Source organism: Acinetobacter sp. FDAARGOS_724, from assembly GCF_013364475.1.
In the GTDB taxonomy this organism is placed as follows: domain Bacteria; phylum Pseudomonadota; class Gammaproteobacteria; order Pseudomonadales; family Moraxellaceae; genus Acinetobacter; species Acinetobacter variabilis.
The window spans coordinates 2,993,435-3,224,120 of record NZ_CP054908.1 but is presented as its reverse complement, the minus strand read 5'-3'; the positions used below and the strand labels follow the sequence as shown (position 1 = coordinate 3,224,120).

The following is a 230,686-nucleotide window of genomic DNA, read 5'->3' as shown; positions in this document are numbered from 1 at the left end:
TCGGCCTGCGCGGAAGATGTAACGGGGCTAAAACTATGTACCGAAGCTGCGGATTTGCAATTTATTGCAAGTGGTAGGGGAGCGTTCTGTAAGCCGATGAAGGTGGATTGAGAAGTCTGCTGGAGGTATCAGAAGTGCGAATGCTGACGTGAGTAACGACAAAACGGGTGAAAAACCCGTTCGCTGAAAGACCAAGGGTTCCAGTCCAACGTTAATCGGGGCTGGGTGAGTCGACCCCTAAGGCGAGGCCGAGAGGCGTAGTCGATGGGAAATTGGTTAATATTCCAATACTTCAGTGTAATGCGATGAGAGGACGGAGAAGGTTAAGTCAGCCTGGCGTTGGTTGTCCAGGTGGAAGACAGTAGGCATGCATCTTAGGCAAATCCGGGGTGCTCTATGCTGAGAGTTGATAGCAAGCCAGTTTACTGGTGAAGTGGCTGATACCATACTTCCAGGAAAAGTCTCTAAGCTTCAGTTACACTGGAATCGTACCCGAAACCGACACAGGTGGTCAGGTCGAGTAGACCAAAGCGCTTGAGAGAACTCTGCTGAAGGAACTAGGCAAAATGGTACCGTAACTTCGGGAGAAGGTACGCTGCCGGCGGTGATAGGACTTGCTCCTTGAGCTGTTGGCAGCCTCAGAAACCAGGCCGCTGCAACTGTTTATTAAAAACATAGCACTCTGCAAACACGAAAGTGGACGTATAGGGTGTGATGCCTGCCCGGTGCTGGAAGGTTAATTGATGGGGTTAGCGTAAGCGAAGCTCTTGATCGAAGCCCCAGTAAACGGCGGCCGTAACTATAACGGTCCTAAGGTAGCGAAATTCCTTGTCGGGTAAGTTCCGACCTGCACGAATGGCATAATGATGGCGGCGCTGTCTCCAGCAGAGGCTCAGTGAAATCGAATTCGCCGTGAAGATGCGGTGTACCCGCGGCTAGACGGAAAGACCCCGTGAACCTTTACTGCAGCTTGACATTGAACTTTGATCTTACTTGTGTAGGATAGGTGGGAGGCTTTGAAGTGGTGACGCTAGTTGCCATGGAGCCGTCCTTGAAATACCACCCTGGTAATATTGAGGTTCTAACTCTGCTCCCTGATCGGGAGCGAGGACCATGTCTGGTGGGTAGTTTGACTGGGGCGGTCTCCTCCTAAAGAGTAACGGAGGAGTACGAAGGTGCGCTCAGCGTGGTCGGAAATCACGCGTAGAGTATAAAGGCAAAAGCGCGCTTAACTGCGAGACCCACAAGTCGAGCAGGTACGAAAGTAGGTCTTAGTGATCCGGTGGTTCTGTATGGAAGGGCCATCGCTCAACGGATAAAAGGTACTCTGGGGATAACAGGCTGATACCGCCCAAGAGTTCATATCGACGGCGGTGTTTGGCACCTCGATGTCGGCTCATCTCATCCTGGGGCTGAAGCAGGTCCCAAGGGTATGGCTGTTCGCCATTTAAAGAGGTACGCGAGCTGGGTTTAGAACGTCGTGAGACAGTTCGGTCCCTATCTACCGTGGGCGCTGGAAATTTGAGAGGATCTGCTCCTAGTACGAGAGGACCAGAGTGGACGAACCTCTGGTGTACCGGTTGTGACGCCAGTCGCATCGCCGGGTAGCTATGTTCGGAAGGGATAACCGCTGAAAGCATCTAAGCGGGAAGCCTACCTCAAGATAAGATTTCCCCGAGACTTTATGTCTCCTAAAGAGCCGTTGAAGACTACGACGTTGATAGGTTGGATGTGGAAGCATAGCGATATGTGAAGCTGACCAATACTAATTGCTCGTGAGGCTTGACTATACAACACCCAAGCAGTTGTATATAAAGCATCAATTGATTCACAAATAACCGAAGCAACTTGATTTAGTTCAAAAGCTAGATACAATGAACACCTTAAATTAACTCAGATATATCTGTTAATAACTCATTTGGTAGAAACCTTAGCAATATGTAAGACTAAGCGAGTATCCATAAACAGTTGTGCTGGCGACCATAGCAAGAGTGAACCACCTGATCCCTTCCCGAACTCAGAAGTGAAACCTCTTAGCGCTGATGGTAGTGTGGGGTCTCCCATGTGAGAGTAAGTCATCGCCAGCTCATTATTCCAAAAGCCCTCTGCTTACGCAGGGGGCTTTTTTTTATGCGTGAAATAAAGATGAAATAGAAAAAGACTTAAATAAATTTAAGCCTTTTTGAATCTATCTATTTATTGATCTGCCGCGATAATGGATTGTGTTGCATGCTTTAGCATATACAGGGCCTGACCCAATAAAAATATCTTTTTCAGCCAAGGTAACCAGAATGAGAGGATGTTTCGGTGCTGCAACCGCTGTCAAAATGGCTTTACCATTTTCTGCATCCAAAGTAATACTCTGACAGCCAGTAAGATGGATTTCCTTGGTAAATGCAGAAACCATCGCTAAAATCGAACTGCTCACCGCAGCCAGTTTGCTGTTGTTATAGTTGTCTTTCTTATGAATTGTGGCCAATTCAAACCCATCTGTTGAGCAGACCATTACATAATATACGCCACGAACATTGCTAATAATCTCCTGAATTTGTTGTTTAGCATGCTGAACGAGGGCTTCCGGGGCTTGACGTCTTTCTTGTATAGTAAGCATGCTTTAATCCTTAGCTCATGAGGTTATGGTTGATTTCGATTGAAGTAATTAAGGCTTCTAAGAGAAGTAAGATATTGTCTTTTTGACGTGTATCTACAAAAAAGAGGGGGAGTATAGAGATCCGGCTGGATCAGCCAGTCCCTATAAATCTGGGTAAAATGAGGGCTTTCAAGATCACTATGCGTAATCCCAATGGCAATATTATTGGTATATTCCTGGAATACTTCGATAGAGCTTTCCAGTTCCTGGATCGGGTCATTTACTGTATGATCAATAAGGATAATAGCACCTAGTGCGCCCTGACAGATGACAGGCCAGATAAAGTCAAAGCGGCTTTGTCCTGGCGTCCCATATAGGCCAATTTTGGTTCCATCTTCTAAGGTGATTTCACCATAATCGATTCCTACCGTGGTTTCCATTTTTGAATGACTGCGGTCGTCAGTATTCAGTGCCTCAGTGAGTAACACTGGAATATCACATAATGAACGTATCGCGGCTGTTTTACCTGCGCCCATGGAGCCCGCAAAAACGATTTTATATTGTTGTAAAATCATAAGTATTTACTTTATTAAAATCCAAATTTAAATCGTAGCTTTCCAAAAAAGTTTTTAATGAAACTTTGCTGTTCTGTTCTTTCAACTGGCGCAGTGGCGCGATAACGACTTTCCCAAGCATTAATTTTTTCAATATTTCCTGAAGCCATACTGGCTGCGATAAATTGTCGAAGCGTGAGTAAAGAAATTGCATGTTGCTCAGCAATTTTTGAAATCTTACCGCCTTAAATAAAGCAGGCAGATATCTGAAAAATACGTTTTTTATGCAGCGGATGAGCCGGCTTTGGCCAGTAATGAATTTTATAGTGACCATCTTCAGGTGCGATCTGGGCAAAACTAGGCGAGTTACAGAAAAAATTCCATAACCAGTCTTGTAAAATCTGCGTTTCTCTACGTGTCACTTTTAATAGGTCGCTAGTAGAGGCGAAGTCATATTGAAAAGAAAAGTCTGTGCCTGTTTCAGCCCGGTCTTTGTTTAACCAGGCTAGGTTTTTGCTGAGTCAATGATGGCAATGGTGCCATGCCGGTCATAAAGATGTAATTTGCCTTTTTCAGGATGCAGCATCTCTTTAAAAAAGTTAATTGTGTAGGGATGGTCAGAAGATTGCTGGGAATGAACTAGCGTTGAAAATATAGGTTCTTCTATTTCTGGTTTAATTTCTGAATTAAGAACATTTTGCTCAAACCATTGCTTGAGAATTTGTGTGTTTTGCAGGGGTAAAGCGAGCGTGTTATTTATAATCTGGTTCGAATATTGAGCATTTTTAGAGATGCATAAATAAGGACATTTTTGGTTTTTGAGAACACGTTGAATACCCTCTGTTTCAAGAAAGTATTCATACACCAACAGGCAATCGAGATGAGGATCGGAAGCAGTGTTCCATTGCAGGATAAAATGGTCAGGAGTGATGTGTTGTAAAGTCTTTTTTAGTTCATCAGCATCGTGAATACTTAAACCTGCTATTCCAATATGAATATAATGCCTATGCATTTTAAGTCTCGATTAAACTTAATATTTTATTGGGTGAAGCGCATAAGAATCCCCTTTATCGCATGAAATAAAGGGGAAAACTGTGTATTAGCTGAAGTCTAAACCTTATTCAAAAGATTTAAGCTCATGACGAGCCATAGCCAGGTTTGCTTTAGAGCGATCCAGTACAAGGTACAGAAATACATTGTTATTCTTTTCTAGTGGGCGAATGAGATGATATTGCTTGCCCAGCGTAATCAGAATATCTTCAATCGAGTCATTCAGGTTTAATGAATTCGCTACACAGCGTTTAGCGCGAACCACTTCTGTATTGCCGGCTGCTGCAAGTTTAAGATCGGTATTGCCACCACCTTGAGTTGCTAAAGCCAAGCCCGCTTTCACCATCAGCTAATGCTGCAGCAACGAAACCATCAATATCTGTAAGTGTATCTAAGGTTACCTTAGCCACAATTATTTCCCTGTTATAAAAATAGTTGATGCGTTAGTTGTATTTGATGAAGTTCGAATATTATCTTTTTCATTCAAATTCATTATAAAAATGGGCAAGTAAATTACAATTGAAATAAAAACTATATAAAATTTAATGGTTTACTTTAGATTTTAATTTTTAACTTGTACTTTTTAATTATGTGATGCGTTTACCTTTTTATTTAAGGATATGTGAAGTGATTTTGTGATTATTTTTTGATCTATAATCTCACCTTAATCTAAAAGATGTAATAAAATATTTTGAATGAATTATGGGGCTAGTTAGGTAAAAATTTCAGTTAAGAAAATTGATTCACTTCATTTCCTGATAAATTTAAAGAATAAAAAAAGCCAATATCTCATTGGCTTTTAGTAAAACTGAATTTTTGAGGTTGAAGTATTTATGCAAATACGCGTAATACTGCATCAATCAATACCCAAAGAATCGCAAGCGCAACCACTGGCTCAACGATTTTTGCCCAGGTTGGTGTTTCTACAACAGCAACTTCTTCAACATCATGATGCTGGCTATTTTGATGAACCATTTGGCTAAACTCCTTCATTGATGCTTCTAATGATAGCTCTTCTTCATGAATTGGTTTAGAGCCTTTGAGTTCTGTTAGGTTATTTGTTGTCCAAACCCAATCATCTGCCTGGCCAGACAAATGTTCAATTTGTCCTTTTAGCAGCTCTTGGATACTGGTCTGATTATGATTGCCAGTATCATGTAACTGCTTTAATTCAGTCAGCTGAAAATGGAAAATTTCAGACGTGAGCTGTTCCAGCTCGGGTTTTGGTAAAGTTGACTGGTTTTCCACTCGGGTAGTCAGGTGACGGGCGATTTCCAGGATATAAAGTTCATCTGGATGCTTGATTTCATTATAAATTTTTTGCGGGTTATTGCGCCATTCGCTAATCAGTTTGCCTAAAGTGAGAGCATTGATTTCTGAAATATATTTACGTCTTTCTTCTTTTGTATAGCTTTGTAGAAGCTCAGGCTTTTGAGTTTCTATCTGTTCAACAAAATATTGTACTAAATCAAAAGCCATTCACTTACTCCATTATTTTTAATCTAATAACCTTAGGGTTGGTTTTTTCTTTGCGGGTTCAGGCTGTTCTTCAGTGCTTGATTTTAAAGCATCTTCATCATTTTGTGTATGCTCATATTCATTTGGATCAAAGAATAATCCTTGACCGTTCTCACGTGCATAGATCCCGAGGACTGCTGCCATCGGTACATAGATATCACGTGATACACCACCAAAACGTGCTGAGAAGGTGATGGCTTCGTTATCCATATTCAGCGCATGAACTGCATGCGGCACAATATTCAGGACAATCTGGCCATCTTTAATAAACTGCTCGGGTACCATGGTATTTGGACCTGTAGCATCGACCAGTAGATAAGGCGTCATATTGTTATCGCAAATCCACTCATAGATTGCACGTGCCATATAGGGACGGGTAGGACTTAAGTTGAATTCTTGTTCAGACATGATGTTTCTCTACAGGTTTGATTTGCTCTTGGTAGCGGTTTTTTTCCTGCAAGGTCATGGATTTTGCAAATGCAGGACGGCTAAAAACTCGTTGGCAATATAAATAAAATGGACGACATTGTTGTCGAGGTAATTCTACTCCCATGCTTTTGAGTCGAATGAAAATGGGAGCCAGCATACAATCTAAGATGCTGAATTGTTCCGACATAAAATAAGGAAAATGCTGGAACAAGGGCGTTAATGAAATCAGGATATCATGCAACTGTTTTTGAGCCTTCACTTTGGCTGCAGCGTCCAGAGTATCCGGATGGCATAGCATGATATCGGCCAGTTTGAGCCAGTCATTTTCAAAACGCCAGATATATTGCCGCTGTTCCGCACGTGGCATGGGGGCATCTGCATAGAGCTTGTTCTGGCGGTAACGATCGTCTATATATTCTGAAATGATGCTGGTATTGAATAATTTTAAATCATTTTCAATCAGCATGGGCAGCTGGTTATAAGGATTGAGGCTGGCCAGATCTTCATCATCGCTATCGACCAGGATCAGGTTATATTTAATCTGCTTTTCAGCAAGTACGTAGCGAATCCAATGGGAACGAAAGTCATCGGCATGGCTATATAAGGTGAGTCCTTGAAGTGGCGCGCTTTCGACTGACATAAATCCTGATTAAGTTCTAATGAATAGACTAGGATACTAAAAATCAACCTAAAAAGCACGAAGCATAAAAAGCCAATTGGACTAAGGCAGGGTAGAGTAGAGAAAAAAATGAAAGGAGCAGAACAATATGATCATGAATTTTGGCTTAATCATTCTGTTTATTATCATCGGTGTTGCGAATTATTATCTGACCAAATCCTTCTGGTGTCATGAAGGGGTATGGGGTAAGGATGTGCATGAACAATAAATATAGAATCCAACTAAGTGGTCAATTTCAAGCCATAAAAAACCCTGGAATAAACCAGGGTTTTTTTGTCCGATTCGGTAAACGAATTAACGTTTAGAGAATTGAGGACGTTTACGAGCTTTACGTAAACCAAGTTTCTTACGTTCAACTTCACGAGCATCACGAGTAACGAAACCAGCTTGACGAAGAGCAGGTTTAAGAGTTTCGTCAGAAGCGATCAGTGCACGAGTAATACCGTGACGGATAGCGCCTGCTTGACCACCGATACCACCACCAGCAACAGTGATGTAAAGGTCATATTTCTCAGTCGCTTCAAGAAGCTCTAGAGGTTGACGAACAACCATACGAGCAGTCTCACGACCGAAGTATTGTTCTAAAGAACGGTTGTTGATTACGAGTTTACCAGTACCAGCAGATAGGAAAACACGTGCAGTTGCGGTCTTACGGCGACCTGTACCATAGTTAGTAGCCATGTGCTGTATCCCTTAGATGTCCAAAACTTGTGGCTGTTGAGCAGTATGTGGATGCTCAGTACCAGCGTACACTTTCATTTTTTTGATCATTGCATAACCAAGAGGACCTTTTGGCAACATGCCTTTTACAGCGCGTTGGAAAATTTCTTCTGGTTTGTGAGCAACTAATTTTTCAAAATTAGTTTCACGAATACCACCAGGGAAACCAGTATGGCGATAGTATTTCTTGTCAAGTGATTTGTTACCAGTCACTTGAACTTGCTCAGCATTGATAACAACGATGTAATCACCAGTGTCAACGTGAGGAGTATAAGAAGTTTTATGCTTACCGCGTAAACGACGAGCGATTTCAGTCGCGAGACGACCTAAAGTTTTGCCAGAAGCATCAACAACGTACCAGTCGTGTTGAACTTCAGCTGGCTTAGCGCTGAGAGTTTTCATTAAACCACTACCTATTATAGTTGGTTTGGACTATGGAAGCTGTCCAAACAAAAGGAGACCGAATTCTACCCGAAAGCCAGGAGAACCACAATGAAAATATAAAATTTCAAGCGCTGTATTTTACAACGTCTTTCAATGAATGACCAGTAGGATTTTTAGCTTATAAACACATATGATTAATCATTAAATAATAAAACGGACCTAAGACTAGGGGCACGTCTTTGTATGAATGGATTCACCTGTTTTTTAATATGTATTTCTTTAGCAAATGGCCTGTCTTCGAGTCTGCCTAGGTTTGCTTTCTAAACTTGAGACAATCCTCCTTGAAAATACCAAAAGCTAAACATGTCGAGTGTTGAGAGGATTGCCTGAAACTCTTTATAGGGTTTATTGAAGTCAGTCCGGTTTTATCTTTCTTTAATATAATGAGAAAGGTACAGTATTATTTGAATAAACATCATCTAAACCTTTATCTAAAACTTTCCCTGTGAAATTTGTACTAAAATAAGGACAATTGATAATACAGAAGAAAGTCATGCTGCCTTTATATATTACCAGTGGTGAACCTGCCGGAATTGGTCCAGACATTTGCCTGAGTCTGGCGGATCGTATTGATGAGCGTCCATTGGTGGTACTTGCCGATCTGGAAATGCTCCGTCAACGGGCACAGCAGTTAAAACTTCTGGTTGAACTGATCGATTATCAGGGGCAAACGACTTCTTCAGAAAAAGGTCAGCTTTATGTCGAGCATGTGCCTTTAAAAGAGCCGGTAGTACTAGGTCAGCTGAATAGCCATAATGCTGCTTATGTACTGGAACAGCTACATCGTTCAGCCGAATATGCCATGTCAGGCAAAAGTGTCGGAGTGGCTACAGCGCCAGTGCAGAAGTCAGTCATTAATGATGCAGGCATCCATTTCAGTGGTCATACCGAGTATTACCAGGAATTTGCTGGTGTACCGCGTGTGGTGATGATGCTAGCGACTAAAACTTTACGTGTTGCTTTAGCAACCACCCATCTGCCACTTCGTGCAGTTGCCGATGCCATTACTCCGGAACGCTTACATCAGGTGATTGATATCCTGATTCATGACTTAAAATCGAAGTTTAAAATCGAGCATCCGCATATTCTGGTCTGTGGTTTAAATCCACATGCAGGTGAGGGCGGTTATTTGGGTATGGAAGAGATTGAAGTCATCAATCCAGTACTGGAGACTTACCGTACTCAAGGTATCAATATGAGTCTGAGCCTGCCTGCAGATACTTTATTTACCGCTGAAAATTTGAAAGATGCCGACGCTGTTCTGGCGATGTATCACGATCAGGGTTTACCTGTGTTAAAATCTCAGGGTTTTGGTGAAGCCATCAATATTACTTTGGGCTTACCGTTTATCCGAACTTCTGTCGATCACGGCACAGCACTCTCCCTCGCAGGTACAGGCCTTGCGAAAAGCTCAAGCTTACATGTGGCTGTGGACTTGGCGCTGGATTTAGCGCGTCAATGATCTCGTCTTTATTACACGTTGGAAATGTCTATGTATCAGATTAATGCCTTAAACCCAAAAGATGAAGGGCATCACACGCGCAAGCGTTTTGGTCAAAACTTCTTACATGACCAACGTGTCATTGCCAAAATTGTGCGTTCGGTAAATCCGCGTGCAGGCGAAAATATTGTTGAAATTGGCCCGGGTCTGGCTGCTTTGACATCTCCTTTAATTGGTGAATGTGATGCCTTGACCGTACTTGAGCTGGACCGTGACTTGGCCGCTGGTTTGCCGGGTCGTGTGCCGCATCCTGAACGTTTAACCATTATTGAAACAGACGCACTGAAATACGATTTCACCAATTTGTTTGAAGAAGGTCGTCCGCTACGTGTAGTCGGAAACCTGCCTTATAACATTTCAACGCCACTATTGTTCCATCTCCTGGAATTTGGTGACAAAGTGAAAGACATGCACTTCATGCTGCAAAAAGAAGTGGTCGATCGTATTACAGCTTCACCGAACACCAAAGAATATGGTCGTTTGTCGGTGATGATCCAGTATTACTGCAAACCGACTTTTCTGTTTGAAGTGCCGCCAGGTTCTTTTAATCCGCCACCAAAAGTGACATCTGCCGTGTTCCGTTTGGAGCCATATGATGTAAAACCGATCATGGCAAAAAATGAAAAAGCTTTGGCTCGTCTGGTATCGCATGTATTTACCCAGCGCCGTAAGACTTTGCGTAATAGCCTGAAAGGGATGCTGGTTGAAGATGGTTTTGAAAAGGCAGGTGTGGATCCAATGGCACGTCCAGAGACACTGTCACTTGCCCAATTTGTGGCATTATCTGATCAAATGGTAGCTTAAAAATAATGACCCGCACTGTTCGATACAATTATATGATTGGTGATGTACAAGGCTGTTTTGAAGCCTTGAAGGCACTGCTGAAAAAAATCCGTTTTGATCCTGATCAGGACTTTGTCTGGTTTGCTGGTGATCTGGTGGCTAGAGGGGAAAACTCGCTGGGTGCATTACGCTTCATTAAAAAGCTTGTCGATAATGGCGTGGCGGCAACAGTGCTGGGTAATCATGACCTGACTTTGCTGGCTTATGCACGCGGTATTAAGCCGATTAAAGACAAGGATAATGTCCGTGATGTGATTGATGCGATCGACAGTGATGAGTTAATTGACTGGATCCGTAAACAGCCGATGTGTCTGTTTCCGAATGAACAGACGGTACTGACCCATGCCGGTATTCCCAATATCTGGGATGCAGCCAAGACGGCTGAATTGGCTAAAGAAGTAGAAGCCATTATTGCCCATGATGATTTTGAGGTGGTGGATACTTTCTTAAAGGAAATGTTTGGGAAAGAGCCTACACTCTGGTCAGATGAATTAGAAGGTCATGAGCGTACACGCTGTATCGTGAATTACCTGACCCGGATGCGTTTAACTGATGCAGAAGGGCGTCTGGAATATAGTTTTAAAGATTCACTGGATGATCCGATGCCAGAAGGTTTTAAGCCCTGGTTTGAATTTGAATCGAAAACTGCAGCAACCCATCAAATTGTATTTGGACACTGGGCCGCTTTACAGGGTAAAACCATTTCTGAGCGAATTCAGAATGTCGATGGTGGCTGTGTCTGGGGTAATCAGCTGATGGCTTATCGTCTGGAAGACCAACAAATGTTCGCTGTCGATAATCCGGTATTTTAAAAAATTCAAAGCTAAAAAAGCCACGTTCAACGTGGCTTTTTTGTGTGCTGATCATTAGTCTACACGAATCCAGGTCTGGTTGCGACCCAGAACTGAAACGCCCATACTGGCACGTAGCGTTAAACGCTTGCCGGTATTGTTTAGACGAACCTTGGCATCATAAATTTTACCTGCCAATGGATCAATGACACGACCTTTTTCATAATTTTTGGTGCCTTCAACGTGTTTCAGGCCTTTTAGAATAGTCATGCCTAAAATCGGTTGATCGGTATAAGGGGCTGGACATTTATTACATTTTTCGCGTGGTGTATAACCTGGACGTGGCGTGATTTTCGCAATCTTGCCTGAGTAAGTATTATTTGCTTCTTTTTCGATGACAATGATGGCTTTTGCTGCTCCAGTTTTATCATCAATTTGTTGCCAGGTTCCGCTAATATCTTGAGCCCACAGGTTCATCATGAATCCTGTAGTCAATGTGGCAAGGAATATCTTCTTTAACATATCCATCATTCCAAAGAACTTTTCATTATTACCCGCACATGTTAGGAAGATTGCACAAATAGTCAATAAATAATTAAAAACATGGAATTAAATTTATAAAAAAAGCTGCCTGTTTGGCAGCTTTGAGAAAAAGTGTGAACTTATTCCTGACGAATCCAGGTTTGGCTACGACCCAGAGCAGATACACCCACATAACCGCGTAGGGTTAAACGTTTGCCGTTGCTGCTCAGACGAACCTTGGCATCGTAAATTTTACCTGTCAATGGATCAATCACACGACCTTTTTCATAATTCACGCTATCACCAACCTGTTTTAAACCTGTCAGTACATCCATCCCCAGGATTGGCTGATTAGTATAAGGAGCAGGACATTTATTACAGGTTTTTTGCGGGGTATAACCTGGACGAGGCGTTACTTTGACAATCTTGCCGGCATAAGTACCATTGCTGTCCTGACGGATTTCAATCAGTGCTTTTGGTGAACCAGTCTTATCATCGATTTGTTGCCATGTCCCGGTCAAGTCTTGTGCATAAATGGTCCCAGTCATGAATGTAGCAATGAGCATTAATCCTAATTTAGATTTATTCATTTATATTTATCCTTTTTTCATAGATGATAGATGAAACAAACTATCCCAAACACAAGCGTGTGGTTTTTTAATTTTGGTTGATTTTAGAGTAATGAGCGTTGCAGATTGCTCGATCAATCTGCTTTAACCCTGTTGATTCCCCATGACAGAAATATGCCGATGTTAATTGCTTTGTGGCTGAATTTTCAGTAAAAGCAGAGAAATTCAATAAGATCTTTAACATGGTAATGTCTTGCATTCTATCTCCTTATATTGCCCATCAAAATCCGTTTGATGCTAAGCCTGTTAAAGCAAATGAATCTAATATTTATATGCATGTTTTATATTGCATAAAAAAAGCATCTGTCTAATATTGATACAACTTAATGCATGAAAATGCAAGCTTCTGTGCACTAAGTCATGAATTAATCTTGTTTAATCCAAGTCTGGCTGCGTCCTAAGGCTGAAACACCCACATAACCACGTAGGGTTAGACGTTTGCCATTGGCACTTAATTTAGCTTTGGTGTTATAAATATTGCCAGATAAAGGGTCAATCAGTTTGCCCTGAGAGAAATTATTATTACCTGCATCCTTTAAGCCGGTGAGTACATCCAGACCAAGAATCGGTTTATTGGTATAAGGTGCAGGGCAGGAAACACAGGTTTCGCGCGGTGTGTAGCCAGGACGAGGCGTAATCTTGGTAATTTTGGCGGTATAAACACCATTTGAAGTTTCACGAATTTCCAAAATCGCTTTGGCGGATCCTGTTTTATCGTCAATACTTCTCCAGGTACCTGAAATATCAGAAGCGAAAGCCAGATGACTGAAAAAGGTCAGGGCTAAAACGGATAATAATTGAACCTTTTTCATAGGTCTGTTCCTGAGTGAAAAATTCTTTATTTCCCTATAGTAAGAATAGTTTCATTCAGAAACAAACGTTAAATATTGATTGATGAGTCACATTTTTTGCAGATAAAGTATAAAAGTTGGCAACCAGATCGCAGTAAAAACGGCATTCACTGCCATGCCAAACGCAGCATAACGTCCGGCAACACTACCACGCTGCCAAGCTTGAGCTGTACCAATCGCATGTGCTGCTAGACCTAGAGCCAGACCTGAAGCACGCTCATCATTGATATATCGTAAAATAAATGGTGAAAATGCTGCACCAATTACGCCAGACAAAATGACGATCAGAATGGCCAGACTAACAGGTGCCTCCAGTAAGGTTGCAATATTAATTGCAATTGGTGTTGTGACTGCACGGGTGGCAAAGGCCATGATGTCGCCAGAAGACATATGCAGCAAATAGGCGAGACCCATCGGTAAGGCAACCGCACTGATACTGGCAAAAACGAGAATCCCAATAATGGCTTTCAGCGGCAGGTCATCATAACGCATGGCCGCTAGTGGAATCGCCAGTGCAACCGTGACATAACCGAGCAAATGGTTAAACAGTGGATTGACTTCATCCATATAATGCTCATAAGGAATACCGAGCACCAATAAAATCACCAGCACCAAGAACATGCTAAACACAATCACAGGAATTTGCGGAATAACACGATTGCAGGGTTTAGCAAGCAGATAAGCAATTAAGGTAATCGCAAAGCCATAAAGAACAGAAAACATGTGCGACTCCTATAACCAGCGTTTTGCCATTTTGGCGTAGATCCAAAGAGGGAGCAGAGTGCTCAGGCATAACACCAGCATGAAGGCCGGAATTTTTTGTCCCATATGCATCAGCATAATTAGCGCGCCTGCACTAATTGGTAAAAAAGCGAAGGCACTTTCTTTCATCAGCTTGTTATTGGTATCCACCAGACGCGCTGGAATTTTGCCAAAATAGCGCCAGGCAAATAAGGTGACTAGCAGGCTGATGAGTCCGACCAGATTGCCCAGTTCAGGGTGATCTAGCTGGGTCATTAGCCAGACTGAAGCTTCACGAAATACAATAATTAAGAGGAGAGTGCCGATCCATGCTGGCCAGTCAATATGTTTTATCCAGTTCATTGGTGATGTCATTTAAAAGTTTACTTATCAAGTTTTACTCGATCTTAGGCCGAATTTCAAACTCTTCAAGTGGACGCTGGAATTGAAGTGCTTGAGATCCCAGAATTTCTTCTATCGGTAAATGTGCCTGTTTGATCAATTGTTCCAGCTTCGGAGGTGCAATCCTTACATTGATATGCAATTGACCTTCATCGTCATAATGTTCGGACTGAATCACATTCAGCGCATAAAGTTGATTGCGCAGTTTGCCATAGGCAGGTTTCAATACCAGTTCAAAGTGTTGAATCTGACCCATTAATGCTTCATGTACAGCTTTGCGTAATAGATCCAGACCTTCACCGCTATGTGCTGAAACATAGACCCGTTCAGGCTGACCGGGCTGGCGGTAAATGATTTTGGCATCCTCACCGCTACAGTCAATTTTATTATAAACCCTTAAAACTGGAACGTCAGCGCCAATTTCCTTGAGCACCTTTTCAACGGCTTCAATTTGTTCAAGCATTTCCAGACTGCTGGAATCGATCACATGTAAAAGCAGAGTGGCTTCAACGGTTTCTTCCAAAGTTGCTTTAAAAGATTCAACAAGTGAGTGTGAAAGATTACGTACAAAACCTACCGTATCTGTCAGTACCAGATTGCCGACGCCGTCCCATTGCAGGCGTCTTAAAGTTGGGTCCAGAGTCGCAAATAGTTGGTCAGCTGCATAAACATCGCTATCGGCCAGAATATTGAACAAGGTAGATTTCCCCGCATTGGTATAACCTACTAAAGACACGGTTGGAACAGCCGCTTTTTGGCGTGCAACACGGCCCTGAATACGGGTTTGACGGACTTTTTCTATTTTGGCTTTAAGCTGTCCCATGCGGATACGCAATAAACGGCGATCTGTTTCTAGCAGGGTTTCACCCGGCCCACGCAGACCGATCCCGCCTTTCTGGCTATCCAGATTGGTGCGGCTACGAACCAGTCGTGAAGACAGATGCTGTAACTGTGCCAGTTCAACTTGCAGTTTCCCTTCATAGGTACGGGCACGCTGCGCAAAGATATCGAGGATGAGTTCGGTACGGTCTACTACCCGGCAATGTACCACATTTTCCAGGTTACGTGCTTGAGCAGGTGTCAGCGCATGATCGAAAATAACCAGATTGGCATCCAGTTCTTTGACCCGTTCAGCAATTTCTTCTGCTTTTCCTGAACCCACAAAGAATTTGGCATCCGGTTTTAAGCGTTGAACAAAAAGATGTTCCAGAATTTCGGCATTTGCAGATTGAGCTAACAGATGAAACTCTTCAGCATCAAGGTCATCCAGCATTTGTACACTCACACTGACCAGTATGACGCGTTCTTTTCCCTGATGTTGCTCAAAATATTCCACTCAGGCCAATCTCCAGTTGAAAACTTCATTTTAGTTGAAAATGAACTTTACAGATACTGAAATAGCGGGCTTTGTTTTAGAGTGCCGTGACAAACAGTTGTGTAAGTGTTACGAGCAAAACTGTATATAACAAGGTACCAACCAAGATATAGCTTAATACTTTTAAGGGTCGAATCATCTCAGCTGATTTCACTGTTTCATCTTGCATGATGAGCATCCTTTTTAATCTAATATTTCGATTGATTTATTTTATTTAATTCATTTAATGAATTTAAATTGAAAATATAGATGTACTTGGTCGTTTTTTATTATCAATGCAAGTTGGACATGAACAGTATAAAATGGGTTTAATTCGTGGATATTCCCTGTATCTTGTTTAGGATTTAGTGATCTTTTTATGAACTCGACTGTACAAAATCAATCACCTGAGATACAAGGTTTTGCAAAATTCTTTCTTTATACAAGAAAAACGACTTCTGCATTAGCAGCCATCAGCCAAGGATTTTATCTGGTTTACCGTCATGGTTTATATAAAGACCCGAATAACCCGAACAATACCCGATATGTGCAGTATTTCTGTCGCCAGTTGTGCAAGGTGTTTAATATCGAGGTTCAGGTCCATGGCGTGATTCCACGTGAGCCTGCATTATGGGTGAGCAATCATGTATCCTGGCTGGATATCGCCGTTTTGGGTTCAGGCGCGCGAGTGTTTTTTCTGGCCAAAGCTGAAATTGAAAATTGGCCAATTTTGGGCAAGCTGGCTAAAGGCGGTGGCACCTTATTTATCAAGCGTGGTTCAGGAGATTCGGTCAGAATCCGTGAACAGATTACCGATTTTCTAAAGCAGAATATTCCAGTCCTGTTTTTTCCTGAAGCAACCACATCTGATGGACGCTCAATTAAAAAAATTTATGGTCGTATTCTCGGTGCAGCAATCGAAGCGCAACGTCCGGTACAAATCTGTCTGATCTGTTATGTAAATCAGCAGGGTGAGCTGGATATGGTGGCGCCTTTTATTGGGAATATCAGTTTTGCCAAACATGTACAGAATGTTCTTGAAATGCCTAAAGTAACAGCTCATCTGATGGCCTTGCCGGCAATTGCGACCGAAGGGCATACAGTAGAAAGCCTGACTGCACTAGTGCATGAAAATATGCTGGAGGGTTTGCAAAGGTTGCAAGCCAAAGTATTAAAAAAGCCTCATTAAGAGGCTTTTTTATTAGAAATATTCAGAGATATTCATTACATAAAACCTTCGATCGGGAGTATCGACAGGAATTTTATTGAGGCTTTTTGATACCACTTCATTCCCGGCTCTTTTTTAAAGGTCTTTGTTTCACCTTTGGCATTGCGGATTTTCCAGTTAATATTCTGGTTGGCATCCAGAACCAGCTTATAGGCATACTTGCTTAAGTTTTTGTCCATGGTTTCATGTACCGCACGGGCCAGATTAGGACTATTTAGCAATACGCCAATTTCAGTATTCAAATAAGCCGAACGCGGATCGAAATTAAAAGAGCCGATAAATACCTGTTTCTGATCAATGGCCATCAGTTTAGCATGCAGGCTGGAACGGCTCAGGCCTTTTAAGCTGACCTTCGCTTTTTGTGCCAGCTCTTCAGTATTGGCATTCAGGTTGTCGGCATCTGGCGCGGCCAAAAACTCATAAAGTTTTACATCATTTTCTAGCAGTTCCTGACGATATTTGGCATAAAAGGCATGGACCAGCGGCACGTCATTGGCCTTATAAGAGTTGGTGAGTACACGAACTTTGACATCTTCTGAAGCCAGTTTTTTGAGACGTTCTGCCCCCTGTTTTTCCGGTACAAAATAGGCCGACACGATATCCACACTTTCTTCCGGTTTTTCCAGATGTTGTAATAGTTGGAAGTTCAAGTGATCTTCAGTTTTAGCCTTTGACTTGATTTTACTTGGCGGGTCTTTGACGACTTCAGCTTCCACCCAATCGAGTTGAATGTTGTGTTCCAGCCATTTATCGAAAGCCTGTGAGCGATTGGCCAGATTCAGGTAGTTCTGGATTGCAGTATCATGACTATATTCTTCCAGCTGCTGTTTCAGGCTCGGGTAGCGTAGCGTGTGATGGCGAGGATTGACAATCTGCCGAACCGGATAGGCATAATCATCATTCCAGTATTCATCAAAAGAATGAATGATTTCATCAGAAGCGGCACCGACCAGCATCACATCTACATCAGAAAACTGATAACTATCACTAACGTTATAATATTGGTTACTCATATTACGGCCGCCAATCAGGGCAATCTGGTTATCGGCAATAAAGCTTTTGTTATGCATGCGGCGGTTGATCCGTTTTAGATCCAGCAGCATATCCATGGCACGGTATTTACGGAAACGGTAGGGGTTATACAGTTTGACCTCAATATTCTGGTGCTGATCCAGCGCCAGATAAATGCCTTCCATTTTCTTGGCATTGTTATCATCCATCAATAAACGGACTTTGACGCCACGGTCTGCTGCCTGAATGAGGGCATGCAAGGCCAATGCACCAATACGGTCATTGTCCCAAATGTAGTATTGGAGGTCCAGACTACGTTCTGCTTTATTAATCAGCTGGATACGTGCAGCGAGTGCTTCAAGCGGATCTGGCAGCACGTGATAACCGGTCAGGCCAATATTCTGCCGACGTAAAGGCTCAACAATCTGGGCCAGACTGGTTTGTGAGGTATCCGTTTCAAATGCCATCCGGCTAGGTTGTTCAGTTTGCGGAGGCAGCGTACTGCAAGCAGGAATGCCGAGTACCAGGCTGCAGCTCAGTAAAATGCCAGCTTTATAGCGGTAAGCTTTTGATAAGCCAGAAGGTTTTGAGTGAGCGGAAGCGTGGGGAGCATTTACCATAAACATCAAAGACTGAAAAATTTGGATTGAGTATAATTGCCAGCTATGAAAAGATAAATATAAAGCCACTAATCAGCTCCTCGACTCGACAAGGCAAATCTATGTGGGATACCAGTTCCGTACTTTTTTATTTTTATCTAGGCATGGCCATTCTTGCCGTTTGGGCAGTATATCAGGCCTGGTCGAGTCAGTCGCGTACAGAAACCATTCATCCCTTTAAAGCGTTTTGTCACCTGCTGGCTTTCTATCTGGCGTATTTGCTGATTCCGCTGGTGTTCTTCAGTATTTATGCAGGATGGATGGGCTACTATTCGATTCATGAGTCTATTTTTATTTTCGTGATTAGTGCCGTACTCAGTTATGCACGTTTTATCGAGCCACATTTGATTCGGGTCGAAACCACGCCTTATCAAATCAATCCTCAACAGAAACTTAAAAAGCCGGTACGGATTGCCCTGATTGCAGATTTACATATTGGTCTGTTTTCCGGACATGAACGTCAGTTAAGACAGATTGTGCATAAGCTGAATCATCTGAAACCGGACTTGGTGGTGGTCGCAGGGGACTGGACCTATGAACCTGAAAATAAACTGGCACAGGAGCTGGCGGTTTTGAAAGAAATTCATGCGCCAGTATATTCGGTGACAGGGAATCATGATGAACAGTATCCTGGCCCGCCTATTCAGGAATTGCTTCGTTATGCGCTGGAAGTGAATCAGGTTATGGACATTGAAGGGCAGATTGTCGAGTTTGACGAATTTCGTCTCTTAGGCGTAGGAGATCTTTGGGCTGGAAAAACCGATATGCGCGCAATGCCGGATCTGCCTCAAGACAAACCTTGGGTGATTCTGTCGCATAATCCAGATACCGTGGATATGGTGCCGAAGTTGCCAACACGACCACTGATGCTTTCTGGGCATACGCATGGTGGACAGGTCGAGTTACCTTGGCTGACGGATTATGTGATGAAAAAGGTCTCCATTCTGGGCCATAAAAAAGGTCTATACCGGCATGAACATGCAGATGTATTTGTGACTGTGGGAACGGGTATGGTGGGCGTGCCATTTCGTTTTCGCGTACCACCAACCATTGATATTATCGAATTGGTATAAAAAAGGATTCATTTACTGCTGCTAAAGCAGCAACCAGAGCACAATAATAATCAGTAAAATCACGACTGCGGTGATCCAGATTTTCTTTTCAATCTCACGGCCGGGCACACGTTTGCCGACTTGCTGTGCAGCCACCTCAGTATCTTTAGCGATGCTCAGGTTGGGATGATCTGGAACTTCCAAAGGTGTAGTTACCACTGAAATATTTTCATCTGCATCATCTGTAAAGCGTGGGCCAATGTTGCCTTTATTGTTCCGATTTAGCGCCAGATCATGCTCGCGGACAATTTCATCAATGACCTGCATCGCCTGTGATTCATCTAAAGCTGTATGCGTCCGGATATAGCGAATGGCTTCCAGTTTTTTATCATCCTCTAGCAGAATCACAATATCTACCAGCTGTTCTTGAGTAAGTTGCTCAATAAGATCCTGCATCACTCTACCTCATTCTCTGGCTTTATTTATTTGATTGTTCCCGAAATATCCGCAAAGAAGTAGCAAGTTTTTGTTGTGAAATCATAAAAAAGCCAGCATGAACTGCTGGCTTCGATTGAGATGACTTAATCTGTCAAGATCCTTAGATCTGATTGTTTACATCATCATTTTTAGTTTCACGGATCAGCAAGAATGCAAGCAATGACAGGATAGAAGCTGCTGTGAGGTAATAACCTACTGCAGACAAGCCATAAGTTGTTGCCAGCTTTGTTGCAATCAATGGCGCGAAAGATGCACCAAAAATACCTGCCAGGTTAAAGGTCAGGGCAGAACCGGTATAACGTACTGAAGTCGGGAAGATTTCAGACAATACGGTACCAATCGGGCCATAAGTTAGACCCATGATCGCTAGGCCGATACATAAGAAGAAGAACACCACCAGCGTACTACCTGATTCAAGCATATCGGCAAAGAAAATACCGAAAATAGCAGAGACCACACATACTGCGATTGAAGTTGTCTTACGACCGAATTTTTCTGCAAGAACTGCTGAAAGTGGAATGAACGCAGCAAAGCACAGAGTTGCAACTAACTGCAACTGAAGGAATTCTTCACGTGTATAGCCAAGCTGCTTGGTACCCCATTGCAATGCGAATACAGTCGTCAGGTAGAACACTACGAATGTACAAATCGCAGCGATGGTACCCAATACCAGCATTTTAGAATGCTTTTTGAATACTTCGAAAAAGGGTACATTCACTTCTTTCTGCTTTTTCAACACGTTCTGGAATGCAGGAGTTTCATGCAGTTTCAAGCGAATCCATAACCCCATAATCACCAGTAGGGCACTAGAGATAAATGGAATACGCCAGCCCCATTGCATGAACTCTGCTTCAGACATGAATGCGCCAAGGGTCAAGAATGAGCCTGTTGCCAGAATGAAGCCAATTGGTGCACCAAGTTGCGGGAACATACCATACCAGGCACGTTTGCCTTCTGGCGCATTTTCAGTTGCCAGTAGAACCGCACCTGACCATTCACCACCCAAGCCTAAGCCTTGACCTAAACGACAAAGAGCCAGCAATAATGGCGCAGCAATACCGATTTGTGCATAAGTTGGCAATAAACCAATGGCAACGGTAGAAAGGCCCATGGTCAACAAGGCCGCGACCAGTGTCGCTTTACGTCCGATCCGGTCTCCTAAGTGACCAAAGAGTGCAGCACCGATTGGGCGGGCAATAAAGGCAATCGCAAAGGTTGCCAGCGACTGAATAGTCGCAGTCATAGGATCTGTACTTGTAGGGAAGAACAGATAAGGGAAAATAATAACGGCAGCTGTGGCATAAATATAGAAATCGAAGAACTCGATTGTAGTGCCTACTAAACTTGCTGTTAAAACACGAAATTTTGAATTGGTTGCTATAGTTTCTGTTACAGCGATAGAATCTGAAGACGCCATGAATAACCTTACACTTACTAAAAATAAAAAACTTAGTTTTAAAAGCGTAATCTTTTTAAAAAAGGCGTAATTTTTTAAAAAAACAACTGCAATCTTCTCGTTTCAACTCGCTCAGGGTCACTGAAATGGAGAAATGAGATGATTAAATCACGTAAAGATAGATAGACAGAAAATGTGATCCTGCGCCTATCAATACAAAAATGTGCCAGATAGCGTGGGTATATCTTACTCTTTTTAAAGCGTAAAACAATGCACCTACGGTGTATGCTAAGCCACCAATGATCAGAAAGGTTAAAGATTGAGCACTTAAGTACTGCTGCATATCGTCCATAACCAGTAGTGCAAGCCATCCCATGACCAGATAAGCGACTAAAGAAAGTTTCTGGAAACGGTTGATGAAAATGAACTTGAATAGTGTTCCAAGTACAGCAATCACCCATAAGGCAATCAGTAAATACTGGGCTTTGGCTGTTGGAATCGCAATCGATAGAAACGGGGTATAGGTACCTGCAATCAGGTAGTAAATTGCCGTATGATCAACTTTTTTGAAAAAATAGCGTCGGTCAGCAGCAGTAGACATATGGTAGAGCATCGAAGCGGAAAACAGCAGAGCCATGCTGAAAGCATAGACCCAAAGCCCGATCCATTGTCCGGTACTCAAATAAGAGCCTTTAATAATCAATAAAATACCGGCAATCAAAGCCAGCGCAGCACCGAGGCCATGACTAATGTAATTAATCCGTTCCTCATTGTGATCATAATCTGGAACTAGGGGAGCATTCTGCATGATTGTCATTCTTGTTTAAATATACACTTGTATAATAATTCAATTTTGCTTTTAAGTTAAGAACAATTAAACTTGATCAGCAATTCATATCAGGTTTTTCTTATGTCGACATCGACTTCTCTCTCGGTTCAGGAACAACAATTCTTGGAGGCTTTTCAGCAAGCCTTTGAAACTGATCATTTTGATCGTCTGATTTTGAGTCAGTATAAAGGTGAACTTGAACAATTGGAGAAAATGACCTTTAGAGTCATTTCGCTCAATGAGCAGAAGGTTTTGAGCTGTGTCTATCGATACAAGACTCAGGATGTCACTAAAAATTATCCTTTGAATGAAGTCTTAACTCAAGTAACGGAATTATTGACCTGTTGTAAGCAAGCTAACCTGTTTACCGATCAGGAAGAGTTGCAGCTGAAGAAAAACAAGAAAAAGGCCATGCTGACAAGAAGTAAAGCTAAACCAGTCTCTACAAAGGCTAAAGCAGAACAAGGCCATGACCGGATCAAGCAGCGTTATGTCGATCAAGACAGTGTATTCCTACAGCATTTAGGAATTACCGATCAGCAAGGCCAGATCATTCCGAGCATGGCGCGTAAGTGGAAACAGATTAATAAATTTGTCGAGATTTTCTCCGGCGCACTGGCTCAAATCCAGCCGCAGGAACAAGGATTACGTATCGTCGATTTCGGTTCAGGTAAGGGATATTTAACCTGTGCACTGTATGACTATATGCAAAAACATGGTCAGACGCCCTATGTCACCGGCGTAGAGCTGAATCCGAAAATGGTCGAATTCTGTCAGAATGTCGCGCAGCAATCCGGTTTTAATCAATTGGATTTCTTCCAGGGTGATGTGCGTACCTATGAACCGGAACGTCTGGATGTGATGATCGCTCTGCATGCCTGTGATGTGGCGACCGATTTTGCGATCCATAGCGGTATACGCCTGAATGCACAGATCATCATGTGTGCTCCATGTTGTCATAAAGAGTTAAGACCGCAATTACAGAGTCCGAAAGTGCTGTCGCCAATGTTGCAGTTTGGCATTCACGCTGGGCAGCAAGCCGAAATGCTGACGGATACCATTCGTGCCTTATTGCTGAAGGCTTATGGTTATGAAACCAAGGTCTTTGAATTTGTGGCCCTAGAACACACCAGTAAAAATAAAATGATTCTGGCGACCAAACGTAAGGATTATGAACAGCCCGATCAGGCTGTTCTCGCCCAGATTCAGGCATTGAAAGAGATGTATGGGATTCAAAAACATTCACTGGAATTGTTATTGAATGACCAGTGGGATCAGCAGGGAATTGGTTCTAAATGCTAGATGATAAAAATCTTAAAATCGTGTCAGGCAGCTGGGATGATTTAGCTCAAGATGCCCGAGTGATACGTGAAGCCGTTTTTATTCAGGAACAGCAAATTGCTCCTGAAGATGAATGGGATGCGGAGGATACAATCTCTACGCATTTTGTGGCTTATTTACAGGATCAAGCCGTGGCGACTGCACGCTTATTAAAGAATCACAGTATTGGTCGCGTAGCTGTATTACAGTCGGCACGTGGTACGGGCATCGGCTACAAGACCATGCGGGCTGTGATTGATCAGGCCAAGGCAGAGCAACGTAAATTCGTAAAGCTTTCTTCACAGGTACATGCGATTGGCTTTTATCAGAACTTGGGTTTTGACGTGCGGGGTGAGGAATATCTGGATTGCGGCATTCCACATATAGATATGTATCTCAGCTTAAAAGACTAAAAAAATAAAAAAGCGAGGAAAACCTCGCTTTTTTAAATTTGATCTTGGAACTGTCTAGTGACCATGAGCCGTATTTTCGTCATGGCTAGCACTGTCCATCTGTGCATGTTCTTCAGCAGACATATTATGCTCCTCCGCGCTCATCTCATGAGTCTGATGAGATGAAGAGGTAGCATGACGAGCTTCACGGTCAGCCTGTGCTTTGGCTAAAGCTTCTGGAGACATTGCAGGTGCATTCTTAAATGCATGCTGCTGGGTATTTTCTTTCTTTTGCTGGCTTGGCATGTAGTCTGGTTCATTGCTGACCGCAAGCCAGAAAAACAACATAAATAATCCACCTAAAATACAGAAGATAATCAGTGCTTTCCAACCCCAAGGTGATTTTTCAGGTGAACTGTGATCAGTCATATGCATATACCCATCGTGGATGTCTAACTCATGTAACTTTATAACATAAATTGTCTGGAAAGCAGATCAAAATCTGTCATTGATTGAATGCAATAGACTTCGAGAGTTTATCGCGTCGAAATAAAAAAAGAGGAGTCAAGCTCCTCATTTTTAGACCCAGTTTTTAAAAGCGCTGACCTTCAGCAACTTTCTGTTTGAGTAACTGTGGCGCTTTGAAACGTTCGCCATATTTACGTTCTAATATCTCAGCACGATTTAAGGCCTTGGTTAAACCATACTGGTTCAAGAACTGCACTGCACCTCCCGTCCAAGCGGCAAAACCAATTCCAAAGATTGAACCAATATTGGCATCGACCACTGACTCCAGCACACCTTCTTCCAGACAGCGTACGGTATCCAGCGCTTGAACAAACAGGAAGCGGTCTATCATTTCCTGTTCAGAAATATCCACTTCTTTATACCAATGCTCCAAGCCAGACCACAGCTGCTTTTTGCCACCTTCAGGATAATCATAAAAACCTGCACCAGCAGCTTTGCCTTTACGGTTAAACTCATGAATCATGGTTTGAATCACGGCATCTGCATCGGTGCTTGGGCGTTCTTTGCCTTGTGCTGCCAGAGCCTTACGGGTTTCTGCAGCTACATGCTCAGAAAGTGTCAGAGAGACTTCATCTTGAATAGCAAGTGGTCCGACCGGCATACCTGCTTTCAGCGCAGCCATTTCAATACGGGCTGGATGCACCCCTTCGGCGAGCAAACGTAAACCTTCCTGTACAAAGGTTCCAAAGACACGGCTGGTAAAGAAGCCACGGCTGTCATTCACTACAATCGGTAGCTTGCCAATCTGCTGCACAAAGTCAAATGCCTTGGCCAGTGTTTCTGCTGAAGTATTTTTCCCCTTAATGATCTCGACCAGTTGCATCTTGTCGACTGGGCTAAAGAAATGCAGACCGATAAAATTCACCTGATTTTGAGAGGCTTGAGCCAAGTCACTGATGGGTAGAGTCGAGGTATTGGATGCCATTACACCGTTGGATGCTAAATATTGCTTTGCTTCCTGAGTAACTTTAGCTTTGAGTCCCTGATTTTCAAATACTGCTTCAATGATCAGGTCACAGCCTTGAAAATCTGCTGCTTCTGTCGTGGTGTGAATCAGACTTAAAATCTGGTCACGTTTTTCAGCTGTTAAGCGGCCTTGGGCTACTTTTTTATCAAGTAATTTCTGGCTATAGGCTTTGCCTTTTTCAGCAGCTTCGACCGAAATATCTTTTAGTACCACCTGAATGCCTTTGCTGGCAGTGACATAGGCAATACCTGCACCCATCATACCTGCACCCAAAATACCTACTTTAGTGGCTTTCCATGGCGCAAAGTCTTTAGGACGACTGGCACCTGATTTAATGGCATTCATGCCATGCCAGAATGTACCGATCATGTTCTTGGAAATCTGGCCGGTAGCGAGATAGGTGAAATAACGCGACTCAATTCTCAGTGCGGTATCAACATCAACCTGAGCGCCTTCAACCGCAGCGGATAAAATGGCTTCAGGAGCTGGATAGCAGCCCTTGGTTTTATCACGCAGCATCGCAGGAGCAATGGCCAGCATCTGTGCAACGGCAGGCGAAGAAGGAGAGCCTCCCGGAATTTTGTAACCTTTTACATCGAAAGGCTGTTGGGATTGCGGATGTTGTTTAATCCAGGCTATAGATTTATCTAGTAACTCATCCAGTGAGTCGGCTGTGTCATGTACCAGTCCCAAAGACTTGGCTTTTTCTACACCGAACTGTTTGCCTTCCATCAGCAAAGGTAAGGCATTTTGCAGGCCTAGCAGACGAACCATACGGACAATACCACCACCGCCTGGTAGCAAGCCTAAAGTGACTTCAGGTAAACCAAACTTGGTTTTGGCATCATTGAGGGCAATACGATGATGGGCACATAAAGCGATTTCCCAACCACCACCGAGTGCGGTGCCATTTAAAGCTGCCACCACAGGAATGCCACGCGTTTCGATATAGCGTAATTTGGCTTTCATGTCTTCAATCATATTGAAGAATTCAGTGGCATGTTCAGGCGTCGCCTGAATCAGCTCATCCAGATCACCGCCAGCAAAGAATGTCTTTTTAGCTGATCGGAAAATAATTCCGGCGATCTGTTCATCTGCCTGTAACTGGGCAGCGACTTCTTCCAGAGCCGTGCGAAAGTCGGCATTCATGGTATTGGCGGACTGGTTTGGAGAATCAAAGGTCAGAATGACAATATGATCTTCAGTTTTTTGATATTGAATTGCGCTCATGCTGATCTCCTTATACCAACTCAATAATGGTTGCGATGCCCATACCACCACCCACACACAGGGTGGCCAGTCCACGTTTCTTACCTTGACGTTCCAGTTCATCCAGTAAAGTGCCTAGAATCATGGCACCGGTCGCACCGAGTGGATGTCCCATGGCAATGGCACCACCATTGACATTGACTTTGGCAGGATCAACCTTCATTTCATTGATAAAGTGCATCACCACAGCAGCGAAAGCTTCATTGACTTCAAACAGATCAATATCATCAATGATGAGTCCGGCTTTGGCTAAAGCCTTACGTGCAGCCGGGGCAGGGCCGGTCAGCATAATGGTTGGATCGGCACCGACTAGCGCCGTTGCCAGTACTTTGGCGCGTGGCTTGAGATTTTGCTGTTGCACTGCCTGTTCGGAGGCAAGTAATACGATTGCTGCACCATCCACAATGCCTGAAGAATTACCCGCATGGTGTACATGGTTTACAGAGCCTACTTCCGGATATTTCTGTAGAGCGATGGCATCAAAGCCTATCTGGCCCATCGTTGCAAAACTTGGCTTTAATGCACTTAAGCCTTCTGCAGTTGTTGTCGGTTTAATAAATTCATCTTTGTTTAGAATCACGACGCCAGCTTTATCTTTCACTGGAATAATGGATTTATCAAAATAACCATTCGCTTGGGCTGCTGCCGCTTTCTTTTGTGATTGCTCGGCGAATTGATCTACATCTGCACGACTATAACCATCAATGGTCGCGATCAGGTCAGCCCCGATGCCTTGTGGAATAAAATCGCAAGCCATATTGGTTTCAGGATCTAAAGCCCACGGGCCGCCATCAGAACCCATCGGAACACGAGACATGGATTCAACGCCACCCGCAACGACCAGATCTTCCCAGCCTGAACGAACTTTTTGTGCTGCCAGATTTACAGCTTCCAGGCCCGAAGCACAGAAACGGTTGATCTGAACGCCAGCCACATCATTGTCCCAGCCTGCGGCAATTGCAGCAGTTTTGGCAATGTCTGCACCCTGATCACCGATTGGAGTCACACAGCCCAGCACAATATCATCCACCTGAGATGTATCCAGGTTATGGCGTTCTTTCAGTTCATTTAAGAGCGTAGTCAGTAAACTAATTGGTTTAACTTCATATAATGATCCGTCTTTTTTTCCCTTTCCGCGTGGCGTGCGAATGGCATCAATAATATAGGCCTCGCTCATACAATATCCTTTTCTTGCTTTACTGAAATTGTTCTAATGCTTCGAGTGTAATGATTAAATCTTGAAGTGCAATGACGAGAACGGACCAGATCATTTGAGCAATTTGGTCAGTCTTGATGGATTAAAAAGCGGGCATAAAAAAGCCCAAGTCTGGAGCTTGGGCTAGGGGCTTGTAGCGCTTAATAAACGATACTTTTCAAGTATACAATTTTATAGCAAGGTTTTTAATGGTAACCGTGTAACTGACGGTATAGGCCTGGTGTTACCCCTGTCCATTTTTTGAAAGCACGGTGGAAAGTACTGGTTTCACTAAAGCCAACCTGTTGTGCAACATCTTCCAGAGTCAGATCTGGGTTAAGTAATAAGTGAATTGCAGCATCACGGCGCAGTGCATCTTTCACGCCCTGATAGCTCTTGCCTTCAGCAGCCAGACGGCGACGCAGGGTTTGCGGAGACAGGTAGAGCATCGATGCGACATCGTTCAAGGTCGGCATTTCTTCACCAATCTGGCTCTTTAATACATCACGGATCCGAGAAGTCAGCGAGTTGGTATTTTTAAATTTGACTAGAAGTTGAGCCGGAGCTGCTTTGAGGAATTCTTCCAGCGTTTCTTCATTCTGGCGAATTGGCAAATCCAGATAATCCGCTGCAAAGGTAATTTCAGTACGCGGCATATCGAACTGCATCACAGGTGCAAAGAACAGCGCATCGTATTCATCTGCATGAGCAGGACGCGGGTAGCTGAAATGTACACGTTCCAGCGGCAGACGACGTTCAATTAACCACGATGCCAGACCATGCCAGATCATCAGCATACTTTCGGTAATAAAGTGTTCCGGATCCATCGAATTTGGAATCAGGGGAACCAGACGCGCTTCGTGCTTGTCACGTTCCAGGGTTACAGACCAGTCATCACCAAAGAGTTTGTAAAATTGTGAAGAAAGCTCGAGTGCATCGCCTAGCGTTTTGGCATGGATGATCAACTGGCACATAATCGCGAAAGTGCCCAGACGACGCGGCTGTTTGTCAAAACCGACATGTTCGTCCTGGGTTACCATCCAGAGCATCTTGATAAAACGGGTATATTGTTCAGGCGAAATACGGGCCTTCGGCTGATGCAGAAGCTCGGCTTCAATCCCAACGTGAGACAATAAAGTATCGACATCCATGCCCAGGCGCTTAACGCCGTATAAGGCTGCATTGACGAAATGGATACTGATCGTATCACGACTCATGTTTAATCCTTCAGTCTCTTTAATGTTCACTAATATTTGACCTAAATGACAAAAAATAAAAAATCAATGGCAATTTACAAGAATGCAATTACCATTTTCTTACATGTTAAATTGCCGAAACTATCAAGGTAAATGGCTGAACATGACATTGTTTTTGGGCATTTATGTTCTTATGATGAGGCAAAAAGCAATATAAATAGAGTAATAACTCCAATGTCATATGCATTAAAAGGTTTGAAAATATTAGATTTTTCTACATTATTACCCGGTCCATTTGCCACATTATATCTTGCAGACATGGGTGCAGAAGTTGTGCATATTGAATCACCCGCACGTCCTGATCTGGTGCGTTTAATGCCACCTTTTGCACATGGACAGGCCACAACGCATAATTATCTGAACCGAAACAAACATTCTGTCGCACTGGATTTAAAGAATCCCGAACATATTAAGCAGATCAAATCCCGAATTGCAGATTATGACATTGTGGTCGAACAATTTCGCCCAGGTGTGATGCAACGGCTTGGCCTGGATTATCCAACACTCAGTGCGCTCAATCCACGCTTAATCTATTGCTCGATTACTGGTTATGGTCAGACCGGCCCTTATATAGATCGGGCTGGGCATGACATTAACTATTTGGCTTTATCTGGGATTGCTGGGCATAGTGGCCGGCTTGAAAGCGGACCACCGGCAATGGGAATCCAGATTGCTGATGTCGCGGGCGGCTCTATGCATGCGCTGGTTGCCATTCTGGCAGCGGTGATTGAGCGGCAGAGTAGTGGTCAGGGACAATATATTGATATTTCCATGACCGATTGCGCGGCGACATTAAATAATATGGCAGCTTCTGCCAGTCTGGCGGGTAATCAGCATCAGCAGATAGAATCAGGTTACTTAAATGGCGGTACCTTTTATGACTATTATCAGACTCAGGATGATCGCTATCTATCAATAGGCAGTCTGGAGCCTCAATTCATGCAAGGTCTGGCACAATTGCTGGATTTGCCGATTATTCTGGAAAAAGGTGCTTCTTTCGTACCTGAAGATCATGCTTTAGTGAAACAGGCGATTCGCGATAAAATCAGTTCCCAACCTCTATCTCACTGGCAAGCCTTATTTTCTCAGGCAGATTTCTGTGTCGAACCTGTATTAAAGCTTGATGAAGCCCTGCATTCTGAGCTGGCGCAGCAACGTGAATGGGTGGTGCAAGTGCCAGTTAAAGCGGATCAGCGGGAGCAAACCGAAGCTCAACTAGCTTGCCCGATCAAGTTTTCAAGATCAACTATGCGATATCAATTTATTGGTCAGGCTTTAGGCGAAACCGAAGAGTGGTAATTGAGCGACCTTCTCATTTTGGTTTATGAAAAAAAACTGCTAAAGATTTAAAAAATGAATCATTCACATTAAAAATCAGAGGAAGCTGATCTAAAGCTTTATATCATTGAAAGTTTGCTAGGCTTATCAATAAAATCGCTATGAAATATGTATAAAAAGCATTTTATTGATAGATTCAATGTCGTTATCCTTGCCGACGATATAATAGAAACTACTAGCTGTACGCCATGTATTTATATACTGATTTCGATCAGCAACTGATTAATGAACGTGTTGCACAGTTCCGTGACCAGACGGAACGTTATTTAGCGGGCAAATTGACGGAAGATGAATACCGTCCGCTCCGCCTTCAAAATGGTCTTTATGTACAACGTTATGCGCCAATGTTGCGTATTGCGGTACCTTATGGCCTGATGAACTCTAAACAACTTCGTAAAGTGGCTGATCTGGCGAAAGAGTATGATCGTGGCTATGCGCACGTTTCAACCCGTCAGAATATCCAGTTTAACTGGCCTGCACTAGAGAACGTGCCTGATATGCTGGCTGAACTGGCAACCGTGCAAATGCACGCGATCCAGACTTCAGGGAACTGTATCCGTAATACTACCACTGACCAGTATGCAGGTGTCGTGGCAGGTGAAATTGCAGATCCACGTCCAACTTGTGAATTGATCCGTCAATGGTCAACTTTCCACCCGGAATTTGCTTTCTTGCCACGTAAGTTCAAAATTGCGGTATCTGCGCTGGAAGAGATTGACCGTGCAGCAACTTCATTCCACGATATCGGTGTCTATATCGTGAAAAATGAAGCAGGCGAGATCGGCTATAAAATTAAAGTGGGTGGCGGCTTGGGCCGTACGCCAGTAATTGGCAGTTTTATTCGTGACTTCCTGCCACGTGAAGACCTGATTGCTTATCTTGAAGCGGTACTACGTGTGTATAACCTGCACGGCCGTCGCGACAACAAATACAAAGCACGTATCAAGATTCTGGTAAAAGCATTAACGCCAGAAGTTTTTGCTGAAAAAGTTGAAGCCGAATTTGTACATACTGTTAAGACATTAAAGATTGATGCTGAAACACTGGCGAAAATGGATGAAAACTTCACTCCATTTGACTACCAAGATTATGCGGATGAAGACTTCACTGAACTGTTTGCCCAGTATCCGAAGTTCAAGCAATGGTTCAATATCAATACCAATGCACATAAAGTGAAAGGTTATCGTATTGTCACGATTTCACTGAAACGTGCGGGTATTGCACCGGGTGATGTGACCACTGAAGAAATGAACCTGATTGCAGATCTTGCAGACAAGTACACCTTCGGTGAACTGCGTACAACTCACGAGCAAAATATTGCGCTGGTAGATGTACCACAAAAAGACTTATTTGAATTGTGGCAGACGCTGGATCAGCATAACCTGGCACGTGCGCATATCGGTTTCTTGACTGATATTATTTGCTGCCCAGGCGGTGATTTTTGTTCACTAGCGAATGCGAAATCCATTCCAATTTCTGAAGCGATTTCACGCCGTTTTGATGATCTGGATACTATTTACAACTTGGGTAAACTGGACCTGAACATTTCAGGTTGCATGAATGCCTGTGGTCATCATCACGTGGGTAACATCGGTATCCTGGGTGTAGATAAAAAAGGCGCTGAATTCTATCAGATCACTTTAGGTGGTAATGCAGATCATGATGCCTCTATTGGCGATATTCTTGGACCATCATTTGCTGCAGAAGTGGTGCCAGATATCGTAGAAGAAATTCTGAATACTTATCTTGACTTGCGTCAGGACGGTGAAGAGTTTATCGATACTTATCGTCGTGTCGGCATTCAACCATTCAAGGAGCGCGCATATGCTTAATACCGCACTACAAGTGCTCTCTAAAGATGGCACAATTGCAGATAACACTTACCAGCTAATTGGTGAAGATGGTGTATTGCCACAGGGTGATGTGGTTCTGACTGTAGAGCAGTTGGACCAGATTACTAATATTTCTGGTAAAAAAGCATTGTACTTAACGGTTGATGCTTCACCTGAAACCAATGAATTTCCGCTTGATCAACTTGATGCAATTTTGATTGAGTTTGCAGGTTTTAATGATGGCCGTGGTTATTCATTTGCTGCATTGCTTCGCCGTCAAGGTTTCCAGGGTGAGCTGCGTGCGACTGGTGATGTGTTCAAAGATGTCCTGAACTACATGAAGCGTTCTGGTTTCGATACTTTTGTCATTAAAGAAGGTAAAGATATTCAGGAAGCAGCTGCAGGTTTGGGTGATTTTACCAATCCGTACCAAGCTTCAACTGCCGTACCAACACCGAATTATCAAACTGGGGCTTAATTCGCCTTCAACTAAAAAGCCTCCATCTGGAGGCTTTTTTGTATTTAAACCTTAGGGTGCACGTTCTTCAAGTAGGCAATTAATCATCCATTGTACTCCGAATTGATCCGTAAAGGCACTATAAAGTGCACCCCAAAATGTTTTTTCCAAAGGCATTTCGATTTAGCCATTCAACGATAAAGCTTCATAGAGTCGTTTGGCTTCATCCTGTTCATTGGCACTTAAAATAATCGCAATATAGTGATTAGTACCTTTCCTAAATGCTGGTGTGTTTTCAGTACAGAGCTTGTCATTGATATCCGAACCCATGAGCTCTGTGTATTCATTGATTGGAAGTGAGATATGCAAAATCAGATTTTTTTCTTCATCTGATAAATCAATTCCTTGCTGTCCAGGCGTATCTCCATAACGGGTTAGACTGGAAAATTCGCCACCAAATACCGAGCGATAAAAGGTAAAGGCAGCTTCGGTTTCATCCTGGAAATTGAGATAGTGATTAAGTCGCATGAAGGATTCCTTTTCTTATTTTGAATCCCTTTAATTTACGCCCTGAATTGAATTTGATTAATAAAGAAGCTTTATGAAAATGTAAGTAAAAGAATTTACTTTAAAGATGGCTTATAGAAAAATGAAATATTTATAAAATAAAAAGAGGGCTATAAAAGCCCTCTGTACTAATTGATTATAAAAGAATTAGATCAGTTCGATTGCGACCGCAGTTGCTTCACCACCCCCAATACATAGCGCAGCGATACCACGTTTACCGCCTGTACGTTTCAATGCATGAATCAAGGTCAAGATAATACGTGAACCTGTAGAACCAACCGGGTGACCGAGTGCACATGCACCACCGTTAATGTTGACTTTTTCAGGATCAAGCTTGAACTCATCCATTGGGCACATGGTGACCATAGCAAACGCTTCATTGATTTCCCAAAGGTCAACTTCCTCAGCTTTCCAGCCAGTTTTATCCAGAACTTTCTGAATAGCGCCAACAGGAGCAATCGTGAATTCAGATGGATGCTGAGAGTTTGAAGCATAAGCAATGATTTTAGCCAAAGGCGCTAAACCTTTAGCTGCTGCATTGTCGCTTGAAGTCAGTACAAGGGCAGAGGCACCGTCTGAAATTGAGCTGGCATTTGCCGCAGTGATCGTCCCGTCTTTTGCAAAAGCAGGACGTAAAGTTGGAATCTTGTCAATATTGGCATTGAAAGGTTGTTCGTCCTTATCAACGACCACATCACCTTTACGGGTGGAAACAGTGACTGGCACGATTTCATCAGCAAAGTAGCCTTCATTGACTGCAGTTTGAGCACGTTTCAGTGAACGGATTGCAAATTCATCCATCTGTTCACGTGTATAACCTTTGCTATTTGCCATATCTTGAGCAAATGAACCCATCAGGCGACCAGTTTCGGCATCTTCCAGGCCATCCAGGAACATATGGTCCTTGATTTCACCATGACCCATACGGAAACCGCCACGCGCTTTTGGCAATACGTATGGGGCATTGGTCATGGATTCCATACCACCTGCAACCACATAAGTTGCAGAACCTGCCTTAATCATATCTGCCGCTTGCATGACTGCTTTCATGCCTGAACCACATAATTTGTTGATGGTGACAGCACCGGTAGAATCAGGCAGACCTGCTTTACGCATCGCTTGACGGGCAGGGCCTTGTTTTAAACCTGCCGGGAGTACACAACCCATAATGACTTCTTCAATATCGGTTGGCTGCAAGCCTGAACGAGCAATCGCTTCTTTGATGGTGACAGCACCAAGTTCAGGTGCAGTAACGCTAGCCAAGCTGCCTTGAAAGCCGCCCATCGCCGTACGTGCGCCATTGACAATTACGATGTCAGTCATTGTTATATCTCCCTATAAGTTTTGATCATTTTTTCTCGAACCTAAGCAGTATATTGAAAAAAGTGCAGGATTAAAGTCCTAATCTGGATAAATCATAGACTCTAGGGTTTTATTAACAGGAGGCCAGATGTTCGATCCGTATATGTCCCATTTTATTCAAGACAATACGTTGTTGGGATGCAAGGTGAGTAGAACAATAATAAAAGCTGCCATTTGATCCAATCGGTAAAGCCGTCTGGGCTTGATAAGTTACGTTCGGTATGCTTAAGGCACCTCGCCAACTCAGGTTACCGTATTTAAGATTAAGTTGTTCAATGTGTAAAATTTGTTCGTCATTGTCGACTTGACGATTACGGTTTTTATCAATAAATACCAGCAAATTTTTATTCCATTGGTTTGCTTGACAGGTTAATGAATCTTGACTGGGACAAATCACAATATTCTGGTGAAACACAGCTGCCTGGCTGCGTGCATAACGATTGGTTGCTGTAATTTTCATCGGAATATTTTTAGCTTCCTGCTTGGATAGATAGTCATGAAAGTAAGGCAAGACAATTGTGACCACAATTGCCATAAGGGCAATACAGATAATTAACTCAACAATAGTGAACGCTCTTGTTATCTTTTTATACATAGAGTTACCTGATTTATATATTATTTTTATTTGAAACATGCTATTAATTGTGCGTTTTTTATGCTTAATTGAGCGAGTAAGAAATGCCTTACTCAAAATTCAAAAAGGCGCTTAAAAATAAATTGGCAATGACAATAGGCGATTCACAACAAAAAATTGAGTAAAAAATTACTGAATTACAACGGAAATTGTAAGTAATTTTGTCAATAATTTACTTGATTAGATTAATCAAGCACTTGGAAAAATAATAAAGTGTTTGTATGATGCGCAGTGAATAGCTTAAAAATAACACTGGGGTAAAAAAAGCCTATCTCAGAATGGCCTATTAGAAGGCTTGAGCTTGAACAACAATTGTTATCTCTGGAGGATAAATCCATGAAAATGAGTCGTATTGCTTTAGCAATGCTTGTAGCTGCTCCTTTTGCTGCTGCAAACGCAGGTGTAACTGTTACTCCATTAATGTTAGGTTATACTTGGCAAGACACCCAACACAACAATGGCGGTGATGATGGCGAACTAACAACTTCTGGTGAAATGGAAGATGATCTATTTGTTGGTGCTGCAATTGGTGTTGAACTAACTCCATGGTTAGGTTTTGAAGCTGAATATAGCCAAGTTAAAGGCGATATGCGAGATCTACCAGGTGCTGAATACAAAGGCCAGAACATTGCAGGTAATTTCTATGCAACTTCTGACGTATTTACTGGCAACTATGACAGCAAAATCAAGCCATATGCATTATTAGGTGCTGGTCACTATAAATATGAGTTTGATGGTGCTTCAGAAGCTGCTTTAGGTCGTACTGGTCGTGGTTTTGAAGAAGAAGGTACACTAGGTAATGCTGGTATCGGTGCATTCTGGCACATCAACGATGCTTTAGCGCTACGTACTGAAGCTCGTGGTACTTACCACTTCGACGAAAAATTCTGGAACTATACAGCACTTGCTGGTCTTAACGTAGTTCTAGGTGGTCGTTTGAAACCAGCTGCTGACGTTGTAGAAGTTGCTCCAGTTGAGCCAGTAGCTCCAGTTGCGCCAGCTCCACAAGAGTTGACTGAAGACCTGAACATGGAACTTCGCGTGTTCTTTGATACGAATAAATCAAACATCAAAGACCAATACAAACCAGAAATCGCGAAAGTTGCTGAGAAGCTAGTTGAATATCCAAACGCAACTGCTCGTATTGAAGGTCACACAGACAGCACTGGTCCACGTGCATTGAACGAACGTTTATCTCTAGCTCGTGCTAACTCTGTTAAATCTGCACTTGTTAACGAATACAACGTAGATGCATCTCGTTTGTCTACTCAAGGTTTCGCTTGGGATCAACCGATTGCTGACAACAACACTAAAGAAGGTCGTGCTATGAACCGTCGTGTATTCGCGACAATCACTGGTAGCCGTACTGTTCTAGCTGAACAACCAGTTGCTCAATAATTCGTTATTGAACACTGATTAAAAAAAGCGACTCTTTGAGTCGCTTTTTTTATGGCTGTTTTTTGCATACACTTGCTGCTCGAAACTGATTTTGAGTTAAAGCATGAGCATAGAACTCCCTGAAGACTTACAAAGTCTGGAAGCTAATAGTGGTATTTATGCGATCTGGATGATTTTTCATCATTATGGAGTGGATCTGCATATTCCTGATCTAGTGCAATTGACACAACATAATGATGAGATGGGAACTTCAAGTATTGCGCTCGCTGTTGCCCTCAAAACATTGGGACTCGATGTTGAGTTTTTTACAGAAACTGATCCCGATAAACAGCCGCTTGAAATCCAGTTTTATCAAAAAGCACAAGAACTCAAAGTGCCTGTTCATGAATATCCACTTTCTTATACAGATATTCAAAAATTAGTGGATAAAGGCCGTTTTGTAATTGTATTCTACGACACGCTGGAAGAGGTGGGGAACCATTCATTAATTTATGAAATCAATGAAAAAGAAATCAGTTTCTTTGATAGTTTTGATGCTATGCCTATAGAAGTCTTCGAACAGCAGCGTCGAGTAGAAGGTATTTGTCAGCAAGTCATCGTGATTGATGACCGTAATTTTGTCATGCGTCATAGCTGATTTCAGAATATAAAAAAGCAGCCACTTGAGCTGCTTTTTTAATAAAGGTGAGATATTAGTCTTTTTCAATATTCATCGGTCGAACATCCATCTCCTGATAAGAAACCAGTTTGGTTTTATATTTCCACTTATAACCCAGCCAAATCACCAGGAATAATAAAATACCGATATAAGTAGAAAGAACAGCCAGCCACTCACCGTCTAGGACAGCTTGATAATTCTGACCTAATACGACAATTGAACAAAGAATGAAGGCAAACCAAGGTGCGAACGGGAAAAATTTAGCTCTATAGGCCAGACCTTCAAGTTGATAGCCTTGAGCCAGATAACCTTTACGGAAGCGGTAATGTGAGATTGCAATCCCAAGCCAGACAATGAAGCCACACATACCTGACATATTCAGCAACCAGTTAAACACTTCCTGCTCGCCAAAGAATGTGGTCAAGAAACATAGTGCCGCAATCGCTGTGGTCGCATACAGGGCATTCATCGGTACACCGCGTGGATCCAGATGGGCAAACAGCTTAGGCGCACTGCCTTTACGTGCCATATCAAACAGCATACGGGTCGAAGAATACATGCCTGAGTTACCTGCAGACAGAATCGCAGTCAAAATTACGGCATTCATCATGCTTGCTGCAAAAGCAAAACCTGCTTTCTCATACAATAAAGTGAATGGAGAAAGGGCAACGTCTTCTGTTGCAGCTGCCTGTAATAGACGTGGATCATTATAAGCAACCAGTGTGCCGATAATGAAAATACACACGATATAGAACAGCAGGATTCGCCAGAAGATTTGCTTGATCGCGACAGGAATGGTTTTCTGCGGATCTTTAGATTCACCAGCGGCTACACCAACCATCTCGGTTCCCTGGAACGAGAATCCGGCAATCATGGCAACACCAATAAGGGCCTGGAAACCACCAACAAAAGGCGCTTCACCCACGCTCCAGTTTGCAAATGCTGAAGCACCCGGTGTGAGCATGATCTTGGCAATCATCCAGATTCCGATGATGATAAAGGCAATAATCGCCAGAACTTTCACTAATGAGAAGAAGAATTCTGATTCACCAAAACCTTTTACTGTGAGAGCGTTAATCCCAAAGATCACAGCGAGGAAGATCGCACTCCAGTAAAAGCCGGGAATATCAGGGAACCAGAATTTCATAATGAACTGTACGGCAACCAGTTCAAAGGCAACGGTGATCGCCCAGTTGTACCAGTAGTTCCAGCCTAAAGCGAAACCGAAACCACCTTCTACATATTTGGTTCCGTAGGTGAAAAATGCGCCCGAGGTTGGATTATGTGTCGCAAGTTCTCCCAGACTGGTCATCAAGAAATAAATCATTACGCCAATCAGGGCATAGGCGAGAAGTGCACCACCCGGGCCTGCGCTGGCAATGGTCGCACCTGAGGCCAGGAATAAACCTGTACCGATAGACCCGCCAATCGCGATCATATTGAGATGACGAGCACCAAGCTTACGCTGCAGCTGCACGCTGTTCTGAGTTTCGCTCATCATGATTCCTTAGCATTTTTTTGAGTGCTGGCGAAGAGCACTTTAAAACCTTGTTGATCAGTTTTGACTGTACATTGGCCAAAACTTTGTTCAATTAAAATTGGATAATTTAAGAAGCGGTTTGCCACAATCCACAATTCACCGCCAGACTTGAGATGACGACGCGAAGTCTTACATAGAGTTTCGCTAGCCGCATAGTTGGTTTGGATTCCCTGATGGAAAGGGGGATTGCTGACAATGGCATGTAAAAAGAGCGGTGCATCTTCAATACCTGACACAGCTTTAATTTCCAGCTGCTGAGGACTGAGCTGATTTTTCTCAAATGTCATTTGAGTAGAAGCCAAGGCAAAGGCATCTACGTCCAGAGCAAAAATACGGTTCTCAGGATTCAGTTTGGCTAAATAAGCACTGATCACACCTGCGCCACAGCCAAAGTCGGCAATCTTGCCTGAAGTCACTTGAGATAAATAGGGTAAGAACACCGCTGTTCCTACATCCAGATGATCCTGACTGAATACACCTGGAAGTGCACAAATCTGCAAATCACCTTTTGGTGTCGCCACTGTATAGGTCTGTGCCCAATCTGCCAACGCTTTTGCTTCGACCGTGTAGTCTAGAGTCAATTGCCACAATTGGCAATGTCGTGCGCTGTCGAGCTTGATGAGTTTACCATAAGCCTGTAGCTGCTTTGCTGCACGCTCTACACCACCTTTCTTTTCACCCACCAGGAAGACACTGCTGCCTTGTTTTAATCGGGCTGCAATATTGTGAATCAGATAATTCAATAATTCTTTTGATTTAGGTACGAAAATAACTGCCTGATCAAATTCTTGATCAGGAAATTCTACACCGAAATGAACCTGGGCCTGCTGTGACTGGAAATACTGAAAATCATTATAATTCCATGTCCAAACAAAGGGCTGGATAGATTCACCACATTCAGCAAGAAGCTCATCGGTCGGGGCATTCACCAGCAATACGCGACCAGACAAATAATCATATTGTCTTAATAAAACTTCGCTTTTAGGATCCATAGATCTCTCTCCAATAGAAAAAACACTGTCCGAGTCCAACTCAGACAGTGTTCTTTGGACATGAAATTACTTCTTTACTTCAGGAAGTACAATATTCAATACGAGGGCTGCAATACCACCTGTCGCAACACCGGAACTAAAGATGTTACGGAATAATTCAGGAAGATGTTCCAGAATCTGAGGCACTTGCGCAACACCCAAGCCAAGTGCAAGTGAGATTGCAATGATCAGCAGGGCACGACGGTCCAAGTGAATACCAGACAGGATATTAATCCCAGATGCAGCGACTGCACCGAACATCACCATCACTGCGCCACCAAGCACAGCCTGAGGAACGGCCTGAATCACACCGGCTACTGCTGGAAGTAGACCTAGAATCACAAGGAGTGCTGCGATCCAGATCCCGACATAACGGCTAGCTACACCAGTCAATTGAATCACACCATTATTTTGTGCGAAAACTGAGCTCGGGAAGGTATTAAATAATCCTGCAAGCAGGGAGTTGGCACCATTTACCAATACACCGCCTTTAATGCGATTCATCCAGGTTTGACCATCCACTGGCTGATTCGATAATTTTGATGTGGCTGTAATATCACCAATGGCTTCCAGTGAAGTCACCAGGTAAATGAATGACATTGGAATGAATAAGCTCCAAGAGAAGCTTAAACCAAAATGCATTGGGGTTGGAATCTGAACCAGAGGTGCATCTTTTAAACCATCAAAGTTGAGATGACCCATAAAGCCGGCAAGGATATAACCCACAACCAGTGCAATCAGAATTGCTGAGCTTTTTACCCAAGTGATGCGTACACGGTTCAGTAAAATAATTAATGCCAGAACGGTACATGACATGATCAGGTTATCTGCATTGGCGAAAGTTTTGTCGCCCATGGCTTGATAACCACCACCCATGCTGATCAGACCTTCTTTAATCAAGGTTAAACCAATCAATAGAACTACAATACCCGTTACTAGTGGAGTAATGAGTTTCTTCACCCACGGTAAAATGCGTGACACGCCCATTTCAATAAATGAACCTGCAATCACTACACCAAAGATCGAAGCCATCACCGCTTCTACCGGTGTGCCTGCAGCGACCATCGCTGAACCGATCCCGATGATCGGGCCAATAAAGTTAAAACTTGTACCCTGAACAATCAGCAAGCCTGCACCAAAGGGACCTACTTTCTTGGATTGTAAGAAAGTCGCAATCCCCGAAATCACCAAAGACATGGATAAGATCATGTTAGTGTCTTCTCTGGAGACTCCCAGCGCCAGACAAATGAGCAGGCCAGGGGTCACAATTGGGACAATAATGGCCAATAAATGCTGGAATGCGGCTAAAAATGCGATAAACGGTTTAGGATGATCTTCAAGGCCGTACACAAGGTCAAGTTGATCTTTAGAAGGAGGAGATTGATTAAAATCAGACATGTGTCAATGCAAATTAAGGCTGGGTGGCGCTATTCTAATCGAGTTACACGTCATTACAAAAGTAATTGGAAAAAAAATTGACGCTCTCTACAAACAGTCACTGTCAAAAGTTTGTATTTTTCTGTATAATTTGCCCTCAAATTTAAAACGTATCGAATTTACATGTCAGATATTAAAACTCTCCGTAACATTGCCATTATCGCGCACGTCGACCATGGTAAAACCACTCTTGTAGACAAACTTTTGCAACAATCAGGTGCTCTCGGTGATCGCGCGGGTGAGATCGAGCGTGTCATGGATTCGAATGCGTTAGAATCTGAACGTGGTATTACCATTCTTGCAAAAAACACTGCAATCAAGTGGTTAGATAAACGTACAGATACAGAATACCGTATTAACATCGTGGACACCCCGGGACACGCCGACTTCGGTGGTGAAGTTGAACGTGTAATGTCGATGGTTGACTGCGTACTGCTTCTTGTAGACTCACAAGAAGGTCCTATGCCACAAACTCGTTTCGTAACGCAAAAAGCGTTCGCGCGTGGTTTGAAACCAATCGTAATTATCAATAAAGTTGATAAACCAAGTGCGCGTCCAGACTGGGTAATCGATCAAGTATTCGATTTGTTCGACAACCTTGGCGGTACTGACGAACAGTTAGACTTCCCAGTAGTTTATGCTTCTGGTCTTCGTGGTGTTGCTGGTCCTTCTCCAGAAGAACTTGCTGATGACATGACTCCATTGTTCCAAACAATCGTAGACATCGTTGAGCCACCAGCAGTTGACGTTGACGGTCCATTCCAGATGCAAATTTCATCTTTGGACTATAACAGCTTCGTAGGTGTAATCGGTGTTGGTCGTATCCAGCGCGGTTCTATAAAACTGAACACTCCTGTGACTGTGATCGACAAAGAAGGCAAAACCCGTAACGGCCGTATCTTGAAAATCATGGGTTACCATGGTCTAGAACGTGTTGACATTGAAGAAGCTTCTGCAGGTGATATCGTTTGTGTAACTGGTATCGATGCACTGAACATTTCAGATACAATCTGTGATCCTAAAAATGTTGAAGCGCTTCCAGCACTTTCTGTAGATGAACCGACTGTGTCTATGACTTTCCAGGTGAACAACTCCCCGTTCGCTGGTAAAGAAGGTAAATTCGTAACTTCACGTAATATCCGTGAGCGTCTTGACCGAGAATTGATCCATAACGTAGCACTTCGTGTTGAAGATACTGACAGTCCTGATCGTTTTAAAGTATCTGGTCGTGGTGAGCTTCACCTTTCTGTACTGATCGAAAACATGCGTCGTGAAGGCTTCGAGCTTGGTGTATCACGTCCGCAAGTGATCATGAAAGAAATCGACGGTCAAATGCAAGAACCGTACGAAAACGTAACGTTTGACGTTGAAGAACAGCACCAAGGTTCTGTAATGGAACAAATGGGTCACCGTAAAGGCGAAATGACCAATATGGAAGTTGACGGTAAAGGCCGTATCCGTATTGAAGCAACTGTTCCTTCACGTGGCTTGATCGGTTTCCGTTCTGAATTCATGACCATGACTTCTGGTACTGGTATTATGACTTCAAGCTTCTCGCACTACGGTCCTGCTAAACAAGGTACTGTTGCGAAACGTCAAAACGGTGTACTGATTTCTATGGTTCAAGGTACTTGTCTGGGCTATGCACTGTTCACACTTCAAGACCGTGGTCGACTGTTTGCTAAACCACAGTTAGAAGTTTATGAAGGTATGATCGTAGGTATCAACTCACGTTCTGACGACATGGTGGTTAACCCAACTAAAGCGAAACAGTTAACTAACGTACGTGCGTCTGGTACTGATGAAGCATTGACTCTTGTTCCAAACCTTGAATACACGCTAGAACAAGCGCTTGAATTCATTGAAGATGACGAGCTAGTTGAAGTAACACCTAAGTCAATCCGTATCCGTAAACGTTACCTGACTGAAAACGAACGTAAACGTAACCGTTCTAAATAAGACTAGTCACTCGTACGAAAAAAGCCGCTGAATCAGTTCAGCGGCTTTTTTATTGGGTAGAAATTACATACACTTAATAAATTAGTTTTAAATAGAAATCCCTAACTAATGTATAATCCATCACAAAATTGCATAAAAATACTGGTGACTTTATGAGCATTATTCAAGAATTTAAAGAATTTGCGGTAAAAGGCAATGTCATGGATCTCGCAGTGGGCGTGATCATTGGCGGTGCTTTCGGTAAAATTATCGATTCTATGGTGAAAGACATCATCATGCCTGTCGTGAGTTGGATCTTGGGTGGTGATGTTGATTACTCTAACTGGTTTGTCGTATTAGGTGATAATCCAAATAATGTGACCAATCTGGCTGCGGCACAGGCGGCAGGTCTAAATGTCTTTGCTTATGGTAATTTCCTGACCATTCTCATTAATTTCCTGTTATTGGCATGGGTGGTGTTCTGGTTGGTGAAACTGATGAACAAACTACGCCGTAAACAAGAAGCAGAACCAGAGCCAGAAGCTACTCCGGAAGATATTGCATTATTACGTGAAATCCGTGACGAGCTAAAAAAACGTCCTGAAGCTTAAGCTTTTCGAGTAAATAAAAAACGGCGCTGAGTGCGCCGTTTTTTATTGAATCCCTCCTTGCGAAGCAGTGCTTCTCACCTTTTTCAAAGGGGGACTCCTCCCTTTCTTAAATGGAGGTTGGGAGGGATTTATAAAATTAAAAATCCATCCGAAACTTGATTTCTACCAGATGAAAACCAAACTGACTTTTGACTGGGCCATGTAGAACATGTTCTGCAGCAGTAAAAACCAGTTTATCAATCACTGGAACGAGTTGGCCTTTTTTTACTTCACCGAGTTCACCACCACGTTTGGCAGAGTTACAGGTCGAATATTGTTTGGCAATTTTGGAAAAATCTGCACCTGCCAGAATCTTTTTCTTAAGCTGTTCGGCAGTATCTTTATCCTTAACCAGAATATGACGGACAATCGCGGTCTTCATGATTTCTTACCTCGTACAGCAACCATACGCTTAGGTGAAAGCTTGACCTTTTTTAGCGGCTGGCATTCAGGACAATAAACTGATGCACGCTGGCCGAGCTTGATATTTTGCAGTGTCGTTTCGCAGTTCACGCACATTTCTCCTGCACGGCCATAAGCCAGCAGCGTCTGCTGAAAATAACCATTTTCTCCCATGGCATTGGTATAGTCGCGTAAAGTAGAACCACCTGAGTCAATCGCCTGTTTCAAAATACGCTTAATCTCAACCACCAGTTTTTCAATCTGTTCGAAACTCAAACTTGAGGCTGGCTGGGCCGGATGAATACCCATATTGAACAGGCTTTCAGTTGCATAGATATTGCCTACGCCGACCACGACATGGTTATCCATAATTGCAACTTTGGTGCCAACGTTTTTATTTTTTAGTTTTTCAAATAGATATTCGGCATTAAAAGCATCGCTTAATGGCTCCGGCCCAAGCGTATCAATCAGTTTGCTTTGTGATTGAGCATTTAACCAGAGAATACAGCCGAAACGGCGCGGGTCATGGTAACGCAGCTGGATCTCTTCAAACTGAATAATCAGATGATCATGCTTGCGCAATTCTTCATTGGTTTCACACAAGCGAAAGCTGCCTGACATACCCAGATGCCAGAGCATCGTATCCTGTTCAAATTGCGCCAAAATATATTTGGAGCGACGCGTAAGCTGAATCAGGCGTTGTCCTTGCAGACGCGCGAGATCATCAGGAATTGGCCAACGTAAACTAGGCTGACGCACTTCAACTTTTAGCACTTGCTGATTAAGAAGGGGAAGGAGGCTGGTTTTGGTGGTTTCAACTTCGGGTAATTCAGGCATAACACTTAGCAGCTAATATCATGAGGCTAATATTGGGCGTTTTAAGTCTGAATGCAAGTCCTGTTTGAATAGAAGTTATGAGCAGGGCATTCAAAAATATTTTAACAATTGGTTAAAAAATAAACTTTAATATTGAGATGGTTTTAGATTCAAATAATAAAAACAGGAAATATATTGGTTGATTTTTAGTATTTAACTTACTGAAAAATATAAAATATGTAAATTTATTGTTATATAAAATATCTTTTCTTATAACTTAAAGTTTTACTAATAATAAAAAAAATGCTGAGTTTTTAAGTGAAAAGTTATGTAACGTTCTGTATCAAGTCACACAGGGCATGCATCAGGTTGCGTTTACTCTCTCTATATGTTTAGGTTTTATATGAAAAAGTTAAGTCTAGCTTTATTGCCATTGATGGCAGCCATGACCTCTGCGCAGGCTGAGTCTGCATTTGATTCTCAAGGGCAGTACCTATTAGGCGACTGGAATGGAAAACGTACTGAACTTGCTCAACAAGGCATCAAGTTTGAAGCAAACTTGCTGACAGATACAGCGTATCTGGCTGATGGCGGCCGTAATGAAGGAGCTGATCCTTTAACTTCAGCACAGTTATGGTTAGGTACACAGTTAGACATGGAAAAACTGGCTGGCTGGGATGGCGTAACTGTTCGTGCAGTTGCGACTGCGCGTCAGGGACAAAGTACATCGGTACGTGATTTACAAGGTGATGCAGCTCAATGGGCCAATGTTCAAGGAACATTTGGTCGTGGTAATCAGGACAGCCGTTTAACCGAACTTTCAATTGAAAAGAACTATAAGAAACAAGGCCTGAGTATTAAAGCTGGTCGTCTGGGTCTGGGTATGGACTTCAACGTGATGGCTTGTGATTTTGCCAGTACAGCATTTTGTGCTGCGCAGATGGGCAAATGGCAAGGCAATATCTGGATGAATACCCCAGTCGCACAATGGGGTGCACGTGTAAAACAGCAGCTAAACCCTGACGTTGCTGTACAAGTCGGTGTTTATGAATTTAATCCAGATAACGGCAATGGTGCTAAAGAAGGTCACGGCTGGAGTCTGGATACCGACAATGCTGATGGCGTGACGATTCCTGCAGAAGTAATCTGGACACCAAAATCATTAGTAAATGGTTTGCCTGGCAGCTATCGTGTAGGCGGTATGTATAACACTGCTGATGATGTTGCCAACCAGAAAGATGTTGCGACAGGTGAAGGAAAAAACCGCACCTTTGCGGGCTGGTTAGCTGTAGAGCAGCAGTTGACTTCAACAGGTAATGGCCGTCAGGGCTTACACTCATTCGCTAACTTTACCTGGCATGACCGTGATACCAATAAAGTAGATAATTCACAACAGTTGGGTCTGAAATATATTGGTCTGGTGGATAGCCAGCCAAATGATATTTTGGGTCTGGCAGTTAACCGCGTACATGTAAATGACCGCTTTGCAGATTCACGTCCAGTATATGATGCGAGTGCCGAATACAATATCGAACTCAACTACAGCTATAACGCAACAAAATGGCTGATGTTACGTCCAAACCTGCAATACGTTATAAATCCGGGGTCTAGCAACAAAGTCGATAATGCATTGGTGTTAGGTTTGACTACACGAGTGATCTTCTAAAAAGAATTTAATCACGTTATAAATAAACAGGCTCATCAGAGCCTGTTTTTTATTTTTTAGTAAAAAGTTCTGAAAAGCCACTTCACAAAAAGAGGGAATACCGCGTGTCACTACTATTTCAGTCGGTTCAGTTTGGATCATTGCAACTTAAAAATAAAATTGTGATTGCCCCGATGTGTCAGTACTCTGCAACCGTGCAAGGTGAAATCACTTACTGGCATGAACAACAATGGGCCAATTATGCCTTATCCGGTGCAGGTCTTTGCATTGTGGAAGCCACCGCTGTACAGCCTGAAGGGCGTATCAGTTATGCCGATTTAGGGCTTTGGAATGATCAGCAAGCCAGTCAGATCAAAACCTTATTGCAAAAGGTCAAGTCAATTTCTCCTATGCCTTTTGCCATACAGCTTGCACATGCAGGCCGTAAAGCTTCTACAGATAAACCTTGGGGTGGCAAAGGGCAGTTTGCCCCAGATCATGCACTCGGTTGGCAAACTGTCTCTGCCAGTGATATTCCTTTCCAGGCTCATGAACATCCACCTAAGTCTTTAAGTGTTGATGAAATCCAACAAGTGATTCAGGATTTTGCTGCCAGTGCAAAGCGAGCGGTTGAAGCAGGCTTTGAACTGATTGAACTACATGGAGCACATGGTTATTTGCTGCATCAGTTTATGTCACCGTTATCGAATCATCGTCAGGATCAATATGGCGGTTCATTTGAAAACCGTATTCGTCTGACGCTTGAAGTATTTGAAGCAATTAAAGCTGCAGTACCAGAAGGTTTTCCAATTGGTGTTCGTATCTCAGCAACAGACTGGATGGATGGCGTAGAAAGTTGGGATGTAAAATCTTCAGTTGAACTATCCAAAGCTCTGGAGAAACTGGGTGCAGTCTATATTCATGTGTCGAGTGCAGGTTTACATGTCGACCAGAAAATTGATGTGCATCCAAATTATCAGGTCCCTTTTGCTGAAGCGATTAAAAAGGACGTAAATATTCCAGTCATTGCAGTGGGTCTAATTACCGATGCACAGCAGGCAGAAGGCATACTGGAGTATAAACAGGCTGATGCGATCGCGATTGCACGTGCCTTGCTTTATGATCCACGCTGGCCTTGGCATGCTGCAGTAACGCTGGATGAAAAAATAGCAATTTCTCCACAATATTTACGTTCTGCACCGCATGGCTTAAATCAGTTGTTTGAATCGTTTTAAGGCCATTTTTTCTTAGAAAGGCTTATAATAACGCATCTCAAACAACAGGACATTTCATATGATTATTGCGGTAATTGTGCCTATATTTTTATTGTTGGCACTAGGTTACCTGAGTGTGAGATGTCAAATTCTAAAAAAAGAACAGGTTGAAATGGTAGGGGCCTTTGTCATCAAAGTGGCCTTACCGTTACTGTTCTTTCAGTTTCTAGCCTCTAAAGATCTGCATGAAATCTGGTATTTTGAATACTTTGCGATCTATACCTCTGTCACTTTATTACTTTATGGTTTCAGCTTCTGGCTGATGCGCCGTCAGTTCAAGAATACCTCTTCGCATAGTGCTGTTCTGTCCTTGGGCGCAGCGATGTCCAATACCGGATTGATTGGTACAGCAGTACTCACTTTATTGGTGGGACAGCATGCGATGACCTATACCTCATTGGTGGTCATTATTGAAAGCATGATTCTGATTCCGATGGTCTTAATCTTGGCTGCACTCGGTACCCAACATCAAGCCAATCTGGGGAGTCTTGTGAAAAGTGCTATTCTGATGCTGTTTAAGAACCCTTTATTTATGGGGGTGATGCTGGGTATGGCCTGTGCGATTTTTGAAATTCGCCTGCCAATTTATCTGGATCAGGTCTTTGCCATGATTGGACAGACTGCCTCACCTTTGGCGCTGTTCGCGATTGGTGGCGGAATCGTGGGCATGAGTCTGAAATATGTGAATCTGCAAAGCTTCTATTTGGTATTTTCCAGCAATATCCTGATGCCGATCCTGATGTATCTGGGCCTGAGTCGATTGACTCATTTAAGTCAGGAAATGATCTATGCGGGTACCTTGATCGCAGCCCTACCTATGCCAACGATTTTTGGTATGTTAGGGCAGGCGTACGGCCTCAATGAGCGGACTCTAACGCCATTATTAATGAGTACCCTTGCAGGTTTTGTGGTTGCCAGTGGACTTATTACTTTGTGGTGGAGTTAACCAAGCTGGCTTATAAATCTATAGCCCATAAAAAAGCTCCAACAGGAGCTTTTTTATTTTGATAAAATTTGATTAACTTTTTTTGGCAGGTGCTTTTTTCTGCTCGGCAATCATTTTATCCACTGCTGCTAGAGATTCTCTGGCCTTAGGAATATTTTCCTGTGCTAGGGCTGCAAAGATCTTTTTCGCTTCAGGTAGGTTTTGCGGAACAATACTACCGTTGGCAAACATATTGCCAATCGCCATCAGGGCAGGGATATAGCCTTTTTTCGCCAGATCCTGAATACTGCTCAAGCCTTGCTGGATCGGCTTTTCATTCTTGGTTTTAAAGCCGTTGCTGATGTCATATAAGGCTTTGGCATGAATGGCCGGCATATTACCCTTGCTAATAAGAGGCTGTAATTTTTTCAAAGCCTGCTGGTCAGAAGCTGTTGTTCCTTCAGCAAATAAAAGTATAGCCAGATCTACCGTCGCTTCATCAAAATTGGCTGCCGATGCGCGTTCTAGGTATTGCTTGGCTTTGCCCAAATCCTGCTTAAGACCTAAAGTACCACCAGTATAATTCTTGCCCAGTACATAGTTGGCCACCGGATAACCTTTGCTGGCAGCCTGTTCATATAGTTGGATGGCCTTTTTTTCATCCTTGGCCGTGCCTTGGCCAGTTTGCGTTAAATAGCCTAAGTTATATATGGCTTGTGCATTTCCCTGGCTGGCCAATTTGCTTAAAGCATCGTAGGCACCCTTGAAATTCTTAGCATTCACCATCTCTTCAATTTTGGCAAATTGAGGATCAACTGGGGCATTTGAAGTGGTTGCGAGGGCAAATTGGCTGGACACAGCAAGAATTGCAGCAAGTACTAATTTTTTCATTGTTCCGATAACCTTAATTTTTCTAACACCTAATTCCATGGTGCGATTTTTGTCGTTTTCATCTACATCATAAGACGATTTCAGGCTTTGTAAATACTGAATATGTGACTAATTACAAATTATTTGAGAATCATAAAGGAGATGAATCAATAAAAGCGTGCTCGGTTTAAGGTGTGTTTTATTTAGTCAATCTTTGTGTATTTAATTGTTTAGCCTAATAAAAATAAAAAAGCCAGAATTGAATTCTGGCTTTTGCATCAAGAGAACAGTTAGTTATTGTGGACGTGCTACATCACCACTTAAAGCTTCAGGCAATTCAAGAACTTGTACATCCAGCTCAGCCAATGCTTCAGGTTTGGCAACCACTAAAGCCTGATAACCCTGATCTGTACCAATACTATTGACCACTTCGATGTCATTGTGCAGCTTGGTCGCAACAGCAGGTGCTTCACCTGTACCTTGAATCAAATGCAACCAGTGTTTTGGCTTAGCTTTAAACCATAAACGTGCAATCACTTCCTGACCCAGATAACAGCCTTTGTCATAGTGAATGCCTTCACGTTGATGCAGACGCAATTCCTGTGGCTGGAACAGGGTCGCAGTAGCTGCCTGAATCCAGGCCTGACCTGAGGTAATGGCTTGCTGTTGCCAAAGGATAATATCCGTTTCAGTTTCAAAAAAATCAGTCTGGATATCATTGATAACTGGATAAACCGGGCCAACCTGTTCCAGTTTCATTTTTGAAAAAGCGCCAAACTTTTTAATATGGCTGGCCAGTTCTGCTGCCTGATCTTCAGGGCTGACAATTTCAAAGCTTTCCGGATTAATTTTTTTCAACCAGATACCAAACTGGATACGTCCTTTCAAGCTACAGATCGCTGTATAGCGAGTCAGGTTTTCAGCCAGTGTTTCGACATTTAAAGTGACTTGACCCTGAAGGAATTTTTGCGCATCTACTCCATTCAGCGTAAATAAGGTAAAAGCAGGAGATGTTGCCATGATCAGCCTCAGTTTGAATACTAAAAATCAATCAAGCTATTGTGCAGCAAGCATTTAATAGAGGCAAACAAAAAAGCCAACAATCGGGATCGTTGGCCTTTTAAAGAGTGTCTACTTAGTGATGATGAGATGAGGTTGGCAGAGGTGAATCACAAGGGAATTTGCCTCCACAGACCCGCACCGTTTCCATCATGCCCTGATCTTCATGATCGAGGATATGACAGTGCTGTACAAAATCGCCTTCAAATTTCTTGTAGTGGCTTCGAAGAATAAATTTATAGTTCGCTTTGATAAACAGGGTATCCTTGAATTGTCCTTTCATACCACGATATTGCACATCATCTGTATCATTATCATCAGGCGCTAATTCACTCACATCAACTTCTTTGGATTCGCCATTAGGGCCAGTGACAGTTTTTAAGATTTTAACAATCTGGAATGGATTAACATGAATATGGAAAGGATGGCCACCAAAAGCTTCGGTCGTCAGTTCCCATTCATCCGTCTGTCCAATTTGTAACTGACGTACATATTCACGATCCGGATCTTTGGCATGTGTCCGACCGACTGATCCTTCGCTATCAAATGCATCTCCAAAACTGAGTAAGTCACCATCTTCTTTATGGCGGAAGCCAAATTTAAGACCATTTGCGAAAGCCAGCTCAAATTTACTGTACTGTTTCGGTCTGGAGGCAACCAGCTTGTCAATTGCTGGAGTCATCAATGATGGATGATCAGTAAAGGCAGTAAGATCAAGCTTGGATAACTGAGTCTGAATCTCTTTGCTTAAACCAATTTTTTTTGCACGCTCTTGCAGGAACTGGGCAGGAGTCTGTGCTTTTGTCTTGCTTGCCTGTACATTGACCCATCCCAGTAGTTGAGCATTGAAAGGATGGTTCGGAGCTAGTTGAGGAGTAATTTGACCCGTTGGGATCGGTGCATTCACTTCCTCCTCAATATTTAATTTGGAGTCATAAATGCAGTATTTGTTGGTGGTTGGGAAGGTGACCATTGCATCATGACGATAACCAGGCTGGAACACAGACAGTGTTCTGCGCTGTACCTGAGTCATGGTCAAACCATCTTGAGCAATCGTATAAACAGGTAAGCTTTTTAAACTCTCATTAAACTCTTTTGGATCTGCTTCCTGATATGCCAGACAGGCTTTAAGGGTGTCTGCGGCGCTAAATTTACTGGAGTTTGGCAGTTCTTTAATAATCAAACCAATGGTGTCGCGTACACCACCATGAATCATGCGCCAGCGATTAAATGCATTCTGTTCAACTTTAATCTCTCCTAAAACTTTACCATTGATAGACGTATAAAAGTTCTGGCCGGCCCAAGAGCCAAGATTAGTGATATCTCTATAATCTTCCAGTAATCCTAAGCCTTTACCTTCGCAATTGTTAGGAATATCGAATTTTACATCCGGGTCAGGGTTAGAGCATCGATATTGAATTTGCTGGAATAGCAGGATGTTTTCATTTGGATAGCTATTTTTTTCTTTCCATAAAATGTCCATATCGCCTGTTTCAGTGACTTTGCCATTTTTTACTTTTGGCGTTCTTGAGCCTTCTACAATTAATGGGCCTGCCATACCGCTCGATACCTGAATAGCCGTTGAGCCATGCAGATGGGCATGATACCAGTAGGTTCCTGCCGGATGATTCGGCTCCATTTTGTACTGATAGTCAAATTTTTCCTGAGGTTTAAATTTCAGGAAAACATTATCGCTGTTGCCTTGAGGGCTTACCCAGAAGCCATGGGTATGCAAGTTAGTAGTATTAAAGCAATGTGGATCGTTCACATTATCCACTTTGTCTGGGCAGGTGGCTTTCTGTTCAGGTGGAAGCTGGTTATTTAGGTTAATTTTCAGGGTTTCACCTTGTTTGACCCGGATTTGTGGACCAACTAAAAGGTCTTCAACAGACTCTCCAGCTTTTTTCTTGTTAAACAAGCTGGCATTAGTGAGATAACCTCTGACGAACAGTTGATCCCAGGTACTATTTCTCGGATTGTAAATCTTTCCGGTTTTATAAGCGACGATCAGTTCATGGGTGCCTTTGGAATTTTTTTGCAATAGTGGCGGATTGCTAATCAATGTATCAGGTGTTGTTGGAGAAGGTTGTGGGTTGTTGGGATTATTGGGAGTGGTTGGTGGGTTAGGATTGTTGGGAGTTGGCGGTTTAGGATTGGAAGGGTTTTTACCTCCATTCCAGCTTGCTGCCAGTACCGCGATCACTGCAGCAACGATACCAATAATGGCGAGTTGTATCATTGTAATCACCCTTATGTGCTTTTGTGATAAGTGTTGTTGTGAAGTAATTCGAGGGTAGATTTACAAAGTTGAGATACAGACTGTTATCACCAAATTAGGGGGAAGACGACAGATGGTAGGCTGAAATGACGTGTATAAAGTATTTTAGAAAGGAATGTACTTCATAAGCTCCTGTTTATGCATAAATACCTTATAAATATTTAACGTATTTCCAAAATTGTAAGAAAGTCTTAAAAAATATATGGAATTGAGAATGTAACTTATTTCGGGGTATGTTGAACCTGAAAAATGATTTTTTTCGCCTAAGCTCATCGAGCAATATCTGCAATGAAATTTACTATTTCTGGTTAAGAGCTACGCTTAACACTGAAATAGAAAACATAGATTCAGCTTTTTATTAAATGAGCTATTTCTAAAATTAAAAAATTCTAAGCTTTGATTTCATATGAAATTTATACTTAAACTGATTCGAATAAAACGATTATTTTTCATACTTTTATCAACATCTCATACTAAAGAATGAGACAGATTTAGGCCTATTTTTCAGAAAAAATGCAATTTGGAGTCAAAATTCTAAAGTATGAGTTATAAATTTCGGTAAAAATACCATTTTTAGTATTTAAGCTTTTGAAAATCATAAGATTTGGGAAATGGACTTTCGACAGCGTACAATGCCTTTATTAAAAAACAAGTCATCAAGATATTTTGATGAATAAAAAGAGTAATGAAAGAGGGCAGGCAAGCTATGAACAATAACTACCGGAAACCGCTGCAAGGTACCCAGCTGGAATATTATGACGTGCGACAAGCCGTAGAAGATATTCAGCCAGGCACATATGCCAAACTTCCTTATACATCTAAAGTGCTGGCCGAGCAGCTGGTACGCCGTTGCGAGCCTACGATTTTAGAACAGTCTTTACGCCAATTGATTGAGCGTAAACAGGAACATGATTTTCCTTGGTATCCGGCGCGTGTAGTGTGTCATGACATCTTAGGGCAAACAGCACTGGTCGATCTTGCCGGTCTGCGTGATGCGATTGCCGATCAGGGCGGTGATCCCTCTAAAGTTAATCCAGTGGTTCCAACCCAGCTGATTGTCGATCACTCATTAGCAGTAGAATACGGCGGCTTTGACCCAGATGCATTTGAGAAAAACCGTGCAGTAGAAGACCGCCGTAATGAAGACCGTTTCCATTTTATTGAATGGACCAAAACTGCGTTTGAAAATGTCGATGTGATTCCTGCTGGTAATGGCATCATGCACCAGATCAATCTGGAAAAAATGTCACCGGTGATTCAGAACCGTGATGGCGTGGCATTCCCAGATACTTGTGTCGGCACAGACTCTCATACCCCACATACCGATGCATTGGGTGTGATTTCTGTTGGTGTGGGTGGTCTGGAAGCTGAAAATGTGATGCTGGGCCGTGCATCGTGGATGCGTCTGCCGGACATTATCGGTGTCGAACTGGTAGGACAACGTCAGCCGGGCATTACCGCAACCGATATCGTACTGGCTTTAACTGAATTCCTGCGTAAGGAACGTGTGGTTGGTGCTTATCTGGAATTCTTCGGTGAAGGCGCAGACAGCATGTCAGTCGGTGACCGTGCCACGATTTCCAATATGACACCGGAATATGGCGCAACTGCGGCCATGTTCTATATCGATCAAAACACCATCGATTATTTGACTCTGACTGGTCGTGAATCTGAACAGGTTAAACTGGTTGAAACCTATGCGAAAGAGATTGGTCTGTGGTCATCAGAAATGACGCAGGCAGAATATCCGCGTGTACTGCGTTTTGACTTGTCTACCGTAACTCGTAACATAGCGGGTCCATCGAATCCGCATGCACGTGTATCAACATCTGACCTGAAAGAAAAAGGCATTGCAGGTGTGGTAGAAAACCGTACTGATGGCTTAATGCCAGATGGTGCAATCATCATCGCGGCGATTACCTCGTGTACCAATACGTCTAACCCGCGTAATACCGTGGCAGCAAGTTTGTTGGCACGTAAGGCCAATGAGCTTGGCCTGGTGCGTAAACCTTGGGTGAAATCTTCTTTTGCTCCGGGTTCTAAAGCGGCTGCATTGTACTTGGAAGAGGCAGGTGTACTGAAGGATCTGGAAAAACTAGGCTTTGGTATCGTGGCGTATGCATGTACCACCTGTAACGGCATGTCGGGTGCGCTTGATCCGAAAATTCAGCAGGAAATTATAGACCGTGACCTGTACGCGACAGCGGTATTGTCTGGTAACCGTAACTTCGATGGCCGTATCCATCCTTATGCGAAGCAAGCCTTCTTGGCATCTCCACCGCTTGTTGTGGCTTATGCGATTGCCGGTACGATCCGCTTTGACATCGAGAAAGATGCCCTAGGCACAGACAAAGATGGCAATCCGATTTACTTGAAAGACATCTGGCCATCGGATGAAGAAATTGATGCTTTGGTGAAAGAGTCCGTGAAGCCAGAACAGTTCAAGAAAGTTTATATTCCGATGTTTGATCTAGGTGAGCGTGAGAAAGCTGCAAGTCCGCTGTATGACTGGCGTCCGCAAAGTACCTATATCCGCCGTCCGCCATATTGGGAAGGAGCTTTGGCTGCACCACGTACCCTTGCGAATATGCGTCCTTTAGCAATCCTTGGCGATAACATCACTACCGATCATTTATCTCCATCAAACGCGATTGTGTTGGATTCAGCAGCGGGTCAATATCTGGCGAAAATGGGTGTGCCTGAGGAAGACTTCAACTCTTATGCAACGCACCGTGGCGATCACCTGACTGCACAGCGTGCAACTCTAGCAAATCCAAAGCTGTATAACGAAATGGTGGTACGTTCTGACGGCACCATCAAACAAGGTTCTAAAGCGCGTGTAGAGCCGGAAGGTGAAGTGATGCGTATGTGGGAAGCGATTGAAACCTACATGAACCGTAAGCAACCGCTCATCATTGTTGCAGGTAAAGATTATGGCCAGGGTTCAAGCCGTGATTGGGCAGCAAAAGGTGTGCGTCTGGCAGGTGTAGAAGCGATTGTGGCTGAAGGTTTTGAGCGTATTCACCGGACAAACTTGGTCGGTATGGGTGTTCTTCCGCTTGAGTTTAAGCCGGGTACAGATCGTAAAACTTTGAAGCTGGATGGTACTGAACTGTATAGCGTAATTGGTAATATTGCGCCTCGTTCGACTTTAATTCTGGTGATTGAGCGTGCGACTGAAGATGGTAAGAAACAGACCATTGAAGTGCCGGTAACTTGCCGTCTGGATACTGAAGAAGAAGTTTCTGTCTATGAAGCGGGTGGAGTATTACAACGTTTTGCACAGGATTTCTTGGAAGGTTCAATTGCTTAAAATTTAAAACTAAAGTTGTTGTAATTGTTCAATAAAAGCCCTACTTTAGAGTGGGGCTTTTTTATAAGTATATACAATGAAAATATTAAAAGATGATCTAGAGTTTTTATCTAAATTAGCAAATGAGTTTTTTGCACAAGAGGATATAGTGTATAAACTTAATAAGTTTTCAGAGAATAAAATTAGTGGATGGGAAATATGGTTACAAGTAGAGTTTGCGATTTTTTTATTTAGTCATCCTGATGTTTCTGAAATTGAAAGAGAAAAAAGATATGAGTTAGACAAGCGAAGGTCAAAAGATAAATATATTTGCTCAATAGATTTTATGATTCGTCAAAAATACAAACAGTCTTCGATTCCATTGGAAATTAAACAACATGAGAATGCATCCAATTGTATTCGCTATATGCTTAAAGACATTGAAAAATATGAAAAAATAAAAGAATCTAAAGCTAGTACTGGAAGATCCTTATGGTGTTTAGGATTACATCCTACAGTTGAGGAGGATTATTTATCTAAATTAATTAATGAAAATAAATTTAGAGAAATTTATCCAGAATTAGTTTTTTCTAAATCTATTAAAGGAACAAATTTCAGTTTTACTCTTATTTAAGTATAAATATTTATATTTAGAATGAAAAAGTGTGAGGTATGATCGTGCTTTTACAGCTTTTTAAAAAGGTCTAATTGTTTAATATTAAAAGATAAAGATAATTGAATTTGGTTGAAAAAGACCCTACTGTTAAGTAGGGTCTTTTACTGAGAAAATGATGTCTTTATTAAGAGAAATTCAAAGCGAAGCAGTTAGTCCTACAACTAAAGTTTCTGCTTTGCTACGAAAATGTAAAATTTTGGCCTATTGCCTAGGAAATGAAAATTTCAAAAAGTGGGTGGATTCTGAACTAAATGGATATGCAGAAACAGAGATATTGCCTAAATATAGAATTTTGTCTGTGATCTCTCAGGGACATTTTAATGGCTCTTTTGGATCTAGGCTTAGGAATGCTGATATCACATCAGGATGTTTTCCACCTGAATTTAGGAATGATTTAACAACTTCATACTTACTGGACCCTATAGCTGAATTAGAATCTCTAATAGATAAAGATTCTACGAATAAGATACTGCAGCAACCTTGGAGTCCAGATTTTATAGCTAAGTTCGCATATGTTATTTATCAAAATATGGTGTGTATTAAAGCATGGAAGTCGATTTCTTCAACTCAGATAGAAGGAGTTCTTGATATTGTAAAAACAAGAATCTTGAGTTTTGTATTAGAAATCGAAGCTCTGGATCCTGACGCTGGTGAAGCTGCTTTAAATTCCAACCCAATCCCACAAGAACAAGTTAGTCAAATTTTTAATATTAATATTTCTGGCAATGTTCAAAACTTAGCTTCAGGAAATCATCACAGCACTATCCACCAAGAAATTAATAACTCTCAAATTCCTGAAGAGTTTCTAAATTTATTAAGCACGTTGAGAAAATCTGAAATCGAGGAAGAGTTAGTTAGCGATCTAGAACTAAGAATTGAAAAATTAGGAACCTCAATTGGAACACCAGAATATACTTCCCAATATGGTGAGCTAATGAGTTTTCTCTCTAATCATGTCACTATATATACTTTTTTAGCTCCATTTATTCCAATGCTATCAAGCTATTTATCATAGAAAGTGAAAGTGATTAAGCACAGCGACGAAATATTATTAAATCACAAATAAAAATATCGCTTAGCTTTAACGACACTATCATTTACAAAAATGGACAATAGACATTCATCACAATAGAGTTATACTGCTTAGACCATTTTCTAAAACAACGGAGAACAAAGATGGTTACAGCTGGCTCAAAACCGGGAACAGGTTTCTATTTTTGTATTCAATGCGGACATCGCGTCTTCTTAGAAATTGGTACAGACCGACTACCACCGTGTACCAAATGCCTCGGCACCCAATATAACGATAAGGTTGCCTAAGCACACGATATTCAAAACAGAAGATCCTGTTTTAAATAAAAGCCCTATCACCCGATAGGGCTTTTTTGTTAGCGTATAATTTACATCATAAAAATGGCTAAATCTCAAGGATAAGCAGCATGGAAACAATCCTCGGTTTATGTATCGGTATCGGCTTGAGTGCAGCCTGTGGTTTCCGTGTTTTTGTGCCTTTACTGGTGATGAGTATTGCTGCATTGATGGGCTGGTTTGAACCGATGACCGGTTTTGAATGGCTGGCCATGCCGGCAGTTTGTCTGGCTTTAGCCATCGCGACCCTCTGTGAAATCGCTGCGTATTATATTCCCTGGGTGGACAATGCCATCGATACGATTGCAACGCCTGCAGCCATGCTGGCCGGAACCTTGATAACGATGGCTGCCAGCAGTGGAGAAATGTCCCAGTTTGCAGCTTGGGCCGCAGCGATTATTGTCGGTGGCGGAACAGCTGGGGCTGTGCAAATGAGCAGTGTTGCAGCACGCGGACTATCAACTACCACCACGGGCGGTGTTGCGAATCCGGTACTCTCAACCGGAGAGTGGATCGGGGCTATTCTGTTATCCATTCTGTCATTGCTTTTGCCAGTGCTAGCTGCCTTGCTGGTTGTAATGCTAGCCATCATGGCAATTCGCTGGATACGTCTAAAAAAGAAAAACAAGCTAGAAAATTCCGCCTTATAAAAGTCAGATAAATAAATATTTATCACTAATTTTTAATGAAATATTTGCTTAAAGAAAGGTCCTTATCTTGTTTATGAAATTGCTTGATTTTTATTCAATAAAGACATAATTTCTGTATGGTTTTATTTGTGGTTGAACTTTATAAAAACAATATTAGGGGAACTGTAAATGATTAAATTTATTGTAGATGAACAAGAGTCTGCCCAAGGCGTGCACTATATTCATAACGCAACACGAGGCTATGAAAACCTGCCAGAATTTGATAACCAGATTCTGATTGGATATTTTGCTAATTATGATCTGGTAATGCTCCCTAAAAATAATTGAACTTAAAAGTAGAAAATCGAATAGCCTTGACCTAAGGAGATTTTCTATGAAAACAACTAAATATTCGGACAGCTTAATCATGAGTATTTTGAAGCAAGCTGAAGCAGGTACTCCAGTGCCTAATCTATGCCGAGAACATGGCATGAGTTCTGCCACTTTTTACAAATGGAAGTCCAAATATGGCGGCATGGATCTTTCCATGATGACTCGACTTAAAGAGCTAGAGACAGAAAATGCCCGCCTAAAGCGCATGTATGCGGATGAACGTCTTAAAGCAGACATTCTTCAGGATGCACTGTCAAAAAAGTTATAAGGCCAACGCAACGCAAGTCACTTGCTCAACAAGCCGTTGAGCAATATAAGATATCAGTGAATAAGGCCTGTCTCATATTCCAAGTCAGTCAAACCTGTTATCGCTATATAGCTCAATTGAAGGAGCAGAATATGGTTATTGCAGATTGGCTGATTAAGCTCACCAATGAGAATAAGACTTGGGGATTTAAGCTTTGCTTTTTGTACCTGCGTAATGTCCAAGGCTACCCTTGGAATCACAAGCGTATTTATCGCATTTATAAGGAGCTTGAGCTTAACCTTCGGATTAAACCCAACAAACGCATTAAACGAATAAAGCCTGAAACTCTTGCAGTACCAGAAGCGCAGAATGAATCATGGTCAATGGACTTTATGCACGATCAACTCAGTGATGGCCGCAGTTACCGTGTGCACAACGTCATTGATGACTATAACCGTGAGTCATTAGATATCTTGATTGACTTCTCCTTACCCGCCGAACGAGTACTTCGAGGGTTGGATCAACTCATCGAATGGCGAGGTAAACCAAAACGAATCCGAAGTGACAATGGACCAGAGTACATCAGTGATTTAATGGAGGCATGGTGTAAGCAGCATGAAATTGAGCATGTATTTACCCAGCCTGGCAATCCACAACAAAATGCGTATGTAGAACGCTTCAATCGGACAGTACGTTATGAATGTTTAAATCAATATTTATTTCGAGAACTTGAAGATGTTCAAGACTATACAACAGCATGGCAACACTTTTATAATCATCAACGACCTCATATGTCAGTTGATGGTAAACCACCTAAATTTAAACAATGATAAAGGCTTCGATTTTTCTACTCATTAACTCAATTAAAAATGGGGGTATTACCATCTGGCTTATAAACGGGCAAGAATGAACTGGCCGAGAGAGAAAGTAGAGGGCTGTCATAAGTGCTGTACAGAATGAGATTCATAGACATATTGGGCGTCATTTAAAACCTGCTATACAGTGGGTTTTATCATTTATTCTGTTTGAAAATTGATCAATTCGACCCCATATAAAATTATAGATTTATCATGTTTAGGGCTGCTCAATTGCAACATTATCTTGATCTCAATCATGACTCGGGTGTGGCCAATTATGAGATTGGCAATGAGTTTATTCGGGTTCAATTCAAGAAAACTTCGAAAGTGTATACCTATAGTTATAGCAGTGCAGGCTATCAGCATGTGGAAAATATGAAACAGCTGGCCCAGTATGGTGATGGCTTAAATGCCTATATCAATCATCATACCCGTCATCTGTTTGTACGCTAAAAAGTGATCGCTGAGAGTGAGAACTGAAACTTTTAGCTCAAAATATTTAAACCATTCCCCTTTAGATTACAGATACAAATCAGTAATTCCTGAAGATTTGATTGATCTGTTAACTTAATGATAGATGGCTCTACAGGCAGGGAATCACTATGGACCTCGATTTCTGGTGTCGGTTTTTACTTTATACATTGGCTTTGAATTACAGCATTTTAATGCTCTGGTTCTTGCTCATTGTCTTTTTACGAGACTGGGTAAAACGATTGCATAGTCGATGGTTTCAGCTTTCAGATTCGACTTTTGATGCCGTTCATTATGGCGGCATGGCCCTCTATAAAATCGGAATATTCCTATTCAATCTGGTTCCGCTGATAGCCATATATTTAATTGGGAAAAGTTAGGAGATAAAACTTTCGCAGGTTTCAAGAATAAATAAAATTGATAGTCGCATTAGCATTACACAGAGCAGTTTAAACGCTTAAAATGCTCGAAACAGAATAAATAATATAGAAAAGGAGTTCGGCTCAATGAATCAGTTTAAACCTGCCTTAATTTTAGGTGCATTGATCGGCTTGGGAATGATTATTGCCGGATTCATTCTGGGCAATAGTGCGGTCAAGATTAAACAATATGAGCGGATTGTTTCCGTAAAAGGGCTGTCGGAACGTGAAGTGAAAGCCGATGTCGCAGTCTGGCCCATCCGTTTTAGTGGCGGTAGTCAGGATCTGACAGAACTGTATGACACCATGGAGCTGCAAACCCAACAAATTCAGGCGTTCTTAAAAGGCGAAGGTTTTAAGGCAGAAGAAATTAACACAGGTTCTCCAGTCACTACAGATAAATACGCACAGCAATACGGCGGTGATGCCAATGTCGCGCTACGTTATACCGCGCATCAGACTATTACGGTTTATACCCACAATATTGATGCAGTCCGTGCAGCGCAAACCCGTCTGGTCGCTCTCGGTAAAAAAGGTATTGCTTTTGGTGGTGATGATTCTGGGCAAAGAACGGAATATATTTTTACCAAACTGAATGACATCAAACCGGCGATGATTGAAGAGGCCACACAAAATGCCCGCAGTGTGGCAGAAAAGTTTGCAGCGGATTCTCAAAGCCGTCTCGGGAAAATCAAGACAGCCAATCAAGGTCTGTTTAGCATTGAGGATCGTGACAGCAATACGCCTTATCTAAAGAAAGTTCGTGTGGTTTCTACAGTGGATTATTATCTGGCTGATTAAATGGCTGGAAAACTGAACTTAGCGGTCTGAAAAATTTAGAGCAGAATGAAGTTTTAAATGAAGATAAATTCCAGAAATTCTGCTCTTTCTGCAATAAAAGATCTTTATTTTGAGCTAAAAGATAAAAAATTCTTCTATAAATATATTCTAAGAAAAATATTTTCAAAAACTGGGAAAATTAAAAAATCTTAGGAAATTAATTTTACCGCAGCTTGGCTACTATATATCTCAAGGGTGTGATGGGATCGAAAAGAGTAGCATGCTGTGAGTGGCGCAAAACGCGAGTGCAGTACGAACCCAAAAGGTCTCGATTCGGCTTAGGACGCTATAGACCAAAAGTTTATAGGCTATAAGATCATTTCTTACAAAGAGTGATAGTTGAAGTAAACCATCAAGATGTTTTCCCAACACCCTCAAAATTTTCTCTTCTAATAATAAATCTTCTCCTCCAAACTGCTTAATACTTTCCTTAACCAGTCACTTATCTTCTTCCTCAAATAGCTTTAAATTCATTTGAGATTCAAATAAATACTATTAAAATCACATATCTAATCTATTTTATTTGTAGCCTATTGCTTTCAATTATCCTTTATTTAAATACTATTCTAATGTCACCGGTTGTTTATAAGTATTTGATATAAATAATTTAAAATATAATATATTTAATATTTGCTCACAAATTATATCCTTGAAAAATAAAACAGAATGCTATGATAATTTTGCATATAAGAAAGGGGCACGTCTCATGAAAAAATATGAATTAGAAATCAGTTATCCGCATCAGAAAGAAGACGAAGCAGAGCAGCTAGGCAGCTTATCGGCAGAAGAAATTCTCTCTACTTTTAAGTCCATCAATTGGCAACAGTTACGGATTTTACAATTACAGATGCAAGCCGCCGTTACCACTTTTACCGTAACAGACTCCGATGCTGAACAGTCAATTCAGATCACGCTGAATGAACTGGCGCCGTCAGGTCAGCTTGAGTTCAGGCTGGAAAGTGATATTGAAGTCGAAGCTCAACATAAAATTCTGGGACTATTTAGCCTGAAAAACAAAGACTATGTGTCATTTCGCAGTCTGACTATGTCACAGGTTCAGCAATATCTTATGACATTCTTAAATGAAGATCTCGACAGCCTGAAAACCCAGTATCAGTCAGGTCATTCAGTATCTCCCATCAGTGCAGCGTCCAAAGCTTAGTCGGGCATTGATTCTATAACAGGGCTGGATTGACAGTATTCCCTGACATTGTTATTTTGCGCGTTTTCTCCTGAATGCTTACAGCACATGCCTATTAACGACAACTTTGTCTACGCGCCGCCTCAAGACCCATTGCATATTCTGTATGAAGATGATGATCTAGTCGTCATTGAGAAGCCGGCCGGTTTGTTGTCTGTTCCGGGACGTTTGCCTGAGCATCATGACAGTGCTTATCTACGGGTACTAGAGCGTTATCCGAATGCCAAAATTACCCATCGTCTGGATATGGCGACGTCCGGAATACTGATGTTTGCCAAACATCGCGAAGCCGAAGTGGCGGTCAGTAAAATGTTCCAGGCACGTACAGTCAGCAAGCACTATATTGCGCTGGTACAGGGGGAAATTCAGACCGAGGGCAGTGTCGATGTGCCTTTAATTACTGACTGGGAAAATCGCCCCCGGCAAATGGTACATTTTGAACTGGGTAAAGCTGCCAAAACACTCTATCAACGGCTGGAATATCTGCCTGAGCAAGACATCAGCCGGGTATTACTGACGCCAATTACCGGACGTTCACATCAGCTCAGAGTCCACATGCTGCATATCGGTCATCCGATTACGGGCGATAAAATCTATCATCCGGAACCAACGCGTAGTCATCTTAATCGCATGGCCTTGCATGCCAGTGAACTGACTTTTACTCAACCCTTGAGTGGTCATAAAGTTGAGATTCTTGCACCTGCGCCATTTTAGTGAGACTTAACCATTCAAAAAATGAATATAGATTCTGATAAATATTTGAATTTCAGTAAGCTGCAACAGAAATGTCAGAATTTATTTCAATCATCGGAAAATTATGGAGTTGAATTTAAGCAGTTTTCTAGAAAAATTATGTTCGGAATCATGTCTTATCAAGTAATGATTTTTTGAAATTAAAAAAGTGTATCCGGAAAAATTTCAGAAATCATTTAAGGGGGATTTATCACTTTATCTTTAGTTTAACTGTTTGATCTGTCTATTTTTATTAGGTTTTTCTCAAGATTTTCAGCCTATCCAAAATTCGATCTTATAACTTTTGATATAAAAATAAAAACCACTCTAATCGCTTATCACCAACAGATTCATTTTAAGTAAATTGATAGGCATAAAAATATTAAGGTTTTATAGGTGGAAGATCATTAGATCTCTTTCATAAATCATTTTTTGCTCAGTTCCAAGTTGTAGATTCCAGCGATTAAATTGAATCTCAAACCAAGCCTTTTACCTCTATTTCGATAACGCTCAGCAAGGATTTTGAAGGTTTTCAGGCTGCCAAATACATGCTCTATTCCGATTCTTCTTTTATTGATTTCCTGATTATAGATTTTCAATTCAGGATCCAATTTACAGTGTCTTTTGGCTTTTAAGGGCAACAGGCTATTCGGATACAACACATAAATCCCCTGATAGCCTTTATCCGCAAGAACAAAGGCTCCTGAAGGAATCTGGTTTAAATTGCGTTTGAACAACTCGAAATCATGCACTGCACCGCGACTGGTACATAAACTCAGAATTTGCTGAGTTTTGTAGTGAATCATGGCCTGTACTTTAAAGGTATGGGTCTTTTTCTTGCCGCTATAGCTTTTCTTCTGTTTTTTTAGGCCTTTGGATTGGAATTTCCGTGGCATCCACGATCACAACATTCCAGTCGATGCCTTCGCCCTCGGGTAAATCTTTGGGTAAATTAAACAGATTGGACCGAATCAGGCAGTCTTCAATATGACGGACAATTCTTGAGGCTGTGGGCTCTGAAACCCCGTAACTCGTCGCAACGTGAAATAAGGTTCGGTATTCCCGCCAATAGCTCAGACAGAGCAGAACCTGATCCTCCAGGCTTAACTTGGGCGGTCTGCCTTTGGCAGAGACATGCTTTTGCAATTGCTCAACCATCAAATAGAAAGTTGACCATGAGATGCCTGTGTATCGCTTAAACTGAGGATCAGAAAGCTTGTTTGAATCGATGTATTTCATCCGCAGATTATGCACGAATGCCAAGAAATCCGGAGGGCAAATATTAACCAAAAAGAAGATCGTTTTTTGATTTATGAAAGAGATCTATTTAAAAGATTAAATATATTAAATATTTATGGTCATTTTTTATCTTTGATTCTCCTCATTAAATTATGCAGAATAACTTTAAAACATCATAAATTTTTAATTTTTTAGTGCCTATATATGGTGCAAGAGGTAAGGGACAGGATGATGCTAAGTGGCGCGCTCTTTGTTCTCGCAAGTGTTTTAATCATTGTATTACTACGGGTATTCAATAGCCTGAAATTATCAAGAAACAATATTCGGTTTCTACAGGAAAATCTGGATCATTCACGCAGTAAATTAGCTAATTATGAAACACAAGTTGATGAATTAAATTATGAAATGACCCAGCTACGGATGCAGTTGGGGATCGCCAAAACTGAACTGAATAAATATAAAAAATATCAGGATATCTGTAACATTGAACAGTACATTTGTCTGAGCCATCTGCAGTGATTGCTTCCTAACTCCAATTAAAAAAGACAAATCAACCGATAAAATTTTTTAATCTGCAGATTGATATGTAGGTATTTTTAATTAGATGAAAATGCAGCTTTTTTTCTCAATTTATTAAATTTATATTCATAAAATTCAGTTGGTTATTTAGAGAAAGTTAATTTTTTTTCATATTCTGTACTCGATAATTCAAATAAAATAAGTTAAGCTGAATCGAATAATAAAACATCATAATAAGGATATCTCTATGGCACGCGATTATGACAAATTCCCTGACGATGAAAATGGTCATGTACTGTGGCAAATGTATCAGGATGGTGATGATCTGCAGGACGACCATGAAATTGAATTCTCGATAGCCTTTAATAGTGAAGAACAGGCTGACCGCTGTGCATTGCACTTGCTTAAAGAAGAACAAAAGATAAGCCTATATCAGGATGAGGAGAGCGATACGCTGGAATGGACAATTACTATTCATGTCTATATGCAGCCTACCTATGAAAATATTGTCGATCTGGAACAATGGTTTACCAGAATTGCCGCTGAATTTCAGGGTGAATATGACGGCTGGGGCTGTATGGCCTATGTCTATGATGATGAAGGCGACCCGGAAGAGGGCGAAAGCAAACTGCGTAGCAGCTAATCAAAATTTCCTTATTCAAGCCCGGTTAAGCCGGGTTTTTTATCGCCTGCGGTATTGGTCGGGTCAACTGTAGTTTTTTGTTATACATCCTATAAAATGGATAGATAACAATTATATTTAGGCCGTACAGTATGTTGGGCAGTTATTTAAATACTGAGGCCGACGAGATCGGGATGATCCGTCCGAATAATAAATAAAAATAATCTTTCAGTAAGAACAAGAAAAAAGGTAGGCTGAAATGAGTTATACCCTAAAAATGCATCGCGTATTCAGTGCGCCACCGGAACGGGTGTACCGGGCCTTTATTCATCCAGATGCTATTGCAAAATGGCTGGCACCGCATGGCTTCACTGCCAGAGTTGAGCATGCCGAAGTCAAACCGGGAGGCAGCTATAAAATCACCCTGACCAATTTTGCTACAGGTACCCAGCATCATTTACATGGCACCTATCATGAAGTTATTCCCAACCAGCTACTGCGCTATACCGATTGCTTTTCTACACCTGAAGTCAAAGGTGAAATTGAAGTCACGCTCATCTTTGAAAAAGTGTCTGTAGGCACCAGCCTGCATATTATTCAGGTGGGTTATCCGGATCTGGTACCGCCATCTGCATGTCACTTAAGCTGGCAAGAGTCATTGCAGCTTTTGTCCTGGCTGGTCAATCCACATATTTTGGATGGTTAAGTTCAGTTAATTAAGTTGAGCGGGAGATCCTTTTAAAGCTTGAGCATGAACCTATCCAAAGATGCTATAATTCAGCTTTAATTTTTTGTTTTTTCTTTTATTTTTTTATTTTGTCGAGGTTGCTATGGCTCTACCACAATGCCCAAAATGCCAGTCTGAATATACCTATGAAGATGGTGACTTGTTAATCTGCCCAGAATGTGGGTATGAGTGGAAAGAAGGGGAAGCAACTGAGGAAACTGTGGTCATCAAGGATGCGCATGGCAATCTGCTGGCTGATGGCGACACAGTTACGGTGATTAAGGATCTTAAACTTAAAGGGTCTTCTTCAGTGGTTAAAGTCGGGACTAAGGTCAAAAATATTCGTCTATTACCCGATGCAACTGATGGACATGATATTGACTGTAAAATTGATGGCATTGGCGCCATGAAGCTCAAATCTGAATATGTGAAAAAAGCCTAATACGTTCTTATACGAATGAGTGCTTTCGGTCTTCGGGTTTGAAGGTTTATGCTTCTTCCTCAAACTCGAAGATCAATCTCTTCTGATCACTATATCATGCCTGGATCTATGCTTTATGCCTCATCTTCATCTTGAATATTCAGATAATATTCAGCAGCTCGAAACCCAACCTTTAATGTTGGCAATTCATCAGGCCTTATTTAACGCCGGTTATATTAATGAGCCGAATGATTTAAAAAGCCGGGCGATTGTACAGCAAGATTTTCTGATTGGACTAGAGCAGAAGACAGATCAGGCTTATGTGCATGCTAAAGTTTTTCTCCTGACTGGTCGTAGTCTGGACATTTGTCAAGCAATTTCCAAGCTGGTACTTCAGGTCATGCAGCAGCACATTGTCTCGCAGCCAGGGCTAAAGATTCAGCTCTGTGTTGAAATTCTGGAAATGGACAAAGAAACTTACACTAAAGCTATTATTTGAATTTTTTAGATTGAAGTGAGGACTAGAAATGAAGTTTTCCTAGTTCCTCTCTTTATCTTGAATGTATAAGAACTTAATAAAAAATTGAGAAGTATCAAAGCAATTTTGAAATATAAAGAACGATAAATAAAACTAGGACGTGTCCTCATTTGGCTTTGCACCAAATAAATATGCAGGCTATACGGATTATAGATTTATAATTGCGTGCTAGTTTATCAAATCGAGTTGCAATAGCACGGAAATGTTTTAATCTCGCAAAAGCATTTTCAACTAAATGTCTTAATTTATATAGATATTTATCAAATTCCTTATTCGATCTCTTACTGTTTGATCTCAATGGAATAATGGGAATCATATTCTTGTTCTTGGCACATATTCTAATGTGCTCAGCATCATACCCCTTGTCAGCAATGAGATAAGTTGCCTCGCCTACAATATCAATCAGTTGTTTTGCAACTTGACTGTCGTGGACGTCACCCCCAGTGATTTTAAAATCAATCGGTAATCCATTCGCGTCGGTTGCAAGATGTATTTTTGTTGTTCGTCCACCGCGTGATTGTCCAATTGCTCTTTCGAAACCATGCCGAGCTCCACTTGCATGTTGATGCACGCGTATGTAGCTTCCATCAATGAATACCCATTCCTGATCCAGAATGCCTCGTAATCTAAAAAAAATTTATCCCATAATCCTTTACTTGCCCAGCGATTAAAGCGATTGTAAGCAGTTTGCCAAGGGCAAAATTCTTGAGGAATATCACGCCATGTCGCACCCGTACGTAGTTTCCATAAGATGGCTTCCATGATATTTCTACTATTTTTTGAACAATAACAACCGTGTAATCGCATAGTATCTTGAATTTGCTGCCAAATATCATCGGTAAGAAGAGTACGTGCCATTGAAAACATATAGAAATGAAAAGAGCTTAAAGGAGGATTTTAAGTATTTAAAACCAATTCTTCAAATGATGACACGCCCTAGAGCATAAAAATTTAAATAATCAGTCAAAATTCACCTGATGATTGTAGTTGATCAGAAAATTTTGCCTATGATTAAAAAATGGTGTAATTTTAGGTATTAGGTCACATTTTTGACCTGATCTATGGGGGATGGGTAAAACCAGAACCCATCCACATAATTAAAAATAATGAAAAACAAGAAAGACTGAAAAATGATGAGATGCTTGAAATCTCGGTTTTCAAGTCTGAATAAAACCTTATAGAGAGGTATTCAATGAAAATAATAGGGGAAGAATGTCTGGCTCAGGAAGTCAGGACATTTTTACAAAAATGGGATCAAGCTATTTGTTCACTTGAATTCAGCGAAATTCGTCAACTTTGCCGACCAGATGTCTGTCTGATTGATATTAGCTCCGAGCTGAAAGGGATTGAGGCTTATCAGGCTGCATGGCAACAGTACCGCCCATATATGCGCAACAATGGTATGCGCGTTGAACGGCAGGAGGTCACCATTCAGGTCAATAATGACATGGCTTTCGTATATGGGTATGTCCGGATTGCCTATGCGGCGATGGAACGATATTTTCCTTTACAATGGTGCCGCTTCAGCATGGTCTTGAGCAAACAGCAAGATCATTGGCAATTGCATTATCAACATATTTCTGTTCCTGTTCAGGAGAAAACTGAAAAACTGCGTCCTGTGAAACTGGCAGGTTAAGGCGCAAGTTTTAAATTTCATTGTAACAAGATCATCATGTCTATTTGTCCATTCTTGAAAAAAATCACCATAAAAAGCCTGAATCGTTCAGGCTTTTTTATTTAGGGAAGATTAGAAACGTTTTGGAATCCGCTGACCATCCGGTACCGGAATTTCCGCATTCTTTAATACACCAAATAACCAGGTTTCTGCATGTTGTACGGCTGTTTTTAACTGGTCACCCAAGGCTAGACGTCCGGCAATAAAACTTGCTAATGAACAGCCTGAGCCGTGATATTCACCCTCCAGACGCGGGCAACGGGTTTCGTTGATCAATTCACCCTGAATATATAGACGGTTCTGGATATAGTCGGGAGTATCTTCATGGCCGCCTTTAACCAGAATCGCGTGAGCACCCATTTCAAACAGTTTCTGCGTGGCTTGATCTAAATCCTGTTCACCTGTTAGGGCACGCAACTCAACTGTATTCGGAGTTAAAATCGTGGCTAGTGGAATCAGTTGTTTAAACGCTTTGACCAGTGTGGCCTGATTGCCGAGTGAGCCACCACTGTTGGCTACCAGCACCGGATCCAGTACATACTGATAATCTGCATGCGCTGTTAGAAATTCTGCCAGCGCCTCAATATTTTCAGTAGTACCCAGCATGCCTGATTTAACACAGCGGATCGGTAGATCCTTTACCACGGCATTGGCCTGAGCCAGCAGTAATTCCTTTGAAGTTGCTTCAAAACCAAAGACTTGTTGCGAGTTCTGGATGGTCAGGGCTGTACAGGCAATTGCAGCATGAGCACCACTTTGACCGATGGCTTCAATATCTGCTTGAAGGCCTGCTCCACCTGAAGGATCTAAACCTGAAAAGCAAAGTACGGTAGGTCGCAAAATGATGTCCTTCATTCACTAAAATTGCCTTAGTATAGGCAAATTTATTCAAACTCTCGATATTAATTTCTATCACTTGCAAGAACTGTCTGTCAGGTAAAATTTCGAATGTTTTCTCTGATTAAAATACAGGAATGATTGCCCTGTAAATGGGCGTTATTGGCTTGTTTTTATGGCCTAATAATTGCTTTAGCGTAGAGAAATCTGGCTATACTCACGATATGAAATGATGTCGGTTGCAAATATAGGGGACAAGGTGTGATTCAGAATATTTTAATTGACTTGGATGGTACATTAACTGACCCAAAAGTGGGGATTACGACTTCTGCCCGCTATGGTCTGGAAAAGGTGGGTCATCCGATCAGTGAAGACACGAATATTGACTGGATTATCGGGCCTCCTCTAAAAGCTTCGTTAGCCAAAATTCTGAATGTAGATGCGGATGATACTCTGGCTGAACAGGCACTAATGGCATATCGTGAGCGTTTCGCAGTGACTGGTCTATATGAAAATCACGTCTTTGAAGACGTAGCTGAAACTCTGGCGGAACTTAAACGCCGTAGTTATCGTCTGTTTCTCGCAACAGCAAAACCAACCGTTTATGCCAAACAGATTCTGGAACATTTTAATCTGGTCCAGTATTTTACTGAGATTTATGGCAGTGAGCTGAATGGTGATCGGACCAATAAAGGGGAACTGATTCAGTATATTCTGGAACAACAAGGCATGCAGGCTGATCAATGCATTATGGTGGGGGACCGTGAGCATGATATTTTTGGTGCCCGCCATAACGGGATTGAGTCGATTGCAGTCAAATACGGCTATGGTTCAGAAATTGAATTACAGCAGGCACAGCCTAAGTATATGATTGAGAACTTTAGTCATTTATTAAACTATTTAAAATAATTTTTTATTTTCATTAAAATAAAATGCTTCTATGTTTAGGAGCATTTTTTATATTCATTATTAACAATAATTTTTAACTTTATCTTTTGAATAGAAATCTATTTTATTGCGTTAACTTGATTAATTATTTGTATACTTTTGTTCTAATATTTTTTAGGCTTACATAAATATAATAATGTATTTTATGTGGTGAATGTCATAGTTTAATTATAATTCACAAAAACATATTTTCCATATTTTAATATCTATTTATTTAAATCTATATAAAATATTAAAATTCAACAGCTTAATTTTATAATAATTTTTTAATTTATTCATTTCACTATGTTTTCAATATTTGGTAACAAGTTAAAGATAACATTTTTCAGATTCTCATCCCTTGATTTTGATGATATGTATTTCACGTTTAATTAAGCAATAAATAGATTATAAAAAAGGATGGGAATAATATGGCGAATATACAGATATTGTCTGCAGAGAATGGAGAATTAATTCAGTATATTAATACTAATATTGTGAATTTAACCGAAAAATCAGTGATTAAGGTAAATGCCACGATTGATGAAGTGGCAAAAATTAAGCGTCAAGGTAATTCGGCTGTTATCCATTTTAAAAATGGTGAAACTATTACGATCGAAAATTATTTTGATTATGCAGTGAATGATAATCGAATCGTTTTTGAGCATGAAGGCCAATTGTACTGGGCGGAATTTACTGATGAAAATGGGGTAATGCTCGATACGATTCAATATCACTCGCTTACAGGAGATCTGGCTGAGAGTGGAACCGTAGCTGCGGGTGTTTTACCTTGGCTGGGTGGAGCACTGGCTCTAGGAGCTATTGCGGCAGCGGCAGGTGGAGGCTCATCCTCAGGAAGTAGTTCGGATAATCGGGATATGAGTCCGCCGAAGTTAACCGGCGTCATTGTAAATGAAGAAGGCCAGCTTGAACTGAGTTTCGATGAAAATATAAATGGTTCAAATCCACGCGCTGAAGATTTCACAGTAGTTGTGGATGGAGAAGAAATTCCCGTCACCGATATTATTGTACAAGATGATAAGATTATCCTGATTACGGAACCAGAGATCCGGGACGGACAAGAAGTTACGGTTGAATATCAGGATAGTACACCTGATGATAATCAGGGAATTAAGGATTCAGAAGGGAATGTATTAGAAGATCTGGATTCAGATGATGTAAGGGAGTGCAGAATCCGGATATTAGTGGGCCCGTACTTTTAGCTGCCGAAGTTAATGCCAATGGCAATATCGAACTTAGTTTTAACGAAACTCTAGATGCAGACAATTTACCACCTTTAGATAGTCTAGTCGTTACAATCGGTACAGCTCCAGATCAGACTACAGTCGATGTGATCAATATTGCTGCCGATGGAAATATCCTCACGATGATTACCAATCCAGTGATTACAGCTGGGCAGAGCGTTAGTGTTGAATATACTGATCCAACCCCTGGAAATGATGACAATGCAATTCAGGACTTGGCAGGGAATGATGCCGCAAGCTTTACTACAGCGGATCTACCCAATGGAGTTGTAAATAATTCAGAACGTTTACTGAATCTTACCGATGATAATGTGTCCGCAATTTTGGAAGGATCACAAGATGCGACTGTAGTGGCAACATATAGTGATAGTAGTGGTATCGACGTGCTCAATGGCACTTCGGAAGTTGCCGTAGTCGGTTTTACGATTGAGGAAAATACTTCTAGTGTAGTGATCGCTGTACAGCAAGAAAATCTGGTTGGCTTGGCTAATGCCTTTACTTTCGTAGTACGTAATACAACCACTGTCGAAGAATTTGAGGTCGCTTCAGCAAATACCAGTCAAGGCGGCTTGATTGCTGGTGCATTGGGACTGGAGCTACTGGGTGGAGTGGCAGATGCTCAAGGATTGAAGCTAGATATTAATGACTTGTCTGCTGGAATCTATGAAGTCTCTGTATATGGTGATTCTTCACAATTAGCAGATATCCTGACCACTATAGATCTAGCAAGTTTAGGGGATAACACGGTTAACAATCTGGTGTCAGATACCGTATTAGGTCTACTGGAAGCTACCTTGACTGGCCAAAATGCTGATCCTCGTGGAATTCTGGAGCAATTGACACTTCGTGAGTTATTGGATTTAACTACAGGTTCTTCTGTACCAATTATAAATACTTTAACCACAGCAGTTGATTCAGTTTTGTCACTGGCTCTGGATAACATACTAGTTCGCCCAATATTAACTGATGTATACAATACCTCCGTAGGGAGTTTACTTGCAGGGAATGGAGGCGGGGCATTAGGATTCCTATTAACTACCTTAGGATTGGGTACAGCATTAGATGCGCTTCTAAATGGAATTTTAGAAGGGGTAGACGGTGCAGGTCAGGCATTATTCGATAACCTGGTAGAACCATTAGTTAGCGATATTTTGCTAGATACCGTGCTTGAAGATACTGGCCTGACGACTGGTTTAAATACCTTACTAGGATCATTAAATACATTGCTGAGTACTTTAGGGCTGGGTGATGTTTTGCCTACTGTTGATGGCTTGATAGACCTGATCGCTCAAGAAGCCTTAAGTAATCCATTAACGCTATTTGGTGGAACCACTGCTGAAGTCTACGAAGTTAATAGAGAAATCTACCGTGCAACAGGCAATATTCAGGAAACTTCAGCCGACGGCACACAAGCGGATAATTGGGCGGGTGGCGTATTAACTTAGATTAATGGGCAGCCAGTAACTTTCGATTTAAGTGATGAGGGAGATAACTTTACCATTATCGAAGGGACGTATGGTGAGCTCAAACTCTATGAAAATGGTAATTTCAGTTATGAATACAATAGTTCAGTAGGACAGAGCCCATTACTCAGTGAGGTATTTGAATATACAGTAACGCGTAATGCGGGACAGGCCGATCAGGAAAGTGCTTCAGCAAATCTGGTGATTAATATTGATCGCGTAAACCAGATTCTTAACTATGCTGATGATCCAGCAGATAACCTGTTACAGGGTGGCGCAGGTGATGACATCCTGACGGGTGGTGCAGGAGCAGACACAGCGATCTATTATTTACTGAATAATGCTAATGCAACAGGCGGCAATGGTACAGATACCTGGACTGACTTCAATGCAGTTGAAGGTGATACCATCGATGTCTCTGCATTATTAAGTGATCAGGCAGTAGATGCATCAAATCTGGGGAACTATATCACGCTCGAATAACGTGGAGATGATACAGTCGTGACGATCGATCGTGATGGTTCCGATACCGATACCACCTTTGCGCGCGCTGATTTGCTGATATTGCAGAATGTAGACAGTGCAACTTTACAGCTGAATGACATCATTAAATATAATCCAATCTAACCAGAAGTTTTTAAAATGGATTATTCATAAAAATTTGTGATGTCATTGAACTTCAATTAAAAAATCCCGCTTGATGCGGGATTTTTTAATTTTACATGGGCATTTAAAGTGTTAAAAACCAGATAGAAGCAGCAATGACGACAATTAAGATAACCAGAAAGATTTTTAGATTGGTTTTAGGATATGTGGTGCTCAAGCTTGCTTTCGTAATTTCCTGGCCTTCAGGATCATACAGAATCACCTTTTGTGCACTATTTTCATAACCTAACTCTAGCAGGGCACGCTGTTCAAGAGCTGTCAGACCCTCTTCAGGCATATCCATAACTTGCAGCAGCGTTGTAGAGCCCCAAAGTTTTTGAACAATTGAAGTAGATACCAGCTGTTTTAGGGTTTCTGAGGCAGCCTTAAAGTCAGCAATAATGCTGCGTTCATGCGCATAGGGAACGGGAGGGACCATTGTTTGCACAATCGTGCCCTCATTGTCCATCAGTTGCATTTTATCTTTATAAATTTGCACCCATATTGCATTGGGAAGTTTGGATAACTGATCTTGCAGCATGAATTGCCCACGTATTGCTTTGATATTAAATTAAATAATCTATAAACACATCCCGTATCAAGACGGGATATGTAATGTTCCATTACTTGGCAGGAGCGCCATATTCATTATTTTCTTTTTTGGTATCACTTGCCCACCAGATAATGAGTAAAATTATTCCTATCCCTGTAAGCACAAGCAATTGCCACCATCCAGAGCGTCCAATGTCATGTAAACGACGCGCCCCTACAGCCAGACTTGGGAGTAAAAGAGCTAAATTTAGCAGGCCATTCACCAAAGGTTTGGTCCCTAAAACTGCATCAATGACTTCACTAATAATGCCTAAAATTACACAAAACAGCATAAAGAACCAAAATTCTTTACGGCGTGCACGACCAGAAAAATTTGCATAATTGGTTAGACATTTTACAAACCAGTCGATACTGCTATAATTCTCTTCAGCCTGATCCAGATTGGAATATTTGTTAATCTGATTGCTAATGCTTTCTCCCAGATGAATCGAGCTGCCCAAAGCCAGATAAATATCTGCTGCCTGACCGGTTGAGTTAACAATAAAATCAACCCGGTCACCGCGTGATGGAGGGCGTTGTCCACGCCAGTCTGCACCGCTAAAACTGTAGCGGTTGTGATCATCCCCTGTGATAAAACCCGTATTATCTTGAATAGAAAAATCCAGGATGGAACCTTTCATAAGCCCTCTCTATTTATCTTCTGGCTATTATGGATTTGTATAAATATTATTCATATATGGTTGATAGTAGCATAGGAAATTTAGTTTGAGATCAAGCTTTTATAAAAATATTTAGGTAATAAATTTTCACTATCTAAAGTTAGAAATTCTGATTAGTAAGAAGTTGATTTAGCTGATAATGAATAGTTTAATTAAATTTAGATTTTCTTAATTTTTTTAATAATAAGCAATAATTCAAGGGAAGAAAAACTGAAGTAAATTTAATAAAGCTAAGAATATACTAAGATTTATAAAAATAATTAAGAATATACTAAGATTTATAAAAATAATTTAAATCAATAACTTAATTAATTTTAGTATTTTACTCAATATGAATATATTGCGAATTTTTACGTAGAGTTTGAATAAGAAACTAATCCTCAACAGACTTTGCTTAAGTTAATAAATGCTTATATATTGATCTCATAAAACAACTTAGACATTACACTGTTTTTAAGCTAATTCACCTATTTTATAAGGGCATTTTTAATTAATAAAACATTAAAGGGTGCCATGATGAAAGCTATTCCAATGAAGAGGATGATTAACTGTGTTGCGATGAGTGGTGTATTGCTATTCACTGCTGGGCAAACAATGGCAATGAATCAGCAATCTTCAACTGCTGCTCAAGCAAATTCTAAAGCATCAAATGACAGTCGAATGCATTTAACCGAGAGTCAAGTGATTAAGGTTGTAAGTACGGTCAATAACGGTGAAATCAAACAGGCAAAAATAGCCTTGCCAAAACTTAAAACAGATGACGCACGTAAGTATGCGCAAATGATGATTAGCGAACATACAGCGAATGAGAAAAAAGGTCAGGCTCTGGCAGACCGTTTAAAATTAACTCCGCAAGCAAGCAGTCTCAGTACGGCATTGCAAAGTGATAGTGACAAGATTGTTACTGACCTGAGCAAGCCATCTGCAGCTGATAAAGACTATATGATGAGCCAAGTTGAAGTACATCGTAAAGCCCTGAACACTTTGGACACACAATTAATTCCAAATGCGAAAAATGCGGAATTAAAAAGCATGTTGACGCAAACCCGTACTGCGGTAGCGATACATCTGAAAAAAGCTGAACAAATTGTTGAAAAGATGAAATAAGTTAAGCATTCATCCAATAAAAAAACCGCCATTTTAGGCGGTTTTTTTGATCATAATACTTTATATATCATGTGATATTTCTTACCAGCTTAACGCACCACCAGTTTGGTAATCTGTTACGCGAGTTTCGAAGAAGTTCTTCTCTTTACGTAGATCCATCATTTCAGACATCCACTGGAATGGGTTGTTTACACCAGTAAACTGTTCAGGCAAGCCTAACTGGCTCAAGCGACGGTTACAGATAAATTTCAGGTATTCTTCCATCATACCGGCATTCATGCCCAATACACCGCGTGGCATCGTGTCACGTGCATATTCGATTTCAAGCATGGTGCCTTCAAGGATCATCTGAATCACTTCTTGCTGGAATTCAGCAGTCCACAGATGTGGGTTCTCGATCTTGATCTGGTTGATCATATCAATACCGAAGTTCAGGTGCATAGATTCGTCACGCAGGATGTACTGGAATTGCTCAGCAACACCATTCATCTTGTTACGACGGCCCATAGACAGAATTTGGGTGAAACCGCAGTAGAAGAAGATACCTTCAAGGACACAGTAGAACGCGATCAGGTTGCGAAGCAGGATCTGGTCATTTTCTGGCGTACCGGTTTTGAAAGTAGGATCACTTAGAGATTGCGTATATTTCAGGCCCCAAGCTGCTTTACGTGCTACTGATGGAACTTCACGGTACATGTTGAAGACTTCGCCTTCGTCCATACCTAAAGATTCGATACAGTACTGGTAAGCATGCGTATGGATCGCTTCTTCAAATGACTGACGCAGAATGTACTGACGGCATTCAGGGTTGGTGATGTGACGGTAGATCGCCAATACCAGGTTGTTTGCAACCAGTGAATCCGCAGTAGAGAAGAAGCCCAGTGAACGCATCACGATGGTACGTTCATCTTCAGTCAAGCCATTTTCAGACTTCCACAACGCGATGTCGTGGTTCATGTTGATTTCTTGAGGCATCCAGTGGTTGGCACAACCATCCAGATATTTTTGCCAAGCCCATTCGTATTTGAATGGCACTAACTGGTTCAAGTCAGCACGGCAGTTGATCATACGTTTATCATCAACCTGTACACGCTGTGCGCCCATCTCAAGTTCTTCAAGACCAGGCGCAACGTCCAGTTGGTCTAGGGAAGCAGATGCTCTTGCCAGTGAATCGGTTGAATTTGATCCTGCGCTTCGAGGGGCTGCAGCGGGTTGTGGAGCTGCCACATTCGACGATGTGTTGCTTGCATCAGATACCATCTGCGGATTAGCCGTTTTTTTCGGCTCGACGGGCGTAGGCTGCTGTTCAGGTGCAGCCGGTTTTTGCGAATCATCTTCGAAATCGTCCCAACTTAGGATAGACATATCAATTCTCTCTAGTTGCTTTATATCTTTTATTAGACATCCAGCAGTGCTGAGATGTCTTACTATACGCTCAATTTGTGTAAACAAAATTAAGTTTTGTCGATGAATGCTCTGAATTTGTTCAGAGATAAATCCCCACTACTTATTTTGTTTACGCTGTTGCTGGCGAACTTTAAACCAGAAATAAGCAATCGGTGCGTAAAAGGTAACGGCAAAAGAAAGGATCAATGCCACAAGTCCTAACATGTAATTGTGAGTCATATGAGGCATTGAGGTTTCCTTTTACTTTTAGTTTGTGAATCCTAGCCGAAACTAGGATTCACGTTTAAATCATTTTTTAGATGATTTTGCTGGCTTCACTGTTTCAACAATCGTGGTCTTTGGGTGCTTTTTAGCATATTCCAAAGTAACGTATTGACCAGTGATAGCACTTCGAGCTGCTTTTTGATTATTAGCCATGCTCAGTACTCCTTGATACAAAATCAAGATGACTCTTACTGGCTCATAAACTAATTCAATGATAGAATCGTTCACGCATTCTCATATGCCAGCCTCGTTGTGACCATCTTGGTATCACTTCGAGATTGAAAGCCTTCTAGTTAGTTTTGGTCGACGCTAGAGGGCTTTTTTATTGCCTAAATTTCGTAATCCCCCTAAATCCCCCTTTATAAAAGGGGGACTTTCTCCCTCCTTTATTAAAGGAGGGCCGGGGAGGATTTAAAACCTGTCAGATTACTGACAAGCCTCACAATCAGGATTATCAATTGAACATGCTTGTGGCACTGGCGCTGCTTGAGTGAAACCTTCTTCCTCTACAGGAGCTTCAGGTTTTTTCTCTTCAACCACTGGCGTTGCAACTACAGGAGCCGCAACGGTTGCAGGTTTAACTGCGTTCAATGCACCAGTATTAATAGTTGATTTCTCAGCAGAAGTCGCACCCAATGCACGTAGGTAATAAGTCGTTTTCAGACCACGTAACCAAGCCATCTTGTAAGTGATGTCCAGTTTTTTACCGTTTGCACCCGCGATGTACAGGTTTAGAGATTGCGCTTGGTCGATCCATTTTTGACGGCGAGAAGCAGCATCTACAATCCAGCGTGGCTCAACTTCAAACGCAGTCGCAAAGATCGCTTTCAATTCTTCAGGAATACGAGAAATCTTTTGTACTGAACCTTCGAAGTGTTTCAGGTCATTCACCATCACCGCATCCCAAAGACCACGTTCTTTCAACGCACGTACCAGGTACGGGTTAATCACTGTGAATTCACCAGATAGGTTAGATTTCACATACAGGTTCTGGAATGTAGGCTCAATTGACTGAGATACACCACAAATGTTCGAAATGGTTGCAGTCGGGGCAATCGCCATCACGTTCGAGTTGCGCATACCGTCTTTTTGAACTTTGGCACGTAAAGTGTCCCAGTCCAGACGTTGTGTACGGTCAACTTCAAACATACGCTCTGGACGAGTTTTCGCAACCAGGTCAAGTGAGTCGATTGGTAAAATACCTTGATCCCACAGTGAACCTTTGAATGTTTCATACGTACCGCGTTCAACAGCAAGGTCACTTGAAGTTGAAATTGCGTAGTAAGAAATCACTTCCATTGATTCATCAGCAAACTCAACCGCAGCGTCAGAGCCGTAAGCCATACCCATTTCGTAAAGCGCATCCTGGAAGCCCATGATACCCATACCGACAGGGCGGTGTTTCAGGTTCGAGTTACGTGCTTGTGGAACCGCGTAATAGTTGATGTCGATGACGTTATCGAGCATACGAACCGCAGTTTTTACTGTACGAGCCAGTTTTTCACGATCTAGCTTGCCGCCTTGAACGTGTTGTACCAGGTTGATCGAACCTAAATTACATACTGCGATTTCTTCTTTGCTGGTGTTCAGGGTAATTTCTGTACACAGGTTAGAAGAGTGAACCACACCCACGTGTTGTTGTGGTGAACGTAGGTTACATACGTCTTTGAATGTGATCCAAGGGTGACCTGTTTCGAACAGCATAGACAGCATTTTGCGCCACAAATCTTTTGCACGGATTTTCTTGTGCAACATGTTTGTTTCTTTGGCAATACTTTCGTAGTAAGCATAACGCTCAGCGAATTCTGCACCAGTCAGATCATGAAGATCAGGTGTTTCAGAAGGGGTGAACAGTGTCCATTCTGCATCTTCGAATACACGTTGCATGAACAAGTCAGGAACCCAGTTGGCAGTGTTCATGTCGTGAGTACGACGACGGTCATCACCAGTGTTCTTACGAAGCTCAAGGAATTCTTCGATATCCAGGTGCCAGGTTTCCAGGTATGCACATACTGCACCTTTACGTTTACCACCTTGGTTTACGGCAACAGCAGTATCATTGGCAACTTTAAGGAATGGCACCACACCTTGAGACTTACCATTTGTACCTTTAATGTAAGAGTTCAGGGCACGAACTGGAGTCCAGTCATTACCTAAACCGCCTGCCCATTTAGACAGCATTGCGTTATCACGCATTGCGCCATAGATGTCAAACAGGTCATCATCAATCGTAGTCAAGTAGCAGCTAGACAACTGTGGACGTAACGTACCTGAGTTGAACAGGGTAGGTGTAGACGCCATGTAGTCGAAGCTAGACAATAAGTTATAGAATTCGATTGCACGGTCTTCACGGTTATCTTCGTTCAGGGCAAGACCCATAGACACACGCATGAAGAACAATTGTGGCAATTCGAAACGCACGCCATCTGAGTGGATGAAGTAACGGTCAAATAGGGTTTGCAGACCTAGGTAAGTGAACTGGTTTGAACGTTCTGGTTGAATCGCTGCAGCCAGTTTAGCCAGGTCAAAGTTTAACAATTCAGGTGAAAGAAGCTCTAACTCAATCCCTTTTTTCAGGAAGGTTTCAAGCGCATCACCTTCATTGGTATCAGTGGATAGACCCAAGAACTCTAAACCGGTAGCCACCAGGTCATCACGCAACAGACGTGCAGTCACATAAGTATAGTTAGGTTCTTGCTCAATACGAGTACGAGTCGCCATCATCATTGTTGTAGAGATGTCACACTCTTTTACGCCGTTATAAAGGTTTTTTACGGTCTCATCGACAATCGCCTGTACGTCGATCCCTTCAAGGCTTTCAGCAGCGCGAGTTACAGTCGCAGTCAATTCGCTTAAGTCAAGCGGTTTTAACTTGCCTTCTGCATCAGCCACTTGCAGTGTAGGGTGATGGTTGGCACCTAACTGTTTGCGCGCTTCAGAACGTTGTTCACGGTAGATGACATAGGCACGTGCAACTTTCTGTTCACCAGTACGCATCAGCGCAAGTTCAACCTGATCCTGAATTTCTTCGATATGGATCGTGCCACCCGATGGTAAACGGCGTTTGAATGTATTCAGAACCATTTCCGTTAATTGTTCGATACGGTCGTGTATACGGCTCGAATCTGCACTTTGCTGGCCTTCTACTGCCAAAAATGCTTTTCCAATTGCAACAGAAATTTTTTCTGCATCAAAAGCGGCAACATCACCGGTGCGTTTAATCACCTGAAGTTGACCCGGAGTGGACGTGATTACGCTCATGTTAGCATAGCTCCATTGTCATCTATTTTTATGTTTATGGACCGTTTGAACTGGGCAAAAATCGTGCCACAGTGTTCGAGGAATAAACACAAGACCTAGTGGTTATAAAATTAATTGAACACAAGATACGGGAAAATTTAGGGTAGATCAATATTGACATTTTGCTAAATATTTTTCTGAAGTTTTATCTTAATCTTTTGCAAAAAGATTCCAATTTTTATTGATTCTTGCATAAGCCTTATCCGGCAAGGCATAGCATATCAAAGCTGGCAAAAAGTGCTTATAGATAACATTGTGGATAACTAAAAAGGCCTGAATCAACTAGTCACATTTTGTTCAGATTTAGCTGTGATCGATGCAAATAAGCCGATAAACGGTAGTTAAATGCACATTCGAGTTAAATGTGCACGATAAAATATTACAAAATGCTACTTTGATGTATTGGTTTGGTGAACGCTATCTTGTTTACAATGTAAACGTGTGTATATTGCAAGCATATTAAAAACGTATCTATTGGATTTCAAAAGGATACGTCCGTAGCATACGTCCATCAAATAAAGGGGCAACACATGAGCCAAGAAGAAAAGTTACCTAAAATTCTAATTGTTGAAGATGATGAGCGTCTTGCTCGTTTAACACAAGAATACCTCATTCGTAATGGTCTTGAGGTTGGGGTAGAGCCGGATGGCAACCGTGCTATTCGTCGTATTATTGCTGAGCAACCAGACATGGTGGTTCTAGATGTCATGTTGCCAGGTGCTGATGGTTTGACCATCTGTCGTGAAGTTCGTCCACATTATCATCAACCGATTTTAATGCTGACTGCACGTACTGAAGATATGGATCAGGTCTTAGGTCTGGAAATGGGTGCAGACGACTATGTCGCTAAACCGGTTCAGCCGCGTGTCCTGCTGGCTCGTATTCGTGCTTTATTACGCCGTACCGACAAAGTACCTGAGGATGAAGTGGCTCAGCGAATCGAATTTGATGACCTGGTCATCGACAATGGTGGTCGTTCAGTGACCTTAAATGGTGAGCTGGTTGACTTTACCAGTGCAGAATATGACCTGTTGTGGCTGCTGGCTTCAAATGCGGGTCGCATCTTGTCACGTGAAGATATCTTTGAGCGTTTACGCGGCATCGAATATGACGGCCAAGACCGTTCAATTGATGTGCGTATCTCACGTATTCGTCCAAAGATTGGTGACGATCCTGAAAATCCAAAACGTATTAAAACAGTACGTAGTAAAGGTTATCTATTCGTCAAAGAAACTAACGGTATCTAATCGGTGCCTTTAGCCGCCTGAATAAACAGGATAATTAATAGGTGTTTAAACACAGTATATTTTTGCGGATATACGCAGGCTTGGTCATGCTTGTGGTCTTGGTGGCAGTATTTAGCTATCTGCTGGTACAGATCATCAACTACCAGCGTGCGCAGGAGTATCGTGAATCCCTGACTGATGGTATGGCATATATCATCAGTGAGGGGGTTGCGAGACAGCCTAATCTGCAGCAAAAGATGGATTGGGTTTCAGATGCGTCTGATCTGTTGGAATTGCCGATCTACTATGTCGAAGCTAGTAAAGTGGATATTACCCGGGCGGAAGGTCGACGTCTGGCTGACCGTAAGGCAGTCGTGCGTTGGGATGCCAAAACCGGGGTAGCTTATATTGTCATCGGGCTACGTGATGATCCAAGTCATTATCTTTATATTAAGGCGGATAATATTACTGAACGTCAGATGAAGGCTTTACCGGTCTTTATTCTGGATTATCTGGTGTACTACCCAGGTCAGGAAAAAGAATACCTGAAGCGAATTCAGGACTATTTCTCTTATCCAATCTCGATCGAAAATGTCCAGAGCCTGCCACTAGATTCCGAGCAGATTGGACGTTTGCGTCTAGATCACAGCATTATTCTATATCGTGATAGTGCCTCAATTCGCGGTACTACAATTTCGATCATTTCTCCTATTCCTAGCTCGACGTCTGAAGTGCTGGTAATGGGGCCAGTGCCATTATTTAACTGGATGCCATTCCAGTTAGCTGCCGGGATTACCTTGCTCAGTCTGTTTGTTTTGAGTCTGGGGATTTATGGTCTGCTGGTGCCAATGCAGCGTAAACTGCGTGAAGTGAGCTATGCCCTGAACAAGATGAAAACTGGCAATATGTCATTACGTCTTCCGGTAGAGGGTAGTGATGAGATGGCGACGCTGGCTTCCAGCTATAACAATATGTCGGATCATATTCAGCGTCTGATTGAAGCGCAGCGTGAATTGATGCGTGCCGTATCGCATGAGCTGCGTACACCTGTTGCTCGTATTCGTTTTGCTGTGGAAATGATGGCAGATGAAGACGACTATGATTATCGCTTGCAGCAGGTTGAGCAGATCGATAAAGATATTGAAGCCTTAAATACCTTGATCGATGAAATCATGACCTATGCCAAACTGGAACAGGGCATGCCTTCAATTGAATTTGAAGATATTGATCTGTTTGAAGTGTTGGATCAGGTGGCAGTCGAAACAGATGCTTTAAAAACTGGCAAAGAAGTCGAAGTACTGCCGATGCCAGTACCTGTGACCGTAGAAGCTGAACGACGTTACCTGCATCGTGTGGTACAAAATCTGGTGGGGAATGCAGTACGCTACTGTGAGCAAAAAATCCTGATCAGCGGCGGACTAGACGCTAAGGGCATGGCATATATCTGTGTAGAAGATGATGGTCCGGGGATTCCGGAAGCTGACCGTGCTCGTATCTTTGAAGCTTTTGCCCGACTGGATGATAGTCGTACCCGTGCTTCAGGAGGGTATGGTTTGGGCTTGTCTATTGTCAGCCGGATTGCCTACTGGTTTGGTGGAGAGATTCAGGTCGATCAAAGTCCGACACTGGGTGGTGCACGCTTTATCATGATTTGGCCAGCCAGCCGTTACGGTAAAAAAATCAAGCAAAAGCCGATCGAAAAACTGGAAAAAGCTGAAGTGTCAGATCAGTCAGAATAAGAGTTTGGGTGAGAAAAAACGATACATAGGTATCGTTTTTTTATGGCTATTTAAAGGGGATTATTCATGGATGGTAGCATCCGGTTCAATCAGTGGCTTGCCTTCTTTCAGGCTGTTTAAGGCATCAGAATTGAAGTTGATCAGTAGCTTGTTGTTTTTAACATCTACCTGATAGCTTTGGATTAGCTTTTGGTCACCAGATAAGGTTTCAAGCTTGTACTCATCGGCAATATTCATAATACCGTCTAGGTTAATGCTGGAAGAGGCATAGTCTGTCTGGAAAAGTTTATGAATATCCCCTAAGTCAAAGATTGCATTGCTGGCATCCTGATGTTTTTGGATATAGCTTTCTACATGTCGCATCAATAATTGAGCAAAGAAAAAATAATCAGGTTTATGGGTAAATCGTAGAGACATGCATGGACTCCTTATTGTTACTTTATAAATGTCATAGTGTGTTGTAAAAATAGAAATATCATAATCTGAATCAAACTGTTGGACGTGTTGCAAAAATACACAATTGCTCTTTTAAGGCTTACCGAGAGCAGGTAGAAAAGGGGGCTTCTAATTGAATGACAACATTCATGTTAAACATCTTTTAAAACACACTTATTTTTCCGGAGCATGATGCAAAGGTGAAATGTTTTTAATTGATTCTTTATAAGTTTCGTTTCATTGGGTGGGTAGGCAGCCACTGTAAAAGGAGTGAGGCTTAATTAAGCAGAGCTTTAAAAGTCTATCTGGTTTTAGAAAAAAATAATGGAAATTTAAACTTTAATTTAAAAAAACGATCGGTTGAGATTCTCTGAGCTTAAAGCCAGAATAAAATTAGGAATGTCTGAAAAATCATCCAAAAGACTAAGGCTTATAAACTAGCAAGTGAAATCCAAAATCAGGTACAATTGGCGGGATTAATTTTGTGTTTGGTGTATTTGAAGGCCAATACATACATTCTTTGTTAATAAATCGGCCTGCCAGGAGTTATCCCCGCATGAGTGCCATTACTCCATACGAATGGGCAATTATTGCCTTCGTGATCGGCGTTACATTTTTATGCGTCTTTATGCTCACTGTCCCATTACTCCTCGGGGGTAAATCATGGGGCCGTGCCAAGCAGGAGCAGTTTGAGTCAGGCGTAGTCAGCGCAGGTGGAGCTCGTATCCGCTTGTCTGCGAAATTCTATTTAGTTGCAATTTTCTTTGTAGTCTTCGACCTCGAAGCACTTTACCTGTATGCATGGGCATCTTCTGTTCGTGAAGTAGGTTGGATTGGTTTTGCAACTGCAGCTATCTTTATTTTGGTTTTACTTGTTGGTTTGGTTTACGAATTATCGACAGGCGCACTGAACTGGGCACCTTCAGACAGACGTAAAGCAGCAGGATACAAAGCTAAAATTGGTTCGCCAAATATGGATCTTGCAGAAATTACGCGCTTCAACTCTGTTGAAGAATTGGTTATGGATCCAACTGGTCAAATCCCAGCTCAATCATCTGGTCTTGTGAAAAAATCACAAGTTCAACCCTCTGATAAGGAGTAACTCGGGATGAAATATACATTAACCCGTGCGAATCCGAATGCTGATGAATATCCACTTCAAGAGCGTATCGTTGTAGAAGATCCGCTTCTAGAAGAAGAAGTGAATAAAAATGTGTTCATGACTCGCCTAGAGGATGTAATGCACACAGCAGTGAACTGGGGTCGTAAGAACTCAGTTTGGCCATTTAACTTTGGTACATCTTGCTGCTACGTTGAATATGCAACGACTTTGACCGGTGTGCATGACTTGTCACGTTTTGGTGCCGAAGTTATCCGTGCTTCACCGCGTCAGGCAGACTTGATGATCGTAGCAGGTACATGCTTCGTAAAAATGGCTCCGGTAATTCAACGTCTGTATGAACAGATGCTTGAACCGAAATGGGTGATTTCAATGGGTGCGTGTGCGAACTCAGGTGGTATGTACGATATTTATTCAGTCGTACAAGGTGTGGATAAGATTATTCCGGTAGATGTATATGTTCCGGGTTGCCCACCACGTCCTGAAGCATTGATCCAGGCATTAATGCTGTTACAAGACCAAATTCAATTAGAGCGTCGTCCGCTGTCTGCGGTAATCGGTGATGATCTTAAGCCAGTGTATAAGCCAAAGATGATGCCGGAACGTGACCGTAAGAAAGACCAGCGTGTGGCTGTGAAGAACTTACGCTCTATGGATGAAATTAAATAATTTAAACGACCGGTTTTTTGTTGTGCACCCGCTATGGGTGTAGTTGTCGTTTAGGTTGACTGAATTTGTATTAAATAGGAAGCCAAGCCAATGGCTGAAACTGACATTGCTATGCCAGAATCAACAGTAGTTGATTCACGCCCAGCATTTGCCATCATTGAAGAGCTCAAAACCAAGTTTGGTGAGAACTTCTTTGTGCAAACGACTTTCGAGGATTTCCCGACAGTTTGGGTTGAGCGCGCACGTGTACAAGAAGTACTGATGTTCTTGCGTACCGTGCCACGTCCATACGTGATGCTATTCGACTTGTCTGCAGTAGATGAGCGTTTACGTACGCACCGTGACGGTTTGCCTGCGTCAGAATTCACAGTGTTCTATCATTTATTATCTTTAGAGCGTAACTGTGACATTCGTATTAAAGTTGCATTAAGCGACAGCGATCTGAATATTCCGACCGCAACGAATATCTGGCCAAATGCGAACTGGTATGAGCGTGAAGCTTATGACATGTTCGGCATCAATTTCGAAGGGCATCCAATGCTCCGTCGTATCTTGTTGCCAACCTACTGGGAAGGTCACCCGCTACGTAAAGAATATTCTGCACGTGCAACGGAATATACACCGTATATGCAGAACCAAGCCAAACAAGACTTCGAGCAAGAACACCTTCGCTTTGTGCCTGAAGATTGGGGCTTAAAGCGTGGTAATAAAGACGAAGACTTCATGTTCCTGAACTTGGGTCCTAACCACCCATCTGCGCACGGTGCGTTCCGTGTAATTTTGCAGTTGGATGGTGAAGAAGTGAAAGACTGTGTGCCAGATATTGGCTATCACCACCGTGGTGTGGAAAAGATGGCTGAACGTCAAACTTGGCATTCATTCATTCCTTATACTGACCGTGTGGACTACTTAGGTGGTTGTGCTCAAAACATGCCGTATGTGATGGGTGTGGAACAACTGGCAGGTATTACTGTTCCTGACCGTGCACAATGTATCCGTGTCATGATGTCGGAACTGTTCCGTATCAATAACCACTTGCTGTACATCGGTACTGCGATTCAGGATGCCGGCGGTATGACCCCAGTATTCTATATGTTCGCTGACCGTCAGAAAGTGTATGACATCGTGGAAGCGATTACTGGTTACCGTATGCATCCAGCATGGTTCCGTATCGGTGGTACTGCACATGACTTGCCAAATGGTTGGGAAAAACTGGTTCGAGACTTGCTCGACTGGATGCCTAAACGTTTGAACGAATACTATACTGCAGCACTGAAAAACTCTGTATTTGTGGGTCGTACCCGTAATGTGGCTCAGTACGATGCGAAATCTGCATTGGCATGGGGTGTAACAGGTACTGGTCTGCGTGCGACAGGTATCGACTTTGATGTTCGTAAATACCGTCCATACAGTGGTTATGAAAACTATGACTTCGAAGTGCCAGTTGAGTACGAAGGCGATGCATATGCTCGTGTGATTGTTCACTTCCGTGAAATCGAACAGTCACTGAAAATCATTAAGCAGTGTCTAGAGAATATGCCTTCTGGTGCGTACAAAGCGGACCATCCGCTGGCTGTTCCACCACCAAAAGACAAAACATTACAAGATATTGAAACCTTGATTACGCACTTCTTGAGCGTTTCTTGGGGTCCTGTAATGCCTGCAGGTGAATCATCTGTGATGGCAGAGGTGGTAAAAGGGGCGTCGACTTATTATCTGACTTCAGACAAGTCAACCATGAGTTACCGTACCCGTATTCGTACACCAACTTTCACGCATTTACAGCAAATGCCTTCTGTGATTAACGGCAGTCTTGTATCTGACTTAATCATTTATTTAGCGACAATCGACGTCGTAATGGCTGACGTGGATCGCTAAGGGGTAAACGCATTATGATGATTTTGACTGATAAAAAGCCACGTGTGAATGTTGAAGGGATTTTAACTTCGGAAGAAATCCATGAAATTGAACATCACATTGGGCATTACCCATACCCACGTGCAGCGTGTCTTGATGCGCTGAAGTGTGTACAACGCCGTAATGGCTGGGTAGACGATGCTCAAATGAATGCCATCGCGCAAATGCTCAGCATGAGCCTTGCCGATTTGGAAGGGGTTGCAACGTTCTATAACCGTATTTACCGTCAGCCAGTGGGTCGTCACGTAATTTTACTGTGTGACTCTATTGCGTGTTTCTTGATGGGTGCGGAGACTTTAGCAGAAGCATTCCAGCGTGAATTGGGTATCCAGTTCGGCCAAACCACAGCGGATGGCCGTTTTACCTTGCTTCCAATTTGCTGCCTAGGTAACTGTGACAAAGGTCCAACCCTCATGATTGATGAAGACACTCACGGTCTCGTGGAAGTGACATCAATTAAACAGTTATTGGAGAAGTATGTATGAATACCGAACCAAAACCAATTTATGGCGACGGTAACCCGGAAACGCATCCACTGACTTGGCGTCTGAGCAAACAAGCAAATGTCCGTCACGTTGATGACTACGAGGCGCTTGAAGGCTATGCAGGCTTTAAAAAAGCCCTGTCTATGACACCGAAAGAAGTGCTGGAAGTTGTAAAAGCAGCAACCGTAAAAGGTCGTGGTGGTGCAGGCTTCCCGGCAGGGATCAAATGGTCGCTGATGGCGCCAAATGACAATTCAGGTCCACGTTACCTGATTTGTAATGCCGATGAGATGGAACCAGGTACCTTCAAAGACCGTCTGTTGATGGAAGATCTTCCTCACCAGCTGATCGAAGGTATGCTGATTGCAGCTTATACCCTTGAAGCAACTCAAGGTTATATCTTCATCCGTGGTGAATACATCGAAGCGGCGAAATACCTGAACGAAGCGCTTGAACAGGTTCGTGCCAAAGGTTATCTGGGTGACAACATCCTGGATTCTGGCTGGAGCTTCGAGTTACACGTGCATACCGGTGCGGGTCGTTATATCTGTGGTGAAGAAACTGCATTGATTAACTCGCTTGAAGGTCGCCGTGCAAACCCGCGTACCAAACCGCCATTCCCGCAGGTTGCAGGTGCTTGGGGTCGTCCTACAATTGTGAACAACGTAGAGACCTACAACAACTTGCCAGCCATCATGTTGCGTGGTCCAGAATGGTACATCGGTCTGTCTGCAGGCAAATCGAAAGACCCTGGCACAAAAATTTATGGTGCTTCAGGTAAGGTGAAATTCCCGGGTCTATGGGAACTGCCATTCGGTACCACTGCACGTGAAGTGATTGAAGAACATGCTGGTGGTATGCGTGACGGCTTGAAGCTGAAAGCATGGTTACCCGGTGGTGCATCAACTGACTTCCTGGCTGCTGAGCATATCGATCTTCCGATGGATGCGGAAAGCATCATGAAAGCAGGTTCACGTTTAGGTACCTGTCTATTGATGGTAGTTGATGAAACCCAATGTATGGTTTCAGCGACTCGTAACCTCGAAGAATTCTTTGCGCGTGAATCATGTGGCTGGTGTACACCTTGCCGTGATGGCTTACCTTGGGCGGTGAAAGCGCTGAAAGCACTTGAAGATGGTACTGGCAAGAAAGAAGATATCGATCACTTACAAGAACTGACTCGTAAGCTTTGGATTGGTAAAACTTTCTGTGCTCACGCACCAGGTGCTATGGAACCGTTAATGGGCGCACTCAAACATTTCCGTGGCGAGTTTGAAGCGAAAGTGGTGAATGCCGCAGCTCAAACTAGCAACGTAGAACAAGCTTAAGGAATTCGACTATGGCTACAATTCATGTCGATGGAAAATCGTATGAAGTCAACGGCTCAGAGAACTTGCTACAAGCATGTTTGAGTCTGGGCATCGACATCCCATACTTTTGTTGGCATCCATCCTTAGGTTCTGTCGGCTCTTGCCGTCAATGTGCTGTGACTCAATACGCGAATCCAGAAGATACGCGTGGCCGTTTGGTCATGTCATGTATGACGCCTGCGTCTGACAATACCTACATCTCGATTGAAGACAAAGAAGCGAAAGATTTTCGTGCTTCGATTGTTGAATTCTTGATGACCAACCACCCGCACGACTGTCCAGTCTGTGAAGAGGGTGGTCACTGTCACTTGCAAGATATGACAGTAATGACTCAACACGACCGTCGTCGTTACCGTTTCACCAAACGTACGCATTACAACCAAGAACTTGGTTCGTTCATTGCGCACGAGATGAACCGTTGTATCGCATGTTACCGTTGTGTTCGTTATTACAAAGACTATGCGGGCGGTACAGATTTCGGTGTATATGCAAACGCTTCTCGCGTTTATTTCGGTCGTCCGGAATCAGGTACTTTGGAATCTGAATTCTCAGGTAACCTGACCGAAGTGTGTCCAACGGGTGTATTCACCGATAAGACTCACTCGGAACGCTATAACCGTAAATGGGACATGCAGTACGCACCAAGCGTATGTCATGGCTGTTCTTCAGGTTGTAACATCTCTCCAGGTGAGCGTTATGGCGAGCTTCGCCGTGTTGAAAACCGTTTCAATGGTGAAGTTAACCAATACTTCCTGTGCGATAAAGGCCGTTTCGGTACCGGTTATGTAAACCGTAAAGACCGTCCGCGTCAGCCACAGTTCCGTACTGGTACAAATGTAGAAACTGTTTCTGTTGATACTGCACTGGATACCGTAATTGCGAAAATCCAGGGCAAAAAAGTTCTGGGGATCGGCTCTCCACGTGCATCACTTGAAGCTAACTTCGCACTACGTGAATTAGTTGGTCAAGACAACTACTCAACCGGTATGGCTCAAAAAGAGCAAAATCTGGTTGAACTGGCTGCATCGATTATGCAAACCGAGGGTGTTTATAACCCGAACATGCGTGAAATCGAAAGCTATGATGCGGTACTGATTCTGGGTGAAGACCTGACTCAAACTGCGCCACGTATGGCTTTATCTGTTCGCCAAGCTGCGAAAAATAAAGGCAAGGAAATGGCTGCAGAGCGCCGTACGCAAGAATGGCTGGCTGAACCTGTACAACGTATTGCCCAAGATGCGAAATCTCCGATTTACATTCTGGCTGCAACACAAACTCGTTTGTCTGACGTTGCAGAAGGTGAAGTAGTTGCTTCTCCAAATGACATCGCACGTTTAGGCTTCGCGATTGCTGCGGGCGTGAAAGGTGAAATCATCACTGGTCTTGATGACGATGCGAAGGTATTTGCACAAACCATTGCAGATACGCTAAAAGCTGCGAAGAAGCCACTGATCATCTCTGGCACAAGTCTACAAGACGCAAGCATCATGGAAGCTGCTGCACAAGTAGCACAGAACCTTGGTAATGCTGGTCTGACCTTGACTGTTGCTGAAGTGAACTCAATGGGGCTGGCAATCTTCGGTGGTCAAAGCCTTGAACAAGCATTTGCACAAGACTATGACACTGTCCTAATTGTAGAAAACGATCTATACCGTCGTTTACCAGTAGCTCAGGTTGATGCTGCGCTTGCAGGCAAACAGGTGATCGTATTGGATCACTCTGAAACTGCGACTGTGAAGAAAGCCAATATTGTATTGTCTGCTGCTTCATTTGCTGAAGGTGATGGTACTGTCGTTTCTCAAGAAGGCCGTGCACAACGTTTCTACCAAGTGTATGACCCTAACTACTACAACCCGGAACTGGCAATCAAAGAATCTTGGCGCTGGTTACACGCACTGGAAACAGGCGTACAAGGCAAAGCGATTTCTTGGACTGTACTGGATGATGTGATCGAGTCAGTAGCAAGCAACGTTCCTGCACTTGAAGGTATTCTGGATGTAGCACCAGATGCAGGCTTCCGTGTCCATGGTCTGAAAGTGGCACGTGAACCACGTCGTTATTCAGGTCGTACTTCGATGCGTGCGCCATTGTCTGTACATGAGCCGAAACAGCCTACTGATAAAGACAGTGCATTAACATTCTCTATGGAAGGTTATGTCGGTGATGAGACTCCATCTTCACTGGTACCATTTGCTTGGGCTGCAGGCTGGAACTCACCACAAGCCTGGAACAAATACCAGGATGAAGTGGGCGGTCACTTAAAAGGCGGTGATTCAGGCGTTCGTTTATTCGACCGTTTACCAAAACGTCCAGCGCGTAGCTTCGTTGCACCAGCACCTGTGCTTGTAAATGCTGAAAGCTTCCGTCTGGTGCCAATGCATCACATCTTTGCATCTGGCGAGTTCACCATTAAAACTCCGGCAATGGAATCACGTATTCCTGATGCAGTATTTGCAGTGGGCGAACAGGATGCTACACGCTTGAACCTGCAAGACGGTCAGAAGATCACTGTGAAAGCAGGCGAGGCTTCAATCGTTCTTCCTGTACAAGTGATTGAATACTTACCAACAGGTTATATTGGCTACCCAATTGGTCTTGCACCAACGGTATCTCTTGCAGAGCCTGTTTCAGTCGCGGTAGGAGCGTAATTCATGGAACAAGAATTAATCCGTCAAACGCCGCTGTGGGCTGAAAACTGGCCAATCGCCTATTCAGTACTTCAAGCGATCGTGATCTTACTGGTTGTAGTACTGATCGCTGCGTTGATGTCTTTTATTGAACGTCGTTTACTCGGCTTATGGCAAGACCGTTACGGTCCGAACCGTGTAGGTCCGGGCGGTATGTTCCAGATTGTTGCCGACATGCTGAAAATCATGTTCAAGGAAGACTGGACACCAAAATTTGCCGATAAATTGACTTTCCGTATGGCTCCAGCAGTTGCGATGGCAACTGCGGTGCTGTCGTTCATGGTTATTCCTGTATCACCTTACTTAGGTGTTGCAGACATGAGTATCGGTCTGTTGTTCTTCATGGCAATGGCAGGTATTGCGGTATATGCAGTACTGTTTGGTGGTTGGTCTTCTAACAACAAATACGCATTGCTTGGTGGTCTACGCTCAGCAGCACAAACTATTTCTTATGAAGTGTTCCTGGGTATTTCCCTGATGGGTGTAGTGGCAATTGCCGGTTCATTCAATATGCGTGAAATCGTAGAAGCACAGAAAGATGTATGGTTTATCATTCCTCAGTTCTTAGGCTTCCTGATCTTCGTGGTTGCAGGTGTTGCGGTAACTCACCGTCACCCATTTGACCAACCAGAAGCAGAACAGGAACTGGCGGAAGGTTACCACGTAGAATATGGCGGTATGAAATGGGGTATGTTCTTCGTTGCGGAATACGTGAACGTAGTACTCATCTCTGCATTGATCGTAACCCTGTTCTTCGGTGGCTGGTTAGCACCATTTGGTCTTGATTTCCTTCCACCAGCATTCTGGTTCATCATTAAAACAGCATTCTTCGTAATGATGTTTGTATTGGCCCGTGGTTCTTTAATGCGTCCACGTTATGACCAGGTGATGAACTTTGGTTGGAAAATTTGCTTGCCATTGGCGTTGGTTAACCTTTTGGTGACTGGTGCTGTGATTCTGTTGAATCAGGCCTAAGACAGCAGGGAGAACAAAATGTTTAAATTTCTAGCTGGATTCGGGTCAATCGTTCGTACGTTGTTTATGGTATTTACCCATGCAACGCGCAAACGTGACACCATTTTATATCCGGAAGTGCCAGCCGAAGAAATCGTGCCACCACGTTTCCGTGGTCGTATCGTATTAACGCGTGACCCAGATGGCGAAGAGCGTTGTGTAGCATGTAACCTGTGTGCGGTTGCATGTCCGGTAGGCTGTATTTCACTCCAAAAAGCAGAACGTGAAGATGGTCGTTGGTATCCGGAATTTTTCCGTATCAACTTCTCTCGTTGTATTTTCTGCGGTATGTGTGAAGAAGCATGTCCTACGACTGCGATTCAAATGACACCAGATTTCGAATTAGGCGAATATGTTCGTCAAGATCTAGTCTACGAAAAAGAACACTTGCTGATTTCTGGTCCTGGTAAATATCCTGACTATAACTTCTACCGTGTAACCGGTATGGCAGTTGCTGGTAAGGACAAAGGTCAGGCACAGCGTGAAAGTGCACCTGTTGATGTACGGAGTCTATTACCATGATGTGGCCATTTTATTTAATGGCCCTTGTGGCCATCGTCTCTACGGTTCGTGTGGTAACTAACACGAATCCGGTACATGCTTTATTAAGCCTGATCGTTTCACTCCTTGCTGTAGCAGGACTGTTCCTGATCGTGGGTGCACCGTTTGCGGGTGCACTTGAAGTCATCGTTTATGCTGGCGCGATCATGGTGTTATTCGTGTTCGTGGTAATGATGCTGAACCTGGGCGAACAGACTGTTGCTCAGGAACGCAAATGGTTGACTTCATCGGCTTGGGCTTATCCGGCATTGATGAGCTTCCTGATTGGTCTGATCCTGGTTTGGGTACTTAAATCAGATTACGTGCAGCCTTCAATGGTAATGGGCACTGAAATGGTCGGTCCTAAAGCGGTAGGTCAATCACTCTTTACGCAATACTTATTGTTGGTAGAAGTTGCCGCGATGTTATTGCTTGCATCACTTGTTGCAGCATTCCATTTGGGTAAACGTGAACCAGGTGCAGAAGAGGAACAACAATAATGGGCAACATCCCTTTAGAGCATGGTTTGATCGTTGCATCCATTCTTTTTGCACTGGGTTTTTACGGTGTAATGGTGCGACGCAACCTGCTATTCATTTTAATGAGCCTTGAAATCATGATGAATGCTGCTGCTTTGGCATTCGTCCTGGCGGGCAGTGCATGGGCACAGCCTGATGGTCAAATCATGTTTATCCTGATTCTGACCCTTGCTGCGGCAGAGGCGTGTATCGGTCTTGCGATCGTCCTTCAGTTCTATCATCGCTTCCATCATCTGGATGTGGATGCTGCTAGTGAGATGCGCGGATGAGTTATTTATATCTAACAATTTTATTCCCGCTCATTGGCTTCGTCCTTTTAGCGGCAGGGCGTCATAAGCTTCCTGAAACAGTTGCAGCCATTATTGGTGTAGGGGCTGTGGGGTTATCGGCATTGTTCGCACTCATTGCGGGTATGGACTTTATCAACAATGGTTCTACCGCAGTAGTACAACCTCTTTGGACTTGGTTCAATGTCGGTGGTTTTGCACCGGGCATTAGCCTGCACCTGGACGGTTTGTCTCTGTTGATGCTGGGCATGGTGACAGGCGTTGGTTTCCTGATCCATATCTTCGCATCATGGTACATGCGCGGTGAACAAGACTTCGCACGTTTCTTCTCTTACTTCAACCTGTTCGTTGCAAGCATGTTATTGCTGGTACTGGGTGACAACCTGGCGTTGTTATTCTTGGGTTGGGAAGGTGTAGGTCTGTGTTCTTACCTGCTGATTGGTTATTACTACCAAAACCCTGCAAACGGTGTGGCAGCGATCAAGGCATTTACCGTTACCCGTATTGGTGACGTATTCTTGCTGATTGCCATGTTCTTGCTGTTCCAGCAATTCGGTACATTGAATACTCAGTATATCGTAGAAAATGCTGCGACTGTGATGACGCAAAGCTCATCATTGACCATCTGGACTGCACTAATGTTGTTCCTAGGTGCTGCTGGTAAATCTGCGCAGATCCCGTTACAAACATGGTTGGCAGATGCGATGGCAGGTCCGACTCCTGTTTCTGCATTGATCCACGCTGCGACAATGGTAACAGCAGGTGTTTACCTGTGCTGTCGTCTATTCACAGTATTTGAGCTTGCGCCTGAAGTGATGATGTTCATCTCGATTACTGGTGCAGTGACATTACTGGTAGCTGGTTTTGCTGCATTGGTACAAACAGACATCAAACGTATTCTGGCTTACTCAACTATGAGTCAGTTGGGCTACATGTTTATGGCTGTAGGTGCTGAAGCATACCAGGCGGGTCTGTTCCACATGCTGACTCACGCATTCTTCAAAGCATTATTATTCTTGTCTTCTGGTGCAGTGATTCTGGCTTACCACCACGAACAAAACATCTTCAAAATGGGCGGTCTGTTCTACAAGAACAAGTTCCTGTTTGCATGTTTCGCCATTGGTGGCGGTGCATTGGCTGCAATTCCATTCATCACTGTGGGCTTCTTCTCAAAAGATGCAATCCTGGGTGCGGTATGGGTACAAGGCCAATCAATTACAGTTTACAGCACACTTTACTGGGTGGGTGTAATCGGTGCGTTCCTGACTTCGATCTATACATTCCGTCTAATCTGGGTTGTATTCTTCGGTAAAGAAAACACACCTTACCATGCAATCAAGGGTGTAACTTACTGGGGGCCATTGGCAATTCTTGCAGTACTTTCAACTTTCGTGGGTGCGGCATTAAAAGCGCCTGTGGAAAGCATTTTGAATGCGGCTAAACTTCCTGCATTTGAAATTCCGGAAGCACTTGAACATGGCATGCATACTGCAGAGTACACAGCAGTAGGTATTGCACTGGTAGGTCTTGCAATTGGCGTAGTGCTGTTTGCTTTTGCTTACAACGCTGTGAAATCTTTTGCGAAAACTTCTCTGGGTGCGGGTCTTGCCAACATCTGCCGTAATGCACTTGGTTTCGACAAGCTGTATGACATCGTTTTTGTGAAGCCTTATTTGTTCTTCGCGAAACTGTTCGGCCGTGATCCGATTGATGGCTTCTGGCTAGTGCTGCCTGCACTGGTTAAAGGTGGTCATAGCTTTACCAGTTCACGTCAAACAGGTTCACTGCGTGAATATGCATCTAGTATGGGGCTCGGTGTCGTTGTCCTACTGATGATCTTGCTCGTGATTCAGGTAGTGGGGAAATAAAATGGAAGCTCCAAACAATATTATTTTGCCGGCTCTGATCCTCATTCCGTTCATTGCAGGTTTTATTTGCTGGTTGGTCGATAAACTCGACCAACACCTTCCGCGTTATATCGCGCTGATTGGTATGTTAGTGACGCTGGTCTTGACCATCGTCCTTTGGCAGTCGGGTACTTATAACTATGAACTTGGCGGTGCGGCTCCTACGTGGGCAGCCGAGTTCAAATTGCCTTGGATTCAAACCCTGGGTATTAACATTCACCTTGCAGTGGATGGTTTGTCTTTACTGATGGTTGGCTTGACTGCACTCCTTGGTGTGCTGGCAGTAGGCTGTTCATGGGGTGAGATTCAGAAAAACGTTGGTTTCTTCCACCTGAACCTTTTATGGTCTCTGGGTGGTGTAATCGGTGTATTCCTGGCAATTGACCTGTTCCTGTTCTTCTTCTTCTGGGAGATGATGCTGGTGCCGATCTACTTCCTGATCGCACTTTGGGGTCATAAAGGGGCAGAAGGCAAGTCCCGTGTATACGCTGCAACCAAGTTCTTCATCTACACACAGGTGGCTGGTTTAGTCATGCTGATTGGTATCCTCGGTCTGGTGACTGTAGGCTACACCATGACTGGTCAAATCCGTTTCGACTATAACTACCTGATGGGTGTAGCGAACATGCTGGATACACAAGCGCCAGCAGTTGCTTATGCATTCATGATCTGCCTATTCATCGGTTTTGCGGTAAAACTTCCAGTTTTCCCATTACACGGCTGGTTACCAGATGCGCATGCACAAGCACCGACAGCGGGTTCTGTTGACCTTGCAGGTATCTTGATTAAGACAGCTGCCTACGGTCTGATCCGTTTCGTGATTCCATTCTTCCCGGCGGCTTCTGCACAGTTTGCAGACATCGCGATCATTTTCGGTTTAATCGGTATCTTCTACGGTGCTTGGTGTGCTTTCCAGCAAACCGATATGAAACGTTTATTGGCGTATACGTCTATTTCACACATGGGCTTCGTTTTACTTGCAATTTATGCAGGTAACATCCTGACCTTCCAAGGTCTGATGATCATGATGCTGGCACACGGTCTGTCATCTGCGGCGCTGTTCATTATGTGTGGTCAGGTGTACGAACGTGTTCATACACGTGATATGCGTTTGATGGGTGGTATTCGTGGTCAGTTCCCATACCTTGCATTCTTCCTGATGTTCTTCATCGCGGCGCTTGTCGGTATTCCAGGTCTAGGTAACTTCATTGGTGAGTTCCTGATCCTGATGGGTTCATTCGGTAAATTCCCCGTATTTACAATCCTCGCTGCAATCAGCCTGGTATTTGCGGGTCTGTACGGTTTGATTCTGATCCACAAAGCGTTGTTTGGTGTTCCAAACGAAGAGCAAAAACAGCACTACACAAATCCGTTAAAAGATTTAAATGCACGTGAAGTGGTAATTTTGCTGATCTGTGCATTTGGTCTAGCATGGCTTGGTCTATACCCACAAAGCTTCCTTGACGTTTCTAACTCAAGCATGGCGTGGTTAGCGAATAGCTACATTCCTGTGTCTGAAGCAGCTGATGCTGTGCAGCAAGCTGCCGTTTCAGCTGAAAATGTGGAGATCCAATAAGCCATGAACTTCACAATGTCTTTTTCTGAGCTTATGCCTCTAGCACCTGTGATGATCGTGTCATTGACTGCGATCGTCGTGATGTTGCTTACTGCAATTAAGCGTAACCATAACTTAGTTGCGACTACGACAGTCATTGGTTTAAACCTGGCGGCGTTGTACATTCTGTTCGTTCTGTTAGCGGGTCAATTTGCACCTGCTAATGTAATGAACCTGTTCCTCGTAGATCCGTTTACGATGCTGTACCAGTTTGTGATTATTGTGGCTGCACTGGCGTGCAGTACTTTGTCACATGCTTATATTGAAACCTATAGAGATAACCGTGAAGAACTGTATATCCTGATGCTGACCTCCGTTGCCGGTGCGATGCTGATGGTGGCAAGTTCTCACTATGCATCTTTCTTCATTAGCCTTGAGCTCATGTCGATCCCTGTATACGGCTTATTGGCGTATACACATCAACGTTCTCAATCACTTGAAGCAGGTGTAAAATATCTGGTGCTTTCAGCAACTGCATCTGCAATGTTGTTGATGGGTATGGCATATGTTTATGCATATACAGGTTCTCTAAGTTTTGTCGCTGAACCAGGCAAACTGTTGACTGCGTTTAGTCAACCTGCTGTGGTGATCGGTCTGGCACTAATTGTATTTGCTGTTGGCTTTAAACTGTCACTGGCTCCATTCCACAAATGGACACCAGACGTATATGCAGGTGCTCCAGCGCCAGTTGCAACTTTCCTTGCAACTGTGTCTAAAGTGGCAATGCTAGGTTTGTTCGTACGTTATGTATTGTCTTCTGGCTTAATCCTGTCAGATAGCTTCGTCACTATCATCAGCGTGATTGCAGTACTTTCTATCATTGTAGGTAACTTGCTTGCAGTGAAACAGGTGAACCTGAAACGTATCTTGGCATACTCTTCAATTGCTCACTTCGGTTATGTACTGGTTGCGATCGTATCTGCACGTAATACAGATTTTTTACAGGTTCAAGGTTTCGCGACTTTTGAAAGTGTAAACGTCTATATTATCACTTATGTATTGACTACGATTGGTGCTTTCGGTGTGGTAACGCTGATGTCTAGTCCGTATAACAATACAGATGAAGCGGGTAGCTTGGCGGAGTACCGTGGTCTGTTCTGGCGCCGTCCAGTATTGACTGCTGTATTAACTGTGATGATGCTGTCTCTGGCAGGCATTCCATTAACAGCGGGCTTCATCGGTAAGTTCCTGGTTGTGAAAACTGCGGTAGCAGGCGAGTCTTGGTTCCTTGCTGCGATGGTTATCCTGGGTTCAGGTATCGGTCTGTACTACTACCTGCGTGTGATGGTTGTCATGTATATGACTCCACCAGAAACACCACGTCTTGACGCTGTAAATCACTGGGGTCAAAAAGTCGGCGGTATCATGGTATTGCTCGTTGCATTACTGGTACTGGTGATCGGTGTTTATCCGGATCCAATCATTGCGCTGTCTCGCTATGCGTTCTTCGCAATGTCGCCTGAATTACAACAGTTTATTTTCACTTTGGTTCAAAGTGGTTTTAACTAATTCAGCGCAAGTTTGAAGTTATTACAAAAAAGCCTCCACGATTGGGGGCTTTTTTAGTTAAACAAATCCGGAAAAGTCTTTATAATAGCGGAAATTTATCTTTAACCTTCTAGGTGTTCTCCCGTGGCAATCCATGAAATCCGTCATCCTTTAATTCGACATAAACTCGGTTTACTGCGTCGTGCTGACATTAGTACCAAGAACTTCCGTGAGCTGGCTCAGGAAGTGACTATGCTTTTGACTTATGAAGCGACCAAGGATCTTCCTGTCGTTGAACATGAGATTGATGGCTGGAACGGACCGGTGACTGTAGACCGTATTGCAGGTAAGAAAATTACTGTGGTGCCAATTCTACGTGCAGGCATTGGTATGCTGGATGGTTTCCTGAATCTGATTCCAAGTGCCAAAGTCTCTGTACTGGGTCTGGAACGTGATGAAGAAACCCTACAGGCACGTACTTATTATAAAAAACTCGTTCCAGACGTACAAAACCGTCTTGCCATGATCATTGATCCAATGCTGGCGACTGGTTCTTCTCTGGTAGCTGCGATTGACGTATTGAAAGCCAGCGGCTGTAAAGATATTCGTGTGATGGTATTAGTTGCTGCACCTGAAGGCATTAAACGTGTTGAAGAAGCTCATCCAGATGTGGTGATTTTCACTGCAGCGATTGATCATGGTTTGAATGAAAATAGTTACATCGTTCCAGGTTTGGGCGATGCGGGTGACAAGATTTTTGGTTCAGTTCAGAAAGATTAATATTTTTGAAAATGAACAGAAAAGGGGCTTTTACAGCCTCTTTTTTATATACTGAATACTGACAGATACAGAGTAGGGGACGTTTATGACTTCCGAGCAATACCAAGGAAAAGTAAAACAGTACAATCCAGAAAAAGGATTTGGTTTTATTTCTTCACCTGAGGGTGAGGTATTTTTTCATATCTCGGATTTCCCCGCCGATTCAGGTGAGCCGAAGCGCAATGACCGAGTAAAATTCAATGTAATTCAAAATGGTGATCGCTATAAAGCTATTAAAATTGAACGTGTAGAAGATAAATCGAAGAAAGCCAAAAAAGCCAAAGCGGTAGCAGTCAATACTTCGATTACATCAGCACTATTGTGGAATTTAAAGCGTTAATTTTTGTTTGGAAAATACATTCAAAAGGAGGCTTTAAAGCCTCCTTTTTATTCGAATTATAAATTTATGTAAGTTGTAGGAATCTTGTGTAATCTAAAGCTTATAGAATGTTGCGAAAACAATAAAATACCCACCAAAGCTTAACAATATCCTTTAATCCCTTCCATATAAACTACGCATCTGTTGAATGATCTAGGGACACATATCATGTTTACAGATGGAAGAATTAAAACCTATGATGCTGTACGAGGGGTGGGAAGTATTGAACTGGCAAATAATGCGAAGGAACTTAATTTTCAGTTAGATCAATTACCTTCACCTGAAATAATACCTCAAGTCGGAGAACGACTTAAATTTAGAATAATTGAAGAGCAAAATGCGATTCAACTGGACAATATGGTACGTTTGGATATCAAGCGTCAGGAAGAGTTCGTTTCTGAAGTAGTCGCATTGCCATCTCTAGCTTCTACTACGATAGTTAATCCGGCACGCAATACCATTTTCTTTAGTCCTACACTTTGGTTGATTCTGGTAACAGCAATTGGATTTATGATTTTTGGAGAAATTTAAGTTAGGTTCTCATTTACTAAGATATTTGTCTCATCATTCAAATAAAAAAGCATCTTACGGTGTTTTTTTATTTTTAGAATTTTCATCAGTTTTTGAATACAATAATTAAAAATATCAAACAATAGAGTGAATTATGTTTTTAGAGGGGAAGATCAAGACCTATAACGAAGAACGAGGTTTTGGTTTTATTGAAATAGCTGGTGAGTCAAAAGATTTATTCTTCCATATTAAAGACTTCCCAAATAAGAACGTGCCACCAAAAGTTGGGGAAAGTTTAAAGTTTCTCAAAGTACAGGATGCAGGCAAGTTTAAAGCAGATCATATTGTTCGTTTAGATATCTCATATCAAAAGACACTTTCAAAAATTGTTAGTCAACATAATGATCTTCAGATCGAAAGAACAGTACCTTATCATCAGCCTAAAAAGTCAGTTTTATCAAAATTGATTACAGGCATTGGTTTAATCATTATCGTGATACTTGCTGTATTGGTTTATGGAAAATACCAAAACTATAAAATACAAAAGCAACAGCAACTTGAGCATTTAATGCAAGAACAAAAAAGGCTTGTTTCAGAACAACGTGCTGCTTTAGGTGACTTACCAGAACAAGGCCTAAGTGAACAAGGAAGGAAGAATTTAGAGGTATCCACAAATACTCCTATTAGAAGTACTGCCTCATCCACTTCAGTATCTTCACCTTATCGATGTGATGGTAGAACCCATTGTAGCCAGATGCGCTCTTATGATGAAGCGGTATTCTTTTTGCGAAATTGCCCGGGTACTCAGATGGATGGAAATCATGATGGTGTTCCATGTGAAAGACAGTTTAAGGAAGAAATTAGTAAGAGACATTTATTCAGGTAATAAAAAAAGCGCCAAAAGGCGCTTTTTTTATTGAAAGTGAAATTTATGTTTCACAGAATTTCATAAAGGCTTTGAGGCCTGGACCTTGATATTTCTGGCGGTGTACCAGCATAAATAAAGGACGGGTGAGTGACCAGAATGGAGTATTCAGAATCACCAGTTGACCTTTTTCCTGCAAAGGTTCAATCGCCAGCTTGGAAATACACGACATACCTATGCCACCTGCAACAATCTTCAGAATTGCCTCGTTATGACCGAGTGTCAGACGGATATTAGCATCTGGAACATCTTGCAGAATGGCATTGTCAAAGACTTCGCGCGTGCCTGAACCTTCTTCACGAAGAATCCATTCTACAGATTTAAAGTCTTCTGCAGCCAGTGGACGGTTTAACTGAGCAAGTGGATGATCGGGAGCACAGCACACCGCGAGTTCATCATCACGCCAATGGATACATTGCAGCTGTGGTAAGTGACAAGAACCTTCAATCAGCGCAAGATCCAGCTGGAACTGGTTGACGGCTTCAATCATCTGGCGAGTATTACCCACCTGAAGTTGCAAGTGTGCCTGTGGCTGAATTTTCAGGAAATCCGCCATTAGGTCTGGCATCAGATAGTCGGAAATGGTCAGGGTCGCACCGAGACGCAGGTCAATGCTTTGCAGTTCACCTTTAGCAGCTTGTTCAAAAGCTTCACAGCGACCAAGAATTTCAAGAGCTTGTGGGAGAAGAAAACGACCTAAATCATTCAGCTGTAAACGCTTGCCTAGACGGTCGAATAAAGGTGCGCCAAGACCATCTTCTAAATCTGCTAAAGCCATACTCGCCGCACTTTGGGTGAGTTTGACTGCATCACTGGCTTTGGTGACGGTACCTTCTTGAGCAACTGCTACAAAAACAGCCAACTGGCGTAGAGTCATGCGCATGAATAGAGCCTTAACATTTAAAAAATATTAATAAATTATGCTGTCATGCTACCATGAGCATAGTCTTTGATGCCACGTTTGAATCATGTCTATTGAAAAATTTAGCTTAGAAAAGGTTTTATCTGTACACCGTTGGACCAATACGCTGTTTAGTTTCACCATGACCAGACCTGCGCATTTCAAGTTTACGGCAGGACAGTTTGCGCGTATTGGCTTGAAAGTGGGGGATGAACTGGTCGTTCGGGCATATTCAGTCGTGTCATCGCCTTTTGATGAAACACTGGAATTTTTTTCGATTGTGGTTCCGGAAGGGAAATTTACTTCGAATTTACAACATCTTAAAGTAAGTGATGAACTCTACTTAGAGAAAATTCCCTATGGCTATCTGACTTTGGCACGTTATCAATTGCCATTACCACAAGATTTATGGCTGCTTGGCACAGGTACAGGTCTGGCACCATTTTTATCCATGCTGCAAGACTTTGAAACCTGGAATAAATATAAACATATTAACCTGGTTTATAGCGTCCGTACGCAAGACGAACTGGCTTATGTCGACCGTATTCAGGAAATTGCCGAGACCTTTGGCGAAGGTTATACTGGCTTTAAATTTATTCCAATCATTACCCGCGATCCTGAAGCAGTGCTTCATCATCGTTTACCTATTTTGATTGAGAATGGGGAACTTGAACGGGCAGCAGGACTCCAGCTTAATCCTGAAACCAGTCATGTGATGCTCTGTGGTAATCCCGAAATGGTCGAAGATACTAAAGAAGCACTTAAAGCACGTGGTCTGACCATGAACCGCCGTGGTGAAGGAAATATTGCGGTAGAGAATTATTGGTAATTCCTTCAGAGTTCCTCCCTTTCTAAAAGGGAGGTTAGGAGGGATTAAAGTTAGATTATTTGCCAGTTCTTGAATCCTCCCCCAACCCCTCCTTTGCAAAGGAGGGGCTTTTATCTCTCTCTTGCGTAGCAGTGCTGCTTATCGCCTAAAAGGAAAGGGAGTTACAGCCTTCTAAAAGTTAGAAATGGATTAAAATTGAAAAAATATTTTCAAGTTAAAAAGAATCCCCCCTAAATCCCCATTTGTTAAAGGGGGGACTTTTATTTTCTTTAGGCACAAAAAAAACCTCCATACGGAGGTTTTTTGCTATTCAGGAATTAATGTACAAACATATCCATAAAGTCACGGATTTCCTGAATGGCAGTATCTGTATCGGTGGTTAACCAGGTCGGCTCAAAGAAACCGGCATAATGTTCGATTCGATCCGCGGGCACAACTAAACGTACCGGACAATCTTCTTCCAGCAGGCGCCATGGAATAATCGGAACGTCATTATCTAGCCAGGCCGCCACATTCCGTACATCAATGACCATGGCATTAATGCAGTCCGGAAAAGGCATTACCGACATTTCTTCAGTACGGCGGCGGAAATATTCCAGATCTTGCCAGCGTAGCATAAAGCTCGGTTTGCTAAATTCAATGATTCCAATCAGATGCTGATCACGAGTGTAGTGCAAAGCACATTGATGTGTGACGTCAGTGTCAAGATCAAGCGATACACTCTGTTGACGATACGCCATAAAACTCGGGTGCATGAAAAATAAGGTGGATAATTATAACGTATTTTGCGCAAAGTAGCAGGTATATTGAAAAACGGTATTTTTACAGCATGTTTTAGCCCACTTAAAATTTAATAAAATCATAATGGTATATTGTCTATTTTATAGACAATTCAATTCCTGATAAATCAGCTAAAAACCGCCAGTATTAACTGTCTCGGAAGAGAGTTTCTAACCATAAGAGCATAGTATATTCAGGCTAGAAAATGCCTCTTTTTGAAACTAATACCAAGTTCATCAGACTCATACATATAACTTACATCCATTCACTATCTCACCATCTTTTGTCACAGAAGCTGTGATAACTGCTTGTTATGATAAAAATCTACTTATGAATAAGAAAGAGTGAGAATGGTCATGGTTGATGATTTTAATAAAAAACCACCTTTGCATGATCAGGCAGCAATTACGCAGAAGAAGCGCATTCCTGTCTATATCCTGATTTTGGTCGGTATCTTTTTACTGGCAGTCCTGTTCTATATGTTTGCAGATGTGAAGCCAGATGCGCCTGCGACTCAGCCTAATACACCAGTGCCAGCGACTGAAGCCCCTGCCAATAATGGTAGTCCGGCGGCTACTCCAGGCGGTGAAAGCAATGAAGCAATGGCTACCGCAGATGATGCGATGACAGAAGCAACAGCTACTGTAGGCGAAATGTCACAAGATACAGCAGAAGCCACTGCAACTGATGCTCAACAGGCCACCCAATAATTGGAATTGTTAAAAAAAACTCTGGTTAATGACTAGAGCTTTTTTGCAATAGGTGGTGATGTTTTTCAAAGTTCTGTATCTCCAGGCAAGCTAAGCACAGGAAGTTCAAGCTTTATAAGTAATCGGAAAGAGCTAAAGATTTCGAAAATAAGCTCGTGAATTCAGATAAATAGCGTAATAACAAAGAGGGCAGAAAACATGAATGATTATATGAGAGGCCCACGTGGTGGCTATGATGCCATGTACTACTGGGATCAGTTTCATCCAATTCTTAGTGCAATTGCCATATTAGTCTTAGGTTGGATTATTGCATTACTCGTCTCGGCAGGTGTTAAAAAAATCTTGCAAAAACTAGGGACCAATACACACTTAAATGCAGCGACAGGACATCGCTCTAATGTCGAGAGTATTATCGCTCGTGTTGTGTTCTGGATTATTCTGATTATTGCGGTGATCGGGGCGCTTAACGTACTGAATCTGACAGCAGTGAGCGGACCATTCAGTAATATGATCCAGCAGTTCCTGCTCTTTATTCCACAATTGCTGGCGGCTATTGCTGTGGCCTTTGTTGGATGGATTGTGGCGAATCTGGTCAAAGTCGGCTTGCAAAAAATGCTTGATCGCACTCAGCTGGATGAAAAGCTGAGTGCCGAAGTCGGTGTCAGTCCGATTAGCCAAAATATCAGTGAAATTGTTTACTGGCTGATTTTACTGCTGTTCTTACCAATTGTCTTGTCGATTCTAGGTCTACACGGTTTATTACTGCCTGTGCAGAACATGCTGACGGATGTCGTAAGTTATCTGCCTAATATCTTCATTGCTGCAGTTATTGTATTTGTCGGATACATTCTGGCAAAAATCGTTCGCGGTATTGTCGAAGGTTTGCTCAACAGCTTGAATATTCAACATCAAGCTGAAAAAGTCGGCATTTTCAAAAACTCGAATGTCGCTCAACTGATTGGTTCATTCATCTTTGCAGTCGTAATTATTACGTCATTAATCATTGCATTTGAAGCACTCGGTATCGAAGCAATTTCTCAACCGGCAACTGCAATGCTGTATGAGATCATGAATGCCATTCCAAATATCATTGCAGCTGCACTGATTCTAATTCTGGCTTATGTAGTTTCTAGACTGGTAGCACGTCTGGTAACTGAAGTCGTTGCCGGAACAGGCGTAGATGAGGTTCCAGCTAAACTGGATCTACAACGCTTCCTAGGCAAAACCAAACTATCAAGCTTGGTGGGTTATCTGATTGTACTGTTCACTATGTTATTTGCGGTTTCTGAAGCAGCGGACCGTTTAGGCTTTGAACAGGTAAGTGGCCTGATTGCGATGTTCATCTACTTCGGTGCAAACATCCTGCTAGGTGCTGTAATTCTGGTGATCGGCTTCTGGCTGGCCAACGTAGTTGCCAACATTGTGCAACGCGGTGAATACAACAGTTCACGCTGGTTAGCAAACTTGGTTCGTGTACTGATCATGGGTCTGGTCATTGCAATGGGTCTACGTGCTATGGGCATTGCTGACTCGATCGTGAATCTGGCCTTTGGTTTAACTCTGGGTGCTGTTGCAGTGGCCTTTGCCTTGGCCTTTGGTCTCGGTGGCCGTCAACCAGCAGAACGTGTACTAACTGATTTGATCGATAAAGCTAAACGAGAAGCTAAAGAACCGAATCCTTTGAAAAATGAAACCAATATCATGACTTCAGGCCTAGGTGCTGATGTCAGTGGTACTACAGGTGCAGGCAGTTCAACTACAGGAGAAAATATTGTGCCGAAGCAAGATCAATCACAAGATGACAATACGCCAATGCGTACCAATTTATCCAATAGTACACCAGCGACCTTGACCACTGCACCACAGGATGATGAAGCTTCAGGTATAGATCAGGTGACACCAGATGTAGATCAGGCTGTACCGGATTCGCTTCAAGTTGATCCAATTCATCCACCAGCGAATAATCCATTTGGTTCTACAGGTGAAGAAGAACCGAATGTCGATAGTCATCCAAAAAAAGATGACCCGAATTAACCTGTTCTATCCAAACAAAATCGGCCACGCTTGAGTGGTCGATTTTTTTAATGATGAGGAAATCTGAATGAATGCCAAGAAACCGAATAATCTGTTAGCACCCTTAGTGATAGCAGGCATTACCATTGGCTTTTTCACGGCTGCTTATCGATTTGTCTTTGTGAAAAGCAAACAGGATGAGCAGGCTGAACGAGAGCTGGATAAGAAAATACCTGATCCAGACGAATTTAACTAAGCCAGAATACTGCTCAGTCACTACACATAGAATTTCTTTTTTAAAAAATATAGAATATTCAAGTGAATACTAAAATGATTTGTAAGCGTCCGCTGAATCCCATACCTATTTTTTAATTCGATTTAGGTTTCCAGCAGTGCGGCAGCAATTCTTCAATTTGGGTCACTTTGTGTGTCGGTAACCTTTTCAGCACATCACTTAAATAGGCATACGGATCCAAGCCATTCAGCTTTGCTGACTGGATTAAAGTCATGATGTTTGCCGCTCGCTGACCACTGCGCAGCGAACCTGCAAACAGCCAGTTCTTGCGTCCCAACGCCCAGGGACGCATCTGATTCTCTACCCAATTGTTGCATATCGGTAGATTGCCATCATCCAGATAGCGGCTTAAGGCTGGCCAACGCTTCAGAGTGTAATTGATAGCCTTGGCGGTGGGAGAACTCGATGGCACTGTCAGATGATGTTGGTTGAGCCATTCATATAGTTGTTGCATCACTGGTTGACTATGCTGTTGTCGGTATTCGCGGCGGTCTTCCGCTGTACCATCGGTCTTTTTCCTGAGTTCTGCTTCTATCGCATACAGTTTCTGAATCAGCACTAAGGCCTGTTCAGCAACCTGACTTTTCCCAGTTACATGCAGTTCATGGAATTTACGACGTGCATGGGCCATGCACCCCACCTCAATCACCTGGCCTGATTTAAAACGTGCTTTATAACCACTGTAATCATCACAGACTAGATAGCCCTGCCAGCCTTTCAAGAACTCTTCAGCATGCTGGCCTGAACGACTATCCTGAAAGTCATAGATCACCGCCTGAACTGGATTATACTGTGTGGTGGCATAGGCCCAGACATAACCTTTCTTCGGTTTTTTATTATTCTCACCCATCCGCATGATGGTGACCGGTGTTTCATCTGCATGCAGCACCCGCTGTTGCAGCACCACCTCTTTTAAGGCATTGGCCAGAGGTTCCAGTTCTACACCGCAGCGACCTATCCAATCAGATAAAGTGGATCTGGACAGATCAATGCCAGCCCGCTGATAGATCAGGCGCTGACGGTACAGCGGCAAATGATCGGCATACTTCGATACCAGCACATGGCTGAGCAATTCAGGTGAAGCAATGCCTTTATCAATCACATAGGCGGGCATCGCTTGCTGAGTTAGAGTGTCACACTGATCACAGACCCATTTACCACGCACATGCTGTTCCTTATAGAACTGTGCCGGTCTGAAATGCAGTTTTTCACTGACATCTTCGCCGATACGACGGAGTTGGCAGCCACAAGCACATTGGGTTGATGCAGGTTCATGCTCAATACGGATGGTGTGTAGATGATCTGGCAGTGGTCGACGTTTAGGTTTATTGGTTTTGGCTTTCTGTGTCGCTGCATTGGTTTTATCTGCATTTAGCCGTTCCAGTTCTAGATCAACCGCGGCAATATCTTCTTCAACCGCTTCATCCCAGAGATGGATTTGTTTTGCCGTTAAGTGTTCATTCTTTTGGGCGAATTTGTGCTTTTTAAACAGCGCCAGTTCATGCTCGTATTTTTGATTGAGAATAGAAAGATGTTGAACTTTGGCATCCAATTGTTGGTTTGATTGTGCTAGAGACTGATGCTGCAGCGCCAACTGCCTGGTGAATTCCAGCAGTTGTTCATGGGTCAGTTGGCTTAAGTCAGGCAGCGTATTCATGACCGCAGTATGCCTGAGGTCATGAGAAGAATGAAATAGAACGTTTGGAGAATAGCAGAATGGTCGAGCCTGGTTTAAAGCATCGTCACCACCTGCTGTCGTCCAATGCGCTGCCAGGGCAAACCTTGGATCAGTGCCTGTAACTGTTCCGGGCTGAGGGCCACGGTTTCACCTTGGTGAACTTGAGCCCAGTGAAATTTGCCCTGTTCCAGCCGCCGGGCACACAGCCAGATGCCCAATCCATCATGTACCAGCACTTTCATGCGATGGCCACGTTTATTACAGAACAGGTAAGCACAATGCGGTTTGATGTAGCCAAAGGCTCTCACCACCTGAGCCATGGTCGTATCCATACCTGCACGCATGTCCATGGGCTGAGTAGACAACCAGATTTCATCAATGCGGATCATGTTGCAAGTGCCTTGAGTAATTCTGCCAAGGCAGGTATTTCTGATGTCTGCCATTTTAGCTGAATATCATTATTCGTATGAGGCACGGTGATACACAACGTGATCCTCTCATCAATAGGTTGGCTGATTGCAGCAGTGTAAGGCAAAGCAATAAATGCTGGATTCACATGAGTAGGATCCTGCACGGCACCCTCATGATGGCTGAAGATCCTGATCCAACGACTGACAAGGTTGGCATTAATACTATGTTGCAGTGTGACCGAAGCGATCGAGGTATTAGGATTTTTGCAGGCATTGACAATACTGAGTTTGAATTCTTTGCTGTATTTTCGGCGTTTTTTAGCAACAGGAGGTGTTGCTGAATATATATCCATGTTCATGGATTAAGTCCCCACTTGTTTTTAGGTGGGAACTAAATTAAGGCTTATAGGATCGCTTGGTAAGGCTGTGTTAGCCGGATGCTTACAATGATTTTGGTATTCTTCTTGCATTAAAAATATAAAGAAAAAGGAGATCAATAATATGTGGAAAACATTGCAGCATAAATTTATGGCATCTATGGGAGAGCAAGTACCATTACATCTGCAGGAAGCGGCTCAGAAAATGCAACTGACGATTGACCGTTTAGAAAATATGGCCAATCTCAACCTGTTTAAAACGGATTATCTGGAATAAGCGAAGTATTTTCTTTTTCCTAGATCATCTCTGTATTAAACATATTCCGATGCGGCATGCGCTGATGACCATGCCCATTGGAAGTTAAAACCTCCCAAATGACCAGTCACATCCAGTATCTCGCCCACAAAATACAAGCCTTTCTGCTTTTTGCTTTCCATAGTTTTAGATGAAACTTCGGTTGTATCCACACCGCCCAAAGTCACCTCGGCTGTCCGGTAACCTTCAGTTCCAGAAGGCTTCAGTTCAAAGCCACTTAAACGTTTGGCAATCTGTTCCAGCTTGTCATCATTAATATTGCCAATGGATGTTTCAGCCACTTCAGGCCAGATCAGATTCTGTAATTCTAGTACTACGCTCTTCGGTAAATGTTCGGTCAATAGTGTACGTAGCAGAACTTTAGGCTGACTCTGTTTTTTAGATTTAAAGAAATCAAACAGGTCGACACTTGGTAAGAAATCGACCTTAAAGCTTTGGCCAACATCCCAGTAATTTGACAGTTGTAGGGAGCTAGGGCCACTTAGACCACGATGGGTAAACAGCAGGGCTTCAGTAAAACTGTTTAAATCATTAGACAAAGTGGCTTCGACTGCATTACCGCTCAGACGAGTGGTGACTTCCTTGAAACTATCCGAGAAAGTAAAAGGTACCAGACCGGCACGGGTTGGATAGACATGATGTCCAAACTGCTTGGCAATCTCATAGCCGATGCCTGAACCGCCTAGAGTCGGAATCGACAAGCCACCTGAAGCAACCACAACTGATTCCACTTCAAAATATCCTAAAGAAGTGGCTACCTGAAATCCTTGATCGTCTACAGTGTTGACGGCTTTCACTTCGCAGTTGGTTTTGATCTCGACCAGACCAGTCTTGTCACATTCAGACAGTAGCATCGACAGAATTTCTTTAGCACCATTTAAGGTAAATAACTGTCCATGTTTACGTTCTTCATACTCGATGCCATATTCGCAGACCATACCAATAAAATCCCAATTGGTATAGCGAGTCAGTGCTGAAATCACGAAATGCGGATTATGCGAGATGAAATTTTCAGGTTCGACATAGAGGTTGGTGAAATTACATTTGCCGCCACCAGACATCAGAATTTTTTTACCCACCTTATTGGCTTTTTCAACGACTACGACTTTACGACCACGTTGTGCTGCCATATAGGCCGTCATTAAACCGGATGCACCTGCACCTATGACCAAAACATCGTATTGCTGAACAGACATGACACACTCAAGGGAGAAGAAAGGGGAGCATTATAGACAATTTTATTTCAGCTTTCTCTATTCCTGAAAGAGGCTGCCCGAATTACAGCGTGTTAGCGAATATTTATCATAAATAATTTGAAGCAGCTGGCGGATTCATGCATAGTTTTGTCATGCCTAAAAAATAATCACAATGAAAAGGAATAATTTATGACGGATACGGCAGCATACAAACAATATAATCTGATCAGCTATATTTTTCATCTACTGGGTTTTTTCCTGGGAATAACCCCATTAATCGCTATTATCATGAATTATATTAAACGTGATGAAATGCGGGGCACCTGGCTGGAAAGTCATGTGGACTGGCAGATTAAAACCTTCTGGTTCAGCTTGCTGGGTTATATTCTGGGTGGGCTGCTCACCGTAATTCTGATCGGTTTTGTGATTATTTTTCTGGTCTTTGTCTGGCATGTCTATCGACTGGTAAAAGGGCTGATTGCCTTAAATGAAAATAATCCGATAGGCATTTAAGTTTCGATCAGAACTTTAAGCGATTTAAATATTTCGACCTTGTAGTCCACCAGTATGCAGGATTAGTAGCTTTGCTTCTGCTGGAAAATAGCCTGTTTCAATCAAGTCGGAAATTCCCAACAGCATTTTTCCCGTATAAATATGCTCTAAGGGAATATCATATTCAGCTTCAAAGTGCTGTATAAACTGGATCAGTTCAGGAGTGATTTTGGCATAGCCACCGCAACAATAATCATCGAGAATGGACCAGTTTCTTTTCGTGGTCAGCTTAGCCACATCCTCATTCAGGAAATCGCCTTTTAAGGCAGAAAATCCTAATACCTGTTGATGAGGCTGGCTGGCTTCAATCAAACCTGTAATCGTGCCACCAGTGCCTACAGCACAGCAGATCACGTCAAATTGTGCATCGCTGTCCTTTAGAATCTCCTGACATCCCCGAATCGCCAATGCATTAGTACCGCCTTCAGGAATGATGTAATGTGCGGGAAAATTTTGTGCTAACGCTTCTAGATAATTAGCGTCCTGTTTACGTCGATATTCTTCACGACTCACAAAATGTAACTGCATGCCGAATTGTTGTGCCAACGCTAAAGTGGGGTTTAAAGGCTGATGAGCCAGTTCTTCACCCCGAATAATACCGGCACTCTCAAAGCCAAACTGCTGGGATGCAAACGCCGTTGCGGCAATATGATTGGAATAAGCACCACCAAAAGTTAGCAGCTTTTTAAAGCCAAGTTGCTGTGCTTCCAGAAAATTGTATTTTAGTTTAAAAAACTTGTTGCCTGATATTTGCGGATGCACCAGATCCAGACGGCGTATGGTTACAAGCCTGTCTTTCAGCCAGATGCGCTGGTCTGGAACATGCTGGGCGATTTTTTCAAACATGGTATTTTCATAAGCTAAGAATGAGCAAATTATAGCGAAATAGAATCGGCAGGATGGCAGAATCATGTATTCCTGATACTGAGAATAAAGTTTTGTAGATTGTCACAATTCATATGCTGAAAATTTAAACAAATTTGCTAATCTGAATCTTATAGGGAATTTAGAGGAGGATAGAATAATGAAAATACTATCCTGTACGATTTTAAGCGTATTGCTCTTAGGCTTATCTGGCTGTGATGATCCGCTGAATAAACCTAAAACTGATACACGAAGCATGATTATTGGCGGAGTGCCGGTGCATGATCATGATTATAAAATGCTTGATTCATCCCTCACCGCTCAAGACCAATTGAAGAAATAGCCGGATTTCACACAAATATTGCATCATTTGTGTAGAAATATTAAAGCAAAATAAATTATTTTTACTTAAAATAAGCCATTCATTTTAAGTTTGGATGGTCACGTGGAATCATTTTGGATTTTAGGTTCAATTGCCTTTGCCCTCATGTTAGGTGCAATGAGCCCAGGACCGACTTCTATTTATGTAGCGAAAAATTCGATTGCGATCTCACGTAAGCATGGCCTATTTACAGCTTTAGGTACCGGAACAGGGGCGGCGATTTTTGGCCTACTTGCAGTCCTAGGTTTACAGGCATTCTTGCTGGCTGTGCCATCTGCTTATCTGGCGCTTAAAATTTGTGGTGGTTTATATCTGCTCTGGTTAGCTTTTAAAATTATCAAACATGCCAAAGAACCGATCGAGGCAGGTGATGACAGTCAAACTCAGATGTCCTTGCGTCGTGCCTATATGACAGGTTTGATTACCCAATTATCTAACCCAAAAATTGCCATTGTATTGGCCAGTATTTTTACTGCGCTTTTGCCAAAAGAAATTCCAACTTACTTTTACTTTGTATTGCCGGTTTTATGTTTCTTTATTGATGCAGGCTGGTGCTCGCTGGTGGCTGTTGCACTTTCTGCTGAAAAACCACGTCGTGTGTATTTAAAATTTAAAGCCGGTTTTGACCGTGCAGCAGGGGCGGTCATGACCGTGCTTGGCTTAAAGCTGATTTTTGGGATGAAGTAATTTTCCAATTATCGCAGACTATAAAAAGCCCCGATGATTCGGGGCTTTTTTTATTTGGTGCTTAAAAAATATTTTCTTCCGAATTAGCCGAGATCCGGTGAATAGATAAGTCTGCACCAGTAAATTCTTCTTCCTGACTCAGACGAATACCGATCAACATTTTCAGCAGACCATAAATCAGGAACCCACCTGCCAGAGCCACTACAATTGCCAGTACGGTACCGAATAGCTGTGAAATGATAGAAACACCACCCATGCCTCCGAGCCATTGCTGACCGAATACACCGACAGCAATTCCACCAAAAGCACCGCATACACCATGCAAAGGCCAGACCCCTAATACATCATCAACTTTGAGTTTATTTTGGGTATAGGTGAAGAGTTTCACAAAAATCACGCCTGCACTGATCCCGATAAATAATGCACCCAATGGATGTACCACATCAGAACCTGCACAGATGGCCACCAGTCCGGCTAATGGGCCGTTGTGCAAGAAGCCAGGATCATCTTTACCCGCTACTTTTGCTGCAATAGTTCCACCGACCATCGCCATTAGAGAGTTAATCGCAACCAGTCCGGAAATAGCATCTAGGCGTTGTGCACTCATCACATTAAAGCCAAACCAGCCAACAATCAGAATCCATGAGCCTAGAGCAAGGAAAGGGATAGATGATGGTGGATGTGCAGTAATCCGGCCATCATTTTTATATCGACCATTACGTGCACCAAGTAAAACGACTGCAGCCAGAGCAATCCAGCCTCCCATGCCATGCACGACCACAGAGCCGGCAAAGTCGTGGAAGTTGGCACCGAAGGTATTTGCCAACCAGTCTTGAAAACCAAAGTTGCCATTCCAGATCATCCCTTCAAAAAATGGATAAATCAGAGCAACTAAAAATAAAGTCGCTAAAGCCTGCGAACGCATTTTAGCCCGTTCAGCAATACCTCCAGAGATAATCGCAGGAATAGCTGCGGCAAAGGTCAGCAGGAAGAAACAGCGCATCAGGTTATAACCATGATCGGCTGCTAAAGTAGAGGCATCGTGGAAAAAATGCTGACCATAGGCAATATAGTAGCCCACCAGAAAGTAAGCGATGGCGGATAGGGAAAAGTCAGTGAGAATTTTACTTAAGGCATTGACCTGATTTTTATGGCGAACTGTCCCTAGTTCTAAAAATGCAAATCCTGCATGCATGGCAAGCACTAGAACTGCACCGAGAAGGAGAAATAATAAGTCTATATTTTGCATTGTGCGTTCCAATTTAGTGCATAGAATCACAAAAGAAATCCAGTATATAGAGGCAAACTGATTCGAAAAGAGTTACTAACAAGGGAAATTTTGATAAAGAATTTCTTGAAACTGACAAGACTCGATATAAAGCACAATAGAATTTTATGCACCAAACTAAGACATCATAAGAAAAGATAAAATTTGAATTTATATTTTGTTTTTTAGATATTTAGCTTTATCACAGAAAATGGCGTGTTAAAAATGTGTGCTAAAGGTGCACATGAAAAGTAAAAGGATTTTTAAGAAAAAATTTAAAAAAATTAAGTGATAGATTCTTTTGAATTGCAAAAGTACATCATGGTTTTAAATTTTAGAAGTTATATAGACTATAACTTAGCTATATCTCCAATAAATAAAACCCTAGAAAATTAGGGTTTTATCCGGAGCTAAAATCTCTGAAGTATTCAATTAATCTTTAAAATGCACAGGAATCCACTGATAGCTCTCTCCATCCTTAGAGTAAATATGACCGATCCCTGGGAATGGTAAATGTGGTGCTGCAATGGTCTGGCCTTGCTTGGCATATTCAGCAAAATGCTTTAAACGGGTTTGCACCGCAGTTTTAGGATCAACATCGAATTCTATGGCTGTTTCAGGTTTGTCGAATTGCAAGGTATGTGAATGGACGATATCACCGACAAATACGATTTCTTGACCATCTGATTTGAGTTTAAAGCTGTAATGCCCTGGGGTATGACCAAAGGATGGCTTAAACTCGATCCCACCAAAGGCTAAAGATTTATCAGAAAAGACTTTCACTTTTTTAGCTTTTTCATAGGGTGCAAGGGCGACTTTAATTTTCTCTACGGTGCCTAAGAAACCCTCCTGCTGGTCTTTCGGTAGTTTTTTAACGGTATTTGGACTTAGCCAGTAGTCATATTCGGTTTTAGAAATATGTAAGGTGGCATTTGGATAATTTGCTGCGCCATTATTTGAAATGCCACAAACATGGTCAGGGTGGAGATGAGTCAGGAAAATGCCACTCACTTGTGCAGGTTGATAACCCGATGCTTTGAGATTGTTATAAATTGACCCTAAGTGTGCACCAAAGCAGCTTGCAGCTCCGCTATCCACCATAAGTAGTTGATTACCTGTATTAATCAGGAAAGCATTGACTGAAGTCTGTATACCTTTGGCTTGATCGGCATGATATTTCTTCAAAATCTCAGTTTTTTCTGCATCACTTAGGCCTCTAAACATCGATGGATTTAAGTAGTTTGTACCATCGAGTAGGGCAGTAATCTGAGTATTACCAATTTGGTGATGGTAGTAGCCGGCGACTTGTTTTGGTGAAGCAATCGTTGCAGTTTCAGCAGCCTGACTCACACTTACACTCAAAACAGATAATGAAAGTAAAGAAGTGAGAAGGGATGTCCTTAAAATATTCATGGCAATTCTTATGGTTGTGAAGTTTATGCTATGTATTAGCATGTAAAGCATGAAAATAGAATATAAAAATATTTACCTTTTTTTAAAGAGAGAAGAGAAATTGAATATCTGTACTAGGCATTCAGTTTGAATCTGTATATTGATTTTGTAAGGAAATAAAAGATTTTTTATCTAAAAATATTTTTATAAATAAAATACTTAGATAAATTTCACTTTTATAAAAAAGCCCGTTAACATGGGGTATTGCAAACAGCCTTGGGTATCGCTATGAGTTTTTGGAAAAAGAAAAATAATGCAGCATTTGTATTTTTCATTATTACCTTATATTCATTGCTGGGCTTCGGCATTGGCTATGTCATCTGGGAATTTTTCCTTGATAAATAAGTGCTATCCGATTTATAGATCGACGTAAAAAAGCCTCTAAAGATAGAGGCTTTTTTAATAAGCAATTATTTACTGCATTCAGGCTGAGAACGGTCAATAATTTGAGTGCCTTCTACGCGATAGCCAATTTGGCCTACCAGAAACGCTTGATTTAGTTGAGTGATGACTACATCAGAAAGTGCTACTGCACAACGATCTTTTTCAATTGCACGATCTACTGCTGTTTTGAAATTAGGAATACCTAAAGGGAATAAAATTACTGGAACTTTATCTTCGCCTTTAACGCGTTCGCCTTTAACGAACTGAGTTGAGTTTAGGTTGAAGTTTTTCGTTGAAGCTACAGTCATATCAGCCATACGAACTGAACATCCTGTGAATACAATTGTTGATGCTGCTAAAGCTGAAACTAGTAATTTTTTCATGTTTACCCCGAATAATTCTAAAAATAAAAAAAAGCGTTTAGATTCTATAGATATATTTTTTAAAAACAAGAAAATAAATTGTATAAATGGTAAAAAATTAAAGATGAAGAACTTTTATTGGCTGAGTATTACTTTATTAGACTAAGTAAAAAGCCCCTACATCAGTAGAGGCTTTTCTTCTATCTAAGACCTAAATCTTAAGAAACTTTATCACCCGGTTTAGCACCAAATTCAGGTGAAATCACCCAAACACCTTCGCCATTACCAGCCGCAAGTACCATACCGTTTGAAATACCAAAACGCATCTTACGTGGAGCAAGGTTCGCAACCATCACCACAAGTTTACCTTTCAGGTCTTCCGGTTGATAAAACTCACGGATACCGCTAAATACGTTACGTGGTTCAGCTTCACCGACATTTAACGTGAGTTGTAAAAGCTTGTCAGAACCTTCAACGGTTGCAGCATCCAGAACTTCCGCTACACGCAGGTCAACTCTGATGAAGTCATCAATGGTGATGATTTCAGCTTCACCGACTTTAGGCTCAGCTTTCTTCTCTTTGGCTTTCTCTTTTTTCTTCTCAGCTTTTGGTGCTTCAGCAACAGGTGCAGTTAAGGAATCTTTAGACGCATCGACCATTGCAGCCACAGCTTTCGGATCAACACGTTGCATCAATGGCTGGAACAATGCAATTTCATGACCAGTCAAGATTTCTGTACGTGAAGCAAAGTCGAAAGAAGCCAGTTTCAGGAAGTCCTGAACTTGAGCAGCCAAGGTTGGTAACACTGGAGCTAAATACACAGCCAATTGACGGAACAGGTTGATACCCACAGAACACACATCGTGAACCTGTTGTTCTTCGCCTTCAATTTTCGCTAAAGCCCAAGGTTTTTTCTCATCGATGTACTGGTTGGCTTTATCTGCAAGCGCCATGATTTCACGGATCGCTGCCGAGAATTCACGGGTTTCATATGCTTTGGCAATTGAGTCACCAGCATCAATAAAGCTTTGCACCAGTTCAGGCTCGGCACAAGTTGCACTTAGCTTGTTATCAAACTTGGTATTGATGAATTTTGCACAACGGCTTGCGATGTTCACCACTTTACCTACAAGGTCCGAATTCACTTTCTGGACGAAATCATCCAGATTCAAGTCAGAATCTTCAACCTTGTCAGAAAGTTTAGAAGCAAAGTAATAACGCAGGTATTCAGGATTCAAATGCTGTAAATAAGTTTCAGCTTTAATGAAGGTACCACGAGATTTAGACATCTTCTGACCATTTACAGTCAGGAAGCCGTTCACGAATAAACCGGTTGGGGTGCGATAATCTGCACCTTCCAGCATTGCAGGCCAGAACAGGGCATGGAAGTAGACGATGTCTTTACCAATGAAGTGATAGACTTCATTTTTAGAATCTTTTTTCCAGAAATCATCAAAGCTTAAATCTGGACGTTTGGTTTTGATGTAATTTTCGAAGCTCGACATATAGCCGATTGGTGCATCCACCCAAACATAGAAATATTTGTTTGGTGCATCAGGAATTTCAAAACCGAAATAAGGTGCATCACGTGAGATGTCCCAGTCGTTTAAGCCATTATCAAACCATTCATCCAGTTTGTTGGCGATAGATACGGGTAGACGACCTTCGTCACGGGTCCATTTTTGCAGGTATTCACCAAAATTTGGCAGTTTAAAGAAGTAGTGATCTGATGATTTCTCAACAGGAGTCGCACCGCTTAAAGTCGATTTTGGATTTAATAATTCAGTCGCGTTGTAAGTTGTACCGCAAACTTCACATGAATCGCCGTATTGATCTTCCGCCTTACATTTTGGGCATGTACCCTTAATGAAACGGTCTGACAGGAACATGCCTTTTTCAGGGTCAAATAACTGGGTTACAGGGCGAACTGCAATATTGCCGGCTTCACGGTTTTTGATATAGATTTCTGAAGCGCGGGCGCGGTTGGTAGCACTGTGGGTAGAGTCATAATGATCGAAATGCACACCGAAACCGTCAAAGTCACGAATGTGTTCTTTTTGCACATTGGCGATCTGTGCTTCAGGTGAAATGCCATTTGCCTCAGCACGCAGCATGATCGCTGTACCATGAGCATCATCCGCACAGACATACGTCACGTCATGACCCATTGCACGCATCGCACGTACCCATATATCAGCCTGGATATAGCCGAGTAAGTGACCCATATGAATCGGGCCATTGGCGTAAGGAAGGGCATTAGTGACTAGGATTTTACGCACGGATTCACTCTCTCATTCGTATTCATTATGCAATGGACCATAATTTTACATGATGCAGAAGGGATTACAAAGAAATGCTTTTACAGAAGCCTCAGGAATAAATCAGGCTGAATATTCAGAATACAAAAACTGGCTATAGACGGGTAATTGGCCCGTAAAAATTCGATTGAGATAAGTTGATGCTACTTCCTGCAATCAATAGCAACAACATGTACAGGCTTTGTTGCAGTTTGCTTAATTCATCCACGTCATTGCATGCTTTGTGCTAAAAATTTAGCTGATCATTTTTATTATGACGCCTTAGGAGGGTACTCATGACTCAGAATAACCAGACAAGTACTTCAAAACAGAATCAAGATAAAGAACAACATGCACGAGAGCTGCATGACAAAATTGAACAAGAGCAGAAGCAGAACGAGATTGATAAACAGCATAAGCAGAAACATGAAGAAGTCCTAGAAGCCCAAAAAAATGGTGCTGATGAAAAGTCTGATAATCAGCGAGACTCTAAAGCCTCTGGTAATCAGCAATCAGAGCAAAAAGATGCGTCTAAAAATGACCAATCTGATTTTGATAATGTTGATCAATCAGATAAAAAGACCGAAAGCACCAAAATGGATGACTTAAAAGCAAAAGCCATCGCAATTGGCGAAGAGCTATTGCAAAAAGGCGAAAAGATTCTGAATGAGCTGAAAAATGGCAAATCAGACAGCCAAAAAAATGGTGAACAAGGTTCAGATGATTCGAAAAAGGCACAAGCAGATCAAAGTTCTGGAGATAAATCAGCAAATCAGGCTGACCAGGATCGTATGGCAAATTTAAAAGATGAAGCGCTACACAAGTTTGAAGATACCAAGGTCAAAATTAGTGATTTGGTAAATGAAGCTGCTACGAAACTAAATGAGTTGAAACAGATGGCGGCTGAAACCATGACCAAAATGAAAGGCGATGACCAGTCTCAGTCAGATGATTCAAAAAAGCAGGATCAGGATTCTTCATCTAAAGAGGCTAAGGATAAGGACCAAAAATCAGCTCAGACCAATAACAAAGATGATGCTAAAAAGGATCAGGATAAGGCTGATCAATCTGGGCAAAACAAGACCGATCAAGATAAAAATCATAAATAATCATTTCATATCGAAAACCACTTCATTCAGTTTTTGAATGAAGTGGTTTTTTAATGGCTACTATCTAATTAATTTGATTTAAAATTTTAAATATCAATAATATAAAACAATAAATAAGATGTGATGCTGACTTTATAAATTTTCTTCCCTGTAACCCTTTAAAACCAAGTAAAATAGTTGGAAATCATATTTGTCTTTCAGGCTTGTGAATACAGATTGCTTAACCTGAGCCAAAAACCTCGTTAAACTAAGCTATTCAGATGTCTATCTATATTTTTGGAGTAACCTATGTCCTGGCTTTCTTCGCTTAAATCGGTTTTTTCGCCTTCCAAGGAGGTGAACGAAGAAGCTGTGCAGAACGTACTGCAAAATTATGTCTTGCCAAATTCTAGCAATGCACTGAAAGACCGGATTACTCAGGTCAATGTGCAAGGTGAGATTCTGCAAATCACCATTAATACCTATCCGGAAGAAAAAGAGCAGTTACAGCAGATTCATGATGAACTGGCGGATGCGCTAGAGAAATGCGGTATTAAAGAACTAAACCTGCATGTGATTCAGCAAAAGACGAGTCATAAAAAAGAAGGCGGTTGTGGACATCATCATGCAGAAGGCGAGAGCTGTTCCAGCCAGCCGCAAACTGCTGCTTCAAAATCGAATCTGCCACCTGTGGTTGATGCTTCAGGTCATGCAGCTCAAGCAGAAGCTGACCCAAATAATCCACCGATCCAGAAAGCTGCTCCACAGCAACGTGATGTGCCGAAGCATCCACGTATTCAGAATGTCATTCTGGTCTCTTCAGGCAAGGGTGGTGTTGGTAAATCTACAACGACTGTGAATCTGGCTTTGGCTTTGCAAAAATTAGGTTTGAAAGTGGGTGTACTGGATGCGGATATTTATGGTCCAAGTATTCCGACGATGCTCGGCAATGCCGGCAAAACCCCGATGATCGAAGCCGAGCAGTTTGTCCCACTCGATGCTTACGGTATGGCAGTACTGTCGATTGGGCACTTAACGGGTGATAATAATACGCCGGTTGCTTGGCGTGGTCCTAAAGCAACGGGCGCCTTGATGCAGCTATTCAATCAAACCTTATGGCCGGATTTGGATGTTCTGATGATCGACATGCCACCAGGTACAGGTGATATCCAGTTAACACTCGCTCAGCGTATCCCAGTCACAGGTGCTGTGATTGTGACCACACCACAAAACGTGGCATTGCTGGATGCGACCAAAGGTATTGAACTGTTTAACCGTGTGCAGATTCCAGTGATGGGAGTAGTCGAAAATATGTCGACCCATATCTGTTCGAACTGCGGTCATGAAGAACAGATCTTTGGTAAAGGCGGCGGTGATAAACTGTCAGAGCAATACAATATTCCATTGCTCGGTCGTTTGCCTTTGAATGCAGTGATTCGTGAAAATGCCGATGCTGGTAAGCCTTCAGTGATTGCTGGAGATGATGCTGCTGAAAGTTACATGGCTATTGCTCAGAAAATTGCAGCAAAATTGCCAAAAGCAGAAAAAGATAAAACTCGTATTTTCTAAGATTCTATAGTGAAAAAAAAGAGAGCCGAGGCTCTCTTTTTTATGAGGTTTTAGTAGCAACTGTATTTTCTTTTCTTGCCTGAATGATATTAAAGCCAATTGCAATAATCACCATGATGGTGCCGATAATATCGGTCATGGTCTCAGGCACAATCATCATGAGTGCGCCAACCCCCAGGAAGATGCGCCAGAACCAGCTCAGAGCTATTTTAAAATAGCCTTCTACTGCAGCGCCAAGTGCCAGAATGCCGACAATCGACGTCACAGTAATACTTAAAATGACATTCCATGCCGGTAAGGCAAATTCTTTGGCATTCACGGCAATATCTGTTGTATCAATCATCAGCATCGCCGGGTTATAGACAAACAGGAATGGCACAATAAAGCCAGCCAGAGATAGGCGTAGTGCCAGGAATCCAGTCCGCATTGGATCACCACCCGCAATCCCGGCACCGGCAAAGGCGGCCAAGGCGACGGGTGGGGTAATATTGGCAAACAGGCCAAAATAGAACACGAACATATGCGCAACTAGGATTGGAATATCAAAGTTGGCTAAAGCCGGAGCTGCCATGGTTGCGGTAATAATATAGGCAGGAATGGATGGTAGGCCCATACCCAAAATCATCGATGCAATCATGGTAAAAAACAGTGTTAGAAACAGACTGCCTGCACCAATACTCATAATTGAAGAGGTCATTACCGAGCCAAAACTGGTCAAGCTGACCACACCGATAATAATACCCACCACTGCACAGGCAGACATCACAGAGAGTGACTGTTTAGCACCATCTGCCAGTGCTTCCAGGATTTCCTTCGGTCCCATCCGCGTAGATTTTCTAAATGCAGCAACAACGATGGTTAATAAAATAGTATAAACCGCTGCATAGCTGACCGGAATTGACTGGAATAAGAACACCACAAGCGCAATAATTGGAAGTAATAAATGTCCGCGCTCTTTCAGAACTTCTTTGACTCGTGGCAAGTCTGCTTTGGGAACGCCTTTAAGATTATCCCGACCTGCTCTGAAATGGACTTGTGCCATCACACCGAGGTAATACAGTAGGGCAGGCAATACCGCGGCTAAGGCAATCGTGCCATAACTGACACCAGTTGTTTCGGCCATGATGAATGCACTAGCCCCCATGACTGGAGGTAAAATCTGCCCACCTACAGAAGCACTGGCTTCCACTGCACCGGCAAAGTTTTTGTGGTAGCCAATTTTTTTCATCAAGGGAATGGTAAATGAACCGGTTCCTACGACATTGGCAACCGCCGTACCATTAATACTACCCATAAAACCACTGGAAATCACCGCAACTTTGGCTGGCCCACCTTGCTTATGACCGGCAAGTGCCATCGCCAGATCATTGAATAATTTTCCCATTCCCGATTTCGCCAAAAATGCACCAAACAGGATAAACAAGAAAATGAAGGTGACTGAAGCACCAATGGCTGAAGAATATAAACCTTCAGTCTTCAGATACATTTGCCCGAAAATATCACTGAATGTATAGGGGCGAGTGAGCAAGCGATCCGGCATCCAGTCAAAATGACTGACAAATGGATAGCTTAAGAAAATCAGTCCCAAGATCGGCAACATCCAGCCCATTACCCTTCGAGCAGCCTCAACCACCAATACTACCGTCATGATTGAGAAGACAATGTCCAGTGTATTGGGAATGCCTCCCCGGGTAGTCATAATGGCTTGGTATTCTTTAAACAAATAAAAGAAAGAAGCAAAAGAGGCAATGACCCAAATCCAGTCCGTCCATGCGACCTTTTGCCGGCTACTGGCCTGACGTGCTGGATACAACAAGAAAATCAGCGCCAGACCAATGGATACATGGGCTGCACGTTGAATCAGTTCTGGCAAGGGATTAAAAGTAATATAAAGATGAAATAACGAATAGGATATTGCCAAGGCAGCAATAAACCAGCGAACCGATTTGTTGATCGGATTGCGAGTGACAGATTCACGGTCAAATTTTTCTAATAATTCTTGTTGCTGTTGATCATCCAGTGCTTCAGTCACATTTCTTGTTTCTTGTGGATTCATAGGCAATCATTTAAACCTCTTTTTTTCCATAGGCTGTCTTTTTTTATAGAGATCTGTACCGTGCTATAGTCAGGAAAATCCTGATAAATATTCCAGATCCGATCAGCACTCTCAATTTTTCCCTGCATCCTGCGTGAAATGACCCAATTGATTTCTTTCATCTTCCGGTTGATTTGCATATGGATATTGCCATCATCCAGTCGAGTAATAGTACCTTGATCAGGTGTACCCGCACCAAATGAGATGAACTGAGTATCTGTCAGAATGAAATAGTCATTGCTTAGAAGATAACGTTCTTTCCACTGTGTTCTTTCTACCGAATGCATCCAGCTCAGCTGAAAAGATTTCTGGTCAATTTTGCACTGAAAATTTTGTTCTTTCACTTCCACAAAAATATACGGAAATGTCATCCAAACACAGCTAATAAAAAAAGCAGCCAAACTAAAAAGTGCAGCAATCGCTGCACCTTGTATCCATTTCATCAGTTCGCTTTATTCTCATCATAGAATTTTTGCGCGCCCGGATGCAGTGGAGCAACCAGACCTTTTTGTGCACCTTCTAAAGTGATTTCTTTAGCAGCCTGATGCGAATTTGCCAGCTGATCCAGGCTGGAGAAGAACGTTTTGGTTAGCTTATATACATCATCGGTAGACAAATCTGAGCGAACCACCAATGCATTCATGATCGCTGCTGTTGGAATATCTTCAGCATTGCCATAGGTCCCTTTAGGAATGGTCATTGGCAGGAAATACGCCTGATCTTTGGCAATCGCTTTCACTTTATCTGGATTGATGCTGACCAATTGAAGGTCAAAACCCTGTTGCAGTTCCATTAGGGAGGAGTTTGGAAGACCACTGGTCAAGAAGGCTGCATCCAATTTTCCGCCTTTCAAGGCATCCGCTGCTTCGGCATAACCTAAGTAATCTACTTTGACATCCTTATAAGTGATACCAAAACCGTTTAATAGAGTACGGGCATTCACTTCTACACCTGAATTCTGGGCGCCCACCGCAATACGTTTGCCCTTGAGATCTTCAATATTTTTGATACCAGAGCGCTTTGAGGTTACGATTTGCACATAGTTCGGATAAAGCGCAGCGATCTGCTGCACGTTGTCAATTTTAGAACTAAAACTGCCTTGACCATTAATTGCTTCGGTTAAGCTGTCGCTCATGACAAAGGCCATTTCAACTTTGTTCTGTTTTAATAAATTTAGATTTTCGACAGAAGCCCCTGTGGTCTGGGTTTTGGAACTCACGCCGTAGGTCTTGTTATAGATTTCAGCCAATCCTGTTCCGATGACATTATAAGGACCTGAAGCACCGCCTGTCGCAATATTCACAAATCGGGTTTGCAGTTTATCTGCAGCTACGCTCTCACCAGATGCAGCCTGATGATCTGATTTATTTTGTGCATTATCATTCGAGCAAGCAGCTACGCCTGATAGCGCTAAACTCATGACTGAAAGTTTGATCCATTTATTCATATATGACTCCTGATATTATTCTGTAGTTATTAAAATATAATTAAAACAACAATATACTAAACCGTCTGAATGTTAAAAAAATGTGAATTATCAATTGTTGTCCTTGTACAATTTAACAGCAATTATTTTGTCTGAATACCTTTAATAGCATTTTTTTCGAAATTTTACTTTATCAATATGTTGAACAAATTTAGCAAGATAGACATCTTAAATGGAGAGTGGAAATTTAATCATTAGGAGTTAGGTAAAAGTTGCTCCCATCATCAAATCTTTCTAAAGTGCCCAAAGTTCATAGGCAAGAGCAGGGATTTTAGTGAATTAAAATTCAATCAAAGGTTACCAGAAATAATGATTTCAAAGTTTTGGATGATTTTTCTTTCATGTTGTTGAGACTAATATTTCAGGAACTTTAAGTCCGAATACTCTATAGAAACTTCTACTTTTATAGAAATTTTATTATGAGCTTATAGGTTTATAAATTGACAAAATTGACTGAAATTAATTTTTCTTTTATTTTGATATAATTATATGAAATTCATTAAAAAATAATAAAATATAAAATTTTTTAATATGTTCTCTTACAATTATTTTTTTGCAGATTTGACCAGATCATTCTATGCTTAAGACCTAAGAGCGAGGTCAAACTATGATTTCATGGTTATTTATTGGTTTAGTGGCAGCCATTCTATTAACACCGGGCCCAACCAATACTTTATTGGCATCGTCAGGTATTCAAGTTGGATTTAGAAAAACTTTTCGCCTTATCCCTGCAGAAGCTTTCGGCTATCTCATCGCAATTACATTCTGGGGCTTTTTGATTGGTAAAATCTCGGTCTATTTGCCGGAATTACCTCATATTCTCAAACTCTGTAGTGCTGTTTATATTCTATTTTTAGCTTTAAAATTATGGCGTACTGCAGAACTTGGTGAAAATTTTCAATGTATTTCGATTCGGGCACGGGAACTATTTTTTGCGACTTTGTTGAATCCTAAAGCATTATTATTTGCTTCGGCCATTTTCCCGGTCATTGTATGGAAAAGCAGTCAATATTATGTGAATTATATGCTAGTATTCTTGGCATTACTTATTCCTATCGCATTTTTCTGGACCTTTTTAGGTAGTTTATTGGCTAGAAAAAACAATCGCTGGCTGAATCAAAAGAACTTACAAAAGACTGCTTCCATTATTTTAATGAGCTTTTCTGTACCTTTATCCTATTCAGCACTCCTCAGTCTTTAAACCTGAAAAAGCAGCTAAATTTCCTGAAATTTAGCTGTCAGAATTTCGCTTATTTTCATTAGTGTCAATTTCAGTTAAAGTACGTCGCAATTACTTATTTTTAAGATTTTTGGATTATATCAATGGCAATTAAGTCTGATCGTTGGATTCGCGAAATGAGCGAAAAACACGGCATGATTGAACCGTATGCAGAAAACCAGATTCGTCTGGATGAAAATGGTCAAAAGCTGATTTCTTATGGTGTTTCAAGCTATGGCTATGATGTGCGCTGTGCGCGTGAGTTTAAAGTATTCACCAATGTTCACTCTGCAATTGTCGATCCGAAAAACTTTGACGAAAAAAGCTTTATCGATATTGAATCGGATGTTTGTATCATTCCCCCCAACTCATTTGCGTTGGCACGTACAGTAGAATACTTCCGTATTCCACGAAATGTACTGACCGTTTGCTTGGGTAAATCGACCTATGCACGTTGTGGCATTATCGTGAATGTGACTCCACTTGAACCTGAGTGGGAAGGTCATGTCACGCTAGAGTTTTCGAATACGACTAACCTGCCTGCACGTATTTATGCGGGTGAGGGTGTGGCTCAAATGTTGTTCTTCGAATCAGACGAAGTTTGTGAAACCTCCTATAAAGATCGTGGTGGTAAATACCAAGGGCAGACAGGCGTTACTTTGCCTAAAGCTTAATCGTTTTAAAGCATTCAATAAGCGAGGCAAATGCCTCGCTTATTTTTTTGCTGTTTCATTCATCGGAAACTCGGGGTTTTTAGGCTTTTGGCTTTGGTAATCCTGCTAAAAATAAGCATAATGAAGAATGAATATATAAAAAAGATGTGCCAAGCATCATAAAAATCAAAAATTGAAGGCTGGGAAGCTGAAGGATAAAGATGCGGAGCATCAGATAAGAAGGATAGGTCGAGATGGCTCAAATAAAAGCTAAATTTCAATTTCGTAAAAGCTATTTGGCAATGATGATCGGTTTAGGATTATTGCCATCCGCACATGCAATGCAGGAATTAACTGATTCTTCTCTTTCTGATACTACCGGTGAAGGTGTTGCCCTAGTACTTGATGACTTTAAAATGGTTTTTCAGGCACCGAATGATGCTTCCAGTGGTTCAAGCTATGCACGAGGTATTGCCAATCCAGGTCAGGCAGACACTGGCTTTATTCGTATTATTCCGACTGGAGAGAACTATGCTCAGTTAGGTGAACGTGCCTATAACAAAGTCTATGATCGAGTGTATGCAAGTAGCTATTTAAATGGTATTAGTGCAAATGCCAATCTTTATCAAACGACTTATAACAATAGTGTCAGTACCTATAAAACTCAAAACTATAATTCGACTTTAACTGCAATCCGTAATGAAATTGGTGCTAATGCGCGTAGTGGTATTGTGGAAGAATATCGTAATTCGACATTAATGCAGCAATATTATCAGCAGCGTTATGAGGATTATTATGACGGTACAATTATTACAGGATTAAAAAGTGACGGAACAACATCTCATATTTTAACTGCATGGCAAAAAGATAAATCTGTCGAATATGCATTAAAAAATACCTATGAAATGATCGAATTGTTATATGGAAACAAGGTAACCACTCCATTAAATAATACTTGGACTCAACAAGCGGGTACCCGAACCAATGCTATTGATTCAAGAGTTACTAAAGTTGTAGAGAATGCGACACAAGAAAAATTAGCAATTGAAGCTGATAGGTATGCACTGATTCAGGCAAAAAATGCAGTGACTGCTATGGAACAGGCGGTTAAAGCGAGCGCAACAACAGCGGCCAAAGAAGCTGCAATGAGTGCCTCAGTCAGTACGCTACGTACGAAAGCTGATGTATTTATCTATGGTTTAGCTTTATCAAAAAGTGATAACTCACTCAGTAGTCGCTATAGCAATCAGGGGTTTAATTGGGGAACAGCCAGCAATCCCTGGTTATTTCATGCCGGAGCCGAAACAGTAAAACAGTTCACGGATACTGGAAAAGAAGTTGGCTATCTAGCTTTGGAAGCACCTCTTGCAACAGTTGCTGCAAATGAAGCAGATAATAATATTAAGCTTGGTTTCTGGACTGATATTTTCTCACGTTCTTTAAATTCAAGTAATACCGTAGATTATGCTACTGGAGCACCTACTTCAGGCTTAGATATTTCTGAACGTTTTCGTGCACAGTTTATTGCTAATGGCTTGAGCATGAACGGTTCGCAAGTCCGATTATTTCAAACCCTTACATCGCCTGATCTTGCATATAGTCAAACCTTGGGCCTGGCGAGTCTGATCCGACTCAATACTAATGATGATCCCTCTACTTTGACCAGTGATTCAAACAATTTGAACAGTAAAGGGATTCGTATTAGTACTGCAGCAAAAGAGAATAATCTTGATGGAGATGGTCCGACCCCTGCTTTAAATGGCTCTGCAGCTCCTATATTTCATGATACCGAGGGATTGTATTTATATAGCCCGAATATCAACTTAGTACTAGGAACTATGTACCAACCTTTTGTTGTGGGTTCGGAAGGAAATAATATTATTTTGGAAGTGACACGTATTCCTAAAATTCCAGATATTTACAACCGGATTTATCAGCGTTATCCAGATGGAAAAGGTGGCTTTTTAGGATCAGAAGCACTTTTAGGCTCTACATGTAATGTATATACGTGTGGTACTGAAATTAAAGCTCAAGCTTCAGATAGCATTGCCTTGTATCAAGGACGCGATGCAACTCATAGTAGTATCGCCATTGGTTCTGTTGAACGTATTGCCAATACCAATATGCTGAAAGCGAAAGATGATAATAATGCAACCGGTGTGGTATTTAGGGGAGCTACTGATAATTCAATGAGGAATTTTGGTTCAGCAGTAATTGATGGTGTGTTGATTCAACATCTAAAAATAAAAACGACAGGTCTATAAAGGAATAGGGCAATGTTGAAAAAGTTAATGCTTGCTACAGTTCTTGGGATTTCTTTAGCAACACAAGCCGGCTTGGTCAGTCTTGATCCGCAGCAAATGACAGCAGAAACGGGTCAAGGCGGAGCGGATTTAAGCTGGACCTTGTCACTCAATCATCAATACGCTACTGATTTAACGAAATCTCAAATTTCTGAAACGGTCGCTAATAAGTTAGAAGTGTATTACAAGCCAACAACAGATTGTGGAATTAACACCTTGTTTTGTCGCTTGGCTATTTCTCCGAACAATCATGTCGACGCCCAAGGCAATAAAAAATGGCTAGTATTTAAAGGAATACAAGGCACCCTGCAAATTGATAAGTTTTCTATCGATGGCACCACGATTACTAATGCGGCAGGCGATTCTCAAACAGCCATGAAAATCACTTTTTATGATGATAAACCTTTAAAAATAAGAAATTTGGGCTTTAATACTTTGGCTATTGAAACCGGAACCGGTGAGGGTGATAAGGAAGGCTATGCCAATTCAGAAAAGTATACGACCTTCACCAATCGTGTTTATAAAGAGGACGGTACATATACCACTGCCTCAGCAGATGTTCCAGAATTTGACCAGGGGCGTGAGAAGGGCTTTATGGGTCTCAATATGCACGGCAACATGCACATGTCAGGAAACTTAAAAATATTTGGCTTTAACTGCTCAGCAGGGAGTGCACAAAGCCGTTGCTAACTGCATGGATGCAGCATAGGGATGAAAGAATGAAAAAAATAAAATCACAAATTAAATTATTAACGGCATGTATCTGTTTGGCACAGCATAGTTATGCACTAGAGCTGATTGAAGAACAAGAATTAGGTTATATCACTGGTCAAGACGGTATTACGATTACGCACAAGGTATCAAAAGTTGAAGTTGAACAGCTCAATTGGTATGACCCGAATGCTGATGTAAATACCAAGATGGGACTGGGATTGCATAAAGTAAAAATCTTAGGCAAAGATCAAAATGCGATTTTAAGCCAGCTTAAGTTTGATGTCGGTGCGACCGATGCTGGTGCAGGGATTCGTTTAGAAGCAAGCGTAGCTCCCTTTAGTGCCAATGCAGATTTTAAACTGGTGAGTAAGGAATGTGCTGGAACAAGCTGTGTCGAAAACAATCAAAATTTGGGCAAACTAGGTCTTGCGATTGATAGTCCATTTAAAATGGTGCTTCAAACGACAGCTGGTTTATTCAATAAGAATGAAACAGCTACTATCGATTTCAATTTGCAAGATGCCACGATTAAACATACTTTAGGTACAAATAGCTTAGTTCTAGATAACTTTAATTTTAACTTCGCTGGTACGGGCTATATGTATATAGACCCGACAAAAGGCATCGTACTCGCCAGTAAAAGTGGCACACAAGACCATCTAATTAATTTAAAACCAGTGGCTGTAGGAACAACTGGTGCGCAAACAGCTGGATTAAACTTTGATTTACGCTATCAGAATGGAGATGGCGATTTAAAAAATATCATGCGCTATGGTATTTCGGGTGCAGTGAGTAATGCACGTTTGTCGTTAGGTGCCGATCAGTCAAAACTGAATTCTTTTGATATAAGTAATAAAGTTGGTGGTGTGCTGACGCGACAAGATCATAGACTTTCAAGCTATAACGCAGGTGAAGGTGGCTTGCATCTTGGTTTATCAGCTGATTTTACCAATCAGGAAGTGGCAGCAGCGCAGGGTTTAAAGCCAACGACTTTGGAAATTGGTCATACCGGCAAAGGAAGCTATGCAGTTCAGTTTAATGAATTACGTTCATTAACTGGAAAGAATAATGCTTATATTGATTTTGGCGATATTTATATCAATACAATTCAGGCACAGAGCCTAGAGTTTTTAGTGAATGACAATATTAAGTCAACGCTTAGACGAAGTAATCCGATTTTGCAGCAAACTTTAAGCAGTACGTCTGCTAATCAGGACTTTGCACTAATTGCCATACGGGGTATGGATTTCCAGTCGATTGCAGCCAAAGCAAATTTTATTTCTAATGATACTGGTGTTATTTCCGGGAATAGTGGTTCTTGGGGAATTGGTATTCCAATTTACAACTTGAATGCCAATGTTGCCTTGTCGGGTACAAAATATGACGGTGACAAGAATGGTATTGCCTATAACGTGATGGCATCAACTGAAGGTTATGGAAAGGATGCCAAAACTGGAGCATCAAGTACAACCTCAATTCTTTTAATTGATGGTGGTGTAGAGAATGGCCATGCGCGAAACTATTATGCTGGCCTTCGAAATATTGATGCCTTTATTGAATCCAAAGGGGTGATTGGTTATGAGGATGAAGGCATCTATGTAAAAGCTGATAAATTGCTGATCGCAGCGAAAGCTGAGGTGGCAATTGGGCAACTACCGGGATCTAAATATAACTGTGTATCAGGCAATAAATGTGATCAGTTTGTTCCTGATGACAATTTTTCTAAACGCGACGATGTATTAACAACAATTGCCATGATGCTTGATGGTAGTGGTGAGTTAATGATTATTCCAGGACTGGATGTAGCAGACGAAAATTATTTATCGCTGGATGCAAACTTTAAGTTCCGAACATTAACTTCTACAGAAAAAGGTGATGTTAATAATCTTGGTAGTTATTTTAGTCTGATTAATGAAGATGTAGATAGCACAGGTGCAGTTCATACTTCTGCGATTAACTTTAATCGTATGGAAGGGAATTTAGGATTAATCACTAAAATAGGCGTGAGTGAAGATACTGTTACTTTAGATAATCAAATTAAATTTAATAAAGATCAGAAGATTATCGAGCCGTTTAGAACCAACATGGCCATGACCACAAATGGCAATATGCAGAATATAGCAACAATTGCACTCACAGGCGGAACCATGCGCAGTACGCTTGGTATTACACCGCGCTGAAATAAGGGATGATTTCATGAAAAAAATAATATTGAATAGCTTGATTGTCACTTTAATGGGCCTTACTCAACAGGCGATGGCTATGACAGCCTTAGACGATGAGGCTTTATCGGCAGTTGATGCACAGGCATTATTAAATTTGGAAAATGCTTATGATTCATCACAAGGGATTAACTTCCATAAGCTAAGTATTGAAGCTTTAATGGAATTGAACATTAATATCAAAACTTTGCAGCTCGGTTGTGGTGGAACTAATAACAGTATTGGGAATACCAATGGTTGTGATATTGATATTTCTAACTTGGCTTTGAGTGGCTTAAATACCAGCCTTGATGATAAAGGTAACCCTGTCTTTTCAGACGACCGTGCTAATACCAGTGCCAGTGTGAGTAATCCCTTTGTTGAGTTTGCAATTAAAAATGGTGGAAGTGCCTCTACCCGAGAAGTGGTCGGTTTCCGTCTAGGTGCAGATAAAATTGTTGGACTCTTAACCATGGGAACTGACAACGTTGAAAATCCGAATGATGGCCTCAAAAGTTTTAGTGGTTATATGAAAATGGCGCAAACCACTGGTGAGTCTGTTACAAAAGCGGGAACCTTTGGTATTGCAAATGATGAAAAAATCTCAGGGAATCTAAAGGCTTTAGGACAAACACGTACTTTCACCAGTAAGCCAGGTGCTGATGGCCATACCGGGATTACAGTGCCTTCCATGCGGGTAGACTTTACTATGCCAGAAACTGTCGTGACTGGGCAACGCTTAAAGTCAGCGACTGTAAGTAATATCCGTTCTACTATTGCTTCGATTCCATTAGCAAAGGCTTTAACGGGTTCAACTTTGCCAAATGATGTGATTGGTACACCAGATTTTTCAAAAGATAAGCTGTATGTAGAGTTTGATCCATTAATTGGACTTCTTAATTTAGGAACACATTCTTTCTTTCAAATGGGTGCTGGTTCAAGTCTGGATAACCTGAATATGGACATCACCTTTGTTCAGGCTCTAAATATGATCCATAATATTCCATTAAATGGTACAGGCGGTTATTTGTCTTTACAGAGTCAGAATGTGCATTGGCAAGGTGCGGACGCGGCTGATATTGCCAAACCAGGTTGGTGGCTATCTTTTAAAGACCCGATTCAACTGGGTGTATTAAAAACTACAGATGAAGTTGATATTTCATTCGTGTTACCTCAGGTAGCAACTGCTATTTCTGAATTTCTTTTACGACCTGAAAACTTGATCGATGTCAGTGTGGGTGAGGCTCTAGGGTCTCTGGCGAATGTCGCGGTGGTACGTAAATTGAATATTGATGTAGGTAAATTTACTAACTATGTAGATGGTACTCCTGCAACTTTAACCTTAATGGATAAGCTGCTACAGAACCAGAATGTGACCTCAAACTGCTTTGGCGGACATAAGTTCTGCTAATTCAGACATATAAAAAATCCCGCTCTAGGCGGGATTTTTTATTGATTCAGAAAAAATTATTTAGCAATTTTGCCAGTAGTTCTTCTTTCGAAAGATTTACTGATTCTGCATCACGGCGACCTTTATATTCAAAAGTACCTGCATCCAGACCTTTTTCACCAATCACAATGCGATGTGGAATACCAGTCAATTCAAGATCAGAGAATTTCACACCTGGACGTTCATTACGGTCATCAAGCAGTACGTCAAAACCAGCAGCTTGCAGTTCTGCATATAAGCTTTCAGCAGCTTCTAAAGTGCGAGGTGATTTATGCGCATTCATTGGCACAATTGCTACTTCAAATGGAGCGATCGCAGCCGGCCAGATGATGCCTTTTTCATCGTAATTCTGTTCAATTGCAGATGCTACGACACGTGTCACACCAATACCATAACAACCCATGGTTACAGTGAATGGTTTGCCATCCTCACCTAAGACCTTACAACCTAAAGCTTCAGAATATTTTTTGCCTAACTGGAAGATATGACCCACTTCGATACCACGTTTGATTTGAAGTGTACCTTTGCCATCTGGAGAAGGATCGCCTTCAACCACATTACGCAGGTCATAAACTTCGCTAAACTGCGCATCACGTTCCCAGTTCACGCCAGTTGCGTGCTTGTCTGCTTCATTTGCACCCGCGACGAAGTCAGAAAGTACAGAAGCAGCACGGTCAACAATCACTGTTAGGCCTTTTTCTACTAAACCTTGTGGACCTACAAAACCAGCAGTCAAACCTAGTTCAGCAAGTTGAGCTTCAGTAGCAAAAGCCAAAGGCGCAGCAATTTTTGGATGCTTTTCGGCTTTAATTTCATTCAGTTCATGGTCACCACGAAGGAACAGGGCAACGACAGGAGCTGCTTTACCTTCTTCAGCTGCAACGCCTTGAACCAGTAATGCCTTCACTGAATGTGCAGGGTCAGTGCCAAGGAAGCTTGATACATCAGCAATCGTTTTTTGATTTGGGGTATCAACCACTTTCAGTTCTTGAGTTGGAGCAGCACGATCGCCCACCAGAATCGCTTCAGCCATTTCGATGTTAGCCGCATAATCAGATTCAGTTGAGAATGCGATATCATCTTCACCACTTGAAGCCAAGACGTGGAATTCGTGTGAACCTGAACCACCGATTGAACCGGTATCCGCTTGTACTGGACGGAAATCCAGACCTAAACGGGTAAAGATCTTGCAGTACGCTTCGTACATTTTATCGTAAGTTTCTTGCAGAGATTCCTGATCCGCATGGAAAGAGTAAGCATCTTTCATGATGAATTCACGTGAGCGCATTACACCAAAACGAGGACGGATTTCATCTCGGAACTTGGTTTGAACCTGGTAGAAGTTTGCAGGCAATTGTTTGTAACTTTTTAGCTCATTACGTGCCAGATCAGTGATCACTTCTTCGTGTGTTGGACCAAGCACAAAGTCATTGGTATGACGATCTTTAAAACGTAATAGTTCAGGACCGTATTGCACATAACGACCAGATTCTTCCCAAAGAGAAGCTGGTTGAGTCACAGGCATCAAGACTTCGAGTGAACCCGCGTTATTCATTTCTTCGCGAACGATCGCTGCAACTTTATTTAATACGCGAACGCCCATCGGCAGCCAGGTGTACAAACCTGAAGCCAACTTACGAATCATACCGGCACGAAGCATCAGCTGATGTGAAATAATTTCAGCATCGTTCGGGGTTTCTCTCAACGTTGCAAATAAAAAGCGACTCGCGCGCATGGAAACTGTCCTAAAAAATTAAGCGTTAAAGCAGAGATTATACAATAAAAAATGAGGTGAACATTCGTGAATGTCACCTCATTGTGATGGTTTAAATTATGCCATGATTTTACGGGCTTGGCGCAGCATAAAATTCTTAAGGTCATCCAAATAAGTGAAAATCACTGGAACCACGACCAATGTCAGCAGGGTGGAGGTAATTACCCCGCCGATCACGGCATGTGCCATCGGTGCACTTTGTTCACCACCTTCACCTAAGCCCAGAGCGAGCGGCACCATTCCCATGACCATGGCACTGGTGGTCATCAGAATTGGACGTAAACGGGTTTTGCCGGCATTCAGAATCGCATCATAACGGGCTTCACCCCGATCCATGGCTTTCTTGATGAAGTCGATAAGCAGAATCGCATTTTTGGTTACCAGACCCATCAGCATAATAATCCCGATAATCGAAAACAGGTTCATGGTCGAATTAAACAGGAACAGCGCCAGGAATACACCAATTAATGACAAAGGTAATGAAGCCATAATGGCAGCAGGATGAATAAAGCTGTTGAACTGTGAACCCAGCACAATATAAATAAATACAATCGACAGGGTAATCGCAGTCAACGCATAACCAGCGGATTCTGCCATATCTGCATTGGCACCTTGGGTATCAAAACTATAACCCGGTGGCATGTCGAAATTATCCTGAAGTCTGCTAATGTCAGTACCGATGTCACCTGCAGGGCGTCCAGAGGTATTTGCTTCAACCAGCACCTCACGCGCCAGGTCACGACGATTAATTTGAGAAGCTCCCAGTTTTTCCTCAAAATTAGCAACGCTAGAAAGCGGGATCAAAATCGGCTGATTATTGCCATCCATTTTAGATGAAGTGATATACATATTTTGCAGATCGCTCGGCAGGGTGCGCCGGTCTTCGGTCAGGCGTAAGTTAACATCATAAGTTTCACCTTTTTCATCCTGCCACGTGGTGACATCATCGCCGGCAATCAATGGGCGAACTACATTGGCAATTTGATTGACTGACAAACCAAGATCACTGGCCAGAACGCGATTGATCTGTACACCTAAGGTCGGTTTTGGCTCTTTGAGGGATGTTTCCAGATCGACGATGCCATCAATTTTAGCCATCTCGACCATAAAGCGATCGGAAATCTTTTGTAGTTCATTCAAATCAGGGCCCTTGATTGAGATCATAATCGGCTTTTGACCACCCGATACGGTTTCATCCGCGGAAGCAACTGAGGTAATGGTAATGCCGCCCACAGATTGTAAACGTTGACGGAATTCATTATTGAGATCATTCAAGCTTTTCTCACGTTCAGTCCGCGGAGTTACAGTGACACGTAAGCTGACATGATTTTTACCGCGATCGGTCACACCATTAATTACGCCATAAGTTGCACGTACATCAGGATGCTGACGTACGATTTTATCGACCTGTTGCAGTTTGGCTTGTGAATATTCCAGTGAAGCATCGACTGGGGTTTCAAACTTGATCCGGATTTCACCCTTATCCGGGACAGGTACAAACTCGGTACCAATCAGTTTCGAGAGTGCTAAAGCGCCAAACAGAGATGCCACTGCAATCACAATGGTAATGAACCTAAAGCGTAAAGCCAGTTTCAATAGCTTTTCATAAACATGACTTAAATTGTCTAATTTGCCTGAAATCCAGTTAAAGAAGCGTTTGATTCGGCCCGGCTTTTTATTGGGATCTTTTTTCTTTTCTGCCCAATGTGCAGATAGCATTGGATCCAGAGTAAAACTGACAAACATGGAAATCAGAACGGCGGTACTCACCGTCACACCGAACTGATAAAAGAAACGCCCAATAATTCCACCCATAAAGGCAACAGGCAAGAAGACCGCGACGATTGTCAATGTTGTTGCCAGAACAGCAAGACCAATTTCTTTGGTTCCGTCCAGTGCAGCAGTGACATGGTCTTTACCCATATCGGTATGCCGTACGATATTTTCCCGTACTACAATTGCATCATCAATCAGCAAACCGATACTTAAAGACAGGGCCAATAAGGTCATCATGTTAATACTGAAACCAAAAGCCCAGATAAAGGTCAAAGTTCCGAGCAAAGCGATCGGTAAAGTGAGGCCAGTAATGACCGTTGAGCGGAAAGAACCTAAAAATAACAGAACAATTAGGACAGCAAGAACTGCACCTTCGATAATGGTACGCGCCACATCACCAATGGTGCCGCGGATGCTTTTTGAAGAATCTACCACAACTTTTAAGGTGGTTCCTTGTGGCAGTTGGGATTTGAGGCTTTCAAGGGTTTTGTAAGTACTGTCTACAACTTCAATGACATTAGAATCAGAGCTACGCAGGATGTCAACTGCAACTGCAGCTTTACCATCCAGAAATGCACCAGTTTCAAGTTCTGCCTGGCTATCTTCAATTTCTGCGACCTGTTTCAGAAAGATCGGTGCACCATTTTTATTGGCAATCACCAAATCGCCAAAGGCGAGGGGATGTAGCACTTTGGAATTGATCTCAATCACCAGTTCCGAGTTGCCAGATTTTAATGTACCGCCCGGAACTTCGATATTTTCAGATTTCAGAGTATTAATGACGCTATCCACGCCGATACCAAAAGCTTGCAGTTTCTGGGGTTCAACCTGAATGCGAATCTGGCGCTGTGCATCACCAAGAAGGTTGACTGTACCTACTCCCGGAACAGTTCGTAGTTGTGGAACAATGCGCTGATCCAGATAGGAACTCAGTGCCTTTAAATCCATATTGTCGGACTCAAATACGATCGACATGATTGCATTGGCAGTCGGATCATAACGCTCGACAACCGGTTCCTGAATTTCATCACGGAATTCGGCGGTGACTGAGGCAATTTTGTCACGGACATCCTGTGCCGCCATGGTAGAAGGAACTTCCAGATTGAATTCGGCCGTAATCATCGACAGGCCTTCACTGGATTGTGAAATTACCTGTTTTAAACCAGAAATAGTATTGATCTGGTCTTCAAGTTTTTTGGTAATTTCCGATTCAACGGTTTCTGGAGAAGCGCCTGGATAGCTGGTATAAATCACCACAAAGGGAAAGTCGACATCCGGAAATTCTTCTACACCCATGCGCTGCCAGGAAGCTAGTCCAAGCACCATCAAACAGAACATCATCATAATGGTGAAGACGGGATACTTCACACTAATTCGGGTAAACCACATATTAATGATCCTGTCTGATTAGTTGGAACGCAGTGTCACTGGCTTGTTGAGATCTGCCTCAGTAAATGGAATGCGACTGACCTGATCACCTGTCTCCAGACCCTGGATCACTGCAGTATTCTGGTTATAGCGCTGTTCCAGAACCTGAACATTCACTTTAATAATTTTGTTCTGGCGAATAACCCAGACATAAGGTTTATTCTGGATATCCTGAACGGTATCGAGGGGAATAATCTGACCAGAAACTTGTTGAGAACTCAGAATATTGCCTTCAACAAAAGAGCCAATACTTAAAGAGGGAATACTTTCATTCGGTCTGGCGAAGAATTCAATCTGCCGACTGGCCTGATTGGCAATTGGAGACACCCGGCTAATAGCAGCGGTATACGTATTTGGATTGCCCTGAATCTGATATTCAATTTTGCTGCCTAAACGCAGACTGGCCTGCATCTCACTCGGGACACGGGCCTGAATTTCCAGTTGATTTGGATTTACGATTTCAAACAGGGTTTGTCCGATCGCCACGGTTTGACCGGGCTCAACCTGACGCTGAGTGATCACGCCACTAATCGGGCTAGTGATAATGCCATCACGATCGGCTTTTACGGCAATATCGACATTGGCTTGCTGTGCGCGGACATTTTCAATCTGGGCCTGATAGTCAACCTGGCTTAGCTCATATTCAACTTTAGAGATAAAGCCTTGGTCGAGCAGACGCTTTTTGCGCTGCATCATGTTGCGCGCCTGATTAGCCTGTGCCTGGGTAGATGCCAGATTGGCACGGGCCTGAGCCAGACGTGCGGCATTATCCTGATTATTTAAGCGAACCAGTACCTGACCTTTAGCTACATTGTCACCGACCTGAGCATTAACACTGGTGGCAGTGGCAGAAACCTGCGCCTGAATACTGCTTTGGTTGACTGCGCGAATAGTACCGGTAAATGCGGATTTCTGGATTGAAGTACCTGTCTTTACGGCAACCAGATCCTGAGGAATCAGTTCAATTGTTTTTGGACTTTCGGCTTGCGGTGTAGATTCATTTTTATTGCAGCCGCTTAGAAAAAGACTTAAGCAAAGTGCACTCATCATCAATACAGAGCGCGAAGAAGAGGTCTTTGAAATATGAAAATGCTGTGCAAATGGCATATTAATCCTTTTCACTTGTGGTCGTTTAAAGCAACAACAAGTTATTTGTGTTTATTCAAGTGCTTTTAAACGGGCAATAATTCTGTCGTATTCCGCTTCCATATTTCGATAGCGAGTTTGTAAAGATTGAATATTTTCTTTTTGAGAAATCAGGTTTTTCTGGTTGTTTTCAAGGTTGGCTTTTAAAGAGGCCGGGGGATTATTGCCTTTACGTAAATATTCACGTTCTTGGCGTACAAACATGACCCGGTCTTGCTGCAACTGTTTCATCTGCTCTTGCTGAAAGGCAATCTGTTTCTTCAGTTGGCTCAGACTTTCATTCTTTTTCTGTAGAGCAACATGGCTATTGGTATAGGCACGTTTCAGCTTTTGATCTTCTGCGATGCGCTGGGCTTGCTGGGCACGTTGCGGCGCCTGTTTAATATCTTTATCGACATTATAAGGACGTGCACGTTTAATGACCTGCATATTCTGGTCAAGTGCCTCATAGCCATAGCGGATATGGTTGGGGGTAACGTTAGTGCTGATATTGGCCACGCCTTTATTATCATAATAGCGATACCAGGTGGCTTTTGGTGGCTGGTTAGTTGAGGCATATGAAATGGTGACCTGAAGAAAAAGTGTCACTGCAAATATGAATTGGCCAGTCATTTTATTTTTATCAATGAAAGCAAGTTTTTCTGAAAACTGACTCATCATTGGCTCCCCAATTGAAAGTTGACTAAATTACTTATTTTAAAGTAATAATAATGCTATATTAGACTCAAACTCACGAATTAAAAACTACCGTCAGTCAAAAAAAAAGCAATGACAAAATAAAAATGTGAAATGGTTGATGAAATCCGCTATTTTTGCACACTTGTGTAGAAAATGTTCATTGATAATACAAGTGGATTTGTGTTAAAAATGTTTATCGATCGTAATAAAATAATCCTATGAGCCTTATGGCGCATCGTTTCTAAAATGGGAAGGGTCAAAATGGACGATAAATTCCAAAATCTAAAAGTTATGGTCATTGATGACTCAAAGACCATTCGTCGTACAGCAGAAACTCTTCTACAGCGCGAAGGATATGAAGTCGTGACTGCGGTAGATGGTTTTGAAGCTTTATCAAAAATCGCAGAAGCCAATCCAGATATCGTATTTGTAGACATCATGATGCCTCGTCTAGATGGTTATCAAACTTGTGCGTTGATTAAAAACTCTCAAAATTATCAGAATATTCCTGTGATTATGCTTTCGAGTAAAGATGGCTTATTTGATCAGGCCAAAGGTCGTGTTGTTGGTTCGGATGAATACTTGACTAAACCTTTCAGTAAAGATGAATTGCTTAATGCAATCCGTAACCATATTAGTGCTTAATAATTGATTTTTTAGGGGAATTGGCATGGCGCGTATCTTAATCGTAGATGACTCACCGACAGAAACATTCCGTTTTAGAGAGATTCTTTCTAAACATGGCTTTGAGGTGATTGAAGCATCCAATGGTGCAGATGGGGTAACCATGGCTCAGGCTGAGTTGCCAGATCTGGTATTGATGGATGTGGTCATGCCAGGCGTGAATGGCTTCCAGGCAACACGTCAAATCGCACGTGGTGCAACCACCAAGCATATTCCGATTGTAATTGTAAGTACCAAAGATCAGGCCACTGACCGCGTTTGGGGTAAACGTCAGGGTGCCGCAGATTATCTTACAAAACCGGTAGATGAAAAACAGTTGATTGAAGTGATTAAGCACCACCTCAACGCAGGATAAGCTCTATGGCAGCAAATGGATTTATCGAATTGCTTCGCATTGCGAAACGGGGAAATAAAAACTACGTTTCTAATGAAAATGAAGTCAACCGATGGTCAGGCATTGCTTTTGAGATGATGGGGCAATATTTTGTTGCCCCGCTGGGGGAAGTATCCGAAGTGATCTATCCTCCAAAATATACGCTAGTTCCTAATACTCAATCATGGGTGTTAGGATTGGCCAATATTCGGGGAAGGTTATTATCAGTTTCTGATTTGACTCAATATGTATCAGGACAGAGTAGCCAGTTTTCACCGACTCAAAAAGTATTATGTATTCACCATAATGACCAATATGTCGGTTTGGTCGTTGATCAAGTTTTGGGTATACAACATTTTAATAAGAAAAGTTTTTTTTCTAAAACTACTGAATTGGATAATAACTTACAAGAATACTGTCAGGGATTTTTCCACCAGCATAACCAGCAATGGCATGTGTTCTTATTCAGTCGTCTGTTGCAAAATCCAAAATTTATGAACGCATCTATAAAATTTATAAATTAAACGTCGCGCACGAAAGTAATAAAGACGTAAATCGGGGAGAGGCTGCATGGGCTTTAAACTTAAAAAGAAAAATACAGGTGAAGGTAGCCGCAAAAGTGGCAATACTTTTTTATCCAAGATTCAATCACAAACAGACCAGTTGTCACGTGTATTTGGTGATAGTGAAAAGTCTAAACCGTTTATTTATGGCGCAGCCGGCTGTCTGTTAGCGGCAACCATCACTTTATTGTATCTTTTCTACAGTGTGCCACGTGCTAACCAGCTGACACAAAGTCTGGGTGATTTACGTCTGCTTTCACAAACCATTTCTCGTCAGGCGACTGAAGCAACGGCTTCTGGTACACCTGAAGCGATGAAAGAACTGACAGATTCTCAAAAAGCTTTTGCGGAAAACCTTGAGATTGTAAAAAATATTCATTCCAATAATGAGGCACTGCAAGCAGTAGATAAACAGTGGACAGAAGTGTCTTCTAGTATTGACCTGATTGCATCGCAACAAAAAATCATTAACCAGTTATATGACACCAACATCGCAATTGGTGAAGCCATACCGGGGATTCAGGCTGAATATAACTTGATGGTCGACCAGATGGCGCGTCAAGACATGCCGTCTAACCAGGTGGTCATTGCGAAAAACCAGGTATTCATTGCGGAACGTATTTTACGTTCGATCAGCTTGGTATTGACTGGTAACGACGGTTCACGTGAATCAGCGGACGACTTCAGTGCCGATACCGAAACTTTCGGTTCATACTTAAATGCACAGTTAAACGGTTCTGCTGAACTGGGTGTACAACGTATTACTGATCCAAACCTGCGCGAGTCTCTGGAAGGCATCAAAGCGGAATATGATGATGTACTTCAATCAGCATCTGCGACAATCCTGAAAAACTCTGCGCAAATCGTAAAAGTACGTCAGGCATCTGCGTCAATTTTCTCGCAATCGGATGCCCTGCTAGATAACCTAAACAAACTGTCTGGTAACTCTGGTCTGAAAACAATCGTTCCAGCGGTACTGTTAATTCTGTTATTGATCGGCTTCCTACTGTGTGTATTCCGCCTGTTAACCCTACGTGGTGCATCGGACAAACAGCGTGTAACCCGTCTTCAAGAAGAATATGACCGTAACCAGAATGCGATTTTACGTTTACTAGACGAGATTGCCGACCTTGCGGATGGTGACTTACGTTCATATGCAACAGTATCGGAAGACTTTACCGGTGCGATCGCCGACTCGATTAACTTCGCGATCGACCAGTTACGTGACTTGGTATCTCGTATTACCGAAACTTCTCAGGAAGTTGCGCAATATACAGCGACAACTCAAAGCATTACCAACCAGTTAGCTGAAGCATCTGAACACCAGGCACAAGAGATTGCGGGTGCATCTGCTGCGATTAACGAAATGGCAATGTCCATTGACCAGGTATCTGCCAACGCGGAAGAATCTGCAGTCGTTGCGGAACGTTCAGTACAAATTGCTGCAAATGGTGCAGACGTTGTACACCGTTCTATTGAAGGTATGGATACGATTCGTGAACAGATTCAGGAAACCTCTAAACGTATTAAACGTCTGGGTGAATCTTCACAAGAAATTGGTAACATCGTAGCCCTGATTAACGATATTGCCGACCAAACCAACATCCTGGCTTTGAACGCAGCGATTCAGGCGTCGATGGCGGGTGAAGCTGGTCGTGGTTTCGCCGTGGTAGCGGATGAGGTCCAGCGTCTTGCGGAACGTTCTGCATCTGCAACCAAACAGATTGAAGGCCTGGTAAAAACCATTCAAACGGATACCAACGAAGCCGTAATTTCAATGGAACAAACCACAGCCGAAGTTGTACGTGGTGCGAACCTGTCTAAAGATGCCGGTGTGGCACTGGATGAGATTCAAACGGTATCGAATAACCTGGCAAAACTGATTGCGAACATTTCCGATGCTGCGAAACTTCAGTCTGCATCTGCGGGTCATATTGCGACCACGATGAATGTCGTACAGGAAATTACTTCACAAACTACGAGTGCAACCTTCGATACAGCACGTTCGGTATCTGAATTGGCGAACATGGCCGATGCATTACGTGAATCTGTATCTGACTTTAAACTACCAGAATAAAGTCAGAAAGTATGAGGGGAGTGTGCCTTAACCTAGGTTGAGGCACATTCAGAAATACAGATAAAGCCTCGACAAGATGGACTTGACTACATAAGGTTAGGTCTCGCGTGACGGTCACAATTAAGTTTGAGCGCCCTTCTTGGCGGCACAACGTAAGAAGCATTAGCTATGAAAGAAATATTAAAAAATTTAGTTGAAACGACAACGCTTCCTGAAGACAGTTATCTTGATCAAGATGCAGAAATTCTTGAAATTTTTGTCGAGGAAATCGAAGAGATTTTCGTTGAGTTAAATGCTTTATTTCCAGAATGGTTGAGTGATTCGGCTCATCAGGAAAACCTGAAAACCATTCGCCGCCATTTTCATACCCTGAAAGGTTCAGGCCGTATGGTGGGGGCTAAATCTGCGGGTGAAATTGCTTGGGCAGTGGAAGATACCTTAAATCGGGTACTTTCAGGTTCAATCCAGTTAACGCCTACGATTCAACAGTATGCCAAAGCTGTACTGAATATTTACCAGTTCACTTTATATCCAAAATTCAAACAGGTGCAGGAACTCGATGTTGACCTGCGTCCAGTCGTGCTTTTAGGTCAGCAATTACAACAACAAATGACACCTGAGCCGGCTTTAGAAGAACTCTTGCAACTGGCAGACAGTCTGACTGCCGAAGGCCAGATCACAGGTCTTGAGCTAGGTGATTCGGCTGAAGATCAAGATATAATTGCAGCAATAGAAATAAGCACAACAGAATTTGAGCTTGAAAAAGCCGAAACTGAAGATGCTGCAAGCAGTGATGTAGAAGAAACCGTAGCAATCTTTATCGAGGAAGCCGAAGAGCATCTCGAAACGATTGCCAAGTTCCTGCATAGCGAAAATGAAAAAGTGCAGGATTATAATGCATTGATTCGTGCTATTCATACTTTGCGCGGCAGTTCGTCCATGGCACAGATCGAAGAAATCTTCGAGGCTAGCTCTAAAGTAGAACATCTGTTTAAAACACTGCTTCAGGATGAAATTGCATCCACTTCAAAAGAAACTGCTGTATTAATTCAGTATGCTGAATTTGTCAGCGACTATCTGCATTTGTTACGTCAGGGTGATAGCAGCAAACTGGCAGCAGTGTATGCGAATTTTGAGCGTGTCTGGAATGATTATGGCTTCGCAGCCACTGAAGCGGAAACAGTTGAAACCCAAGGTCTGGTAACCAAGCTGGTTGAACTGGAGATTGACCTGTTACTGGATGCCGAGTTTGAATTCGATAAACGCGCTAAAGTCGATTATCCAGAATATATTCAGGCTTTAAGCGAGCAGGCTGCCGAGCTGCTTGCACATACAGATAACCGTGCCGCACTGGGTATTCATGAGTTTACGACAGATTTAAAATCTGCCTATGATGCCTTACTAGAAAAACCGGTACTGCTGAACAGCGATTATGCCTATGAGCTGTTTGCCCAGGCACATCAGGAATTCATTCATTTATTCGATACCCTGGCAGCAGGCCAGCGTGTCATTTTAAATGATGATACGCAAAAAACCTTGAGTGAACTTGCTGCATTCGTACAGCAGGATCTGGAAATCTTTGCCGAAGACAATGTCCCTGCTGAGCAAGTATCAGAAGAAATTTCTATTCCTGAAGCTGCAACCACAGCCAGCATTGACTTTGCTGCTTTAAGTCAGCGTATTGCCTCTGACCGCCAGTACATCGACAGCGCAGAAACTCAGCGTGATTTCGATGAGGATCTACTGAATATCTTCCTGGAAGAAGCGGATGAATTACTGGTAGGTATTGATGAAGATCTGAATACCTGGAGTAAAAAGCAGGATGATACGACTTCACTTAACAATCTGATGCGTCATTTGCACACCTTGAAGGGCGGTGCAAACATGATTACCGCTTCTCATATCGGTTCGATTTCGCACGAACTGGAAAGTATTTATGAGCGAATCATCCGTCAGCAGATTGCAGTAACGCCTGCTCTGATTCAAATCATTCGTCTGGTGCAAGATAACGTTTCTGACCGTATCCAGTCGATCCGTGATGAAGGTATCGATTATCCAGCGGTTGAAGCAATTTCGATTCTGCAAAATATTCAGGCATTGGTGGCTGGTCAAGCTGTTGCGGCTCCGGTAGAAGCATCAATTCCTGTTGTCGAGTTTGAATATGCAGGAGCTACTACTGAATCTGAAGAGACAGCAGATGAAGCACCGGAAGAGATTGCATCAAAAAACACAAGTTCAGATCTAGAACCAACTCTAAACTTAGAAGATAAACAAGTTGAGCTGACTGAAACAGAAACTTTGACTGAGCCCGTTGAGGTTGTAGCAGAAGAACGTTCTGAAGAAGACGAACTGAAGTCGATTGTTGAAGAAACCTTCCTGGAAGAATCAGAAGAGATTCTCGACAATACCGAAAAACTGCTGAACCAATGGTTTGATCAACGTAGTGACCGTAGCTTATTGCTTCAATTACAACGTGCTGCCCACAGTATCAAGGGTGGTGCGCGCATGATTGAAAACGAACAGGTGGCCAGCATTGCGTATGAACTAGAAACCACATTCGAACAGTTTGCGGTATATCACTTTAACTCGAATGCTTATGATGGCTTGCTGCAAAAAACACTGGCCTGGTTAAGACAAGCTATCTTCCAGCGTGACTATAGCAATTTTGAACAGATCCAAAGCAGTCTGAAAAAGATTGCTTATGTGGATGTTACTGCGCAGCTGCCGGAACGTCTGGCTAAAACAGAAACGCTGGTCACTGAAAATAGCTTCGAGTTTGTCGAAGGTGATGGTACTGAGCCACCACGTATGATGGGTGAGTGGGTCGATACCGGTAATACCGATACCAGCCACGAGATGATCCGTATCTCTGCTGATCTGGTTGAGAAGATGATTGACCTGTCAGGTGAGAATGCGATTAACCGTTCGCGTATCGAGATGGACTTAGGCCAACTTGGCAATACCCTGAACGAGATGGAACTGGCAATCAAGCGTCTGGCGGATCAGTTGCGCCGAATGGAAGGCGAGCTGGAATCTCAAATTATTGCCAAACACGGTTCAGACAACTCGCGTTATGCAGACTTTGACCCGCTGGAAATGGACCAATATTCGTCACTGAACCAGTTGTCCAAGTCGCTTGCGGAATCTGCTTCGGACTTGGTTGACTTCAAGAGCACTCTATCTGACAAGATTCGTGAAACTGAAGGTTTGTTATTACAACAATCACGGATTCAGGCCGAGATTCAGGAAAGCCTGATGCGTACCCGTCTGGTACCGTTTGATCGGATGTTGCCACGTTTACAACGTATCGTACGTCAGACGTCTACGACCTTGAACCGTCCGGCCGAACTGATTGTTCAGAATAGTGAAGGTGAATTAGACCGTAATATTCTGGAGCGTCTGGTAACGCCATTCGAGCATATGCTGCGTAATGCGATTGACCATGGTTTGGAAGATACAGCAGATCGTATTGCCTTGAACAAACCAGAAGTCGGTTCAATCCTGTTAAATATCAGCCGTCAGGGTACAGATGTCATCGTCTCATTTAGTGATGATGGTAAAGGTATCGATGCTGAGAAGATTCGTGAGAAAGCACTGAGCCAAGGCCTGATCAAAGAAGATCAGACCCTGGATTCGGAAGAGCTACTGCAATTCATTTTCCATCCAGGCTTCAGTACTGCTAAATCTGTAACCCAGATTTCAGGTCGTGGCGTCGGACTGGATGTAGTACAAAGCGAGATCAAGTCGCTGGGCGGTCACGTATCTGTCAGCTCTGAAGTAGGCAAAGGTACAACCTTCACCATTCGCGTACCGACGACTGTAGCAGTTAGCGATGCCTTGATGGTAAAAGTGGGCGATCAACAATATGCCGTTTCTCTGGCACAAATCGACCGTATTGTACGTATTGCACCATCTACTCTGGAAACTTATTTCAACAGTAAAGATGATTTCTTCAAGATTGATGGCGTTAATTACAAATTGCGTTACCTGTCTGAGTTCGTATCGAATCAGCCAATTCCACGTCTGAATAATGTGGCGCATTCACTGCCAGTATTACTGATTAAAGGCAACAGTGGTCAAACCATTGCCTTGTTAGTCGATCAACTTGTCGGTTCACGTGCACAGATCGTGGTGAAACCAATTGGCCACCAGTTCGCCAATATTGGTGTAGTGACCGGTGCGACGATTCTTGGTGATGGTCAGGTCTGTCTGATTCTAGATGGTCAGAATATTGCCCGTCAGATCCATGGTACGCAGCGTGTCAAACACATGCAGGATCAACGTGATGGTTCACGTTCTGGCAATGCTCGCCGTCTGGTAATGATCGTGGATGACTCGGTGACTGTTCGTAAGGTGACCTCGCGTCTGCTTGAGCGTCAGGGCTATGATATTGTCACCGCCAAAGATGGTGTGGATGCGATTGAACAGCTTGAAAATGTCCGTCCGGATCTGATGTTGCTGGATATTGAAATGCCACGTATGGATGGTTTCGAGGTCACGAACCTGGTCCGTCACCACGATATTCACCGCGACTTGCCAATTATCATGATTACTTCACGTACGGGTGAAAAACACCGTGAACGTGCTTTCAGTCTGGGCGTAACCCACTACATGGGTAAACCGTTCCAGGAAGCTGAATTACTGGCGAATATTCAACAGTTAATTGCTGAAAAACAGGGGTTATAAATGAGTCAGAATACGACTAATGCCAAAATGGCTGATCAGATTAGCCAGCAGGAACTTCAGCATTTAATTACGGTATCTACCGGATTTATTGATGCTTATATCATTGACTGTCACGGCAAAGATCCAATGCTGTTACCACAAAATATTGTCCTGTCTGCACTGGATAGTGATACCCAGGTTAAAGTGGTTGAATGGCATGATGCGCAATTACCGGTTTATGCAGTTAATGATCCAACACGTAAAAGTGGTGTGGCGCTGGTGATTGAAGGAGATGAGGTGCATCAGCGTTTTGCCCTGATGTGCAATGAAATGCCGAAAACCATTCGTCTGCGTATTTCTGAGGTGGTTGATGCCGATCAGCAAGTGACTGACCCAGCAGTATTCCAGTATGTACGTATGGGGGATCAGTTATTTCACATCCCGCAAATGAGCCATATCCAGTCTTCAATTGGTCTATAATTCTTTTGAATGTATAAAAAAAGGAACTCATAAGAGTTCCTTTTTTTACATCTGGTGATTAATTGGCTAACAGGTTCACCAGAATCTGCTCATAAATTTCAGCCAGTGGTTCAAGATCTGCAATATCGACATGCTCATTAATCTGATGGATCGTGGCATTCAGTACACCGAGTTCCAGCACCTGTGCACCGGTAGGCGCAATAAAACGACCATCTGAGGTGCCGCCTGAAGTTGATAATTCAGTTTCAGTACCAGTCACCGTTAAAATGGCATCTTTAGCGGCATTCACCAGCTCACCGACCGGTGTCAGGAATGGCAGGCCAGATAAAGTCCATGAAATCTCATAATCCACACCATGACGATCCAGAATTTCAAGCATACGTGCTTTTAGTTCTTCAGCAGTCACTTCAGTTGAATAACGCCAGTTGCAGAGTAGATTCATGATGCCTGGAACAACGTTGGTTGCACCGGTACCGGCATTGATATTTGAAATCTGGAAAGACGTCGCAGGGAAGTATTCATTGCCATTATCCCAGACTGTTTCGCACAGTTCGGCAATGGCTTTAGACGCTTTATGGATTGGATTCACAGCAAGATGCGGATAAGCCACATGCCCCTGTTTGCCTTTCACAGTTAGATTGGCATTCAATGAACCACGACGGCCATTTTTAACAATATCACCCAGTTTATTGGTGCTCGAAGGTTCACCTACCAGACACCAGGTAATTTTCTCATTACGCGCTTCTAGGGTTTCAATCACTTTTACCGTACCATTGATCGATGGACCTTCTTCATCTGAAGTGATCAAATAGGCAATCGAACCTTTATGATTCGGATATTTTTCGACAAAACGTTCAGTAGCTACGACCATCGCAGCCAAAGCCGTTTTCATGTCGGCGCTACCACGGCCATAAAGCTTACCATCACGAATTTCTGGCGCAAAAGGATCAGAGTTCCAGGCATCCAGGTTGCCGGTTGGCACAACATCGGTATGGCCAGCAAAACAGAAAACAGGGCTTTCAGTACCTTTACGCGCCCAAATATTATCAACATCTTCAAAACGCATTGATTCAATATCGAAACCCACCTTTTTCAAACGTTCTGCCATGATGTTCTGGCAGTCATGATCAATAGGGGTCACAGAAGGCTGACGTAATAATTGCAGGCTTAAATCAAGAGTCGCGGAAGATGTCATATGGTGAATTCATAAGTCGATAAATTTGTCGGCTCTATGATAGGCGAATATGGCCTGTAATGTGAATGTTCCACATAAAAAAACCCTATCTGAGATAGGGTTTGTGGAGAAGCTAGAAAGAGTTTAGTTTTGACGGATTTCTTCAGAAGTTTTTTCTGCAGTGCCTGTTACAGCTTCGCCTGCTTTAGAAACGTCTTTACCCACACCTTTGACAGTGTTACAGCCAGTTAAAACAAAAGCCATTACCAATGAAGCAGCAAGAATTTTTTTCATCATCATCTCCGTATTATCGATAATAAAATTATTATGATGTGGAACTAAGATTAGAAAATATACGACATAAAAAATATGTGGTTTTCATAGTGCTTCGGTTAATAAATGTAATGTTTTAAAAGGGTTTATGCGCAGGAAAGGGGAGTAAAAGCGGGCTGCGATACATATAAAAATCCTCTTGATCAGCCTTTTTATAAAGTCCATTTGTCCACCAATAGGGACTTGAACTGCTGATCTGAGCATTAGGATAAATCCACTCATGGCGCTGCAAACGATAGAAATTAGCCGCTGGGTCGGGAATCTGCTGGCCCCATAAGCCTATGCGACGTTGGGTATTGACCCAGCCAGGCAATGTCTGATCTGCACGATGCACTGGAAGATAAAGCTGGCCTTTTAACATGCAGAAACGCTGCTCAATCTGCTGATCCAGAGCCTCATCAAACTGAAACTGTTTCTGGGTAAAATGCTTCATTTTACGGATTAAAGTATCGGTACGGTTTAGGCCATACCAGTTTGGCAGGCTAAAATCGGCTTCTGCGAGGTAGTATTTCAGCGCCACTTCCCAGTGTTCAGTCTGGCCTGTCTTTGTATTGAGTAACAGAAAATCCAGTTCACCTAGCGTTTTAGCACCGTCAATTTTCTGAATGCTATGGCCTAAAAGTTTATAAGGGTGATAAGCATCATCTAGCAGCCAGAACCAGACCAGCATTTCAAAACGTAGACCCAACCGGGTGCTTTTAAGCTGCTGCACGAATTGCTCCAGCTCTTCTGGATGCTGGTCTAAATATTTCAGACGTGGATGATAATTTTGCAGGTGATGTTGCCAAGTCTCAGAATCATGTAATTCGAAAGCATGGACGACTTTAAGTTCGGCTGGAATTTGAGACAGAAGGTTTGGACTGCCAACAGCAAAGGCCAGTTGCCGCACCAAAGGATGCTGATAATATTGCCATGCTTCTACAAGATTGTGATTTAGACTGGAAAAGGGCATAGCACATCCTGTGAAAAGTGCACAAATACAACGGACAGATTTTAAAAACACTTTATACTACCCCTAATTTTGTGGGTAGGATCGATTTATGAAAATATTGTTTTGGCGAAGCCTGGTCGTACTATTTGTCGTACTGGGTTTTATCGGCGCAATCTTGCCCGGCATGCCAACAACAGTATTTTTAATTCTGGCGGCTTGGGCGGCATCCAAAGGCTGGCCACAGATGGATGCATGGCTGCTAAATCATCCAAAATATGGTCCGACTTTAAGAGCTTGGCGTACCAATGGTACTGTGCCACGCAAGGCCAAATGGCTGGCCAGTATCATGATGTTCATCAGTGGTATTATCATGTTGTTTACGACAGCACCGTTGGCAGTCAAAATCTTTACTGATGTGACCATGCTGATTGTGGCGATCTGGTTATGGCGTCGGCCTGAACCGGTTCAGGACATAATCCATCCAGAACACATGGCCACAAAGAAAGTAGAACTAGAAATCATCAAGACAGAGAAAGAGAAGTAATGAGCCATTTGCAGCTGTATCAGGCAGAAATCCTGATTGATCTCGCCCAACAAAAACTATATTTGCCAAAATATAATAAGCAGTACCTGATTTCTACGGGTAAGAATGGCATTGGTGAAACAGAAAATAGTGGCAAGACGCCTCGTGGCTGGCATAAAGTCGCTGAAAAGTTTGGCCAGCAGGCACCATTAAACAGTGTGTTTATTGCCCGTCAAGCAACTGGTGAAATTTATAATGCAGAACTGGCACAGCAGTTCCCGCAGCGAGACTGGATTCTTAGCCGGATCTTATGGCTAAGTGGGCTTGAAGAAGGCTTCAACCAGGGCGAAGGTTGTGATACTTACCAACGTTATATCTATATTCATGGTACGCCTGATTCTGAGCCGATGGGTATTCCAATGTCCCATGGCTGTATCCGCATGCGGAATACGGATGTGGCCGAGCTGTTTGAACTGGTGAGCGAAGATGCGCTGGTCTATATTTCAGAACAGCCTCTGAATCTGACTGTTTAAATGACCTAAGAAGATTTACGGTTGATTTAAAATTAATTGAAATATCTTTTATTTATAGATGTAAAAGTAAAGAGGGCATAGATCTTCTACTCACTCTACTTTTACAGACAAATAGACTTAGAAACATGATTTATAGCCCGCCAATAAAAGTCATCGATTTGTTTTTACAGGGCTGCAAGCTCTTAAAATAAAGATTACAGGATCACAACGTTGCGGTTAGCTGGGCTTTGTATAATCTTTCAGCAATACTGAAGTCTGTTGCATGTTCAGGTCTCAATTTTCATGAGTAAAACCGTAAAAATCCGGCTTTTAGTTTTAGAGAGTATTCTTAAAAAATCGGTATAGACTTAAAAAATAAACAAAAAGTGTTGTTTTTTTTAACAATCAACCTATTTTTTAATCACTCACACCGAAAAAGCAGAAAACAGTCAGAAAAGCGTTTGACAGTCTGTGAAGATTCTCTATAATGCACCTCATCAAGCGATGAAGTCGATTTGAAAGGGCGCTTAGCTCAGTTGGTAGAGCGTCTGCCTTACAAGCAGAATGTCGGCGGTTCGATCCCGTCAGCGCCCACCAAGCTTCTTTCAAAGTTGAGACACTTATAGTGCAGCGGTAGTTCAGTTGGTTAGAATACCGGCCTGTCACGCCGGGGGTCGCGGGTTCGAGTCCCGTCCGCTGCGCCACTTTAAGTTCTTGATGAATCGTTTGCCACAATAGTGACATTGTGTAAGTGCAGCGGTAGTTCAGTTGGTTAGAATACCGGCCTGTCACGCCGGGGGTCGCGGGTTCGAGTCCCGTCCGCTGCGCCATTTACATGATAGACCTTTTGAGGGCGCTTAGCTCAGTTGGTAGAGCGTCTGCCTTACAAGCAGAATGTCGGCGGTTCGATCCCGTCAGCGCCCACCAGATTTTTTGTGATGCAGCGGTAGTTCAGTTGGTTAGAATACCGGCCTGTCACGCCGGGGGTCGCGGGTTCGAGTCCCGTCCGCTGCGCCATCCTAAGAATCAAACAGTTTGACCCTTTAAGGGCGCTTAGCTCAGTTGGTAGAGCGTCTGCCTTACAAGCAGAATGTCGGCGGTTCGATCCCGTCAGCGCCCACCATATCTTCTAAAGATATACGCGATGCAGCGGTAGTTCAGTTGGTTAGAATACCGGCCTGTCACGCCGGGGGTCGCGGGTTCGAGTCCCGTCCGCTGCGCCATTTTTCATTCCCTGATGTGGAAAATGTGAATCAAAATTCAAGACTACGCGCTTCGCTTGTCTTGCATCATAAAAAATAACGATGTTATTTTTTACTCTTCAGGGCGCTTAGCTCAGTTGGTAGAGCGTCTGCCTTACAAGCAGAATGTCGGCGGTTCGATCCCGTCAGCGCCCACCATATCTTTCTTGCCTAAATCCTGAATATTTCATAGAATTCGAAGTCTATAATAATTTGAAGATTTCAGACTATGAGAAATCCATATCAGCGCAAGGCAGCGATCAAATCGCAAAATACCGCCTACGATCCGCTACAAGTTTATAAAAATTTTATTGAAGCTATTGTTACCCAAGGTGGCATTTTTGCACTTTACCAAGAGGGTTGGGCTTTGTGTGCCACGCCGACAGGACAGCGTGCTTTCGCGACCTGGCAAAGCAAAGGTCTGGCCAGACTACTCATTAAAGATAACTGGGCCAATTACCAGGTTCAGGAAATTACCCTCAAAGATTTTGTTGAAAAGGTCATTCCTTTCTTACGTCAGGAAAGTACTATCGTGTCACTGGATCTAACACCAGAAGGGCAAAATATTCTGGTTGCGCCTGAAAAGCTTTTGCTGGATCTTAAAAATTACCTATATCAGGTCTATGTACAGAAACCTGAACTATTCAAAAATCCAGCGATCCCTTCACCAAGGCATATCCGTTTAAATTAACTTAGTGTTTAAGTCACTTATTTAAATAGTGAATATTCATTGAGAAGCCAACCACTCAAAAAGGCAAAATATTCTCTTAACCAGGAGCTATAGCGCAGATAAAGAGGAGTGTTGGCACTCAAACTAATCACTTGCTGATAACCTTGGTGTCTGGCAATGGCACGAGCACGGGGGCTATGAAAATCACTGGTTGCAATCGCAATCGGATCATTTTGACTTATATTGTATTGTTCCAATATCACTTGAGAATACATCATGTTTTGAGCAGTACTTCTGCTTCGATCTTCAAGTTGAATAAGGTTGATGAGTTCTGGATAGGTAGTGTTGATATAGTGCTGCATGACTTCAGCTTCACTTTGCCTTTCCCGATAATTACGCCCACCTGTCATAATTATTAAAGTATCTGGATAGTATGCTGCATATTTTGCTGCAGTATCCAGACGGCTTTTTAAGATGGGTGACGGCTGTCCATTCGAAATCCCGCTGCCTAAAACCAGAATAGCGGCAGGAGACTGTGTAGATTCGTTTGTATGAATAGACATCTGGATATAAGCGAAGAAAACCACGACACTGATCATCCAGAGCAAAAATCCGGCCCAGAGGCTGTTCCAGAACCAGGTTCTAAATCTGGAATGCTGTTTCCAGCGTTGAATGTTTGAAAAGAGTAAAACATACAGAACCAATGCTATGCTAATGAAAATTGGCAAAAGAACACCGAAATGTCTTTGTCCCTGACTCATTAACCAGAGGCTGTTTATGCCAAGGATCAAACCAAAGATCAGGCTGAGATTTCGTTTAAGTGGGCTGGATATTCGAATACTCATATTTTTATTTATCTTTTTATCTTTTTATCTTTTTATCTTTTCTTCTATCTTATTAATAAACAACCGGGCATGAAGCCCGGTCTTTTGTAGATCAGCTAGTTTTAATATACATCACGACGATAACGACCATCCAGACGTAATTGATCTACTGTGCTTTCACCGAGAATTTCAATCAGAGCCTGATCGACATCGCTGGCCATGCCATTAATGCTACCACATACATAAATCACGGCACCTTGAGCGACCCAGAGTTTCAATTCTTCAGCTTGCTCACGCAATTTATGATGCACATAAACTTTTTCCTGCTGGTCACGAGAGAAAGCAAGATCCAGTCGTTTTAATGTACCCATTTGCAGCCAGGCCTGAATGGTTTCTTCAAAGAAGAAATCATGGGCACGCTGACGTTCACCAAAAATGAGCCAGTTCTGAGTATAGTCCTGACGGTTACGCACACTCAGCAAGCTCATCAAACCTGCGATCCCCGTACCATTACCAATACAAATAATCGGGCGGTTATCAGCAATCAGATGGAAAGATTCATTCTTGCGAATACGCAGGGCAATCGGTGAATTTAGGGCAGTATGCTGTGTTAACCAGCCTGAGCCTAAACCTAACTGACCTTGCGCATCAGATTGCTGACGTACGACCAGACGTAACACTTGCTGACTTGGAATACTGGCGATTGAATATTCACGTGTAGCCAGAGCCGGCAATTGCTGTAATAGCTCATCTACTGAATCAAAAGGATCAACCTGAGTCAGGTCACGATCCCAAAGTGCCTGTTCGATACTTTGCTTCAGAGAAGGTACCTGTGTACCCGCGGCAATACGGTATTTCTCCATAAATGCACGGATACGTTCAGGGCTGTTTCCTGGTTGGATTTCGGCAATATCACCTGCTTGCCAGACAGCTTCATGCTGTGGAACCAGTTCAATATTGAACGCAGGCGCACCCAGACTATCTGGATTCAGCAATTCACGTTTGCTCAAAGTCCATTGATCGAAGGTTTTATCGATACCCATATCCTGCAACTCAAACTGGGTCACATGTGCAAGGGCATTGGTCCATTGCTGGATATGCTCATTATTGGCATTATCCACTTCGATGGTCTTGAAGAGCTGCTTGGCACCATTCTGCTGTAACCACTGGTCGATCCGATGACCAAAGCTGCAATAGGTATCAGGATATTCCTGGGAGCCTAGAGCCAAAACTGCATAATTGAGATGGCTGAGATCTGCTTTGGTAGACAGAATTTTCTTTTCGAAAGATGAAGCCAGGTCAGGCGCTTCACCTGTGCCATAAGTACTGGCTACAAATAAAACCTGTTCTGCCTGTTGCAGGTCTGCAAGGCTTAACTGTTGTACTGCTTTAACGCTGACAGGTTGACGTGCTTCCTGTAAGGCAGTGGCCGTGCGCCATGCCAGTTGTTCAGAGACACCTGTTTGTGAGGCATACGTAATCAGCCAAGGCTTAGCATTTGGATCCAAAGGCAGGGCAGTTGTGCCTTGGCGTGCAGCCAGAGTAAGTTTTTTCTGCTTGCGACGTTTCAGATAGAGCATCCAGCCGGTTATAAAGAAAAGTGGCATGAGCAGTGACGCGACCATGGCAAAGAACTGATAAATCGGACCAAAGAAGCTGCCACGGTGCACCGGTAGCATACTGCTCATGATCTTTTCATTCAGCTTTTTGTCTTCATACATTTCTACCGATGTAAAAGCTGCATCCTGATAGTTATAAGTAGCATTATTACGGGCACGCTCATGCTGAATTTCAACATCGGTAAAGCTGAGTTTTAATTCACCATCGGCTTTTTTAGGAATATTAAAAGTAACTGTTGAATATTTGTCATTGAATTCATTCTGGAAACCTGCCCAGCTCTTGTTCAATGCAGTAAGTAAAACGGTATCATCAACACCTTTCTCACGACCTTCACCGCGATTTTCGCGCTGACCTTCGCTTTGTGGACCGCGTTCGCCTGCACCTTCACCACGAGAACCACGTTGACCTTCACCACGTGATTCGCCAGCACTACGACCTTGTTCTTCACCACCACGGCCGCCTTGACCTTGCTGCATTTCAGGTTGTGGACGTTCTACACCCAGCACCTTGAACATACCATTGCGCCACCAGTCATAAGACCAGTACAGTCCGGTACACGCCAGGATCAGGTAAAAAATCACGACCCAGGTTCCAACAACCGCGTGCAGATCCCAGATAAAGTTACGACCTTTCAGTTGCGGCTTCACAGCTAGCCACTGCTTCACTGAATGGCGTTTTGGCCAGCGTAGGTAAAGACCCGACAAGACAAAGAAAATCAGCATCAGGGCACAGGCACCGGTAATCTGTTTACCGACGGGTCCTACAGTCAAATTACGATGTAGTTGCTGTACAAACTGGAAGAATTCACGACCTTTAATTTCAGGCAATACTTCAGCCGTGTAGGGGTTGACCATCATGTTATAACCACGACGTGCTCCCTCTTTTACAATATTGACCGTACTGGATGCACTTGGATCCTGTGCCACGGTAATACTGTTGATTTTCATTTCAGGGTTTTGAGTCTGGAAATGTTGATACAGTTGGGCAGGGCTAAGCTTGTCTTGCTCTTGAACCTGTACAGTATAACTGTCGCTATTCATCCATTTTAAGATTTGCGGCTCATAAGAATAAATAGCACCCGTGACTCCCATAATCGAGAGAATCAAACCTGCAGTAATCCCCAGAAACCAGTGGATTTGGAAAAATGTCTTTTTAAACATGATGGTCAGATTTATGGTGGTATGTGTAAAAGTAGGCAAATTATAACTGAAGAATTAGAACAAATTATAGATTATGATGATAATATTTATTCTCATTATCATTTGTGTCGATGAGTCGGATAAAAGATAGACATAAAAAAACCTCCATGTCGAAACAGGAGGTCTTTCAAAACCGGGATGTGTCTTAGATTTCTTTTGGCGCGCCCACTTCTTCTTGCAGATGCTTGCGAATGGTCGAGAAAGAGAAGTTTTTACTGTCTAAACGTTTAGGCAGGATATAAGCACCTTGCTGACCTTTGACTTTAAAATTGATCAGCATGAATTCCGGCGTGTTATACCATTCATAGATGTCTTTCCAGCCAATAGCACCCACACCTTCCTGCATGCCCATTTTCTGGCGCATCACGATACCATGTGGCTGTACGCCCAGACGGATACCTTTAATTTCCTGTACCGGAAATTCATTCATCTTGCGTTTAACATACCATTCCAGACCAAAAGTACGGATCAGGTAATACAGTACTACACAGACAATCGCCACCCAGCAGATAACTGTTGAGTAGTTCTTGATCAGGATAATTCCCAGAATAGACAAGGCAACAATAGCACCCATGATCAGCCAAGCTTTCATACCAATTTTATTGGTACTACGCCAGATCATTAGCTGAGCATGACGCTGCTCAGCTTCTGAAATTTCATAGTTCACAGGCTGTAAGGTATAAGCGTATAAATTTTTCGCGGTCATAATGAAATTAACAGATTTAAAACTGTAAAAAGTTTAGCATTAATTATGCTGATTCAGTGAGTATATTGTTCCAAAATCAGCCAAATTATAATGAAGCCAATTCAGTAGCCTGTTCGTCACGTTCATGACTCAAACTCTGCTTTAACTGACTCAATTGCTTCAAGATACTAAACATTAAAGACAGTTGTTGCAAAATGATCAGTGGTTTCTGGTCTTCTTCCTGCTGTTGTGACAGACGCTGACGGATATTCTGGATCATATTCTGGGTGCTTAGGTCAGGGACCTCATCATAGAGCAGGGCACCACGAATATTTTCTAGGGCTCGGTCTAGTAAGTCCAGCACATCTTGATCCTGAATTTTTTCACGATGCGCACCCAGCGCGGCAATATAACTGATAAAAGTATGATTCAGGCACAGAAACTCAAAAGCCTGTGATTTTTGCACTGGATCAAAGTCAGGTTCAGTGGCCAAAGTCGAGATCAGTGAAGCCACTTCAGCATCGGCATTATGAGCTGCACGGCGTACCACGCGGTAGGTCAGACCATTATTTCGTCCAGACTTATACTGTTCAATCACTTCACTCAAGTAGTCACATTCTGCCTGCAGGCTACGGCTAATGCTGCGCGGCAAGCGACGGAATTTCCAATCCGGGAAGATAAAGCTCACGCCAAACCAGGCAATCGCACAGCCAATTAGAGTATCAATCATACGGGGGATAGCTGCGGTAAAACCCATGCCGTCCAGATTAAAGTTGATCAGGGCCAGAATGGTAATAAAGGCAGTGGCCTGTGCATACTGTTTACTGCGTAATTCAAAGAACAGAATCCCACTCAAAATTAGCAGTAATAATTGCCCTTCAACGGAAGGAATGAAGTACAGAATGGCATAACCTAAAAGAATACCTGCCAATGTTCCAACGATACGTAAACGTAAGCGACGCTTGGTAGCATTAAAATTAGGCTGGCTGACGAATAGTGCTGTAAGCAGAATCCAGTAACCATACTGAATATCGGTCAGCTGGACAAAGATATAGCTGATCAGCAGCACAATCGACAGGCGAATGGCATGACGGAACAACACCGATTCAGGTGTCAGATGCTGTTTGACCCGAATCTTGATATCTTCCCAGCCTTTCAGGTCGTCATCTTTGAGCTGGTTTTCAATATGTTTAGCACGATCAAATTTGATATTACGTTCAGTTTCCAGATTGCGTAACTGCGCATCAATGGATTTCAGGTTCTGGAATAAGGCAAATAGGGCATTGATCCAGACCTGATCATACTGCTGTTCTGTACGCAATTTTTCTAGGGACAATCTCAGGTTTTCAAAGGCATGTTTGAAGCGTTTATTATGTTTATAGGTTTTACGTTGCTGAATGCTTTCACTCAGGTCTTTACAGGCTTTACCCTGAATCGACAGGATGCGCTGAAAACGGAACAGAATGTCGCTATGTTCAAAAATTTTGGCCAGTTTCTGATAATCAATATGCGCAGAATCGGCACGCTCGTGAATATCTTGTGCCACAAAATAATATTGCAGGCTACGACGAGTATCTTTCTGACCCCGGTCACCTTTCAGGCGGGTCAAAAGGACAGTCTTCATTTCATTAAAAATTGAAATCAGTTTGCCATTTTCCAGTGATAGCTCGATCATACTTTGCTGATAACTTTTTGCCGTCATATCGACATCGAACAGATTCGATTTGGCGTAGAGGAAATCACCCAGTGAGGCATAGCATTTGGCCAGATTATCCTGTGCACGTCGCGCAGGGAACAGCAGGAAGCTCAATGTCGACAAAAAGCCATACCAGACCGCACCAATCAGCAGCAAGCTTGCCTGCTGATACCATCCATCAAATAGTTCAACCCCCAGCATGGAATAGACAGAAATCACCAGACAGCCATAGGAAATCGTGGCATAACGTCGACCAAGCGAGCCGAGCAGAATCAGGACAATACAAGAGACAATTAAGGCAGAAGCAAACAGCAGCGGATAAGGAAATAACAGATAGACTGTGACTGCGGTAATGAAGAAGCCTAAATAGGTATAGAACAGATTCAGGATACGCACGGAAAAGCGGTCATCAATATCACTTAAACCTGCGGCCACCACCCCAAGGGTGAGTGGAATAGTCATTAACTGCTGTCCCATGAAATAGGGAACAAAGGCAGTGCCTGCAAAAGCGATCAGCATACGCAGGTTATACATCAGGGTCGTATTATAAGTCGCGTGCTTAAGACGATTGAGCCAAGATTTCAACGGTGATCCTTTCTCTTGCAGTCTTTGCTGCAAGGCTGAATATACATATGAGAAAAAGTATATTTATAACTTTTAATTTCCATGTAAATCATACTATGCGCTATGTTAATTTGTCTGCCTACTACGCATTAAAATCTTTAATTACATGAACTCCAATTCGACAGCACCACGGCCTTATACCATGTACTGGATTATTTTGCTGGCTTCACTGACTGCACTTGGTTCTTTATCCATTGATATGTATCTCTCTGCCTTGCCCGAAATGGCAGCGGATTTTGGTGTCAGCACCCAGATGGTTTCCAATAGTCTGCCAGCTTATTTCCTTGGACTGGCGGTTGGGCAGTTGCTATATGGCCCGATCAGTGACCGGATTGGACGTAAGCCACCGCTTTATTTTGGATTGTGCCTGTATATTCTGGCAAGCCTGTTGTGTATGTTTGCACAGAATGAATGGAGCCTGATTGCAGCACGGGTATTACAAGCCTTAGGGGGATGTGTAGGTGTCGTGATTGCCCGAGCAACCATTCGTGATCGGCTGGATATGCAGGCGGCTGCACAGGCCTTTGCCAGCATGATGATTGTAACGACCATTGCACCGATTATTGCGCCAAGTCTCGGCGCATGGGTACTGATGTTCTTTGAGTGGAATATTATTTTCTTGGTGCTGATGGGCTGTGGTTTGTTTAGTGTGGTCTGTGTGCATTTTTTCTTTCAGGAAACCTTGCCTCCGGAACGCCGTCTTAAACTGAATTTGCAGCAGGTATTGAGTTTATACCGAACCATTTTTCAGGATGAGAGTTTCAGACGACCAATGCTGGTGGGTTGTTTTTCTGGGGCGGTGATGTTCTGCTATATCAGCGCTTCTTCAGCCATTCTGATGGATCATTATCATCTCACTGAACAGCAGTTTGCTTATGCTTTCGGGGGGAATGCTGTGGGAATCATGCTGTTCTCGACCATGAATAAGCATCTGGCCCAATATCTTTCAGTCTTAAGTCGCTTAAAACTAGGTGCCTCTTTACAGGGAATCGGTGTCCTAGCTTTACTGGTTTTAGGCTATCTGAACATTGAATCTGTTGTCCTGGTCATGGTGGCCTTATTTGTTGTTGTAGCCTCAATTGGTTTTGTGGGACCGAATGCGATGGCGCTGGCCATGGCAGAGCAGGGCGCACGTGCCGGAACCGCCAGTGCGATTATGGGTAGTATGCAATTTGCCTGCGGTTTGTTGGGCGGAGTTTTACTGAACTTTATGCTGTGGGATGCTTTATTCAATATGGCCTTGGTAATGGCGATCTTTGTGGTTATAGCCTTTAGATCTGTATTGAAATTAGAACTGCCTAGAGTTAAGCAGAGATAAGGAGCTGCAAGAACTCTATATCTCTGTCAGATGATCCAAGCAGCTCAAAGTTGATGCTTGGATCATGGCTTATCTAATTTTATTCTTCTACAAAAACGGCAAATTCCTCTACCGGAACACGTGGGGTAATAAAGGTATTTACGATATGGTCTGGATCTGCATAGCCCAGTGACATGCCACAGACCAGCTCTTCATCTTCACCTGCGCCCAATACATCCAGCACGATGCTATGAAAATGATTCCAGGCAGCCTGCGGACAGGTATCCAGACCACGCGCCTTGGCAGCCAGCATCACGTTTTGAATCATCATGGAAATATCCATTTTTGAACCTATGCCTAAATCTTTATGTAAGGTGAAGAATAGCCCCACTGGTGCATCAAATAATTCAAAATTACGCAGGTTCTGGCGTGCCATTTTCTCTTTTTCGCCTTTCTGGATATTCAGCAAACCATATAAGCTCCAGCCATTTTCACGACGTCGGTCGATATAAGGAGAGAACCATTGCTCGGGATAATAGGCAAAGGTTTCTTTATATTGCGCGGCCAGTGCTGGATTTTGATAAAGCTCCATTTGCGCCTGACAGACACGCTGTACCAGCTCCTCACGTTTTTTTCCCGTCAGCACATACACTTTCCATGGTTGGGTATTGGTCCCTGAAGGGGCGCGGCTGGCCACAGTCAAAATGTCTTTGAGCATGTCGGTACTGACCGGCGTATCCAGAAAAGCACGAACCGAATGCCGGGAAGTAATGGTTTGATCTACAGCATGAACGAGGTTTTGATCCATTCTAATTTCCAATCTCATATCCTTAATGATAGTGAACTGACTATAAACCAAACAAACCCTGTCGGGCAGGGGGAATTTTAGTTTCACAGTGAATTGTGATGATTAATAAAAATCACATGAATGAGAATGCACTTAGGAGATATAGGAGTTATATAAATAGCTTAAGAAATTTATTGAATGTTTAAACAAAATTGCTTTTAAACATGCAACCGATATTTTAGATGCTGATATCTTGAGCAATTAACATCGATGACTCTAACTATACAGAAAGTTAAGAGCAAAATAGAATGATTAAAATTCAATCTTAAAAATAAAATTAAATATCCATTTTTAGATTCAATTAATATTTTATTTCGATTAAAATTTAGGGGTAGTAAACTATAAAAAATAATAAGTTATACTTATTTTTTATATATTTGCTAACTATAGTTAATAAAAAACAATAAAACTTTATACAAAGAAACAGCATAATGTGCGACTTTTCAGTTGAATACATGCATTTTGAGGAAATAATGAAGATTGCATGGTCAAGCTCTATTTGAAATATCTTATTGCAAATGACTTGATGAACTCAGTAAGGTTAAAAGCACTCATGCAGCAATTCATGCTGGTTGAGAAGTAAAAAATATAGGTTGGATGTTATCGCTATAAGTTGCACGCTGAGATGAATTTACGCATCTGGCGTAGCTTATGCAATCAGCAAAAGGCCGTTTTTCGCTTTTATAAATCTCTCACTGAATATGATCATCACGATGATATTCATAAGTTTGAAACAGATGCGGAATGCTTTGTTGATTCTAAAGGCGATAGATGAATGGAAAAGATGACAATTACATGGGGTTATGTAAGGTTTTCTTCTGTAAAAATGAATCGCAACACGACTTTTAGAATGACAAAAATTCAGAACCATCTTGGACAAAAAAATTATGGATTTTACTTTTAACGCATTTTATACCCTGATCGCTGCAGTAATTGTTCTATTACTGGGCCGGTTTCTGGTGGATAAAATCGATTTTTTAAAACGTTACAACATTCCTGAACCTGTTGCAGGTGGTCTGGTTGCAGCGGTTATCTCTCTGCTGGTTCATTCGTTCTGGGGCTATAGCATTACCACGAGCGCGGAACTGCAAACCAGTTTTATGCTGATTTTCTTTGCGTCAATCGGTCTGAGTGCGAACTTCGCCAAATTACGTGAAGGTGGGATCGGACTGGTGATCTTCCTGGTTGCCATCTCGGCATTTATTGCACTACAAAATGCAGTCGGCATGGGCTTGGCAAGTTTACTGGGTATTGACCCTCTGATCGGTCTAATTGCCGGCTCGATTACGCTGACTGGTGGACATGGAACTGCTGGCGCTTGGGGTGAAATTCTTGAGGTTGAGCACGGTATTCAAGGTGCTTTGGCGCTCGGTATGGCAAGTGCGACCTTTGGTCTGATTATTGGGGGAATTATCGGTGGGCCTTTGGCAAAACTGTTGATTAACCGTCATAATCTTGCTGTGGCCCGTACCGATCAGCAAATCGAAAAACGTGACAACACGCCAATGGACAGCACGACAGATGAATATGTGCAATTTGAATATCCACATCGTGTTCGTCTGATCACCGCCGATAATGCCATTACCACACTTGGTTTGTTTGCAGGCTGTTTGGCATTTGCGGAGCTGATGACTGGCTTCAGTAAAGATACAGTATTTGAACTGCCAACATTTGTATGGGCACTGGCAGGCGGCGTGATTCTGCGTAACGTGCTGGAAGGCATCCTGAAAATCCAGTTCTTCGACCGTGCAATTGATGTTTTTGGTAATGCTTCATTGTCGCTTTATCTAGCCATGGCACTACTGTCATTAAAATTATGGCAACTGGCGGATCTGGCAGGACCATTGATGGTGATTCTAGGTGCGCAAACTCTCACGATGGCTTTATATGCAGCATTTGTGACTTTCCGGGTGATGGGTAAAAACTACGATGCCGCAGTATTGGCTGCAGGTCACTGTGGTTTCGGGATGGGTGCAACCCCAACGGCTGTCGCCAATATGCAGGCGATTACCAATATGTATGGCGCTTCGCATAAAGCCTTCCTGATCGTTCCATTATGTGGTGCTTTCTTCGTTGACTTGATTAATGCCACGATCATCCAGATGATCTTGAAATTTTTCGTCTAATTTTAGGCTTGATAATGAGTCATAAGCTCATAAGGATATGACATGAATGATCAGCTAAATGAAACCTTACTGGACTGGGTCAATGCCTTAAATGGTCCACTCTGGGACTTTTTAGTGGTATTCCTGGTCGCAGTCGGTATTTTGTATACGATCATGACCGGTGCCGTACAAATCCGTTTGTTCTGGCACAGTATGAAAGTCATGAAACGTAGTCGTGGCAAGGTCGAAGACGATCATGGTATTACGCCGTTTCAGGCTTTTGTTACAGGTCTGGCTAGCCGGGTTGGTGTGGGTAATGTTGCTGGTGTCGCTATTGCGATTGCTGTCGGTGGTCCGGGTGCAGTGTTCTGGATGTGGTTTACTGCATTTCTGGGAATGAGTTCTGCTTTTGTAGAATCGTCATTAGCACAGTTGTTTAAAGTCCGGGATAACAAGAACCAGCAATTCCGCGGTGGACCAGCGTATTACATTACTCAAGGTCTTAAACAGAAATGGTTGGGAATTGTCTTTGCCATTGCGCTGATTACAACCTACGGTTTTGTGTTTAATGCTGTGCAGGCCAATGCCATTACGGGTGCAACCTCACATGCCTGGGGCTGGAATGAAACCAATCTGATGTTGCCATTAGGCGGCTTCGATCTGGAAATTTCCTGGATTGGTCTGGTCTTGGTCTTGATTACGGCCATGATTATTTTTGGCGGGATCAAGCGGATTGCCAAAGTTGCTGAAGGGGTAGTGCCTTTCATGGCAGTTCTTTACCTGGCTGTTGCTTTATATATCGCCGTCATCAATTACGATATGTTGCCGTCTATTTTCCAGCTGATCTTTAGCAAAGCATTTGAGTTTGAAGCAGCGGCTGGCGGTTTCTTCGGTGCCATGATCTCGATGGCCATGATGATGGGGATTAAGCGCGGTTTATTCTCGAACGAAGCGGGGATGGGTTCAGCACCGAATGCGGCAGCTGCCTCTGACGTGAAACATCCGGTGAATCAGGGTCTGGTTCAAATGCTTGGCGTATTTGTAGATACCTTCGTCGTATGTTCATGTACCGCTATCATTATTTTAGTCTCTGGCCTATATGAAAATGCCGGTTTTGAAGGTGTAACCTTGACCCAGATGGCGCTTGAAAGCCAGATTGGTGCTTGGGGTGATGACTTCCTGGCCTTGATCCTATTCCTGTTCGCCTATTCTTCTATTATTGGTAACTATGCCTATGCAGAAGGAAATATTCAGTTCATCAATAATAACAGTAAGGTCATGTTTACTTTCCGATTGCTGGTATTGTTTATGGTGTATTTCGGCTCGATTGCCAGTGTGCCGTTGATCTGGAATATGGCGGATCTGTTCATGGGTGTCATGGCTAGTATCAACCTGATTGCGATTGTGCTGCTGATGCCATTTATTTTGATGCTGCTCAAGGACTATACCGGTCAGCTGAAACGTGGCATCGAGCAACCAGAGTTTAAACTCGATGATCATCCGAAATTTAAAGATAAAGTTAAATCAGATATCTGGTAAGACTTGAGCAAAAAGCCCCGACTGGTTCGGGGCTTTTTTATGAGCTTAAATTATTAGAATGACACAAAATTAAGATAGCTTTGATATAGGATAAAGCCAGCAATCAGGCTGAACCAGACTGGTAATTTCGAGCGTAACAGTAAAATCATCACGATGACAAAAACCAGATCAGACCAGGAACGAAAATATGCCTGAGAGAGATCAATCAGCAAATATAAAAGCAGTCCGACGACTGCCGCATTAATCCCGCTCACTGCCTGAAAAATAATACCTCGCTGCATTAACCATGACCAATAAGGCAAAGTAGCAAAAATCAGAAAAAATGAAGGCAGGAAAATAGCGCAGGTTGCTAACAGTGCATTAATCCAGGGTGAGCCTGTCCAAGGCAACAGAGCACCGACATAGCTGGCAAAACTAAACAATGGACCCGGCATCAATTGAGCAAATGCATAACCTAGATCGAAAGATTGGGGCGAAAGTAAATTGGTCGTCACAAAGTCCTGATGCAGCAAAGGCAGAATCACATGTCCACCACCAAAAACCAATGAGCCAGTTTGATAAAAATCAGCAAAAAAAGCGAGTTCAGGCCAAGAACCAGATTTGACTAGTATAGGAATCAGGAAAAAGGGCAGTATAAATGCGATGAACCAGTAAGGTGAGTGACGTGGCCGAATATAGCTTGAGTGAATGATAGATGAATTTGAAGCAGGCTTATTTTCCTGAGGAGAATTAGAAAATTTTGCCATTACAAGGCCAAAAACTGCCCCTAAAATAATGACTAATAGCTGATCCAAACTGATACTAATGAAGCTCAGGATCAGGACTGAAATCAAGACCAGTACATACTGCCAGATGCTCTTGCAGAAACTGTTAAGCATTTGCCAGAATGCCCAGACGATTACAGAAAAAACGATCAATTGAATGCTATGAAAGCTGTTTGAGTTTAGAATATGGAAATAGTGCTGACCGAGTACTGCGATCAAGCTCATCAAAAGCGCTGAAGGCAGGGTAAATCCAAGCCAAGCCACGAATGCCCCAGCATAACCCCTCTGCAGATAGCCAATTGAAAGGCCTACCTGACTGCTGCTGGGGCCGGGCAAAAGCTGCGCTAATGCAATCAGCTGGCCATATTGTGTCGTATTTAACCACTGTAACTGGTCGACAAATTTACGGTGAAAAAACACCAGATGCGCTGCCGGTCCACCGAATGCCATACAGCCCAGTTGCAGGAAAGTGAGAAAGATCCGGTACATTGAAGGTGTATTCATACAGTGGCTGAAAATTGAAAGACATTAGTGCAACTGTATGACAGTTTTACGAAATTCTACAGATTATTTAAGCATGTGTTTATACACTATGCTGCTTTAACAAAATGAGGACGTGCTCTGCATGCAGAAATATGTACTGAGTATATTGGCGATGACAATGATAGGCCTGAGTGGCTGCCAAACGACATCCGGTTTAAATCAACCTAACTCTAGTCATATTAAATCTGCCAGTTCAATAGCAGAAGCCCAAGCACGCCCAAACCAGATCAATTTCCACAAGATCAAGCAAACAGAAAACCGTCCGGTGATTGCACTTGTTCTTGGCAGTGGCGGTGCGCGTGGCTATGCGCATATCGGTGCAATTGAAGTGTTGGAGCAGGCAGGCATACAACCTGACTTTATTGTGGGAACCAGTGCCGGCAGTATCGTAGGTTCCATTTATGCCAGTGGTAAACCGGCGATTGAACTGCGTAATATTGCGTTAAGCATGAAAGCGACTGACGTCCGCGACATCAAGCTGGACCCTAAAGGTTTTTTTGATGGCAAAAAAGTCGAAAATTATGTGAATTTGCAAGTGGATCAAACGCCTTTGCAAGCCATGAAAATCCCGATGTTTGTGGTAGCCACAGCCTTGAAAGAGGGCAAGCGGGTAGTCTTCAATTATGGTAATACCGGTCAAGCAGTACGTGCATCCGTTTCTATTCCAAGCATGTTTATTCCGACTGTCATCCAGAAAAAAGAATATGTGGATGGAGGGTTAGTCAGTCCAGTGCCAGTTAAAGTAGCTCGTGAGCTGGGCGCTGATATTGTGATTGCTGTCGATATTTTGGCGCAGCCAATCCATACTGAAACCACTAATGTCTGGGGTCTATTCAACCAGAACATCAATATCATGCAGCAACGTTTAGCTTCTGAGGAACTGCAATATGCCGATGTAGTGATTCAGCCAGACTTACGCGAAAAAGGTCATATTTTTGATGTGCGTGGCAGGGAGCTGACCATGGACGCTGGCATCGAGGCAGCTAAACTCAAGCTACCAGAGATTGCTCAGGCCTATCAGAAGCATAATTACAGTCAGGGTCATCAGATTCCATTGCTCTTGGCTCAGCAACAATAGTTTGCTCTAAGATTTTTAATAAAATATTTATTTTTCATAAAGATGTATAAAAATATTTACCTCTTTTCTCATGTAGATGAAAAGCGGCTCATTTTTGCTCATCGTTTTTAGAGATGAGCTGATGTTTTCTACCTATTGAAAGTCACTTAAAGCCCGAGTTTCAATTGGAAATAAATATTTGAATTATAAAAATATAGTGATTTTATAAATATATTTTAAGGCTATTTTTTTGATTTTAACAAAATTATTCACAGACTTAAGTTAAACAACTGTTCAAAAGCTTAGAAGATCATGACAGAATAAAAATTGATAGATTAATAAATGTAAAAGCCATATGAATCACATCGAAATTGGCCAGCAAGTCACATTAGCTCAGTTTGAAAATACAATTTTTACTGTAACTAAAGTTCATCCCGATGGTTCTTTTACCGTTGAAACTATATTGCATGGCCAGCAGACTTTAAGTTATGAAAATGTGGCGCGAGAAATGTTGAGACAGGTGCCTGCTTAATTCGAGATTATTTTTTGTTAATGCATGCAGTTCTCTTAAATCGAGTTCTGCATGCTTAATAAATAATCTCTTAATTGCAGTGCATTGATTCAAGAAAATAATTTACTAGATAAATTCCTGTTTATTTTATAGTTACTGAAAATAACTTTCTGATGATTTTTATGGATCTTCAGAGGAATATCTTTTTTTTTGTATGGAGAAAAATTTCATATCAAGAATTATGATGTTTATTTGCCGAATTGAACATTTTATTTAGACCAAAAACGCTATAATAATGGTCTATATCATTGTCATTCAAAGAGTTCAGAGAAAACGATGGCCCCTTTAGATCAAATTGCAACAGCATCGGATGACCAGTCAGAGTTAACGATGTCGGTCCTTATGACGCCAGATATGGCGAACTTTTCAGGAAATGTACATGGTGGAACAATTCTGAAATTATTGGATCAGGTTGCTTATGCTTGTGCGAGTCGCTATTCGGGTAGTTATGTCGTAACCTTGTCTGTAGACAAAGTAAATTTCAAAGAACCAATTCATGTCGGTGAGCTGGTGACTTTCCTGGCAAGTGTGAACCATGTAGGTCGTACTTCAATGGAAATCGGTATTCGTGTAGAAGCACAAAATATTCAGAAACGTACTGTACGCCATACCAATAGTTGCTACTTCACGATGGTCGCTGTTGATGAAAATGGTAAGCCTAAACAGATTCCACCGCTGAATCTGGACAATGACTGGAAACGTTGCCGTTTTGAAGCGGCTGAACAACGTAAAGTTGCCCGTCTGCAGGAAAACCATCATCCTTCATGCAGCATCTATAAAAAATCAGCGCATAGTTAAGTACTAAACTTAATTCGTTTATTAAAGAGGCCTTCAATGTGAGGCCTTTTTTTTGCCTAAAAAATCATTCAACTTTGGTTTAAGCTTCTTTTTTAATCCAATATGAAACGATACGTATCGTTTCGTTTTTTGGTTTTAAGCATGAGTGAAGAAGAAAAATGTTCACGGCGTCAGCACAGTATTCTGCAAGCAGTTTCGGATGCACTAGCAGAAGGTGAATATCATCAGCTAACAATAGAAGATGTGGCTGCACGGGCAGGGGTTGGCAAATCTACGATTTACCGCTGGTGGAAACATAAATCTGAACTGGTACTGGATGCTTTCAAGCAGCGTACAGCAGGGGTATTTGAACTGGATGCTTCACAGAGCCTGCGTAGTAATCTGGTTCAACAGCTAACTTTGCTAGTTCAAGCGCTTAATCATCCGGTAGGCCGTGCTTTGCTGGTCGTTATGGCCAATCATCGGGAGCTGGCTGCAGACTTTTTTCAGCAATATCTATTACCACGACGAAAACAAACCCATCAATTGATTCAACAGGCCATTCAACGTGGAGAATTACGTGCGGATTATCCTTTTGATCTGATGCTGGACACTTTATATGGGCCGATTCATTACCAGATCATTTTCTTCAACCGCATGCCGGATGATCAATATATCCAGAATCTGGTAGATATGGCCTTAAGCCCAGCTTTGATTTCTCCCTGAGTTTAGTCAATTCTTAAATTTATTTTAAAAGTTGCGTGTTATGTCTGCTAGTCCTGAGCGCTTATGGAATCGCTCCTTTGTTCTGTGTTTATTGAACAATCTGTTCCTGTTTATCTATTACTTTGCCTTACTGACCATTCTGCCAGTTTATATCATGAAAGATCTGGGCGGATCAGTCAAAGAAGCAGGTTTGGCTTTGACCCTGTTCTTAGTGTCATCAATTGCCGTTCGACCTTTTTCAGGCATGAGCATTGAGAAACTCGGCAAGAAATTGGCAATGCGCGGAGCCGGAGTTATTTTTGCCTTGTTTGCCTTTAGTTATCTGCTAGTCGACAGCATGTGGTCATTATTGGCAGTACGTTTCTTACATGGGATCTGGTTCAGCATCCTAACGACGGTCACCGTCCCTGTCGCGAATGAGTTTATTCCGGAATCTCGTAAGGGTGAGGGCATGGGGGTTGGCTGGAGTCTGGTACCCGCTTATGTGATTCCTTTACTCGGCGATAATATTGTGGTGAAGAAAACGCTGGAACCTTTACCGATGATTACTCTCTATGTCAGTTACCCTAAAAATAACCAGCATCCTGCGATTGAGCTGATTCTGAAAGTGCTCAAAGAAAAGTTTTGTGTAGACCTTTTTAAGTAAATTATTGATCTTCCATAAATGAAATGTGCTACAGAAATGATCTGTAGCACATGCTTTTTAATCGCAGAGGAAAATCGCTTTATACTAAAATTCAAAAAATAAGAAATCGGTTGAAGCAGAATGATGAAGCTCTGTAACAACCCTCGGTCACGCGGCATGACCTTGCTGCCCATCCTTAAAGAACTACAGATCGAAGACCAGCTTGAGCAGGTGGAAGTTCCCTATAAAGATATGCATCAACCTGAATATCTTCAGATCAATCCGATGGGCAAAGTCCCGTGTCTGGTTGATCAAGGCATCGTGATCTCAGAAATGGCCGCTATCATTATCTATCTGGCAGATAAATATCAGGACAAAGGGTTGGCGCCCGCTTTAGATGATCCCAAACGTGGTGCTTATTTAAAATGGATTTTCTTCTGTCATGGGCCACTGACTGAATATATCGATGTAAAAAATTTACAAGTATCTCAAGAACAGATTGAAAAGGTTCGAACCAGTTTAAGTTTTGGTAACGAAGCCGCGGTATTTGATTTTCTTAATCAGGGCTTGTCGCAGGCCAAGCCTTATCTTTTAGGTGAAAAAGTTTCTGCTGCAGATCTATATGTAGCCTATTGTCTGATCTTCGCAATTAGTACCGAAATTTTACCGCCTTTAGAAGAATTCAAACCTTTTCTCCAGCAGATGGCACGTCTTGGTTCTCTCAAAGATATTTCATGGTTTGAGCAATAATGGACTTAGCTTTTATGTTCATCTATAAATAGGAAACCACGCCGTAGCGTGGTTTTTTAAGTCAGGTCAATTATTATTTAACATGGAGCTTGTTGAACAGCGCCTTGCTTGTGCTTTCCATAGATTGAGGAATGGCAAGAGCTGCTACGAAGCGGTCTGGACGCAGGATGACGATAGAATCTTGGGTCTTGCCAAACCATGTACGGATTCAGTGCCGATATCACCAATGGTAATAACATCTTCATATTGCTTACGCTGTTGATTAGACAGCTGAACCGCAGGAATGACCTGAATGAACTTCACGCCAAGTTTTTTCCATTGCTGCATTGATTCCTTGCTTAAGCCCCATTTCGGATCTACACCCCAGGCAATGATGGCAAAGTCATTACCAATGACTTCATCCAGTAATGCTGTTTCACCAGATTCCAGTTTGACCTGTGGCTGAATGAACATTTTGCCAACTGGAGAGTCTTTGTGAGTATTTGCCAGTAACGCACCATCATGATATTTCGGCATTGGTTTAAAGCGCATTTCCAGCAGGTACTGTTTGATTGGCTTAATATAGTTCAATGCATAGGCAATACCGTCACGCACAAAACCTTGCCATTTTTTCGGTGGCGCAAGCACGTGCCCTGCCATGACTGAAAGATCGATCATCGCTTTGGCATGGTCTTTACGTTCTACCTGGTAAGAGTCCAGCAAGTCTGGACCTGCTTTGCCTTGTACCACTAGTGCTACTTTCCAGGCCAGGTTAAAGGCATCACGCATACCGCTGTTATAACCTTGACCTTGCCATACAGGCATGATGTGCGCAGCATCACCGGCAAGCAGAATACGGTCGGCACGGAATTTGTCCGCAATACGTGCATTGTGGTTATACACACGTTGACGAATCACTTCAATACCGCTGGTATTTGGTAAAACTTTAGACAACAGTTTGGCAATATTTTACGGTTTGCTGAGTTCTTCCTGAGTTTCGCCTGACATGACCATGAATTCGAAGCGGCGAATGCCATGCGACAAGGCAGCCGATACGTAAGGACGTACGGGGTCACAGCATAGATAAATATGTGGGGTTGCCAATGGGTCATTATCGATATCAATCACGATCCACTGGTTCGGTGCAGTTTCACCTTCAAATGGAATATTGAGGGTACGACGTACATAAGAGTTACCACCATCACAAGCAATCAGGTATTGCGCACGAATAGTTTCTAAGCTGTCATTTTTAGTCTGAACATTTAAAGTTACACCCTCAGCATCCTGGCTGAAATGTGTCAGGTGACGGGAGAAAAGTACTTCAGTTTTTTATATTGTTTGAGGCCTTGCAGCAGAACATTATCTATTTGAGGTTGAATGAAAGCATTACGGCGGGAGAAACCAAATTCACGAGTCAGTGGCTGAATGTCTGCGAAGCAACGGCCTTTGGGTGTCAGGAAGCGCATGGCATGGTTAGGGGTAGTATGCGGCAAGACCTGATCAACCAGTCCCAAAGATTGAATGGTACGCAAGGATTCATCATCAATGCCGATGGCACGCGGATAATCGATCAGGCTATCCAGCTGTTCAACCACAGTGACTTGAACACCCTGTTTGCTCAGGTAGTTCAATCGTTAAGCCTACTGGGCCAGCCCCCAAAATCGCCACTTCAGTGGTGTAATTTGTATTGCTCATCGCGAATGTCCATTCAATCAATTCAGGATTGAGACTATTAAGGAACAATCAATAGCGCTAAACAAGCTAGTCCATAGTAGGTTATGTCTATCAAAAAGATTTGGTTGAAAAGATTTTAATTTTAATAAATTATTGATAATAAATAATAATATTTAAATTTATTCATAAGATGAATGAATCCTATGATTATTTCTAGCTATAGTGAATAGCCTATAACGTATAAAAAAGCTGAATCACGCAGTTGCATGATTCAGCCTCGGTCTATATCCCGCAGCATAGGTCGAACCTACTGGAGATTTACTGCACAAGATGTTGCTTTAAACCTGATTAACGAGTCGATGTCGACTTAGTCGTTTTTTTACCATCTTTGTCTTCTGTAGCAGCTTCAGACGCAGCAGGCTGGTCAGCAGGTCCAGCCGTGGTTACATTCGGATTTGGGTTATTCGTTGCAGGAAGTTCCTGAGTTGTTACAGTGACTTTCTGTTCCTCAGTGGTCTTCGTGTCAGTGGTATTGTTTGCTGCAAAACTGGTAGCTGCGGCTGCAGTAAGCGTTGTTGCAAGTAAGATTTGTGCATATTTCATGTTGAGCATCCTTTTTATTACATTTATAAACTGCCGAATGACCATCACATCAATCCGGCAGGAATTCATCCTAAGCATGAAAATTTTACGGAGCAAAGTAATTAACAAAAGCCGCACGAAGCTGTTAACCAAGCAAATACAATCACTGGAAATTTGTTTTCTTCTGTTAAATGTATAGGAAATTTTTAGCTGGAAATGTGTGTAAATATTTCAAATATAGCGTTTAAGTGAACCATTTAACGGCTAAAAAGTACTTACTACAAACTGTTATTTTTATTTGCACTGAGATAAATAGGATTTACTCATCCAAAAAATGAACACTTTTGCAAGAGTCCAGTGCTCTATAATAGTCAGGTTTACTACTTCTAATTCTATCTTTGAGAATCAATTTTGAAAGTTCTTGCCGCTCAGCAGCCTATTCCTGTACACATCATTTCCGGATTTTTAGGTGCCGGTAAAACCACTTTATTAAAATATTTACTGAGCCAGAAACCGGAGCAGGAAGTCTGGGCTGTGCTGATGAATGAATTTGGTCAGATTGGCGTCGACCAGCAATTACTGCCTCAGGATCAGGGCTATGCAGTGAAAGAATTGCTGGGTGGCTGTTTATGTTGTAGCAGTCAGTTGCCGATGCAGATTGCTTTATCCCGGCTATTGTCAGAAACCAAACCGGACCGGCTATTTATTGAACCTACAGGACTCGGACATCCCGGACAACTGCTGGAACAGCTCACTGAACCACATTGGCAGAGTCATTTAAAGATGCAATCTTTGGTTACCGTGGTGGATGGCTCACGTTTACATGATCGGGACTGGACGCATCAGAACCTGTATGCGGATCAGCTGAAAGTTGCCAATATTGTGGTCATTTCCCATGCTGATTTGATGACTGAAACTGATCATGCTGCTTTAACTGAACTCAAGTCTGAGTATCAGCCCTATGCTCAGCACTGGCTGATGATAGAAAACGGACAGCTGGATATTGAGCAAATCAAACAGGATTATCAGGGTACTCCTCGGCAGATCCAGCCACTGCTCAAGCAACAGCGCCAAATATCTGGAGAGATGCCGGCTGTCGTACATCAGTTGCCTTATCATTATGTTGAAAGTGCACAAGGCTGTCAGGTGGCAGGTTGGAAATTGCCGAAACGCTGGCAGTTTGATTTTTATAATCTGCTGGATTTGCTTTGTGAGCAGCAGGACTGGCTACGTATCAAAGGGATTTTCAATACCAATCAGGGCTGGAAAAGCTTTAATTTCAATCCTGAACAGTTTAATTATCAGTCTGCTGAAGAAGGCATTGATAACCGGGTAGAAGTGATTTACCAGACTTCACGTGACTGGCTAGAATTTGAAACCGCCTTGATGCAATGCCGGATTGATCAGGAAAAATAGCTTCGAATCTGCGTGTAGAAAATAGCTGGATAAGACGAAATCTGTCCAGCAAAAAATCAATAAATCTTATATGCTAGGCGCCAAATTTGAGGATTGTGTTATGGCGTTAAAAGCGACAATTTATAAGGCAGATTTGAATGTTGCCGATATGGATACCCATCGTTATGAAGACTATCAGTTGACGATGGCGCTGCATCCTTCGGAAACCATTGAACGTCTGATGGTACGTATTCTGGCTTATGCACGTTTTGCTGGCGAGACGCTTGAATTTACCAAAGACCTGTTTGAGACTGATGAGCCAGCGTTGTGGGAAAAAGACCTGACTGGCCAATTATTGAAATGGATCGAAGTAGGTTGTCCTGACGAAGATAAAGTCAAGAAAGCCAGTGCGCGTTGCAAGCAGGTCGCAGTAGTTGCTTATGGTTCTTCAGTTGATGAATGGTATAAACGTAATTCCAAATTGAAAACTTTATCAAATGTTGAGGTCTGGAAAATTTCAACCGCCAGCACTGAAGCGGTACAACAGTTATGCGAACGTACCATGCAGCTGCAACTAAATATCATGGATGGTGAATGGACCCTAATCGGTGATCACGCCCAAGCTGTAATTGAATGGGAACAGTTACAATAACAACTCACAAGGATGCAAGTTTCGACTTGTGTCCTCGCCCCAATATTTCGTATATCTGGAGAGAATAATAAGTTCCAGGGACGAAGCATGTATCATGAACTTTATGATTTGCTGTTAGCAGTCGTGATTGGTGCGGTTATTGGAGCGGAACGGGAATATCATAGTAAATCTGCCGGACTGCGCACCATGATCATGGTCAGTCTGAGTTCTTGTCTATTTACTATTATTTCCTTAAAAATCGGCGTCGCCAACCCCGACCGTCTGGCAGCCAATGTCTTAACTGGCCTGGGTTTTCTGGGAGCCGGAGTGATTTTAAAAGATGATAACCGGATTTCTGGGATTACCACTGCAACCACAATCTGGATGACAGCTGCACTGGGCATGGCAGTTGGTGCTGGCTATGAGCTGTTAAGTATTTGGGCGACCTTTATTGTCATGACGGTGCTGGTTTTGCTGATGTATGTACAACGCGGCATTGAATCTCTGAATCAGGAACGTAACTACGAAATTGTCTGTCCTTTTGAACAGCATGAACCAGATCATTATGAAAAACTGTTTAAACAATACAAATTAAAAGTCATCCATTCCAGCCAGCAAAAAATCGACCGGCGGATCACAGGCCGCTGGATCCTGATGGGTTCGGCTAAAAATCACCAGAAATTAACCCAGTATTTATTACAGGATAAGAAGGTTCAGGAACTCAGCTTTTGATCCATTGCAGTTAAAGTCTGAGGAATTTGGCTCAATCGTGTTTATACTAGGGCTATTTGCAAAATGAAGGATATTGACGATGACCAAAGAACTAGAAATTATTGACCTGGTGGTGGGTGAAGGTAAAGAAGCGGTAAAAGGTGCACTGATTACCACGCATTACACTGGCTGGCTGGAAGATGGAACCAAGTTTGATTCATCGCTGGATCGTGGTAATTATTTTGAGACGGTCATCGGCACTGGTCGTGTGATTAAAGGCTGGGATCAAGGTATCATCGGCATGAAAGTGGGGGGCAAACGTAAGCTGATCGTACCTGCTCATCTGGCTTATGGTGAACGTAAAATGGGGAACATTATCCCGGCAAATTCCAACCTGATTTTTGAAATCGAACTGTACGACGTTAAAACACGTGACTGATATTATGTGACTTTCTGAACAGTACAATATGTCAGGAATTCAGCAGCAGGATAGCTCGTCGGTTATCCTGCTTTTTTATATGAAAAATCATTGGCAATATCCAACATTCCACGTACATTAGAATTAATAACAGTAGCTACAGGATGGCCTTTTTGCTCAGGTTTAGGGGGATTATGCTGATATTGGCATCGTGGTTGATGCTGATATTTTTGATGGGGACTACACGGATCGTGTGGGCTCAATATGATGCTGCTCCAGAATCTTATTTCCTAGCTCATCAGAATGAGGTCACCGAACTAAAATTTGATGAAGATAGTACCACCTTGTTGCAAGGCAAATGGCAGTTCTATCCACGTCAGTTCATTGAGCAACCAGATCCTGAACTCGAATCACAAGTAGTTGAACTCCCAGCTTCATTCAAGAGTCTCACCGGAACCAATGCCACTTATGGCACTTTTATTAGCCATTTTAAAATTCCCAAAAAATTTATCGGACAACGTTTAGCGATTCAGATTCCGAGTCAGTATGGTGCTTATAGCATTTATTTAAATGGGGATATCTTGCTGCGTCTTGGTAAAATCAGTAAAACCCCGACAGGGCAGGTGACTGAAAAGGCACCTAAGATCGCATCTTTTGTGCCACAGAATGAATATTTTACCTTAAGTATTCAGGTTTCCAACTATACTAATTTACATGGCGGATTAGAAAAGCCTCTGAAAATTGGCCCCTCTGCGACCATTAACCGACAGTTTATGTTGCAAATGCTGAGTATTGCTTTGGTCTGTGGCACAGTGCTGGGTGTAGGACTATTTACCATTTTATTTTCCCTGTTTCGCGGATCTGTGGAGCGAAATAGCCGCAGTGTATTTATTTTTGGCTTATTTATTATTTTTTTGGCACTGCATAATCTGTTTTCTGCGCCACATCCATACGCCATTGTAAGTAAAATCAGTTGGTTATGGGGCGCTCGTCTAGAATATCTGTTCACTTTTCTGGCAATCTTATTCTTCCTGAGCTACATGTACCTGTTTAAGCCACGTTATATCCGACGTTCAATTTATTACGTAGGTGCGGGATTACTAATTTTTAATATCGCAGTAACCTTGTTTAGCACACCAGAAGTTTTTGAGCGTCTGGCTTTGTATAGCGTTATCTATGGTCTGGTGATACTGGGTAATTTTATTTACGGGTTTTATGTGACACTTTCTCAAGGAGATGAATATTCGTTCACTAACCTGTTTGCCATCATCTTTTTGTGTGTGACCTTTCTTAATGATTATCTGGTATTACTGAATGTAATTGAGAGCGTGCATCTGTCATTTATTTCGACCAGCCTGTATGTCTTGATCATTATGTTTCAACAATCTCGTAATTATGCCCATCAAACCTACTATACCGAGCGACTGAATAATAAATTAATGATCTTGAACAGTTCACTGGATCAGAAAGTCAAAGCACGTACAGAGCAATTACGTGAACTGAATGCCAAACTCGAACATCAGGTGAATATTGATGCTTTGACGGGTGCCTTTAACCGTCGTGCTTTAAATGACCAAATCCAGCAGCAGTTTTTATACTGTCAGAAACATCCACACAGTACACTGATTTTTGCCATGCTCGATGTCGACTATTTTAAAAACTACAATGACTATTATGGGCACTTAAAAGGAGATGAAATTTTACAGAATCTGGTCAAGGTCATTCAAACGGTACTCCCCGAATCCGCGTATTTAGCTCGTTATGGTGGAGAAGAATTTGCGATTCTACTCACTGATGTACCTGTTCAGGCAGCCTTAGAGTTTCTGGAAAAAGTCTTGCACAAGATTCGCGAACAGCAATTTGAACACTTAAATCGAACAGATGATAAATCTTATGTCACGGTCAGCATGGGTATTTCCTGGATGGATCAAACACATCCCTATCCAGATATTCATGCACTGATGAAAGCGGCAGATGTGCAGTTATACGCGGCTAAGCAGGCAGGGCGAGATCAACTTAAAATGGCATGAAAAATTTTTAATTTTAAAAAGCGTATTTATATAAATGATAATTTTCTTCATTTTCCGATTGATGATTCGGTGAGAAAAATCCATTTTTTTGATAATAACTTAAAGCTGTTTGAGTCGATTGGACTTTAATTTTATGGATATTTTTACGCACTAAGGAGTTGTGCATCTGATCAAAAAGCTGGGTGCCAAACCCGAGTCGCTGGAAACGGGCAGCCACATAGTGCATCAGGATTTCTCCAGTGTCACTGACCAGCAAAAAGCCGACAATCTGATCATTTAAAATATACACCCAGCAGTCGTTATAAAGCATTTCCACAATCAGCTGGGCGTGATTAAACTGCTCCAGCCAGCGCTGGATCACGCTGTCTTCACGTTGATGATCCAAAATACAGGATTGAATACTGTCGTGGATGACCTGGATTATTTGAGGTATATCTTGAATCTTCCCTTCACGAATCATAATTTTATTCATTTACTCGACCATAAAGAGGGACCTTTTATTTGAAGGAAAATGCTCAAAAAAACAAATACCAATCGTGTAGCTTTTTGAGTGCATTTGCTAAAGAATCCAGAGTTGATGATCGATTCTGTAGTGATTTGTCTGATTTATTTATCCTGATCAATATTGGCTTTCTGGATTCATTCTAATTTTTAACAAGATTTTAGATCCTTATTTCAAATTGAATACTGGGAAATAAGGCTCAACCGAAGAAAAAAATCCAAGAAGATCTAAAAAAATCCTCAAGTTTACTGTACAAAAAATAGACTTGTGTTAAGTTGGAAGAAGATCGCCAAATCAAGAATTGGCAGACCGTGATAAAAATAAAATTAACTACACGAGATGATCAATGATTCTTAAGTTCCTGATTTTTTCATGTCTAGCCCTGATACTGTATGCGACCTGGTTTATCGGCATGAAAATCTATAAAACCCAGCAGTATGTAAAGAGTAAACGTGTCGAAAAAGAGGATCCGATTTCCAGCAGTACTGAAGAGAGTCAACCTGAGTCTCAGGAAACATTGCATGTGGTCGATGCCTATGAGCTGGAACTGTTTGATGATGTAGCGCAATTATTTTTCCAACATCAGGTTCAGATTCAGGATCGCAATGAAGCAGAGCAATTACAGCAGGAACTGCTCCGTAAGATGCCGATGCATACCGGTACACAAATCCGTCAGATGGATTTAGGCGAATGGTCAATTTTCTGGAATTTTTATGACCAGTCACTGGAATATTATGTCGGCCGTTATGGGGTATTTTATGCCCATGTCGACCGTTTCGGCGAGGAACACCGTCAGGAAATCAGAACCGATATTCAACAGGCATATTATGCTTAAGCAGCTAAATGCTTAAATACTCTAGAGACTAAAATCAAGCTGCATTTTTGAGTTGATGTAATTCACTGAACTTAGCGAGCACTTCATCCCAGAGCTGTTCTGCGCCCTGACGGAAATAACCCATATGTCCAATGTGTTTGAGTCCATAATCGGTCGCCTGAATATCAATATAATGCAACGAGGCCTGACGGTAATGTTGTATAAAGGCTTGTCTGGATTTAGGTAAGGCCCAGGCATCATCGAGTGCGGCTACGGCATAAATAGGTGTTTTTACCGCGGCATAATGGGCATGTAGGTCTTTCAGTTCAGGATCGGCAAAGAAATAGGTCGGATTTTTACACCATTTGCGCCACTGACGATAAACATCACGCGGCAAGTCAGCGCCCATATTTAAACGACTCCATGGCAAATAGCCTGTCACCGCTACCATCGGTGGAAAAACAATATTCCAGATTACCTGAACCTTGATTCTTTCAGTTAAAAGCATATAACCATGCCAGCCAGCACCGGTGCCAAAGCAGTACATTGCTTCAATGCGATCATGATATTTACTTAATCCCAAAGCCTGCCCGCCATAGGAGTGGCCAATCATATAAATATCCAGACCGGTTCGGCTGAGATAATCAATCGCAGCGCTGAGATCATATTTTCCCCAGTCTAAATAGGACATTTTAAAATTCTTTAAACGTTTGGGTGCAGAATCAGCCACCCCACGATAATCAAAAGTCAGTACCTGAAAACCTGCTCGTGCTGCATAATCGGCAAAGCGCCGGTAAAAAGCTTGGGGGACACCCGTTGCGCAGGCGATGACAATATTGGCTTTGGCATATTCACTGCGGTAAAGCTTGCCGGTTAAGGTATAGCCATCTTCTGCCAGAAACTGCACGGTTTCGACCTGAATTTTTCCTTGTTGCATGCTGGATATCCTTATACGTGGATTGAATCAGGGGAGGTGAATCTATATTATTTTTAATCTGATCTAAGCCATGATGTCAAAACTCACGAGTCGTAAATGACATCAATGCTTAATATGGCATGCAATCGCCTCATACAAAAGGAAGGGCTGCCTCATGCTGATTGATTTTCATCAGGCACAATTACAGAAATTTATGGCTCTGGCGACTCAGGTTGAAGCCGAACCGGAACACTATTTACAGTTTGATTCTGTTTCTGATTTTTATAAGGCCAGCTGGTTAAAGAAATTTCCTGCGGGCACGGTCTGGTATGCTTCAGGTCTGGATGATGGTGCAGAAGAATTTCATGCGGTCATTGAGTATCGTGAAGTTCAGCTTTTACTCAGCTGCGGACCCTGTATATCTGCAAAAATTGCCTGGAAACATTGACCTCAACGCCAATTTTTCTCAATAAAAAAATAATGACAGCCGATGTAAAATTGACTTAAATAGCTTATCTTCTCTGTCAGATGATTCATTTGACTTAATTTGAGTCCATAACCCCCTAATAAAAATAAGGAAAATAGATATGGCCCACCAGTTTACCGTAAATGCAATTATTCGCGGTGTTTCGATTGATGAGTTTAAACGTCTGGCAAATGACATCAGTTTGCATGAAGCGGTTTGTCATCGAATCCCTGCTCAAAATATGGAAATTCTGGTTTCAGAAAAGCAAGGACATCTGTATACCCTGAAACGTGCCTACAATCTGGATGTCAAAATCCCGGATATTGCAAGAAAACTGCTGAAAGATGCGTTTCGCTTGCAGCGTACCGATGTTAGCAATCTAGAAGAAATGACTTCAGTCGTGGAACTAGGTGCCAATCTGCCGATTGAAGCTAAATGTCAGCGTGCCGTTACAGGTGATGAACAGCAGATCCAGTTCCAGTTGAACTGGACGGTGAATGTGAAAGTGCCTTTGGTCGGTGGCATGCTGGAAAAACATGCCGAAGGTGAAATCCGTAAATTCAGTGAGATCGAGATCAGCATTGTAGAAGATGAGCTACGCAAGAATCTGAAAGCTTAAGCTCGTATTTTCACGCTTAGAAAAAGAGCCTGTGAGTCAGGCTCTTTTTTATTTTAGGCTGTTTTTTTCAAATTTGCTGCGGTAAAGCAGGGCAGTGAATAGGGTCACTAGACACACAGTCCAGATATAGTACAGGGCACCAATATTGCTATATAGGCTCAACCATTGCACCAGTGGCAAGGTGATTCCACCTGCAATCGCATAGGCCAGATTATAGGAAAATGAAATTCCGCTGAAACGGATTTGTGCCGGGAACATTTTCACCATGCTATAAGACACCATGCCCACGGTTCCTGAGCTTAGACCGAGCAACATGTAAAGCATGAACACCGTTGACGCTTCAACATGACCCAGACTGTGATAAAAAATCCCAGCCATTGCCGCGACAAAAATAGAGCCAAGTAAAATGACCTTGCCTGCACCGAAACGGTCAGCCAGTACACCAGCGATAATGCAGCCGAGCATTTGCATTAGGATTGCAGCACTTTGCATCTTGAATGCATCAGCACGTTCGAAGCCAAAACTGGCCACCAGTAAATTTGGCATCGCCAGAATCAAGACCACCACACAGCCGGTCAGGAACCAGGTAAATAACATCCCGATGCCTACAGCAGTTTTGTGGCTTAACAGCACTTGCTTGACCGGTAATTCTTTCGCCAGTTCTTTTTTCGCCTGCATGGCTTTAAAAACTGGAGTTTCTTTCAAATAACTGCGCAGGTAAAGAGCGATAAAACCGAAAATTCCACCCAGAATGAAGGGAACGCGCCAAGCCCAGTCTTTGATTTCCGCTTCAGTGAACTGTAAGGAAATAAACAGTGACATTAGGGCACCGAGTAGAATTCCGAGTTATAGGCCAGCGGTCAGCAAACCATTGGCAATCCCAATTCGGCCTTCAGGCACATGCTCAGACACAAAGGTCCAGGCAGCCGGAATTTCACCACCAATCGCAATACCTTGAACAACACGCATCAATAGCAGCAGTAATGGTGCAGCATAACCAATACTTTCAAAGGTTGGCATGATCCCAATCATGAGGGTCGGTAGCGCCATCAGCAAGATGGATAAACTGAATAGTCTTTTACGACCGATCAGATCCCCAAAATGCGCCATCACCACACCGCCGAGTGGGCGAAAGAAATAGCCTGCAGCAAAGATGCCATAGGTATTCAGCATGGCCCAGAACGGACTTAGGGTACTTGGAAAGAACAGTTCAGAGATCAATTTGGCGTAGAACACATAAATGACAAAATCATAGAATTCCAGTGCGCCACCTAGGGACGATAGTCCGAGGGTGCGTTTATCAGCAGGGCTCAGATAGGGTTGTGCATTCATGTGCTCGTTCCATTATTTAATATCCATGACTTGATTGCTGATTTTAAAGAAGGGTTATTTTCTTGAATAATCAATCTTTCTTTGTTTAATCTAAACTAAAATTTATTAAAATTTAAATGAATAAAATTATTTGGAATGTTTTGATTAATTATCTTCCTTTCAGGTGAAATTTTTAAGGCAAAATAAGCTGGAGTCCGAAACATTACTGAAAATACAGCTTATCTTTTTTAAACGTATTTATTCATTTTAGTATGATATTCATTCTGTAACTTTCCCTCTAAGATAGAGTTGGATGAAAAAATTACAGGATAGCGCGATGACAAATACCTTGGCGGTGGCACAGCAAGGTGAGGCCATTTTAACCCTAATTGCCAGTCCGGTCACACAGGCTGAATTTGACAGTGACTGGTTGCGGCAATTTAACAGCGCCTTGATGGAGACTATGCAACACCGTCAGGGCGTGGGCATTGCAGCACCGCAGGTTTATGTCTCTAAACGCATTATTATTGTCGCATCACGGCCCAATTTACGTTATCCGGATGCGCCATATATGGAAGCCGTGACCATGATCAATCCGGAGATTATCAGTGCTTCAGCTACGCAAGTATTGGGTGAGGAAGGCTGTTTAAGTGTGCCCGAGCAAAGGGGGAGGGTAGCTCGAGCAGAAGAGGTTGAGGTGCGTTATTTTACCTTAGAGGGAAATGAAGTGGTTCAGTCGTTTAAAGACTTTCCGGCACGAATTGTACAGCACGAAATTGACCACTTGAATGGAATTTTATTTGTAGAAAAGCTTTCAGAAGCATAATTACTTGGCCTGAATTGCGGTGCCATAAGCGAAGACTTCAACCATACCGCCTTGCATGCCAAGTTCGGTAGTACTGAGTCGAATTCCCATAATCTGGTCAGCGCCTATTTTCTCTGCTTCCAATTTTAATCGTACTATAGCTTCACGTCGTGCCCGTTCAACGACACTCTCATAACTGGTCAAACGACCACCTAGCATGTTTTGCACATTAGCAATCGCATATTTAAAGTAATCATGTGAAATCACCACATTGCTGCTGATCATATGGCCGGGGAATGTAGATTCGATGAAACGGCTATTATTGACCCGGATATAAGCCAAACGCTGTTCCTGTTCATCCAGATATTGCAGATGCTTGCGCTCGTTAAAGCGACCAAAACCGAAACCCACGCTGAACAGAATGGCAAAAATGACAATCTGTATAATCAATCCGTCCATGCATTAGTTCGCCTGTGGAAATGGATCAGGCAGTTTAGGTATGACCGGATCAACGATGACTGCAGTGCCATACACAAACAGTTCAGAAGCACCTTGGGCAATATTTGAGGTAGAAAAACGAATACCCACAATCGCATTGGCACCCATACTGCGGGCTTTTTCAATCATCCGGTTCATAGCTTCCTGACGGGATTCTTCCAGTAATTCGGTATAAGCGGTCAACTCACCACCGACAATATTTTTTAGACCGGCCAGAAAATCACGTCCAACATGCTTACTGCGCACAGTACTGCCATAGACCACATCGATTTGCTGGCGAATAGTATGTCCCGGTACAGATTCCAGATTGCTCAATAACATGCAGATATCTTCTTAATCAGTCATATAATCATGAAGATAGAAAATCTCCTTTAAAAAAGCAATAAAAAAGCCCACCGAAGTGAGCTTTTCTGAAAAGGAGTTAGGCTTATTTTGTCTCTTTCGCACGACGCTGTTCGGTCACAGACGGGCGATACGGTACAGTGTCTGAGGTATTAACTTTCAAACCACCACCAAGACTCTTGTACAGTTCAACCTGGCTGTTCAGATTCGCCTGTTCAAGTAATAACAAACCTTGTTCTGCTGCATATGAAGCACGTTGTGCATCCAGTACAGTCAGATAACTGTCAATACCGGCACGGAAACGTGCCAGAGACAGACGGTAAGTGGTATTAGTTGCATCGACCAGACGGCGTTGAGCAGCAATACGGTCACCAATATTCTGACGTACCGCTAGGGCATCATTCACTTCACGGAATGCAGTCTGAATTGATTTTTCGTAATCTGACAGCGCAATTTGTTGATCTGTTTCGGAAATACGGATATTCGCCTGACGTGTACCCCAATCGAAGATTGGAATATCCAGACTTGGGCCTACAGACCACGCAAAACTGCCAGACTTGAACAGATCACCCAGATCCGCAGATGCAAAACCTGCCGAACCCGTCAGACTGATCGTTGGATACAGACGCGCACGGGCAGCACCAATATTGGCACCTGCCGCAGACAGACGATATTCAGCTGCACGTACATCCGGACGGTTAATCAGCAGATCACTTGGTAAGCCTGCACCTAGTGCTGCATTAGAGGTAATGCGGGTAACACGCTGTGCCGGTAACAGGTTGGCCGGTACGGGTTGACCTACAAGCAGATTTAGCAGGTTTTGTGCCTGAGCCACCTGGGTGCGATAGTTGGCAACATCATTACGTGCAGTTTCAACAGAAATCTGTGCCTGACGTACCGGAAGTTCGCTATCGATACCCACATCAAAACGTTTTTTGTTCAGGTTATAAGATTCAAGCTGGGCTTTCAGCGTTTGCTCAGCCAACGCTAGATTGGCATTGGCAAATGAGTAACTCAGCCATGCTTGGGCCACCTGACCGATCAGGGAAATCTGAGTCGCATCACGCGCACTTTGAGTCGCCAGATAAGTATCCAGTGCATTGTCACGCAAGCTGCGCACACGACCCCAGAAATCCAGCTCAAATGCAGTTACGCCTAGACCGACATTATAAGTCGTCACAGCGCCACGGCTTTGCGGGTTGTTACTGCCAGTGTCCTGACGTAACACGCTGCCGCTCGCACCAATGGTTGGCAGACGGTCATTTTCAGAAATCTGATAAGCCTGTTGGGCACGCTGAATGTTTAATGCGGCAGTACGCAAATCACGGTTATTGATCAATGCCAGGTCCAGTACCTGTAACAGGCGCTGGTCAGCAAAGAATTCTTTATAACCCTGTTCTGCTACAGAAGTACCTGAAGCATTGGTATAACTGCTTGGGATATTTGCCTCTGCAACGGGCTCTGGGCCACGCATGCTTTGACATGCAGTCAAAGCAAGCGCGAGGGCAGATACCGCAATGCTACGACCTGTAATAGACCATATATTTTGCATTACGACTTGTACTCCTGATTTTGTTGTTTTGGTTTGTATTTAAAGATACTTCGAATCCATACGTAGAATACAGGAATAAAGAAGATACCTAAAAGAGTCGAACTGATTACACCACCAAGGACACCATAACCGACGGAGTGCTGGCTACCCGCACCGGCACCTGAAGCAAGTGCTAGTGGAAGTACACCAAAACCGAAGGCAAGGGTGGTCATGATAATTGGACGTAAACGCATTTTTGCTGCATGCAGGGTCGCATCAAACAACTCTTCGCCTTGTTCCTGCAGCTCTTTGGCGAATTCCACAATCAAGATTGCGTTTTTCGCAGAAAGACCAATTACGGCAATAATCGCTACCTGGAAGTAGATGTTATTCGACAGATTCGGGTCTTTAAACAGAATCATACCGCCAAAGGTCAATAGTAATGCACCCACGATGCCTAATGGTACAACCAGAAGAACCGAGAATGGAATTGACCAGCTTTCATACAATGCAGCCAGACACAGGAACACGATCAACAGTGAAAGCGCGTACAAGAATGGTGCCTGTGCGCCAGACTCACGTTCTTCCAGAGACAGACCAGTCCATTCATAGTCGAAACCTTGCATGCCCATTTCAGGAAGCTTGGCAATGATTTCTTCCATCGCACGCATTGCATCACCTGAGCTCACGCCCGGTGCCGGTGTACCCTGAATGTTCATTGCAGATACGCCGTTATAGCGTTCTAGACGAGGCGAACCATAGGTCCATTCACCCGTTGCGAATGCCGAGAACGGTACCATTTCGCCACGGTTGTTACGAACATACCACTGGTTCAGGTCTTCCGGCATCATACGAGAGCTGGCTTCACCCTGAACGTACACTTTTTTCACACGACCACGGTCAAGGAAGTCGTTGATGTACGAACCACCCCACGCCATGCTCATGGTACTGTTAATTTCAGAGATGCTGACACCTAAAGCACCGGCTTGTGCATGATCGACAATCACACGGTACTGCGGGTTATCTTCCTGACCATTTGGACGGACACCTGCAAGACGTTTGTCTTGTGCAGCCAGGCCCAGAACAGTATTACGCGCTGCCAAAAGTTGCTCATGGCTTTGACCACTTGCTGCTTTTAACTGCATGTTAAAGCCGGCAGATACACCCAGTTCAGGCATTGCTGGCAATTGTAATGGCATGATGTAAGACGCATCTTTCACAATCATGTTCAGTGCCATACCACGCTGGATAATTGCACCGACCTGTGATTCTGGTGTGGTACGTTCAGACCAGTCTTTCAGTTTGATAAATGCCAGACCAGCGTTTTGACCTACACCTGTGAATGAGAAACCAGCCACACTGAAGACAGATTGGACATGATCTTTTTCATTTTCCAGGAAGTAGCCTGTCATGGTATTGATGACTTTATCGGTACGTTCCAAGGTTGCATTTGGTGGCAACTGTACCAGCGTCATTACGACACCTTGGTCCTCATCAGGTAAGAATGAAGAAGGTAGTTTCTGGAAGATCAGCACAATAATCCCGATCACCACCGCATAGATGATACCGGAGAAAATCTTGTGGTGTGTCATACGATTGACGCCGCCTTGATATTTCACAGAAACACGGTCAAAGCTATGATTAAACCAGCGGAAGAATCGTGCAGCCGGATTGTTACTTTGCGGCTTGTTCGGATCATGCTGTTTCAGAATGGTTGCACACAGAGCAGGGGTAAAGGTTAAGGCCACCACCAGCGACAGAACCATCGCTGTGACCAGCGTGATTGAGAACTGGCGATAGATAACACCTGTAGAACCACCAAAGAATGCCATTGGTACGAATACTGCAGACAGTACAGAGGTAATACCGATCAGCGCACCAGAGATCTGTTTCATCGACTTTTCAGTCGCCGACACAGGATCCAGATGCTCTTCAGCCATGACACGTTCAACGTTCTCGACCACAACGATCGCATCATCGACGAGCAGACCAATCGCGAGAACCATCGCGAACATGGTCAAGGTGTTGATCGAGAAGCCGAAGATATTAATGATTGCAAAAGTACCCAGTACAACTACTGGAACGGCCATGGTTGGAATAATCGTTGCGCGCCAGTTCTGCAAGAACAGGAACATTACGATGAAGACCAGAATGACTGCTTCAATGAGAGTATGAACCACCGATTCAATCGATAACTGAATGAATGGTGTGGTATCAAATGCCAGTGTATCCACCATCCCTTGAGGATAGTTAGGACGTAACTGTTTTAAACGTTCTTCAACTGCTTCAGCGGTATCCAGTGCATTGGCACCGGTTGCAAGTTTAATCGCAACACCGCCAGCCGGTTTACCATTAAATTTAGAATCAAACTGGTAGTTGTCTGCACCAAGTTCTACACGTGCGACATCGCCCAGGCGGACTTGAGCACCTGAAGTGGTATTTTTCAGGAAGATGTTTTCGAACTGTTCAGGTGTTTGCAGCAGACTTTGCGCATTCACTGTCGCATTCAGTACCTGTCCTTCAATTTGTGGCGCACCACCTAATTGACCGACAGCCACCTGAGCGTTCTGGGTACGGATTGCCTGAGCCACATCACTTGGAGTCACTTGCAGACTAGCCATTTTGGCTGGATCCAGCCAGATACGCATTGCATAAGAACCACCAAAGACCTGAACTTCACCAACCCCGGCCACACGGCTTAAAGGTTCAGAAATGTTTGAGTTTACATAGTCTTTAATGTCATCTGCAGTCAGGCTGCCATCAGGAGAATAGAAAGCTAATACCTGAAGGAAGCTGGCACCAGATTTGGTCACACGTACACCCTGACGTTGTACATCATCAGGTAACAGTGCAGTTGCAGACTGTAATTTGTTTTGTACCTGAACCTGTGCAATATCAGGATCGACACCTTGTTCAAAGTTTAAGGCGATGGATGCCTGACCGTTACCGGCACTGTTCGAGGAAATATAACGCAAGCCATCCAGACCGTTCATCTGCTGCTCGATGATCTGCGTTACTGTATTTTCTACAGTCGCTGCAGATGCACCCGGATAAGTCGCAGAAATGGTGACTGTTGGTGGCGCGATCGTCGGATACTGAGCAATTGGCATTTTGCTGATGGTTAAAATACCCGCCAGCATAATTACCAATGCAATCACCCATGCAAAAATCGGGCGATGGATAAAGAATTTAGCCATGAACCATTACTCCTTATGCATTTGCAGCAGGTTTTTGTTCAGGTTGTTTCTTTGCATCATCTGCCTTTTTTGCATCTGCTGCAGGTTGTTGCGCAGCAGGAGCAGCACCTTGTGGGGCAGCTGCTTGAGGTTGATAGGGTTTAGGCACCACTTGCTGTTCAGGTTTTACCTTGGCAATACCATCAACAATCACTTTATCACCCGGATTTAGACCTTCGGTTACGATCCAGTTACTACCTTGAGTACCGACTGTCGTTACTGGACGTGGAGTTACTTTATTGTCAGCACCCACCAGCATCGCCATGGCCTGACCAGTAGGCGTACGGGTTAACGCCGCTTGTGGAATCAGGAAAGCATTTGGAATTTCGCCTTGCACGATTTGCGCTGTGGCAAACATACCTGGCAGAAGTAAATGGTTTTTGTTCGGGAATACTGCACGTAAAGTCACAGTACCTGTTTCAGGGTTCACGCTGGCATCCGAGAATGCAAGACGGCCTTCGACAGGGTAGATGCTGCCATCTTCAAGCTTTAACTTCACTTTGGTGTTGTTTGAGCTGTTGAGGTTGCCTTTGCTTAGCTGTTGACGCAGGCGTAGCAGTTCAGCACTTGACTGGTTGATATCTACATAGATTGGATCTAGACGCTGAATTGTAACCAGTGGTTCTGTCTGATTTGCAGTCACTAACGCACCCGCCGTAATCGAAGAACGGTTGGTTTGACCAGAAATCGGTGCACGTACGGTTGAATAGCCCAGGTTGATTTCAGCATTACGTAAAGTTGCACGGTTTGCATTCAAATCAGCTTCAGCCAGTTTGACCTGTGCTGCGATGTCATCGTATTCCTGTTTAGAAATGGCATTGGTACCGACCAGTTGACGGTAACGACCTTCTTTAACACGCAATACACCTAAATTCGCTTCAGCACGGGCAATCGCAGCACGAGCATTATCGACAGTAGTACGGTTAGTGCTTGAATCGATTTCATAAAGCGCCTGACCTTCACGGACATAGCTACCTTCAGTGAATAAGCGTTTAAGCACCACACCACTAGCCTGTGGACGTACTTCAGAAATCTCAAATGCTGTTGTACGACCTGAGAGCTCTACAGACTGCTCGACACTTTGTGGCTGTGCAACAAGAATACCGACTTCAGTCGGTGGCATTTGCTGCTGAGCACCAGCTTGCTGGCCCTCTTTAGGATCTTTGCTACAACCAACAAGTGCAAGACTTGTTGCTAATGCGCAAGCAGTCAGGGCGGGAGCCCAAAGCTTTGCAGAAATCATTGTTCCACCTCAATTGGATTCTTATCTAAATTTTTTTATTTGTGAGCCGTGCAATATCTGATCCAGACCATATACCACAACGAAATCCAAATAAAACTTATACTCCAGCCGGATATGACATCTGAAGGAAAATGTACACCTAGATAAACTCTTGAAATACCCATAATCAGCATCCATGCACCTGCACCCATCCAGATGATGGTATGTCGGGGATGTTGCCGATATATGAACACTGCCAGACAGCCGAGACAGGCTGCATAGACGCTATGGGCACTCGGGAAGGAGCTTCCATAGCTTTCAACCAGATGAAAAGACTCTGCTGGTCGAGGTCGGGCAATACTGAATTTTAAAAGCCAGCCTAGGAGAATTCCTCCGATAATTCCGATACATATAAAAATTACGCTTGCATGCTTTTTATACCACAGTAGAAAAATACATCATAGTGTGGATAAAAATAATACAAATGGCATGCCACCTATCACTGATAAGGACTGATTAATTTGATTTAAAAATTCTGTGCGATAGCCGCTAATCCATTCAATTGCAAGCACATCCAACTGGCTTAAAGTTGCAATATCAAGAAATAACACACTGAAAATTAAAAATAAAATTCCGACAATAAGTAACAAGTAATGCATGCCAAAAATCCTTGTCCTTTTAACCGTTATTCAGCCGGTTAACTGTCTGCGCTAAAGTGTACTTGTCAGTACACTTTTTTTCAAGAGTGCGTATTTTATGCAAATTCCATTTTTTACTTATGGGATTTTGTACCTAAATGCCCAAATATTCTCGCAATTTTACAGTTTTGTGGATGTATGATTTTCGTCAATTTCAATAGATTGCTTCGGCGGCCAGAAAAACTCACTTGGGCGAGTCAGGAAATGGGTCATGACCAGTTTAGCGAGCGGTTTCCACTGTTCGAAACGCACCCGTCGTGCGCGTAATGCCACAATAATGGTCAGGCTGAAACTTACAAAAAGGTTAGTCAGACCAATCAGCAGAACACCCAGGAAAGAGATGATAATGAGTCCAATATCTGGACCATTAATATTGATTAGTCCTTGGATAAAGTTGGCAGACGCAAAGGCAATATGACGAATATCTAAAGGCAAGCCGAGAATGAAACCGATGGTACCCATACTGCCCAACATAACCCCAAAAATAAAATTACCCGCCAGTGCACCCAGATTACGTTCAATATAGTCAGCAAATCGATGCAAACGTTCTTGTCCCATCAGTTGTGACAGGCGCACATGAGCTCTTAGACGAGGACCGACCTTCCGATACACTGCCATATTATCGAAATAACCGGCTAATAGGCCTGACAGGAATAAACATACTCCAGCCACTGCTGCATGAGGAATCGCTAAAGAAGTAAATGGATTCAGGTCATATAAGGTTTTGGCTGCTTTGGCATGTGTCATTAATGGCTCATGTAGGGCAAATTCCCACATCAGGGCAATCAGTGCTGCAACCGGAATTGCGATTGAAATATTCCCAAGAATCGCGACAAACTGGGTCCGAATGATATTCACAATCAGTGCAGCCAGTTCAGCAATCTGGGCAGTTTTCGAACCCTTACGCTGTTGTACGGTAGAAGCCAGTGCAGCTGCAGTCATCGCTGGCTGTTTGGTTGCAACGGTAAAGTGCAGCACATGAATGAGCATAAAACCGAGCGAATAGTTCATGCTATAGCTAAAGGCTTGCATTAAAGGTGCCATCGTGACACGCGCCATTAAGACTTTCAGCGAGGCCATAAAGGCAATGATGATACCGGCACCGGCTGCCGATTTGTACATGGCCAAAAAGCCTTGCTTGTCGGTACTTACGTAATGTTCACCAGTCTTACTGGCATTTTCAGTTACCTGTAAAGCCAGGAGTTCACTATTGGTAGTCAGTAAGGCACGCACACTGCGTTCGCTATAAATCGCTTCGGTAATATCTGCGATAAACAGACCAATGGACTGATAACGCAGATCATCGTCATCCAGCACCATATTCAACAGGATTTCAATCCGTTCCAGACACTGTTCCAGCAAGGCCAGCATATAGGTCAGGCTGACACTGACCCCAATCCGTTTGGTAGAGCGGCGAATTTTGGCGACAACATCGTGACACTGCTCCAGCATGACCAGAGCTTGAGAAGCATCTGGCGGCGTAATCGCATCTACCAGTTCTACAGTGTTATAGCGTTTTTTATATTCCTGGATAAATTCAATAATCTCACGGTTTTGCACCAGAAAAGGTGATTCATATTCCATGAGCTCAGGCTGGGCATTAATAAATTCAGGATGCAGGCCGATCCCACTCACCCGGTAGGACAGAATCGTTAGTGCTTTAATGATCTGATCTTTGATTCGGGTTTTTTCTACCTGATTGGAATGACCCTGATTTACAACAGCAAAAAGTCGCTGCCAATCCGCTTCATCAAAATAATCCAGCCAGTATTTATCGGTACGCAAATAGAAAATCTTGCGGAACAATTCCTGAAGCTGTAAATGATCTGGAATCACCGGCAGGATATGCGCCCCGATCCGCTGATTCAGCTGGTTCCAGAAACCATCCAGAGAAAGAATCCCGGTATCGGAAAACAGACTGGCTTGTTTATAGCGGTTGATAATTCTTAAAGTGAAACTTTGTAAGGTTAAGACTGCATTGGGAGTGAGCAGTAAAGCCCGGATAAATGCATTAAATTTTGTTTCGATTTCTTCTGTATTTCTGCTGTCTTCTGGGCGTATACGTTCTACAAGTTGGATGAGCAGATTCTCATCCAGCACCGCTTGTGGTTGTTCAAGCTGATGCTGCATGCTTTGAAAAATATCAAGAAAATTAATATGCATAGGCGAGATAAGCGGCTATTGAATCCGGTGAAGAGCCAGTTTGGCCAGATTAACGAGGGCCTGACGATACTCTGAATCGGGTAGTGCATTCAAGGCTTGAATTGCAATTTCTGTTTCTTCGGTTGCACGCTGGCGGCAATAATCCAAGGCGCCAGAATCATTTACAATCTTGATGACTTCTGCCAAATGATCTGTTCCGCCCGTTGCAATACTGCGACGGATAATTTCATGCGATTCCCCAGTTGTATTCTTCATGGCAGCAATCAATGGCAGGGTAGGTTTACCTTCCATCAGGTCATCACCGATGTTTTTACCTAGGGTTTCAGCATCAGAGGTATAGTCCAGAATGTCATCAATAATCTGGAAGGCATTACCGAAGTGACCAGCGAATTTACGTAATGGTTCGCGGAATTCAGTCTTGTCGGAAAGAATAGCGGCACCTTCGGTCGCCAACTCAAACAGGCGAGAAGTCTTGCCATGAATAATACTTAAATAAGTTTCTTCTGAGGTTTCTGGCTGATGTTGCGATTGTAGTTGCAGAACTTCGCCTTCGGCAATTTCGCAGGTACCCGTAGAGAAGTCTTTGAGCAGGGTCATATTGTTAAGGTCGACCAGTAAATCAAAGGCACGCGAAATCAGGAAGTCACCCACTAGCACAGCTGTCTGATTGTTCCATGTGGCATTGGCAGTTGGACGGCCACGACGCAAACCTGACTCATCGACGACATCATCATGAACTAGAGTTGCCGTATGCAACATTTCGATAATGGCTGCCAGTTTGCGATGCTGTTCCAATTCTACGGCACCACAGGCTTTCGCTGCCAACAGGCACATGATTGGGCGCATGCGCTTGCCGCCAGCTTCAACCACATGCTTGCTGACCGCCATCACCAGCGCTACTTTTGAGGTAATTCCTTCGTTAATGAATGTGTCCATCGCAGCAAAGTCGTTAGCAACAGGAGCGAGAATATCTTGCTTAAAGTCGATGGCCATGTGAAAGAAAACCTCTAGTTTGGTAAATCGCAGCGGGTAGTTTAACAATTTATAACATGAGTGAAAGCTAAGAAAAGCACAAACTCCACTAAAAATCAGCTTTTTATAGCACTTCTTTGAGTTTAGCCTAAATTTTGACATTTAAAAAATGAACAATATCTTTCCGCTAAAGTTTTTTTCTAAACATTCTCAGGCAGCCGGAAAACTCGGAATTGAGTATCCTTTTTTTGGCCATTATATCCAATATTAATCTTTGATTTTGAATGAATAATTTAATGATTTATAGGCTTTATAATGGAGTTCATGATTATTTCCTTAAAATGGCTTGTTGTTTCTTATAATATCCCTTAAAATCTTTGCCCTTGTATAACCCCCAGTGGCGCGCGTTTTAAGATCGATATATTCCTTTATCGGCACGTCGACACGGGCATGTTTGGAGTACATTATGTACGCAGTAATCCAAAGCGGTGGTAAACAGCACCGTGTAGTTGAGGGTGAAACCCTTAAAGTTGAATTATTGAAAGCTGAAACTGGTTCAACAATTACGTTTGATGACGTACTTATGCTTGTAAACGGTGATAGCATTCAAATCGGTGCTCCAGTTGTAGCTGGCGCTAAAGTAACTGCAGAAGTAGTTAGCCATGGTCGTCACGACAAAATCCGCATCATCAAAATGCGTCGTCGTAAGCACTACCGTAAACAACAAGGTCACCGTCAATGGTTCACTGAGTTGAAAATTACTGGTATCTCAGGCTAATTACTAGGAGTAAATAGACATGGCAACTAAAAAAGCCGGTGGTTCGACTAAGAACGGTCGTGATTCGAATCCTAAGATGTTAGGTGTTAAAGTTTACGGTGGCCAAACTGTAACTGCAGGTAACATCATCGTTCGTCAACGTGGTACTGAATTCCACGCTGGTCAAAACGTAGGTATGGGCCGTGACCATACATTATTTGCTACTGCTGATGGCGTAGTAAAATTCGAAGTGAAAGGTCAATTTGGCCGTCGCTACGTATCTGTTGAAGCATAATTTGCTGAGATAGAAAAAAGACCCACAGTTTCTGTGGGTTTTTTTATGCGTGAAGGTTTATCGGCTTATAAAGCTGTGACAGCGAATGTAAATATCACTATTGAATCTTCATAATGATGAATAAAAGTAGGAATTCTGCATTAATAACAATACAAAACTTCTTATTTTCTATCATCTTAGTTTGAGAAATTGGTTTAAGATGAGTCATTAGATAAATAGCGATATGCAAATACAAAAAGGTGAGATTATGAGTATGCTTCGTAAAACTGTATGTGCCATAACAATCGGTACGGCGACACTGGCACCTGTCATGAGCACGACTGTATTTGCCGCAACTGCAGCGACGGAGCAGCAAGCTACTGCGAATCTGGTGAAACAGCTCAGCAATATCCGTAGCTTAACTGCAAATTTTGAACAAACGACTAAAGTCACGAATCCGAAAGCGACCCAGAAAAAAGGCTTGACTGCGCAGCACATGAACCAGACCTTTAAAGGTGTGATGAAAGTGGCGCGTCCGGGTAAATTCTACTGGGAAACTTCAAGCCCGTCGAAACAGACTATTGCTACTACTGGTAAAACCGTATGGATCTATGATCCAGACTTGCAGCAAGCAGTGCGTCAGAGTCTAGACGATCAAGTGGCAAATACACCGGCATTATTATTGTCCGGCAATACTAGCCAGATTATGCAATCTTATCGCGTAACTCAGCCGAATAAAGCTAAAACCTATTACACGCTTTATCCGAAAAATACCGATGGGGTTTTTGAAAGCCTGACTATCAGTTTTGGTGCGAACAAAGCGCCTAGCTTGATGATTTTGCAAGATTCATTAGGCCAGACTACCAATATTAAATTCAGTAATGTCAAACTGAATACCACGATTCCGGCATCTACATTTAACTTTACCCCGCCAAAAGGCACAGACATTATTGATCAATAAACATCAAGATCAACTCAACAAAAAAGCAATCTTCGGGTTGCTTTTTTTTGTTCCTGATCGAGATGGATCTGGAGTCATTACAAGGTTGGCGTATATCTAGAAGTTCGGGTGTTTTAGAATAAACAAAAGTTGAGTCAATGAAATTGCAAAATTTTAGGAGCTCAGGATGAAAATGACTTCATGTAAAATAGGCTGGATCGGTTGTATCTTGTGTCTGAATCTCGGGCTATTTGCCTGTCAGCCTCAAACCTCTTCAGTCACTACATCCGCGCAATCAGAAGACACAGGAGAAATCCAATCCAAAATAGTTCCAGTTAAAGATGCCAATCAGGTCGTGTGTGAAATCGAAGGTTGTGTGCGCTTTGATTTGCAGACTGTAGATACCAATATGAGTTGGATTGATCAATACTTCATGGAGCGTATTCAGCGTACTGAGCCGGTCGCTTTTAGCAAAGTGACCAGTAATAAAATTAAAGCAAAGGATCAGCCAAAATTTATTGATCAACGTTCCATTCAGGTGAATTACCTGAATCAGCATGCGCATCTGGCCACTTTTATATTTAAAACTGCCCATCAGCCTGAACGTGCAGCACAGCCCCAATCTCATACTGAATATGTCAATCTGGATCTAAAACAAAAGAAACGTCTAGCTCTTCATCAGGTTATGTGCGGTAATACAGATGAAAAACTGAAACAGACTCTATATCAAGCAAATAAAGACTGGCTGGATCGTTATCAAATCACCCAGCAGAAACTAGCACTGAGTGATAATTATTATTTTGACAGTCAGGGCTTGGTACTGGTTTATCCGGCAGGCGAGTTGAACAAGACAATCAGTGATATGGCAGAATTAAAAGTACCTTATACAGCATTAAGAGAGATCATCCGGCCTGAATATTTATCGCTTTTGCCTCAAACAAGCCTTTAAATATTGCGCTAATAAACTCCAGCCGGTAGGTCAGTCACTGTATTTTTTGACGTTAAGAGCTTACACTATAGCCAGTTTTTTTCTTATCCAAAGATTGGCTATGATCGACCCGAAATTACTTAGAAATAATATTGAGGCTGTAAATTTAGCCTTGGCAAAACGTGGTGTTCAACTGAATGTTGAGGAGTGGGCATCATTAGAAGCTCGACGTAAAGAGATTCAATCCAAAACTGAATCCTTGCAAGCTGAGCGTAATGCCGGTGCCAAGCAAGTGGGTCAGATCAAAAAAGCAGGTGGCGATGCCTCTGAAATCATGGCACGCATGTCTTCAATTGGTGATGAAATCAAGGCTGCTGAAGCTGCACTGGCTGAGCTGCAAGCTGAACTAGAAGAAAAATCACTGTCTATTCCAAACCTGCCAGATGAATCTGTACCTGAAGGTAAAGATGAAAATGACAATGTGGAAGTCCTGAAATGGGGTACACCACGCGAATTTGACTTTGAAATCAAAGACCATACTGACCTGGGCGAAATGATGGGTGGTCTGGAATTTGAAACTGCGACCAAATTGACTGGTTCACGGTTTAGCGTTCTGAAAGGTCCTTTAGCGCGTCTGCAACGTGCCATCACTCAGTTCATGCTGGATACGCATACCACTAAAAATGGCTATACCGAAGCCTATGTACCTTATTTGGTGAATGCAGATTCTTTACGTGGTACAGGTCAGTTACCGAAATTTGAAGAAGACCTGTTCAAGCTGCAAGGTGAGAAAGAATTCTACCTGATCCCTACGGCTGAAGTACCTGTAACCAACTTCGTGCGTGATGAAATCATCGATGCCGACCGTCTGCCACTGAAATATGCAGCACATACCCCATGTTTCCGTAGTGAAGCCGGTTCATATGGCCGTGATACCCGTGGTCTGATCCGTCAACACCAGTTCGACAAAGTTGAGATGGTTCAGATTGTAAAACCTGAAGACTCTATGCAGGCACTGGAAGAGTTAACTGGTCATGCAGAAGGTATTTTGCAAGCATTAGGTCTGCCATACCGTAAAATCATTCTGTGTGGCGGTGATATGGGCTTTGGTGCATGCAAAACTTATGACCTTGAAGTCTGGGTGCCAAGTCAAAATACGTATCGTGAGATTTCATCTTGCTCAAATATGTGGGATTTCCAGGCACGCCGTATGAAAGCGCGTTACCGTGCTGACCAGAAAAAAACTGAATTCGTACATACGCTGAATGGTTCAGGTCTGGCTGTAGGTCGTACTTTACTGGCGGTCATGGAAAACTATCAACGTGCTGATGGTTCAATTGAGATCCCTGAAGTACTGCGTCCGTATATGGGTGGTGCAACTTACATCGACTAAATGTCGGTGTATGCACCAAAATGTGCATGAAAATTGCTTAGACAGTCAGATTTAAAACTTTTTGAGGTATTTTGTGGATATCTTTCCAATCTCGTTAAAGTTGCAACAGCAACCTTGTCTGATTGTCGGTGGTGGACATATTGCATACCGTAAAGCGGTATTGCTACAGAAAGCAGGGGCAGTCATTTCGGTGGTTGCACCTGAGATCGAAGCGAGTCTGCTTGAGATTGTTCAAGCGACCGCCGGTCAATATGTTCAGGCACCTTTCAATTCTGAAATTCCTCTACGTTCCTACCGTCTGGTGATTGCAGCGACCAATGATGCTGGAGTCAACCGTCAGGTGTTTGAAGACTGTGAAGCTGAAAATGTGCTGGTCAACAGTGTTGATGATCCACCACATTGCCGTTTCATGGTGCCAGCAATTATCGACCGCTCACCACTGGTTATTTCAGTCGCGAGTAACGGTACTTCACCAGTATTGTCTCGTCAGATCCGCACTCAGCTTGAAGCTACCATTCCGCATGGTATGGGTAAACTGGCTGAGTTCTCTGGTAAGTGGCGTAGTGCAGTTAAAGCCAAGATCACTAATCCCGATGAACGCCGTATCTTCTGGGAAGATTTATATGCCAGTCCTTTGAAAGAACAGGTATTTAATGAAAATCTGGCTGAAGCCGACCGTTTGATTGAACAAGCCTTAAATGAATGGCAAAAGCCAAAAGGTGAGGTTTATCTGGTCGGTGCCGGACCGGGTGATCCGGAGTTATTGACGCTAAAAGCCTTACGCTTGATGCAGCAGGCCGATGTGGTGATCTATGACCGTTTGGTCTCTGCACCGATTATGGATCTCTGTCGCCGTGATGCAGAAAAGATCTATGTCGGTAAGGCGAGGTCCAATCATGCGGTGCCACAAGAAGGGATTAATGCCTTACTGGTGAAATATGCCAGCGAAGGCAAGCGAGTCTGTCGTCTAAAAGGCGGTGATCCGTTTATCTTTGGTCGTGGCGGTGAAGAGATTGAAGAGCTGTTTGCTGCTGGCGTGGCCTTTCAGGTCGTGCCTGGCATTACCGCAGCTTCAGGCTGTTCAGCTTATGCTGGTATTCCGCTCACTCATCGTGATTATGCACAAAGCGTGCGTTTCCTGACAGGTCATTTAAAAGAAGGTTCTCCTGAACTGCCTTGGAATGAACTGGTTTATGAAAACCAGACACTGGTACTTTATATGGGACTGGTGGGACTGGAAAAAATCTGTGCACAATTGATTGAGCATGGTCAGCGTCCAGATATGCCAGTGGCCTTGGTCTCAAAAGGCACCACACCAGAGCAAAAAGTGGTGGTGGGAACGCTCCAAGATATTGCATCGAAAGTGAATGAGCACCATATTCAGGCACCAACCTTGACCATTATTGGTGAAGTGGTGCGTTTACGTGAAAAATTGAAGTGGTCCTAAATGGCCACTAAACTCCCAAAAGTAGAGAAAAGCTGTGATCCATGTTGTTTTATATGAACCTGAAATTCCTGCCAATACAGGTAATATTATTCGCCTATGCGCAAATACGGGAGCACAGTTACATTTGGTCAAGCCCCTTGGCTTTGAACTGGATGATAAAAAACTAAGACGTGCCGGTCTCGATTATCATGAATATGCCAATATGCAGATTTGGGAAAATATTGAAGAGTGTCTGGCCGATCTGGCTACTAAGGGCGTAGGTGTGGATGCGGTTTATCCGCTGACCACCAAAGGTTTTGAAACCCCGCATACCTCAGATCTAAATCGTTCTGTAGCCTTGTTGATGGGATCAGAAACTCGTGGCTTGCCAGAGCATGTACGTATGATGTTCCCAAAAGAGCACTGGATTCGTCTGCCAATGGCCGAGAATTCACGCAGCTTGAATCTGTCCAATGCAACAGCTGTGATTGTCTATGAAGCTTGGCGTCAACAGGGTTTTAAACCGCTTTAAGTTCATCGTACCGATTTAAACAGCTGCCTAAAGGCAGCTTTTTTATTTTATGTAACAGATACAGGTACATGTTTGGTCTGTAAGCGTCCGCTGAATCCCATACCTATTTTTTAATTCGATTTAGGTTTCCAGCAGTGCGGCAGCAATTCTTCAATTTGGGTCACTTTGTGTGTCGGTAACCTTTTCAGCACATCACTTAAATAGGCATACGGATCCAAGCCATTCAGCTTTGCTGACTGGATTAAAGTCATGATGTTTGCCGCTCGCTGACCACTGCGCAGCGAACCTGCAAACAGCCAGTTCTTGCGTCCCAACGCCCAGGGACGCATCTGATTCTCTACCCAATTGTTGCATATCGGTAGATTGCCATCATCCAGATAGCGGCTTAAGGCTGGCCAACGCTTCAGAGTGTAATTGATAGCCTTGGCGGTGGGAGAACTCGATGGCACTGTCAGATGATGTTGGTTGAGCCATTCATATAGTTGTTGCATCACTGGTTGACTATGCTGTTGTCGGTATTCGCGGCGGTCTTCCGCTGTACCATCGGTCTTTTTCCTGAGTTCTGCTTCTATCGCATACAGTTTCTGAATCAGCACTAAGGCCTGTTCAGCAACCTGACTTTTCCCAGTTACATGCAGTTCATGGAATTTACGACGTGCATGGGCCATGCACCCCACCTCAATCACCTGGCCTGATTTAAAACGTGCTTTATAACCACTGTAATCATCACAGACTAGATAGCCCTGCCAGCCTTTCAAGAACTCTTCAGCATGCTGGCCTGAACGACTATCCTGAAAGTCATAGATCACCGCCTGAACTGGATTATACTGTGTGGTGGCATAGGCCCAGACATAACCTTTCTTCGGTTTTTTATTATTCTCACCCATCCGCATGATGGTGACCGGTGTTTCATCTGCATGCAGCACCCGCTGTTGCAGCACCACCTCTTTTAAGGCATTGGCCAGAGGTTCCAGTTCTACACCGCAGCGACCTATCCAATCAGATAAAGTGGATCTGGACAGATCAATGCCAGCCCGCTGATAGATCAGGCGCTGACGGTACAGCGGCAAATGATCGGCATACTTCGATACCAGCACATGGCTGAGCAATTCAGGTGAAGCAATGCCTTTATCAATCACATAGGCGGGCATCGCTTGCTGAGTTAGAGTGTCACACTGATCACAGACCCATTTACCACGCACATGCTGTTCCTTATAGAACTGTGCCGGTCTGAAATGCAGTTTTTCACTGACATCTTCGCCGATACGACGGAGTTGGCAGCCACAAGCACATTGGGTTGATGCAGGTTCATGCTCAATACGGATGGTGTGTAGATGATCTGGCAGTGGTCGACGTTTAGGTTTATTGGTTTTGGCTTTCTGTGTCGCTGCATTGGTTTTATCTGCATTTAGCCGTTCCAGTTCTAGATCAACCGCGGCAATATCTTCTTCAACCGCTTCATCCCAGAGATGGATTTGTTTTGCCGTTAAGTGTTCATTCTTTTGGGCGAATTTGTGCTTTTTAAACAGCGCCAGTTCATGCTCGTATTTTTGATTGAGAATAGAAAGATGTTGAACTTTGGCATCCAATTGTTGGTTTGATTGTGCTAGAGACTGATGCTGCAGCGCCAACTGCCTGGTGAATTCCAGCAGTTGTTCATGGGTCAGTTGGCTTAAGTCAGGCAGCGTATTCATGACCGCAGTATGCCTGAGGTCATGAGAAGAATGAAATAGAACGTTTGGAGAATAGCAGAATGGTCGAGCCTGGTTTAAAGCATCGTCACCACCTGCTGTCGTCCAATGCGCTGCCAGGGCAAACCTTGGATCAGTGCCTGTAACTGTTCCGGGCTGAGGGCCACGGTTTCACCTTGGTGAACTTGAGCCCAGTGAAATTTGCCCTGTTCCAGCCGCCGGGCACACAGCCAGATGCCCAATCCATCATGTACCAGCACTTTCATGCGATGGCCACGTTTATTACAGAACAGGTAAGCACAATGCGGTTTGATGTAGCCAAAGGCTCTCACCACCTGAGCCATGGTCGTATCCATACCTGCACGCATGTCCATGGGCTGAGTAGACAACCAGATTTCATCAATGCGGATCATGTTGCAAGTGCCTTGAGTAATTCTGCCAAGGCAGGTATTTCTGATGTCTGCCATTTTAGCTGAATATCATTATTCGTATGAGGCACGGTGATACACAACGTGATCCTCTCATCAATAGGTTGGCTGATTGCAGCAGTGTAAGGCAAAGCAATAAATGCTGGATTCACATGAGTAGGATCCTGCACGGCACCCTCATGATGGCTGAAGATCCTGATCCAACGACTGACAAGGTTGGCATTAATACTATGTTGCAGTGTGACCGAAGCGATCGAGGTATTAGGATTTTTGCAGGCATTGACAATACTGAGTTTGAATTCTTTGCTGTATTTTCGGCGTTTTTTAGCAACAGGAGGTGTTGCTGAATATATATCCATGTTCATGGATTAAGTCCCCACTTGTTTTTAGGTGGGAACTAAATTAAGGCTTATAGGATCGCTTGGTAAGGCTGTGTTAGCCGGATGCTTACTTTGGTCTTTCAGGTAATCTTGTAGATAAGCTGTTGAGAATGTAGAAAAAAGGATGGTTTTTAGCAAGCTGTAGTACGTTATTGCTGGCCAGCATGATGACACAGGCTCAAGAAGCGCCACAGCAATCAGTATCATCACAAGATACAGCTCAGCCCATTACTCAGGAATAAATCCGCCAAGGGCTGGCAGCGATGCAACGGCGCTTAAATAGCCGCATTGAGCAATGGGGCAAAATCCTTAGCCGTGATGATTTCGAGTGGACTTGGCGTGGACGTCAGATGAAACCAGCCAAACGTCAGGAAGTTTGTGATATTTTTCAGGGCGTGGTGAATGAAATGTATCAAATGGCGGTAAAGAACAAGGCTCGACTCAGTCCGGAAGATCAGAAACTATTATCCAATCATGATCTGTTTATTGAAAAATTGGGCTTTCAAAATAACCGGGTCAATACCCAGATGGGTTTTGACTGTCGCCTACAATAAGCCCAGTCCATTATCCAAGAAAATAAAAAAAGGCGCATAAAGCGCCTTTTTAAGTATGAACAATATCGATTATTCAAACTCGTTATGTTGTGGAGCAGGGTGCTTAAAGCCCTTGGTTTTATAACCCAGGTACAAAATACCGAACATCGCCCACCATAAACCGTATTTCAGTGCAGTTTCTTCAATTTCCAGCCACATCGCAAAGATACTGATAAAACCAAGCATCGGGATGACCACAAAGCTAAAAATGTCTTTTGCGGTTTTAGTACGACCATCACGCAGTGCATAACGTGAAATCACTGACAGGTTTACGAATGTAAACGCAGTCAAGGCACCGAAACTAATCATTGAAATCACGATATCCAGATCCATGAAGCCAGCAGTTAAGGCCACTGCACCTACAATCAGAATGTTGTAGTTTGGCGTATAGCTTTTCGGACTGATATGACCAAAGATTTTCTTGTTGATCACGCCATCACGACCCATGACATACATTAGACGTGATACACCTGCGTGAGCAGAAATACCAGACGCCATTACGGTAATGATCGCAAAAGTCAGCACATAAGACTGGAACAGTGAGCCACCGACAAGAAGTAGGATTTCTGGCTGAGTTTCAGCAATATTCTTGAAGTAAGAACCCGGTGTAGAAGGGAAGTACAACTGCATGAAGTAAGTACTGATAATGAAAATCACACCAGCGATTAAAGCAGTCAAGAAAATCGCTTTAGGCAAGGTGTTTTCAGTATCTTTGGTTTCTTCTGCCAGAGAACTTAAAGAGTCAAAACCAGTGAATGAGAAGCACAGTAAGGTCGCACCAGTAATCAAGGCGCCAACTGAAGTCAGTTCATTCCAGAACGGTTCAAGACTCCAAAGCTGGTAACGCTGTTCAGCTGTAATCGGACCATCAGCATTGAAACCGGCCTGCAGTTTGGTAAATACCATCCAGGTAAAGATACCGATCACCAATAACTGTACCAGTACGATCAAACTGTTAAAGTTCGCCACGAAGCGTGCACCACGCAGGTTTACCCCGGTCATAAAGGCAGTCAGTACGATTACCCAGACCCAATGGTTCACATCAGGAAACAGTGCTTCAAGATAGATCACTGCCAGGATGATGTTCACCATTGGGGATAACAGATAATCCAGCCAAGAAGACCAGCCCACCATAAAGCCAATATTCGGATGAATCGATTTTTGGGCATAGGTATAAGCCGAACCCGAAGAAGGGTAACGGCGAATCATGTGACCATAGCTGATCGATGTAAACAAAATTGCAATCAGGGCAATGATGTAAGAAGTAGGAACATGCAAATGACTTTCTTCAGATACCAAACCAAAAGTATCAAATAAGGTCATTGGTTGAATGTAAGCTAAACCAATAATAATGATGTGCCAGAGCCCTAGCGTTTTTTGCAGTTTAGCTGCCGATTGAGTCCCAGAGAAATTTGTCAACGGCGTTATCCTCTTAATCGTTGATCAAGGATCAGTCATATTTAATAAGGATCGTTTGAGACGAACGATCCCCCCTACAATTTTCTATAAAAGCGCGCCAATCTACTTTAAAATTACGGCTTTTACTAGCTATTTTTTGAATTTAGGCCTGCACGAAATGTGCCATTCGAAGCAAAAAACAGCGATTTCCTGCAAGATAAAAGCCCGATGTCTAAAAAAACATCAGGCTTAAATTTTTCGCTATATTGGCTTATTTTTCAGTAATTACCAAGCCTTTTTTAAGATAGATTTCAGATCTTCCAAACTGGCTTCTTTCGGGTTGTAAATGATGGAACCATCATTTAATGCTTTTTCAGTAACTTCATCCAGCTGTGCTTCAGAAATCTTACCTGTTTCACTTAATGTGCGCGGTAATTTGGTCAAGCTATAGATTCGATCACGCATGGTTAAAATTGTAGCAATGGTCTTGTCTGCACGTAGGTGTGCTGGCGTCTGTGCATAGATATCCGCACCCGCTAATGGTAGTAGCAGCTCGGCAATCTTGTCACCATTGACTTCCTTGTTATATTCCAGCACATAAGGCAGGAACAGGTTCATACATAGGCCATGCGGCAAATGCGCGACTGCACCTAGAGCATGTCCAAGCGAGTGCACCAGGCCCACCATTGAATTGGAGAAGGCAATACCAGCCATAGTAGAGGCTTGAGCCAGCTCCAGACGACCTTGAGCATCAGCTGGGTTGTCGAGTACATTAAACAGGTTGGCACTGACCTTTTTCACTGCAGCTGTGGCATAGGCATCGGAAATTGGATTGGCTGCCATACACGTGTAGGCTTCTACAGCATGTGTCATCGCATCCATGGCTGTCATGGCAGTCAGATGCGGTGGCAGGGTCTGGGTCATACGTGGATCCAGAATCGCAGCATGCGGCATTAGGTAATAGGATGCGAATGGCATTTTCAAATTCTTTTCAGTATCCGATACCACAGCAACCATCGTCACTTCAGAACCAGTTCCTGAAGTCGTAGGAATTACGAAAAATGGCTTCAGCGGTTTAGGCAGATTATGCGCACCAGAATATTTGAGTAAGTCGTCACCACCTTCAGAGACTAGAATATTGGTCGCTTTTGAAGTATCAATCACTGAACCGCCGCCAACAGCAATAATGGCATCGCAATCATGATCACGATAAAGCTGTGCTGCGCTACGCACTGTACCTAAACTAGAATCTGGCGGTACATCATCAAAAATCGCTGCAATTTTGGCATCGGTCGATTCAAAAGCAGCTTCAATCGGCGCCAGCAGGTTATTGGCACGTACCCCTTTATCAGTAATGATCAGTGGACGTTTAGCACCTAAAGTGGCCAGTTCAAAAGGAATGTGTTCTAACGCGGCATGACCAGCAATCACTTTGACTGGACAGAAAAATTCATAATAAGGTTTTGCCATGTTATACACTCCGTTTCAAATAAGATTGAGCGACTTTTAAGTAGATGCTGCTCGCTTCCATGATTTTATCTTTGAGTCTCAGATTATTCGGGTATTCTTTTACTGCCAGTTGCGCCACCATTTTCGGCAAGATCAGCGCTTCCATTTTATTCAGGCAACGTACCAGACGGATCGCATAGGAAATATCACCATTGGCAATCATGCGGTCATTGGCAAAGGCCTGAGACGTGCTTTCCTGAAAGGAAAACACCAGAAAGGCATGATGCAGATGCTTAAAGGTAATGGTCAGGTCTGGCTTGATGCTGCTGTCTTTGACCAGTTCCAGCTGATGTTGTTCCGTGACCCGGGCAACGAAGGCCGGGCCATGCGGAAAAACATTCATTGAAAGCCTGAAATTGGCGGGAAACTGGGCAACTTCCTGTTTGATTTCTGGGTCTACCTGACTTGCCATGACCAGGCCACGGCCAATGATATCCATCATCAGTTTGACATAGGCAAGCTGCAAAGCGGGTTTTACGGATTTTGTCGCAATCACGTGATGATCCCTATCTTGATATTATTTGTTTAGAGTAATTACTCTAATTTATTTATTGTTAAAATGCAAAGGCTTTATCTTTGCTCGACGTTCACCTGATTAAAGTAACCGCTGCTGCTTAAAGTTTCAATAATTTCAACACATAAGTCATTAAACTTTGGCGGATTGCTGACGAGGTCATTAATTCGCACCATTTCCAGACCTGCATAGCCGCAAGGGTTAATGGTATGGAAACCAGTCAGGTCGCAATCAATATTTAAAGACAGGCCATGATAGCTACGGCCTTTACGAATCTTGAAGCCGAGAGAACCAATTTTACGCTCATTCACATAGACGCCCGGAGCATCGGGTTTGGCATAGGCTTCAATGCCATGATTTTTTAGGAGCTGGATCATCAGGTTTTCAGCATACGACACCAATCTACGGACATTCCAACCCAGACGATTCAGGTCAAACATAAAGTATGCGACGAGCTGACCAGGACCATGCCAAGTGACTTGACCACCACGGTCGGTTTGAATGACAGGAATATCAGTTGGAATCAGGATATGTTCCGGTTTGCCTGCCTGACCTTGGGTCAGTACATCATGGTGCTGCAAAATCCATAACTCATCAGGCGTATTTTCATCACGGTTTTCCGTGAAGCTTTTCATTTCCAGAAAACGGTCTTCGTAGGGAGTCAGGTTATTATATTGACGGATAATCAGGGAGGGTTTTTGAACCGCAGCTGTCACAGTGTGCGTCCTTAGAAAATTAAATCATACTGAAAATAATTATAATGATTTCAGCAATGGATAGGGGAGGGATTCGTAGTAATTGTTGGTGAGCTGGTCACACATATAAAAAACACGCCCGAAAGCGTGTCTTTTAATTTGCCAAGGTTGGAGCAGAATAATCTTAAAGTGCAGTCTTGATCAGTGGGCAAGCTGCAAGATCAGCATATACGGCATGAACCTGTTCCAGTTCAAGGAAACGTAGCTGAGCAGTGATCGAATGATATTTACCAGTACGAGATGGAGTGATGCTTACGCTATCGCCATCAAAGTCAGGGAAATGTTTGGTAAAAATCTCAACAACTGCATTCAGCAGTTCTTCACCTGCAAGGCCAATGAGTTTGATTGGGTAATCCATTGGAAAAACCCAAAGATCTTCGCGGAGTTCACGAGATGGTGTACGGTCTAACATGTAGTTCCCCTATTCGAAACGCCTGCGTAGCGCAGGCGTTTGGGTGTATTGCAATACAAAATGGAGGCGAGAGATGAAATTTCAAGTCTCCAAAATTGTATTAAATCTTAGTCATTTTCCAGGAATGAACGCAGATGTTCAGAACGGGAAGGGTGACGTAACTTACGTAGAGCTTTCGCTTCGATCTGACGGATACGTTCGCGGGTTACATCGAACTGTTTACCGACTTCTTCCAAAGTATGATCCGTTGGCATGTCGATACCGAAACGCATTTTCAGGACTTTCGCTTCACGTTCAGTCAGGTTTTCCAGTACTTCGCGAGTCGCTTCTTTCAGGCCTTCTGAAGTAGCAGCATCCACTGGTGAGGTGATGTTGCTGTCTTCAATGAAGTCACCCAAATGCGAATCTTCATCATCGCCGATTGGTGTTTCCATCGAAATCGGTTCTTTAGCGATTTTCAGTACTTTACGAACCTTCACTTCGTCCATTTCCAGACGTTCGCCCAGTTCTTCCGGTGTCGGTTCACGGCCCATTTCCTGAAGCAATTGACGAGATACACGGTTGATCTTGTTAATCGTTTCAATCATGTGCACTGGAATACGAATGGTACGTGCCTGATCCGCGATTGAACGGGTAATCGCCTGACGAATCCACCAAGTGGCATAAGTCGAGAACTTATAACCACGACGGTATTCAAACTTGTCTACCGCTTTCATCAGACCGATGTTACCTTCCTGAATCAGATCCAGGAACTGCAAGCCACGGTTGGTATATTTCTTCGCAATCGAAATTACCAGACGCAAGTTTGCTTCAACCATTTCTTTCTTGGCACGACGTGCTTTCGCTTCACCGACTGCCATACGTTTGGCAATGTCTTTGATGTCACGAACTTTAAGATCAAGGTCTTTTTCGATATCTGCGATTTTTTGCTGGAAGGCCAATACGTCAGGACGTACTTTTTCCAGATAAGCTTTCTGATCAGCAGTCGCTTTCGCAATTTGCTCATCTAACCAGGCTGGATTCGATTCCTGACCCGGGAAAGTAGTACGGAACTGGGTACGGTCCATACGGCCACGACGGACGGCATAACGCATCACTTCACGTTCTGCACCACGGATCTGGTCATGTGTACCACGAATCATTTCAGAAATGATATCGAACAAACGCGGGGTGAACTTGAACATCATGAACACAGTTGCAAGCGCTTGAAGTGCTTCTTCTGCTTCTTTGCTGTTACGGCCGTGTTTTTCCAGTACCGCTTTGGTATTTTTCCAGGCATCTGAAAGTTCGGCAAAACGAACTTTGGCAATTTCTGGATCTGGGCCTGAGTCACCTTCAGAATCGTCATCGCTATCAGACTCTTCATCTTCCTCGTCATCATCCAGTTTTACATCTTTGGTTGACTTGGTCGTTGCTTCTTCGTCTTCTTCGATTTCAGCGACTTCTTCCAGTACTTCTGGAATTTCTTCATCTGATTCAGGGTCTAAATAACCTGACAGAATGTCAGCAAGGCGGCGTTCGCCAGCTTCATAATCTTTGTATTCTTGTAGTACAACTTCTACAGCATTCGGCCAGTAAGCAATAGAGTGAAGAACGTCTCGGATACCTTCTTCAATGCGTTTTGCAATGCTAATTTCGCCTTCACGCGTTAAAAGTTCAACGGTACCCATTTCACGCATGTACATACGTACAGGGTCAGTCGTACGACCTGGTTCGTTTTCTACAGATGCAAGTACAGCCGCAGCTTCTTCTTCTGCAACTTCATCGGCAGCTTCTGCAGTATCCTCGAACATTGCATCATCAGATTCAGGCGCACGATCATGGACAGGAATACCCACATCATTCAGCATTTGAATGATGTCTTCAATCTGTTCGCTTTCTGTGATGGAGTCCGGGAGATGATCGTTAACCTCAGCGAAGGTTAAGTAACCTTGTTCTTTGCCTCGGCTAATCAGAGCCGCTACTTGAGAAGTAGGGGAAGTCATATCGCTCATCTTTGCTTACTCTTCGTTGAATCTGTGGCAGTGAAAAACCGTGCATGATAGCACAATTCACCTGAAATAGTTTTTGGAATTGATCAGTCAAGCATGATTTTATAAATATGTTTGAATAACAATTGAATATCGATATTGGGTCTAAGTTTATCTTTTCAAGTGTATTTCCCAATCTAATTTTAGAAACGTCCCTCATCCATGGGATAAAAAGCGTTCACTATCTAACCAGCTAATAAATACACAATTATGCTGTAGAAAAACAAGAGCTAACTAGTATAAACATACAAAATATATAAATAAAACTTGACAAGTTTTTAAAGGCAAGATAAATAGCGCCTAGACCCATTTACATTTTTCACTACGAGGTAGTTTTAGTGTCTTCGACAGATTTTGAACTAGATGATAGCTACGGTGATGATGATGTTAATTTCGATGAGGCATCGAGTAAGCTAAGTGCGAAAGAGTCGTTGGAAAAACGTCGTTTAATTGATGATCTGCTCTCGCAACGCCGCCTGGAACGCGAACTCAAAGATTTTGATTATGACTTCGACGATGATGACGACTTTGACGACGAAGATTAACGAATTCAGATTTAGCATAGCCTGAATAAATGCTATGCTAATCCTTTCGGTTTTCTAAGTTTGGATGTTAAATGAGTGCTTTAGATTTAGACCTGTTGAGTGAATATCTGGATGGCGACCAAAATGAGTATGGTCTGGATTTTGCGGCAACTCATGGTTTCTTATGTGCTATCGCAGTAGGCCCGCAATTTGACAAATGGATGGATGAGCTTTTTGAAGGCAACCAGAAAAAAGTGCCTGCAGAAATCATCAATCAGGTTAAAGCATGGTTAGAGTCAATCCGTCAAAGCTTGGCCAATGAAGAAGGGATCACTTTCCCATTTGAAATTGAAGAAGCAGATACCGAATCAAGTCTAGGTGACTGGAGTGTGGGCTTTGTAGATGCCATGTTCCTGAACGAAGAAGCCTGGTTTACAGAAGAATTTGAAGAACAGTTGGTCGATTTAACGCTGCCAATTATGGTATTCAGTGGCATCGATGAAGAAGATCCGCAAATGGAATCTTTCCGTCGCAATGGTCAGTTAATGGATGAGCTTGCAGAAGAGATTCCAGAAAACTTGAATGAATTATATCTGATGTACCACACACCAGAATAAGTCATGCCCCGCCATGAAAAAGCACCGTCAGGTGCTTTTTTTAGCTCAGGTGTTTTGTACAACGTTTGGACTAGTTAATTACCTAGTCTAAGGTTTATGATCGGCACCCGTACGCTTGCTCAAGCTATAACGCGCATAGCCATTATAGGCGATATGGAACAGCAAGGCATGTAAGGCAATACTTGTAGCCACCAGGAACGAGTTTGGCCCGCGTCCTGTATAAGCCATTCTTCTATAGATTTCCTCCGTCTGTGGATGCAGCCAGATCACTATAAACAAAAAGATAAATCCAAAGGTCATGGCAATAATCGTGGAACCCCAGACCAGTCTGCTTTTCTCTTCCTGGGTGGGTAGTCGGAGTTCTTTTTTCACAAAGTATCGGGCGCTGAGAAAGGCGGAGGCAATCAGGGCAGGAATCATCAGAATGGCGCCCAGATTGAATACATAGATGAGTATGCCGACTATTAAGACCAGAGTCAGATAAACGGTGGCAAAATATTTAAGATAATGCGACATCGTTTTAGCCTCCTTATGCTGGGGTCTCTTCAGGATGGGCGATTTTTACGTTGATGTCTACGGTATAAAACCCAGCCCACGATGATCACGACAATCGCAATAATCACATAACTGACCTGACTAAAGATTTTGTGCATCAATTCCTGATTTTCACCAAAATAAAAACCGACACAGGCCAGGAACGTGGTCCAGATAACAGTACCTAGTCCACTATAGAACATGAATTTCCAGAAAGGCATATGGCTCATGCCGGCCGGGATACTGATGAGGGAACGTACTGCCGGAACCATCCGGCCAAAGAATACAATCCGGTGTCCATACTGCTCGAACCATTCCAGAGATTTTTTCACGTCTTTAGATTTGATAAACAAGAATTTTCCATATCGGTCTATGAATCTGAAAATACTGTCGTGGTTAAATTTGTAGCCAATCCAATAGAGCAATGCCGCTGCCAATAACGAACCGATACTGCCTGCAATAATGACTCCAACCAGCAGTAATTCTCCCTGAGAAGCGGAATAGCCGGCAGAAGGCATAATAATTTCAGAGGGGATCGGGGGAAAGACATTGTCAAGAAACATGAGCAGGGCAATGCCCCAGTAGCCCAGCTGTTCCATGACAGAAATAATCCATTCAGTCAGATTCATAGAATTGGCAAAATAAAGAATACTGCTTGTATCCTAAGCAGTATTTTTAAGAGGGTAAAGTTAAGTTATATAAATGGCCAAGTGCGGATTAACTATGGGTTAAGGTATAAATGTAAACTTTACGTAAGCTGTAAGCCAGGCAAACTGGCAGAGCACTGAGCAGTAAATAATGTGCTGCTGTAGCCTCAATATGGTAGCCGATAAACAGGGCAAGAATGGCACCAATGATAGTTCCCAAGATCACAATAAACAGATGTGATTCTGCTTCCAGCTCATCTGTCATTTGGGTAATACGTTCCAGTTTTGTATTTTCTTTAGGTTGGAATCTAACAATATTATCTGAATCCCGAGCAAGTGAATTGGCCATTTTGTTTTCCTTTTCATTTAAAAAATTAATTAATAATGAAAGACTTATGGTAACAAAGTAATGTGATATAAAGACTATCAAGCTTGGCTGTAAAAATATGCTGTTCTTGGTAAGGGATTGGTAAGTTTTTTATTGCAGATGTAATGCTTATGTAAATAAAAAGCCCTCCGAAGAGGGCTTAGATATTTTTGGTTACAAAACTGGAGTTAGAGACGTTTACGTTTTGCAGCCAGAATTTGCGATTGACGCATACGGAAACCTTCTTTTTGTTTCTCGGTGGTTTTATCGATGCAGTACACACAAGATACGCCGTGTTCATAACTTGGCAGCGCTGCTTCTTCAGGTGTTAATGGCCAGCCACACGCATGACATTTGGTATTTTGACCTTCTTCCACACCATGTGTAACCGCAGTACGGCCATCAAATACGAAACATTCACCTTCCCACAGACTTTCTTCAGCTGGGGTTTCTTCCAGGTATTTCAGAATACCGCCTTTCAGGTGATATACCTCTTTAAAGCCTTCCTGAAGCAATAAAGAAGTTGATTTTTCACAGCGAATACCACCGGTACAGAACATGGCAATTTTCTTGTCCTTGTGCTGTTCCAGATTCTTTTTCACGTATTCAGGGAATTCACGGAAAGTTTCAGTTTTCGGATCGATTGCGCCTTTAAAGGTACCGGCTTTATATTCGTAATCATTACGAGTATCCACCAGAATCACATCATCACGTGCAATCAGCTCATTCCATTCTTTAGGATCAAGATAATGGCCAACCAGATCACGTGGCTTAACCGGCACACCTAAAGTCACAATCTCTTTTTTCAGCTTGATCTTCATTTTACGGAATGGTTTGTCAGAGCTATGCGACTCTTTATATTCCATTTCGTTGAAGCCTTCATCCAGCAGGAACTGGTGTACTTTATCGATGGCTTCACGGTTACCCGCAACGGTACCGTTAATGCCTTCACCTGCCACAATTAGAGTACCGCAAAGGTTGATGGTTTTTACCAAGTCTAAAAGACGTTGTTGCAGACCCTCAGGGTCTTGAACTTCTTTGAATTGATAAAGTGCGGCAACAACCCAACCAGTCGTCGCTTGCTGTTCTACAGGTGCAAGCTGTTCTACAGTAGCGTTCATGGAATACTCCAACGTAGCATGATAATTTGAAAGGCGCATATTTTAACGTGATTTGAATGAATAAGCGAGTAAAAGGCCGGGTTTTAACGGACTTCAAATCGATAGGGAGAACATGTATAGTCATGCCGACCCAGGATTTTGATGCAATGATGCAGATGCTGGAAGTTGCAGCACAGTTGGAGTAAGTTTTGAGTTCGGATCGTCGTATTGCATCTTTGACCCCTTGCGCAGGGCGTTGCTCAACCGTATTTGGTGATGCGGTCTGTCGTGGTTGCCGCCGTTTTAATCATGAAGTGATTCACTGGAACAGTTATAACGCAGATCAACATACTGCGGTCTGGCAGCGGCTGGATGCACAGCTAGATCAGATTTTGGTCCCGATGCTGCCGATGGCAAACCTGGCCAAAGTGGAAACATTTGTCCTGTCTAAACGGGTGCGTCTGCGTGAAGATGCGACTAAGGGCCGTAAGCTTTACCATGCCTTGAAACTCTGTGAAAAGAACCGTCATTTTACTGATGAAAGCGGTTTAGGCATTCATTACAAACAGGTACGTCCGCTTTGGGATGAATTCGAGCGTCGGGTACTGGCACTCGCCAAAGCCAGTTATGACTTGGCCTTTTTACGGGCGGATGGGATGAGCCAGCACCTGATTCAGATGCAGGAAGAGGACGAATAAGTCCTCTTTTTTATTAAAAAATCATGATAGCTGAGGAAATGGCGTGAATATCAGTGAATATGCTCTCTATTGTCTGGCCGTCGTCATCATGATTGCCACACCTGGGCCTGTTATGCTACTAGTTGCCAGTACTGGACTGAAAGGTGGCTATAAACATGCTTTACAGACCATTTTCGGGACGAATTTTGCTTCTCTGGTATTGATCACCTTATCTATTTTTAGCTTAAAAGGCTTATTAGTCATTAATGAAAACTGGCTGAATGGCATCAAGCTGCTTGGCTGTTTATATATTGCCTGGCTAGGAATCCAGATTTTCCGGGAAGTCTGGAAAGGGCAGGGTCCAACCAGTTCACAAGGTTTGCAACCAGTACAGGGAGGATTTCGAACCGGTTTTCTGGTGGGGATCTCCAATCCCAAAGATATTATTTTCTTTGCTGCATTTTTCCCGCAGTTCATCGGCATTACTCCAAACTTAGATTCCAGTTTAGTAATTCTAACGATCAGCTGGATTGTTCTGGATTTTTTGACCCTATCATTAGTTTATTTAGGCTTTCAACGCTTTGCTAAATCCAAGCTGTATCCTTATTTGCTTGGTTTGTGCGGTTTGATTTTATTGGTAGTCGCAGTCTATGGAATATTATCTGTACTCATCTAAAAATAGATCTCTTGCGAAAGTTAATTTATGAGCATCCAATTCACCATTCCCGCTATTAAATTCATTCTTAAACCAAATCGTTTACGCCTATTTCTATAACGCTCCCCTAGAATACGAAATGCTTTGAGTTTTGAATTAATATGCTCAATTGGAATCCTACGACGACTTATCTCCTTATTGATCCGCTTGGCTTCTTTGGATAATTTCATATTTTTAGGTTTCTTTATTGGTATGAGTAGCTTACTCTTAATTTCTTTAAAGCCTTTATATGCTAAATCTGCCATGACACATGTAAAATTAGCAAATTCTTTAGCATATTTACGGGCAATGCTTAGATCATGAACCCTTCCACTTCTTACCTGGATACTCACGATCTGATTTAACTTTGGATTAAAAATCACCTGTGTTTTAAAGGTATGTTTCTTCTTTTTACCGCTATAGAATTTTCTTTGTTTTTTTGGGACGCTCAATCTGTGACTCAGTAACATCAACGATTACATCATCCTTCTCATTAAACTTTTGATTCCTTTTCGGCAATGCGAAAATCCGTGATTGAATCAGAGCATTTTCAACTTTCTGAATCGTACGATTCACATTACTTTCAGCTAGGTTATAGTCGGCGGATAACTCAATTTGGGTTCTATAACAGCGTAAGTAATTTAAAGTTAACAACAATTGATCCTCTAAACACAACGAATGAGGTCTTCCAGATTTTTTCTTGGCAAGCTCAGCGTGTTGTAACACTGATACCATTTTTAAGAATAATGGGCGAGGGACTCCAACAAGCCGTTTAAATTCCCCATCATTAAATTTAGTCAAATTTTCATATTTCATGGGACGAGTATAAACGTTTTTTTACTTTCGCAAGAGGTCTAATATTTATATAAAATAAAAATCCCGGCTTAAGCCGGGATTTTTTATCTTTACGCCTTAGACATTGTGCTGCTGGCGGTAATGCACCAGTTCATCAATGGTGATCACGGTCAGCTGATGTGTCTGTGCATAAGACAATACCTGAATGCCAGAAGCCATAGTGCCATCTGGGTTAGTCAGTTCACACAGAACACCGGCAGGTCTTAAACCCGCCAGACGTGCAAGATCAATCGTACCTTCGGTATGACCACGACGGGTCAGCACACCGCCTTCACGGGCACGTAAAGGGAAGACATGACCTGGACGATTCAGATCACTGGCGACAGCACCGTCTTTAATGGCTGCTTTAATCGTAGTGGTACGGTCTTTGGCAGATACACCAGTCGTCACACCTTCCGCAGCTTCAATCGTTACAGTAAAGGCAGTTTTAAACTGGCTAGAGTTATCCTGCACCATTGGCGGCAGTTCTAGATGATTGGCCAGTTCATCAGTCAGGCACAGGCAGACAATACCGGAACCATCGCGAATCATGCGTGCCATGGTTTCTACAGTCAAAGTCTCTGCAGCAACAATGAGGTCGGCTTCATTCTCGCGGTCAAAGTCATCCATCACCAGAACAGGTCTGCCTTGGCGGATGTCTTCGAGTGCTTGTTGGATGCGCTGTTCAGCGGGAGCTAAAGCGGAAAAGAAAATTTCGGGTTGAATTAAACTTGACATTGAAACGCTCACGTAAAGTAAAAGTACGATTGAACATTTCAGGACATAGTGAAAATAGGCTTATAGCAAAACAGTTTCATGCCAGGCATAAAACAGGATGTACTGCTTTCGTCTTCTTTCATCCGGACTATACCGTCGGCTCTGGATTTACACCAGATCTGCAGATCAATTGAAATTGACCGCTCGTGGGCTGATTCAGAAATAGAAAGATTTACTACCCTGAAATTACCACCGGTGGGGAATCTCACCCCGCCCTGAAGCGATGTGGGATCATTATAGTCCTGGTTTTTAAAAGATGGTATAGTTTGGCCAGTCACGAATTTGCAGAATTTCAGATAAGCAAAACAGATTATTTGAATTACTACAGCCTTTTAGCAAAAAACTGGAAACATGTTATGTTGCTATTAAGAATAGAAATTGATCAATCATTCAGACAATGAAGAAAACCGAGCTGATCCATAATAATCCATTTTCTCCCTTGCTGTTTTGTGATGCAAAGGTTTTGCGTTATCTCAATATTTTGGGCGTTGCGCTGATTGCAGTCAGTTTGCTGTATTTAATGGCTGCGAACTGGTGGATGCTACCGAATCAGGTTCAACTTGCAATTCCAATGCTGGTTTTAGTCTGTAGTGCAATAGCCAGTATTTACTTTAATCAGCGGGAATGGATCAGACAGAGTCTGGATACCTTGTCTGGCCTGATGCTGGGCTTAAGTCTGGCTGTGATTGGGCAGATCTATCAGACTGGTGCCGATAGTTATCAGTTATTTCTGCTCTGGGCTGTATTACTCTTGCCGTGGCTATATCGATCCAATATCGGTATTTTTGCCATGCTTTGTGTGGTCACTCAGCTGGCATTGTATTTTTACTTTAAACAAAGTTTCTGGATGATACGGGCAGAAGGGTTGTATCTACTGACTTTGAATCTACTTACAGCCATTAGTTTTGCCTTTGTCATACGTTATTACCCGTTGCTGCGATATCTGTTTATTGCATTCATCATCATGATTTCGATCAGCAGTATGATGCAGTTTACCCATCATTTTCAGCTGATCTATCTGGCTTCTTCAGTTGTTCTACCAGCAGGTGCTGCATTTTATTTTTATCGTAAGCATCAGGCATTAGAAACCATTTTATTGATTGCAGGCTTGGCTGCCAGTGTGAGCCTATGGCTGTTTGAACTGTTGGACGATCGGCTTACCAATTCAGCAGCTGGTTTATTTATCTTGGCAATGCTGATCTTTGGCTGGTTTGCGCTGATCAGTTTTGCGCTCAAGAAAATATTTCCTCAAACCAAATTCTCCGTCATTCCTTTGGCACTCGGTGCCTGGATTGCTGGGATTATTCTGGCAATCCTATTGCTGACCTATTGGAAAGCGGTTTCAATTGTTTTAGGTCTCATTTTTATTGGTATCGCTTGGAAATTATTAAGTCAAAAGAATTCCATATTTTTACGCCAGTTTGCCTATTGTCTTTGGGTTTGCGGGCAAGCTGCGGTATTAATTCATACGGAACTGCTCACCAATAGTCTGTTTATAGTGTGGCTGTTGCAATTAATGATGCTGGCTCTGACTGTGATCAAACGGATGCACTGGTTCATTCTGACCTTACAACTCTTGATAGCTCATGCTTTAGCAATTGTCGTTTTGGCATTAGAGAACTCTTTTAAGCATGATGATATTGTAATCACGCTTGCTCTAAGCTTGAACTATGTCATTTATATCGGGCTATTCCTAACCGCTAGATATTGGCAGTCCTCAATTTATCAGAAAAGTATTCTGCTCTGGATCATCGCTATGTTGACAGGTTCAGCCGTGGTTCAATCGGTGACTGGATTAGAGCACTGGCAGGGCATCGGGCAGATCAGCTTTGACCACGTTCTGCTGTTTTATGTTTTTCCGAGCTTATTACTACTGAGTTTTATTTGGCAAAACTGGCAGCAATTTAGGGAAAAATGGCTTTGGTTAATTCCTGTATTTGGCATCTTACTTATTCTGTTGGGCTATTTTGAGATTTTTATCATTATGCTGCTTATGGCATGGGCCATTGTTTATAAGCAGTCCTTGATTCAGGCCTTAACTATCTTGCTGTTAATCTTCTGGTTATGGATGCTGTATTACAATCTGGGTTTAAGCTTCCTGTTTAAAAGCATCAGTATCTTTGCTTCTGGGATGCTGGTCTTGTTGTTGGTATATATGTTGAAGCAGTCATCAAAACCGCCACATGATCAAGGAGAGGCAAGATGAAAAAGTTTCTTCCTTTGCATCTGGCTATTTTCAGTATTGCCTTATTTTGTGGATTGGTGGTGCAACATGAATGGCATCTTCGAGATAGCCAAAGTATTTATGTAGAACTGGCACCAGTAGATCCGCGATCAATTCTGCAAGGCGATTATATGGCGCTGAATTATGATCTGCATTTTAGTGCACTAGCAGCGGAGAATAGATCAGAACAATCAGAACCTAAAATCAGTATTCAAGATTTTGAAAACCAGTCCCGTGTACTAAGCTATGTACAGCTTGATGAGCAAAGAAGAGTGGTCAAAACCAGTTTTGATCGAAGTACGCTGGATCAGCCACGCTCAGCACAATTAATCCTGAAAAATCCGCGGAATACCTTTGAAGGCTTATATCCGGCTGCCAACAGTTTTATGTTTGCCGAAGGACTTGAGCCTTGTTATCGCGATGCCAAATTCGCTGAATTAAAGCTAAAAGAAAATGGAGAAGCTTTGTTAGCCGACCTGGTAGATCAAAATCTTAAGTCCTTAAACTGTGAGAACCGAAAAAGCTGGTGGCAGGGAAGTTAGTTTTATTTTAATCAGCCCATAAAAAAAGCCCGCAAGAAGCGAGCTTTTTAGAATCTTGTCGAACCAGCTTAGGCAACTTGTACCGGAATACAGTTTGCAGTGTGATTCACAGTGTTATCCGGATTTGCATAAACCAGACGTGGTTTATGAGCATTGGCTTCAGCTTCAGTGAAATCACCAAATGTTGCGATAATCACGATATCACCAACATCAGCTTGATGCGCAGCACCACCATTCACAGAAATAATCCCTGAATTATCTTCACCACGAATGGCATAAGTAGTAAAACGCTTACCATTGGTCACGTTCCAAACATGAATTTCTTCGTATTCACGAATGCCAGCTAGATCCATCAAAACGCCATCAATTGCACATGAACCTTCATAGTGTAATTCTGCATGTGTAACAAAAGCGCGATGAATTTTGCATTTTAATAAACGAGATAGCATGGCTAGCGTCCCCTTAGTTGACCTAAGACTTTGATCTTATGGTTGAATCAATTTCTACAACACTGGATAAGTGGGTAGGCTTGCGCATTTTGCGCCTAAATGGCCAGCAAGGCAAGCGGAATTGTCCAGCAATTTATGAATGTTTAGTTCGGTTTATAAGCATTGATTTGATTCATTGCCTGTTGTACTTCACCGTTCACCAGCATTTTGGCGCGAGCAAGTGCATGGGCAATTGCATTGTCCATTAACTCTTGTTCACTGCTTGGTGCTTTACTCAGGACATGACCAGAAACACGGTCTTTAGAACCTGGGTGACCAATACCAATGCGTAGACGATGAAAGTTCGGACCGATATGCGGCACGATATCGCGTAAACCGTTATGTCCACCATGACCACCGCCAGTCTTCAGGCGAATAATGCCTGGATTCATATCCAGTTCATCATGGGCAATCAGGATTGATTCGGGTGCGATATTGTAAAATTTGGCGAAAGGAACAACACTTTTACCGGAAAGGTTCATGAATGTTGTAGGTAGAAGGAGACGGACGTCTTGACCTTCGATATTGCCACGACCGCTGAATCCATTGAATTTAGGGTCTTTTTTAAGGCTAATGCCATATTGATCTGCAAGGCGTTCTACAAACCAGAAGCCTGCATTATGGCGGGTTTGAGCATACTCAGAACCTGGGTTGCCCAAACCTACAATCAGTGAAATATTTGACACTAATCTACACCATTAACACTTATGCGCGTTTGAAGTCAGCGTGCATTGGAGTGTTTTTAGCTGGGTGACGTTGTAACGCTTGGATTTTAACGCTTTCAACTTTACCGTTTACATCAATTTCGATTACTTCTTCGAAGAATGAGTTGCTTTCTAAGAATTTAACAAGCTGACGAAGTTCAAGAGAAACAGCTACAGGAGCAGCTTCACCACCATAGATGATAGCTGGAACTTTAGCAGCATGACGAAGGCGGCGGCTCGAACCTTTCCCTTGTTGTGCTACTTCACGTGCTTCTGCGTTTAATACGAAGTTTGCCATGATAGACATCCTATTTAAGTTTTAAATGAACCGGACCTGCGACCGATCCGGTGATAGAAAGCCCCGCCAAATGGCAGGGCTTTGGAAATTCAGCGCACTATTATAGATAAGAATCGAACATTGCGCTAATAGATTCTTCGTTGTTGATACGACGAATTGTTTCAGCAACCATGCTTGCAACTGAAACCTGGCGAATCTTGCCAAGAGCTAAAGCTTCTTCTGAAAGAGGGATGGTGTCAGTTACAACCAGTTCATCGATCACAGAATTTTTCAGATTTTCGAGTGCTTTACCAGACAATACTGGGTGAGTCGCGTAAGCAACCACTTTGCGGGCACCGAAAGTTTTCAACGCATCAGCAGCCTTACAAAGCGTACCAGCAGTATCCACCATGTCATCAACGATCACACAGTCACGATCTTTCACATCACCAATCAAATGCATCACTTGTGATTCATTCGCTTTTTGACGACGTTTATCGATGATCGCCAGGTCGATATCACCCATCTGTTTCGCAACAGCACGAGCACGAACTACACCACCTACGTCAGGAGAAACAACCATCAGGTTATGATGCTGTTGTTGGCGTAAGTCAGCAAGTAGGGCTGGCGTACCGTAGATGTTGTCTACAGGAATATCGAAGAAACCTTGGATCTGGTCAGCGTGAAGATCAATCATCACCACACGGTCAATACCTACAGTGGTCAGCATATCTGCAACAACTTTTGCAGTAATCGGCACACGGCTTGAACGGGGACGACGGTCTTGACGGGCATAACCGAAGTAAGGAATCACGGCAGTAATACGACCAGCACTTGCACGGCGTAACGCGTCAGCCATGACCAGAATTTCCATCAGATTATCATTGGTCGGTGCACAAGTAGGTTGTACGATGAATACGTCTTTACCACGAACATTTTCAGTAATCTCAACAGCGATTTCGCCATCAGAAAACTGGCCTACAGAGGCAGCGCCTAGAGGAATATGTAAGTGACTTACGACTTTTTGAGCGAATTGTGGATGCGCGGTTCCACTAAAAACGACAAGATTGGGCATGAAGCACCCTTGGCGGTTGGTATGTATGGAAGTAGATGGCAGGGGTAGCTGGATTCGAACCAACGAATGCCGGGATCAAAACCCGGTGCCTTACCACTTGGCGATACCCCTAATGCGGCAGAACTTTAATATTTTTGCAGTATTGTGTCAAGGTAAATTAACAGTCTTACAGCAAATGATGTTCTGTCTTTTTTCGAGAAAATGGCAGGGGCGGCTGGATTCGAACCAACGGATGCCGAGATCAAAACCCGGTGCCTTACCACTTGGCGACGCCCCTAGATTTGATGAACTGTAAGATGGCAGGGGTAGCTGGATTCGAACCAACGGATGCCGGGATCAAAACCCGGTGCCTTACCACTTGGCGATACCCCTAATACAGTACATCTACAGGTGAATAATGGCAGGGGTAGCTGGATTCGAACCAACGGATGCCGGGATCAAAACCCGGTGCCTTACCACTTGGCGATACCCCTATTGAACCTTGAAATGACGTAAGGGCGATTCTTGCAGACTGTTCACCAGATAAGATTTACATGGTGCATTCTCAAGAATGTCGGTCACATTCATATCATCAGTCACTTCGATAAAAACACAAGCACCTGTACCTGTAAGCTTTGCAACACCGAATTGATCGAGATATTGCATCGCCTCATCGACTTCTGGATATAGGCTTCGTGCCACTGGCTCAAAGTTATTTCCGAAATCAGATGGCTTTATCTGATAGGCGCAAAATTTAGAGGGCTTCGTGTCTCTTGTCAACGTTTTTTGTGAAAAAAGCTGTTGAGTGCTGATAAAACAGTCAGGTTTTAACACAATGAACTGTTTTTGATCTAAGCCTATGAATGTTAAGTGTTCACCAATACCTTCAGCCCAGGCATTGCGACCATGAACAAAAATGGGCACATCCGCGCCCAGTTTGACACCGAGCTCTGCCAGTTGCTCGGAATTTAAGCCACAATACCATAACTGATTCAGCACAATCAGGGTTGTTGCGGCATTGGATGAGCCACCACCAAGACCTGCACCCATAGGAATATTTTTCTCCAGTCGAATGATCAGACCAGAAGGCGCTTTGGCATAAGGCTGCAAAATCTGCGCTGCACGATAGATGAGATTCTGTTCCAGATCGACTGAGGACAAACCTTCAATCTGGATCTGCTGATCATCTGTTTGCTCAAACTCTAGCCAGTCACACAAATCTATCAACTGAAAGATACTTTGCAGCTCGTGATAACCATTCGGACGGCGACCGGTGATATGGAGAAACAAATTCAGTTTTGCAGGTGAAGGAACACGAATCATCATAGGCTTGCATCAGACCAGTTAACGGTTTTGAATTACCATTGTAATACGGTTTTCACCCCCATTCTCAAGTGACTGCTTTAAAATCAAGCGGTTTGGAAAAGTTGCCTGCTGGTTATAACTGAGATCTACCGTCCAGCCTTGTTCAATAATCTGGCTGATACGCTGTGAGCTGTCTTTCTGGATCTGGGCAGATTGTGTCGCGGGACGTGCCTGTACCCAATCGACTAAATGGCTAATCGGAGCTTGCCAGCCGGTTGCACGTTGCAGTAATTCTTCTGCTGTTGCTGCCTTGATCAGGCCGGTTTTGGCACTATTCAAAGTTACCTGACCAGGAGTACCTGAAATCTGGGTTTTTCCGGCACCTAAAATACCAGTCAGTTCAATATCAAACTCTTCCTGCTGCTGAACCCAGGTAAAAAAGGCACTGCCGCTTTGCTGAGGTGTTCGTACCCCGATTTTACCTTGCAGCTGGAACTGGTTTTTAGCCTGTACCGATGGCGTGACAGGAGCTTTTTGCTGAACCATCTGCTGACAGCCACTCATGAGTAGGGCAGTAGAAGTAAGGAAACAGCAGCCTAAAGTACTTATGTTGCGCATAAAAGAATGGACTCGTTCAGGATTGTGGTGCTAACAATAGCGAATTAAGTTGGTTTAATTCTGGGTCATTTGGATGGTTTTGTTGTAATTGTTGTAACACTTGATGGAATTGTTGTAGATCGCCTTTCATATAAAGCGAACGTGCATAACGGACACCAATTTTCGCACTTGGATTTAGTTCATAGGCTTTAAGCAGCACCTGGGCAGCTGTGGCAAAGTCATTCTGCAGGTAACAGATGTAGCCATAGGTATCCAGAATAGAAGCCTGTTCTGGTGCGTATTCCAGTGCCTGTTCAGCATAGCGCCGTGCTTCATCCAGACGACGATTTTGACGAGCCAGCGTATAGGCATAAGCATTCAGATAGGTTGGACTATTCGGCTCGATTTTAAGCAGGGTTTTTAACAGCTGATCCAGTTGATCACGATCTTCATGTGGATCTAACAATAAGACTTGAGCATAGACCAGTTCCGGATCATCCGGCAGGTTTTTGCTGGCTTCTTCCAGAATCCGGATCGCTGCGTTCTTATTATTCATGCGTTTCAAAATATCCGCCTGAGCCAGATACAGGAAACTGGCATGTTGCGGATAATTGACCCGTTCCTGAGTCAGAAAGCGCAGCGCATCATGCAGTTTATCCTGCTCGGCAAAGATAGCAATGATATTGCGTCGTGAGACCGTATACAGGCTGCCATCCACCAGGCGGTAATAAGCCTTGGCAGTTTCATAATGTTGTTTGCGTTCTGCATTGACCGCCAGATAGTAATAGGCTTCATTCTGGTACTGAGCCGAATAACGGAGCTCAACCAGATATTTTTCGGCCCGTTCATATTGCTGCAGGTCAATACTGGTTAAGCCGGCAATAAACAACGCTTCTTCGTGTTGTGGTGATTTTTTCAGGATCGCTTCTAGTTTTTGTAAGGCCTTTTCAGCTTCATTCAGCTTGATCAGGTATTTAACCTCAGCCAGACGAATATCCATGTTGTTGCGATGTTTGCGACTGGCTTTCTCGTACCATTTTAAAGTTTCCGCATCATCACCCAATGCCGCCAACAGATTGGCTTTCATCAG

The 230,686-nt window shown here is 42.8% G+C and carries 218 protein-coding genes, 12 tRNA genes, 2 rRNA genes, 11 pseudogenes and 1 riboswitch (2 of these 244 cut by a window edge); of the genes and pseudogenes, 130 read left to right on the top strand and 113 right to left on the bottom strand.

What is annotated here, in order from left to right; all coding sequences use genetic code 11:
* A 23S ribosomal RNA gene (locus FOC32_RS16850) occupies positions 1–1,790 on the top strand (it extends 1,102 nt beyond the left edge of the window).
* Between the two features lie 182 nt (positions 1,791–1,972).
* A 5S ribosomal RNA gene (rrf, locus tag FOC32_RS16845) occupies positions 1,973–2,087 on the top strand.
* A gap of 109 nt (positions 2,088–2,196) precedes the next feature.
* On the opposite strand, the pseudogene FOC32_RS16840 reads toward rrf, so the two are convergent.
* The 11 genes and pseudogenes from FOC32_RS16840 to rplM form a co-directional block, all read right to left on the bottom strand.
* A pseudogene (locus FOC32_RS16840) lies at positions 2,197–2,611 on the bottom strand (roadblock/LC7 domain-containing protein).
* A 10-nt stretch (positions 2,612–2,621) separates the two neighbouring features.
* Positions 2,622–3,165 (bottom strand): annotated as a pseudogene (locus tag FOC32_RS16835) (GTP-binding protein).
* Positions 3,166–3,179: 14 nt separating this feature from the next.
* Positions 3,180–3,314: a hypothetical protein gene (locus tag FOC32_RS17155; protein ID WP_257220897.1), complete on the bottom strand. Its 135-nt coding sequence runs from the start codon at positions 3,312–3,314 to the stop codon at positions 3,180–3,182.
* Positions 3,315–3,389: 75 nt separating this feature from the next.
* Positions 3,390–3,566 carry a hypothetical protein gene (locus tag FOC32_RS17095; RefSeq protein WP_227504422.1) on the bottom strand — a complete coding sequence of 59 codons (177 nt, stop codon included), beginning with the start codon at positions 3,564–3,566 and terminating at the stop codon, positions 3,390–3,392.
* Positions 3,567–3,649: 83 nt separating this feature from the next.
* Positions 3,650–4,156 (bottom strand): hypothetical protein, encoded by a 507-nt coding sequence (locus FOC32_RS17090; RefSeq protein ID WP_227504423.1) that lies wholly within the window; start codon positions 4,154–4,156, stop codon positions 3,650–3,652.
* Positions 4,157–4,261: 105 nt separating this feature from the next.
* Positions 4,262–4,604: pseudogene (locus FOC32_RS16825) on the bottom strand (roadblock/LC7 domain-containing protein).
* 421 nt (positions 4,605–5,025) lie between these two features.
* Positions 5,026–5,673: a hypothetical protein gene (locus FOC32_RS16820; protein ID WP_005237167.1), complete on the bottom strand. Its 648-nt coding sequence runs from the start codon at positions 5,671–5,673 to the stop codon at positions 5,026–5,028.
* A gap of 18 nt (positions 5,674–5,691) precedes the next feature.
* A complete protein-coding gene (locus FOC32_RS16815; protein WP_175968127.1) occupies positions 5,692–6,120 on the bottom strand; it encodes a ClpXP protease specificity-enhancing factor in 429 nt (142 codons plus the stop codon).
* Entirely contained in the window at positions 6,113–6,781 is a 669-nt protein-coding gene (locus FOC32_RS16810) for a glutathione S-transferase N-terminal domain-containing protein (protein WP_104425777.1), read from the bottom strand. The genes FOC32_RS16815 and FOC32_RS16810 overlap by 8 nt, the downstream gene beginning before the upstream one ends.
* A gap of 333 nt (positions 6,782–7,114) precedes the next feature.
* Positions 7,115–7,501, bottom strand: coding sequence for a 30S ribosomal protein S9 (rpsI, locus tag FOC32_RS16805; protein WP_004785251.1), 387 nt, complete (start codon positions 7,499–7,501; stop codon positions 7,115–7,117).
* Positions 7,502–7,513: 12 nt separating this feature from the next.
* The gene (gene rplM, locus FOC32_RS16800; RefSeq protein WP_004785249.1) at positions 7,514–7,942 is read right to left on the bottom strand and encodes a 50S ribosomal protein L13; all 429 of its coding nucleotides are present in this window, start codon (positions 7,940–7,942) and stop codon (positions 7,514–7,516) included.
* Positions 7,943–8,477: 535 nt separating this feature from the next.
* Between rplM and pdxA the strand changes: the two genes are divergently transcribed.
* Genes pdxA through FOC32_RS16785 form a run of 3 tightly spaced genes read left to right on the top strand, consistent with a single transcriptional unit; the run spans position 8,478 to position 11,140 of the window.
* Positions 8,478–9,446, top strand: coding sequence for a 4-hydroxythreonine-4-phosphate dehydrogenase PdxA (gene pdxA / locus FOC32_RS16795; RefSeq protein WP_034171095.1), 969 nt, complete (start codon positions 8,478–8,480; stop codon positions 9,444–9,446).
* 30 nt (positions 9,447–9,476) lie between these two features.
* Entirely contained in the window at positions 9,477–10,289 is an 813-nt protein-coding gene (gene rsmA / locus FOC32_RS16790; RefSeq protein ID WP_005237157.1) for a 16S rRNA (adenine(1518)-N(6)/adenine(1519)-N(6))-dimethyltransferase RsmA, read from the top strand.
* A gap of 5 nt (positions 10,290–10,294) precedes the next feature.
* The gene (locus FOC32_RS16785; protein ID WP_034171096.1) at positions 10,295–11,140 is read left to right on the top strand and encodes a symmetrical bis(5'-nucleosyl)-tetraphosphatase; all 846 of its coding nucleotides are present in this window, start codon (positions 10,295–10,297) and stop codon (positions 11,138–11,140) included.
* Between the two features lie 54 nt (positions 11,141–11,194).
* Here the strand turns inward: FOC32_RS16785 and FOC32_RS16780 are convergent, their stop codons facing one another.
* From FOC32_RS16780 to hflX, 6 genes are all read right to left on the bottom strand, one after another.
* Positions 11,195–11,641 (bottom strand): DUF2147 domain-containing protein, encoded by a 447-nt coding sequence (locus FOC32_RS16780; RefSeq protein WP_034171097.1) that lies wholly within the window; start codon positions 11,639–11,641, stop codon positions 11,195–11,197.
* Between the two features lie 140 nt (positions 11,642–11,781).
* Positions 11,782–12,231, bottom strand: coding sequence for a DUF2147 domain-containing protein (locus FOC32_RS16775; RefSeq protein WP_005237150.1), 450 nt, complete (start codon positions 12,229–12,231; stop codon positions 11,782–11,784).
* 404 nt (positions 12,232–12,635) lie between these two features.
* Positions 12,636–13,082: a DUF2147 domain-containing protein gene (locus FOC32_RS16765; RefSeq protein WP_004785231.1), complete on the bottom strand. Its 447-nt coding sequence runs from the start codon at positions 13,080–13,082 to the stop codon at positions 12,636–12,638.
* An 87-nt stretch (positions 13,083–13,169) separates the two neighbouring features.
* Positions 13,170–13,844, bottom strand: coding sequence for an LrgB family protein (locus FOC32_RS16760; protein ID WP_034171098.1), 675 nt, complete (start codon positions 13,842–13,844; stop codon positions 13,170–13,172).
* Positions 13,845–13,853: 9 nt separating this feature from the next.
* Positions 13,854–14,225 carry a hypothetical protein gene (locus FOC32_RS16755; protein WP_004785228.1) on the bottom strand — a complete coding sequence of 124 codons (372 nt, stop codon included), beginning with the start codon at positions 14,223–14,225 and terminating at the stop codon, positions 13,854–13,856.
* 34 nt (positions 14,226–14,259) lie between these two features.
* The gene (hflX, locus tag FOC32_RS16750) at positions 14,260–15,600 is read right to left on the bottom strand and encodes a ribosome rescue GTPase HflX (RefSeq protein WP_175968125.1); all 1,341 of its coding nucleotides are present in this window, start codon (positions 15,598–15,600) and stop codon (positions 14,260–14,262) included.
* A 397-nt stretch (positions 15,601–15,997) separates the two neighbouring features.
* On the opposite strand from hflX, the gene FOC32_RS16745 reads away from it, so the two are divergent.
* Positions 15,998–16,807: a lysophospholipid acyltransferase family protein gene (locus FOC32_RS16745; RefSeq protein ID WP_175968124.1), complete on the top strand. Its 810-nt coding sequence runs from the start codon at positions 15,998–16,000 to the stop codon at positions 16,805–16,807.
* Positions 16,808–16,842: 35 nt separating this feature from the next.
* On the opposite strand, the gene FOC32_RS16740 is transcribed toward FOC32_RS16745, so the two are convergent.
* A complete protein-coding gene (locus FOC32_RS16740; RefSeq protein WP_171521878.1) occupies positions 16,843–18,477 on the bottom strand; it encodes a phospholipase D family protein in 1,635 nt (544 codons plus the stop codon).
* A 101-nt stretch (positions 18,478–18,578) separates the two neighbouring features.
* Here FOC32_RS16740 and FOC32_RS16735 point away from each other — a divergent pair, with 101 nt between their 5' ends.
* A complete protein-coding gene (locus FOC32_RS16735; protein ID WP_034704127.1) occupies positions 18,579–19,589 on the top strand; it encodes a metallophosphoesterase in 1,011 nt (336 codons plus the stop codon).
* Positions 19,590–19,610: 21 nt separating this feature from the next.
* On the opposite strand, the gene FOC32_RS16730 is transcribed toward FOC32_RS16735, so the two are convergent.
* The 3 genes from FOC32_RS16730 to trhA all read right to left on the bottom strand — a co-directional run bounded on the left by FOC32_RS16730 (position 19,611) and on the right by trhA (position 22,270).
* A complete protein-coding gene (locus FOC32_RS16730) occupies positions 19,611–20,024 on the bottom strand; it encodes a hypothetical protein (RefSeq protein WP_175968122.1) in 414 nt (137 codons plus the stop codon).
* Between the two features lie 142 nt (positions 20,025–20,166).
* Positions 20,167–21,483 carry an MFS transporter gene (locus FOC32_RS16725; protein WP_175968120.1) on the bottom strand — a complete coding sequence of 439 codons (1,317 nt, stop codon included), beginning with the start codon at positions 21,481–21,483 and terminating at the stop codon, positions 20,167–20,169.
* A 142-nt stretch (positions 21,484–21,625) separates the two neighbouring features.
* Positions 21,626–22,270, bottom strand: a complete 645-nt coding sequence (trhA, locus tag FOC32_RS16720) for a PAQR family membrane homeostasis protein TrhA (RefSeq protein WP_175968118.1) — start codon at positions 22,268–22,270, stop codon at positions 21,626–21,628.
* Between the two features lie 102 nt (positions 22,271–22,372).
* Between trhA and FOC32_RS16715 the strand changes: the two genes are divergently transcribed.
* Positions 22,373–23,593, top strand: a complete 1,221-nt coding sequence (locus FOC32_RS16715; protein WP_175968117.1) for a class I SAM-dependent methyltransferase — start codon at positions 22,373–22,375, stop codon at positions 23,591–23,593.
* Positions 23,587–24,024, top strand: a complete 438-nt coding sequence (locus FOC32_RS16710; protein WP_034171105.1) for a GNAT family N-acetyltransferase — start codon at positions 23,587–23,589, stop codon at positions 24,022–24,024. The genes FOC32_RS16715 and FOC32_RS16710 overlap by 7 nt, the downstream gene beginning before the upstream one ends.
* Positions 24,025–24,078: 54 nt before the next feature.
* Here the strand turns inward: FOC32_RS16710 and FOC32_RS16705 are convergent, their stop codons facing one another.
* The 4 genes from FOC32_RS16705 to FOC32_RS16690 all read right to left on the bottom strand — a co-directional run bounded on the left by FOC32_RS16705 (position 24,079) and on the right by FOC32_RS16690 (position 29,179).
* Positions 24,079–24,432, bottom strand: coding sequence for a hypothetical protein (locus FOC32_RS16705; protein ID WP_034171133.1), 354 nt, complete (start codon positions 24,430–24,432; stop codon positions 24,079–24,081).
* Between the two features lie 163 nt (positions 24,433–24,595).
* Positions 24,596–26,728: a 3-hydroxyacyl-CoA dehydrogenase NAD-binding domain-containing protein gene (locus FOC32_RS16700; RefSeq protein ID WP_175968115.1), complete on the bottom strand. Its 2,133-nt coding sequence runs from the start codon at positions 26,726–26,728 to the stop codon at positions 24,596–24,598.
* Between the two features lie 10 nt (positions 26,729–26,738).
* On the bottom strand, positions 26,739–27,944 hold the full coding sequence (locus FOC32_RS16695; RefSeq protein WP_175968113.1) for an acetyl-CoA C-acetyltransferase: 1,206 nt from the start codon (positions 27,942–27,944) through the stop codon (positions 26,739–26,741).
* 224 nt (positions 27,945–28,168) lie between these two features.
* Positions 28,169–29,179, bottom strand: a complete 1,011-nt coding sequence (locus tag FOC32_RS16690; RefSeq protein ID WP_004785199.1) for an AraC family transcriptional regulator — start codon at positions 29,177–29,179, stop codon at positions 28,169–28,171.
* Positions 29,180–29,392: 213 nt separating this feature from the next.
* Here FOC32_RS16690 and FOC32_RS16685 point away from each other — a divergent pair, with 213 nt between their 5' ends.
* From FOC32_RS16685 to FOC32_RS16675, 3 genes are all read left to right on the top strand, one after another.
* The gene (locus FOC32_RS16685) at positions 29,393–30,517 is read left to right on the top strand and encodes a CaiB/BaiF CoA transferase family protein (protein WP_034171108.1); all 1,125 of its coding nucleotides are present in this window, start codon (positions 29,393–29,395) and stop codon (positions 30,515–30,517) included.
* A 227-nt stretch (positions 30,518–30,744) separates the two neighbouring features.
* Positions 30,745–32,388, top strand: coding sequence for a nitrite/sulfite reductase (locus FOC32_RS16680; RefSeq protein ID WP_034171109.1), 1,644 nt, complete (start codon positions 30,745–30,747; stop codon positions 32,386–32,388).
* Complete coding sequence (locus FOC32_RS16675) at positions 32,381–32,866, top strand: DUF934 domain-containing protein (RefSeq protein WP_034171110.1); 486 nt, start codon at positions 32,381–32,383, stop codon at positions 32,864–32,866. Before FOC32_RS16680 ends, FOC32_RS16675 begins: the two co-directional genes overlap by 8 nt.
* Before the next feature lie 51 nt (positions 32,867–32,917).
* Here FOC32_RS16675 and FOC32_RS16670 read toward each other — a convergent pair.
* From FOC32_RS16670 to FOC32_RS16660, 3 genes and pseudogenes are all read right to left on the bottom strand, one after another.
* Positions 32,918–33,373: pseudogene (locus FOC32_RS16670) on the bottom strand (VOC family protein).
* A 186-nt stretch (positions 33,374–33,559) separates the two neighbouring features.
* Positions 33,560–34,735 (bottom strand): thiolase family protein, encoded by a 1,176-nt coding sequence (locus FOC32_RS16665; protein WP_034171111.1) that lies wholly within the window; start codon positions 34,733–34,735, stop codon positions 33,560–33,562.
* Between the two features lie 112 nt (positions 34,736–34,847).
* Entirely contained in the window at positions 34,848–35,369 is a 522-nt protein-coding gene (locus FOC32_RS16660; RefSeq protein WP_175968111.1) for a GspH/FimT family pseudopilin, read from the bottom strand.
* Between the two features lie 375 nt (positions 35,370–35,744).
* Here FOC32_RS16660 and omp38 point away from each other — a divergent pair, with 375 nt between their 5' ends.
* Together omp38 and FOC32_RS16650 are read left to right on the top strand one after the other, a co-directional pair.
* Positions 35,745–36,806 carry an outer membrane protein Omp38 gene (gene omp38, locus FOC32_RS16655; RefSeq protein ID WP_005237141.1) on the top strand — a complete coding sequence of 354 codons (1,062 nt, stop codon included), beginning with the start codon at positions 35,745–35,747 and terminating at the stop codon, positions 36,804–36,806.
* Positions 36,807–36,909: 103 nt separating this feature from the next.
* Complete coding sequence (locus FOC32_RS16650; RefSeq protein WP_175968110.1) at positions 36,910–37,443, top strand: cysteine peptidase family C39 domain-containing protein; 534 nt, start codon at positions 36,910–36,912, stop codon at positions 37,441–37,443.
* Between the two features lie 55 nt (positions 37,444–37,498).
* On the opposite strand, the gene FOC32_RS16645 is transcribed toward FOC32_RS16650, so the two are convergent.
* The 3 genes from FOC32_RS16645 to FOC32_RS16635 form a co-directional block, all read right to left on the bottom strand.
* Entirely contained in the window at positions 37,499–38,962 is a 1,464-nt protein-coding gene (locus tag FOC32_RS16645) for an amino acid permease (RefSeq protein ID WP_034171114.1), read from the bottom strand.
* Entirely contained in the window at positions 38,962–39,996 is a 1,035-nt protein-coding gene (locus tag FOC32_RS16640) for a methyltransferase (RefSeq protein WP_034171115.1), read from the bottom strand. The genes FOC32_RS16645 and FOC32_RS16640 overlap by 1 nt, the downstream gene beginning before the upstream one ends.
* 66 nt (positions 39,997–40,062) lie before the next feature.
* Positions 40,063–41,433, bottom strand: a complete 1,371-nt coding sequence (locus FOC32_RS16635; protein WP_034171116.1) for a uracil-xanthine permease family protein — start codon at positions 41,431–41,433, stop codon at positions 40,063–40,065.
* A gap of 162 nt (positions 41,434–41,595) precedes the next feature.
* Here FOC32_RS16635 and typA point away from each other — a divergent pair, with 162 nt between their 5' ends.
* Together typA and mscL are read left to right on the top strand one after the other, a co-directional pair.
* A complete protein-coding gene (typA, locus tag FOC32_RS16630) occupies positions 41,596–43,431 on the top strand; it encodes a translational GTPase TypA (RefSeq protein ID WP_175968109.1) in 1,836 nt (611 codons plus the stop codon).
* Between the two features lie 152 nt (positions 43,432–43,583).
* Positions 43,584–44,021: a large conductance mechanosensitive channel protein MscL gene (mscL, locus tag FOC32_RS16625; protein WP_005237137.1), complete on the top strand. Its 438-nt coding sequence runs from the start codon at positions 43,584–43,586 to the stop codon at positions 44,019–44,021.
* 136 nt (positions 44,022–44,157) lie between these two features.
* Here mscL and FOC32_RS16620 read toward each other — a convergent pair whose 3' ends face one another.
* Positions 44,158–44,442 carry a peptidylprolyl isomerase gene (locus FOC32_RS16620; RefSeq protein WP_005237136.1) on the bottom strand — a complete coding sequence of 95 codons (285 nt, stop codon included), beginning with the start codon at positions 44,440–44,442 and terminating at the stop codon, positions 44,158–44,160.
* Positions 44,439–45,299 (bottom strand): bifunctional DNA-formamidopyrimidine glycosylase/DNA-(apurinic or apyrimidinic site) lyase, encoded by an 861-nt coding sequence (gene mutM / locus FOC32_RS16615; protein WP_175968108.1) that lies wholly within the window; start codon positions 45,297–45,299, stop codon positions 44,439–44,441. Before mutM ends, FOC32_RS16620 begins: the two co-directional genes overlap by 4 nt.
* Before the next feature lie 382 nt (positions 45,300–45,681).
* Here mutM and FOC32_RS16610 point away from each other — a divergent pair, with 382 nt between their 5' ends.
* From FOC32_RS16610 to FOC32_RS16600, 3 genes are all read left to right on the top strand, one after another.
* Positions 45,682–46,944 carry a carbohydrate porin gene (locus tag FOC32_RS16610; protein WP_175968107.1) on the top strand — a complete coding sequence of 421 codons (1,263 nt, stop codon included), beginning with the start codon at positions 45,682–45,684 and terminating at the stop codon, positions 46,942–46,944.
* A 104-nt stretch (positions 46,945–47,048) separates the two neighbouring features.
* Positions 47,049–48,158, top strand: coding sequence for an NADH:flavin oxidoreductase/NADH oxidase (locus FOC32_RS16605; RefSeq protein WP_034171119.1), 1,110 nt, complete (start codon positions 47,049–47,051; stop codon positions 48,156–48,158).
* A gap of 58 nt (positions 48,159–48,216) precedes the next feature.
* A complete protein-coding gene (locus FOC32_RS16600; RefSeq protein WP_034171120.1) occupies positions 48,217–49,143 on the top strand; it encodes an AEC family transporter in 927 nt (308 codons plus the stop codon).
* Positions 49,144–49,215: 72 nt separating this feature from the next.
* On the opposite strand, the gene FOC32_RS16595 is transcribed toward FOC32_RS16600, so the two are convergent.
* The 3 genes from FOC32_RS16595 to FOC32_RS16585 form a co-directional block, all read right to left on the bottom strand.
* Positions 49,216–50,013 (bottom strand): tetratricopeptide repeat protein, encoded by a 798-nt coding sequence (locus tag FOC32_RS16595; protein WP_034171121.1) that lies wholly within the window; start codon positions 50,011–50,013, stop codon positions 49,216–49,218.
* Positions 50,014–50,286: 273 nt separating this feature from the next.
* Complete coding sequence (locus FOC32_RS16590) at positions 50,287–51,012, bottom strand: YgfZ/GcvT domain-containing protein (protein WP_175968106.1); 726 nt, start codon at positions 51,010–51,012, stop codon at positions 50,287–50,289.
* A 115-nt stretch (positions 51,013–51,127) separates the two neighbouring features.
* Entirely contained in the window at positions 51,128–53,290 is a 2,163-nt protein-coding gene (locus FOC32_RS16585; protein ID WP_175968105.1) for a multicopper oxidase family protein, read from the bottom strand.
* Positions 53,291–54,035: 745 nt separating this feature from the next.
* Between FOC32_RS16585 and acnD the strand changes: the two genes are divergently transcribed.
* The 12 genes from acnD (at position 54,036) to FOC32_RS16530 (ending at position 64,436) form a co-directional block, all read left to right on the top strand.
* The gene (gene acnD / locus FOC32_RS16580) at positions 54,036–56,642 is read left to right on the top strand and encodes a Fe/S-dependent 2-methylisocitrate dehydratase AcnD (protein ID WP_175968104.1); all 2,607 of its coding nucleotides are present in this window, start codon (positions 54,036–54,038) and stop codon (positions 56,640–56,642) included.
* Positions 56,643–56,718: 76 nt separating this feature from the next.
* Positions 56,719–57,255, top strand: coding sequence for a hypothetical protein (locus FOC32_RS16575; RefSeq protein ID WP_034171125.1), 537 nt, complete (start codon positions 56,719–56,721; stop codon positions 57,253–57,255).
* Positions 57,256–57,412: 157 nt separating this feature from the next.
* The gene (locus tag FOC32_RS16570) at positions 57,413–58,312 is read left to right on the top strand and encodes a hypothetical protein (RefSeq protein ID WP_175968103.1); all 900 of its coding nucleotides are present in this window, start codon (positions 57,413–57,415) and stop codon (positions 58,310–58,312) included.
* Between the two features lie 107 nt (positions 58,313–58,419).
* A complete protein-coding gene (locus FOC32_RS16565) occupies positions 58,420–58,617 on the top strand; it encodes a zinc ribbon-containing protein (protein WP_312074660.1) in 198 nt (65 codons plus the stop codon).
* A 119-nt stretch (positions 58,618–58,736) separates the two neighbouring features.
* The gene (locus FOC32_RS16560) at positions 58,737–59,315 is read left to right on the top strand and encodes a DUF4126 domain-containing protein (RefSeq protein ID WP_034171126.1); all 579 of its coding nucleotides are present in this window, start codon (positions 58,737–58,739) and stop codon (positions 59,313–59,315) included.
* Between the two features lie 168 nt (positions 59,316–59,483).
* On the top strand, positions 59,484–59,642 hold the full coding sequence (locus tag FOC32_RS16555) for a hypothetical protein (RefSeq protein WP_175968101.1): 159 nt from the start codon (positions 59,484–59,486) through the stop codon (positions 59,640–59,642).
* 46 nt (positions 59,643–59,688) lie between these two features.
* A protein-coding gene (locus FOC32_RS16550; RefSeq protein ID WP_175965977.1) for an IS3 family transposase occupies positions 59,689–60,764 on the top strand; the annotation gives its coding sequence in 2 pieces (ribosomal slippage) (positions 59,689–59,941 and positions 59,941–60,764; 1,077 coding nt in all).
* 258 nt (positions 60,765–61,022) lie between these two features.
* Entirely contained in the window at positions 61,023–61,244 is a 222-nt protein-coding gene (locus tag FOC32_RS16545) for a hypothetical protein (protein WP_004785142.1), read from the top strand.
* 149 nt (positions 61,245–61,393) lie between these two features.
* Positions 61,394–61,642, top strand: coding sequence for a DUF6868 family protein (locus FOC32_RS17085; RefSeq protein WP_034171128.1), 249 nt, complete (start codon positions 61,394–61,396; stop codon positions 61,640–61,642).
* A 126-nt stretch (positions 61,643–61,768) separates the two neighbouring features.
* Entirely contained in the window at positions 61,769–62,482 is a 714-nt protein-coding gene (locus tag FOC32_RS16540; protein ID WP_175968099.1) for an SIMPL domain-containing protein, read from the top strand.
* 745 nt (positions 62,483–63,227) lie between these two features.
* Positions 63,228–63,683 (top strand): hypothetical protein, encoded by a 456-nt coding sequence (locus FOC32_RS16535; RefSeq protein WP_175968097.1) that lies wholly within the window; start codon positions 63,228–63,230, stop codon positions 63,681–63,683.
* Between the two features lie 87 nt (positions 63,684–63,770).
* Positions 63,771–64,436, top strand: a complete 666-nt coding sequence (locus FOC32_RS16530) for a pseudouridine synthase (protein ID WP_034171131.1) — start codon at positions 63,771–63,773, stop codon at positions 64,434–64,436.
* Between the two features lie 443 nt (positions 64,437–64,879).
* Here FOC32_RS16530 and FOC32_RS16525 read toward each other — a convergent pair whose 3' ends face one another.
* The gene (locus tag FOC32_RS16525; RefSeq protein ID WP_175968096.1) at positions 64,880–65,350 is read right to left on the bottom strand and encodes a transposase family protein; all 471 of its coding nucleotides are present in this window, start codon (positions 65,348–65,350) and stop codon (positions 64,880–64,882) included.
* Complete coding sequence (locus tag FOC32_RS16520) at positions 65,298–65,693, bottom strand: transposase family protein (protein ID WP_175968095.1); 396 nt, start codon at positions 65,691–65,693, stop codon at positions 65,298–65,300. Before FOC32_RS16520 ends, FOC32_RS16525 begins: the two co-directional genes overlap by 53 nt.
* Before the next feature lie 231 nt (positions 65,694–65,924).
* Here FOC32_RS16520 and FOC32_RS16515 point away from each other — a divergent pair.
* From FOC32_RS16515 to FOC32_RS16495, 5 genes and pseudogenes are all read left to right on the top strand, one after another.
* A pseudogene (locus tag FOC32_RS16515) lies at positions 65,925–66,209 on the top strand (hypothetical protein); the annotation flags it as partial.
* Between the two features lie 250 nt (positions 66,210–66,459).
* The gene (locus FOC32_RS16510; RefSeq protein ID WP_034171734.1) at positions 66,460–66,855 is read left to right on the top strand and encodes a ribonuclease E inhibitor RraB; all 396 of its coding nucleotides are present in this window, start codon (positions 66,460–66,462) and stop codon (positions 66,853–66,855) included.
* A gap of 238 nt (positions 66,856–67,093) precedes the next feature.
* Positions 67,094–67,540: an SRPBCC domain-containing protein gene (locus tag FOC32_RS16505; RefSeq protein WP_004785131.1), complete on the top strand. Its 447-nt coding sequence runs from the start codon at positions 67,094–67,096 to the stop codon at positions 67,538–67,540.
* Positions 67,541–67,664: 124 nt separating this feature from the next.
* Positions 67,665–68,003 (top strand): zinc ribbon domain-containing protein YjdM, encoded by a 339-nt coding sequence (locus FOC32_RS16500; RefSeq protein WP_034171733.1) that lies wholly within the window; start codon positions 67,665–67,667, stop codon positions 68,001–68,003.
* Between the two features lie 115 nt (positions 68,004–68,118).
* Positions 68,119–68,481, top strand: a complete 363-nt coding sequence (locus FOC32_RS16495; protein ID WP_034171732.1) for a 5-carboxymethyl-2-hydroxymuconate Delta-isomerase — start codon at positions 68,119–68,121, stop codon at positions 68,479–68,481.
* A 145-nt stretch (positions 68,482–68,626) separates the two neighbouring features.
* On the opposite strand, the gene FOC32_RS16490 is transcribed toward FOC32_RS16495, so the two are convergent.
* Positions 68,627–69,378, bottom strand: a protein-coding gene (locus FOC32_RS16490; protein ID WP_416378058.1) for an IS5 family transposase whose coding sequence is annotated in 2 segments (ribosomal slippage) — positions 68,627–69,144 and positions 69,144–69,378 — 753 coding nt in all. Because the reading frame shifts where the segments join, the coding sequence is not laid out codon by codon here.
* A gap of 334 nt (positions 69,379–69,712) precedes the next feature.
* On the opposite strand from FOC32_RS16490, the gene FOC32_RS16485 reads away from it, so the two are divergent.
* Complete coding sequence (locus FOC32_RS16485) at positions 69,713–70,156, top strand: YybH family protein (protein ID WP_034170078.1); 444 nt, start codon at positions 69,713–69,715, stop codon at positions 70,154–70,156.
* 111 nt (positions 70,157–70,267) lie between these two features.
* Here FOC32_RS16485 and FOC32_RS16480 read toward each other — a convergent pair whose 3' ends face one another.
* A complete protein-coding gene (locus FOC32_RS16480; RefSeq protein WP_175968225.1) occupies positions 70,268–71,035 on the bottom strand; it encodes a hydroxymethylpyrimidine/phosphomethylpyrimidine kinase in 768 nt (255 codons plus the stop codon).
* Between the two features lie 258 nt (positions 71,036–71,293).
* On the opposite strand from FOC32_RS16480, the gene FOC32_RS16475 reads away from it, so the two are divergent.
* From FOC32_RS16475 to FOC32_RS17150, 5 genes are all read left to right on the top strand, one after another.
* The gene (locus tag FOC32_RS16475) at positions 71,294–71,941 is read left to right on the top strand and encodes an HAD-IA family hydrolase (protein ID WP_034170079.1); all 648 of its coding nucleotides are present in this window, start codon (positions 71,294–71,296) and stop codon (positions 71,939–71,941) included.
* A 449-nt stretch (positions 71,942–72,390) separates the two neighbouring features.
* Complete coding sequence (locus FOC32_RS16470) at positions 72,391–73,182, top strand: BapA/Bap/LapF family prefix-like domain-containing protein (RefSeq protein ID WP_175968093.1); 792 nt, start codon at positions 72,391–72,393, stop codon at positions 73,180–73,182.
* Complete coding sequence (locus FOC32_RS16465; RefSeq protein WP_034170080.1) at positions 73,146–74,669, top strand: SwmB domain-containing protein; 1,524 nt, start codon at positions 73,146–73,148, stop codon at positions 74,667–74,669. Before FOC32_RS16470 ends, FOC32_RS16465 begins: the two co-directional genes overlap by 37 nt.
* 219 nt (positions 74,670–74,888) lie before the next feature.
* Positions 74,889–75,170 carry a type I secretion C-terminal target domain-containing protein gene (locus tag FOC32_RS16455; RefSeq protein ID WP_175968092.1) on the top strand — a complete coding sequence of 94 codons (282 nt, stop codon included), beginning with the start codon at positions 74,889–74,891 and terminating at the stop codon, positions 75,168–75,170.
* Positions 75,171–75,188: 18 nt separating this feature from the next.
* Complete coding sequence (locus tag FOC32_RS17150) at positions 75,189–75,314, top strand: hypothetical protein (protein WP_261635342.1); 126 nt, start codon at positions 75,189–75,191, stop codon at positions 75,312–75,314.
* Positions 75,315–75,417: 103 nt separating this feature from the next.
* Here the strand turns inward: FOC32_RS17150 and FOC32_RS16450 are convergent, their stop codons facing one another.
* Positions 75,418–75,873: a hypothetical protein gene (locus tag FOC32_RS16450; RefSeq protein WP_034170082.1), complete on the bottom strand. Its 456-nt coding sequence runs from the start codon at positions 75,871–75,873 to the stop codon at positions 75,418–75,420.
* Between the two features lie 82 nt (positions 75,874–75,955).
* Complete coding sequence (locus FOC32_RS16445) at positions 75,956–76,564, bottom strand: DUF805 domain-containing protein (RefSeq protein ID WP_034170083.1); 609 nt, start codon at positions 76,562–76,564, stop codon at positions 75,956–75,958.
* Positions 76,565–77,119: 555 nt separating this feature from the next.
* Between FOC32_RS16445 and FOC32_RS16440 the strand changes: the two genes are divergently transcribed.
* Positions 77,120–77,710 carry a DUF4142 domain-containing protein gene (locus tag FOC32_RS16440; RefSeq protein WP_175968091.1) on the top strand — a complete coding sequence of 197 codons (591 nt, stop codon included), beginning with the start codon at positions 77,120–77,122 and terminating at the stop codon, positions 77,708–77,710.
* 81 nt (positions 77,711–77,791) lie between these two features.
* Here FOC32_RS16440 and FOC32_RS16435 read toward each other — a convergent pair whose 3' ends face one another.
* The 4 genes from FOC32_RS16435 to FOC32_RS16430 all read right to left on the bottom strand — a co-directional run bounded on the left by FOC32_RS16435 (position 77,792) and on the right by FOC32_RS16430 (position 82,642).
* Positions 77,792–79,075 carry a ribonucleotide-diphosphate reductase subunit beta gene (locus FOC32_RS16435; RefSeq protein WP_175968090.1) on the bottom strand — a complete coding sequence of 428 codons (1,284 nt, stop codon included), beginning with the start codon at positions 79,073–79,075 and terminating at the stop codon, positions 77,792–77,794.
* Between the two features lie 138 nt (positions 79,076–79,213).
* Positions 79,214–79,345 carry a hypothetical protein gene (locus FOC32_RS17275; protein WP_005237071.1) on the bottom strand — a complete coding sequence of 44 codons (132 nt, stop codon included), beginning with the start codon at positions 79,343–79,345 and terminating at the stop codon, positions 79,214–79,216.
* Between the two features lie 60 nt (positions 79,346–79,405).
* Entirely contained in the window at positions 79,406–79,534 is a 129-nt protein-coding gene (locus FOC32_RS17145; RefSeq protein ID WP_255209521.1) for a hypothetical protein, read from the bottom strand.
* 273 nt (positions 79,535–79,807) lie between these two features.
* Entirely contained in the window at positions 79,808–82,642 is a 2,835-nt protein-coding gene (locus FOC32_RS16430) for a ribonucleoside-diphosphate reductase subunit alpha (RefSeq protein WP_175968089.1), read from the bottom strand.
* A gap of 569 nt (positions 82,643–83,211) precedes the next feature.
* Between FOC32_RS16430 and bfmR the strand changes: the two genes are divergently transcribed.
* Together bfmR and bfmS are read left to right on the top strand one after the other, a co-directional pair.
* Entirely contained in the window at positions 83,212–83,928 is a 717-nt protein-coding gene (gene bfmR, locus FOC32_RS16425; RefSeq protein ID WP_004785097.1) for a response regulator transcription factor BfmR, read from the top strand.
* Positions 83,929–83,969: 41 nt separating this feature from the next.
* Positions 83,970–85,646 (top strand): sensor histidine kinase BfmS, encoded by a 1,677-nt coding sequence (gene bfmS / locus FOC32_RS16420; RefSeq protein ID WP_034170086.1) that lies wholly within the window; start codon positions 83,970–83,972, stop codon positions 85,644–85,646.
* 60 nt (positions 85,647–85,706) lie between these two features.
* On the opposite strand, the gene FOC32_RS16415 is transcribed toward bfmS, so the two are convergent.
* Entirely contained in the window at positions 85,707–86,063 is a 357-nt protein-coding gene (locus FOC32_RS16415) for a hypothetical protein (protein ID WP_004785094.1), read from the bottom strand.
* 574 nt (positions 86,064–86,637) lie between these two features.
* Here FOC32_RS16415 and ndhC point away from each other — a divergent pair.
* From ndhC to FOC32_RS16330, 17 genes are all read left to right on the top strand, one after another.
* Positions 86,638–87,183, top strand: a complete 546-nt coding sequence (ndhC, locus tag FOC32_RS16410) for an NADH-quinone oxidoreductase subunit A (RefSeq protein ID WP_004785092.1) — start codon at positions 86,638–86,640, stop codon at positions 87,181–87,183.
* A 6-nt stretch (positions 87,184–87,189) separates the two neighbouring features.
* A complete protein-coding gene (locus FOC32_RS16405; RefSeq protein WP_004785090.1) occupies positions 87,190–87,870 on the top strand; it encodes a NuoB/complex I 20 kDa subunit family protein in 681 nt (226 codons plus the stop codon).
* A 90-nt stretch (positions 87,871–87,960) separates the two neighbouring features.
* The gene (gene nuoC / locus FOC32_RS16400) at positions 87,961–89,748 is read left to right on the top strand and encodes an NADH-quinone oxidoreductase subunit C/D (RefSeq protein ID WP_175968088.1); all 1,788 of its coding nucleotides are present in this window, start codon (positions 87,961–87,963) and stop codon (positions 89,746–89,748) included.
* Positions 89,749–89,762: 14 nt separating this feature from the next.
* Positions 89,763–90,272 (top strand): NADH-quinone oxidoreductase subunit NuoE, encoded by a 510-nt coding sequence (gene nuoE / locus FOC32_RS16395; protein ID WP_004785086.1) that lies wholly within the window; start codon positions 89,763–89,765, stop codon positions 90,270–90,272.
* Positions 90,269–91,600: an NADH-quinone oxidoreductase subunit NuoF gene (gene nuoF / locus FOC32_RS16390; protein WP_175968087.1), complete on the top strand. Its 1,332-nt coding sequence runs from the start codon at positions 90,269–90,271 to the stop codon at positions 91,598–91,600. Before nuoE ends, nuoF begins: the two co-directional genes overlap by 4 nt.
* Before the next feature lie 11 nt (positions 91,601–91,611).
* On the top strand, positions 91,612–94,290 hold the full coding sequence (nuoG, locus tag FOC32_RS16385; RefSeq protein WP_175968085.1) for an NADH-quinone oxidoreductase subunit NuoG: 2,679 nt from the start codon (positions 91,612–91,614) through the stop codon (positions 94,288–94,290).
* Between the two features lie 3 nt (positions 94,291–94,293).
* Complete coding sequence (gene nuoH / locus FOC32_RS16380; protein WP_004785081.1) at positions 94,294–95,304, top strand: NADH-quinone oxidoreductase subunit NuoH; 1,011 nt, start codon at positions 94,294–94,296, stop codon at positions 95,302–95,304.
* An 18-nt stretch (positions 95,305–95,322) separates the two neighbouring features.
* A complete protein-coding gene (gene nuoI, locus FOC32_RS16375; protein ID WP_004785079.1) occupies positions 95,323–95,865 on the top strand; it encodes an NADH-quinone oxidoreductase subunit NuoI in 543 nt (180 codons plus the stop codon).
* Positions 95,865–96,383: an NADH-quinone oxidoreductase subunit J gene (nuoJ, locus tag FOC32_RS16370; protein ID WP_171056685.1), complete on the top strand. Its 519-nt coding sequence runs from the start codon at positions 95,865–95,867 to the stop codon at positions 96,381–96,383. Before nuoI ends, nuoJ begins: the two co-directional genes overlap by 1 nt.
* Positions 96,383–96,691: an NADH-quinone oxidoreductase subunit NuoK gene (gene nuoK / locus FOC32_RS16365; protein ID WP_004280769.1), complete on the top strand. Its 309-nt coding sequence runs from the start codon at positions 96,383–96,385 to the stop codon at positions 96,689–96,691. Before nuoJ ends, nuoK begins: the two co-directional genes overlap by 1 nt.
* Positions 96,688–98,577 (top strand): NADH-quinone oxidoreductase subunit L, encoded by a 1,890-nt coding sequence (gene nuoL, locus FOC32_RS16360; protein WP_175968083.1) that lies wholly within the window; start codon positions 96,688–96,690, stop codon positions 98,575–98,577. The genes nuoK and nuoL overlap by 4 nt, the downstream gene beginning before the upstream one ends.
* A gap of 1 nt (position 98,578) precedes the next feature.
* Positions 98,579–100,192, top strand: a complete 1,614-nt coding sequence (gene nuoM / locus FOC32_RS16355) for an NADH-quinone oxidoreductase subunit M (protein WP_175968081.1) — start codon at positions 98,579–98,581, stop codon at positions 100,190–100,192.
* A gap of 3 nt (positions 100,193–100,195) precedes the next feature.
* Entirely contained in the window at positions 100,196–101,740 is a 1,545-nt protein-coding gene (gene nuoN / locus FOC32_RS16350) for an NADH-quinone oxidoreductase subunit NuoN (RefSeq protein ID WP_175968080.1), read from the top strand.
* Positions 101,741–101,863: 123 nt separating this feature from the next.
* Positions 101,864–102,499, top strand: coding sequence for a uracil phosphoribosyltransferase (gene upp / locus FOC32_RS16345; RefSeq protein WP_104425826.1), 636 nt, complete (start codon positions 101,864–101,866; stop codon positions 102,497–102,499).
* 85 nt (positions 102,500–102,584) lie between these two features.
* Positions 102,585–102,878: a cold shock domain-containing protein gene (locus FOC32_RS16340; protein ID WP_175968078.1), complete on the top strand. Its 294-nt coding sequence runs from the start codon at positions 102,585–102,587 to the stop codon at positions 102,876–102,878.
* A 207-nt stretch (positions 102,879–103,085) separates the two neighbouring features.
* Positions 103,086–103,448: a hypothetical protein gene (locus FOC32_RS16335; RefSeq protein ID WP_175968076.1), complete on the top strand. Its 363-nt coding sequence runs from the start codon at positions 103,086–103,088 to the stop codon at positions 103,446–103,448.
* A 133-nt stretch (positions 103,449–103,581) separates the two neighbouring features.
* Positions 103,582–104,313: a cold shock domain-containing protein gene (locus FOC32_RS16330; protein WP_175968074.1), complete on the top strand. Its 732-nt coding sequence runs from the start codon at positions 103,582–103,584 to the stop codon at positions 104,311–104,313.
* A 43-nt stretch (positions 104,314–104,356) separates the two neighbouring features.
* On the opposite strand, the gene gigC is transcribed toward FOC32_RS16330, so the two are convergent.
* Positions 104,357–105,235 (bottom strand): LysR family transcriptional regulator GigC, encoded by an 879-nt coding sequence (gigC, locus tag FOC32_RS16325; RefSeq protein WP_175968072.1) that lies wholly within the window; start codon positions 105,233–105,235, stop codon positions 104,357–104,359.
* A gap of 85 nt (positions 105,236–105,320) precedes the next feature.
* Here gigC and FOC32_RS16320 point away from each other — a divergent pair, with 85 nt between their 5' ends.
* Positions 105,321–106,082, top strand: a complete 762-nt coding sequence (locus tag FOC32_RS16320; RefSeq protein WP_175968070.1) for a ferredoxin--NADP reductase — start codon at positions 105,321–105,323, stop codon at positions 106,080–106,082.
* 317 nt (positions 106,083–106,399) lie between these two features.
* Here FOC32_RS16320 and FOC32_RS16315 read toward each other — a convergent pair whose 3' ends face one another.
* A complete protein-coding gene (locus FOC32_RS16315) occupies positions 106,400–106,822 on the bottom strand; it encodes a hypothetical protein (RefSeq protein WP_005237048.1) in 423 nt (140 codons plus the stop codon).
* 396 nt (positions 106,823–107,218) lie between these two features.
* On the opposite strand from FOC32_RS16315, the gene FOC32_RS16310 reads away from it, so the two are divergent.
* From FOC32_RS16310 to FOC32_RS16300, 3 genes are all read left to right on the top strand, one after another.
* Positions 107,219–107,572 carry a hypothetical protein gene (locus FOC32_RS16310; RefSeq protein WP_034702043.1) on the top strand — a complete coding sequence of 118 codons (354 nt, stop codon included), beginning with the start codon at positions 107,219–107,221 and terminating at the stop codon, positions 107,570–107,572.
* A 198-nt stretch (positions 107,573–107,770) separates the two neighbouring features.
* Positions 107,771–109,606, top strand: a complete 1,836-nt coding sequence (locus tag FOC32_RS16305; protein WP_034702019.1) for a mechanosensitive ion channel — start codon at positions 107,771–107,773, stop codon at positions 109,604–109,606.
* 67 nt (positions 109,607–109,673) lie between these two features.
* A complete protein-coding gene (locus tag FOC32_RS16300) occupies positions 109,674–109,841 on the top strand; it encodes a hypothetical protein (RefSeq protein ID WP_004785046.1) in 168 nt (55 codons plus the stop codon).
* Positions 109,842–109,953: 112 nt separating this feature from the next.
* Here FOC32_RS16300 and FOC32_RS16295 read toward each other — a convergent pair whose 3' ends face one another.
* The 3 genes from FOC32_RS16295 to FOC32_RS16285 form a co-directional block, all read right to left on the bottom strand.
* On the bottom strand, positions 109,954–111,537 hold the full coding sequence (locus FOC32_RS16295) for an IS66-like element ISAba25 family transposase (RefSeq protein WP_005080957.1): 1,584 nt from the start codon (positions 111,535–111,537) through the stop codon (positions 109,954–109,956).
* Between the two features lie 74 nt (positions 111,538–111,611).
* The gene (gene tnpB, locus FOC32_RS16290) at positions 111,612–111,947 is read right to left on the bottom strand and encodes an IS66 family insertion sequence element accessory protein TnpB (protein WP_000618091.1); all 336 of its coding nucleotides are present in this window, start codon (positions 111,945–111,947) and stop codon (positions 111,612–111,614) included.
* Positions 111,944–112,327: a transposase gene (locus tag FOC32_RS16285; RefSeq protein ID WP_005233700.1), complete on the bottom strand. Its 384-nt coding sequence runs from the start codon at positions 112,325–112,327 to the stop codon at positions 111,944–111,946. The genes tnpB (FOC32_RS16290) and FOC32_RS16285 overlap by 4 nt, the downstream gene beginning before the upstream one ends.
* Positions 112,328–112,469: 142 nt before the next feature.
* On the opposite strand from FOC32_RS16285, the gene FOC32_RS16280 reads away from it, so the two are divergent.
* Positions 112,470–112,622 (top strand): hypothetical protein, encoded by a 153-nt coding sequence (locus FOC32_RS16280; RefSeq protein WP_175968068.1) that lies wholly within the window; start codon positions 112,470–112,472, stop codon positions 112,620–112,622.
* A 35-nt stretch (positions 112,623–112,657) separates the two neighbouring features.
* Here FOC32_RS16280 and FOC32_RS16275 read toward each other — a convergent pair whose 3' ends face one another.
* Positions 112,658–113,857, bottom strand: a complete 1,200-nt coding sequence (locus tag FOC32_RS16275) for an NAD(P)/FAD-dependent oxidoreductase (protein WP_175968066.1) — start codon at positions 113,855–113,857, stop codon at positions 112,658–112,660.
* Positions 113,858–114,046: 189 nt separating this feature from the next.
* Between FOC32_RS16275 and FOC32_RS16270 the strand changes: the two genes are divergently transcribed.
* On the top strand, positions 114,047–114,370 hold the full coding sequence (locus tag FOC32_RS16270) for a DUF4870 family protein (protein ID WP_175968064.1): 324 nt from the start codon (positions 114,047–114,049) through the stop codon (positions 114,368–114,370).
* A 24-nt stretch (positions 114,371–114,394) separates the two neighbouring features.
* Here FOC32_RS16270 and FOC32_RS16265 read toward each other — a convergent pair whose 3' ends face one another.
* A complete protein-coding gene (locus FOC32_RS16265; protein WP_175968062.1) occupies positions 114,395–115,255 on the bottom strand; it encodes a 1-aminocyclopropane-1-carboxylate deaminase/D-cysteine desulfhydrase in 861 nt (286 codons plus the stop codon).
* Positions 115,256–115,433: 178 nt separating this feature from the next.
* Between FOC32_RS16265 and FOC32_RS16260 the strand changes: the two genes are divergently transcribed.
* Together FOC32_RS16260 and FOC32_RS16255 are read left to right on the top strand one after the other, a co-directional pair.
* Positions 115,434–115,616 (top strand): NF038215 family lipoprotein, encoded by a 183-nt coding sequence (locus tag FOC32_RS16260; RefSeq protein ID WP_005237029.1) that lies wholly within the window; start codon positions 115,434–115,436, stop codon positions 115,614–115,616.
* A gap of 102 nt (positions 115,617–115,718) precedes the next feature.
* Complete coding sequence (locus FOC32_RS16255; protein ID WP_005237028.1) at positions 115,719–116,342, top strand: LysE family translocator; 624 nt, start codon at positions 115,719–115,721, stop codon at positions 116,340–116,342.
* 61 nt (positions 116,343–116,403) lie between these two features.
* Here FOC32_RS16255 and FOC32_RS16250 read toward each other — a convergent pair whose 3' ends face one another.
* Both FOC32_RS16250 and FOC32_RS16245 read right to left on the bottom strand, forming a co-directional pair.
* Positions 116,404–117,591 carry an ammonium transporter gene (locus FOC32_RS16250; protein ID WP_034170098.1) on the bottom strand — a complete coding sequence of 396 codons (1,188 nt, stop codon included), beginning with the start codon at positions 117,589–117,591 and terminating at the stop codon, positions 116,404–116,406.
* Between the two features lie 450 nt (positions 117,592–118,041).
* A complete protein-coding gene (locus FOC32_RS16245; RefSeq protein ID WP_175968060.1) occupies positions 118,042–119,022 on the bottom strand; it encodes an MBL fold metallo-hydrolase in 981 nt (326 codons plus the stop codon).
* Between the two features lie 267 nt (positions 119,023–119,289).
* Here FOC32_RS16245 and FOC32_RS17270 point away from each other — a divergent pair, with 267 nt between their 5' ends.
* Positions 119,290–119,406 (top strand): hypothetical protein, encoded by a 117-nt coding sequence (locus FOC32_RS17270; RefSeq protein WP_373683639.1) that lies wholly within the window; start codon positions 119,290–119,292, stop codon positions 119,404–119,406.
* 65 nt (positions 119,407–119,471) lie between these two features.
* On the opposite strand, the gene FOC32_RS16240 is transcribed toward FOC32_RS17270, so the two are convergent.
* Both FOC32_RS16240 and metG read right to left on the bottom strand, forming a co-directional pair.
* Complete coding sequence (locus FOC32_RS16240) at positions 119,472–119,828, bottom strand: hypothetical protein (RefSeq protein ID WP_034581100.1); 357 nt, start codon at positions 119,826–119,828, stop codon at positions 119,472–119,474.
* 197 nt (positions 119,829–120,025) lie between these two features.
* Positions 120,026–122,086, bottom strand: coding sequence for a methionine--tRNA ligase (gene metG, locus FOC32_RS16235; protein ID WP_175968058.1), 2,061 nt, complete (start codon positions 122,084–122,086; stop codon positions 120,026–120,028).
* A gap of 314 nt (positions 122,087–122,400) precedes the next feature.
* Here metG and FOC32_RS16230 point away from each other — a divergent pair, with 314 nt between their 5' ends.
* Positions 122,401–123,213, top strand: coding sequence for a hypothetical protein (locus FOC32_RS16230; protein WP_104425842.1), 813 nt, complete (start codon positions 122,401–122,403; stop codon positions 123,211–123,213).
* Between the two features lie 288 nt (positions 123,214–123,501).
* Positions 123,502–124,761 carry an iron-sulfur cluster carrier protein ApbC gene (apbC, locus tag FOC32_RS16225; RefSeq protein ID WP_175968056.1) on the top strand — a complete coding sequence of 420 codons (1,260 nt, stop codon included), beginning with the start codon at positions 123,502–123,504 and terminating at the stop codon, positions 124,759–124,761.
* 40 nt (positions 124,762–124,801) lie between these two features.
* On the opposite strand, the gene FOC32_RS16220 is transcribed toward apbC, so the two are convergent.
* The 3 genes from FOC32_RS16220 to FOC32_RS16210 are packed head-to-tail and all read right to left on the bottom strand — an operon-like array spanning position 124,802 to position 128,303.
* Complete coding sequence (locus FOC32_RS16220; protein ID WP_175968054.1) at positions 124,802–126,817, bottom strand: TRAP transporter permease; 2,016 nt, start codon at positions 126,815–126,817, stop codon at positions 124,802–124,804.
* Entirely contained in the window at positions 126,814–127,299 is a 486-nt protein-coding gene (locus FOC32_RS16215) for a DUF1850 domain-containing protein (protein ID WP_005237021.1), read from the bottom strand. The genes FOC32_RS16220 and FOC32_RS16215 overlap by 4 nt, the downstream gene beginning before the upstream one ends.
* Positions 127,299–128,303 carry a TAXI family TRAP transporter solute-binding subunit gene (locus FOC32_RS16210; protein ID WP_175968052.1) on the bottom strand — a complete coding sequence of 335 codons (1,005 nt, stop codon included), beginning with the start codon at positions 128,301–128,303 and terminating at the stop codon, positions 127,299–127,301. The genes FOC32_RS16215 and FOC32_RS16210 overlap by 1 nt, the downstream gene beginning before the upstream one ends.
* Before the next feature lie 646 nt (positions 128,304–128,949).
* Here FOC32_RS16210 and FOC32_RS16205 point away from each other — a divergent pair.
* The 6 genes from FOC32_RS16205 to FOC32_RS16180 all read left to right on the top strand — a co-directional run bounded on the left by FOC32_RS16205 (position 128,950) and on the right by FOC32_RS16180 (position 136,843).
* A complete protein-coding gene (locus tag FOC32_RS16205; protein WP_175968050.1) occupies positions 128,950–129,543 on the top strand; it encodes a LysE family translocator in 594 nt (197 codons plus the stop codon).
* Positions 129,544–129,665: 122 nt separating this feature from the next.
* A complete protein-coding gene (gene dcd / locus FOC32_RS16200; protein ID WP_004785008.1) occupies positions 129,666–130,235 on the top strand; it encodes a dCTP deaminase in 570 nt (189 codons plus the stop codon).
* A gap of 233 nt (positions 130,236–130,468) precedes the next feature.
* A complete protein-coding gene (locus tag FOC32_RS16195; protein WP_175968048.1) occupies positions 130,469–132,478 on the top strand; it encodes a hypothetical protein in 2,010 nt (669 codons plus the stop codon).
* Between the two features lie 12 nt (positions 132,479–132,490).
* Positions 132,491–133,207 carry a hypothetical protein gene (locus FOC32_RS16190; protein ID WP_175968046.1) on the top strand — a complete coding sequence of 239 codons (717 nt, stop codon included), beginning with the start codon at positions 132,491–132,493 and terminating at the stop codon, positions 133,205–133,207.
* Positions 133,208–133,236: 29 nt separating this feature from the next.
* Positions 133,237–135,411, top strand: a complete 2,175-nt coding sequence (locus FOC32_RS16185; RefSeq protein WP_175968045.1) for a DUF6160 family protein — start codon at positions 133,237–133,239, stop codon at positions 135,409–135,411.
* Between the two features lie 16 nt (positions 135,412–135,427).
* Positions 135,428–136,843 (top strand): hypothetical protein, encoded by a 1,416-nt coding sequence (locus FOC32_RS16180; protein WP_104425850.1) that lies wholly within the window; start codon positions 135,428–135,430, stop codon positions 136,841–136,843.
* A 46-nt stretch (positions 136,844–136,889) separates the two neighbouring features.
* On the opposite strand, the gene FOC32_RS16175 is transcribed toward FOC32_RS16180, so the two are convergent.
* The 4 genes from FOC32_RS16175 to FOC32_RS16160 form a co-directional block, all read right to left on the bottom strand.
* On the bottom strand, positions 136,890–138,617 hold the full coding sequence (locus FOC32_RS16175; protein ID WP_175968043.1) for a proline--tRNA ligase: 1,728 nt from the start codon (positions 138,615–138,617) through the stop codon (positions 136,890–136,892).
* A gap of 96 nt (positions 138,618–138,713) precedes the next feature.
* Positions 138,714–141,821: an efflux RND transporter permease subunit gene (locus FOC32_RS16170; RefSeq protein ID WP_175968041.1), complete on the bottom strand. Its 3,108-nt coding sequence runs from the start codon at positions 141,819–141,821 to the stop codon at positions 138,714–138,716.
* An 18-nt stretch (positions 141,822–141,839) separates the two neighbouring features.
* Entirely contained in the window at positions 141,840–142,967 is a 1,128-nt protein-coding gene (locus FOC32_RS16165; RefSeq protein WP_175968039.1) for an efflux RND transporter periplasmic adaptor subunit, read from the bottom strand.
* 51 nt (positions 142,968–143,018) lie between these two features.
* A complete protein-coding gene (locus tag FOC32_RS16160; protein ID WP_034170199.1) occupies positions 143,019–143,663 on the bottom strand; it encodes a hypothetical protein in 645 nt (214 codons plus the stop codon).
* Positions 143,664–143,945: 282 nt separating this feature from the next.
* On the opposite strand from FOC32_RS16160, the gene pilG reads away from it, so the two are divergent.
* From pilG to FOC32_RS16130, 6 genes are all read left to right on the top strand, one after another.
* Positions 143,946–144,329: a twitching motility response regulator PilG gene (gene pilG, locus FOC32_RS16155; RefSeq protein ID WP_004784987.1), complete on the top strand. Its 384-nt coding sequence runs from the start codon at positions 143,946–143,948 to the stop codon at positions 144,327–144,329.
* 25 nt (positions 144,330–144,354) lie between these two features.
* Positions 144,355–144,723: a response regulator gene (locus FOC32_RS16150; RefSeq protein ID WP_004784985.1), complete on the top strand. Its 369-nt coding sequence runs from the start codon at positions 144,355–144,357 to the stop codon at positions 144,721–144,723.
* Between the two features lie 5 nt (positions 144,724–144,728).
* Positions 144,729–145,265, top strand: a complete 537-nt coding sequence (locus tag FOC32_RS16145; RefSeq protein ID WP_004784984.1) for a chemotaxis protein CheW — start codon at positions 144,729–144,731, stop codon at positions 145,263–145,265.
* 46 nt (positions 145,266–145,311) lie between these two features.
* On the top strand, positions 145,312–147,381 hold the full coding sequence (locus FOC32_RS16140; RefSeq protein ID WP_175968037.1) for a methyl-accepting chemotaxis protein: 2,070 nt from the start codon (positions 145,312–145,314) through the stop codon (positions 147,379–147,381).
* A 168-nt stretch (positions 147,382–147,549) separates the two neighbouring features.
* Positions 147,550–152,067 carry an Hpt domain-containing protein gene (locus tag FOC32_RS16135; RefSeq protein ID WP_175968035.1) on the top strand — a complete coding sequence of 1,506 codons (4,518 nt, stop codon included), beginning with the start codon at positions 147,550–147,552 and terminating at the stop codon, positions 152,065–152,067.
* The gene (locus tag FOC32_RS16130; protein WP_175968033.1) at positions 152,068–152,526 is read left to right on the top strand and encodes a hypothetical protein; all 459 of its coding nucleotides are present in this window, start codon (positions 152,068–152,070) and stop codon (positions 152,524–152,526) included.
* 58 nt (positions 152,527–152,584) lie between these two features.
* Here the strand turns inward: FOC32_RS16130 and dapE are convergent, their stop codons facing one another.
* The 3 genes from dapE to FOC32_RS16115 all read right to left on the bottom strand — a co-directional run bounded on the left by dapE (position 152,585) and on the right by FOC32_RS16115 (position 154,985).
* Positions 152,585–153,721: a succinyl-diaminopimelate desuccinylase gene (gene dapE / locus FOC32_RS16125; RefSeq protein ID WP_034170117.1), complete on the bottom strand. Its 1,137-nt coding sequence runs from the start codon at positions 153,719–153,721 to the stop codon at positions 152,585–152,587.
* Between the two features lie 123 nt (positions 153,722–153,844).
* Positions 153,845–153,994 (bottom strand): entericidin A/B family lipoprotein, encoded by a 150-nt coding sequence (locus tag FOC32_RS16120; protein WP_004784975.1) that lies wholly within the window; start codon positions 153,992–153,994, stop codon positions 153,845–153,847.
* Positions 153,995–154,109: 115 nt separating this feature from the next.
* The gene (locus FOC32_RS16115; protein ID WP_175968031.1) at positions 154,110–154,985 is read right to left on the bottom strand and encodes a DUF1853 family protein; all 876 of its coding nucleotides are present in this window, start codon (positions 154,983–154,985) and stop codon (positions 154,110–154,112) included.
* Between the two features lie 88 nt (positions 154,986–155,073).
* Between FOC32_RS16115 and FOC32_RS16110 the strand changes: the two genes are divergently transcribed.
* From FOC32_RS16110 to FOC32_RS16060, 11 genes are all read left to right on the top strand, one after another.
* On the top strand, positions 155,074–155,508 hold the full coding sequence (locus tag FOC32_RS16110; protein WP_175968029.1) for a YbaN family protein: 435 nt from the start codon (positions 155,074–155,076) through the stop codon (positions 155,506–155,508).
* Positions 155,508–156,020: a cell wall-recycling L,D-carboxypeptidase ElsL gene (gene elsL / locus FOC32_RS16105; RefSeq protein WP_175968028.1), complete on the top strand. Its 513-nt coding sequence runs from the start codon at positions 155,508–155,510 to the stop codon at positions 156,018–156,020. The genes FOC32_RS16110 and elsL overlap by 1 nt, the downstream gene beginning before the upstream one ends.
* A 500-nt stretch (positions 156,021–156,520) precedes the next feature.
* A tRNA-Val gene (locus FOC32_RS16100) sits at positions 156,521–156,596 on the top strand.
* A gap of 30 nt (positions 156,597–156,626) precedes the next feature.
* Positions 156,627–156,703: transfer RNA gene (locus FOC32_RS16095), tRNA-Asp, on the top strand.
* A 49-nt stretch (positions 156,704–156,752) separates the two neighbouring features.
* Positions 156,753–156,829: transfer RNA gene (locus FOC32_RS16090), tRNA-Asp, on the top strand.
* Between the two features lie 21 nt (positions 156,830–156,850).
* Positions 156,851–156,926, top strand: a tRNA-Val gene (locus FOC32_RS16085).
* A 13-nt stretch (positions 156,927–156,939) separates the two neighbouring features.
* Positions 156,940–157,016: transfer RNA gene (locus tag FOC32_RS16080), tRNA-Asp, on the top strand.
* A 30-nt stretch (positions 157,017–157,046) separates the two neighbouring features.
* Positions 157,047–157,122 (top strand) — tRNA-Val (locus tag FOC32_RS16075).
* Between the two features lie 23 nt (positions 157,123–157,145).
* Positions 157,146–157,222, top strand: a tRNA-Asp gene (locus FOC32_RS16070).
* A 101-nt stretch (positions 157,223–157,323) separates the two neighbouring features.
* Positions 157,324–157,399 (top strand) — tRNA-Val (locus FOC32_RS16065).
* Between the two features lie 70 nt (positions 157,400–157,469).
* The gene (locus tag FOC32_RS16060; protein WP_175968027.1) at positions 157,470–157,931 is read left to right on the top strand and encodes a DUF2750 domain-containing protein; all 462 of its coding nucleotides are present in this window, start codon (positions 157,470–157,472) and stop codon (positions 157,929–157,931) included.
* A 17-nt stretch (positions 157,932–157,948) separates the two neighbouring features.
* Here the strand turns inward: FOC32_RS16060 and FOC32_RS16055 are convergent, their stop codons facing one another.
* The 4 genes from FOC32_RS16055 to yccS form a co-directional block, all read right to left on the bottom strand.
* Entirely contained in the window at positions 157,949–158,743 is a 795-nt protein-coding gene (locus FOC32_RS16055) for a YdcF family protein (protein ID WP_034170200.1), read from the bottom strand.
* A 113-nt stretch (positions 158,744–158,856) separates the two neighbouring features.
* Positions 158,857–161,514, bottom strand: coding sequence for a PepSY domain-containing protein (locus FOC32_RS16050; protein WP_175968026.1), 2,658 nt, complete (start codon positions 161,512–161,514; stop codon positions 158,857–158,859).
* Between the two features lie 184 nt (positions 161,515–161,698).
* Positions 161,699–162,259, bottom strand: coding sequence for a YcxB family protein (locus FOC32_RS16045; RefSeq protein ID WP_034170122.1), 561 nt, complete (start codon positions 162,257–162,259; stop codon positions 161,699–161,701).
* Between the two features lie 85 nt (positions 162,260–162,344).
* Positions 162,345–164,519 carry a YccS family putative transporter gene (gene yccS / locus FOC32_RS16040; protein WP_175968025.1) on the bottom strand — a complete coding sequence of 725 codons (2,175 nt, stop codon included), beginning with the start codon at positions 164,517–164,519 and terminating at the stop codon, positions 162,345–162,347.
* 145 nt (positions 164,520–164,664) lie between these two features.
* Between yccS and FOC32_RS16035 the strand changes: the two genes are divergently transcribed.
* Positions 164,665–165,876, top strand: coding sequence for a multidrug effflux MFS transporter (locus tag FOC32_RS16035; protein WP_175968024.1), 1,212 nt, complete (start codon positions 164,665–164,667; stop codon positions 165,874–165,876).
* Between the two features lie 79 nt (positions 165,877–165,955).
* Here FOC32_RS16035 and FOC32_RS16030 read toward each other — a convergent pair whose 3' ends face one another.
* The gene (locus tag FOC32_RS16030) at positions 165,956–166,663 is read right to left on the bottom strand and encodes a nitroreductase (protein ID WP_175968023.1); all 708 of its coding nucleotides are present in this window, start codon (positions 166,661–166,663) and stop codon (positions 165,956–165,958) included.
* 926 nt (positions 166,664–167,589) lie between these two features.
* Between FOC32_RS16030 and gltS the strand changes: the two genes are divergently transcribed.
* Together gltS and FOC32_RS16020 are read left to right on the top strand one after the other, a co-directional pair.
* On the top strand, positions 167,590–168,828 hold the full coding sequence (gene gltS / locus FOC32_RS16025) for a sodium/glutamate symporter (protein WP_175968022.1): 1,239 nt from the start codon (positions 167,590–167,592) through the stop codon (positions 168,826–168,828).
* A gap of 42 nt (positions 168,829–168,870) precedes the next feature.
* On the top strand, positions 168,871–170,346 hold the full coding sequence (locus FOC32_RS16020) for an alanine/glycine:cation symporter family protein (protein ID WP_175968021.1): 1,476 nt from the start codon (positions 168,871–168,873) through the stop codon (positions 170,344–170,346).
* A 53-nt stretch (positions 170,347–170,399) separates the two neighbouring features.
* Here the strand turns inward: FOC32_RS16020 and chrA are convergent, their stop codons facing one another.
* Positions 170,400–171,614 carry a chromate efflux transporter gene (gene chrA / locus FOC32_RS16015; protein ID WP_175968019.1) on the bottom strand — a complete coding sequence of 405 codons (1,215 nt, stop codon included), beginning with the start codon at positions 171,612–171,614 and terminating at the stop codon, positions 170,400–170,402.
* 121 nt (positions 171,615–171,735) lie between these two features.
* On the opposite strand from chrA, the gene FOC32_RS16010 reads away from it, so the two are divergent.
* The 7 genes and pseudogenes from FOC32_RS16010 (at position 171,736) to FOC32_RS15980 (ending at position 176,159) form a co-directional block, all read left to right on the top strand.
* Entirely contained in the window at positions 171,736–172,731 is a 996-nt protein-coding gene (locus tag FOC32_RS16010; protein ID WP_005236978.1) for a patatin-like phospholipase family protein, read from the top strand.
* 334 nt (positions 172,732–173,065) lie between these two features.
* Positions 173,066–173,242, top strand: a complete 177-nt coding sequence (locus FOC32_RS16005; protein ID WP_162835329.1) for a hypothetical protein — start codon at positions 173,066–173,068, stop codon at positions 173,240–173,242.
* 315 nt (positions 173,243–173,557) lie between these two features.
* On the top strand, positions 173,558–174,079 hold the full coding sequence (locus tag FOC32_RS16000) for an acyl-CoA thioesterase (protein WP_004784949.1): 522 nt from the start codon (positions 173,558–173,560) through the stop codon (positions 174,077–174,079).
* Positions 174,080–174,220: 141 nt separating this feature from the next.
* Positions 174,221–174,784, top strand: a complete 564-nt coding sequence (locus tag FOC32_RS15995) for a TetR/AcrR family transcriptional regulator (RefSeq protein ID WP_034581092.1) — start codon at positions 174,221–174,223, stop codon at positions 174,782–174,784.
* Positions 174,785–174,824: 40 nt separating this feature from the next.
* Positions 174,825–175,241: pseudogene (locus FOC32_RS15990) on the top strand (MFS transporter); the annotation flags it as partial.
* Positions 175,233–175,430 (top strand): annotated as a pseudogene (locus FOC32_RS15985) (RpiR family transcriptional regulator); the annotation flags it as partial. The pseudogenes FOC32_RS15990 and FOC32_RS15985, both read left to right, overlap by 9 nt.
* A 123-nt stretch (positions 175,431–175,553) precedes the next feature.
* Entirely contained in the window at positions 175,554–176,159 is a 606-nt protein-coding gene (locus tag FOC32_RS15980) for a glutathione S-transferase family protein (RefSeq protein WP_034170130.1), read from the top strand.
* 73 nt (positions 176,160–176,232) lie between these two features.
* Here FOC32_RS15980 and FOC32_RS15975 read toward each other — a convergent pair.
* Positions 176,233–177,833 (bottom strand): annotated as a pseudogene (locus tag FOC32_RS15975) (bifunctional 3-(3-hydroxy-phenyl)propionate/3-hydroxycinnamic acid hydroxylase).
* Between the two features lie 327 nt (positions 177,834–178,160).
* Positions 178,161–178,415: a hypothetical protein gene (locus FOC32_RS15970; RefSeq protein WP_034170131.1), complete on the bottom strand. Its 255-nt coding sequence runs from the start codon at positions 178,413–178,415 to the stop codon at positions 178,161–178,163.
* 390 nt (positions 178,416–178,805) lie between these two features.
* Between FOC32_RS15970 and FOC32_RS15965 the strand changes: the two genes are divergently transcribed.
* The 5 genes from FOC32_RS15965 to FOC32_RS15945 all read left to right on the top strand — a co-directional run bounded on the left by FOC32_RS15965 (position 178,806) and on the right by FOC32_RS15945 (position 183,579).
* Complete coding sequence (locus FOC32_RS15965; protein WP_175968017.1) at positions 178,806–179,810, top strand: CobW family GTP-binding protein; 1,005 nt, start codon at positions 178,806–178,808, stop codon at positions 179,808–179,810.
* 100 nt (positions 179,811–179,910) lie between these two features.
* Complete coding sequence (locus FOC32_RS15960; protein WP_175968015.1) at positions 179,911–180,441, top strand: YaeQ family protein; 531 nt, start codon at positions 179,911–179,913, stop codon at positions 180,439–180,441.
* A gap of 87 nt (positions 180,442–180,528) precedes the next feature.
* Positions 180,529–181,152: an MgtC/SapB family protein gene (locus FOC32_RS15955; protein ID WP_005236960.1), complete on the top strand. Its 624-nt coding sequence runs from the start codon at positions 180,529–180,531 to the stop codon at positions 181,150–181,152.
* A gap of 79 nt (positions 181,153–181,231) precedes the next feature.
* Entirely contained in the window at positions 181,232–181,570 is a 339-nt protein-coding gene (locus FOC32_RS15950) for an FKBP-type peptidyl-prolyl cis-trans isomerase (RefSeq protein ID WP_004814829.1), read from the top strand.
* Positions 181,571–181,743: 173 nt separating this feature from the next.
* A complete protein-coding gene (locus FOC32_RS15945; RefSeq protein ID WP_175968013.1) occupies positions 181,744–183,579 on the top strand; it encodes a diguanylate cyclase in 1,836 nt (611 codons plus the stop codon).
* Between the two features lie 13 nt (positions 183,580–183,592).
* On the opposite strand, the gene FOC32_RS15940 is transcribed toward FOC32_RS15945, so the two are convergent.
* Positions 183,593–184,039, bottom strand: a complete 447-nt coding sequence (locus tag FOC32_RS15940; RefSeq protein ID WP_175968223.1) for a GNAT family N-acetyltransferase — start codon at positions 184,037–184,039, stop codon at positions 183,593–183,595.
* Between the two features lie 391 nt (positions 184,040–184,430).
* On the opposite strand from FOC32_RS15940, the gene FOC32_RS15935 reads away from it, so the two are divergent.
* Positions 184,431–184,916 carry a hypothetical protein gene (locus FOC32_RS15935; RefSeq protein ID WP_034170202.1) on the top strand — a complete coding sequence of 162 codons (486 nt, stop codon included), beginning with the start codon at positions 184,431–184,433 and terminating at the stop codon, positions 184,914–184,916.
* A gap of 34 nt (positions 184,917–184,950) precedes the next feature.
* Here FOC32_RS15935 and FOC32_RS15930 read toward each other — a convergent pair whose 3' ends face one another.
* Complete coding sequence (locus FOC32_RS15930; RefSeq protein WP_175968011.1) at positions 184,951–185,832, bottom strand: alpha/beta fold hydrolase; 882 nt, start codon at positions 185,830–185,832, stop codon at positions 184,951–184,953.
* A 154-nt stretch (positions 185,833–185,986) separates the two neighbouring features.
* Between FOC32_RS15930 and FOC32_RS15925 the strand changes: the two genes are divergently transcribed.
* Both FOC32_RS15925 and FOC32_RS15920 read left to right on the top strand, forming a co-directional pair.
* Positions 185,987–186,259 (top strand): hypothetical protein, encoded by a 273-nt coding sequence (locus tag FOC32_RS15925; protein WP_004784921.1) that lies wholly within the window; start codon positions 185,987–185,989, stop codon positions 186,257–186,259.
* Positions 186,260–186,398: 139 nt separating this feature from the next.
* Positions 186,399–186,896, top strand: a complete 498-nt coding sequence (locus FOC32_RS15920) for a DUF2505 family protein (RefSeq protein WP_104425866.1) — start codon at positions 186,399–186,401, stop codon at positions 186,894–186,896.
* Positions 186,897–186,944: 48 nt separating this feature from the next.
* Here the strand turns inward: FOC32_RS15920 and FOC32_RS15915 are convergent.
* Positions 186,945–188,228, bottom strand: a pseudogene (locus FOC32_RS15915) (MFS transporter).
* A 316-nt stretch (positions 188,229–188,544) separates the two neighbouring features.
* Here FOC32_RS15915 and def point away from each other — a divergent pair.
* A complete protein-coding gene (def, locus tag FOC32_RS15910) occupies positions 188,545–189,033 on the top strand; it encodes a peptide deformylase (RefSeq protein WP_175968010.1) in 489 nt (162 codons plus the stop codon).
* On the opposite strand, the gene FOC32_RS15905 is transcribed toward def, so the two are convergent.
* From FOC32_RS15905 to sdsA, 8 genes and pseudogenes are all read right to left on the bottom strand, one after another.
* Positions 189,034–189,471, bottom strand: a complete 438-nt coding sequence (locus FOC32_RS15905) for a YbjQ family protein (protein WP_175968008.1) — start codon at positions 189,469–189,471, stop codon at positions 189,034–189,036.
* A 3-nt stretch (positions 189,472–189,474) separates the two neighbouring features.
* Complete coding sequence (locus FOC32_RS15900) at positions 189,475–189,831, bottom strand: YbjQ family protein (protein ID WP_175968006.1); 357 nt, start codon at positions 189,829–189,831, stop codon at positions 189,475–189,477.
* Positions 189,832–189,937: 106 nt separating this feature from the next.
* Positions 189,938–191,404 carry a multidrug efflux RND transporter AdeIJK outer membrane channel subunit AdeK gene (gene adeK, locus FOC32_RS15895; RefSeq protein WP_034701683.1) on the bottom strand — a complete coding sequence of 489 codons (1,467 nt, stop codon included), beginning with the start codon at positions 191,402–191,404 and terminating at the stop codon, positions 189,938–189,940.
* On the bottom strand, positions 191,404–194,580 hold the full coding sequence (locus tag FOC32_RS15890) for an efflux RND transporter permease subunit (protein WP_005236901.1): 3,177 nt from the start codon (positions 194,578–194,580) through the stop codon (positions 191,404–191,406). Before FOC32_RS15890 ends, adeK begins: the two co-directional genes overlap by 1 nt.
* A 13-nt stretch (positions 194,581–194,593) precedes the next feature.
* Entirely contained in the window at positions 194,594–195,862 is a 1,269-nt protein-coding gene (locus tag FOC32_RS15885; RefSeq protein ID WP_175968004.1) for an efflux RND transporter periplasmic adaptor subunit, read from the bottom strand.
* 35 nt (positions 195,863–195,897) lie between these two features.
* A pseudogene (locus tag FOC32_RS15880) lies at positions 195,898–196,500 on the bottom strand (phosphatase PAP2 family protein).
* A 159-nt stretch (positions 196,501–196,659) separates the two neighbouring features.
* Complete coding sequence (locus FOC32_RS15875) at positions 196,660–198,702, bottom strand: site-specific recombinase (protein ID WP_034701673.1); 2,043 nt, start codon at positions 198,700–198,702, stop codon at positions 196,660–196,662.
* A 15-nt stretch (positions 198,703–198,717) separates the two neighbouring features.
* Complete coding sequence (gene sdsA, locus FOC32_RS15870; RefSeq protein ID WP_004784900.1) at positions 198,718–199,695, bottom strand: All-trans-nonaprenyl-diphosphate synthase; 978 nt, start codon at positions 199,693–199,695, stop codon at positions 198,718–198,720.
* 445 nt (positions 199,696–200,140) lie between these two features.
* Between sdsA and rplU the strand changes: the two genes are divergently transcribed.
* The 7 genes from rplU to FOC32_RS15835 all read left to right on the top strand — a co-directional run bounded on the left by rplU (position 200,141) and on the right by FOC32_RS15835 (position 205,924).
* Positions 200,141–200,452, top strand: coding sequence for a 50S ribosomal protein L21 (rplU, locus tag FOC32_RS15865; RefSeq protein WP_004784898.1), 312 nt, complete (start codon positions 200,141–200,143; stop codon positions 200,450–200,452).
* Positions 200,453–200,471: 19 nt separating this feature from the next.
* The gene (gene rpmA / locus FOC32_RS15860) at positions 200,472–200,726 is read left to right on the top strand and encodes a 50S ribosomal protein L27 (RefSeq protein ID WP_004784896.1); all 255 of its coding nucleotides are present in this window, start codon (positions 200,472–200,474) and stop codon (positions 200,724–200,726) included.
* Between the two features lie 247 nt (positions 200,727–200,973).
* Complete coding sequence (gene lolA / locus FOC32_RS15855) at positions 200,974–201,666, top strand: outer membrane lipoprotein chaperone LolA (RefSeq protein ID WP_004784895.1); 693 nt, start codon at positions 200,974–200,976, stop codon at positions 201,664–201,666.
* Positions 201,667–201,832: 166 nt separating this feature from the next.
* A complete protein-coding gene (locus FOC32_RS15850) occupies positions 201,833–202,594 on the top strand; it encodes a hypothetical protein (RefSeq protein ID WP_004784893.1) in 762 nt (253 codons plus the stop codon).
* Positions 202,595–202,694: 100 nt separating this feature from the next.
* The gene (serS, locus tag FOC32_RS15845; protein WP_004784891.1) at positions 202,695–203,966 is read left to right on the top strand and encodes a serine--tRNA ligase; all 1,272 of its coding nucleotides are present in this window, start codon (positions 202,695–202,697) and stop codon (positions 203,964–203,966) included.
* A gap of 73 nt (positions 203,967–204,039) precedes the next feature.
* On the top strand, positions 204,040–205,413 hold the full coding sequence (gene cysG, locus FOC32_RS15840) for a siroheme synthase CysG (RefSeq protein ID WP_004784888.1): 1,374 nt from the start codon (positions 204,040–204,042) through the stop codon (positions 205,411–205,413).
* 34 nt (positions 205,414–205,447) lie between these two features.
* Positions 205,448–205,924, top strand: a complete 477-nt coding sequence (locus FOC32_RS15835; RefSeq protein WP_004784885.1) for a tRNA (cytidine(34)-2'-O)-methyltransferase — start codon at positions 205,448–205,450, stop codon at positions 205,922–205,924.
* A 110-nt stretch (positions 205,925–206,034) separates the two neighbouring features.
* Here the strand turns inward: FOC32_RS15835 and FOC32_RS15830 are convergent, their stop codons facing one another.
* From FOC32_RS15830 to FOC32_RS15820, 3 genes are all read right to left on the bottom strand, one after another.
* Complete coding sequence (locus tag FOC32_RS15830) at positions 206,035–207,618, bottom strand: IS66-like element ISAba25 family transposase (protein ID WP_005080957.1); 1,584 nt, start codon at positions 207,616–207,618, stop codon at positions 206,035–206,037.
* Between the two features lie 74 nt (positions 207,619–207,692).
* A complete protein-coding gene (gene tnpB / locus FOC32_RS15825) occupies positions 207,693–208,028 on the bottom strand; it encodes an IS66 family insertion sequence element accessory protein TnpB (RefSeq protein ID WP_000618091.1) in 336 nt (111 codons plus the stop codon).
* Positions 208,025–208,408, bottom strand: coding sequence for a transposase (locus FOC32_RS15820; protein WP_005233700.1), 384 nt, complete (start codon positions 208,406–208,408; stop codon positions 208,025–208,027). The genes tnpB (FOC32_RS15825) and FOC32_RS15820 overlap by 4 nt, the downstream gene beginning before the upstream one ends.
* Positions 208,409–208,587: 179 nt before the next feature.
* On the opposite strand from FOC32_RS15820, the pseudogene FOC32_RS15815 reads away from it, so the two are divergent.
* Positions 208,588–208,977 (top strand): annotated as a pseudogene (locus FOC32_RS15815) (hypothetical protein).
* Positions 208,978–209,046: 69 nt separating this feature from the next.
* Here FOC32_RS15815 and FOC32_RS15810 read toward each other — a convergent pair.
* The 6 genes from FOC32_RS15810 to rpoD all read right to left on the bottom strand — a co-directional run bounded on the left by FOC32_RS15810 (position 209,047) and on the right by rpoD (position 215,598).
* A complete protein-coding gene (locus tag FOC32_RS15810; protein WP_004784881.1) occupies positions 209,047–210,435 on the bottom strand; it encodes an APC family permease in 1,389 nt (462 codons plus the stop codon).
* 264 nt (positions 210,436–210,699) lie between these two features.
* The gene (locus tag FOC32_RS15805) at positions 210,700–211,884 is read right to left on the bottom strand and encodes an iron-containing alcohol dehydrogenase (RefSeq protein ID WP_004784880.1); all 1,185 of its coding nucleotides are present in this window, start codon (positions 211,882–211,884) and stop codon (positions 210,700–210,702) included.
* 1 nt (position 211,885) lies between these two features.
* Positions 211,886–212,419, bottom strand: coding sequence for a hypothetical protein (locus FOC32_RS15800; protein WP_004784877.1), 534 nt, complete (start codon positions 212,417–212,419; stop codon positions 211,886–211,888).
* A gap of 74 nt (positions 212,420–212,493) precedes the next feature.
* Positions 212,494–213,153 (bottom strand): lipoyl(octanoyl) transferase LipB, encoded by a 660-nt coding sequence (lipB, locus tag FOC32_RS15795; RefSeq protein WP_004784876.1) that lies wholly within the window; start codon positions 213,151–213,153, stop codon positions 212,494–212,496.
* A gap of 163 nt (positions 213,154–213,316) precedes the next feature.
* Positions 213,317–213,604, bottom strand: coding sequence for a YbeD family protein (locus tag FOC32_RS15790; protein ID WP_004784874.1), 288 nt, complete (start codon positions 213,602–213,604; stop codon positions 213,317–213,319).
* 107 nt (positions 213,605–213,711) lie between these two features.
* Positions 213,712–215,598 (bottom strand): RNA polymerase sigma factor RpoD, encoded by a 1,887-nt coding sequence (gene rpoD / locus FOC32_RS15785; protein WP_004784872.1) that lies wholly within the window; start codon positions 215,596–215,598, stop codon positions 213,712–213,714.
* Between the two features lie 374 nt (positions 215,599–215,972).
* Here rpoD and FOC32_RS15780 point away from each other — a divergent pair, with 374 nt between their 5' ends.
* Both FOC32_RS15780 and FOC32_RS15775 read left to right on the top strand, forming a co-directional pair.
* Positions 215,973–216,179, top strand: a complete 207-nt coding sequence (locus FOC32_RS15780; RefSeq protein WP_004784869.1) for a PA3496 family putative envelope integrity protein — start codon at positions 215,973–215,975, stop codon at positions 216,177–216,179.
* 71 nt (positions 216,180–216,250) lie between these two features.
* Positions 216,251–216,775, top strand: coding sequence for a YecA family protein (locus FOC32_RS15775; protein WP_004784868.1), 525 nt, complete (start codon positions 216,251–216,253; stop codon positions 216,773–216,775).
* A gap of 87 nt (positions 216,776–216,862) precedes the next feature.
* Here FOC32_RS15775 and FOC32_RS15770 read toward each other — a convergent pair whose 3' ends face one another.
* From FOC32_RS15770 to FOC32_RS15755, 4 genes are all read right to left on the bottom strand, one after another.
* Complete coding sequence (locus FOC32_RS15770; protein WP_004784865.1) at positions 216,863–217,291, bottom strand: ABZJ_00895 family protein; 429 nt, start codon at positions 217,289–217,291, stop codon at positions 216,863–216,865.
* A 29-nt stretch (positions 217,292–217,320) separates the two neighbouring features.
* Complete coding sequence (locus FOC32_RS15765) at positions 217,321–217,938, bottom strand: DedA family protein (protein WP_004784864.1); 618 nt, start codon at positions 217,936–217,938, stop codon at positions 217,321–217,323.
* 88 nt (positions 217,939–218,026) lie between these two features.
* Complete coding sequence (locus FOC32_RS15760) at positions 218,027–218,305, bottom strand: hypothetical protein (protein WP_004784859.1); 279 nt, start codon at positions 218,303–218,305, stop codon at positions 218,027–218,029.
* 206 nt (positions 218,306–218,511) lie between these two features.
* Entirely contained in the window at positions 218,512–219,444 is a 933-nt protein-coding gene (locus FOC32_RS15755) for a rhodanese-related sulfurtransferase (RefSeq protein ID WP_004784858.1), read from the bottom strand.
* A gap of 56 nt (positions 219,445–219,500) precedes the next feature.
* On the opposite strand from FOC32_RS15755, the gene FOC32_RS17140 reads away from it, so the two are divergent.
* From FOC32_RS17140 to FOC32_RS15745, 3 genes are read left to right on the top strand one after another with little or no spacing between them, the layout of a single operon-like run.
* A complete protein-coding gene (locus FOC32_RS17140) occupies positions 219,501–219,629 on the top strand; it encodes a hypothetical protein (RefSeq protein WP_262477638.1) in 129 nt (42 codons plus the stop codon).
* A gap of 3 nt (positions 219,630–219,632) precedes the next feature.
* Complete coding sequence (locus tag FOC32_RS15750; protein ID WP_004784856.1) at positions 219,633–220,121, top strand: DUF1289 domain-containing protein; 489 nt, start codon at positions 219,633–219,635, stop codon at positions 220,119–220,121.
* 43 nt (positions 220,122–220,164) lie between these two features.
* The gene (locus tag FOC32_RS15745) at positions 220,165–220,776 is read left to right on the top strand and encodes a LysE family translocator (protein WP_004784853.1); all 612 of its coding nucleotides are present in this window, start codon (positions 220,165–220,167) and stop codon (positions 220,774–220,776) included.
* A gap of 20 nt (positions 220,777–220,796) precedes the next feature.
* On the opposite strand, the gene FOC32_RS15740 is transcribed toward FOC32_RS15745, so the two are convergent.
* Both FOC32_RS15740 and ribB read right to left on the bottom strand, forming a co-directional pair.
* Positions 220,797–221,610, bottom strand: a protein-coding gene (locus FOC32_RS15740) for an IS5 family transposase (protein WP_104426291.1) whose coding sequence is annotated in 2 segments (ribosomal slippage) — positions 220,797–221,222 and positions 221,224–221,610 — 813 coding nt in all. Because the reading frame shifts where the segments join, the coding sequence is not laid out codon by codon here.
* 96 nt (positions 221,611–221,706) lie between these two features.
* Positions 221,707–222,366, bottom strand: coding sequence for a 3,4-dihydroxy-2-butanone-4-phosphate synthase (gene ribB, locus FOC32_RS15735; RefSeq protein WP_004784851.1), 660 nt, complete (start codon positions 222,364–222,366; stop codon positions 221,707–221,709).
* Positions 222,367–222,472: 106 nt separating this feature from the next.
* Positions 222,473–222,631: riboswitch (FMN riboswitch) on the bottom strand.
* 171 nt (positions 222,632–222,802) lie between these two features.
* Between ribB and FOC32_RS15730 the strand changes: the two genes are divergently transcribed.
* Complete coding sequence (locus FOC32_RS15730) at positions 222,803–224,611, top strand: DUF2157 domain-containing protein (protein ID WP_104425869.1); 1,809 nt, start codon at positions 222,803–222,805, stop codon at positions 224,609–224,611.
* Entirely contained in the window at positions 224,608–225,171 is a 564-nt protein-coding gene (locus tag FOC32_RS15725) for a GDYXXLXY domain-containing protein (protein WP_034170162.1), read from the top strand. Before FOC32_RS15730 ends, FOC32_RS15725 begins: the two co-directional genes overlap by 4 nt.
* Before the next feature lie 68 nt (positions 225,172–225,239).
* Here FOC32_RS15725 and panD read toward each other — a convergent pair whose 3' ends face one another.
* The 11 genes from panD to FOC32_RS15670 all read right to left on the bottom strand — a co-directional run.
* The gene (gene panD / locus FOC32_RS15720; RefSeq protein ID WP_004784844.1) at positions 225,240–225,620 is read right to left on the bottom strand and encodes an aspartate 1-decarboxylase; all 381 of its coding nucleotides are present in this window, start codon (positions 225,618–225,620) and stop codon (positions 225,240–225,242) included.
* Positions 225,621–225,763: 143 nt separating this feature from the next.
* On the bottom strand, positions 225,764–226,345 hold the full coding sequence (gene pth, locus FOC32_RS15715) for an aminoacyl-tRNA hydrolase (RefSeq protein ID WP_034701663.1): 582 nt from the start codon (positions 226,343–226,345) through the stop codon (positions 225,764–225,766).
* Between the two features lie 19 nt (positions 226,346–226,364).
* Positions 226,365–226,661 (bottom strand): 50S ribosomal protein L25, encoded by a 297-nt coding sequence (rplY, locus tag FOC32_RS15710; protein WP_004784841.1) that lies wholly within the window; start codon positions 226,659–226,661, stop codon positions 226,365–226,367.
* 100 nt (positions 226,662–226,761) lie between these two features.
* Positions 226,762–227,715: a ribose-phosphate pyrophosphokinase gene (locus FOC32_RS15705; RefSeq protein ID WP_004784839.1), complete on the bottom strand. Its 954-nt coding sequence runs from the start codon at positions 227,713–227,715 to the stop codon at positions 226,762–226,764.
* A 36-nt stretch (positions 227,716–227,751) separates the two neighbouring features.
* Positions 227,752–227,826 (bottom strand) — tRNA-Gln (locus FOC32_RS15700).
* Between the two features lie 91 nt (positions 227,827–227,917).
* A tRNA-Gln gene (locus FOC32_RS15695) sits at positions 227,918–227,992 on the bottom strand.
* A gap of 20 nt (positions 227,993–228,012) precedes the next feature.
* Positions 228,013–228,087 (bottom strand) — tRNA-Gln (locus FOC32_RS15690).
* A 26-nt stretch (positions 228,088–228,113) separates the two neighbouring features.
* Positions 228,114–228,188: transfer RNA gene (locus FOC32_RS15685), tRNA-Gln, on the bottom strand.
* The gene (gene ispE, locus FOC32_RS15680) at positions 228,187–229,017 is read right to left on the bottom strand and encodes a 4-(cytidine 5'-diphospho)-2-C-methyl-D-erythritol kinase (protein ID WP_034701742.1); all 831 of its coding nucleotides are present in this window, start codon (positions 229,015–229,017) and stop codon (positions 228,187–228,189) included. Before ispE ends, FOC32_RS15685 begins: the two co-directional genes overlap by 2 nt.
* Before the next feature lie 21 nt (positions 229,018–229,038).
* Positions 229,039–229,617 carry a lipoprotein insertase outer membrane protein LolB gene (lolB, locus tag FOC32_RS15675; RefSeq protein WP_034170164.1) on the bottom strand — a complete coding sequence of 193 codons (579 nt, stop codon included), beginning with the start codon at positions 229,615–229,617 and terminating at the stop codon, positions 229,039–229,041.
* Between the two features lie 16 nt (positions 229,618–229,633).
* Positions 229,634–230,686, bottom strand: partial view of a tetratricopeptide repeat protein gene (locus FOC32_RS15670; RefSeq protein WP_034170204.1) — the 3' portion only. 651 nt of this gene lie beyond the right edge of the window; 1,053 of the gene's 1,704 nt are visible here — the last part of the coding sequence; its start codon lies beyond the right edge, outside the window; it ends in the stop codon at positions 229,634–229,636.

Coding starts and splice junctions, on each gene's coding strand:
- FOC32_RS17155 (WP_257220897.1), bottom strand. CDS start 3,314: ATGGCTTCAGGAAATATTGAAAAAATTAATGCTTGGGAAAGTCGTTAT.
- FOC32_RS17090 (WP_227504423.1), bottom strand. CDS start 4,156: ATGCATAGGCATTATATTCATATTGGAATAGCAGGTTTAAGTATTCAC.
- FOC32_RS16820 (WP_005237167.1), bottom strand. CDS start 5,673: ATGGCTTTTGATTTAGTACAATATTTTGTTGAACAGATAGAAACTCAA.
- FOC32_RS16815 (WP_175968127.1), bottom strand. CDS start 6,120: ATGTCTGAACAAGAATTCAACTTAAGTCCTACCCGTCCCTATATGGCA.
- FOC32_RS16810 (WP_104425777.1), bottom strand. CDS start 6,781: ATGTCAGTCGAAAGCGCGCCACTTCAAGGACTCACCTTATATAGCCAT.
- rpsI (WP_004785251.1), bottom strand. CDS start 7,501: ATGGCTACTAACTATGGTACAGGTCGCCGTAAGACCGCAACTGCACGT.
- rplM (WP_004785249.1), bottom strand. CDS start 7,942: ATGAAAACTCTCAGCGCTAAGCCAGCTGAAGTTCAACACGACTGGTAC.
- pdxA (WP_034171095.1), top strand. CDS start 8,478: ATGCTGCCTTTATATATTACCAGTGGTGAACCTGCCGGAATTGGTCCA.
- rsmA (WP_005237157.1), top strand. CDS start 9,477: ATGTATCAGATTAATGCCTTAAACCCAAAAGATGAAGGGCATCACACG.
- FOC32_RS16785 (WP_034171096.1), top strand. CDS start 10,295: ATGACCCGCACTGTTCGATACAATTATATGATTGGTGATGTACAAGGC.
- FOC32_RS16780 (WP_034171097.1), bottom strand. CDS start 11,641: ATGTTAAAGAAGATATTCCTTGCCACATTGACTACAGGATTCATGATG.
- FOC32_RS16775 (WP_005237150.1), bottom strand. CDS start 12,231: ATGAATAAATCTAAATTAGGATTAATGCTCATTGCTACATTCATGACT.
- FOC32_RS16765 (WP_004785231.1), bottom strand. CDS start 13,082: ATGAAAAAGGTTCAATTATTATCCGTTTTAGCCCTGACCTTTTTCAGT.
- FOC32_RS16760 (WP_034171098.1), bottom strand. CDS start 13,844: ATGTTTTCTGTTCTTTATGGCTTTGCGATTACCTTAATTGCTTATCTG.
- FOC32_RS16755 (WP_004785228.1), bottom strand. CDS start 14,225: ATGAACTGGATAAAACATATTGACTGGCCAGCATGGATCGGCACTCTC.
- FOC32_RS16745 (WP_175968124.1), top strand. CDS start 15,998: ATGAACTCGACTGTACAAAATCAATCACCTGAGATACAAGGTTTTGCA.
- FOC32_RS16740 (WP_171521878.1), bottom strand. CDS start 18,477: ATGGTAAATGCTCCCCACGCTTCCGCTCACTCAAAACCTTCTGGCTTA.
- FOC32_RS16735 (WP_034704127.1), top strand. CDS start 18,579: ATGTGGGATACCAGTTCCGTACTTTTTTATTTTTATCTAGGCATGGCC.
- FOC32_RS16730 (WP_175968122.1), bottom strand. CDS start 20,024: ATGCAGGATCTTATTGAGCAACTTACTCAAGAACAGCTGGTAGATATT.
- FOC32_RS16725 (WP_175968120.1), bottom strand. CDS start 21,483: ATGGCGTCTTCAGATTCTATCGCTGTAACAGAAACTATAGCAACCAAT.
- trhA (WP_175968118.1), bottom strand. CDS start 22,270: ATGCAGAATGCTCCCCTAGTTCCAGATTATGATCACAATGAGGAACGG.
- FOC32_RS16715 (WP_175968117.1), top strand. CDS start 22,373: ATGTCGACATCGACTTCTCTCTCGGTTCAGGAACAACAATTCTTGGAG.
- FOC32_RS16710 (WP_034171105.1), top strand. CDS start 23,587: ATGCTAGATGATAAAAATCTTAAAATCGTGTCAGGCAGCTGGGATGAT.
- FOC32_RS16705 (WP_034171133.1), bottom strand. CDS start 24,432: ATGACTGATCACAGTTCACCTGAAAAATCACCTTGGGGTTGGAAAGCA.
- FOC32_RS16700 (WP_175968115.1), bottom strand. CDS start 26,728: ATGAGCGCAATTCAATATCAAAAAACTGAAGATCATATTGTCATTCTG.
- FOC32_RS16695 (WP_175968113.1), bottom strand. CDS start 27,944: ATGAGCGAGGCCTATATTATTGATGCCATTCGCACGCCACGCGGAAAG.
- FOC32_RS16690 (WP_004785199.1), bottom strand. CDS start 29,179: ATGAGTCGTGATACGATCAGTATCCATTTCGTCAATGCAGCCTTATAC.
- FOC32_RS16685 (WP_034171108.1), top strand. CDS start 29,393: ATGTCATATGCATTAAAAGGTTTGAAAATATTAGATTTTTCTACATTA.
- FOC32_RS16680 (WP_034171109.1), top strand. CDS start 30,745: ATGTATTTATATACTGATTTCGATCAGCAACTGATTAATGAACGTGTT.
- FOC32_RS16675 (WP_034171110.1), top strand. CDS start 32,381: ATGCTTAATACCGCACTACAAGTGCTCTCTAAAGATGGCACAATTGCA.
- FOC32_RS16665 (WP_034171111.1), bottom strand. CDS start 34,735: ATGACTGACATCGTAATTGTCAATGGCGCACGTACGGCGATGGGCGGC.
- FOC32_RS16660 (WP_175968111.1), bottom strand. CDS start 35,369: ATGTATAAAAAGATAACAAGAGCGTTCACTATTGTTGAGTTAATTATC.
- omp38 (WP_005237141.1), top strand. CDS start 35,745: ATGAAAATGAGTCGTATTGCTTTAGCAATGCTTGTAGCTGCTCCTTTT.
- FOC32_RS16650 (WP_175968110.1), top strand. CDS start 36,910: ATGAGCATAGAACTCCCTGAAGACTTACAAAGTCTGGAAGCTAATAGT.
- FOC32_RS16645 (WP_034171114.1), bottom strand. CDS start 38,962: ATGAGCGAAACTCAGAACAGCGTGCAGCTGCAGCGTAAGCTTGGTGCT.
- FOC32_RS16640 (WP_034171115.1), bottom strand. CDS start 39,996: ATGGATCCTAAAAGCGAAGTTTTATTAAGACAATATGATTATTTGTCT.
- FOC32_RS16635 (WP_034171116.1), bottom strand. CDS start 41,433: ATGTCTGATTTTAATCAATCTCCTCCTTCTAAAGATCAACTTGACCTT.
- typA (WP_175968109.1), top strand. CDS start 41,596: ATGTCAGATATTAAAACTCTCCGTAACATTGCCATTATCGCGCACGTC.
- mscL (WP_005237137.1), top strand. CDS start 43,584: ATGAGCATTATTCAAGAATTTAAAGAATTTGCGGTAAAAGGCAATGTC.
- FOC32_RS16620 (WP_005237136.1), bottom strand. CDS start 44,442: ATGAAGACCGCGATTGTCCGTCATATTCTGGTTAAGGATAAAGATACT.
- mutM (WP_175968108.1), bottom strand. CDS start 45,299: ATGCCTGAATTACCCGAAGTTGAAACCACCAAAACCAGCCTCCTTCCC.
- FOC32_RS16610 (WP_175968107.1), top strand. CDS start 45,682: ATGAAAAAGTTAAGTCTAGCTTTATTGCCATTGATGGCAGCCATGACC.
- FOC32_RS16600 (WP_034171120.1), top strand. CDS start 48,217: ATGATTATTGCGGTAATTGTGCCTATATTTTTATTGTTGGCACTAGGT.
- FOC32_RS16595 (WP_034171121.1), bottom strand. CDS start 50,013: ATGAAAAAATTAGTACTTGCTGCAATTCTTGCTGTGTCCAGCCAATTT.
- FOC32_RS16590 (WP_175968106.1), bottom strand. CDS start 51,012: ATGGCAACATCTCCTGCTTTTACCTTATTTACGCTGAATGGAGTAGAT.
- FOC32_RS16585 (WP_175968105.1), bottom strand. CDS start 53,290: ATGATACAACTCGCCATTATTGGTATCGTTGCTGCAGTGATCGCGGTA.
- acnD (WP_175968104.1), top strand. CDS start 54,036: ATGAACAATAACTACCGGAAACCGCTGCAAGGTACCCAGCTGGAATAT.
- FOC32_RS16575 (WP_034171125.1), top strand. CDS start 56,719: ATGAAAATATTAAAAGATGATCTAGAGTTTTTATCTAAATTAGCAAAT.
- FOC32_RS16570 (WP_175968103.1), top strand. CDS start 57,413: ATGTCTTTATTAAGAGAAATTCAAAGCGAAGCAGTTAGTCCTACAACT.
- FOC32_RS16560 (WP_034171126.1), top strand. CDS start 58,737: ATGGAAACAATCCTCGGTTTATGTATCGGTATCGGCTTGAGTGCAGCC.
- FOC32_RS16555 (WP_175968101.1), top strand. CDS start 59,484: ATGATTAAATTTATTGTAGATGAACAAGAGTCTGCCCAAGGCGTGCAC.
- FOC32_RS17085 (WP_034171128.1), top strand. CDS start 61,394: ATGGACCTCGATTTCTGGTGTCGGTTTTTACTTTATACATTGGCTTTG.
- FOC32_RS16540 (WP_175968099.1), top strand. CDS start 61,769: ATGAATCAGTTTAAACCTGCCTTAATTTTAGGTGCATTGATCGGCTTG.
- FOC32_RS16535 (WP_175968097.1), top strand. CDS start 63,228: ATGAAAAAATATGAATTAGAAATCAGTTATCCGCATCAGAAAGAAGAC.
- FOC32_RS16530 (WP_034171131.1), top strand. CDS start 63,771: ATGCCTATTAACGACAACTTTGTCTACGCGCCGCCTCAAGACCCATTG.
- FOC32_RS16525 (WP_175968096.1), bottom strand. CDS start 65,350: ATGCCACGGAAATTCCAATCCAAAGGCCTAAAAAAACAGAAGAAAAGC.
- FOC32_RS16520 (WP_175968095.1), bottom strand. CDS start 65,693: ATGAAATACATCGATTCAAACAAGCTTTCTGATCCTCAGTTTAAGCGA.
- FOC32_RS16510 (WP_034171734.1), top strand. CDS start 66,460: ATGGCACGCGATTATGACAAATTCCCTGACGATGAAAATGGTCATGTA.
- FOC32_RS16505 (WP_004785131.1), top strand. CDS start 67,094: ATGAGTTATACCCTAAAAATGCATCGCGTATTCAGTGCGCCACCGGAA.
- FOC32_RS16500 (WP_034171733.1), top strand. CDS start 67,665: ATGGCTCTACCACAATGCCCAAAATGCCAGTCTGAATATACCTATGAA.
- FOC32_RS16495 (WP_034171732.1), top strand. CDS start 68,119: ATGCCTCATCTTCATCTTGAATATTCAGATAATATTCAGCAGCTCGAA.
- FOC32_RS16485 (WP_034170078.1), top strand. CDS start 69,713: ATGAAAATAATAGGGGAAGAATGTCTGGCTCAGGAAGTCAGGACATTT.
- FOC32_RS16470 (WP_175968093.1), top strand. CDS start 72,391: ATGGCGAATATACAGATATTGTCTGCAGAGAATGGAGAATTAATTCAG.
- FOC32_RS16450 (WP_034170082.1), bottom strand. CDS start 75,873: ATGCTGCAAGATCAGTTATCCAAACTTCCCAATGCAATATGGGTGCAA.
- FOC32_RS16445 (WP_034170083.1), bottom strand. CDS start 76,564: ATGAAAGGTTCCATCCTGGATTTTTCTATTCAAGATAATACGGGTTTT.
- FOC32_RS16440 (WP_175968091.1), top strand. CDS start 77,120: ATGAAAGCTATTCCAATGAAGAGGATGATTAACTGTGTTGCGATGAGT.
- FOC32_RS16435 (WP_175968090.1), bottom strand. CDS start 79,075: ATGTCTATCCTAAGTTGGGACGATTTCGAAGATGATTCGCAAAAACCG.
- FOC32_RS17275 (WP_005237071.1), bottom strand. CDS start 79,345: ATGCCTCATATGACTCACAATTACATGTTAGGACTTGTGGCATTGATC.
- FOC32_RS17145 (WP_255209521.1), bottom strand. CDS start 79,534: ATGGCTAATAATCAAAAAGCAGCTCGAAGTGCTATCACTGGTCAATAC.
- FOC32_RS16430 (WP_175968089.1), bottom strand. CDS start 82,642: ATGAGCGTAATCACGTCCACTCCGGGTCAACTTCAGGTGATTAAACGC.
- bfmR (WP_004785097.1), top strand. CDS start 83,212: ATGAGCCAAGAAGAAAAGTTACCTAAAATTCTAATTGTTGAAGATGAT.
- FOC32_RS16415 (WP_004785094.1), bottom strand. CDS start 86,063: ATGTCTCTACGATTTACCCATAAACCTGATTATTTTTTCTTTGCTCAA.
- ndhC (WP_004785092.1), top strand. CDS start 86,638: ATGAGTGCCATTACTCCATACGAATGGGCAATTATTGCCTTCGTGATC.
- FOC32_RS16405 (WP_004785090.1), top strand. CDS start 87,190: ATGAAATATACATTAACCCGTGCGAATCCGAATGCTGATGAATATCCA.
- nuoC (WP_175968088.1), top strand. CDS start 87,961: ATGGCTGAAACTGACATTGCTATGCCAGAATCAACAGTAGTTGATTCA.
- nuoE (WP_004785086.1), top strand. CDS start 89,763: ATGATGATTTTGACTGATAAAAAGCCACGTGTGAATGTTGAAGGGATT.
- nuoF (WP_175968087.1), top strand. CDS start 90,269: ATGAATACCGAACCAAAACCAATTTATGGCGACGGTAACCCGGAAACG.
- nuoG (WP_175968085.1), top strand. CDS start 91,612: ATGGCTACAATTCATGTCGATGGAAAATCGTATGAAGTCAACGGCTCA.
- nuoH (WP_004785081.1), top strand. CDS start 94,294: ATGGAACAAGAATTAATCCGTCAAACGCCGCTGTGGGCTGAAAACTGG.
- nuoI (WP_004785079.1), top strand. CDS start 95,323: ATGTTTAAATTTCTAGCTGGATTCGGGTCAATCGTTCGTACGTTGTTT.
- nuoJ (WP_171056685.1), top strand. CDS start 95,865: ATGTGGCCATTTTATTTAATGGCCCTTGTGGCCATCGTCTCTACGGTT.
- nuoK (WP_004280769.1), top strand. CDS start 96,383: ATGGGCAACATCCCTTTAGAGCATGGTTTGATCGTTGCATCCATTCTT.
- nuoL (WP_175968083.1), top strand. CDS start 96,688: ATGAGTTATTTATATCTAACAATTTTATTCCCGCTCATTGGCTTCGTC.
- nuoM (WP_175968081.1), top strand. CDS start 98,579: ATGGAAGCTCCAAACAATATTATTTTGCCGGCTCTGATCCTCATTCCG.
- nuoN (WP_175968080.1), top strand. CDS start 100,196: ATGAACTTCACAATGTCTTTTTCTGAGCTTATGCCTCTAGCACCTGTG.
- FOC32_RS16340 (WP_175968078.1), top strand. CDS start 102,585: ATGACTTCCGAGCAATACCAAGGAAAAGTAAAACAGTACAATCCAGAA.
- FOC32_RS16335 (WP_175968076.1), top strand. CDS start 103,086: ATGTTTACAGATGGAAGAATTAAAACCTATGATGCTGTACGAGGGGTG.
- FOC32_RS16330 (WP_175968074.1), top strand. CDS start 103,582: ATGTTTTTAGAGGGGAAGATCAAGACCTATAACGAAGAACGAGGTTTT.
- gigC (WP_175968072.1), bottom strand. CDS start 105,235: ATGCGCATGACTCTACGCCAGTTGGCTGTTTTTGTAGCAGTTGCTCAA.
- FOC32_RS16320 (WP_175968070.1), top strand. CDS start 105,321: ATGTCTATTGAAAAATTTAGCTTAGAAAAGGTTTTATCTGTACACCGT.
- FOC32_RS16315 (WP_005237048.1), bottom strand. CDS start 106,822: ATGGCGTATCGTCAACAGAGTGTATCGCTTGATCTTGACACTGACGTC.
- FOC32_RS16310 (WP_034702043.1), top strand. CDS start 107,219: ATGGTTGATGATTTTAATAAAAAACCACCTTTGCATGATCAGGCAGCA.
- FOC32_RS16305 (WP_034702019.1), top strand. CDS start 107,771: ATGAATGATTATATGAGAGGCCCACGTGGTGGCTATGATGCCATGTAC.
- FOC32_RS16300 (WP_004785046.1), top strand. CDS start 109,674: ATGAATGCCAAGAAACCGAATAATCTGTTAGCACCCTTAGTGATAGCA.
- FOC32_RS16295 (WP_005080957.1), bottom strand. CDS start 111,537: ATGAATACGCTGCCTGACTTAAGCCAACTGACCCATGAACAACTGCTG.
- tnpB (WP_000618091.1), bottom strand. CDS start 111,947: ATGATCCGCATTGATGAAATCTGGTTGTCTACTCAGCCCATGGACATG.
- FOC32_RS16285 (WP_005233700.1), bottom strand. CDS start 112,327: ATGAACATGGATATATATTCAGCAACACCTCCTGTTGCTAAAAAACGC.
- FOC32_RS16280 (WP_175968068.1), top strand. CDS start 112,470: ATGTGGAAAACATTGCAGCATAAATTTATGGCATCTATGGGAGAGCAA.
- FOC32_RS16275 (WP_175968066.1), bottom strand. CDS start 113,857: ATGTCTGTTCAGCAATACGATGTTTTGGTCATAGGTGCAGGTGCATCC.
- FOC32_RS16270 (WP_175968064.1), top strand. CDS start 114,047: ATGACGGATACGGCAGCATACAAACAATATAATCTGATCAGCTATATT.
- FOC32_RS16265 (WP_175968062.1), bottom strand. CDS start 115,255: ATGTTTGAAAAAATCGCCCAGCATGTTCCAGACCAGCGCATCTGGCTG.
- FOC32_RS16260 (WP_005237029.1), top strand. CDS start 115,434: ATGAAAATACTATCCTGTACGATTTTAAGCGTATTGCTCTTAGGCTTA.
- FOC32_RS16250 (WP_034170098.1), bottom strand. CDS start 117,591: ATGCAAAATATAGACTTATTATTTCTCCTTCTCGGTGCAGTTCTAGTG.
- FOC32_RS16245 (WP_175968060.1), bottom strand. CDS start 119,022: ATGAATATTTTAAGGACATCCCTTCTCACTTCTTTACTTTCATTATCT.
- FOC32_RS17270 (WP_373683639.1), top strand. CDS start 119,290: ATGAGTTTTTGGAAAAAGAAAAATAATGCAGCATTTGTATTTTTCATT.
- FOC32_RS16240 (WP_034581100.1), bottom strand. CDS start 119,828: ATGAAAAAATTACTAGTTTCAGCTTTAGCAGCATCAACAATTGTATTC.
- FOC32_RS16230 (WP_104425842.1), top strand. CDS start 122,401: ATGACTCAGAATAACCAGACAAGTACTTCAAAACAGAATCAAGATAAA.
- apbC (WP_175968056.1), top strand. CDS start 123,502: ATGTCCTGGCTTTCTTCGCTTAAATCGGTTTTTTCGCCTTCCAAGGAG.
- FOC32_RS16220 (WP_175968054.1), bottom strand. CDS start 126,817: ATGAATCCACAAGAAACAAGAAATGTGACTGAAGCACTGGATGATCAA.
- FOC32_RS16215 (WP_005237021.1), bottom strand. CDS start 127,299: ATGAAATGGATACAAGGTGCAGCGATTGCTGCACTTTTTAGTTTGGCT.
- FOC32_RS16210 (WP_175968052.1), bottom strand. CDS start 128,303: ATGAATAAATGGATCAAACTTTCAGTCATGAGTTTAGCGCTATCAGGC.
- FOC32_RS16205 (WP_175968050.1), top strand. CDS start 128,950: ATGATTTCATGGTTATTTATTGGTTTAGTGGCAGCCATTCTATTAACA.
- dcd (WP_004785008.1), top strand. CDS start 129,666: ATGGCAATTAAGTCTGATCGTTGGATTCGCGAAATGAGCGAAAAACAC.
- FOC32_RS16195 (WP_175968048.1), top strand. CDS start 130,469: ATGGCTCAAATAAAAGCTAAATTTCAATTTCGTAAAAGCTATTTGGCA.
- FOC32_RS16190 (WP_175968046.1), top strand. CDS start 132,491: ATGTTGAAAAAGTTAATGCTTGCTACAGTTCTTGGGATTTCTTTAGCA.
- FOC32_RS16185 (WP_175968045.1), top strand. CDS start 133,237: ATGAAAAAAATAAAATCACAAATTAAATTATTAACGGCATGTATCTGT.
- FOC32_RS16180 (WP_104425850.1), top strand. CDS start 135,428: ATGAAAAAAATAATATTGAATAGCTTGATTGTCACTTTAATGGGCCTT.
- FOC32_RS16175 (WP_175968043.1), bottom strand. CDS start 138,617: ATGCGCGCGAGTCGCTTTTTATTTGCAACGTTGAGAGAAACCCCGAAC.
- FOC32_RS16170 (WP_175968041.1), bottom strand. CDS start 141,821: ATGTGGTTTACCCGAATTAGTGTGAAGTATCCCGTCTTCACCATTATG.
- FOC32_RS16165 (WP_175968039.1), bottom strand. CDS start 142,967: ATGCCATTTGCACAGCATTTTCATATTTCAAAGACCTCTTCTTCGCGC.
- FOC32_RS16160 (WP_034170199.1), bottom strand. CDS start 143,663: ATGAGTCAGTTTTCAGAAAAACTTGCTTTCATTGATAAAAATAAAATG.
- pilG (WP_004784987.1), top strand. CDS start 143,946: ATGGACGATAAATTCCAAAATCTAAAAGTTATGGTCATTGATGACTCA.
- FOC32_RS16150 (WP_004784985.1), top strand. CDS start 144,355: ATGGCGCGTATCTTAATCGTAGATGACTCACCGACAGAAACATTCCGT.
- FOC32_RS16145 (WP_004784984.1), top strand. CDS start 144,729: ATGGCAGCAAATGGATTTATCGAATTGCTTCGCATTGCGAAACGGGGA.
- FOC32_RS16140 (WP_175968037.1), top strand. CDS start 145,312: ATGGGCTTTAAACTTAAAAAGAAAAATACAGGTGAAGGTAGCCGCAAA.
- FOC32_RS16135 (WP_175968035.1), top strand. CDS start 147,550: ATGAAAGAAATATTAAAAAATTTAGTTGAAACGACAACGCTTCCTGAA.
- FOC32_RS16130 (WP_175968033.1), top strand. CDS start 152,068: ATGAGTCAGAATACGACTAATGCCAAAATGGCTGATCAGATTAGCCAG.
- dapE (WP_034170117.1), bottom strand. CDS start 153,721: ATGACATCTTCCGCGACTCTTGATTTAAGCCTGCAATTATTACGTCAG.
- FOC32_RS16120 (WP_004784975.1), bottom strand. CDS start 153,994: ATGAAAAAAATTCTTGCTGCTTCATTGGTAATGGCTTTTGTTTTAACT.
- FOC32_RS16115 (WP_175968031.1), bottom strand. CDS start 154,985: ATGCCCTTTTCCAGTCTAAATCACAATCTTGTAGAAGCATGGCAATAT.
- FOC32_RS16110 (WP_175968029.1), top strand. CDS start 155,074: ATGAAAATATTGTTTTGGCGAAGCCTGGTCGTACTATTTGTCGTACTG.
- elsL (WP_175968028.1), top strand. CDS start 155,508: ATGAGCCATTTGCAGCTGTATCAGGCAGAAATCCTGATTGATCTCGCC.
- FOC32_RS16060 (WP_175968027.1), top strand. CDS start 157,470: ATGAGAAATCCATATCAGCGCAAGGCAGCGATCAAATCGCAAAATACC.
- FOC32_RS16050 (WP_175968026.1), bottom strand. CDS start 161,514: ATGTTTAAAAAGACATTTTTCCAAATCCACTGGTTTCTGGGGATTACT.
- FOC32_RS16045 (WP_034170122.1), bottom strand. CDS start 162,259: ATGACCGCGAAAAATTTATACGCTTATACCTTACAGCCTGTGAACTAT.
- FOC32_RS16035 (WP_175968024.1), top strand. CDS start 164,665: ATGAACTCCAATTCGACAGCACCACGGCCTTATACCATGTACTGGATT.
- FOC32_RS16030 (WP_175968023.1), bottom strand. CDS start 166,663: ATGGATCAAAACCTCGTTCATGCTGTAGATCAAACCATTACTTCCCGG.
- gltS (WP_175968022.1), top strand. CDS start 167,590: ATGGATTTTACTTTTAACGCATTTTATACCCTGATCGCTGCAGTAATT.
- FOC32_RS16020 (WP_175968021.1), top strand. CDS start 168,871: ATGAATGATCAGCTAAATGAAACCTTACTGGACTGGGTCAATGCCTTA.
- chrA (WP_175968019.1), bottom strand. CDS start 171,614: ATGAATACACCTTCAATGTACCGGATCTTTCTCACTTTCCTGCAACTG.
- FOC32_RS16010 (WP_005236978.1), top strand. CDS start 171,736: ATGCAGAAATATGTACTGAGTATATTGGCGATGACAATGATAGGCCTG.
- FOC32_RS16005 (WP_162835329.1), top strand. CDS start 173,066: ATGAATCACATCGAAATTGGCCAGCAAGTCACATTAGCTCAGTTTGAA.
- FOC32_RS16000 (WP_004784949.1), top strand. CDS start 173,558: ATGGCCCCTTTAGATCAAATTGCAACAGCATCGGATGACCAGTCAGAG.
- FOC32_RS15995 (WP_034581092.1), top strand. CDS start 174,221: ATGAGTGAAGAAGAAAAATGTTCACGGCGTCAGCACAGTATTCTGCAA.
- FOC32_RS15980 (WP_034170130.1), top strand. CDS start 175,554: ATGAAGCTCTGTAACAACCCTCGGTCACGCGGCATGACCTTGCTGCCC.
- FOC32_RS15970 (WP_034170131.1), bottom strand. CDS start 178,415: ATGAAATATGCACAAATCTTACTTGCAACAACGCTTACTGCAGCCGCA.
- FOC32_RS15960 (WP_175968015.1), top strand. CDS start 179,911: ATGGCGTTAAAAGCGACAATTTATAAGGCAGATTTGAATGTTGCCGAT.
- FOC32_RS15955 (WP_005236960.1), top strand. CDS start 180,529: ATGTATCATGAACTTTATGATTTGCTGTTAGCAGTCGTGATTGGTGCG.
- FOC32_RS15950 (WP_004814829.1), top strand. CDS start 181,232: ATGACCAAAGAACTAGAAATTATTGACCTGGTGGTGGGTGAAGGTAAA.
- FOC32_RS15945 (WP_175968013.1), top strand. CDS start 181,744: ATGCTGATATTGGCATCGTGGTTGATGCTGATATTTTTGATGGGGACT.
- FOC32_RS15940 (WP_175968223.1), bottom strand. CDS start 184,039: ATGATTCGTGAAGGGAAGATTCAAGATATACCTCAAATAATCCAGGTC.
- FOC32_RS15930 (WP_175968011.1), bottom strand. CDS start 185,832: ATGCAACAAGGAAAAATTCAGGTCGAAACCGTGCAGTTTCTGGCAGAA.
- FOC32_RS15925 (WP_004784921.1), top strand. CDS start 185,987: ATGCTGATTGATTTTCATCAGGCACAATTACAGAAATTTATGGCTCTG.
- FOC32_RS15920 (WP_104425866.1), top strand. CDS start 186,399: ATGGCCCACCAGTTTACCGTAAATGCAATTATTCGCGGTGTTTCGATT.
- def (WP_175968010.1), top strand. CDS start 188,545: ATGACAAATACCTTGGCGGTGGCACAGCAAGGTGAGGCCATTTTAACC.
- FOC32_RS15905 (WP_175968008.1), bottom strand. CDS start 189,471: ATGGACGGATTGATTATACAGATTGTCATTTTTGCCATTCTGTTCAGC.
- FOC32_RS15900 (WP_175968006.1), bottom strand. CDS start 189,831: ATGTTATTGAGCAATCTGGAATCTGTACCGGGACATACTATTCGCCAG.
- adeK (WP_034701683.1), bottom strand. CDS start 191,404: ATGCAAAATATATGGTCTATTACAGGTCGTAGCATTGCGGTATCTGCC.
- FOC32_RS15890 (WP_005236901.1), bottom strand. CDS start 194,580: ATGGCTAAATTCTTTATCCATCGCCCGATTTTTGCATGGGTGATTGCA.
- FOC32_RS15885 (WP_175968004.1), bottom strand. CDS start 195,862: ATGATTTCTGCAAAGCTTTGGGCTCCCGCCCTGACTGCTTGCGCATTA.
- FOC32_RS15875 (WP_034701673.1), bottom strand. CDS start 198,702: ATGCATATTAATTTTCTTGATATTTTTCAAAGCATGCAGCATCAGCTT.
- sdsA (WP_004784900.1), bottom strand. CDS start 199,695: ATGGCCATCGACTTTAAGCAAGATATTCTCGCTCCTGTTGCTAACGAC.
- rplU (WP_004784898.1), top strand. CDS start 200,141: ATGTACGCAGTAATCCAAAGCGGTGGTAAACAGCACCGTGTAGTTGAG.
- rpmA (WP_004784896.1), top strand. CDS start 200,472: ATGGCAACTAAAAAAGCCGGTGGTTCGACTAAGAACGGTCGTGATTCG.
- lolA (WP_004784895.1), top strand. CDS start 200,974: ATGAGTATGCTTCGTAAAACTGTATGTGCCATAACAATCGGTACGGCG.
- FOC32_RS15850 (WP_004784893.1), top strand. CDS start 201,833: ATGAAAATGACTTCATGTAAAATAGGCTGGATCGGTTGTATCTTGTGT.
- serS (WP_004784891.1), top strand. CDS start 202,695: ATGATCGACCCGAAATTACTTAGAAATAATATTGAGGCTGTAAATTTA.
- FOC32_RS15830 (WP_005080957.1), bottom strand. CDS start 207,618: ATGAATACGCTGCCTGACTTAAGCCAACTGACCCATGAACAACTGCTG.
- tnpB (WP_000618091.1), bottom strand. CDS start 208,028: ATGATCCGCATTGATGAAATCTGGTTGTCTACTCAGCCCATGGACATG.
- FOC32_RS15820 (WP_005233700.1), bottom strand. CDS start 208,408: ATGAACATGGATATATATTCAGCAACACCTCCTGTTGCTAAAAAACGC.
- FOC32_RS15805 (WP_004784880.1), bottom strand. CDS start 211,884: ATGGCAAAACCTTATTATGAATTTTTCTGTCCAGTCAAAGTGATTGCT.
- FOC32_RS15790 (WP_004784874.1), bottom strand. CDS start 213,604: ATGTTAGACCGTACACCATCTCGTGAACTCCGCGAAGATCTTTGGGTT.
- rpoD (WP_004784872.1), bottom strand. CDS start 215,598: ATGAGCGATATGACTTCCCCTACTTCTCAAGTAGCGGCTCTGATTAGC.
- FOC32_RS15775 (WP_004784868.1), top strand. CDS start 216,251: ATGAGTGCTTTAGATTTAGACCTGTTGAGTGAATATCTGGATGGCGAC.
- FOC32_RS15770 (WP_004784865.1), bottom strand. CDS start 217,291: ATGTCGCATTATCTTAAATATTTTGCCACCGTTTATCTGACTCTGGTC.
- FOC32_RS15765 (WP_004784864.1), bottom strand. CDS start 217,938: ATGAATCTGACTGAATGGATTATTTCTGTCATGGAACAGCTGGGCTAC.
- FOC32_RS15760 (WP_004784859.1), bottom strand. CDS start 218,305: ATGGCCAATTCACTTGCTCGGGATTCAGATAATATTGTTAGATTCCAA.
- FOC32_RS15755 (WP_004784858.1), bottom strand. CDS start 219,444: ATGAACGCTACTGTAGAACAGCTTGCACCTGTAGAACAGCAAGCGACG.
- FOC32_RS17140 (WP_262477638.1), top strand. CDS start 219,501: ATGAATAAGCGAGTAAAAGGCCGGGTTTTAACGGACTTCAAATCGATA.
- ribB (WP_004784851.1), bottom strand. CDS start 222,366: ATGTCAAGTTTAATTCAACCCGAAATTTTCTTTTCCGCTTTAGCTCCC.
- FOC32_RS15730 (WP_104425869.1), top strand. CDS start 222,803: ATGAAGAAAACCGAGCTGATCCATAATAATCCATTTTCTCCCTTGCTG.
- FOC32_RS15725 (WP_034170162.1), top strand. CDS start 224,608: ATGAAAAAGTTTCTTCCTTTGCATCTGGCTATTTTCAGTATTGCCTTA.
- panD (WP_004784844.1), bottom strand. CDS start 225,620: ATGCTATCTCGTTTATTAAAATGCAAAATTCATCGCGCTTTTGTTACA.
- rplY (WP_004784841.1), bottom strand. CDS start 226,661: ATGGCAAACTTCGTATTAAACGCAGAAGCACGTGAAGTAGCACAACAA.
- FOC32_RS15705 (WP_004784839.1), bottom strand. CDS start 227,715: ATGCCCAATCTTGTCGTTTTTAGTGGAACCGCGCATCCACAATTCGCT.
- ispE (WP_034701742.1), bottom strand. CDS start 229,017: ATGATTCGTGTTCCTTCACCTGCAAAACTGAATTTGTTTCTCCATATC.
- lolB (WP_034170164.1), bottom strand. CDS start 229,617: ATGCGCAACATAAGTACTTTAGGCTGCTGTTTCCTTACTTCTACTGCC.